Source organism: Pseudomonas sp. WS 5027 (assembly GCF_012985695.1).
Taxonomy (GTDB): Bacteria; Pseudomonadota; Gammaproteobacteria; order Pseudomonadales; family Pseudomonadaceae; genus Aquipseudomonas; species Aquipseudomonas hygromyciniae.
Genome location: NZ_JAAQWU010000002.1, coordinates 230,686 through 461,371, shown reverse-complemented (window position 1 = coordinate 461,371; position 230,686 = coordinate 230,686). Strand labels below are relative to the sequence as shown.

At 61.3% G+C, this 230,686-nt stretch carries 192 protein-coding genes, 3 tRNA genes and 1 pseudogene (2 of these 196 running past the window's edge); 108 read left to right on the top strand and 88 right to left on the bottom strand.

Translation table 11 applies throughout. The features are described from left to right. The 3 genes in view from HBO09_RS04935 to HBO09_RS04925 are tightly spaced (at most 25 nt apart) and all read left to right on the top strand, a layout consistent with a single transcriptional unit that may run on beyond the window. Positions 1-784, top strand: the 3' portion of a protein-coding gene (locus HBO09_RS04935; protein ID WP_169991634.1) for an MFS transporter. 752 nt of this gene lie to the left of the window's left edge; 784 of the gene's 1,536 nt are visible here — the last part of the coding sequence; its start codon lies off the left edge, out of view; its stop codon occupies positions 782-784. A gap of 25 nt (positions 785-809) precedes the next feature. Then, entirely contained in the window at positions 810-1,868 is a 1,059-nt protein-coding gene (locus HBO09_RS04930; protein ID WP_169991636.1) for an HlyD family secretion protein, read from the top strand. Beyond that, positions 1,865-3,301 (top strand): efflux transporter outer membrane subunit, encoded by a 1,437-nt coding sequence (locus HBO09_RS04925; RefSeq protein WP_169991638.1) that lies wholly within the window; start codon positions 1,865-1,867, stop codon positions 3,299-3,301. Before HBO09_RS04930 ends, HBO09_RS04925 begins: the two co-directional genes overlap by 4 nt. Positions 3,302-3,564: 263 nt before the next feature. Here the strand turns inward: HBO09_RS04925 and HBO09_RS04920 are convergent, their stop codons facing one another. Beyond that, positions 3,565-4,269, bottom strand: a complete 705-nt coding sequence (locus HBO09_RS04920) for a DUF3142 domain-containing protein (RefSeq protein WP_169991640.1) — start codon at positions 4,267-4,269, stop codon at positions 3,565-3,567. After that, a complete protein-coding gene (locus HBO09_RS04915) occupies positions 4,266-6,422 on the bottom strand; it encodes an outer membrane assembly lipoprotein YfiO (protein WP_169991642.1) in 2,157 nt (718 codons plus the stop codon). Before HBO09_RS04915 ends, HBO09_RS04920 begins: the two co-directional genes overlap by 4 nt. Before the next feature lie 149 nt (positions 6,423-6,571). On the opposite strand from HBO09_RS04915, the gene HBO09_RS04910 reads away from it, so the two are divergent. From HBO09_RS04910 to HBO09_RS04805, 22 genes are all read left to right on the top strand, one after another. Continuing rightward, positions 6,572-6,814, top strand: a complete 243-nt coding sequence (locus tag HBO09_RS04910; RefSeq protein WP_169991644.1) for a DUF2789 domain-containing protein — start codon at positions 6,572-6,574, stop codon at positions 6,812-6,814. Positions 6,815-7,039: 225 nt separating this feature from the next. Further along, positions 7,040-7,450 carry a MarR family transcriptional regulator gene (locus HBO09_RS04905; RefSeq protein WP_029298811.1) on the top strand — a complete coding sequence of 137 codons (411 nt, stop codon included), beginning with the start codon at positions 7,040-7,042 and terminating at the stop codon, positions 7,448-7,450. Further along, positions 7,447-9,525 carry an FUSC family protein gene (locus HBO09_RS04900; protein ID WP_169991646.1) on the top strand — a complete coding sequence of 693 codons (2,079 nt, stop codon included), beginning with the start codon at positions 7,447-7,449 and terminating at the stop codon, positions 9,523-9,525. The genes HBO09_RS04905 and HBO09_RS04900 overlap by 4 nt, the downstream gene beginning before the upstream one ends. Beyond that, positions 9,522-9,731 (top strand): DUF1656 domain-containing protein, encoded by a 210-nt coding sequence (locus HBO09_RS04895; RefSeq protein ID WP_169991648.1) that lies wholly within the window; start codon positions 9,522-9,524, stop codon positions 9,729-9,731. The genes HBO09_RS04900 and HBO09_RS04895 overlap by 4 nt, the downstream gene beginning before the upstream one ends. Then, entirely contained in the window at positions 9,728-10,618 is an 891-nt protein-coding gene (locus HBO09_RS04890) for an efflux RND transporter periplasmic adaptor subunit (protein ID WP_169991650.1), read from the top strand. The genes HBO09_RS04895 and HBO09_RS04890 overlap by 4 nt, the downstream gene beginning before the upstream one ends. Beyond that, positions 10,615-12,057, top strand: coding sequence for an efflux transporter outer membrane subunit (locus HBO09_RS04885; protein ID WP_169991651.1), 1,443 nt, complete (start codon positions 10,615-10,617; stop codon positions 12,055-12,057). Before HBO09_RS04890 ends, HBO09_RS04885 begins: the two co-directional genes overlap by 4 nt. An 81-nt stretch (positions 12,058-12,138) precedes the next feature. Beyond that, entirely contained in the window at positions 12,139-12,771 is a 633-nt protein-coding gene (locus HBO09_RS04880) for an NADH:ubiquinone oxidoreductase subunit N (protein ID WP_169991653.1), read from the top strand. A 374-nt stretch (positions 12,772-13,145) separates the two neighbouring features. Then, on the top strand, positions 13,146-14,642 hold the full coding sequence (locus tag HBO09_RS04875; protein ID WP_169991655.1) for a YdgA family protein: 1,497 nt from the start codon (positions 13,146-13,148) through the stop codon (positions 14,640-14,642). A gap of 296 nt (positions 14,643-14,938) precedes the next feature. Further along, positions 14,939-17,389, top strand: a complete 2,451-nt coding sequence (gene pgaA, locus HBO09_RS04870) for a poly-beta-1,6 N-acetyl-D-glucosamine export porin PgaA (RefSeq protein WP_169991657.1) — start codon at positions 14,939-14,941, stop codon at positions 17,387-17,389. A 12-nt stretch (positions 17,390-17,401) separates the two neighbouring features. After that, positions 17,402-19,402 carry a poly-beta-1,6-N-acetyl-D-glucosamine N-deacetylase PgaB gene (gene pgaB / locus HBO09_RS04865; protein WP_169991659.1) on the top strand — a complete coding sequence of 667 codons (2,001 nt, stop codon included), beginning with the start codon at positions 17,402-17,404 and terminating at the stop codon, positions 19,400-19,402. Positions 19,403-19,405: 3 nt separating this feature from the next. Beyond that, positions 19,406-20,752, top strand: coding sequence for a poly-beta-1,6-N-acetyl-D-glucosamine synthase (gene pgaC / locus HBO09_RS04860; RefSeq protein WP_169991661.1), 1,347 nt, complete (start codon positions 19,406-19,408; stop codon positions 20,750-20,752). Next, on the top strand, positions 20,749-21,198 hold the full coding sequence (gene pgaD, locus HBO09_RS04855) for a poly-beta-1,6-N-acetyl-D-glucosamine biosynthesis protein PgaD (RefSeq protein WP_169991663.1): 450 nt from the start codon (positions 20,749-20,751) through the stop codon (positions 21,196-21,198). The genes pgaC and pgaD overlap by 4 nt, the downstream gene beginning before the upstream one ends. 416 nt (positions 21,199-21,614) lie before the next feature. Beyond that, positions 21,615-23,333, top strand: a complete 1,719-nt coding sequence (locus HBO09_RS04850; RefSeq protein WP_169991666.1) for a ShlB/FhaC/HecB family hemolysin secretion/activation protein — start codon at positions 21,615-21,617, stop codon at positions 23,331-23,333. Between the two features lie 30 nt (positions 23,334-23,363). Then, entirely contained in the window at positions 23,364-32,378 is a 9,015-nt protein-coding gene (locus HBO09_RS04845) for a hemagglutinin repeat-containing protein (protein ID WP_169991669.1), read from the top strand. Between the two features lie 11 nt (positions 32,379-32,389). Next, positions 32,390-33,256, top strand: coding sequence for a PoNi-like cognate immunity protein (locus HBO09_RS04840; RefSeq protein ID WP_169991671.1), 867 nt, complete (start codon positions 32,390-32,392; stop codon positions 33,254-33,256). A gap of 35 nt (positions 33,257-33,291) precedes the next feature. Continuing rightward, a complete protein-coding gene (locus tag HBO09_RS04835) occupies positions 33,292-33,534 on the top strand; it encodes a hypothetical protein (protein WP_169991674.1) in 243 nt (80 codons plus the stop codon). A 47-nt stretch (positions 33,535-33,581) separates the two neighbouring features. Further along, complete coding sequence (locus HBO09_RS04830; RefSeq protein WP_169991677.1) at positions 33,582-34,148, top strand: hypothetical protein; 567 nt, start codon at positions 33,582-33,584, stop codon at positions 34,146-34,148. 62 nt (positions 34,149-34,210) lie between these two features. Continuing rightward, positions 34,211-36,781 carry an autotransporter outer membrane beta-barrel domain-containing protein gene (locus HBO09_RS04825; protein WP_169991680.1) on the top strand — a complete coding sequence of 857 codons (2,571 nt, stop codon included), beginning with the start codon at positions 34,211-34,213 and terminating at the stop codon, positions 36,779-36,781. 184 nt (positions 36,782-36,965) lie between these two features. Continuing rightward, positions 36,966-37,547 carry a hypothetical protein gene (locus tag HBO09_RS04820; protein WP_169991683.1) on the top strand — a complete coding sequence of 194 codons (582 nt, stop codon included), beginning with the start codon at positions 36,966-36,968 and terminating at the stop codon, positions 37,545-37,547. Between the two features lie 30 nt (positions 37,548-37,577). Continuing rightward, positions 37,578-38,261, top strand: a complete 684-nt coding sequence (locus HBO09_RS04815) for a CsgG/HfaB family protein (RefSeq protein WP_169991686.1) — start codon at positions 37,578-37,580, stop codon at positions 38,259-38,261. A 28-nt stretch (positions 38,262-38,289) separates the two neighbouring features. Beyond that, positions 38,290-38,649 carry a DUF4810 domain-containing protein gene (locus tag HBO09_RS04810; RefSeq protein WP_169991689.1) on the top strand — a complete coding sequence of 120 codons (360 nt, stop codon included), beginning with the start codon at positions 38,290-38,292 and terminating at the stop codon, positions 38,647-38,649. Then, positions 38,646-39,296: a DUF799 domain-containing protein gene (locus HBO09_RS04805; protein ID WP_169991692.1), complete on the top strand. Its 651-nt coding sequence runs from the start codon at positions 38,646-38,648 to the stop codon at positions 39,294-39,296. Before HBO09_RS04810 ends, HBO09_RS04805 begins: the two co-directional genes overlap by 4 nt. A 23-nt stretch (positions 39,297-39,319) precedes the next feature. Here HBO09_RS04805 and HBO09_RS04800 read toward each other — a convergent pair whose 3' ends face one another. Further along, positions 39,320-40,174: a serine protease gene (locus tag HBO09_RS04800; protein WP_169991695.1), complete on the bottom strand. Its 855-nt coding sequence runs from the start codon at positions 40,172-40,174 to the stop codon at positions 39,320-39,322. A 222-nt stretch (positions 40,175-40,396) separates the two neighbouring features. On the opposite strand from HBO09_RS04800, the gene HBO09_RS04795 reads away from it, so the two are divergent. The 3 genes from HBO09_RS04795 (at position 40,397) to HBO09_RS04785 (ending at position 43,291) form a co-directional block, all read left to right on the top strand. Beyond that, entirely contained in the window at positions 40,397-42,025 is a 1,629-nt protein-coding gene (locus tag HBO09_RS04795; RefSeq protein ID WP_169991697.1) for a VWA domain-containing protein, read from the top strand. Positions 42,026-42,119: 94 nt separating this feature from the next. After that, positions 42,120-42,692: an RNA polymerase sigma factor gene (locus tag HBO09_RS04790; protein ID WP_169991700.1), complete on the top strand. Its 573-nt coding sequence runs from the start codon at positions 42,120-42,122 to the stop codon at positions 42,690-42,692. After that, complete coding sequence (locus tag HBO09_RS04785) at positions 42,689-43,291, top strand: hypothetical protein (RefSeq protein WP_169991702.1); 603 nt, start codon at positions 42,689-42,691, stop codon at positions 43,289-43,291. The genes HBO09_RS04790 and HBO09_RS04785 overlap by 4 nt, the downstream gene beginning before the upstream one ends. Before the next feature lie 56 nt (positions 43,292-43,347). On the opposite strand, the gene HBO09_RS04780 is transcribed toward HBO09_RS04785, so the two are convergent. Further along, positions 43,348-43,424, bottom strand: a tRNA-Arg gene (locus HBO09_RS04780). Between the two features lie 369 nt (positions 43,425-43,793). On the opposite strand from HBO09_RS04780, the gene gabD reads away from it, so the two are divergent. The 3 genes from gabD to HBO09_RS04765 all read left to right on the top strand — a co-directional run bounded on the left by gabD (position 43,794) and on the right by HBO09_RS04765 (position 48,047). Further along, complete coding sequence (gabD, locus tag HBO09_RS04775; RefSeq protein ID WP_169991704.1) at positions 43,794-45,236, top strand: NADP-dependent succinate-semialdehyde dehydrogenase; 1,443 nt, start codon at positions 43,794-43,796, stop codon at positions 45,234-45,236. Positions 45,237-45,415: 179 nt separating this feature from the next. Further along, positions 45,416-46,696: a 4-aminobutyrate--2-oxoglutarate transaminase gene (gabT, locus tag HBO09_RS04770; protein WP_169991706.1), complete on the top strand. Its 1,281-nt coding sequence runs from the start codon at positions 45,416-45,418 to the stop codon at positions 46,694-46,696. A 139-nt stretch (positions 46,697-46,835) separates the two neighbouring features. Then, positions 46,836-48,047: an HDOD domain-containing protein gene (locus tag HBO09_RS04765; RefSeq protein ID WP_169991708.1), complete on the top strand. Its 1,212-nt coding sequence runs from the start codon at positions 46,836-46,838 to the stop codon at positions 48,045-48,047. Between the two features lie 197 nt (positions 48,048-48,244). Here the strand turns inward: HBO09_RS04765 and HBO09_RS04760 are convergent, their stop codons facing one another. Together HBO09_RS04760 and desA are read right to left on the bottom strand one after the other, a co-directional pair. Then, the gene (locus HBO09_RS04760; protein WP_169991710.1) at positions 48,245-49,252 is read right to left on the bottom strand and encodes a sensor domain-containing diguanylate cyclase; all 1,008 of its coding nucleotides are present in this window, start codon (positions 49,250-49,252) and stop codon (positions 48,245-48,247) included. Between the two features lie 208 nt (positions 49,253-49,460). Next, positions 49,461-50,645, bottom strand: coding sequence for a delta-9 fatty acid desaturase DesA (gene desA, locus HBO09_RS04755; protein ID WP_169991712.1), 1,185 nt, complete (start codon positions 50,643-50,645; stop codon positions 49,461-49,463). Between the two features lie 165 nt (positions 50,646-50,810). On the opposite strand from desA, the gene dibA reads away from it, so the two are divergent. The 6 genes from dibA (at position 50,811) to HBO09_RS04725 (ending at position 57,131) form a co-directional block, all read left to right on the top strand. Continuing rightward, positions 50,811-52,721, top strand: coding sequence for a phosphodiesterase DibA (gene dibA, locus HBO09_RS04750; protein ID WP_169991715.1), 1,911 nt, complete (start codon positions 50,811-50,813; stop codon positions 52,719-52,721). Positions 52,722-53,006: 285 nt separating this feature from the next. Further along, a complete protein-coding gene (gene oscA, locus HBO09_RS04745; protein WP_029299482.1) occupies positions 53,007-53,189 on the top strand; it encodes a sulfur starvation response protein OscA in 183 nt (60 codons plus the stop codon). 75 nt (positions 53,190-53,264) lie between these two features. Continuing rightward, positions 53,265-54,275, top strand: coding sequence for a sulfate ABC transporter substrate-binding protein (locus HBO09_RS04740; RefSeq protein ID WP_169877936.1), 1,011 nt, complete (start codon positions 53,265-53,267; stop codon positions 54,273-54,275). A gap of 167 nt (positions 54,276-54,442) precedes the next feature. Beyond that, entirely contained in the window at positions 54,443-55,261 is an 819-nt protein-coding gene (gene cysT, locus HBO09_RS04735; protein ID WP_169991717.1) for a sulfate ABC transporter permease subunit CysT, read from the top strand. A 13-nt stretch (positions 55,262-55,274) separates the two neighbouring features. After that, the gene (gene cysW / locus HBO09_RS04730; protein WP_029299486.1) at positions 55,275-56,147 is read left to right on the top strand and encodes a sulfate ABC transporter permease subunit CysW; all 873 of its coding nucleotides are present in this window, start codon (positions 55,275-55,277) and stop codon (positions 56,145-56,147) included. Between the two features lie 3 nt (positions 56,148-56,150). Further along, positions 56,151-57,131: a sulfate ABC transporter ATP-binding protein gene (locus HBO09_RS04725; protein ID WP_169991719.1), complete on the top strand. Its 981-nt coding sequence runs from the start codon at positions 56,151-56,153 to the stop codon at positions 57,129-57,131. A gap of 126 nt (positions 57,132-57,257) precedes the next feature. Here HBO09_RS04725 and HBO09_RS04720 read toward each other — a convergent pair whose 3' ends face one another. Beyond that, positions 57,258-57,782: an Mpo1-like protein gene (locus HBO09_RS04720; RefSeq protein ID WP_169991721.1), complete on the bottom strand. Its 525-nt coding sequence runs from the start codon at positions 57,780-57,782 to the stop codon at positions 57,258-57,260. An 83-nt stretch (positions 57,783-57,865) separates the two neighbouring features. Between HBO09_RS04720 and HBO09_RS04715 the strand changes: the two genes are divergently transcribed. Continuing rightward, positions 57,866-58,552, top strand: a complete 687-nt coding sequence (locus HBO09_RS04715; protein WP_169991723.1) for a Crp/Fnr family transcriptional regulator — start codon at positions 57,866-57,868, stop codon at positions 58,550-58,552. 128 nt (positions 58,553-58,680) lie between these two features. Here HBO09_RS04715 and HBO09_RS04710 read toward each other — a convergent pair whose 3' ends face one another. The 3 genes from HBO09_RS04710 to HBO09_RS04700 are packed head-to-tail and all read right to left on the bottom strand — an operon-like array spanning position 58,681 to position 62,717. After that, entirely contained in the window at positions 58,681-60,291 is a 1,611-nt protein-coding gene (locus HBO09_RS04710; RefSeq protein ID WP_169991725.1) for an arylsulfatase, read from the bottom strand. 15 nt (positions 60,292-60,306) lie between these two features. Beyond that, positions 60,307-61,122, bottom strand: a complete 816-nt coding sequence (locus tag HBO09_RS04705; RefSeq protein WP_169991727.1) for an ABC transporter ATP-binding protein — start codon at positions 61,120-61,122, stop codon at positions 60,307-60,309. Beyond that, entirely contained in the window at positions 61,119-62,717 is a 1,599-nt protein-coding gene (locus HBO09_RS04700) for an ABC transporter permease subunit (RefSeq protein ID WP_169991729.1), read from the bottom strand. The genes HBO09_RS04705 and HBO09_RS04700 overlap by 4 nt, the downstream gene beginning before the upstream one ends. Before the next feature lie 287 nt (positions 62,718-63,004). Here HBO09_RS04700 and HBO09_RS04695 point away from each other — a divergent pair, with 287 nt between their 5' ends. Further along, positions 63,005-64,006 carry an ABC transporter substrate-binding protein gene (locus HBO09_RS04695; RefSeq protein WP_169991731.1) on the top strand — a complete coding sequence of 334 codons (1,002 nt, stop codon included), beginning with the start codon at positions 63,005-63,007 and terminating at the stop codon, positions 64,004-64,006. Between the two features lie 234 nt (positions 64,007-64,240). On the opposite strand, the gene HBO09_RS04690 is transcribed toward HBO09_RS04695, so the two are convergent. After that, positions 64,241-65,161 carry a LysR family transcriptional regulator gene (locus HBO09_RS04690; protein WP_169991733.1) on the bottom strand — a complete coding sequence of 307 codons (921 nt, stop codon included), beginning with the start codon at positions 65,159-65,161 and terminating at the stop codon, positions 64,241-64,243. Positions 65,162-65,342: 181 nt separating this feature from the next. Here HBO09_RS04690 and HBO09_RS04685 point away from each other — a divergent pair, with 181 nt between their 5' ends. Beyond that, complete coding sequence (locus HBO09_RS04685; RefSeq protein ID WP_169991735.1) at positions 65,343-66,248, top strand: TauD/TfdA family dioxygenase; 906 nt, start codon at positions 65,343-65,345, stop codon at positions 66,246-66,248. Between the two features lie 137 nt (positions 66,249-66,385). On the opposite strand, the gene HBO09_RS04680 is transcribed toward HBO09_RS04685, so the two are convergent. Next, the gene (locus tag HBO09_RS04680; protein ID WP_169991737.1) at positions 66,386-67,990 is read right to left on the bottom strand and encodes an alkaline phosphatase family protein; all 1,605 of its coding nucleotides are present in this window, start codon (positions 67,988-67,990) and stop codon (positions 66,386-66,388) included. A gap of 222 nt (positions 67,991-68,212) precedes the next feature. Beyond that, complete coding sequence (locus HBO09_RS04675) at positions 68,213-69,157, bottom strand: LysR family transcriptional regulator (protein WP_169991739.1); 945 nt, start codon at positions 69,155-69,157, stop codon at positions 68,213-68,215. A gap of 155 nt (positions 69,158-69,312) precedes the next feature. Here HBO09_RS04675 and HBO09_RS04665 point away from each other — a divergent pair, with 155 nt between their 5' ends. Then, positions 69,313-71,661: a TonB-dependent receptor gene (locus HBO09_RS04665; RefSeq protein WP_169991741.1), complete on the top strand. Its 2,349-nt coding sequence runs from the start codon at positions 69,313-69,315 to the stop codon at positions 71,659-71,661. Between the two features lie 760 nt (positions 71,662-72,421). Here the strand turns inward: HBO09_RS04665 and HBO09_RS04660 are convergent. Genes HBO09_RS04660 through HBO09_RS04650 form a run of 3 tightly spaced genes read right to left on the bottom strand, consistent with a single transcriptional unit; the run spans position 72,422 to position 74,674 of the window. Next, entirely contained in the window at positions 72,422-73,609 is a 1,188-nt protein-coding gene (locus tag HBO09_RS04660) for a CynX/NimT family MFS transporter (RefSeq protein WP_169991742.1), read from the bottom strand. Further along, entirely contained in the window at positions 73,596-74,063 is a 468-nt protein-coding gene (locus HBO09_RS04655) for a nucleoside deaminase (protein WP_169991744.1), read from the bottom strand. Before HBO09_RS04655 ends, HBO09_RS04660 begins: the two co-directional genes overlap by 14 nt. After that, the gene (locus tag HBO09_RS04650; RefSeq protein ID WP_262381179.1) at positions 74,060-74,674 is read right to left on the bottom strand and encodes an ankyrin repeat domain-containing protein; all 615 of its coding nucleotides are present in this window, start codon (positions 74,672-74,674) and stop codon (positions 74,060-74,062) included. The genes HBO09_RS04655 and HBO09_RS04650 overlap by 4 nt, the downstream gene beginning before the upstream one ends. Positions 74,675-74,828: 154 nt before the next feature. On the opposite strand from HBO09_RS04650, the gene HBO09_RS04645 reads away from it, so the two are divergent. From HBO09_RS04645 to HBO09_RS04595, 11 genes are all read left to right on the top strand, one after another. After that, on the top strand, positions 74,829-75,680 hold the full coding sequence (locus HBO09_RS04645; protein WP_169991748.1) for a LysR substrate-binding domain-containing protein: 852 nt from the start codon (positions 74,829-74,831) through the stop codon (positions 75,678-75,680). Positions 75,681-75,919: 239 nt separating this feature from the next. After that, positions 75,920-76,729: an energy transducer TonB gene (locus HBO09_RS04640; RefSeq protein ID WP_169991750.1), complete on the top strand. Its 810-nt coding sequence runs from the start codon at positions 75,920-75,922 to the stop codon at positions 76,727-76,729. Between the two features lie 42 nt (positions 76,730-76,771). After that, positions 76,772-77,497: a MotA/TolQ/ExbB proton channel family protein gene (locus HBO09_RS04635; protein WP_169991752.1), complete on the top strand. Its 726-nt coding sequence runs from the start codon at positions 76,772-76,774 to the stop codon at positions 77,495-77,497. Between the two features lies 1 nt (position 77,498). Next, entirely contained in the window at positions 77,499-77,900 is a 402-nt protein-coding gene (locus HBO09_RS04630; protein ID WP_029299521.1) for a biopolymer transporter ExbD, read from the top strand. A gap of 483 nt (positions 77,901-78,383) precedes the next feature. Continuing rightward, a complete protein-coding gene (locus HBO09_RS04625) occupies positions 78,384-78,965 on the top strand; it encodes an alpha/beta hydrolase (RefSeq protein WP_032856553.1) in 582 nt (193 codons plus the stop codon). Between the two features lie 50 nt (positions 78,966-79,015). Continuing rightward, a complete protein-coding gene (locus HBO09_RS04620; protein WP_169991754.1) occupies positions 79,016-79,942 on the top strand; it encodes a sigma 54-interacting transcriptional regulator in 927 nt (308 codons plus the stop codon). Between the two features lie 149 nt (positions 79,943-80,091). Further along, positions 80,092-80,874 (top strand): MetQ/NlpA family ABC transporter substrate-binding protein, encoded by a 783-nt coding sequence (locus HBO09_RS04615; protein WP_169991756.1) that lies wholly within the window; start codon positions 80,092-80,094, stop codon positions 80,872-80,874. A 515-nt stretch (positions 80,875-81,389) separates the two neighbouring features. Continuing rightward, positions 81,390-82,055, top strand: coding sequence for an amino acid ABC transporter permease (locus HBO09_RS04610; protein WP_169991758.1), 666 nt, complete (start codon positions 81,390-81,392; stop codon positions 82,053-82,055). Beyond that, entirely contained in the window at positions 82,036-82,695 is a 660-nt protein-coding gene (locus HBO09_RS04605; protein WP_169991760.1) for an amino acid ABC transporter permease, read from the top strand. Before HBO09_RS04610 ends, HBO09_RS04605 begins: the two co-directional genes overlap by 20 nt. Beyond that, the gene (locus HBO09_RS04600; RefSeq protein WP_169991762.1) at positions 82,692-83,468 is read left to right on the top strand and encodes an amino acid ABC transporter ATP-binding protein; all 777 of its coding nucleotides are present in this window, start codon (positions 82,692-82,694) and stop codon (positions 83,466-83,468) included. Before HBO09_RS04605 ends, HBO09_RS04600 begins: the two co-directional genes overlap by 4 nt. Then, complete coding sequence (locus HBO09_RS04595) at positions 83,465-84,331, top strand: transporter substrate-binding domain-containing protein (RefSeq protein WP_169991764.1); 867 nt, start codon at positions 83,465-83,467, stop codon at positions 84,329-84,331. The genes HBO09_RS04600 and HBO09_RS04595 overlap by 4 nt, the downstream gene beginning before the upstream one ends. Positions 84,332-84,618: 287 nt before the next feature. On the opposite strand, the gene HBO09_RS04590 is transcribed toward HBO09_RS04595, so the two are convergent. Continuing rightward, positions 84,619-85,779, bottom strand: a complete 1,161-nt coding sequence (locus HBO09_RS04590) for an AAA family ATPase (RefSeq protein WP_169991766.1) — start codon at positions 85,777-85,779, stop codon at positions 84,619-84,621. Positions 85,780-85,942: 163 nt separating this feature from the next. Here HBO09_RS04590 and HBO09_RS04585 point away from each other — a divergent pair, with 163 nt between their 5' ends. The 4 genes from HBO09_RS04585 (at position 85,943) to HBO09_RS04570 (ending at position 93,535) form a co-directional block, all read left to right on the top strand. Further along, the gene (locus HBO09_RS04585) at positions 85,943-87,046 is read left to right on the top strand and encodes an efflux RND transporter periplasmic adaptor subunit (RefSeq protein ID WP_169991768.1); all 1,104 of its coding nucleotides are present in this window, start codon (positions 85,943-85,945) and stop codon (positions 87,044-87,046) included. Continuing rightward, entirely contained in the window at positions 87,043-88,113 is a 1,071-nt protein-coding gene (locus HBO09_RS04580) for an efflux RND transporter periplasmic adaptor subunit (protein ID WP_169991771.1), read from the top strand. The genes HBO09_RS04585 and HBO09_RS04580 overlap by 4 nt, the downstream gene beginning before the upstream one ends. Beyond that, entirely contained in the window at positions 88,110-91,160 is a 3,051-nt protein-coding gene (locus HBO09_RS04575) for an efflux RND transporter permease subunit (RefSeq protein ID WP_169991773.1), read from the top strand. Before HBO09_RS04580 ends, HBO09_RS04575 begins: the two co-directional genes overlap by 4 nt. 149 nt (positions 91,161-91,309) lie before the next feature. Beyond that, positions 91,310-93,535 carry a glycoside hydrolase gene (locus tag HBO09_RS04570; RefSeq protein ID WP_169991775.1) on the top strand — a complete coding sequence of 742 codons (2,226 nt, stop codon included), beginning with the start codon at positions 91,310-91,312 and terminating at the stop codon, positions 93,533-93,535. An 84-nt stretch (positions 93,536-93,619) separates the two neighbouring features. Here the strand turns inward: HBO09_RS04570 and HBO09_RS04565 are convergent, their stop codons facing one another. The 14 genes from HBO09_RS04565 to HBO09_RS04500 all read right to left on the bottom strand — a co-directional run bounded on the left by HBO09_RS04565 (position 93,620) and on the right by HBO09_RS04500 (position 106,610). Then, on the bottom strand, positions 93,620-93,886 hold the full coding sequence (locus HBO09_RS04565) for an acyl carrier protein (protein WP_169991777.1): 267 nt from the start codon (positions 93,884-93,886) through the stop codon (positions 93,620-93,622). Continuing rightward, entirely contained in the window at positions 93,876-94,442 is a 567-nt protein-coding gene (locus HBO09_RS04560) for a hypothetical protein (protein WP_169991779.1), read from the bottom strand. Before HBO09_RS04560 ends, HBO09_RS04565 begins: the two co-directional genes overlap by 11 nt. 191 nt (positions 94,443-94,633) lie before the next feature. Beyond that, positions 94,634-95,263 (bottom strand): class I SAM-dependent methyltransferase, encoded by a 630-nt coding sequence (locus tag HBO09_RS04555; protein WP_169991781.1) that lies wholly within the window; start codon positions 95,261-95,263, stop codon positions 94,634-94,636. Between the two features lie 40 nt (positions 95,264-95,303). Continuing rightward, on the bottom strand, positions 95,304-95,948 hold the full coding sequence (locus HBO09_RS04550) for a methionine ABC transporter permease (RefSeq protein ID WP_169991783.1): 645 nt from the start codon (positions 95,946-95,948) through the stop codon (positions 95,304-95,306). Further along, positions 95,938-97,053 carry an ATP-binding cassette domain-containing protein gene (locus HBO09_RS04545; RefSeq protein WP_169991785.1) on the bottom strand — a complete coding sequence of 372 codons (1,116 nt, stop codon included), beginning with the start codon at positions 97,051-97,053 and terminating at the stop codon, positions 95,938-95,940. Before HBO09_RS04545 ends, HBO09_RS04550 begins: the two co-directional genes overlap by 11 nt. Positions 97,054-97,055: 2 nt before the next feature. Then, entirely contained in the window at positions 97,056-97,865 is an 810-nt protein-coding gene (locus tag HBO09_RS04540; RefSeq protein WP_169991787.1) for a MetQ/NlpA family ABC transporter substrate-binding protein, read from the bottom strand. Between the two features lie 110 nt (positions 97,866-97,975). Continuing rightward, positions 97,976-99,337 (bottom strand): LLM class flavin-dependent oxidoreductase, encoded by a 1,362-nt coding sequence (locus HBO09_RS04535; protein WP_169991789.1) that lies wholly within the window; start codon positions 99,335-99,337, stop codon positions 97,976-97,978. Next, positions 99,337-100,530 carry an SfnB family sulfur acquisition oxidoreductase gene (locus HBO09_RS04530; protein WP_169991791.1) on the bottom strand — a complete coding sequence of 398 codons (1,194 nt, stop codon included), beginning with the start codon at positions 100,528-100,530 and terminating at the stop codon, positions 99,337-99,339. Before HBO09_RS04530 ends, HBO09_RS04535 begins: the two co-directional genes overlap by 1 nt. 23 nt (positions 100,531-100,553) lie before the next feature. After that, a complete protein-coding gene (locus HBO09_RS04525; protein ID WP_169991793.1) occupies positions 100,554-101,795 on the bottom strand; it encodes an SfnB family sulfur acquisition oxidoreductase in 1,242 nt (413 codons plus the stop codon). A gap of 185 nt (positions 101,796-101,980) precedes the next feature. After that, positions 101,981-102,757: a hypothetical protein gene (locus tag HBO09_RS04520; protein WP_169991795.1), complete on the bottom strand. Its 777-nt coding sequence runs from the start codon at positions 102,755-102,757 to the stop codon at positions 101,981-101,983. Between the two features lie 368 nt (positions 102,758-103,125). Continuing rightward, positions 103,126-103,872, bottom strand: a complete 747-nt coding sequence (tcyN, locus tag HBO09_RS04515) for an L-cystine ABC transporter ATP-binding protein TcyN (protein WP_169991797.1) — start codon at positions 103,870-103,872, stop codon at positions 103,126-103,128. 3 nt (positions 103,873-103,875) lie between these two features. After that, the gene (gene tcyL / locus HBO09_RS04510; protein WP_029299561.1) at positions 103,876-104,541 is read right to left on the bottom strand and encodes a cystine ABC transporter permease; all 666 of its coding nucleotides are present in this window, start codon (positions 104,539-104,541) and stop codon (positions 103,876-103,878) included. Then, positions 104,541-105,335, bottom strand: coding sequence for a cystine ABC transporter substrate-binding protein (tcyJ, locus tag HBO09_RS04505; RefSeq protein ID WP_169991799.1), 795 nt, complete (start codon positions 105,333-105,335; stop codon positions 104,541-104,543). The genes tcyL and tcyJ overlap by 1 nt, the downstream gene beginning before the upstream one ends. 282 nt (positions 105,336-105,617) lie before the next feature. Continuing rightward, complete coding sequence (locus HBO09_RS04500) at positions 105,618-106,610, bottom strand: D-cysteine desulfhydrase (RefSeq protein ID WP_169991801.1); 993 nt, start codon at positions 106,608-106,610, stop codon at positions 105,618-105,620. 167 nt (positions 106,611-106,777) lie between these two features. On the opposite strand from HBO09_RS04500, the gene epsC reads away from it, so the two are divergent. The 3 genes and pseudogenes from epsC to HBO09_RS28790 form a co-directional block, all read left to right on the top strand. Continuing rightward, positions 106,778-107,704 carry a serine O-acetyltransferase EpsC gene (gene epsC, locus HBO09_RS04495; RefSeq protein ID WP_169991803.1) on the top strand — a complete coding sequence of 309 codons (927 nt, stop codon included), beginning with the start codon at positions 106,778-106,780 and terminating at the stop codon, positions 107,702-107,704. A 404-nt stretch (positions 107,705-108,108) separates the two neighbouring features. Further along, positions 108,109-110,070: a choline transporter BetT gene (gene betT / locus HBO09_RS04490; RefSeq protein WP_169992266.1), complete on the top strand. Its 1,962-nt coding sequence runs from the start codon at positions 108,109-108,111 to the stop codon at positions 110,068-110,070. 19 nt (positions 110,071-110,089) lie between these two features. Beyond that, positions 110,090-110,176 (top strand): annotated as a pseudogene (locus HBO09_RS28790) (outer membrane lipoprotein carrier protein LolA); the annotation flags it as partial. 8 nt (positions 110,177-110,184) lie between these two features. On the opposite strand, the gene tauD reads toward HBO09_RS28790, so the two are convergent. The 7 genes from tauD to HBO09_RS04455 form a co-directional block, all read right to left on the bottom strand. Then, positions 110,185-111,021, bottom strand: a complete 837-nt coding sequence (tauD, locus tag HBO09_RS04485) for a taurine dioxygenase (protein ID WP_169991805.1) — start codon at positions 111,019-111,021, stop codon at positions 110,185-110,187. A 21-nt stretch (positions 111,022-111,042) separates the two neighbouring features. After that, complete coding sequence (gene tauC, locus HBO09_RS04480) at positions 111,043-111,870, bottom strand: taurine ABC transporter permease TauC (RefSeq protein WP_169991807.1); 828 nt, start codon at positions 111,868-111,870, stop codon at positions 111,043-111,045. Next, a complete protein-coding gene (gene tauB / locus HBO09_RS04475) occupies positions 111,867-112,646 on the bottom strand; it encodes a taurine ABC transporter ATP-binding subunit (RefSeq protein ID WP_169991809.1) in 780 nt (259 codons plus the stop codon). The genes tauC and tauB overlap by 4 nt, the downstream gene beginning before the upstream one ends. Before the next feature lie 16 nt (positions 112,647-112,662). Further along, positions 112,663-113,640, bottom strand: coding sequence for a taurine ABC transporter substrate-binding protein (tauA, locus tag HBO09_RS04470; protein ID WP_169991811.1), 978 nt, complete (start codon positions 113,638-113,640; stop codon positions 112,663-112,665). Positions 113,641-113,843: 203 nt separating this feature from the next. Further along, entirely contained in the window at positions 113,844-115,427 is a 1,584-nt protein-coding gene (gene gshA / locus HBO09_RS04465; protein WP_169991813.1) for a glutamate--cysteine ligase, read from the bottom strand. Between the two features lie 215 nt (positions 115,428-115,642). Next, positions 115,643-116,026, bottom strand: coding sequence for a PaaI family thioesterase (locus tag HBO09_RS04460; RefSeq protein ID WP_169991815.1), 384 nt, complete (start codon positions 116,024-116,026; stop codon positions 115,643-115,645). Next, the gene (locus HBO09_RS04455) at positions 116,026-118,362 is read right to left on the bottom strand and encodes a Tex family protein (protein ID WP_169991817.1); all 2,337 of its coding nucleotides are present in this window, start codon (positions 118,360-118,362) and stop codon (positions 116,026-116,028) included. Before HBO09_RS04455 ends, HBO09_RS04460 begins: the two co-directional genes overlap by 1 nt. Positions 118,363-118,697: 335 nt before the next feature. On the opposite strand from HBO09_RS04455, the gene ompR reads away from it, so the two are divergent. Both ompR and HBO09_RS04445 read left to right on the top strand, forming a co-directional pair. Then, positions 118,698-119,438 (top strand): two-component system response regulator OmpR, encoded by a 741-nt coding sequence (gene ompR, locus HBO09_RS04450; protein WP_169991828.1) that lies wholly within the window; start codon positions 118,698-118,700, stop codon positions 119,436-119,438. 116 nt (positions 119,439-119,554) lie between these two features. Then, positions 119,555-120,868, top strand: coding sequence for an ATP-binding protein (locus HBO09_RS04445; protein WP_169991830.1), 1,314 nt, complete (start codon positions 119,555-119,557; stop codon positions 120,866-120,868). A gap of 117 nt (positions 120,869-120,985) precedes the next feature. Here HBO09_RS04445 and rimK read toward each other — a convergent pair whose 3' ends face one another. Further along, positions 120,986-121,891, bottom strand: coding sequence for a 30S ribosomal protein S6--L-glutamate ligase (gene rimK / locus HBO09_RS04440; RefSeq protein WP_038445187.1), 906 nt, complete (start codon positions 121,889-121,891; stop codon positions 120,986-120,988). Beyond that, the gene (locus HBO09_RS04435; RefSeq protein ID WP_169851488.1) at positions 121,888-122,337 is read right to left on the bottom strand and encodes an ATP-dependent zinc protease; all 450 of its coding nucleotides are present in this window, start codon (positions 122,335-122,337) and stop codon (positions 121,888-121,890) included. The genes rimK and HBO09_RS04435 overlap by 4 nt, the downstream gene beginning before the upstream one ends. A gap of 315 nt (positions 122,338-122,652) precedes the next feature. Between HBO09_RS04435 and HBO09_RS04430 the strand changes: the two genes are divergently transcribed. Next, on the top strand, positions 122,653-123,060 hold the full coding sequence (locus tag HBO09_RS04430; RefSeq protein WP_169991832.1) for a S4 domain-containing protein: 408 nt from the start codon (positions 122,653-122,655) through the stop codon (positions 123,058-123,060). A 41-nt stretch (positions 123,061-123,101) separates the two neighbouring features. Here HBO09_RS04430 and HBO09_RS04425 read toward each other — a convergent pair whose 3' ends face one another. Further along, entirely contained in the window at positions 123,102-123,902 is an 801-nt protein-coding gene (locus tag HBO09_RS04425; RefSeq protein ID WP_169991834.1) for a phosphatase PAP2 family protein, read from the bottom strand. A 125-nt stretch (positions 123,903-124,027) separates the two neighbouring features. Here HBO09_RS04425 and hslO point away from each other — a divergent pair, with 125 nt between their 5' ends. Together hslO and HBO09_RS04415 are read left to right on the top strand one after the other, a co-directional pair. Further along, entirely contained in the window at positions 124,028-124,930 is a 903-nt protein-coding gene (hslO, locus tag HBO09_RS04420) for an Hsp33 family molecular chaperone HslO (protein ID WP_169991836.1), read from the top strand. A gap of 179 nt (positions 124,931-125,109) precedes the next feature. Then, positions 125,110-126,651 (top strand): phosphoenolpyruvate carboxykinase, encoded by a 1,542-nt coding sequence (locus HBO09_RS04415; protein ID WP_169991838.1) that lies wholly within the window; start codon positions 125,110-125,112, stop codon positions 126,649-126,651. Between the two features lie 117 nt (positions 126,652-126,768). Here the strand turns inward: HBO09_RS04415 and HBO09_RS29165 are convergent, their stop codons facing one another. Beyond that, on the bottom strand, positions 126,769-127,125 hold the full coding sequence (locus HBO09_RS29165) for a DUF1493 family protein (protein ID WP_169992268.1): 357 nt from the start codon (positions 127,123-127,125) through the stop codon (positions 126,769-126,771). Positions 127,126-127,399: 274 nt separating this feature from the next. Continuing rightward, a complete protein-coding gene (locus HBO09_RS04405) occupies positions 127,400-127,831 on the bottom strand; it encodes a hypothetical protein (RefSeq protein ID WP_178120182.1) in 432 nt (143 codons plus the stop codon). A gap of 342 nt (positions 127,832-128,173) precedes the next feature. Between HBO09_RS04405 and HBO09_RS04400 the strand changes: the two genes are divergently transcribed. The 3 genes from HBO09_RS04400 (at position 128,174) to HBO09_RS04390 (ending at position 132,004) form a co-directional block, all read left to right on the top strand. Next, positions 128,174-129,349, top strand: coding sequence for a tetratricopeptide repeat protein (locus HBO09_RS04400; RefSeq protein ID WP_169991843.1), 1,176 nt, complete (start codon positions 128,174-128,176; stop codon positions 129,347-129,349). Positions 129,350-129,611: 262 nt separating this feature from the next. After that, complete coding sequence (locus HBO09_RS04395) at positions 129,612-131,549, top strand: RecQ family ATP-dependent DNA helicase (RefSeq protein WP_169991845.1); 1,938 nt, start codon at positions 129,612-129,614, stop codon at positions 131,547-131,549. A gap of 23 nt (positions 131,550-131,572) precedes the next feature. Continuing rightward, a complete protein-coding gene (locus tag HBO09_RS04390; protein ID WP_169991847.1) occupies positions 131,573-132,004 on the top strand; it encodes a thioesterase family protein in 432 nt (143 codons plus the stop codon). 144 nt (positions 132,005-132,148) lie between these two features. Here HBO09_RS04390 and HBO09_RS04385 read toward each other — a convergent pair whose 3' ends face one another. The 4 genes from HBO09_RS04385 to HBO09_RS04370 all read right to left on the bottom strand — a co-directional run bounded on the left by HBO09_RS04385 (position 132,149) and on the right by HBO09_RS04370 (position 137,021). Beyond that, on the bottom strand, positions 132,149-132,628 hold the full coding sequence (locus HBO09_RS04385) for a YMGG-like glycine zipper-containing protein (RefSeq protein ID WP_029299799.1): 480 nt from the start codon (positions 132,626-132,628) through the stop codon (positions 132,149-132,151). Positions 132,629-132,851: 223 nt separating this feature from the next. After that, complete coding sequence (locus HBO09_RS04380; protein WP_169991849.1) at positions 132,852-135,200, bottom strand: FdhF/YdeP family oxidoreductase; 2,349 nt, start codon at positions 135,198-135,200, stop codon at positions 132,852-132,854. Then, the gene (fdhD, locus tag HBO09_RS04375; RefSeq protein WP_169991851.1) at positions 135,197-136,036 is read right to left on the bottom strand and encodes a formate dehydrogenase accessory sulfurtransferase FdhD; all 840 of its coding nucleotides are present in this window, start codon (positions 136,034-136,036) and stop codon (positions 135,197-135,199) included. Before fdhD ends, HBO09_RS04380 begins: the two co-directional genes overlap by 4 nt. A 115-nt stretch (positions 136,037-136,151) precedes the next feature. Beyond that, positions 136,152-137,021, bottom strand: coding sequence for a LysR family transcriptional regulator (locus HBO09_RS04370; protein WP_169991853.1), 870 nt, complete (start codon positions 137,019-137,021; stop codon positions 136,152-136,154). Between the two features lie 134 nt (positions 137,022-137,155). Here HBO09_RS04370 and lysM point away from each other — a divergent pair, with 134 nt between their 5' ends. Then, positions 137,156-137,596: a peptidoglycan-binding protein LysM gene (lysM, locus tag HBO09_RS04365; RefSeq protein ID WP_029299807.1), complete on the top strand. Its 441-nt coding sequence runs from the start codon at positions 137,156-137,158 to the stop codon at positions 137,594-137,596. A gap of 106 nt (positions 137,597-137,702) precedes the next feature. On the opposite strand, the gene yrfG is transcribed toward lysM, so the two are convergent. Next, complete coding sequence (gene yrfG / locus HBO09_RS04360; protein WP_169991855.1) at positions 137,703-138,371, bottom strand: GMP/IMP nucleotidase; 669 nt, start codon at positions 138,369-138,371, stop codon at positions 137,703-137,705. A 91-nt stretch (positions 138,372-138,462) separates the two neighbouring features. Here yrfG and nudE point away from each other — a divergent pair, with 91 nt between their 5' ends. Then, positions 138,463-139,029: an ADP compounds hydrolase NudE gene (gene nudE / locus HBO09_RS04355; protein ID WP_169991857.1), complete on the top strand. Its 567-nt coding sequence runs from the start codon at positions 138,463-138,465 to the stop codon at positions 139,027-139,029. Further along, complete coding sequence (gene cysQ, locus HBO09_RS04350) at positions 139,026-139,862, top strand: 3'(2'),5'-bisphosphate nucleotidase CysQ (RefSeq protein WP_169991859.1); 837 nt, start codon at positions 139,026-139,028, stop codon at positions 139,860-139,862. The genes nudE and cysQ overlap by 4 nt, the downstream gene beginning before the upstream one ends. A 78-nt stretch (positions 139,863-139,940) precedes the next feature. On the opposite strand, the gene HBO09_RS04345 is transcribed toward cysQ, so the two are convergent. From HBO09_RS04345 to rfbB, 7 genes are read right to left on the bottom strand one after another with little or no spacing between them, the layout of a single operon-like run. Next, on the bottom strand, positions 139,941-140,396 hold the full coding sequence (locus HBO09_RS04345) for a thioesterase domain-containing protein (RefSeq protein WP_169991861.1): 456 nt from the start codon (positions 140,394-140,396) through the stop codon (positions 139,941-139,943). A gap of 26 nt (positions 140,397-140,422) precedes the next feature. Further along, the gene (locus HBO09_RS04340; protein WP_169991863.1) at positions 140,423-141,805 is read right to left on the bottom strand and encodes a sigma-54 dependent transcriptional regulator; all 1,383 of its coding nucleotides are present in this window, start codon (positions 141,803-141,805) and stop codon (positions 140,423-140,425) included. Beyond that, positions 141,802-143,610: an ATP-binding protein gene (locus HBO09_RS04335; protein ID WP_169991865.1), complete on the bottom strand. Its 1,809-nt coding sequence runs from the start codon at positions 143,608-143,610 to the stop codon at positions 141,802-141,804. The genes HBO09_RS04340 and HBO09_RS04335 overlap by 4 nt, the downstream gene beginning before the upstream one ends. Before the next feature lie 35 nt (positions 143,611-143,645). Then, complete coding sequence (gene rfbD / locus HBO09_RS04330) at positions 143,646-144,527, bottom strand: dTDP-4-dehydrorhamnose reductase (RefSeq protein ID WP_169991867.1); 882 nt, start codon at positions 144,525-144,527, stop codon at positions 143,646-143,648. Beyond that, a complete protein-coding gene (gene rfbC / locus HBO09_RS04325; RefSeq protein ID WP_169991869.1) occupies positions 144,524-145,069 on the bottom strand; it encodes a dTDP-4-dehydrorhamnose 3,5-epimerase in 546 nt (181 codons plus the stop codon). The genes rfbD and rfbC overlap by 4 nt, the downstream gene beginning before the upstream one ends. Further along, on the bottom strand, positions 145,066-145,941 hold the full coding sequence (gene rfbA, locus HBO09_RS04320) for a glucose-1-phosphate thymidylyltransferase RfbA (protein WP_169991871.1): 876 nt from the start codon (positions 145,939-145,941) through the stop codon (positions 145,066-145,068). The genes rfbC and rfbA overlap by 4 nt, the downstream gene beginning before the upstream one ends. Next, positions 145,938-147,020 (bottom strand): dTDP-glucose 4,6-dehydratase, encoded by a 1,083-nt coding sequence (rfbB, locus tag HBO09_RS04315; protein WP_169991873.1) that lies wholly within the window; start codon positions 147,018-147,020, stop codon positions 145,938-145,940. Before rfbB ends, rfbA begins: the two co-directional genes overlap by 4 nt. Positions 147,021-147,196: 176 nt before the next feature. On the opposite strand from rfbB, the gene HBO09_RS04310 reads away from it, so the two are divergent. The 4 genes from HBO09_RS04310 to HBO09_RS04295 all read left to right on the top strand — a co-directional run bounded on the left by HBO09_RS04310 (position 147,197) and on the right by HBO09_RS04295 (position 152,770). Continuing rightward, positions 147,197-150,100 (top strand): aminotransferase, encoded by a 2,904-nt coding sequence (locus HBO09_RS04310; protein ID WP_169991875.1) that lies wholly within the window; start codon positions 147,197-147,199, stop codon positions 150,098-150,100. 223 nt (positions 150,101-150,323) lie between these two features. Beyond that, positions 150,324-151,202, top strand: a complete 879-nt coding sequence (gene aguB / locus HBO09_RS04305; RefSeq protein ID WP_169991877.1) for an N-carbamoylputrescine amidase — start codon at positions 150,324-150,326, stop codon at positions 151,200-151,202. Between the two features lie 5 nt (positions 151,203-151,207). Next, positions 151,208-152,314, top strand: coding sequence for an agmatine deiminase (gene aguA, locus HBO09_RS04300; RefSeq protein ID WP_169991879.1), 1,107 nt, complete (start codon positions 151,208-151,210; stop codon positions 152,312-152,314). A 243-nt stretch (positions 152,315-152,557) separates the two neighbouring features. Continuing rightward, positions 152,558-152,770, top strand: coding sequence for a hypothetical protein (locus HBO09_RS04295; RefSeq protein WP_169991881.1), 213 nt, complete (start codon positions 152,558-152,560; stop codon positions 152,768-152,770). Positions 152,771-152,821: 51 nt separating this feature from the next. On the opposite strand, the gene HBO09_RS04290 is transcribed toward HBO09_RS04295, so the two are convergent. After that, positions 152,822-154,894, bottom strand: a complete 2,073-nt coding sequence (locus HBO09_RS04290; RefSeq protein WP_170060849.1) for a TonB-dependent siderophore receptor — start codon at positions 154,892-154,894, stop codon at positions 152,822-152,824. A 461-nt stretch (positions 154,895-155,355) separates the two neighbouring features. Between HBO09_RS04290 and HBO09_RS04285 the strand changes: the two genes are divergently transcribed. After that, complete coding sequence (locus HBO09_RS04285; RefSeq protein WP_169991886.1) at positions 155,356-156,651, top strand: OprD family porin; 1,296 nt, start codon at positions 155,356-155,358, stop codon at positions 156,649-156,651. Positions 156,652-156,726: 75 nt separating this feature from the next. Here the strand turns inward: HBO09_RS04285 and HBO09_RS04280 are convergent, their stop codons facing one another. From HBO09_RS04280 to HBO09_RS04265, 4 genes are all read right to left on the bottom strand, one after another. Continuing rightward, complete coding sequence (locus HBO09_RS04280) at positions 156,727-158,292, bottom strand: M48 family metallopeptidase (protein WP_169991888.1); 1,566 nt, start codon at positions 158,290-158,292, stop codon at positions 156,727-156,729. A 12-nt stretch (positions 158,293-158,304) separates the two neighbouring features. Continuing rightward, positions 158,305-158,670 (bottom strand): hypothetical protein, encoded by a 366-nt coding sequence (locus tag HBO09_RS04275; RefSeq protein ID WP_169991890.1) that lies wholly within the window; start codon positions 158,668-158,670, stop codon positions 158,305-158,307. A 38-nt stretch (positions 158,671-158,708) separates the two neighbouring features. Further along, complete coding sequence (locus HBO09_RS04270; protein WP_169991892.1) at positions 158,709-160,052, bottom strand: CHASE2 domain-containing protein; 1,344 nt, start codon at positions 160,050-160,052, stop codon at positions 158,709-158,711. Between the two features lie 234 nt (positions 160,053-160,286). Next, positions 160,287-161,171, bottom strand: a complete 885-nt coding sequence (locus tag HBO09_RS04265) for an EamA family transporter (RefSeq protein ID WP_169991894.1) — start codon at positions 161,169-161,171, stop codon at positions 160,287-160,289. A 119-nt stretch (positions 161,172-161,290) separates the two neighbouring features. Here HBO09_RS04265 and HBO09_RS04260 point away from each other — a divergent pair, with 119 nt between their 5' ends. Beyond that, positions 161,291-162,073, top strand: coding sequence for a helix-turn-helix transcriptional regulator (locus tag HBO09_RS04260; RefSeq protein WP_169991896.1), 783 nt, complete (start codon positions 161,291-161,293; stop codon positions 162,071-162,073). Positions 162,074-162,365: 292 nt separating this feature from the next. On the opposite strand, the gene HBO09_RS04255 is transcribed toward HBO09_RS04260, so the two are convergent. The 4 genes from HBO09_RS04255 to HBO09_RS04240 all read right to left on the bottom strand — a co-directional run bounded on the left by HBO09_RS04255 (position 162,366) and on the right by HBO09_RS04240 (position 165,732). Beyond that, positions 162,366-163,406 (bottom strand): HAMP domain-containing sensor histidine kinase, encoded by a 1,041-nt coding sequence (locus tag HBO09_RS04255; RefSeq protein WP_169991898.1) that lies wholly within the window; start codon positions 163,404-163,406, stop codon positions 162,366-162,368. Beyond that, positions 163,403-164,881 carry an ATPase domain-containing protein gene (locus HBO09_RS04250; RefSeq protein ID WP_169991900.1) on the bottom strand — a complete coding sequence of 493 codons (1,479 nt, stop codon included), beginning with the start codon at positions 164,879-164,881 and terminating at the stop codon, positions 163,403-163,405. Before HBO09_RS04250 ends, HBO09_RS04255 begins: the two co-directional genes overlap by 4 nt. Beyond that, entirely contained in the window at positions 164,878-165,312 is a 435-nt protein-coding gene (locus HBO09_RS04245) for a hypothetical protein (protein WP_262381170.1), read from the bottom strand. The genes HBO09_RS04250 and HBO09_RS04245 overlap by 4 nt, the downstream gene beginning before the upstream one ends. 344 nt (positions 165,313-165,656) lie before the next feature. Further along, positions 165,657-165,732: transfer RNA gene (locus HBO09_RS04240), tRNA-Thr, on the bottom strand. A 253-nt stretch (positions 165,733-165,985) separates the two neighbouring features. Between HBO09_RS04240 and HBO09_RS04235 the strand changes: the two genes are divergently transcribed. Further along, complete coding sequence (locus tag HBO09_RS04235) at positions 165,986-166,834, top strand: SDR family NAD(P)-dependent oxidoreductase (RefSeq protein WP_169991902.1); 849 nt, start codon at positions 165,986-165,988, stop codon at positions 166,832-166,834. Between the two features lie 140 nt (positions 166,835-166,974). Next, a complete protein-coding gene (bcsQ, locus tag HBO09_RS04230) occupies positions 166,975-167,871 on the top strand; it encodes a cellulose biosynthesis protein BcsQ (protein ID WP_346266404.1) in 897 nt (298 codons plus the stop codon). Between the two features lie 216 nt (positions 167,872-168,087). Here bcsQ and HBO09_RS04225 read toward each other — a convergent pair whose 3' ends face one another. The 5 genes from HBO09_RS04225 to HBO09_RS04205 all read right to left on the bottom strand — a co-directional run bounded on the left by HBO09_RS04225 (position 168,088) and on the right by HBO09_RS04205 (position 172,329). Next, a complete protein-coding gene (locus tag HBO09_RS04225) occupies positions 168,088-169,311 on the bottom strand; it encodes a methyltransferase (RefSeq protein WP_169991904.1) in 1,224 nt (407 codons plus the stop codon). After that, positions 169,292-169,981 carry an ABC transporter permease gene (locus tag HBO09_RS04220; RefSeq protein WP_029295855.1) on the bottom strand — a complete coding sequence of 230 codons (690 nt, stop codon included), beginning with the start codon at positions 169,979-169,981 and terminating at the stop codon, positions 169,292-169,294. The genes HBO09_RS04225 and HBO09_RS04220 overlap by 20 nt, the downstream gene beginning before the upstream one ends. Positions 169,982-170,019: 38 nt before the next feature. Further along, complete coding sequence (locus tag HBO09_RS04215) at positions 170,020-170,715, bottom strand: ABC transporter permease (RefSeq protein WP_076961640.1); 696 nt, start codon at positions 170,713-170,715, stop codon at positions 170,020-170,022. Between the two features lie 74 nt (positions 170,716-170,789). Next, complete coding sequence (locus HBO09_RS04210) at positions 170,790-171,542, bottom strand: ABC transporter substrate-binding protein (protein ID WP_057437113.1); 753 nt, start codon at positions 171,540-171,542, stop codon at positions 170,790-170,792. Between the two features lie 13 nt (positions 171,543-171,555). Next, positions 171,556-172,329, bottom strand: a complete 774-nt coding sequence (locus HBO09_RS04205; protein WP_029295861.1) for an ABC transporter ATP-binding protein — start codon at positions 172,327-172,329, stop codon at positions 171,556-171,558. Positions 172,330-172,882: 553 nt separating this feature from the next. On the opposite strand from HBO09_RS04205, the gene gabP reads away from it, so the two are divergent. Continuing rightward, positions 172,883-174,274 carry a GABA permease gene (gene gabP / locus HBO09_RS04200; protein ID WP_169991906.1) on the top strand — a complete coding sequence of 464 codons (1,392 nt, stop codon included), beginning with the start codon at positions 172,883-172,885 and terminating at the stop codon, positions 174,272-174,274. An 870-nt stretch (positions 174,275-175,144) separates the two neighbouring features. On the opposite strand, the gene HBO09_RS04195 is transcribed toward gabP, so the two are convergent. Continuing rightward, positions 175,145-175,558 (bottom strand): hypothetical protein, encoded by a 414-nt coding sequence (locus tag HBO09_RS04195; protein ID WP_169991908.1) that lies wholly within the window; start codon positions 175,556-175,558, stop codon positions 175,145-175,147. Between the two features lie 70 nt (positions 175,559-175,628). Then, positions 175,629-176,537: an alpha/beta fold hydrolase gene (locus tag HBO09_RS04190; RefSeq protein WP_169991910.1), complete on the bottom strand. Its 909-nt coding sequence runs from the start codon at positions 176,535-176,537 to the stop codon at positions 175,629-175,631. A 221-nt stretch (positions 176,538-176,758) separates the two neighbouring features. Here HBO09_RS04190 and HBO09_RS04185 point away from each other — a divergent pair, with 221 nt between their 5' ends. After that, positions 176,759-178,399, top strand: coding sequence for a glycosyltransferase family 39 protein (locus HBO09_RS04185; protein ID WP_169991912.1), 1,641 nt, complete (start codon positions 176,759-176,761; stop codon positions 178,397-178,399). Positions 178,400-178,412: 13 nt separating this feature from the next. Here the strand turns inward: HBO09_RS04185 and HBO09_RS04180 are convergent, their stop codons facing one another. The 6 genes from HBO09_RS04180 to HBO09_RS04155 form a co-directional block, all read right to left on the bottom strand. Continuing rightward, positions 178,413-180,488, bottom strand: coding sequence for a TonB-dependent siderophore receptor (locus tag HBO09_RS04180; RefSeq protein WP_169991914.1), 2,076 nt, complete (start codon positions 180,486-180,488; stop codon positions 178,413-178,415). 316 nt (positions 180,489-180,804) lie between these two features. Then, positions 180,805-181,473 carry a hypothetical protein gene (locus HBO09_RS04175; protein WP_169991916.1) on the bottom strand — a complete coding sequence of 223 codons (669 nt, stop codon included), beginning with the start codon at positions 181,471-181,473 and terminating at the stop codon, positions 180,805-180,807. Positions 181,474-181,680: 207 nt separating this feature from the next. Beyond that, positions 181,681-181,756: transfer RNA gene (locus HBO09_RS04170), tRNA-Phe, on the bottom strand. Positions 181,757-181,859: 103 nt separating this feature from the next. Continuing rightward, positions 181,860-182,132 carry an oxidative damage protection protein gene (locus tag HBO09_RS04165; RefSeq protein ID WP_169991918.1) on the bottom strand — a complete coding sequence of 91 codons (273 nt, stop codon included), beginning with the start codon at positions 182,130-182,132 and terminating at the stop codon, positions 181,860-181,862. Continuing rightward, positions 182,129-183,196 (bottom strand): A/G-specific adenine glycosylase, encoded by a 1,068-nt coding sequence (gene mutY, locus HBO09_RS04160; protein WP_169991920.1) that lies wholly within the window; start codon positions 183,194-183,196, stop codon positions 182,129-182,131. Before mutY ends, HBO09_RS04165 begins: the two co-directional genes overlap by 4 nt. Beyond that, entirely contained in the window at positions 183,193-185,412 is a 2,220-nt protein-coding gene (locus HBO09_RS04155) for an AsmA family protein (protein ID WP_169991922.1), read from the bottom strand. Before HBO09_RS04155 ends, mutY begins: the two co-directional genes overlap by 4 nt. A gap of 296 nt (positions 185,413-185,708) precedes the next feature. Here HBO09_RS04155 and HBO09_RS04150 point away from each other — a divergent pair, with 296 nt between their 5' ends. The 7 genes from HBO09_RS04150 to HBO09_RS04120 all read left to right on the top strand — a co-directional run bounded on the left by HBO09_RS04150 (position 185,709) and on the right by HBO09_RS04120 (position 191,476). Next, complete coding sequence (locus tag HBO09_RS04150) at positions 185,709-187,370, top strand: OFA family MFS transporter (protein WP_169991924.1); 1,662 nt, start codon at positions 185,709-185,711, stop codon at positions 187,368-187,370. 238 nt (positions 187,371-187,608) lie between these two features. Continuing rightward, entirely contained in the window at positions 187,609-188,202 is a 594-nt protein-coding gene (gene hisB, locus HBO09_RS04145; RefSeq protein ID WP_003218037.1) for an imidazoleglycerol-phosphate dehydratase HisB, read from the top strand. Further along, the gene (hisH, locus tag HBO09_RS04140) at positions 188,202-188,840 is read left to right on the top strand and encodes an imidazole glycerol phosphate synthase subunit HisH (RefSeq protein ID WP_029295897.1); all 639 of its coding nucleotides are present in this window, start codon (positions 188,202-188,204) and stop codon (positions 188,838-188,840) included. The genes hisB and hisH overlap by 1 nt, the downstream gene beginning before the upstream one ends. Next, a complete protein-coding gene (locus HBO09_RS04135; RefSeq protein ID WP_169991926.1) occupies positions 188,840-189,097 on the top strand; it encodes a DUF2164 domain-containing protein in 258 nt (85 codons plus the stop codon). The genes hisH and HBO09_RS04135 overlap by 1 nt, the downstream gene beginning before the upstream one ends. A gap of 39 nt (positions 189,098-189,136) precedes the next feature. Beyond that, a complete protein-coding gene (hisA, locus tag HBO09_RS04130) occupies positions 189,137-189,874 on the top strand; it encodes a 1-(5-phosphoribosyl)-5-[(5-phosphoribosylamino)methylideneamino]imidazole-4-carboxamide isomerase (protein WP_010169075.1) in 738 nt (245 codons plus the stop codon). A gap of 9 nt (positions 189,875-189,883) precedes the next feature. Beyond that, positions 189,884-190,654 (top strand): imidazole glycerol phosphate synthase subunit HisF, encoded by a 771-nt coding sequence (gene hisF / locus HBO09_RS04125; protein WP_003171107.1) that lies wholly within the window; start codon positions 189,884-189,886, stop codon positions 190,652-190,654. A 66-nt stretch (positions 190,655-190,720) separates the two neighbouring features. Next, positions 190,721-191,476 (top strand): ABC transporter substrate-binding protein, encoded by a 756-nt coding sequence (locus HBO09_RS04120; RefSeq protein ID WP_169991928.1) that lies wholly within the window; start codon positions 190,721-190,723, stop codon positions 191,474-191,476. Between the two features lie 3 nt (positions 191,477-191,479). Here HBO09_RS04120 and HBO09_RS04115 read toward each other — a convergent pair whose 3' ends face one another. The 5 genes from HBO09_RS04115 to gpmI form a co-directional block, all read right to left on the bottom strand. Continuing rightward, on the bottom strand, positions 191,480-192,739 hold the full coding sequence (locus HBO09_RS04115; protein ID WP_169991930.1) for a Vps62-related protein: 1,260 nt from the start codon (positions 192,737-192,739) through the stop codon (positions 191,480-191,482). Between the two features lie 164 nt (positions 192,740-192,903). Further along, a complete protein-coding gene (locus tag HBO09_RS04110; RefSeq protein WP_169991932.1) occupies positions 192,904-193,677 on the bottom strand; it encodes a divergent polysaccharide deacetylase family protein in 774 nt (257 codons plus the stop codon). A 1-nt stretch (position 193,678) separates the two neighbouring features. Next, positions 193,679-194,986 carry a S41 family peptidase gene (locus tag HBO09_RS04105; RefSeq protein ID WP_169991934.1) on the bottom strand — a complete coding sequence of 436 codons (1,308 nt, stop codon included), beginning with the start codon at positions 194,984-194,986 and terminating at the stop codon, positions 193,679-193,681. A gap of 30 nt (positions 194,987-195,016) precedes the next feature. Next, complete coding sequence (locus HBO09_RS04100; RefSeq protein WP_169991936.1) at positions 195,017-196,303, bottom strand: murein hydrolase activator EnvC; 1,287 nt, start codon at positions 196,301-196,303, stop codon at positions 195,017-195,019. Positions 196,304-196,551: 248 nt separating this feature from the next. Further along, positions 196,552-198,078 (bottom strand): 2,3-bisphosphoglycerate-independent phosphoglycerate mutase, encoded by a 1,527-nt coding sequence (gpmI, locus tag HBO09_RS04095; RefSeq protein WP_169991938.1) that lies wholly within the window; start codon positions 198,076-198,078, stop codon positions 196,552-196,554. Positions 198,079-198,229: 151 nt separating this feature from the next. Here gpmI and HBO09_RS04090 point away from each other — a divergent pair, with 151 nt between their 5' ends. Genes HBO09_RS04090 through secB form a run of 3 tightly spaced genes read left to right on the top strand, consistent with a single transcriptional unit; the run spans position 198,230 to position 199,429 of the window. Next, a complete protein-coding gene (locus tag HBO09_RS04090; protein WP_169991940.1) occupies positions 198,230-198,643 on the top strand; it encodes a rhodanese-like domain-containing protein in 414 nt (137 codons plus the stop codon). 1 nt (position 198,644) lies between these two features. Then, positions 198,645-198,899, top strand: a complete 255-nt coding sequence (gene grxC / locus HBO09_RS04085) for a glutaredoxin 3 (protein WP_169991942.1) — start codon at positions 198,645-198,647, stop codon at positions 198,897-198,899. Between the two features lie 44 nt (positions 198,900-198,943). Then, entirely contained in the window at positions 198,944-199,429 is a 486-nt protein-coding gene (gene secB / locus HBO09_RS04080) for a protein-export chaperone SecB (RefSeq protein WP_029295909.1), read from the top strand. Positions 199,430-199,599: 170 nt separating this feature from the next. Here secB and HBO09_RS04075 read toward each other — a convergent pair whose 3' ends face one another. Next, positions 199,600-200,055 (bottom strand): tRNA (cytidine(34)-2'-O)-methyltransferase, encoded by a 456-nt coding sequence (locus tag HBO09_RS04075; protein ID WP_029295910.1) that lies wholly within the window; start codon positions 200,053-200,055, stop codon positions 199,600-199,602. Between HBO09_RS04075 and HBO09_RS04070 the strand changes: the two genes are divergently transcribed. After that, complete coding sequence (locus tag HBO09_RS04070; protein WP_029295911.1) at positions 200,054-200,494, top strand: hypothetical protein; 441 nt, start codon at positions 200,054-200,056, stop codon at positions 200,492-200,494. The genes HBO09_RS04075 and HBO09_RS04070 overlap by 2 nt on opposite strands. Positions 200,495-200,923: 429 nt before the next feature. Here the strand turns inward: HBO09_RS04070 and ntrC are convergent, their stop codons facing one another. The 3 genes from ntrC to glnA form a co-directional block, all read right to left on the bottom strand. Continuing rightward, complete coding sequence (ntrC, locus tag HBO09_RS04065; RefSeq protein WP_057958041.1) at positions 200,924-202,360, bottom strand: nitrogen regulation protein NR(I); 1,437 nt, start codon at positions 202,358-202,360, stop codon at positions 200,924-200,926. Continuing rightward, complete coding sequence (glnL, locus tag HBO09_RS04060; protein ID WP_029295914.1) at positions 202,357-203,442, bottom strand: nitrogen regulation protein NR(II); 1,086 nt, start codon at positions 203,440-203,442, stop codon at positions 202,357-202,359. The genes ntrC and glnL overlap by 4 nt, the downstream gene beginning before the upstream one ends. Positions 203,443-203,843: 401 nt before the next feature. After that, complete coding sequence (glnA, locus tag HBO09_RS04055) at positions 203,844-205,250, bottom strand: glutamate--ammonia ligase (RefSeq protein WP_029295916.1); 1,407 nt, start codon at positions 205,248-205,250, stop codon at positions 203,844-203,846. A 333-nt stretch (positions 205,251-205,583) separates the two neighbouring features. Between glnA and thiI the strand changes: the two genes are divergently transcribed. Together thiI and typA are read left to right on the top strand one after the other, a co-directional pair. After that, positions 205,584-207,038 carry a tRNA uracil 4-sulfurtransferase ThiI gene (gene thiI, locus HBO09_RS04050; RefSeq protein WP_169991944.1) on the top strand — a complete coding sequence of 485 codons (1,455 nt, stop codon included), beginning with the start codon at positions 205,584-205,586 and terminating at the stop codon, positions 207,036-207,038. Between the two features lie 139 nt (positions 207,039-207,177). After that, a complete protein-coding gene (gene typA, locus HBO09_RS04045) occupies positions 207,178-208,998 on the top strand; it encodes a translational GTPase TypA (RefSeq protein WP_092232819.1) in 1,821 nt (606 codons plus the stop codon). A gap of 433 nt (positions 208,999-209,431) precedes the next feature. Here typA and HBO09_RS04040 read toward each other — a convergent pair whose 3' ends face one another. After that, positions 209,432-209,866, bottom strand: coding sequence for a YkgJ family cysteine cluster protein (locus HBO09_RS04040; protein WP_029295922.1), 435 nt, complete (start codon positions 209,864-209,866; stop codon positions 209,432-209,434). A 240-nt stretch (positions 209,867-210,106) separates the two neighbouring features. Between HBO09_RS04040 and HBO09_RS04035 the strand changes: the two genes are divergently transcribed. The 8 genes from HBO09_RS04035 to HBO09_RS04000 all read left to right on the top strand — a co-directional run bounded on the left by HBO09_RS04035 (position 210,107) and on the right by HBO09_RS04000 (position 221,490). Then, positions 210,107-212,557 (top strand): glycogen/starch/alpha-glucan phosphorylase, encoded by a 2,451-nt coding sequence (locus tag HBO09_RS04035; protein WP_169991946.1) that lies wholly within the window; start codon positions 210,107-210,109, stop codon positions 212,555-212,557. A 184-nt stretch (positions 212,558-212,741) separates the two neighbouring features. Then, positions 212,742-215,831, top strand: a complete 3,090-nt coding sequence (locus HBO09_RS04030; RefSeq protein ID WP_169991948.1) for a DUF2339 domain-containing protein — start codon at positions 212,742-212,744, stop codon at positions 215,829-215,831. Beyond that, positions 215,831-217,159, top strand: coding sequence for a DUF3999 domain-containing protein (locus HBO09_RS04025; protein WP_169992274.1), 1,329 nt, complete (start codon positions 215,831-215,833; stop codon positions 217,157-217,159). Before HBO09_RS04030 ends, HBO09_RS04025 begins: the two co-directional genes overlap by 1 nt. 113 nt (positions 217,160-217,272) lie before the next feature. Next, positions 217,273-218,283 (top strand): class 1 fructose-bisphosphatase, encoded by a 1,011-nt coding sequence (locus tag HBO09_RS04020; protein ID WP_029295932.1) that lies wholly within the window; start codon positions 217,273-217,275, stop codon positions 218,281-218,283. Between the two features lie 245 nt (positions 218,284-218,528). Then, entirely contained in the window at positions 218,529-218,783 is a 255-nt protein-coding gene (locus HBO09_RS04015) for a hypothetical protein (RefSeq protein ID WP_029295934.1), read from the top strand. Between the two features lie 30 nt (positions 218,784-218,813). Continuing rightward, on the top strand, positions 218,814-219,383 hold the full coding sequence (locus HBO09_RS04010; protein WP_169991950.1) for a lipocalin family protein: 570 nt from the start codon (positions 218,814-218,816) through the stop codon (positions 219,381-219,383). 335 nt (positions 219,384-219,718) lie between these two features. Next, positions 219,719-220,567 (top strand): EamA family transporter, encoded by an 849-nt coding sequence (locus tag HBO09_RS04005; RefSeq protein ID WP_169991952.1) that lies wholly within the window; start codon positions 219,719-219,721, stop codon positions 220,565-220,567. Beyond that, complete coding sequence (locus tag HBO09_RS04000) at positions 220,567-221,490, top strand: LysR substrate-binding domain-containing protein (protein WP_169991954.1); 924 nt, start codon at positions 220,567-220,569, stop codon at positions 221,488-221,490. The genes HBO09_RS04005 and HBO09_RS04000 overlap by 1 nt, the downstream gene beginning before the upstream one ends. A gap of 32 nt (positions 221,491-221,522) precedes the next feature. Here HBO09_RS04000 and HBO09_RS03995 read toward each other — a convergent pair whose 3' ends face one another. Next, positions 221,523-222,887, bottom strand: a complete 1,365-nt coding sequence (locus HBO09_RS03995; RefSeq protein WP_169991957.1) for a formimidoylglutamate deiminase — start codon at positions 222,885-222,887, stop codon at positions 221,523-221,525. A 147-nt stretch (positions 222,888-223,034) separates the two neighbouring features. Between HBO09_RS03995 and hutC the strand changes: the two genes are divergently transcribed. The 7 genes from hutC to HBO09_RS03960 all read left to right on the top strand — a co-directional run. Continuing rightward, entirely contained in the window at positions 223,035-223,745 is a 711-nt protein-coding gene (hutC, locus tag HBO09_RS03990) for a histidine utilization repressor (protein ID WP_240344577.1), read from the top strand. Then, positions 223,742-224,302, top strand: a complete 561-nt coding sequence (locus HBO09_RS03985) for a HutD family protein (RefSeq protein WP_169991962.1) — start codon at positions 223,742-223,744, stop codon at positions 224,300-224,302. Before hutC ends, HBO09_RS03985 begins: the two co-directional genes overlap by 4 nt. A gap of 412 nt (positions 224,303-224,714) precedes the next feature. Then, on the top strand, positions 224,715-226,400 hold the full coding sequence (gene hutU / locus HBO09_RS03980; RefSeq protein ID WP_169991964.1) for a urocanate hydratase: 1,686 nt from the start codon (positions 224,715-224,717) through the stop codon (positions 226,398-226,400). A gap of 177 nt (positions 226,401-226,577) precedes the next feature. Further along, on the top strand, positions 226,578-228,035 hold the full coding sequence (locus HBO09_RS03975; RefSeq protein ID WP_169991966.1) for a cytosine permease: 1,458 nt from the start codon (positions 226,578-226,580) through the stop codon (positions 228,033-228,035). A 68-nt stretch (positions 228,036-228,103) separates the two neighbouring features. Beyond that, the gene (locus HBO09_RS03970; RefSeq protein ID WP_169991968.1) at positions 228,104-229,072 is read left to right on the top strand and encodes an ABC transporter substrate-binding protein; all 969 of its coding nucleotides are present in this window, start codon (positions 228,104-228,106) and stop codon (positions 229,070-229,072) included. A gap of 72 nt (positions 229,073-229,144) precedes the next feature. Further along, complete coding sequence (locus tag HBO09_RS03965) at positions 229,145-229,996, top strand: proline/glycine betaine ABC transporter permease (RefSeq protein WP_169991970.1); 852 nt, start codon at positions 229,145-229,147, stop codon at positions 229,994-229,996. Beyond that, on the top strand, positions 229,993-230,686 hold the 5' portion of the coding sequence (locus tag HBO09_RS03960) for a glycine betaine/L-proline ABC transporter ATP-binding protein (protein ID WP_169991972.1). It continues 131 nt past the right edge of the window; only the first 694 of its 825 coding nucleotides appear in the window; the start codon lies at positions 229,993-229,995; its stop codon lies off the right edge, out of view. The genes HBO09_RS03965 and HBO09_RS03960 overlap by 4 nt, the downstream gene beginning before the upstream one ends.

Below are 230,686 nucleotides of genomic sequence, written 5' to 3'. Positions count from 1 at the left end.
CACGCTGCTGGTGGGCGGGGTGCTGTTGCTGGTGCTGTTCATGATCAACGAATGGTCACACCCGATGCCGTTCTTCAAGTTGCAGATGCTCGGCCTGCGCAACCTGTCGTTTGCCTTGATCGTGCTGGCCGGGGTGCTGGTGGTGTTGCAGGCGGTGATCATCCTGCCGTCCAGTTACCTGGCGCAGGTGCAGGGCTATCGGCCGCTGCAGACCGCGCCGGTGATGCTGGTCATGGCCCTGCCGCAGTTGATCGCCCTGCCGCTGGTAGCGGCCCTGTGCAACCTGCGCTGGGTGGACTGCCGCTGGGTGCTGGGGATTGGTCTGGGCATGCTGACCCTGTCGTGCATTGGCGGCGCGCAACTGACCTCGGCGTGGATCCGCGACGAGTTCTACGTGCTGCAACTGCTGCAAATCTTCGGGCAGCCGATGGCGGTGTTGCCGCTGTTGATGCTGTCCACCGGCAGCATCGTGCCCACCGACGGGCCGTTCGCCTCGGCCTGGTTCAACACGGTCAAGGGCCTGGCCGCGGTGGTCGCCACCGGCGTGATCGAGGTGCTGACCACCCACCGCCTGCATTTCCACTCGACCATGCTGGTGGACGCCCTGGGCAACTCGCCCTTGGCCGACAGCGATGCCACGGGCCTGGCCCATCGGCTGCACCAGCAGGCCGTGGTGCTGACGTCTTCGGATCTTTATTACGTCATGGCCGGTGTCGCGGTGGCGTTGATCCTCCTGATTTTCTGGATGCCGACGCGGATTTTCCCACCGCGCGCACCTACCTGATTGCTGACTGAAACAAAGGATTTTTATGAAACGTAAAGACCAGATTGCCGTGACCGTTATCGCCGTGTGCGCCGTGGGTGTGCTGGTGTACCTGCTGGCGCCGGGTGTGTTTGGCAGCAAGCGCCAGACCACCAACGACGCCTTCGTCGCTGCCGACTACACCCTGGTGGCGCCACGGGTCGCCGGGTTTATCAAAGAGGTGTTGGTGGAGGACAACCAACAGGTCAAGGCCGGGCAGTTGCTGGCGCTGATCGACGACCGCGACTTGCGCGCCGCCGCCCAGGCCGCCGATGCCGAAACCCTGATGGCCCAGGCCCAGCTGAAAAACGCGGTCGCGACCCTTGAGCGGCAAAGCTCGGTGATCGCCCAGGCCCAGGCCACGGTGGCCGCCGATCGCGCCGAAGTGGCCTTTGCCGAACACGAATTGAGCCGCTACAACCACCTTGCCGGTGTCGGTGCCGGCACTGTGCAGAACGCCCAGCAAGCCAAGACCCGTATCGACCAGGCCAACGCGCGCCTGGCCAACGCCACGGCGGTACTGGCCGCCGAACGCAAGCAAGTGGAAATCCTCAGCGCCCAGCGCGATGCCGCCGAAGGCGGCTTGAAGCGGGCCCAGGCCGCGCTGGAAATGGCCAGTTATCAGCTGTCGTACACGCGCATTGTCGCGCCGGTGGACGGCATGGTCGGCGAGCGTGCGGTGCGGGTCGGGGCCTTTGTCACCCCGGGCAGCAAGATCCTCGCCGTGGTGCCGCTGGCCGACGCGTATGTGGTGGCCAATTTCCAGGAAAACCAACTGTCCCACATGCATGCCGGCCAAGCGGTTGAAGTGCGGGTCGACAGCCTCGACGGTGAAGTCCTCAACGGCCACTTGGAAAGCCTGGCGCCGGCCACGGGCGTGACCTTCGCCTCGGTCAAGCCAGACAACGCCACCGGCAATTTCACCAAGGTGGTGCAGCGCATCCCGGTGAAAATCATCCTCGAGCCGGGTCAGGCGCAGGTCCATCGCCTGCGGGTCGGGATGTCGGTGGAGGCCAGCGTCAACACCCATCCCAGTACGCAGCAACGTGAGGTGGCGCAACAATGAAAAAACTCGCGCTGCTGACTCTCAGCATGATCAGCCTGGGCGCTTGCACCGTCGGCCCGGATTTTAAACGGCCCGACGCCCCGTCGGCGACGCAATGGACCGAGCCCCAGGGCCGCCAGGCCGCCAGTCGCGCGGTCAGCGACCCGTTGGAAGAACAGTGGTGGGATGTATTCCACGACCCGCAACTGTCGGCCCTGGTGCGCCGGGCACTGAGCGACAACCTCGACTTGAAACTGGCCAGCAGCCGTCTGCAACAGAGCCGTGCGGTGCGCCAGGTGACGAGCGCCGGGCGCTATCCAGAGGTCAGCGCCGATGGCAACTACGGCCGCAAACGCAACAGCGCCAATGGCCTGAGCGACCCGTCCGGCAACAACGGCCGTTCGGCCTTCAACCTGTGGGACGCCGGTTTTGCCGCGTCCTGGGAGCTGGATTTCTGGGGCCGGGTAAGGCGCGAAACCGAAGCGGCCGACGCCACCTTGCAAGTGGCCGAAAACGACCGCCGCAGCGTGTTGTTATCGGTGTTGGCCGAGACCGCCCAGGACTACATCCAGCTACGTGGCGTGCAAAGCACCCGTGCGGTCACCGAGCAAAACCTCGACGTGGCGCGCCGCAGCCTCAAACTCTCGCAGCTGCGTTTGGCCGATGGCGTGGCTACCCACCTGGATGTCGCCGAAGCCGCTGCGCAAGTGGCCGCCATCGAAGCGCGCCTGCCGGATTTGCAGCAGCGCCAGGACCAGTTGATCAACGCCCTGAGCCTGTTGATGGGCCAGGCGCCGCAAGCCTTGCATGCGCAACTGTCGCCGGACGCCGCAGTGCCCCAGACCCAGCGCCAGGTCGCGATCGGCCTGCCATCGCAACTGGCACAGCGTCGCCCGGACATCCGCCAGGCCGAAGCACGCCTGCATGCGGCGACCGCCAGCATCGGCGTGGCCAAGGGCGACTTCTACCCGCGGATCACCCTGTCGGGCAGCCTCGGTTCCCAGGCCATGCAGTTGTCGGATCTGGGCTCCTGGGGCTCACGCACCTTTGCCTTCGGCCCGTCGCTGAGCCTGCCGCTGTTCAACGGTGGCCGCCTGCAAGGCATGCTCGACCTGCGCGAAGCCCAGCAGCAGGAAGCGGCTCTGGCTTACCAGCAGACCGTGCTGCGCGCCTGGCATGAAATCGACGACCAGTTGACCCGCTACAACGCCAGCCAACTGCGCCGCGACAGCCTCGCCGAAGCGGTGCGCCAGAACCAGATCGCCCTGGACACCGCCCAGCACCAGTACGTCGAAGGGGTGGTGGATTTCGTCAACGTACTCACGGTGCAGAGCGCCTTGCTGGCGACCCAGGAACAATGGGTGGAAAGCTCCACCGGCGTGTCCCTGGCCATGGTCGGCCTGTACAAGGCGCTGGGCGGGGGTTGGGAGTCGGTGTATCCGTTGTCCAGCTAGATCTTCTTGGTTTGGTAATGGGCTTGTTGAGGTGAACTGGCTTGTGGTGGCGAGCAGGTTTGGTGTGGCGAGCGGGCTTGCCCCGCGCTGGGCTGCGTAGCGGCCCCAAAACCTGCCACCTCGGTGTATCTGAAAAGCGCGGTGGATCTTATAGATTGGGGCTGCTACGCAGCCCAGCGCGGGGCAAGCCCGCTCGCCACGACAAGCCCACCAGCCACAAGCCCATCTGCCACAGCCCCACCAGCCACAGGCCAATGGGACACTTACGGATTCTGCAAAAACACCACATACCCGCGAAACCACTCACTCTCCTTCAAATACTCCGGCTCCTGCCAATCCCCGCCCTGGATCAAGCCGATCTTGAACGCCAGCCCCAGGCGGTTCATGCGTGGCAGGTACGCCGCGTAATCCGGGATGCTGTGGCGCCCCTGGTAGGTCTGCACCACCACTTCATCCACCACGCCTTTGAGCTGGGCGATGGCAGCCGGGTCGGCGTTGCTGCTCCAGTCCATCAGCCCGGTGATGCTCAGGCGCAAATCCTTTGGCAGGCGCTGGCGCAGGTCTTTGAGGAAGTCGGCGTATTCGTGCAGGTATTGGGTGCGGGCATCGAAGTCGATCTGGATGCCCACCACCGGGTTGCCCGCTGCGCGCCAACGTTGCACCTGCCCGAGCAATTTCGTGTAGACCGGCTCTGGCCAGCGCAGGGTGTGGGCGCGGTAGACCACCCACACCTCGCCCTGGCGGATGCGCGGCACGCTGATGCCCTGGGCGATGAACTGCACGCCCAGGCTGGGTTGGCGGCGGGTCGAGTTGATCTGGCCCTGGAGGATGTACAGGGTCTTGGCCTGCTTGAGCACCGGCTGCGGGGCGACGCCGCTCCACAGCCAGAAAGCGTCATAGTCCTGGGCGTCGACGGTGGCGAAGGCCGGGCTCGCCAACAGCAGCAAGCCTAGCCACAGGTGTTTCACCAGTAGTACTGCAGCGACTTGCCCCACTGCGTGTCGGCAAACCCGGTTTTCAACTGGCGGAACCAGCCTTTGCGCACCGCTTTGTCGACGTCTTCGCCACCGCAGCTGTTATAGCCCGAAGGTGCATAGCAGTTGATCGCCCGGAACAGCGCATAAGCCTTGTCGTCGCGCGGGGCCTTGGGGTTGGCGATCACCTGCTTATAGCCATCAAGCCGCGAGAAGGTTTCACCGGTGAAGCCCGACGCAGTGCTACCCAGGCTGCCGGCCGAGCGCGCCTCTTCCAGGGGCATGCCGTCCAGGCCGTTGCGCAGGATGAACTCACCCAGGCAGTTGAGGCCTTGGGGGTTTTTCGCGTCGTTTTGCAAGGTGCTGGCGGTTTGCGCGATGGTCGGGCAGGTGTAGCCGGACGGCGCCTTGTCGCCGCTCCAACGGAACAGGGTCAGCGCCTGGCCACCGTCGTACACATAGCCCAGGCTGGTGCCGATTTTGTCGGCGGCAGGGGCGGCCGGCAGTTGCTGCAAGTCCTCGGCAAAGGTCGCGAACTGGCCGCGCAGCAGGTCTTTGTAGAGCAATACAAATTGCGCGGTACTGCGCTCCAGCGGGTCGCTGGCCTGGCTGATCTGCTGGCGCAACAACTCGTGCCCGGCCACGCTGCGCAGGAGGATGTAGCGCACTTGTGGGGTCTGGATCGGCGAGTCGGCGGCGAACACCTTGGCCAATTGGCCGCTGCGCTCGTAGTTCATCGCCAGGGCCAGCTCCAGTTGCTCGCGCTGCAACGGTTGCTTGGCCAGTGGCAGCAGTTGCAGCCACAGCGTTTCGGCGCCTTTCCAGTCGTTCTTGGCTTCCAGGGCCAGGCCGCGCAGGGTTTGCTGGCTGAATGCCAAGTAATCCAGGCTCGCTGGCAGCTCTTGCGGCAGATGTTTCAACGCGGTGTCCGGCTGGTGCTCGACATACAGGGCAAACGCCGCCTGCAGGTAGTCGTACAGCGCCGGCTCGTTGGCAAATGCGGCCTTCTGTGCATCGAGGGTGGCGCGGGTCAGCTTGGGCGGGTTGTTGGCGCGCATCCACATCAGATCGTTGATCGCCAGCAACAGCGGGTTGCGGATGGTCTCGGCGTAGCTGGTCAGCAGCTTGTTGTCGGTTTCCTCCACCAACTCATCGATGGAGCCATTGCGCTGGGCATCGTTGGCCTCGGTCAGTTGCCAGGCATAGTCGTCGGCCAGCTTGGTTGCATCGCCGGCCAACCAATGCACGCGGCGCAGCAGGCCGTGGGCGGAGGCGGCGTATTCGCCCTGTGGATAAGCTTTCAGGTAGCTGAGGAAACTGTGCTCGGCTTCATCCAGGGCAGACTTATCCACAGCCTGGCGCTGGGGCAGGCCGTATTCGTCAAAAGCGTTTTCCTGGGCATGGTTGAGCGACGCCCGGGCAATCATGTACACCGCCGTTTCCTTCAGCCACGGCAACGTGGTCACGGTGACGGCGGCAAATCCACGTTCGGCATACACAAAGCGCCCGCTGTAAAAGTCGGCAGCGGCGAGCAGGTAGGTGGTCAGTTCACGGCCCTGGGTGGATGCAATCAACTGGGGTTCGAGCAGCACCTCGCCCTGCCAGTCGCAGGTGCCAAGCAATTTCAGGCGTGCATTGGCCAGCAGCACCCGCTCATTGGCTGGCACATCGGCTTTGATTACCTGGCGGATAAACGCCGTGGCGCTGTCCACATTGTTGCTGCGGCAACGGCTGCCTTCGCCCCACAAAAACTGATCGCCCGCCGCCGCCGTGGCTTCGCGCTGGATGCCCAGCGAGGCCAACAGTTGCGCAAGCTCTGCGCCTTGCTCCTCAGGCGTCTGCCCCTCGGGAGGGCGGGGCACCAGGCGATACACCGGGAACGGCACCGGGCCAAAGCCCTGGGCCAGGTCATCTTCGCCCAGCGCATTGGGGGTCAGGGGCGCATTCTTTTTCGCCGCGAGCAACAGGCGCAGGTTGGTCCGGCTGTCATTGCCGGGGCTCAGAAAAGGCATGTTGCTACAGGCGGTCAGCGAATCCTGGGACACGCGCCAGTCGGGGTAGCAGGAGTCGTCGCCACTGGCCTGGGCCTGCAGGGATACGCCGGCACACAGTGCCAGGGTCAGGGATGACAGAAGACCGATGCGCATGAATTGTCCTTATTCCGGGAGTCCGTGAATGCCGCTGGGCGAAAGCTGAAGATGATAGCGTGAACATTGCAAGATGTTGCACCGGTGGCAGCCAATCGGTGAGTTTTATCGGTCTAGACTGTGGGCAATCACCTAGTTTGGGAGTTGTCATGGAATCGCCTGTTCACAGCCTGCCGTCATTGTTCAAACAGCTTGGGCTGCCCGATGACGCCATCAGCATTGAGCGTTTTGTCGCCGTGCATTCACCGCTCAAGCGGGAGTTGAAACTCGAAGATGCGTTTTTCTGGACGGATAGCCAGCGGGCGTTTTTGCGCGAGGAAATCCTCGAGGATGCGGATTGGGCGCAAGTGGTGGATGAACTGAATGTGCGGTTGCGCCGCAGTCTTCTGTAGGAGCGAGCTTGCTCGCGAAGGTCTTCAACGATGACGTGGGTAGCCTGGATCAACGCGGTGTCTTGGCGTTTTTCGCGAGCAAGCTCGCTCCTACAGGGGACTGCCGCCGCCTATCAGGGAATTTGTATCAAAAGTTGACGAGATTCCATTCCTCGATCATATTGATAGTTAGCAAACTAACTGTATGCGAACTATCCCGTGCCCCAATCCCTCGAACACCTTCACATGAGCCTCAGCAGCAGCATGGTGGCTGGCGCCCGTCACTGGCGCAAAATCTGCCAGAGCACCCTGGTGAGCTACGGTATTTCCGAAGCCTGCGCGGTGCCTTTGCTGATGATCGGCCGTCTCGGCGACGGCGTGCATCAAGTCAAGGTGGCCCAGGCCTCGGGGATGGAAAGCCCGTCCCTGGTGCGTCTGCTCGACCAACTGTGCAGCAGTGGTTATGTGTGCCGCACCGAAGATATCCACGACCGCCGCGCCAAGGCCTTGAGCCTCACCGAGCGCGGGCGTGAACTGGTGCAAGCCGTGGAGGCGCAACTGGTGCGCCTGCGGCGTGAAGTGCTGGCCGACATTGCGCCCACCGATATGCAGGCCGCGCTGCGTGTGCTGCGCGCCTTTGAGGCGGCGACGCTTTGAACGGATTTTTCAGCGGCTTCCCGCCCGCTCGTGACTGGTTCTACGGTGTGCGTACCTTCGCCGCCTCGATGATCGCGTTGTACATCGCCATGCTCATGCAAATGCCGCGTCCGTATTGGGCGATGGCCACGGTGTATATCGTCTCCAGCCCGTTTGTCGGCCCCACCAGTTCCAAGGCGTTGTACCGCGCCATCGGCACCTTGATGGGCGCGGCGGCGGCGGTGTTTTTTGTGCCGATGTTTGTGCAGTCGCCCTACATTCTGGTGGTGGTGATTGCTTTGTGGACGGGCACTTTGCTGTTCCTTTCCATGCACCTGCGCACTGCCAATAACTACGCGTTGATGCTGGCCGGCTACACCCTGCCGCTGATCGCCCTGCCAGTGGTGGATAACCCCCTGGCGGTGTGGGATGTGGCCGAGGCGCGGACCGAAGAAATCTTCCTCGGTATCGCCGTGGCCGCCGTGGTGGGCGCGATGTTCTGGCCGCGCCGCCTGATGCCGGTATTCGATGGCTCGGTAGCCAAGTGGTTTGCCGATGCCCAGGTCTACAGCCAGCGCTTTCTGACGCGCAATGTGCAGCCTGAAGAAGTCAGCAACCTGCGCGGCGGTATGGTCGCCACCTTCAACACCCTCGAATTGATGATCGGCCAGTTGCCCCACGAAGGCGCACGGCCGCAGACAGTGCGTAACACCAAGGAACTGCGTGGGCGCATGATCCACCTGCTGCCGGTGGTGGATGCGCTGGATGATGCGCTGTACGCCATCGAACACCGTGCGCCGGAGTTTCTCGAGCGCCTCACGCCGATACTCCAAGCCACCCAGCAATGGCTGCAAGACACCCAGCAAAGCGCACCGCCGCAAAGCTGGCGCGCTTTGCGCGACCAGTTAGACGCCCTGCAACCCCAAGGCCAAGCCCTGGACGATCGCCACACCCTGCTGTTTTCCAACGCGCTGTACCGCCTTGGCGAGTGGATCGACTTGTGGCAAGACTGCCGCAGCCTGCAAGCGGCCATTGAGTGCGAAAGCCAGGACACCTGGCGCGCCGTCTACCGTCACTGGCGTCTGGGCCGGCTCACGCCATTTCTCGACCGTGGCCTGATGCTTTACTCGGCGTTCTCCACGGTCACCGCGATCATCGTCGCCTCGGTGCTGTGGATTCTGCTGGGCTGGACCGACGGTGGCAGTGCGGTGATTCTGGCGGCGGTGGCGTGCAGCTTCTTCGCCTCGATGGACGACCCGGCGCCACAGATTTATCGGTTCTTTTTCTGGACCGCGATGTCGGTGCTGTTCGCCAGCCTCTACCTGTTTCTGGTGCTGCCCAACCTGCACGATTTCCCGATGCTGGTGCTGGCGTTCGCCGTGCCGTTTATCTGCATCGGCACCCTCACCGTGCAACCGCGCTTTTACCTGGGCATGTTGCTGACGCTGGTGAACACGTCGTCATTTATCAGTATCCAGGGGGCCTATGATGCGGACTTCCTCAACTTTGCCAACGTCAACCTGGCCGGTCCCGTGGGCCTGCTGTTTGCCTTTGTGTGGACGCTGGTCGCCCGGCCCTTTGGCGCCGAACTGGCGGCCAAGCGCCTGACCCGCTTCAGTTGGCGCGACATTGTCGGCCTCACCGAACCTGCGACCCTGGCCGAGCACCGGCACATGGCCGTGCAAATGCTCGACCGCCTGATGCAACATCTGCCGCGCCTGGCGCTCACGGGCCAGGACACCGGCATTGCCCTGCGTGATTTGCGTGTGGCACTGAACCTGCTCGACCTGCTGGCCTACTCGCCGCGCATCCTTGGCGTGCCACGGGTGTTGCTCAGCCAGGTGGTCGAAGGCGTAGGCGCTTACTTCAAGGCCTGCCTTAAAGCCGGTGAGCGCTTGCCCGCGCCCAGCGGTCTGCTGATGACCCTCGATCGCACACGCCGCGCGCTCAACGGCCAGGGCCTGCAAGGCGAGGACGATACCCGCCTGCACCTGTTGCACGCCTTGGCCGGCCTGCGCCTGGCGTTTTTGCCTGGGGTTGAATTTATTGGCGGCGCCGAGATGCAAGCGCCGCTGCCCGATGGAGCGCCTCTATGATCGGTGATCTGGATATCAGCGGGGTGTTCCTGCCCACGCTGCTGGTGCTGATGGGCATTACGTACGGCATTTTCCTGGTGGTGCACGGGCTGTTGAACCGCGTCCACTTCTATCGCCTGGTCTGGCACCGGGCATTATTCAATGTGGCTCTCTACGCGCTGTTGCTGGGCGCTGTGGACTCAATCAGTCGATACCTGATGATATGAAAAAACCTTTTTTGACGATTGGCCGTGTGGTCCTGACGTTGCTCGTAGTGACCTTTGCCTGCGTCGTGGTCTGGCGCATGGTCATGTACTACATGTTCGCCCCCTGGACCCGCGACGGGCATATCCGCGCCGACATCGTGCAGATCGCCCCGGACGTGTCCGGGCTGATCCAGCAGGTGGACGTGCGCGACAACCAGTTGGTGAGCCGTGGCCAGGTGCTGTTTTCGGTGGACCAGGACCGCTTCAAGCTTGCCCTGCGCCAAGCCCAGGCGGCCGTGGCCGACCGCCAGGAAACCCTGGCCCAGGCCCAGCGTGAAGCCAAGCGTAACCGTGGCCTGGGCAACCTGGTGGCCAGCGAGCAACTGGAAGAAAGCCAGTCCCGCGTGGCCCGTGCTCAGTCGGCCCTGGCCGAAGCGCAGGTGACGGTGGACAGCGCCCAGCTCAACCTCGACCGCTCGGTGATCCGCAGCCCGGTGGATGGCTACGTCAACGACCGTGCGCCTCGGGCCCAGGAGTTCGTGACCGCCGGGCGCCCGGTGTTATCGGTGGTGGACAGCAATTCCTTCCATATCGACGGCTATTTTGAAGAGACCAAGCTGGACGGCATTCATGTCGGCCAGAGCGTGGATATCCGCGTGATTGGCGACAACGCGCGCTTGCGCGGGCATGTGCAGAGCATCGTTGCCGGGATCGAAGACCGCGACCGCACCAGCGGCGCCAACCTGCTGCCCAACGTCAACCCGGCCTTCAGCTGGGTGCGCCTGGCTCAGCGGATTCCGGTGCGCATTGCCTTTGATGACGTGCCGGCGGATTTCCGCATGATTGCCGGGCGCACGGCCACCGTGTCGATCATCGATGACCAGCCCAAATCCGGAGACCAGCCATGAAGCAACTGCTGGCGTCTGCCGGGCTGGGGCTGCTGCTGTCGGCCTGCCAGGTGGTGGGCCCGGATTACCAGTTGCCGGACACCGCCGCCGTCAACCGTGGCGACCTGCAGGGCCAACTGGCCGGGCAGGGCAACAATGTGGTCTCGGCCCCGGTACCCGCCGACTGGTGGAAGCTGTACCAGGACCCGCGCCTGGATGAGCTGGTGCGCCAGGCCATGGCCTCCAATACCGACTTGCGCGTGGCTGCGGCCAACCTGCAACGGGCGCGTTTCCAGGTGCAGGAAGCGCAATCGGCGGGCGGTTGGAGCGGCGGGGTCAAGCTCGGCGCCCAGCGTTTGCAGGAGTCCGGCGAAGCCTTTTTGCTGGCGGACAAGGTACCGGTGGCCAATGTCGGCGATATCGGCATCACCACCTCTTATCAGTTCGACCTGTTCGGCACCCTGCAGCGCGGTATCGAAGGCGCCCAGGCCAACGCCGACGCGACCCAGGCCGCCGTGGATACCGCGCGCATCACCCTGGTGGCGGACGTGGTGCGCTCCTACACCCAGGTGTGCGCGGCCAACGAAGAGCTGCACATCGCCCGCCAGTCCCTGGATTTGCAAGCCCAAAGCACACGCCTGACCCAACGCCTGCGCGACGCCGGGCGCGGTGATGAAACCCAGGTCACCCGTTCGCAAACCCAATTCAAGTCGCTGCGTGCCGAACTGCCGCGCTTTGAGGCGGCGCGCCAGGCCGGTTTGTTCCGCCTGTCGATGCTTCTGGCTAAGCCCCTGGACCAACTGCCGGCCGGCACCCGCGATTGCGCCGAGTTGCCGCATATCGCCCAGTTGCTGCCGGTGGGCGACGGTGCAACCCTGCTCAAACGCCGCCCCGACGTGCGCCAGGCCGAACGCCGGCTGGCGGCGGCGACGGCGGGAATTGGCGTGGCCACCGGCGAGTTGTACCCGGATATCAGCATCGGCGCCTCCATCGGCACCGTGGGTATTATCGACAACCTTGGCAAACCGGCCACCAACCGCTGGGGCTTCGGCCCGCTGTTGAGCTGGACGGTGCCGTCCAACGGCTCGCGCGCGCGCATCCATGAAGCCGAAGCCGCGACCCAGGGCGCTTTGGCGCACTTTGACGGGGTGGTACTCAATGCCATCCGCGAGACCCAGACCGGGCTGGCGCAATACACCGCGCAACTGCAGCGCCGCGATGCGTTGGCCGAGGCCGAGCAGTCGGCGCAACAGGCCGCCGACCAGACTCACCGCTTCTTCCAGGCCGGCCGCGAGTCGTTCCTCGCCGACCTGCAAGCCACCCGCACCTACACCGACATGCGTGCGCAACTGGCGCAGGCCAACACGCAGGTGGCAATGAGCCAGATCGACCTGTTCCTGGCCTTGGGCGGCGGCTGGGAAAGCGGACGAACGCACGGTGCAGAACCCGGCAAACCCTGAGGCGATTGCTATGCTTTGATCAGACGGGCTTGCGTGATGGCCCGCTGATCACTGCCTGCGTTGCTCATGGGGATTCCAATAATGAAAAACCCTTATGCTCCTGCTTTCTGGTGCGTGCTCTTCGCACTGGTGTTGTTATCGGCGACTTATTTCTACGGCGTCATGCTGGCCCATCAGCTTGATAAAGCCATGGTGTTCCTCGACAGCGCCTGCGCGCTGATCGCCGCATTATCCGTTGGCGTGGTGGCCTGGGCGTCCTACCAGGGCCAGCGCACCCAGAAAAAAATCCTCGAACAAGGCAAGACGCGGGTCGCGATCTGGGACACCAAGGTCGCCCTGCGCCGGGTCGAAACGGTCTTTGATCGCTACTTCTGGGGCAGCTACTGGCAGCCTGGGCGTACGTTCCAGGAAGTCATGGGCGAACTGACCGGCACCCCCCTCGAAAAAAGCCTCGAAGCCTTGAAAAAACAATGCGTGCTGCTCGACCGACAAGTGGCCGAAGGGCGGCACTGGCTGAACAACGCCCGGGAGCTGTCCGACGTCGCCACCGCCATGGCCCGCGAGCGTTACCAGCTGGACTTCTACGACCCCAAGGCCGACACGCCGGGCAATGCGGTGATCCATCGCGAGTTTGAAGTACTGGTGTACACCTGGACCGCACGGCTGAAGAGCTTCGACCACCAGCTCGACGAAATCGACATGGAATACTCCTGACTAAGCGCAACACTTCCCCTGTGGCAAGCAAGCTTGCAGTGGAGAGCGGGCTGTTGTGGCGAGCGGGCTTGCTGTGGCGAGCGGGCTTGCCCCGCGCTGGGCTGCGAAGCAGCCCCAAAACCTGCCACCTCGGTGGATCTGCTAAAACGCAGTGAGCTTTATTGGGGCTGCTTCGCAGCCCAACGGGGGACAAGCCCCCTCGCCACAATATTCCCTCTCCACCCCCTGGGCCCCGCTGTTCGCCACAAGAGATTGCAACGAGCCCCCCCGCCAGTGCTAACCTTGCCCCGATTTTCGGCGGGCTTGAGCCGACGCCCCACTTCGGGGTTCAGGGAAGACAGCCCACTTCGCACAGGATTGGATCAGGACACTTCATGAATAAATCAGCCGTTGTACTCTTGGGTTTTGTTGCCGCCGTCGGCGTGGTCAGTGCCGGCGGTGCCTGGTACACCGGCAGCCAGCTGGAAGGGGTGTTGAAAACCACGATCGAAGACGCCAACAAGGAGATGGAACGCTCCCTGGCCGGTGTCGATGGCCGTATGACCCTGGAGATGGTCTCCCTGGATCGCGGCTGGTTCAGCAGCACCGGCCACTTCCGCCTCAAGGCTGAAGGCGCGGCGTTCGGTGAACAGTTCAAAGACAGCGAACTGCTGTTTGTCGACCGTATCGAACACGGCCCGTTGCCCGTCTCGCGCCTGGTCACCCTGAAGTGGTGGCCGGTATTGGCTACCAGCCATCTGGCACTTGAGAAGAACCCGACCACCGAAAAATGGTTCGCCGCCACCAAGGATGTGTCGCCAATCAAGGGCGTGGCCAATATCGCTTTCAACCGTTCGGTGAACGGCAACCTGGAGCTGCTGCCCCTGGAGTACAAGGACGCCACCACCAGCGTCAACTTCTCTGGCCTGAAGATGGACTACTTCAACACCGCCAAGGGTGAAGAGATCAAGGTCAATGGCTACATGGACGCCCTCAAGGTGGACCTGGTCGGCCCGGATGGCGCACCGTTCCAGGCGCAACTCAACGGCCTGACCGTGGCCAGCAACCTGTCCAAGAGCAGTTTCGGCTTTTATGTCGGCCAGAACACCGTCGAGCTGAGCAACACCCAGTTCACCTTTGGTCCACAGCAAGCGGTGCTGACCGTCAAAGGCTTCGAGCAGAAAGACAGCAGCGAGACCAAGGACAACAACCTCAGTGGCCGTGTTGATTACAAAGTCGCCGAGATCGGTTACCAGGGCAAACCTGTAGGCTCGGCGGCCATGGCCGTGAGCATGAAGAACATCGACGTGCCGGCAGCCATGGTGCTGACCAAGCTGTATCAGGACAAGATGCAACCGGTGCAGGCTGCCCAAGCTGCCGGGCAACCGATTCCAGAACTGCAACTGAGCGAAGCCGAACAAGCGCTGGCCCAGGCTAACGTTGATCTGCTGCTGGCCGCCAAACCGCACGTGGCCCTGGAAAACCTGTCCCTCAAGACCGCCAATGGCGAAAGCCGCTTCAACCTAGTGGTGGACCTGACCAAGCCGTCCACCATGGAACTGCCACCGGTTGAACTGGCCAAGCAAATGATCACACTGCTGGATACCAACCTGACCCTGTCCAAGCCGATGATCTCTGACATCGCCGCACTGCAAGCGCAGATCGGCGGCGTGACCGACCCCAAGGCCATCGAGCAGCAATCCCAGATGGCCAGCGACATGGCCAGCGACATGGCCGTGGGCATGCAACTGGCGACCCTGGAAGGCAACGACATCCTGGCCAAGCTGCACTACGCCAACAATGAAGTGACCTTCAATGGCCAGAAAATGACCGTCGAGCAGTTTATTGGCGGCGCGCTCGGCAAACTGGGTGCGGTCAGCGGCGCACAGTAAGGTTCTGTAGGCCAGCACCGAACCAAAATGTGGGAGCGGGCTTGCTCGCGAATGCGGTGTATCAGTCAACATATCCATGACTGACCCACCGCATTCGCGAGCAAGCCCGCTCCCACATTTGATCTCCACTAGCTTGTAGGACAATTCTGAACAATTGTCCTGATTTGCCCAAATCCTTACCCCGCTCGGGGATATTGCGCCCCAGGAAAGCTAGTCCGGGTCCCCAGATACCGGCGGCCTGATGCGTGTTGTACAGGCGATATCGCTACAGCTTTCCAAGTAAGGAAGCTGACGACATGTTGCGTAACCCCTCTGCCTCCGGCCCTGATCGATTGCGTCTACTGATCGGTGCCGCCCTGCTGCTGCCAACCCTGGCCGTGGCCGATCCTGCCTATGATTCCCTGATTCGCCAGGCCCGCACCGGCAACTACACGCCGGCGCTCAAGCTGTTGCGCCAATTGCCTGCCGAGCGCCAGAGCTCTGGACAAGTCAGCGACCACCTGCTGATTGCCAGCTGGGCGCGCCAGGATGACGAAGTACTCAAGGTCTATGAGACCCAGGGGCGCCAGCGCCAGCTGACCACCCAAGCGCTGACCACCGTGGCCCGCACCTATCGCAATCAACAGCGCTGGGCGCCCGCCGAGGCCGTGTATCGCCAGGCGTTGCTGCGTGAGCCGAACAACCCGGACTTGCAACTGGGCCTGGCCCTGACCCTGGCCGATGGCGGCAAAACCGCCGAAGCCGTGCAGCGTGCCCGCACCCTGGTGGCGGCCAAACCCGAGGATGTCGAGCGCCGCATGGCCCTGGGCTACGCGTTGTCCCGGGCCGGGCAGCCGTTTGATTCACTGTTCGAATTCGACCAGGCGTTTATCCGCGCCGGCAACCGGCCCGAGGTGGTGCGCGAATACCTGGTCGCCCTGCAACGTGCGCGTATGCCGGAGCCGGCCCTGCGCCTGAGCGCCCGCCATCCCGGCCTGCTGGACCCGGTGACCCAACGCCGCCTGGAAGGCGACCTGGCCGCCGAACGCGTGCGCCTGGCCGAATTCCCCACGCGCAGTGAAAGCGAGCGCTTTGTGATCGCCGACCGCGCCCTCAAGGATTACGACCAACTGCTCGCCACCTGGACCCCGGACGCCAGTGCCCATGACGATGTGGTGCGCTGGCGCATCGACCGGATGGGCGCGCTCAAGGCCCGCGCACGTACCGCCGAGGTGATCCACGACTACGAAGCCTTGCAAGCTCAAGGCGTGCAACTGCCCAGCTACGCCCTGCGCTGGGTGGCCGCCGCCTACCTCGATCAACGCCTGCCGGAAAAGGCTGCGCCGCTGTTTCGCCAAGCGGTGACAGCGTCGGACGCCGACCCCAGCAACCAAGTGGTAGACAGCACCGCGCTGTACTACTCCCTGCTGGAAAACGACCAGACTGGCGAAGCCCGCGCTGTCGCAAACGACCTGGCGAGCACGCAAAAACCTCGGGTTGAGCTCAAGGGACTGCCCCTCGGCAACCCCAACGATGCGTGGCTGGCCGCCCAGCAACTGGCGGCCCAGGCCGCGACCTACGGCGCCGATCTGCCAACCAGTGAAAAAAGCCTGGAGAACCTGGTGCGCACCTCGCCCGGCAATGTCGGCATGCGTGTGGCCCAGGCGGACATGTTCCGCGCCCGCGCCTGGCCACGGCGTGCCGAAATTGCCCTCAAGAACGCCGAAAACCAGAACCCCCGCCATATCGACCTGGAAGTCTCCCAAGGCTACAACGCGCTGGAGTTGCAGGAGTGGCGCCAGCTCGATTTGCTCGCCGATGATGTGGTCGCCCGCGCCCCGGACAATCGCCAGGTGCAACGTCTGCAACGCCTGCGCAAGGTGCATGAGATGGCCGAGCTGCGCATCGAAGCCGAGACCGGTAAAAGTCATGGCGGCGGGGCGGTTTCGGGTAGCCGCGACTGGGGCATCGAAACCCTGCTCTACAGCCCGCCCATCGATGAAGACTGGCGGATCTTTGGCGGTATCGGCTACGCCACCGCCGAATTTGAAGAAGGCACCGGCCACCACCGCTGGCAGCGCCTGGGTGTGGAGCGGCGGACCCGCGATATGACCCTGGAGGCCGAAGTCTCCAATCACTCCTACGGCAAAGGCACCAAGCAAGGCGCACGCCTGGCGATTGCGCGGGACATCAACGACCACTGGCAGTACGGCGGCAGTCTTGACTACCTGGCCGCCAGTACGCCGTTGCGTGCGCTCAATGCCAATGTCACCGCCAACGGCGGCAGCGGGTTTATCCGCTGGCGCGCCAACGAGAGTCGAGAGTGGAAACTGGCCTTGAGCCCGTCCCACTTCAGCGACGGCAACGACCGTGTCGAAGCGCTGCTCAGCGGCCGTGAGGGCGTCTACCGCTCGCCGGGCGTGCAAGTGGACCTTGGCCTGGAAGTCGCCACCAGCCGCAACAGCAAAGAAGAGGCGGCGTATTTCAACCCACGCTCAGACTTCAGCATGCTGCCCAGCGTGAGCGTCAACCATGTGCTCTATCACCGCTACGAAACCCAGTGGAGTCAGCAGTTCCAGGCCGGTGCGGGCACCTACAGCCAGCGCGATTACGCCACCGGCGCCATTGGTTTGCTCAGTTACGGCCAGCGTTATCGCTGGAACGACGTACTGGAAACCGGCGCCAACCTGAGCTGGATCAACCGACCTTATGACGGTCAGCGCGAAAGCGATGTGCGCCTGCTCGTCGACCTCACTTACCGTTTCTAGAAGAGTCCGTTCATGACCATTGTTTCCCGTTGCCTGTTGGCCCTGGGTTTTTTGCTGAGCAGTGCCTGTGCCCAGTCACCCGCGCCTTTCACGCCCCCCGCCGAACGACTCAAGCCGGTCAACGAAGCGCCGTGGCCGAAAAACCATTTCCTGGGCATTGCCTACCACGATGTCAACGACCGTGATCCCGACCAGAGAGTGGTGGCGGTGCGTACCGAACGCCTGATCGAACAGTTGTCCTGGCTGCGCGAGAACGGCTACCAGGCGGTCAGCGTCGACCAAGTCCTCGCCGCCCGCGCCGGCGGGCCAACGCTGCCGCCCAAAGCCGTCATGCTCAGCTTCGACGACGGCTATTCGAGCTTCTACACCCGGGTGATGCCGATTCTGCGTGCCTACCAGTGGCCGGCGGTGCTGGCGCCGGTGGGCAGTTGGGTCGACACGCCGCTGAACCAGCCGGTGGATTTTGCCGGCGTGCCCCGTGAGCGCGGGGAGTTTTTGACCTGGCAACAAGTGCGCGAAGTGGCGCAATCGGGCCTGGTGGAAATCGCCGCGCATACCGACGCCCTTCACAAAGGTGTGCTGGCCAACCCCCAGGGCAACATGGAGCCGGCTGCGGCCACTCGGCGCTATGATCCGGTCACCCGCAGTTATGAGCCCGAAGCGCAGTTCCAGGCGCGGATGCGCGCCGACGTCGCGGCGATTTCCAATAAGATCCGCGCCGTTACCGGCAAGGCTCCACGTGTGTGGGTCTGGCCATACGGGGCGGCGGACGGCACCTCCCTGGCGGTGGTGGGCGAGCAGGGTTACCAGATGGCCCTGACCCTGGAAGACGGCCTCGACAACCTCGGCAACTTGATGAGCAGCCCGCGCTTTCTGGTGGACAACGACCCGTACGGCGAAGACTTCGCCAACAGCATGGTCTCGGCGCAGGTCAAAGCGCCGATGCGCGTGCTGCATGTGGACCTGGATCAGGTCTACGACCCGGACAAGGCGCAAGAAGTGCGCAACCTCGACGCATTGGTCCAGCGCGTGCTGGACATGGGCGTCGACACCGTGTTCCTGCAGGCGTTTGCGGATCCCAAGGGCGATGGCCTGGCGCGTTCGCTGTACTTCCCCAACCGCCATCTGCCGATGCGTGCCGACTTGTTCAACCGTGTCAGCTGGCAATTGCACACCCGTGGCGGCCTGGTAAAGGTCTACGCCTGGATGCCCGTGCTCAGCTTTGCCCTGGACCCCAAGCTGCCCCGCGTCAGCCGTTGGGACCCGGCCACCGGCAAGGTGGCCGTCGACCCGAAACAGTACCAGCGTCTGTCGCCGTTCGATCCCAAGGTGCGCAAAATCATCGGTGAAATTTACGAAGATCTGGCCCGCACCAGCGCTATCCACGGCGTGTTGTTCCACGACGACGCCGTGCTCTCGGACTTTGAAGACGCCAGCCCCCAGGCCCTGAAAACCTACGCAGCCAACGGCCTGCCGGGCAGCATCCAGGCACTGCGCGCCGACCCGGAGGTGATGCAGCGCTGGACGCGGTTCAAGAGCCGCTACCTGATCGACTTCACCCATGAACTGACCGCCAAGGTCCGCACCCTGCGCGGCCCGGAAGTGCTCACCGCACGCAATATCTTCGCCGAACCGATGCTCAACCCGGCCAGCGAAGCCTGGTTTGCGCAGAACCTTGACGACTTCCTCCAGCACTACGACTGGACCGCGCCGATGGCGATGCCATTGATGGAAGGCCAGTCGCTGAAAAACTCCAACGCGTGGCTGGAAAAACTCGTGGCCACGGTCAAGGCCCGGCCCGGGGCGATGCAGCGCACGGTCTTCGAATTGCAGGCCAAGGATTGGCGCACCCCGGCCGCCCCGGATCTTTCCGGCGCGCAAATGGCCGAGTGGATGGGTGTGCTCAAGCGCCAGGGTGCCAGCAGTTTTGGCTACTACCCCGACAACTTCCTGGAGAATTCGCCGGATCTGAACACCGTGCGTCCGGCCCTTTCCAACAAATGGAATCCTTGACTCATGTTCGACAGAATTCTTGCTCTTCTCGTTTTGGCATTGGTGTTGGGTGTGCCCCTGGGCCTGATCTTCCTGGTCACCGGGCAGTTCCTGATGGAGTTCGTGTTTTTCTACCCGTTGTTCATGTCCGGGCTGTGGATCGCCGGCGGCCTGTACTTCTGGCTGCACTGGGAGCGCCACTGGCCATGGGCCGATGACACCCCGGCGCCGGCGCTCAAGGGCGAGCCGCTGATCTCGATCCTGATCCCTTGCTACAACGAAGGCGACAACGCCGCCGAGACCATCGGCGCAGCGTTGGCCCAGCGCTATCGCAACCTGGAAGTGATTGCGATCAACGACGGCTCCAGCGACAACACCGCCGAGGTGCTCGATGCCCTGGCGTTGCAAGAGCCGCGCCTGCGGGTGCTGCACCTGGCGCAAAACCAGGGCAAGGCCGTGGCCCTGCGCATGGGCGCCGTGGCAGCACACAGCGAATACCTGGTGTGCATCGACGGCGACGCCTTGCTCGATCGCAACGCGGCGGCCTACCTGGTGGCGCCGATGCTCGACAACCCACGGCTGGGCGCGGTCACCGGCAACCCGCGGATCCGCACGCGCTCGACCTTGATCGGTCGGGTACAGGTGGGTGAGTTCTCTTCGATCATCGGCTTGATCAAGCGGACCCAGCGGGTGTTCGGGCGGATCTTCACCGTGTCCGGCGTAGTAGTGGCGTTTCGGCGGGCGGCCCTGGACCGGGTCGACTACTGGAGCACCGACATGATCACCGAAGACATCGACGTGAGCTGGAAGCTGCAACTGGACCACTGGAGCATCTTCTACGAGCCGCGCGCGCTGTGCTGGATCCTCATGCCGGAAACCCTCGGCGGCCTGTGGAAACAGCGCTTGCGCTGGGCCCAGGGCGGCGCCGAAGTACTGTTCAAGAACATTCGCGGGATCTGGCAATGGCGCCACCGCTACCTGTGGCCGCTGCTGTTCGAATACTGCCTGTCCACCGGCTGGGCCTTCACCTTCCTGCTGTCGGTGATCTTCTGGGGCGTGGGCAAAGTCGTGCCGTTGCCCGAGGCGATTGCCGTCGGCTCGCTGATGCCACCGGCCTTCACCGGTTTGCTGCTGGCGGTGGTGTGCCTGGTGCAGTTTGCCGTGAGCATCATGATTGACCGGCGCTACGAGCGTGGCCTGTGGAAAACCCTGTTCTGGACCGTCTGGTACCCGCTGGTGTTCTGGTTGGTGAGCTTGTTCACCACCCTGGTCAGCTTCCCCAAAGTCCTGTTCCGCCAACATCAAAAACGCGCGCGCTGGGTCAGCCCGGATCGCGGCATCAAGGCGCCTGCCAAGGAAGTGAACCCATGAACCTGATCCGTACTCCACAGCGGCCTGTGATGCAGGCCATCGATATTTTCCTGACCCTGATGGCCTGGGTCGGGCTGGTGATCCTGCTGGTGCGCGGCCTAGTGCCGATGCTCGACAGCCAGGGCGGCCCGCGCATCGACGCCCCGATCTTCGCCGCGCTGAACACCTTGCAGATCTACCTGTGGATCGCCCTGTTCAATGCGGTGTTGCTGATCAGCTGGGCGCGTTACCAACAACGACGTGGCAAGCAGTTCGCACAGCGGCGAGCGGCGACCAAGGCGTTGAGTGACCACGGCTTGAGCGAGAGCTTCCGACTGGCGGCGGGGGAGCTTGAGCGACTGCGCCGGCCGGGGGTGTTGGTGATTCATAACGATCAGGAGGGTGGGGTGCAGGCGGTGACGACACACCAGCGAAAGCTGAAGCTGGTGGCGGAACGCGCCGTGTAGGAGCCGGCTTGCCGGCGATGGTCGTCAGTGTCTGAAAGTTGTGTAGATACCGATGGCCATCGCTGGCAAGCCAGCTCCTACAGGGTGGGGGTTGCGGTGCCAGTGGTCAGAAATGGGATCCAATTCACAAAACAACCGCGAACTTTTCCGCTTCTTTGGCTACTAAACCATCTCGGCACAACATTGATGGCTAACTAATGGCAACTTTCAAGTTGCGCCGAAAGCTGTATCAAAACTGATACCGCTTGTCGGAATAAAAATTCCGAATACAAGCATTTAATTGTTGCTGATAGTTTTTATCGTTATTTATCAGCAGCTTACAGGTAATTTAATTTTTAGCTTCAACTAGCCGAACATTTTGGCTGGGTGGAAGTTCGATGTTAGTTTGCCGCCCCTTGTTATTCGATGGATCGAACATGCCTTCGTTATTGCCACGGATTCGGTATTCCCTGTGTATTGCCCTGTTCGCCCTCTGCGCGTCAAACAGCGCAGTGGCTGCGACTTCGCCTGGCGATCAGGACCTGATCCGCGAGCGGCAAAATCGCCTGCTGGAAGAGCAGCGCCGGCGCCTTGAGGACCTCAAGGAATTGCCCGGCAAGGAAGTCAAACCCGCAACGCCCGCCGCTCCAGTGGATAGCCGTTGCTTCCCGATCAAGACCATTGAACTCAAGGGCGCCGACAGCCTGTCCGCCACCGAGCGCGAGCGTTTGATCAAGCCTTATATCGACCAGTGCCTGGGTGTGGCCCAGCTCAATCAACTGCTCAAGGCCGTCACCGATCACTACATCGACAAGGGCATGGTCACCAGCCGTGCCTACTTGCCGCAGCAGGACTTGTCCAAAGGGCATCTGCAAGTATTGGTGGTGGAAGGCAAGCTCGAAGGTTTGAATAGCGCCGACGACAGCCAGTTGTCGGCACGTGAGTTGGCCATGGCCTTTCCCGGTAAAAACGGCGACTTGCTCAACCTGCGGGAAATCGAGCAGGCCATCGATCAGCTCAACCGTTTGCCCTCCAACCAGGCACAAATGGAACTGGCCCCCGGCGATGCGGTGGGCGGCAGTTCGGTGCTGGTGAAAAACAACCCGCAAAAGCCCTGGCGCGCCAGCCTGTCGCGCAATAACGACGGGCAGAAAAGTACCGGCGAGCAGCAGTGGGGCGCGGGCCTTGAGTGGGACAGCCCCCTGGGCCTGGCGGACCAGTTGGTGTTGCGCGGTGGGCATGACGCGATCAGCGATCACCAGAAGACTTCAAAGAACGGCATGCTCTATTACAACGTGCCTTGGGGCTGGTGGAACTTCAGCTACACCTACAGCGAGAGCGATTACCGCGCGCTGGGCCAGGCCGACACGTTCAGCTTCAAACAATCGGGCGACAGCCAGAACCACCAACTGCGCGCCGAGCGCGTAGTTCACCGTGATGACGTGAGCAAGACCTCGGTCAACGTTGGCGTGTCCCACCTGCGCACCAATAACTATGTATTCACCACCCGTCTGGACAGCAGCACTCGCCTGAGCGAAATGCAGGTCGGCATCAACCATGGCCGGCGGGTCGGCAGTGCCTTCGTCAACATGGACTTGGGCATGCAGAACGGCATTGGCCTGCTCGATGCCCAGTCCCCGGACGAGCGCGGCGAGTTCGGCAGTCGCCAACCCAATTCGCGCTACCGCAAATACACCGCCACCGTCAGCTACCTGCAGCCGTTCACGCTGTGGGGCGAGTCGCTGAGTTTTACCAGCCTGGCCACCGGCCAACGCAGTGAAGACATGCTGTTCAGCCCGCAGCGCATGAGCCTCGGTGGCTCGTCTTCGGTGCGCGGCTTCAAGGACCAGCAACTCAATGGCGACAGCGGCGGCTACTGGCGCAACGACCTGCGCTGGTCGCGCCCAGTGCTGGTGGATTGGTTGCGCCCGGCCTTCGGCGAATACGGTGTGAGCCTGGGTTACGACCAGGGCGTGATCCGCAACGACCGCTACAACGACATCGTCCATGGCCGGGTTTCCAGCAACTCCGTGGAGCTGTTCGCCCGTGGCAAGAACGTCAGCACCAGCGTGACCTTTGCCCACTCTTTGGAACGTCCGGCAGTGATGAGCGAGCGCGAAGCGCCGATCTACTTCCGGATGGATTTCTACCTGTAATTCAACGCCTAGCCGCATCGAGAATTTGACATGGACGTCCGCCAGTTTGCCTTCCTCGCCCGCCTGCCTTCTGCTGCCTTGAAGCGTCGTGACGCGTTCTGCGGCCTGCCCAAGCGCGGTCTGGTGCTGATCCTGGCCAATGCGCTGTTCTGGCAACCGCTGCTGGCCCAGGCCGACGGCATCGTGGTCAGCGGCCCCGGCACCACAGTGGGCGCAGCGGGCAATGGCGTGCCGGTGGTCAACATCGCCACGCCCAATGGCAGCGGCCTGTCCCACAACCACTTCAAAGACTACAACGTCGGCCCCAATGGCGTGATCCTCAACAACGCCGGCGGCCCGTTGCAGTCCACCCAACTGGGCGGGATTATCGTCGGCAACCCCAACCTCAAGGGCGGCTCGGCGAATGTCATCCTCAACGAAGTCAACGGCGGCAGCGCCAGCCAGTTGCGCGGCTACACCGAAGTGGCGGGGCAGTCGGCCAAGGTCATCGTCGCCAACCCCTATGGCGTGACCTGCAATGGCTGCGGCTTTATCAACACCCCCAACGTGACCCTGACCACCGGTAAACCGATCCTCGATAACGGTCGCCTGGACCGTTACCAGGTCGATGGCGGCGCGGTGACCATCGACGGCCAGGGCTTGAACGCGAGCAACGTCGACCGCTTCGAAATCATCACCCGCACCGCCAAGATCAACGCGCAGATCAATGCGCGCAACCTGACCGTGATTGCCGGGCGCAACGATGTTGAGGCCCAGACGCTAAAAACCACCGCGCGTGCCGACGATGGCAGCGCCAAGCCGGAGCTTGCGATTGACTCCTCGGCCTTGGGCGGCATGTATGCCGGCGCGATCAAGCTGGTGGGCACCGAGGCCGGTGTCGGGGTGAAACTGGACGGCACTTTGGCGGCCAGCGCGGGCGATATCCAACTCGATGCCAACGGGCACCTGAGCATGGCGCAAGCTGCGGCCAGTGGCGCGATTGACGTCAAGGCGGCGAGCCTTGATGCCAAGGGCCCGGCCTACGCCGGCACCGCCCTGACGGTGAAAACCAGCGGCGACCTGAACACCCAGAAAAGCCTCGCAGCCCGCGACACGGTGCGCCTGAGCAGCGGCGGCCAGTTGACCAACAACGGCGTTATCGAAGCCGGCGTGAATGCCGATAACACCCGCACCACCACCGGCGACGTCAGCCTCGACGCCCGCGATATCCGCAATAAAGGCAGTGTGGTTGCCAGCCGTACCGCCACCGTCAAGGCCAGCCAGACCCTGGATAACCAGGGCGGCGTCATCAGCGCCAAAAAGGCCCTGGACGTCACCGCCAGTACTGTGGATAACCGCAACAAAGGCCGCCTGCTGACCAGTGGCAGCACCCAGTTGACTGCCGCTGCGCTGCACAACAGCCAGGGCGAAATCATCAGCGATGGCGCGTTGCAGGCCAACGTTGCACAGGTCAATAACCAGGGCGGCGTGGTGGTCAGCCACGACACCCTCAGCGTGACCGGCGACAGCCTGGATAACAGCAATAAAGGCGTGATTTCCAGCGCTGGCGCGCAAACCCTGACCCTCAGCGGCGCGCTCAACAACAGCCAGGGCGGCGCCATCGATAGCGCCGGCGCCTTCACCTTGCGCGGCAACCGCCTGGACAACAGCGCCGGTAGCCTGACCGGCAACGGCGCGCTGACCCTCGACCTGCTGGCCGATCTGATCAACCGTAACGGCAAGCTGGCCAGCGCCGGCCCGCTGTCGATCGAGCGCGTTGCAGCCCTCGACAACCAGGGCGGCAAACTCACCAGCCAAACCCTGCTGACGGTATTGGCGGCCAGCCTGGACAACCGCAACAGCGGCACCCTGGCGGCAAACGCTGGGTTGACCCTGAACACCAGCGGCCTGGTGCAAAACGACAACGATGGCCTGATCCACAGCGAAAACGCCGGCCTGAACCTCACGGTCGGCAGCCTGAACAACGCCGGGGGCAAGCTCTCGGCCAAGGCGGGCGATGCGCTGATCAACGCCGGTGTCTTCAACAACGGTAATGGCGGTGTATTCGCCGGCCAGCGCGTGCGCCTCAGTGGCGGCAGCGTCGATAACGCCGGGCAGATCGCCGGTCAGCAGGTCGATCTCAGCCTGCTGGGCGCCCTCAACAACCGTGGCCTGATCGAAAGCGCCAGCACCCTGGATATCACCGCCGCCAGCCTGAGCAACCAGGGCGGGCAATTGCGCGCACTGGGCACCACAGGCAAAAGCCGCCTGGCCATTGGCGGTGTCTTGGATAACAGCGGCGGCAAGCTGGAAGCCGCCAATGCCGACCTGAGTCTGGCCGCCGGCACGTTCCAGAACCAGGGCGGCAGCGTGCTGCATGTGGGCACCGGGGTGTTCGATATCGCCGGGATCAACCTCGATAACGTCGGCGGCAGTCTGGTGACCCAAGGCGACTTGAGCCTGGACAAAACCAACTGGACCAACAGCAGCCTGATCCAGGCCGGCAACCTCACGGTCAATGTCGACACCCTTGAGCAAACCACCAGCGGGCAATTGCTCGCGGCCAACCGTATCAAAGGCACGGGCCAGAACTGGTCCACCCAGGGCGTGATCGCCAGCAACGGCAGCCTCGACCTGAGCCTGGGCGGCACCCTCAACAACACCGGCCGCCTGACCGCCGCCACCGATTTCACCCTGACCAGCGCTGCGGTGAACAACCTCGGCACCCTGGGCAGTGGTCGCGCCATGACCCTGACCACTGGCAGCCTGCTTAACCAGAACGGCCTGCTGTTCAGCGGCGGCGATATGAGCCTGCGGGTCGAACGCCTGAAAAACCTCGGCGCCGATATCTATGCCATGGGCAACCTGAGCATCGACCGCGACGGCAAAGGAGCGTTGGCCACCAGCATCATCAACAGCTCGTCGAGCATCCAGAGTGACGGCAGCCTGAGCCTGGCCGCTGGCACTATCCAGAACATCCGTACAGTCCTGACCAGCGAGTCGGGGATCTACAGCGCGTCGATCAGCCCGGTGCAGTGCATTGAAAACGTCAACGGTGGCGACTGCGACGGCGGCAAGGAAAACCGTCCGTTCCTGATCGCCCAGCGTGATCGCCTGAGGGTCACCGACGCCAGTGCGGCCTCCAGCATTACCTCTGGCGCCAACCTGCTGTTGGTCGGCGGCGATGTGCTCAACAGCAGCAGTAGCATCGCTGCGGCCGGCAGCCTGACGGCGCGGGTCAACCAGTTGACCAACATCGGTCTCGAAACCCACGACACCCTCACCGAGCGTGTGTTCTCTTCTGAACGTACCCGTCACCCGGAAGGCTACAACCGGGCCGCTGCGCAATTTACCCAGCGTTATTCGATGGGTGGCGCAGCCTACGACCCCAATAATCTGGGTGGCCTGGAAGCGGCGATGGCCGGCTTTATCGGTGGCATGGAGCGCCAGTGGGGCGATACCAAAACCACCCAGCTGGCGGCTCCGGACCAGCGCTACGCAGCAGTGATCCAGGCGGGCGGCGCGGTGAATATCCAGGCCCAGGCCGGTATCGATAACAGCGTGGTGCGCGGCGGCTACACCTACGTCGGCAGCGGCGCGAAGACCGACACCAACGCACCGGGCTTCTCCACCCAGGTCAAGCTCAACGGGCAATTGCCACCGGACGTCGCCCAGCAACAAGTCAACCCCCTGGGCCTGCCGGGCTTCAGCTTGCCTACCGGCCAGAATGGCCTGTTCCACTTCAGCGACGGCAGCGGTGTGCAGGGCCTGCCCAACAGCCAGTTTGCCGGCAGCCCGCACAAGTACCTGATCGAGACCAACCCGCAACTGACCAACATGGCTGAGTTCTTGGGCTCCGATTACATGCTGGCCAAGTTGGGCTACGACCCCGATACCAGTCAGAAGCGCCTGGGCGATGGCTTCTATGAACAGCGCCTGATCCAGCAAGCTGTGGTCGCCCGCACCGGCCAGCGTTTTATCGACGGCCAGACCAGCGACGCCGGGGTGTTCAAGTACCTGATGGACAATGCCATCGGTGCGCGCCAGCAACTGAACCTGGCCGTGGGCGTGAGCCTTACCGCCGAACAAGTGGCGGCCCTGACCCACGATATCGTGTGGCTGGAAAGCGCCACCGTCGCCGGCCAGCAAGTGCTGGTGCCGGTGTTGTACCTGGCCCAGGCCAGCAATCGCCTGGCCCCCAATGGCGCGCTGATTTCCGGCAGCGACCTGAACCTGATGACCGGCGCCAACCTCAACAACGTCGGCACACTGCGTGCCACCAGCAACCTGGGCGCGAATATTGGCGGCGATTTGAACAATAGCGGGCTGATGGAAGCCGGCAACCGCCTCGACCTGTTGACCGGCAATAACCTCAACAACCGCGCCGGCGGCATCATCGCCGGGCAGCAGGTCAACCTGGTGGTTGGCGCCGACCTGCTCAATGAGCGCAGCGTCACCACGCACCAGAGCGCCAGCGACTACCGCATCGAGCGCACCGACTTTATCGACAACGCGGCGCGCATCGAGTCGGCCAGCACCCTGGCGATCCAGGCCGGGCGCGATATCAACAGTGTTGGCGGCGCGCTCAAGAGCGGCGGCGACACCACCGCCCAGGCAGTGCGCGACGTGAATATCGTCTCGGCACAAACCCTGGACAGCGGCGCCATTGGCAGCCGTTCGCGCCACGAGATCATCACCCAGCAAGGCTCGGTGGTTGAAGCCGGGCGCGACTTCCATGTGGTCGCCGGGCGTGATGTGAGCGCGGTGGGCAGCCAGATCGAAGCCAAGCGCGACTTGAGCGTCGGCGGCGTGCGCAATGTGAACCTCGCGTCGGCGGCCAACGAGCAGCATTCGGCGTACAACTCGAAAAAGGTCAAGAGCATCGAGGACCATGTCAGCCAGGTGTCCACCGTGCTCAAGGCCGGAGGCAACCTGACCTTGAATGCGGGTGAGGATTTGCTGTTGCTCGCCAGTAACGTCAGCGCCGGCAATGAGGCGTACCTGGTGGCTGGCAAGAACCTGGCCCTCAAGGCCGCTGAAGATCAGGACTACAGCTTCTACAGCAAGACCAAGAAAACCTCGTCCGGGAAAAAATTCCGCCTCGATGAAACCGACACCATCAACAACGTGGGCAGCAGCGTCAGCTCCGGCGGCAACAGCACCCTGGTAGCCGGTGAAAACCTGCTGCTGGCGGGCAGCACCGTGGCCGCCGACAAAGGCGCGGCAAAACTGGTGGCGGGCAAGGATGTGCAAATCGTCGCCGTGACCGATGCCGAAAGTGCGCGGCATGAGCGCAAAGAAAGCAAAAGCAGTTGGGGCGGGCTGAAGTCGAGCAAGGTCCAGGACAAGGTTGACGAGAAACGCACCATGGCCGTGGGCAGCATGGTTTCCGGCGAGACGGTCAGCGTGGTGGCGGGGCAGGATGCGACAGTGACCGGCTCGGCGCTGGTCAGCACCGGCGACCTGGCCGTACAGGCCGGGCGTGACCTGACCATTGATGCGGCGCAGAACACCTTCTCGCGCACCGACATGCACAAGGAAAAGAACCGCGACCTGACCGGCGTATTGACCGGCAATAAGCTGGGCCTGGACGACATCACCGGCAATCAGCACCTCTCGATCAGCAGCAACAAACACAACGGCACCGCCCAGGAAACCACCCTGACCGGCAGCACCATCGGCTCCAGCGAAGGCAACGTTGCGCTGATTGCCGGGCGTGAGTTGAACGTGGTCGCCAGTGACCTGGTCAGCACCAAGAACATGGACCTCAGTGGCGCCAACGTGACCATCACCGCCGGTGCTGAAACCGCGCGGCAAACCACGCAAGACAGCTCCAAGAGCCTGGCCGTGGGTCGGGTGATCGGCGGTGCCGTGATTGATACTGCGCGCAGCATCCACGATGCCACCGAAGCGGCGAAGAACGCCGATGACCCGCGCCTCAAGGCGGTGAAAATCGCCCAGGCTGCGCTGGCGGCCTACAACCTGGGTGGCCAGGCGTCGGACGCCAACGGCCAGAGCGCCGGCTTCAAGAACAAAGAGGGCGGCTCGCCCAGCAACGGGTCGTTGATCAAGATCGGCACCGAACTGGCCAACACCCGCAGCAAGGCCAGCAGCGAGTACAACAGCCTGACGGCGCGCCAGAGCACGCTCAATGCCGGGCAGGATCTGTCGATTGTCGCCACCGGCGAAGCGCCCGGCACCCAGGGCAATATCGAGATCACCGGCAGCAGTCTGAAAGCCGCCAACACCTTGTTGCTGGCCAAGAACAACGTGTTGCTACAAAGCGCCCAGGACACCGTCGACCGCAAGAACGATGGCTCGACCAACAAGACTGCCATTGGCGCCAGCTTCAACATCGGCGAGCAGAACGGCTTCACCCTCGACCTGGGTGCGCAGGGCGCGAAAAACAACGGCAATGGCAACTCGGTAACCCAGGTCAACACCACCCTGGACACCGGCTCGCTGCTGCTCAAAAGCGGCGGCGACACCACCCTTGCCGGTGCCCAGGTGCGCGCCGATCGCATCCAGGCGGACATTGGCGGCAACCTCAATATCCTTTCGCGCCAGGACACCGAATCGTCGCGCAGCAAGCAGAGCAGCGCAGGCTTTGGCGCGAGTATCTGCATCCCGCCGTTCTGCTACGGCTCCACCGTCACCGGCTCGGCCAGCATCGCTGCGGCCAAGATGAACAGCGACTACAAGGCCGTGACCGACCAGACCGGCCTGTTCGCGGGAGCGGGTGGCTACGACATCAATGTTGGCAAGACCACCACCTTGCAGGGTGGGGTGATTGCCAGCGAAGCGGCGGCGGTGAAGAACCGCTTGAGCACCGATCGCCTGATCGTCAGTGATATCAAGAACACCAGCGAGATCCAGAGCCAGTCGGCGGGGCTCTCTGCATCGTTCAGCAGCAGCGGCGGCACTTCACCGGGTGGCAGCATTCCGGTGGCGCTCAAGGAAGACGAGCGCAGTCACACCCGCAGCGCGGTCAGCGATGGCACGATTGTGGTCCGCAACCCCGAGGGCGCCAATGACCTGGTGGGGCTCAACCGCGACACCGCCAATGCCAACCAGAAGCTCGACCGCCCAGACGAAAAGGCCATGCAGGAGCGTATCGACCTGATCCAAAGCTCGGCGCAATTGGCCAGTGGGGTGATCGGTGCGGTGGCCAAGGCCAAGGCCGATGAAGCCAAGAAGCTTGGGCAAGAGGCAAAAGACCAGGCCACTGCGGGCTCGCCAACGGCGGGTGCTGCGGCCCAGGCTTACGAGGCGGCGAATGCCGAGGCGCTGCGCTGGCAAGTGGGTGGCGACAAAAAACTGATGGCCGATATTGCGTCCGGGCTGATTGCCGCCGGGCTGGGCGGCGCTACCGGCGGCACGGCGGTAGGGATCGTGGCCAATACGTCGGCCAGCGATATCTTCAATAAAATCGGCAGTTTTGCCGACGAGCAGAAAAACCGTAAAGACATCGACAGCGCAACCAAGGCCGCCTGGGCCGAAGGCGGCGCAGCGCGCGTTATGTTGCACGCATTGGCCGGCGCTGCGTTGGGGCTTTCCAGCGGCAATGTACAGAGCGGCGCGTTGGGTGCGGGCGCCTCGGCGGCGCTGATGCCCTCGATTCTGCAAGCGCTGGAAGACAGTGGCATGAAAGAGGCCGACCGTAAGGCCGTGGCTACGCTGATTGCCTCCGGCGTGGGTACGGCGGTCGGTTCCGGGCATGGCACCGGCGGCGCCATTGTTGCCGGTGGCACTGCGGCCAGCGTGGATCGATACAACCGTCAGTTGCACCCGGACGAGATCAAGTTCGCCTCCGACAAGGAGCGCGTCGATCGCTATGCACAAGCGCAGGGCATCACCGAAGAGCAAGCACGCATAGAGCTGCTGCGAACGGCGGCGGCGATGGTCGATCGCGGCTGGAACACTGTGTTGGGTGTCGAGGATGGCAACACCACGACGGCGGCCAGTTTCTTGCGCAGCGAGCTTTCGCAGTCCAAAAGCGCGGACCTGTTCCAGGTCAGCCTGGCCGATTACAACAATGAACGGCTGGGTCTGTCGCGCCTGATGAAAGACCGGCCGTCGGTTGAAAACCTGGTCAAGTACATTGAGCTGGTCGACCCTTACAAGTACCTGCATGACCCGAAAAACATGGCCGAAATCCTCAATGCCAAAGGTCAGGGCAGTGCCGAGGGTATTGCCAATGCCGTAGAGGATCTGGCCAGTTTCGGTTCCAAGACGGCGCTTTGGGCGATGAGTACCGTCAATTGCCCAAGCTGTGGCGGCCGGCAATTTATCGCGGCGGTAGAGGCGGTGCAGAGCTTGCCCGAAGAGCTGAGGCTCAAGGGCTATCTGGACACCCTGCATATCATGCAGGGCTATGGTGCCGACGTGCTGCGCCAGAACGAGATGATCGCCACCTCTACCGGCGTAGGCCTCGGCCTGGGCGGCGCGGGTGTCGGTAGTGCTGGCGCGACGACCACCCGCCTGACCGGCGAGCTGGCCGGGGCGGTGGGCAAGCGCTTCACCGGTATCATCAACGAAGCGGCCGAGCAGGCACTGCTCAAGAGTGGCGGTATCTATGGGCCTGATGGCAAGCCGCTGATGGACCTTGGGGTTTTGACCAGGGAGCAGAAAGGTGTGATGGGGGACTTGTTTGGCGAGCGCTCTGTGCGGCAAATCGTTCCAGAAGGACAGAAGCTGGCCCGCGTGCCGGGTAACGGGGAAACAGGGGTCGATGATCTTTATAAGGTCACTCGCCCGGATGTCGACTTTGTTGTTATCGAGTACAAGTTCGTTGGGGATAACAAGAAGTCTGGCTCCTCGGGGTTAGGCAATACGCAAGATGGCAAGCAAGGCTCGACCTCATGGATTCTTGGCGGCGATCGTCTGGAACGTGCAGTTGGAGAAAATCAGAGTATGGATGTACGGCTCGCCGTGGACGCGAACCGCACGGAAACTTGGGTCGTGAGAACGCGTCCAGATGGCGCGACAGAAATTGAAGTGCTTGATTCCCGCGGAAAAATCAAAGCGGTAGACACGTCTAAAATTTTACCGTCCGAAAGACGTTAATGAGGTTCTCCATGATTCGCGCACCTTTGGGAGATAAACAGTATTGGGATGGTCGTGAGGCAAAGGATCTGCAATGGATAGAGCGCGTGAGCCAAACGTTGTCGCAGCCGTCGGCCAATCCGGTATACAGAGCGCAATTTGCGTTCGACTTTGCCAAAGATAATTTGCGTGCAGCCATTCGCGTCTACTCGCGAGGCAGTCCTGTTGCATCGATGGCTATGTACTTTCCCGCCATCATGGATGCATGGGAGCTTTCCAATCGAGAGTCCGACACGATATGTGCTGAAAATGCGCTGCAGACTTGCCGTGACTGGACCTTCGAGTTGGCGGACCTGAACCACTACATCTGGTGTTTCTGGTTGGTGAGCCTGGCGCTGGCGCTGGAGATTCCCGACGACCAGTGGCGTCGGCTGGTCGCCTTGATCGGCGAAGGCGGGCAGGACGTTCTGCTGGATCGAATCATCGCATCCCGTCAGCCAGGGCGCGTGATTGGTGAACAGCTATTGCACGCCAAACCTTATGCGAGGCTGCTCAAGGCCATCGACGCGCCCCAGCAACAGCAGGCCTCGCTGTTGCGGGCGTTCGTGGAACATTGGTACCCGGAGCTGAACCGACGCGGTAAACAGCAACCCTGGTGGTATGTCTATGGCGACCCGGTAAAACACCCCCTTGAGATGGGTAGCTACTTCGGCCGCTGGTGCTTTGAGGCGGTTGCCGCGGTCAAGGCGTTCGGGCTCGATGACAGCGCCTGCCTGGGGCATGAGCATTACCCTGGCGACTTGCTCCACCCCAGTGAAGACGTTATCCCGGCACCAGCCCCTGCCCGCGTAGAAAAAGCCGGCTGGCTGGCGCGGTTGTTTGGGCGCTCAGATGAATGAGCCATCACTTGTACAAGTACCGGCATGGCATTGGCGTGGCTTTATTGCTGGCAGCGTTATTGAACGGCTTCTTGCGATTTGATGGTAGTTGGAAGCGTTTTTTGACCATGGCGTTGGTGCAGCTGTGGTTTGGCCAGGCGGTCTATAACTATGCGCGAGGCGCCAGGGTGGCCATCGCGCCTGGCGGCATGAGCAAGGACGCCGACCCGGAGTGGCGTGCGGCGTTGGCTGGCTTTTCCCTGTTTTTATATGGGGTCGTGTTCTTTTTGAGTTTTTGATCCCGGCAGGGCCACCCCAGCCCTGCTATTGCCACGGAAAACCGTATATGAAGAAAGTTGCCTTTATCCTCGCAGCCCTGGCCCTCGCAGGCTGCCACTCCAATGCCCGCGACTCGTCGCCCAGCCTGTTGAAAGATGGCGTGCAGTTGCAGCAGAACACCGTCGTGGCCGATGCCGAGCACGCCAAGGTGATCATGCGTGCCACCGGGTTTACCTACCCCGTGCAGTTCTCCGTGCGCCGTGGCGGCGATGCCGACCAGCGCCCGGAGATCCTTGGCACGGTGGTGGATTCGGGCCGGGGCAAGGTGTTCGGCTGGATCGCCAAGATGAGCGAGGTGGCCAACAGCGCGGCGGTCAAGCGCTTCCCGCAGGTGGAAGTGCTGGCCGACCCGCAGCAGACGATTGAAGTGTTGGGCGAGTCGCGGGTGTACGACTCGAACTACTACCGCTACGCCGAAAAAATTGTCTACGCCTGTGGCCCGATGAGCACGGCGTTCAAGCCACAAAAGCAGAAGGTTTACCTGGTGGAATTCGTCATCGTCGGCGCTGGCTGCGAGCAGCATGCCTATGACATCACCGACCCCGCGCAGCGCATCCCCGTCCCCGCGTCCTGAATCATGCACCCTACAACCGCCGGGCACATTGGCGGTGTTGTCCGTAGTAAATGGAGTTTCAAATGAAGCGCAAGCAGTTCCAGAAAACCCTGTTGGCCATGATGGTCAGCGCCGTTGCCGCACAAGTCAGCGCGGTAGAGTTCGACGTCAGCACAGGGCAGAACGTATGGGCCTCCCAGACGTTCAACGAACCTGTAACCCTGGTCGGCTCGCGCAATGTCGTATCGACCCAGCCCAGTGCCGATGGCGTGAATGTTTCCCTGAGCAATATCCAGGGCACGCTGCGCAACAACGCCAACCTCACCCTGGATGCCGGCGGCAAAGCCGTGCGTGGCCTGATCGTCGATGGGGCGTTGGATCAGATGCTCACCACCACCGGCAGTAACATCACCGGCGATATCGTCCAGGCCGGCAATATCCACCTGAGCAACACGATCTGGGCTGAAGGCTTTGAAGTGGGCGCCAGCAACGTGGGCGGCAGCATCATCAACTCGGGCAATATCACCCTGGTTGAAGTCCCCGGCTCCGGCGATGAGTCCGATGGCGAGGGTATCTACCTCAACGGCACCACCGTGGCGGGCGACGTGGTCAACAGCGGCGTGGTGGATGTCACGTCCTACTACGGCTACGGCCTGATCCTCGATACCCACAACAACATGCCGGTCACCATCGGTGGCAAGCTGCTCAACTCCGGGACCATTCGCGTTACCGGTCAAGAGGCCCTGGGGATCGAGATCGAAACCGATACCAACCCCCTGCGTATCGAAAACAGCGGTCTGGTTTCTGTCAACGGTGCGCAGTCGATCGCTGTGCAACTGGATGCGGGCACTTACGATTACCTGCTCAACACCGGCACCATCGAAGCCCACGGCAGCAACGCCATGGCTTTCAACGTGCAAGGCGCGACCTTTGACACCACCTCGCCGAGCGGTGAGCGCGGCCTGATCAACCGTGGCCTGATCAGCGCCGACGCGACCGCGATCAAGATCAACCCGCAGTACCAGTTGACGCCCCTGGAGATCAACCAGCAAGCCGGGGAAATCCGCAGCAACGCCGGCACCGCCATCGACGGCGGCAACCTGGCGAGCCTGAACTGGACTGGCGGCAAAATCGTGGGTGATGTACTCGGTGTTACGGGTGTGAACATCAACGGCCAGGCCGATTTTACCGGCGCGCGCATTGGTAGCCCGGTATCGGTCAACGCGGGTTCGTTGAACCTGTCTGGCGCCGGCACCACCATCACTGGCGACCTGAATGTGGCCAGCGGCGCCGGGATTGATATGCGCCTGTCCAACAGCGTCGTGCCGACCACGCCTTACCTGACGGTCAGCGGCGCCGCGAATTTCGCCCAGGGCTCCAACGTGACCTTGAGCGCCAAGCCCGGTGATTTCACCGCAGCGCCCAGCGGCACCGAATACACCCTGCTGCAAGCCGGCAGCGTACAAAACAGCGGCCTGACGGTTGCCAGCAGCTCGTCGTTGCTCGATGTGCTCAGCTACTCGGCCGATGCGCAGACGGTCAAGGCCGTGGTGGGTCTCAAGCCAGACGAGCAGGTACAAACCGACCTCGGCGGCGTGGGGGCAACGACCTCGGCAGTCACCGCCGTGAACCTGCTGAAAAACGAAGTGTTGGGGCAACTGAGCCAGGACGACGCGGTGTTCCAGGCCGTGGCCAACGCCGGCAGCGCCCAGCAACTGGCGCGAATTGGCGAACAGCTCAAGCCGGACGTAAACCGTGGCGCGCTGGACGTGGCCTTGTCCGGGCAGACCGTGATCAACGGCGCGATCCTCAATCGCCTGGCCGGCCAACGCGATGGCAGCGAACGCGGCGGTGTTTGGGTGCAAGGCCTGAGCAGCAACATGGACCAGGACGGTCGCGGTGGCGACAACGGCTACTCGGCCAACAGCAGCGGCGTGGCCGTGGGCGTGGACGGGCGCTTGAACGACAGCACCCGTGTGGGTGTGGCGTACAGTTACCTCAACTCCAACATCCATTCGGACCTGGGCAACAAGACCGAAGTGCAGGGCAACGCCTTGTCGCTGTACGGTAACTGGTCGCTGCAAAACTGGTTTGTCGATGGCAGCCTGAGCTACGGCGTCAACGACAACGACAGCAAGCGCCACATCGCCGGCACCACCGCCAAGGGCAGCTACGACAGCCAGGCGTTGTCGGCCAGCGTGATCGGCGGCTACAGCTTCAAGGCGTCGGACAGCGTGCTGATCGAACCGCGTGTGGCGGCGCGTTACTCCAGCGTGCACATGGACAGCCTGCATGAGAAGGGGTCTTCGGCGGCACTGAACACCGGTTCCCAGCGTTACGAAGTCGGTGAACTGGGCGCTGGCCTGCGCGTGGCGGGCAACCTGCCCCTTGGCGCCGGTAGCCTGCAACCGGAAGCGACCTTGATGGCCTATCACGACCTGATGGGTGATCGCGTGGCGCAGACGTCCAGCTTTGTGAATGGTGGTTCGACGTTCAGCGTGACCGGCGCATCGGTAGCGCGTGACAGCTATGAAGCCAGCGTGGGCGTGAACTATCAGGTCTCGGCGTTCAGCGTCGGCGCCAGCTACACCCGTCAGGCCCGCAGCGGGTTTGATGCCGACGGCGTCATGCTCAAGGCGCGTTACGCCTTCTAAACAGTCCTTGTAGGAGCGAGCTTGCTCGCGAAAAACGTCCAGACGACGCGTTCATTCAGCAAATGCGCGTTATCGTTTACGTGCTTCGCGAGCAAGCTCGCTCCTACAGGAATGGACGAAACAACTTGAGAACCGCTCTCAACCCCGTAAAATGCCGCAGCACTTATCAGGGATGAATTCGAAGATGCGCGTTTTTGCCTTACTGCTGGCCCTGTCCTTCCTGGCCGGCTGTGCTTCCAAGCCTGCGTACTACATCTCTCCAGCACCCGTGACCATTCCCAAGAACGCCACCTTCTGGGTCGATACCTTCGACGTCAAAGTGGTGGGGCAGGGCAGGATTTTCATGTCGGACGCCAAAGTCCGCGAGCAACTGGGCGTCGATCTGGTCGACCGCCTGCTCAAGGCCAAGCGCTACGCCAGCAGCAAGCAAACCGCTGACTACTTGCTGGACGTGGATATCGTCTACGTGCGCCATATCCTCGATTCCAAGGGCGGCATCACCAGCCTGGTGGTCGACGACAACACCATCCTGCAAAGCATCGATTTTGGCTACAAGGTCAAGGTCAGGAAAGCCGACGCCGAGGTGCTGCATTTTGCCCAGGACCGGGGTGGCTTGGTGCCCAACAACTGGGGCGGCCAGGTGCAGCAATGGAAGACCATTGGCGGGATCCTGACCAACGAAGGCAACGCCAATATCGAGCGCCATTTCACCGGAGGCTTGAGCAATTACATCGTGCACGACCTGCGGGCCATACCTGCACGCTAACTCCCGGATTTCTTCACTTAGGAGCACCCTGTGAAATCACTCTCAAACATCCTGCTGTCGGGCTTTGCCGGCGCAGCGCTGCTGGCGCTGGCCGGTTGCGCGGCCACCGAAAGCTCCCGCGCACTGCCGATCGAAAAAGTCGCCAGCGCCAACGTCGCCTATTCCGGCGTACGTGTGCCGATTGCCGTGGGCAAGTTCGATAACCGCTCCAGCTACATGCGCGGGATCTTCTCCGACGGCGTGGACCGCCTCGGTGGCCAGGCCAAGACCATCCTGATCACCCACTTGCAGCAGACCAACCGCTTCAGCGTGCTGGACCGCGACAACATGGGCGAAATCTCCCAGGAAGCGAAAATCAAAGGCACCGCGCAGAAGCTCAAGGGCGCTGACTATGTGGTGACCGGCGATGTGACCGAGTTCGGCCGCAAAGAGACCGGCGACCGCCAGTTGTTCGGCATCCTCGGCCGTGGCAAGACTCAGGTGGCCTACGCCAAGATCAACCTGAATATCGTCAACATCAGCACTTCCGAAGTGGTGTATTCCACCCAGGGCGCCGGTGAGTACGCGCTGTCGAACCGCGAAGTCGTGGGCTTTGGCGGCACCGCCAGCTACGACTCCACCCTCAATGGCAAGGTCCTGGACCTGGCTATGCGCGAAGCGATCAATCGCCTGGTTGACGGCATCAACGCCGGCGCCTGGAACCCGCGTAACTGATTAGTCGTTTTCAAGGAGCAGTACACGGATGAGCAAGGCAGTGAAGTTGGCGCTGATGCTGACAGCAACCGCGCTGGTTGCAGGGTGCCAGACGGCACCCAAGCCCCTGTATCAATGGGAAAGCTACCAGCTACAGGTTTACGAGTACTTCAAGGGTGAGCCCAAGGAAGCCCAGGTCGAAGCGCTGGAACGCGACCTGCAAAAGATCAACGCCAGTGGCCGCCAGGCCCCGCCGGGCTACCACGCGCACTTGGGCATGCTTTACCTGAGCATGGGCAAGGATGACCAGATGGTGCAGCAGTTTCGCACTGAGAAGGCGCTGTTCCCTGAGTCGGCTGCCTACATGGACTTTTTGCTGAAGAACGCCAAGGCCGGAGACGTCAAATGAGCCTGCTGAAAATCACCGGCGCCTTGCTGGCCCTGGCTTTGCTGGGCGGTTGCGCGGCGCCCAAGACCGTCGATTACTCGGCGTACAAGCAGGCGCGGCCGAAGTCGATTCTGGTGTTGCCACCGATCAACGAATCCCCTGAAGTGCAGGCGTCCTACAGCCTGGTATCGCAGGTGACTTACCCGTTGGCCGAAGCCGGCTACTACGTGATGCCAATTGCCCTGGTGGACGAAACCTTCCGCCAGAACGGCCTGACCACCGCCAACGATATCCAGGCCGTGCCGCCGGGCAAGCTGCATGAGATCTTCGGTGCGGACGCGGCGCTGTACATCACCGTCAGCGAGTACGGCACCAAGTACATGCTGGTCACCAGCGACACCTCGGTGACGGCCTCGGCCAAACTGGTCGACCTGCGTACCGGCACCACCTTGTGGACCGGCTCGGCGCGGGCTTCCAGTGAGGAAGGCAACAACAACGGTGGCGGCCTGGTGGGCATGCTGATCACGGCGGCGGTCAAGCAAGTGATCAACAGCTCCACCGACGCGGCACACCCGATTGCCGGCATCACCAGTGCGCGTCTGCTGTCGGCGGGGCAACGCACCGGGCTTCTGTACGGTCCGCGTAACCCGAAGTACGGCACGGACTGATCAGCGACAACCCGCAAACCGCGTCACCTGCGACGACGGTGTTGTTGGATCAAGTCGATGCGGGTGGCCGCGCCCATGGAGTCGCGCTGCCCGTTTACGCTGGCGCCGATGGAACCGTAGTGCAAGGCAACGATCTCGCCCGAATCAACGCTGATCAGCGGTGAGCCGGAGGTGCCGGGTTCCTTGAAGGCATCATGGTAGACCGTGTCCTGATAAGCGTCGTCCTGGTCGTATCCCTTGAGCGTGGAGGGCTGGCCCCTGGCATTTAAAAACGAAATGCCGAGGGCCTCTTGCCCGTGGTTGGGCATAAACACCTTTTGCCCCAACGATGCCTGGGGGCCGGAGGCCAGCTTCAGGGGTGGGAACTGCTCGACCAAGGCTTTTTTCTCTCCTGCGGGCAAGTCGACACGCAGCTCGGCATAGTCCAACCGGGCGTCGCCACTGAGCGGCTTGGGGTCCAGCGGCACTCTGCGTTCTACCTCCATTCGGCCGGTGTTGTTTTGTTCATACCCCAGCCAAAGTTCGAGCTTGCCGCCTCTGGCCAGCGCGTCGCGCACATGTTGGTTGGTCAGCACGCTGTTGCCATCGTTGATCAGCGAGCCGGTACCCAACGAACGAGAATACACGCGTTCATAGCCCCATGAGTCCCGTGCGACAGTCACTTCGTGGATACTGCCCACGGCCCTGGCCGCTGTATGCATCGGTGTGCCCTTAAGGGATGCGTTGGCGTAGTTCTGCAAGGAGAACGGCGCGTGTTGTGGCACGGCTGTGGGCGTGGAGTAGGACGGCTTGCCTGAAACGGCCCCGGCATAGCTGGGTCGTTCGGCGAGTGAGGGCGGCTGATATCGGTGTGTGAGGGTGTTGTTTACGGAGTTCATCGCGGTTCCTCTGATTTAAAAGCCTCCAAAGCATTCAAGAAACAGGCGGTCCTGATAAGGAGGCGAACCCTCGATATGTGGTGGATGGTGATGGCAGGTTCAGTCGGATTGTGTCTCGAAAAGTGACGCAGCGAGCGCACGGAGCAGTCCGCGTTTAACCCGTAGGGAGGTTGGGTTACGTCTGATCGGTTGAACGGATCATTCATTCACGAGGTTCAGCCCATGTCCCGCTCTCTGCTTTTGCTGCGTCCTGCTGCCCAAGGCTTTACCGTTACCCTGCTGGTGATGCTGGCTGGGTGTGGGCTATCGTCGTCCCCCGATGCCGCCAAGCCTGTTGACCCGGCGCCCGTCGCCGAGCTGCAAAGCGCGCCGGCCCAGGGCGCCCTGGTCAAACAGATGGAGATGTCGGCACCGATGCAGGTGCGAGAAATGGCAACGATGGATTACCGCAGTGAACCTCGCGAGCAATACGCCAGCCTGCCGGACAACCCGGTGCATCGCGTCGCCGAGACCCCGGTTTCCACTTTCAGCGTCGACGTCGATACTGGCAGCTATGCCAACGTCAGGCGTTTCCTCAACCAAGGTCGCTTGCCGCCTGAAGGCGCTGTGCGATTGGAGGAAATGGTCAATTACTTCCCGTACACCTATCCGCTGCCCACCGATAGTTCACCCTTTGGCGTCACCACCGAGCTCGCCGCCACGCCGTGGAACCCGCGCACAAAATTGTTGCGCATCGGCATCAAGGCCACCGACCGCGCCGTGGCCGACCTGGCGCCGGCCAACCTGGTGTTTTTGGTGGATGTTTCCGGCTCCATGGACCGTCGCGAAGGTCTGCCGCTGGTCAAAAGCACCCTCAAACTACTGGTGGACCAACTGCGCGCTCAGGACCGCGTGTCCTTGGTGGTGTATGCCGGCGAATCGCGGGTCGTGCTCAAGCCCACGTCCGGGCGTGACAAGGCAAAAATCCGCAACGCCATCGACCAATTGACCGCCGGCGGCTCGACGGCGGGCGCGTCCGGCATCGAGCTGGCCTACCAGATGGCCCGAGAAGGCTTTATCGACAAGGGTATCAACCGCATCCTGCTGGCCACCGACGGTGACTTCAACGTGGGCATCAGCGACTTCGACAGTCTCAAGCAGATGGCCGTGGACCAACGCAAAAGTGGGGTGTCCCTGACCACCCTGGGTTTTGGCGTGGATAACTACAACGAACACCTGATGGAACAACTGGCCGACGCGGGTGATGGCAACTACGCCTATATCGACAACCTGCGCGAAGCGCGCAAGGTGCTGGTGGAGCAACTCAGCTCGACCCTGGCCGTGGTGGCGCGGGATGTGAAGCTGCAGGTGGAATTCAACCCGGCCCAAGTCAGCGAATATCGCCTGCTGGGCTATGAAAACCGCGCCTTGGAGCGTGAGGATTTCAACAACGACAAGGTTGATGCCGGTGAAATCGGCGCAGGACATACGCTGACCGCGCTGTACGAAATCGTCCCCAAGGGCGAGAAGGGCTGGTTGGAGCCTTTGCGCTATGCCGCCGCGCCTGCGGTTGAAGGCAAATCCGCCGAGCTGGCGATGCTACGGGTGCGCTACAAGCCCGCTGCGGGCGGTAACAGCCAATTGATCGAACGCCCCATCGCCAACCAGCCCACCCCGGCCAGCGATGACCTGCGCTTCTCGGCCGCCGTGGCCGCTTTCGCCCAACAGCTCAAGGGCGATGGCCGCTACACTGGCACCATGAGCCTGAAGGACACCGCCACCCTGGCCCGCTCGGCCCGTGGTGATGACCCCTACGGACTGCGCAATGAATTCGTACAGTTGGTGGAGCTGGCCCAAAGCCTCAAACACTGATCTTGCCCACAACAGAGATCCCCTGTGGGAGCGGGCAAGCCCGGCTCCCACAGGTAATCTGCATTGATCCATCGAAAGGAGTTCGCCACCTAACATGGCCGTATCAGATGACCCCCCCAGCGACGAATCGCTGCTGGCCCGCTACCGCACGGGTGATGCTGGTGCGTTCGAGACCCTGTACGCCCGGCATCGCCAGGGCCTCTACCGGTTTCTCGTCGGCCTTTGCAACAAGGCCGAACTGGCCGAGGAAATCTACCAGGACACCTGGCTCAGCCTGATCCGCAGCACCACCGAGCCACAAGGCCGGGCGAGTTTTCGTACCTGGTTGTTCCAGATTGGCCGCAACCGCCTGATCGACCATTGGCGCAAGCACGGCATCCACAACCCGCTGCACGAGAGTTACGAAGAACAACTGCACGCCCAGCTCGACGACAGCGCCGGCCCCGAGCAGCAACTGAGTCTGAGCCGCGACCAGGGCCGCCTGGAGGCTGCGTTGCAAGACCTGCCCGAAGACCAGCGCGAAGTGTTTATGCTGCGCCTGCATGGCGAGCTGGAACTGCCGCAAATCGCCGCCCTCACCGGCAGCCCACTGGAAACGGTAAAAAGCCGCTTGCGTTACGCCCAGCAGAAATTGCGTCGGCTGCTGGCCGAGGAGGTACCCGTATGACTGACTCCCGACACCCCCAGGATCCGACTGACGAAGGGCTGATCCAGCACTTTCGCCAACACAGCGCCAGCGAGCCACCCGCGTCCCTCGACGCCTTCATCCTCGCCGCCGCCCGCCGCGAAGCCCCCACGCCCGCGCCAAGCCTGTGGCAACGCTGGCTGCAAGCCTGTCAGCGACCACGCTGGCAAATAGCGTTTGCCAGCGTGGCCGGGGTTGCGCTGTTGATTGGCGTGGTACTGCGCTCACCAGTGTCCGACCTCAACTTGCCCGAGGCCTACGAATACGCCGCCGCGCCGCCGCCGCAGGCACTGAGTGCTCCAGCCGCCCCCGCGCCGATGGTTCGCCTGGCGATAGCGCCACAGGCAGACAGCGCGCCGGTCCAGGCTGAGATGGCCAGTGCGATTGCTGACGAGCCCATGGCCAAAATGAGCAAGCAGATGGCCGCCAAACCGCAGTCCCTGGAGCAAGGGCTTGAGGAGATTGTGCATCTGCGCGAGGCGGGTGAGAGCAGAGCAGCGGATGAAAAGCTGTTGGACTTGCACACGCGCTTTCCCGACGAAGACCTGCCGGCTCGGTTGGAGGCGTTGCAAAAGCGCTGAACAAACGCCCACAAAAAAGCCCCAGGTCGCAAGACCTGGGGCTTTTTGTTTGTGTCTGGTGCACCCGGCGGGATTCGAACCCACGACCCCTGCCTTCGGAGGGCAGTACTCTATCCAGCTGAGCTACGGATGCTTGTGCGGGCGCCATCATACCCATGTCGACCTTGGGCGTCCATGCTGGTTTTTGGCCGTCTGCCGGTGGGATTCTGGAGTAGGGAGGCTCTGTACCGGGCGGTGTGTGCCCTTGGCGTTGAATCCGGTTGTCGTACGCTTGTCAGAATAATCCGGCTAATGCGCCGTTTTCGTTCTTTTTTTCGAACAGACTATTGCCCTGCCCCCCCATTGATCCTAGGATTCGTTTGAGATTTCAAACGCTCTGTCTCCCGTGCGCGATGTTTCAGCTTGCGCCCAGTGACTGATTTCCCTGACGGCAGCCTTCGAGGCGCCTTTCAACAACTCTAATTTGCCCCGCGCGCGCGCGGTGCTGTTAAGGAAAGCCGACATGCAGCTTAAAGACACCCAGTTGTTCCGCCAGCAAGCCTTTATTGATGGCGCTTGGGTCGATGCGGACAACGGTCAAACGATCAAGGTCAACAACCCCGCGACTGGCGAGATCCTGGGCACCGTGCCGAAGATGGGCGCCGCCGAAACCCGTCGTGCCATCGAAGCCGCCGACAAGGCCTTGCCGGCCTGGCGCGCACTGACCGCCAAGGACCGTGCGAACAAGCTGCGTCGCTGGTTCGAGCTGATCATCGAGAACCAGAATGACCTGGCGCGCCTGATGACCCTGGAGCAGGGCAAGCCGCTGGCCGAAGCCAAGGGCGAAATCGTCTACGCCGCTTCGTTCATCGAGTGGTTCGCCGAAGAGGCCAAGCGTGTCTACGGTGACGTGATCCCTGGCCATCAGCCGGACAAGCGCCTGATTGTGATCAAGCAGCCAATCGGCGTCACCGCCGCCATCACGCCGTGGAACTTCCCGGCCGCGATGATCACCCGTAAAGCCGGCCCGGCCCTGGCCGCCGGTTGCACCATGGTCCTCAAGCCTGCGTCGCAAACCCCGTTTTCGGCGTTCGCCCTGGCGGAGCTGGCCCAGCGTGCCGGCATCCCCAACGGCGTGTTCAGTGTGGTTTCCGGCAGCGCCGGTGATATCGGCAGCGAGCTGACCAGCAACCCTATCGTGCGTAAATTGTCCTTCACCGGCTCGACCGAAATCGGTCGCCAGTTGATGGCCGAATGCGCCAAGGACATCAAGAAAGTTTCCCTGGAGCTGGGCGGCAACGCGCCGTTCATCGTGTTCGACGACGCCGATCTGGATAAGGCCGTCGAAGGCGCGATCATCTCCAAGTACCGTAACAACGGTCAGACCTGTGTATGCGCCAACCGCCTGTATATCCAGGACTCGGTGTATGACGCGTTCGCTGAAAAACTGAAAGCGGCCGTGGCCAAGTTGAAGATCGGCAACGGTCTGGAAGACGGCACCACCACCGGTCCCCTGATCGATGAAAAAGCCGTGGCCAAGGTCCAGGAACACATCGCCGATGCCCTGAGCAAAGGCGCGACGTTGCTGGCTGGCGGTAAGGTCATGGAAGGCAATTTCTTCGAGCCGACCATCCTCACCAACGTGCCGAAAAACGCCGCCGTGGCGAAGGAAGAAACCTTCGGCCCGCTGGCGCCGCTGTTCCGCTTCAAAGACGAAGCCGAAGTGATCGCCATGTCCAACGACACCGAGTTCGGCCTGGCGTCCTACTTCTATGCCCGCGACCTGGGCCGTGTGTTCCGTGTGGCCGAGGCCCTGGAATACGGTATGGTCGGCGTCAACACCGGGCTGATCTCCAACGAAGTGGCACCGTTCGGCGGGATCAAGGCTTCGGGCCTGGGCCGTGAAGGTTCCAAGTACGGGATCGAGGATTACCTGGAAATCAAATACCTCTGCCTGGGCATCTAACCGGCAAGGTATCGCTGCAAACGCAAAGGGCACGAGAGCGCTGTCCTTTGCGTGTTTCACACCGTTATTCGAAGTGGCCGGGAAAGCTGTGGCAGTCGATCATCGCATGCTGGCGTAGTTGCCTCCCCGCCACGTAATCCTTGGACCGCGCCACCCGATGAGTGGCGAATGAGGAATTTATGAGCAACAAGACCAACGCTTCCTTGATGAAACGCCGCGAAGCCGCTGTACCGCGCGGTGTTGGCCAGATTCACCCGATCTTCGCCGAATCCGCGAAGAACGCCACGGTAACCGACGTAGAAGGTCGCGAGTTCATCGACTTCGCCGGTGGCATCGCCGTACTGAACACCGGTCACCTGCACCCGAAAATCATCGCGGCCGTGACCGAGCAACTGAACAAGCTGACCCACACCTGCTTCCAGGTCCTGGCCTACGAGCCTTACGTGGAGCTGTGCGAAAAAATCAACGCCAAGGTCCCAGGTGATTTCGCCAAGAAAACCCTGCTGGTCACCACCGGTTCCGAAGCCGTTGAAAACGCGGTGAAAATCGCCCGTGCCGCGACTGGCCGTGCCGGCGTGATCGCCTTCACTGGCGCATACCACGGCCGCACCATGATGACCCTGGGCCTGACCGGCAAGGTCGTGCCGTACTCCGCGGGCATGGGCCTGATGCCAGGCGGCATCTTCCGTGCGCTGTACCCGAACGAGCTGCACGGCGTGAGCATCGACGATTCCATCGCCAGCATCGAACGCATTTTCAAGAACGATGCCGAGCCGCGTGATATCGCGGCCATCATCATCGAGCCGGTGCAGGGCGAAGGCGGTTTCTACGTCGCGCCTAAAGCCTTCATGAAACGCCTGCGCGAACTGTGCGACAAGCACGGCATCCTGCTGATCGCCGACGAAGTGCAAACCGGTGCCGGCCGTACCGGGACCTTCTTCGCCATGGAGCAGATGGGCGTAGCCGCCGACCTGACCACCTTCGCCAAATCCATCGCTGGCGGCTTCCCGCTGGCCGGTGTGTGCGGCAAGGCCGAATACATGGACGCCATCGCCCCGGGCGGCCTGGGCGGCACCTATGCCGGTAGCCCGATCGCTTGCGCCGCGGCCCTGGCCGTGATGGAAGTGTTCGAAGAAGAGCACCTGCTGGACCGCTGCAAGGCTGTTGGCGAGCGTCTGGTCACCGGCCTGAAAGCCATCCAGGCCAAGTATCCGGTAATCGGTGAAGTGCGTGCCCTGGGCGCGATGATCGCGGTCGAGCTGTTCGAAGATGGCGACAGCCACAAGCCGAACGCTGCGGCGGTAGCCTCCGTCGTGGCCAAGGCGCGTGACAAGGGCCTGATCCTGCTGTCGTGCGGCACCTACGGCAACGTGTTGCGCGTACTGGTCCCGCTGACCTCGCCGGACGAGCAGTTGGACAAAGGTTTGGCGATCATCGAAGAGTGCTTCTGCGAGCTGTAAACGCAGGCTGACCCGATCGACAGGAAAACCCCGCTTCGGCGGGGTTTTTTTGTGGGTTGTGCACCGATTCAGGCCTTGTTCATTGTACGCGGGCGCTTGCTTTGTCTAAGGTGCAAGGATTGCCGATGGAGCGTGCTGCATGACTGCTGTTGATTTACCTGCCGTACCCCGTGTGCTGATTGCCGAGACCGACCCTTGGTCGCGGGATCTGCTCAAGCAGGTGTTGTTGAATGTGCGCTGCGACGCGCGGCTGGATGTGTGCGCCGACGGGCAGCAAGCCGCCGAGTTGCTGCGAGACAAACCCTACGATTTGATCATTGCCGATTGGGAGCTGCCGGGCGTTGACGGCCTGAGCCTGTTGCGCAGTGTGCGTCAGCGTCGGCGGGTGCCAGCCTTGCCGTTTATCCTGTTGAGCACGCGCAATGACGGCGCCAGCGTGCGCGAAGCGTTGCCGTTGGCCCCGACTGCTTACCTGACCAAACCCTTGAACATGGAAGGCCTTACACAACGCCTGCAGGACCTGCTGCTCAATGAAGGCGAAACGGTGTATTGCGAGGTCCCGGCCCTGGCGGCGGGCATGACCTTGCCGGTGTTCCTGGAGCGGCGCCGCGAGCTGTCGGACGGCGCGCCGTTGCGGGTTGACGTCAAGGCCGCCGTGCAACGCAGCCTGGCGCCGCAAGGGCTGGATCTCAAGCAACTGGAAGAGCAGGTAAAAACCGATCCACAGATCACGGCCGTGCTGATTGCCGCCGCCAACAGCGCCGGGCAGCACGGCACGCCGGTGCAGACGCTGTCGATGGCCCTGCACAAGCTGGCAGCCGGGCAGAGTATGAACCTGATCCTTGGCCTGGCCCTCAAACACAACGTGATCCTTAGCGATCCCGGCCTGATGGAATACGCCGAGCGCCAGTGGCAACTGTCCCAGCAGACTGCGCAATACGGGCGCTCCTTGGCGCGCATGCTCGACCTTGACCACGAGCGCTGCTACAGCGCCGGTATTCTCCACCGCCTGGGCGACCTGGCGCTGCTGCGCAGCTTGCAGGAGTGGCGCCAGGGCGGCGGTGAACTGGACGATGAGTTGATTGGCGAGTCGTTGTCCACCTATGGCGCCAGCTACGGCTCGGCCCTGCGCACGCGCTGGCGCTTGCCCCTGGAACTGCGCCAACTGATCGCGGCGATCTACTCCCTGGAAGGCGGGGTGTATTCCCGGGAGGCGCTGGTGATGAACATGGCGGCGCAACTGGCAGGGCTGAGCGAGCATGAAGGTGTCGAGGCGCTGGCCAAGGGCAAGACGGCGCGGCTGCTCAAGGTCGGGGTTTCGGAGCTGATGCGCATCCGCAAGCCTGTGTAGGCGCGATGCCAGGCGGCCACAGTACTGAATGTATCGCCCCTGTGGGAGCGGGCTTGCCCGCGATGGCGGTGGTCCAGGCACTGCACGGCTGGCTGATACACCGCCATCGCAGGCAAGCCAGCTCCTGTGGTGTCCCCAGGTTTCTTGTCTGGCCGAGATGCCTTGTGGGGGGCTTTATTTGGCCATCTTCGGCGACTTCAGCCGGTAATTACCCGGTTCTTGCCCTGGCGCTTGGCTTCATACATCGCGGCATCGGCCCGGGCGTACAGGCTGTCCAGGGTTGCATCTTCGGCGGTGAGGCTGGCCAGGCCCTGGCTGACGGTCACGCTGTAGGGGTGGCCTTCATGGCTGAAGTCCAGTTGCCGCACTTCTTGCCCCAGGCGTTCGGCGACTTGCATGGCCCGTTCCGGCGCGCATCCCGGTAGCACCGCAGCAAATTCTTCGCCGCCAATGCGCCCGAACAGGTCGCCACGGCGCAGTACCCCACGGCCGCTCTCGGCGATGCGCAGCAACACCTGATCGCCCTCCAGGTGGCCGTAGGTGTCGTTGATGGTCTTGAAGTTGTCGATGTCCAACAGCAGGAAGGCCAGGGGCAGGCCTTGGGCGCTGGCCCGTTCGAATTCGTGATGGGCGCATTCAAAGAAGTGCCGACGGTTGCTGCTGCGGGTCAGCACGTCGGTGGTGGCCAGGCGTTGCAGTTCGAGTTCCAGGTGCTTTTTTTCGGTGATGTCTTCGGCGATGCCCACCACAATCAGCGGTTTGCCCGGCGTGGCTTGCTGGTTGGTAAAGCACTTGTCGCTGAGCCAGCGGATCTGCCCGTCTGCGGTGATGATGCGGTACTGGCGATCCTCGACCGCACCCAGCTCCAGTACCTGGGCCAGGCTTTGCTCGGCGTATTGCTGGTCTTCGGGGTGGATGCTGTCGCGCCAGCCACGGTGTTCGGCCAACAGCAGGCTGGCCGAGCGCCCGAAGATGCGCTCATAGGCGGGGCTTACGTACAGCACGCGCCGGGTTTCCCACTCGATGGCCCAGAGCACGGCGTTGACGCTGATCAGCAGCGAGCTCAGCAACTGTTCGCGCTCGCTCAGGCGCTCCACCTCGCCCTGAGCATGCATCAACGCCAGCCAGGTGCTGACAGCCGCCGGCCGTGAGGTATCCGTCGAGTCAGGGGTGGTCGGGGTTGGGGAGTCCGTTTCGTGGACCATCGGCACAATTCTCTCTGGACATGCCGCAGCATCGAACAGCAGTCAAAACGAAGCCCGCCAAGATGGCGAAGTGTTGTTTGAGAGAGAGGAATTGCAGCTAAGTTCCGTTATCAGTCGCGATTGAGACGGAATATTCGGCGACTGTGAAATGGCGCCAAAAAAATGTGGAGCCGGTAAGGACTGGACGTCCTTCCGGCTCCTGCAACGCTTAGGCGGTCGCGGGCCGCAGGGAGTAGGTTTTCAGCTGGTGGGCAAAGTCGCGCAGGGACTGGATCCCGCTGGCCTCGGCCTCGTGTACCCATTCCTTGATGGCCGCAAGCATGTCATGCCCGTTGCTGCTGGTCTTGAGCCAGATCTGTTGCAGCGCCAGGCGCTTTTCGTAGATCACTTTCAAGGCCTGGCTGTGTTCCAGCATGCTCTGGATGCGCAGGTGATGGCGCTCATCCAGCAAGCTGGTCTCGCGCGACAGCAGGCGCTTGGCGCGGTGGAACTGGTGGCGTACCGAATGATCGACCTTTTCCAGTTCCTGCTTGACCAGCGGCGCGATCACCAACTTGCGGTACTGGGCCATGATCTGGAAGCGGTTGTTGAGGATTGCCATGGCGGTGTCCATGTCCAGGTGGCCTTTGCCTTCAACCCGGTGGGCAATCGGCGCGACCCGCTGAACCTTGGCCAGGCGCAGGAAGCTGAACACTTTGATCCAGGCCCAGCCCAGGTCGAATTCCCACTTCTTCACCGACAGCTTGGCGGAGTTGGGGTAGGTGTGATGGTTGTTATGCAGCTCTTCGCCACCGACGATGATGCCCCACGGCACCAGGTTGGTCGCCGCGTCGCGGCATTCGAAGTTGCGATAGCCGATGGCATGGCCCAGGCCGTTGATCACACCGGCGGCCCAGAACGGGATCCACATCATCTGGATCGCCCAGATGGTGATGCCGATGGTACCGAACAGCAGCACGTCGATGACGCCCATCAGGGCCACGCCCAGCAGCGGATAACGGGTGTAGAGTTTGCGTTCGATCCAGTCGTCCGGGCAGTTCTTGCCGTAAATGCGCAGGGTCTCGGGGTTTTCGGCCTCGGCGCGGTACAGCTCGGCCCCTTTGCGCAGGACCGTGGACAGGCCCTTGATCACCGGACTATGGGGATCGTCGACGGTTTCGCATTTGGCGTGGTGCTTGCGGTGGATGGCGGTCCACTCGCGGGTGTTCTGCGCCGTGGTCAACCACAGCCAGAAACGGAAGAAGTGTTTCAGGCCAGCATTGAGCTCCAGGGAGCGGTGGGCTGAATAGCGGTGCAGATAGACCGTGACACCGATAATGGTCACGTGGGTCATCAACAGAGTGACTGCCACCAGTTGCCAGGCTGACAAGTCAAGAAAACCGTTGTACCACATAGGCTGTATGGCCCTCAGATAAAGAAAAGAACAGCTCACGCATTATCACTAAGCCAACAGATAAAACCAGTCGCCCTTTTGAATAGGAGTGACGGGATGTTACTTATTCTATAATCCGCAACCTCTGTAGGGCGATTCTGTTTTTTAGTAAGGATTACTGGCCATATGCTGCTTTCATACCGAGGTGCCCTACGTGCAGGGCTGGTGTATTTGCTGATTTCCGTCTTGTGGATTCAGCTCAGTCAGCAGGTATTTATCAATTTCATTGATGAACCCAGCGAAATGGTTCACTGGCAGATGCTGCGCGGCTACCTGTGGGTGACTCTCAGCGCCCTGTTTATCTTCCTGTTATGCGCCCGCAGCGCCCACACCCACCGGATCCAGCAACCGCTGAAGGAAAACCGCGAGCGCCTGCGCCAGGCGGCAGCGGTGTTCGATTGCACCCGCGAAGGGGTGCTGGTCACCGACGCCCGGGGGCGGATTGTTCACGTCAATCGCGCCTTTATCGAAATCACCGGTTACCAGGTGGACGATGTGATGGGCCGCCAACCGAGCCTGTTCAAGTCCGGTCGTCATTCGCCGGCGTTTTATGAGCAAATGTTTCGCACGCTTAACCAGGATGGGGAATGGAGCGGCGAGATCTGGAATCGCCGTAAAAGCGGGGAAATCTATCCACAGTGGCAAACCATCCGCGTCATCCATGATGAGCAGGGTCAGATCAGCCACTATGTGGCGGTGTTTTCCGACATCAGCGCCATCAAGCATTCCGAGCGTGAACTGGCCCACCTGGCTCACCACGACCCATTGACCGACCTGCCCAACCGCCTGCTGTTTACCGACCGCGCCGAACAGGCGCTGGCCTCGGCGCAGATCCACAAGCGTGGCTGCGCGCTGCTGATGCTCGATCTGGACCATTTCAAAATCATCAACGACAGCCTTGGCCACAATGTCGGCGACCAGTTGCTCAAGGCCGTGGGCGAGCGCCTGCAGGGTCTGTTCGGCCCCGGCGTGACCCTGGCGCGCCTGGGCGGCGATGAGTTCGCGGTGCTGGCGGAAAGTTGTCCACAGGTGGTCCAGGCGGCGGCCCTGGCCCAGCGGATTATCGACAGCATGAAGCTGCCGTTTGTGTTCGACGGTCACCAATTGTTTGTCAGCGTCAGTATTGGCATCAGCCTGTTCCCCAGCGACGCCTTGAGTGCCGAACAACTGCTGCGCAACGCTGACTCCGCTTTGTTCAAGGCCAAGAGCTCCGGGCGTGAAGGCTTCGCCTTGTACACCGAGGAACTGACCGCCCACGCGCAGAACCGGATCGAGGTCGGCAACGAGCTGCGCCGCGCCCTCGACCAGCAGGAGCTGCGGGTCTACTACCAGCCGGTTCACGACCTGCAAACCAGCCAGATGATTGGCGTGGAAGCCCTGGTGCGCTGGCAGCACCCGCAGCGTGGCCTGGTGCCGCCTGCGGAATTTATCCCGATCGCCGAACGCACCGGGTTGATCGCCGAGATCGATGCCTGGGTCATGGACCAGGCCTGTCGTCAGATGTGCCAATGGTTGGATGAAGGCAAAACTCTGTCGTTCCTCGCGGTGAATGTTTCCAGCCGCCTGTTTGCCCGCCGCGAACTGTACGAGCAGGTAGCCAAGGTGCTGCACGACACCGGCCTGGACCCGGCGAAGCTGGAGCTGGAAGTCACCGAAAGCGCGGTGATGGATGACCCGGAAGTGGCCCTGGAACAGCTGCACCGCCTGCGCGAGCTGGGCCTGAGCCTGGCCATCGATGATTTTGGTACCGGCTATTCGTCACTGCTGCGCCTCAAGCGGTTGCCGGTACAGAAGTTGAAAATCGACCAGGGTTTCGTCGCCGGTCTGCCGTGGGATGAGGATGATGCGGCGATTGTGCGGGTGGTCATTGCCTTGGCGCAGAGCATGGGCATGCAAGTGCAGGCCGAAGGCATCGAGCAGATGGAACAGGCGCGGTTCCTTCTGAATCACCAGTGCGACCTCGGCCAAGGCTACTGGTTTGGTCGGCCGATGCTGGCGGCTGACATTGATTGGGCCAGGATCCCCGCCATCCGCTGACCTCTATCCGGGGTTGAAATACAGTAAATGTGGGAGCGGGCTTGCTCGCGAATGCGGTGTGTCAGCCAGCAAATTCGGTGACTGGCACACCGCATTCGCGAGCAAGCCCGCTCCCACATTTGGATCTCCACTCTGTGTAACGTCATGCCCTGCCTGAAAATTCTTTCTGGTTATATAAACATTCTTAAATAGTATTTTTAAGAATATCCGCGCTTATCTACTATCGCTCTCACGCCGCAAGCAGTGCCGCCACTGCCAGGCACTTCTCATTTCAGGAGCACGACCATGAGCGCATCTCTACGCAGCGTTGACGGCCAGGACGAAGCAGCCATTTTGCGCGAGATCCAAAGCGCATTGCGTGACCTGCGTTTCGGCGCAGTGGAAATCACCGTACACAACGCCCAAGTGGTGCAGATCGAGCGCAAAGAGAAATTCCGCTTGCAGAGCCCGGGCAACAAACCGAGCTGAAGCAACACGGCGCTTCGATTGCGGGACCCGTACTAATAAGAAAAGCCAACACCCAAGAATTTCAGGAGCTTGTCTATGTCGTCGATTCGCCGCTATGCCCTGGCCGCCTTGGCCAGCGCCGTGTTTGCCGGTTCCGCAGTGGCCAAGGATTACGAGCTGCTCAACGTTTCCTACGATCCGACCCGTGAGCTGTACCAGGACTACAACGCCGAATTCACCAGCTTCTGGAAGAAGGCGCACCCTGGCGACAACGTGAAGATCCAACAGTCCCACGGTGGTTCGGGCAAACAGGGCCGGGCGGTGATCGACGGCCTGCGCGCCGACGTGGTGACCCTGGCCCTGGCCGGCGACATCGACGAAATCGCCAAGCTGGGCAAGACCCTGCCTGAGAACTGGCAGACGCGCTTGCCTGAAGCCAGCACGCCTTACACCTCGACCATCGTGTTCCTGGTGCGCAAGGGCAACCCCAAGGGCATCAAGGACTGGGGCGACCTGATCAAGAACGACGTGTCGGTGATTACGCCGAACCCGAAAACCTCCGGCGGTGCCCGCTGGAACTTCCTCGCCGCCTGGGCCTATGGCCTCAAGGCCGGTGGCAGCGAAGCCAAGGCCCAGGAATACGTGAAAGAGCTGTTCAAGCACGTGCCGATCCTCGACACCGGTGCACGCGGTTCGACCATCACCTTCGTCAACAACGGTCAGGGTGATGTGTTGCTGGCCTGGGAAAACGAAGCGTTCCTGGCCCTCAAGGAAGATGGCGGTGCCGACAAGTTCGACATCATCGTGCCGTCCCTGTCGATCCTCGCCGAGCCACCCGTGGCCGTGGTCGACAAGAACGCCGAGAAAAAGGGCAACACCGAAATCGCCACGGCGTACCTCAACCACCTGTACAGCCCGGCTGGCCAGGAGATCGCGGCGAAGAACTTCTACCGCCCGCGTGACAAGGATGTGGCCGCCAAATACGCCCAGCAGTTCCCGAAACTGGAGCTGGTGACTATCGACAAAGACTTCGGCGGCTGGAAAACTGCCCAACCGAAATTCTTCAATGACGGTGGCGTGTTCGACCAGATCTACACGGCGCAGTAAGCAACACGGCCTCCCTGTGGAATGCGGCTTGTGTGGGAGCGGGCTTGCTCGCGAAAGCGGTCCGTCAGTCGATACACCTCTTGACTGATACGCCGCTTTCGCGAGCAAGCCCGCTCCCACATAAGCTCGTTCCCACAAGGGTATCTAACTGTTAACCAAGGACTTTTATGTCGCGTCGTATCTCCCCCGTCATACCCGGCTTCGGGCTGACGCTGGGCTACACCTTGGTGTACCTCAGCCTGATTGTGCTCATACCGCTGGCGGCCATGTTCGTCCACGCCGCTCAACTCACCTGGGATCAGTTCTGGGCCATCATCTCGGCGCCGCGCGTGTGGGCGGCGTTGAAGTTGAGCTTCAGCACGGCCCTGTACGCCGCGCTGATCAATGGCGTGATCGGTACGCTACTGGCCTGGGTGCTGGTGCGCTACACCTTCCCCGGGCGCAAGATTATCGACGCGATGATCGACCTGCCGTTCGCCCTGCCCACCGCCGTGGCCGGTATTGCGCTGACCGCGCTGTACGCGCCGTCTGGCCTGGTTGGGCAGTTCGCCACCGACATGGGCTTCAAGATCGCCTACACCCCGCTGGGTATCACCCTGGCCCTGACCTTCGTCACCTTGCCCTTCGTGGTACGTACCGTGCAGCCGGTCTTGGCCGATATCCCCCGGGAAATCGAAGAAGCCGCGGCCTGCCTGGGTGCCAAGCCCTGGCAGGTGTTCCGCTACATCCTCGTGCCGGCGCTGCTGCCGGCCTGGCTGACCGGGTTTGCCCTGGCGTTTGCCCGAGGTGTGGGCGAGTACGGTTCGGTGATTTTCATCGCCGGCAACATGCCGATGAAAACCGAAATCCTGCCGTTGCTGATCATGGTCAAGCTCGACCAATACGACTACACCGGCGCTACCTCCATCGGCGTGCTGATGCTGGTGGTTTCCTTTGTCCTGCTGCTGCTGATCAACTTGTTGCAGCGGCGCATCGAACGTCCATAAGGAGGCGCGGAACATGTCCCAATCGTCTATTTCCGCCGCGTCTTCGGCCAACGCAGCCCGTCGTGGCAGTGCGGTGTCGCGACGTATCCTGATCGGCCTCGGCTGGCTGATCTTCGCCCTGTTTTTGTTGTTGCCGCTGTTTATCGTGGTGTCCCAGGGCCTCAAGCTTGGCCTCGGCGCGTTCTTCGCCGCGATCTTCGAGCCGGACGCACTGTCGGCCTTGAAGCTGACGGTGATTGCGGTGCTGATCTCGGTACCGCTGAACCTGGTATTCGGCGTCAGTGCGGCCTGGTGCGTGAGCAAGTACTCGTTCCGTGGCAAGAGCATGCTGGTGACGCTGATCGACCTGCCGTTCTCGGTCTCGCCGGTGATTGCCGGTCTGGTCTACGTGTTGATGTTCGGTGCCCAGGGGTTCTTCGGGCCCTGGCTGCAGGATCACGATATCCAGATCGTCTTCGCCTTGCCGGGCATCGTGCTGGCGACGATCTTCGTCACCGTGCCCTTCGTGGCCCGTGAGCTGATCCCGCTGATGCAGGAGCAGGGCACCCAGGAAGAAGAAGCGGCGCGCCTGCTGGGCGCCAATGGCTGGCAGATGTTCTGGCATGTGACTGTGCCGAACATCAAGTGGGGCCTGATCTACGGCGTGGTGCTGTGTACCGCGCGGGCGATGGGTGAGTTCGGCGCGGTGTCGGTGGTGTCCGGCCACATTCGCGGAGTGACCAACACCTTGCCGCTGCACGTCGAGATTCTCTACAACGAATACAACCACGTTGCCGCGTTTGCGGTGGCGAGTCTGTTGCTGATCCTGGCGCTCTTCATCCTGCTGCTCAAGCAGTGGAGCGAGAACCGAATTAACCGCCTGCGCGCCGGTGCGGCTGAGGAATAAGTCATGTCGATCGAAGTCCGTAACGTCAGCAAGAACTTCAATGCCTTCAAGGCCCTGGACAGCATCAACCTGGATATCCAGAGTGGCGAGCTGGTGGCGTTGCTTGGCCCATCCGGCTGCGGCAAGACCACCTTGCTGCGCATCATTGCCGGCCTGGAAACCCCGGACGCCGGCAGCATCGTGTTCCACGGCGAAGACGTGTCCGGCCACGATGTGCGTGATCGCAACGTCGGTTTTGTGTTCCAGCACTACGCGCTGTTCCGCCACATGACCGTATTCGACAACGTCGCATTCGGCCTGCGCATGAAACCCAAGAACCAGCGCCCGAACGAAACCCAGATCGCGGCCAAGGTCCACGAGCTGCTGAACATGGTGCAACTGGACTGGTTGTCGGATCGCTACCCGGAACAACTCTCCGGCGGCCAGCGCCAGCGTATTGCCCTGGCCCGCGCCCTGGCGGTGGAGCCCAAGGTGCTGCTGCTCGACGAGCCGTTCGGCGCCCTGGATGCCAAGGTGCGCAAGGAGCTGCGTCGTTGGTTGGCGCGGCTGCACGAGGACATCAACCTGACCTCGGTATTCGTGACCCACGACCAGGAAGAAGCCATGGAAGTCGCCGACCGGATCGTGGTGATGAACAAGGGCGTGATCGAGCAGATCGGCTCACCGGGTGACGTCTACGAAAACCCGGCCAGCGATTTCGTCTACCACTTCCTGGGCGACTCCAACCGCCTGCACCTGGGCGAAGACCAGCACGTGCTGTTCCGCCCGCACGAGGTGTCGTTGTCACGCCATGAACTGGAAGACTACCACGCCGCGCAAGTGCGCGACATCCGCCCCCTGGGCGCCACCACGCGCATCACACTGAAGGTCGAAGGCCAGAGCGAACTGATCGAAGCCGAAGTGGTGAAGGATCACGACAGCCTGACCGGGCTGGCGCGGGGCGCGACGTTGTTCTTCAAGCCCAAGGTTTGGCAAAAGGCTTAAAAAGATTGCAAAAAACCTGTGGGAGCGGGCTTGCTCGCGAAAGCGCAGGGTCAGTCACTGGATGTACCGACTGAATCACTGCTTTCGCGAGCAAGCCCGCTCCCACATTTGGATTACCGGTGCTTCTCAGATCGTGGCGTTCTTGTGACGCACGACCACCGGCCCCGAGCGCTCCTCAATCTGCCGCTTGAGCTCATGCCGCAACCCCACCAGAAACGCCAACTCCGCCACCACAAATAACGGCCCGACGATCAACCCGGACACGTCATCGACAAAGGCCGGTTTGCGTCCTTCGTAGTAATGGCCGACAAACTGGATCACCCAGCCCACCACAAACAGGCCGATGCCGCTGCTGAGCCACACCAGCGTGCTTTGCGCCGCCAGTACATGCCCGGCCCATACCGACAGGCCCATCAGCACGCTCATCAACACCCCAAGCGCCAGTTCCAGGCGCAGGTAGAACCCCGCAGAAAACAACGCCAGCAGCACCGCCGGCGACAGCCACAGGCCGGCCACCGTCCATTCGGGGCGTGACAGCAGCACGGCGACAGCCACGACGATCATGGGGATGCCGATAAAGTGGCTGGCGATGTTGCGTGGGTCGCGGTGGTAGGCGGCGTATTGGCTCAGATGGTCGACGAGGCTTTTCATTGTTATTCCTCCTGTAGGATGCTTGATCATGCCCTGTAGGACTGCGACAAACTGTCAACTGGGCGACAATCTTTGGAGTTCTCATGGACGCAGAGTTTTGGCATGGGCGGCTGTCCAGCGGCCACTGGTACCGTCATCTGCCCGCTCCCTTGCAGCATAGTCTGCTGGCCCATGCCCGCGTGCGGCAGCTGACGGCGGGGCAGGTGCTGTTCAAGCGCGGTGATCCGCCGTGTGGCTTGTATGCGGTGCTCGATGGCAGCCTGCGTATCAGCGCGGTGAATGAGCAGGGCAAGGAGGCGTTGTTGAGCCTGGCGCAGGCGCCTTTCTGGTTCGGTGAAATCGCCGTGTTCGACGGCCTGCCACGCACCCACGACGCGTGTGCGGTCGGGCCTTGTACGCTGTTGCAGGTACCGCAGTCGGCGATGCTGCAACTGTTTGCGCAAAACCCGGCCTATTGGCGGGACATGGCCTTGCTGATGAGCCAGAAGTTGCGGCTGACCTTTATCAATATCGAGCAGTTGAGCCTGGCCCCCGCGTCAGTGCGGGTGGCCCATCGGCTGTGGATGATCGCCGAGGGTTATGGCGAGATCGATGGCTCGCGGCGCGTGGTGCAACTGGCCCAGGAGGATTTGGCGGCGATGCTGGGGGTGTCGCGCCAGACGACCAATGTGCTGCTCAAGGAGCTGCAAGAGCAGGGGGTTGTGCGGTTGGGGTATGGGGAGATTGAGATACTTGATGTTGGGCGGTTGCGGGAGATGGCGCAGGGGTAGGCGGTGTCTGTTAGGGCCCCTTCGCGAGCAAGCCCGCTCCCACATTCGATCGCATTCCAAAGAATGTACTCGGTCGAATGTGGGAGCGGGCTTGCTCGCGAAGGGGCCCTACCAGGCACTACAAAACCTCAGTCCGGCTGAAACGGCGAAGCACTGAGCACCACCCCCGTCTCCTCCACATACTGTTGCCAGTGCCCAATCAAGGTCGCCAGTTTCTCCGGCTGGCTCAACGCCAGGTCATGGATCTCCCCGGGATCCTGCCCCAGGTCATACAACTGCCAGGTCGCCGGCCCCACGGGGCCGGGAATGTACACCGCCTTCCATTGCCCCTGGCGAATCGCCCGGCGCCCGAACAGCTCCCAGCCGGTGACGGTGTGTTCGTCGTGCACCTGCGCGGTTTCCCCAGACAAAAAGCCCAGCCACGACTTGCCCCGCAGCGGCGCAATCGGCTTGCCACGCCACTGTTTGCCGGGGTGGCGCACGCCGGCCAGGTCGAGAATGGTCGGGGTGATGTCCATCACCGTGCCAAAGCCATGGCTGATCCGCCCCTTGAGTGCCAACTGCGGGTAATGCACCAGCGCCGGCACGCGGATCCCGCCTTCGGTGGTGAAGGCCTTGAACAGGCGTGACGGCGCCGTCGCTACCTGGGCCCACGACGGCCCATACCAGACATAGGAGTTGGCGCGGCCGATATTGCCCAGGCTGTTGTCGTAGTGCTGGTTGAGGTAGGTCAGAAGCTCGGGGCCGAACTTGGGGAAGGCTTCCAGCAGCGCGCCCTCGGCACCGTTGTCGGACATGAACAGGATAAAGGTATTGTCCAGTTGCCCCTGCTGGCGCAAGTACTCCACTACCCGGCCAATGTTCCAGTCCATGCGCTCGACCATCGCCGCATACACTTCCATGGCCCGCGCCGAGACCTGGCGCTGCGCATCGCTCAACGCCGCCCATTGGGTGTTCAGCTCGATCAGCGGATGGGGCTCGACGTCGGCATCGATCAGCCCCAGGGCCTTGAGTTTTTCCAGGCGCTCCAGACGCAGCACCTCGGGGCCGGCGTCGTAGCGGCCACGGTATTTGTCGACGATTTCTACCGGCGCCTGCAACGGCCAGTGCGGGGCGGAAAACGGCAGGTAGGCGAAAAATGGCCGGGCCTGGTCGCGTTCCTTGAGGTACTGCAGCAGCTTGTCGCCGAAGGCATCGGAGGAATAGAAACCTTCGGGCAATTGCTCGACGAAGGTGTCGTCCTCGATGTACAGCGCCGGGGTGGATTTGAGCAGCCCGGGCGTGCTGGCGTCGTAGGGCGGCTCGAAACCATAGTGGTTGGCCGCCCCCGGCAACAGCGAGAACGAGCGCTCGAAACCACGGGCGTGGGGCGCCAGTTCAGCCGTCAGCCCCAGGTGCCATTTGCCGCTCATCAAGGTCTGGTAACCGGCCTCGCGCAGCAGTTCGGGCAGGGCCACCACTTTGTCGTTGAGGTAGCCTTCATAGCCCGGCTTGCCGATCAGCTCCGGGGTCAGTGCCTCGGCCATGGTGCCGATCCCGGCGATATGGTGATCGGTGCCGGTGAGCAGCATCGAACGGGTCGGCGAGCAGGTGGGCGCAGTGTGAAAGTCGGTCAGGCGCAGGCCGTTGAGCGCCAGGGCGTCCAGGTGCGGCGTGGAGATTTCCCCACCAAAGGCTCCGAGGTCGGAGAAGCCCATGTCATCGGCCAGGATCACTAGAAAGTTGGGACGTTGCGGCATCAAGACACTCCTCAATCAGCAGGCAATAAAGGCCAGGGGCAGGTCACGGATCTGTTCACGCAGCGGCGGCTGGTAGTGGTCATCGCTGATCAGTTCGTGCAGCAGTTCTTCACGCAGTTGGTGGAAGTCAAAGCTGCTGCGTTGGCGCGGATGGGGCAGCGCGATATCCACCACCTGCTTGATCCGCCCGGGCCGGGGCTCCATCACCACCACACGGTCGGCGAGGAAAATCGCCTCTTCTACATCGTGGGTCACCAGCACGGTGGTGATCTTCGCGCGGGCCCGGATCGCCAGCAGCTCATCCTGCATCTGCTGGCGAGTCAGGGCGTCGAGGGCGCCGAAGGGCTCGTCCAGCAGCAGGATGCGCGGGCTGGCCACCAGGCCACGGGCGATCGCCACCCGTTGCGCCATGCCGCCAGACAATTGGTGCGGGTAGGCGCGGGTGAAATCGGTGAGGCCGACCAGCTCGATAAAATCGCTGATGCGCTGTTGGCGCTCGGCCTCGCTCAACGACTCGTTGACCAGGCCCAGGCCGATGTTTTGAGCGACCGTCAGCCATGGGAACAGACGGTGTTCCTGGAACACGATGCCGCGTTCGCCGCCGATGCCTTCCACGGCCTTGCCATCGACGCGGATCTCGCCGCGAAACTGCGTATCCAGACCGATCAGCAGGCGCAGCAACGTGGATTTGCCGCAGCCGCTGGAACCGACAATCGCGACGAACTCGCCTTCGGCAATATCCAGGTTGAATTCGCGGATGGCCTCCAGCTCGAAGCCATCGACGTCGAAGGTCTTGCCCACATGGTTGAAGCTGACAATAGGTGCAGTCATGCGTGTCTCCAGCGCGTGGCGCGGGTTTCGATGCGTTGGCCGATAAGGTTGAGTGCCGCGCCGGTGAGACCGACCAGCAGCATGCCGCTCATGATCAGGTCCATGCGCAGCAACTGCTGGGCGCCGATCATCAGGCTGCCGATGCCGCCATTGGACGGCATGAAATATTCGGCGCCGATGGTGCCCAGCCAGGCGTAGATCAGGCTCAGGCGCAGCCCGGCGAAAATCCCCGCCGCCGCCCCTGGCAACACCAGGCGACGCAGGCGCAAGGCCAGGCTCAGGCGCAGCACCTGGGCGGCTTCATTGAGCTGCGGCGAGAGGTTCAGCACGCTGCGTTGGGTGGCGATAAACAGCGGGAAAAACGCCGCCAGGGCGATAAACACCGACTTGGCCAACTCCCCCAGGCCGAACCAGGCGGTGAGCAGCGGCACCCAGGCAAAGATCGCGATCTGGCGCAGGGCCGCCAGGGTTGGCCCCAATACCCGCTCACTGCGGCGCGACAGGCCCAACAGCAGGCCAAGGGCAAAACCCAGCCCGCCGCCGAGGAGCAAACCGCTCAAGGTGCGTCCCAGGCTTTTGCCCAGGGCACTGAGCAGGCTGCCATCGAATACGCCGCTGGCGGTGGTGTACAGCACGGTCCAAGGGCTGACCAGGATATTGGGATCGACCCAGTCCAGGGCCGTCGCCGACTGCCATAGCGTCAACAGGCTCAGGGGCAGCAACCAGGGTTGCAGGCGTTGCCAGCCTTGGTAGCGCGGGCCACGGCGGATCTGCGCGGTAGCCGGATGGGGCCAATGCACCCACTGGCGATCCAGCCAGCCGATGGCGCGATCCATCGCCACGCCCAGCACCCCGATCACCACGATGCACACAAAGACGATATCGAGCATGAACAACTGCCGCGCCCAGACCATCAGGTAGCCGATGCCTTCGCTGGAGGCCAGCAACTCCACGGCCAGCAGCGAAGTCCAACCGGCGGCCAAGGCCAGGCGTACCCCGGCCATGAACGCGGGCAGTGCCGCGGGCAGGATCAGCCGGCGGATCAACAGATGAGTGGGCAAGCGCAGCACCCGTGCAGCCTCGCGCAAACCGGGCTGGGCATCGCGCACGCCGACCAGGGTGTGCAGGGTCACGGGCACCACAATCGCCTTGACCAGCACCACCAGCTTGAGGGTTTCGCCAATCCCGAAAAACACCATGAACAGCGGGATCCACGCCAGGGTCGGGACTTGCGACAGGGCGCTGAAGGTCGGGAACACCAGGCGTTCGGCACGGGCACTGAAACCCAGCAGCGCCCCCAACAGCGCCCCGGCGCCGACCCCCGCCAACAGCCCCCAGAACAGCCGTTGCAGGCTGATCGCCAAGTGGGCCCACAACTCGCCGCCAGCCAGTTCCACGGCACTGCTCCAGACCAGCGCGGGCGCTGGCAGGATCTGCTCGCTCATCCAATGCTGACGGCTGGCCAGCCACCACAGGGCAAACAGCGTGAGTGGCAGCAGCCATGGCAGCAGACGTTCACTCAGGTTCGGCCAATGGGCCCGCTCGCCCTTCGGCGTAGCGGCCAGCGGCAGGCTCAGCAGTGAGATTCGGGCCATGGAAGACCTCCGTGGTCGGTAAGTGCTTTATGTGATTTTGATCTTATAAATAAACAATCAAGATTATTTAGGGATAAGAAAAACCATTTAAAGCCTCTGCCCGACACGCATCCAATGCATTTGGAGAATATTTTCCATGCTGTTGATGCATAACCCTCTGGAACCGCCATCTGCGGCTGCATAGTCCAAAAAGCTATTAAATTGTGAATTTATAGTATTTAAAGTTTTGACCGCGTTGTGCGTACTTTCTGCTCCCCAGGCCACCGTCGCCCACAGGAGCACACCTCATGAAACTGCCCTTCAAACGCTTGATCACCCTGGTCGCCGGCACTGCACTCGCCGGGTTGGTGCATGCCGCCGACCTCAAGGAAATCCGTATTGCCGTGCCCGACCTGAGTGCCGGCACCCAGAACAGTGGCGGCGGCGTGACGGACGTCCTGAGGAGCCAGCAGATCTTTGAAAAAGCCTTCGCCGACCAGGGCATCAAGATCCAGTGGAATTACTTCAAGGGCGCCGGCCCCGTGATCAATGAAGCCTTCGCCAACGGCCAGGTGGACCTGGCTTACCTGGGCGATCTGGCGGCGATCATCGGCCGCTCCAATGGCCTCGACACCCGGTTGCTGAGCGCCACCGCGCGCGGGGTGAAACAGTACCTGGGCGTGGTGCCGGGCTCGGGGATCAAGACTTTGCAGGACCTGAAGGGCAAGCGCGTGGCGGTGTTTCGCGGCACGGCTACCCAACTGTCCCTCAACGGCGCCCTGGCCAGCCAGGGCTTGAGTGAAAAGGACCTGAAAATCATCAACCTGGACTTCAACGCCGCCGTGGCCGCCCTGGCCGCCAAGCAGATCGATGCGACCTGGGGCGGGTCGACCCTGAGTTCACTGCAGGCCAAGGGCCTGGCCGAAATCCCCCTGACCACCAAGGACCTGGGCGGCGCAGGCAGCGTGCAGGCGGTGCTGGTGGGCAGCGGCAAGTTTGTCGACGCCCATCCCGAGGTGGTAGCCAAGCTGCTCAAGGCCCAGCAGCAGGCGGTGCAGTGGTTGACCGATGACGACAACAAGCAGGCGTATATCGAGCTGGTGTCGGGGCTGGCGAGTTATCCGCCGGTGATTTTGACCAATGATTTGAAGGACCAGAAACTCAGTGAGGTTTTCCCGTCGACGTTGGATCCGGTGTTCCTGGGCAAGCTGCAGGATGCGGTGGATCTGGCGTCGAAGGAGCGGCTGATTCGCAAGCCGTTCCAGGTCAGTGATTGGGTGGTGCCGGGGTTGGTGGCGGCGGGGATCTGAAATCTACAGTGCACAAATTTGCCGCAGCGCATAAACCCGTGCAGAGAGGGCTGTTGTGGCGAGCGGGCTTGCCCCGCGCTGGGCTGCGAAGCAGCCCTAAACCCGGCCATCGCGGTTTATCTGAAGAAACGCGGCGGGCTTATTGGGGCTGCTTCGCAGCCCAGCGCGGGGCAAGCCCGCTCGCCACAGGGGGGGGCGTCATTGTCTGAAAGTTGTGTAGATACCGATGGGCCCCTAGACCGCCACATCCACCTCCTGCCGATCCACCGCCACCAACATCTCGATCATCGCCTTGGCCGCCGGCGACAAGCGCGAGCCGGTGCGGCTGACTATCCCGCAGCGCGCACTCATGGTCTCCATGTTCTGCGGCAGGTTGCGCCAGTGCAGCAGCACCAGCGCGCCGCGGGCGAGGTCCTCGGCAAAGGCTTCCTCGGTGCCCACGCCAATGGCGTTGGACTGCAACACGATTTTTACCAGCGCCGCAAAGTGCTCGGTCTGGATGCTCGGTGAAAAGTCCATGCGCCCGCTGAGGTTTGCCAGCAGTTTGCGAATGCCCTGGGAGATCAGCGGCGACGCCAGCGGGTAGTCGAACATGTCGTTGGTCGAGAGGCTGTCCTTGGCCAACAGCGGGTGCCCCGGCCGGCAGAAAAATACCCCACGCTTGGGCGTCAGCGCCTGGGTCTGGAAGTTCGGGTCGGCTTCGAACTGGCGGATGTCGGCGATAAAGAATTCGATCTCTTCCCGGCTCAGGCTGCGGCTCAGGGTTTCCCAGTTATCTACCTGGAACCGCGTGCGGATTTTCGGGTGCGCATTGACGAAGCGCGCCACCGCGTCCGGCACCAGTTTTACGGCGGGCGCCGGGCCGCAACCGAAGCGCAGTTCGCCGGCGTCGAGCTTGGTCATGCGCGTTACTTCACTGCTCAGCAGCGCGGCGCCATGCACCAGGCTCAGGGCATGTTGCAACACCACCTGGCCCTCCGGCGTGGGGCGCAGATCCTTGTGGCCACGGTCTACCAGCACGCAGCCGAACTCCTGTTCCAGGCCCTGGATGCTGCGGCTGAACGCCGGCTGGGTGATGCCCATGGCGTCGGCCGCGCGAACAAAACTGCGGTGTTCGTTGAGGGCGATGAAGTAGCGCAGTTGGCGAAGATCCATATGCTTTCCCGGCATTTTAAAAATAGGTCGAAGGCATTTGCGACCAGGGGAGCTGAGGTTTTAAATGCAAGCTCTTATTCCGTCAACGAAGCATGCGTTCATTTGCTAGATCTAAATTGCATATGAATAGAGCGTTGGCGCAGCGTCACCCCACCGTAAGCAGACACATGAGGGTCACCCAATGAGCAATGCCGCACTCGCTGTTCAACCCGTCGCCCTGGCGCTGGATATTCACCCGGTCGCTGGGCGTATCGGCGCCGAGATCCGGGGCATCAAACTGTCCGGCGACCTCGACGCCGCCACCATCGAAGCCATCCAGCAAGCGCTGGTGCAGTACAAGGTGATCTTCTTTCGCGAGCAGGCGCACCTCGATGACCAGAGCCAGGAAGCGTTCGCCCATTTGCTCGGCGAGCCGATTGCCCACCCCACGGTACCGGTGCGCGATGGCACGCGTTTTTTGATGGAGCTGGACGGCGGGCGTGGTCAGCGCGCCAACTCCTGGCACACCGACGTGACCTTCGTCGATGCGTACCCCAAGGCTTCGATCCTGCGTTCGGTGCTGGCGCCGGCATCGGGTGGCGACACGGTCTGGGCCAACACCGCCAGCGCCTACAACGACTTGACCGCCGAAGTGCGCGCCCTGGCCGACACCCTGTGGGCGGTGCACAGCAACGAATACGACTACGCCGCACGCAAGCCGGATGTGGCGCCGGAAAAGCTTGAGGAATACCGCAAGATCTTCACCTCGACGGTGTACGAGACCGAGCATCCGGTGGTGCGTGTGCACCCGGTCAGTGGTGAGAAGACCTTGCTGCTGGGGCATTTCGTCAAACGCCTGAAGGGCTACTCGCAGGCTGATTCCGCACACCTGTTCAACCTGCTGCAAAGCCACGTCACCCGCCTGGAAAACACCGTGCGCTGGCGCTGGAGCACTGGCGATGTGGCGATCTGGGACAACCGCGCCACCCAGCACTACGCGGTGGATGACTACGGCACTCAGGAGCGCATCGTGCGCCGCGTGACCCTCAAGGGTGACGTGCCGGTGAGCGTGCAGGGGCAGAGGAGTGTGACGACCAAAGGCGCGTAACCCACCGCAGATCAAATGTGGGAGCGGGCTTGCTCGCGAAAGCGGCGGATCAGCCAACACAGTTGTTAACTGACATACCGCTTTCGCGAGCAAGCCCGCTCCCACACTAGCCCGCGTCCCACAGGGGATTTGGGTGTTTACCAAACCCCGATCTGCACCACCTTTTCCGCCTCTGGCTCACCATAGCGAAACCGTTGGCCACGCAGATCAATCTCGGCGTGGCTGATGGTGGTGCGCCGCTTCAAACCCCGCAGCCATTCGAACAGATAACCCTGATGCACTTCGCGCACCTGGGCATACGCCGGATCAGCGCCCAAATCGTGCAACTCCTGGGGGTCGTTTTCCAGGTCGAACAACTGCGCGCGGAAGCCGTCATAGGCCAGGTATTTCCAGCGTTCGCTGCGCACCATGGTCATGCGGCAGCGGTCGATCGGCTGCGCCAGGCGCTCGCGGGCCGGGGCCTGGAACGCGTAGTCGTATTCGGCGATGGCGTAGCGGCGCCAGTCCGTTTGTATGCCGTGCAGCAGCGGGATCAGCGAACGGCCTTCCAGACGGTGCTCGGCGCTTGGCAAGCCCAGGGCCTCAAGGAAGGTGGGCAGGGCGTCGATGGTTTCCACCAGGCGTGCGTCCACCGTGCCACGGCTGATATCGGCGGCGCTACGCGGGTCGCGGACAATCAGCGGCACACCGACTGCAGGTTCCAGCAAAAACTCTTTTTCGCCCAGTTGGTGGTCGCCGAGGAAGTCGCCATGGTCGCTGGTGAACACAATCAGCGTGTCATCCCAGCGACCTGTGCTTTGCAGCACATCGAACAGCCGGCCGAGGTGGTCGTCCACCTGCTTGATCAGGCCCATATAGGTGGGAATCACCCGGAGCCGCACCTCATCACGGGAAAAGTTCAGGCTCTCCTGGTGTTGGCGGAAAGCCTGGTACACCGGGTGATCGCTGGCTTGCCCAGGCTTGGCGCGAATCGGTGCCTGCACCTGATCGACGCCATACAGCGCGTGATACGGCGCGGGCGCGATATACGGCCAGTGCGGCTTGATATACGACAGGTGCAGGCACCAGGGTTGCTCGCCTTGTTCGTGGATAAAGTCGATGGCGCGGTCGGTGGTGTAGACCGTTTCCGAGTGCGCTTCGTCCACCCGCGCCGGTAAGTGGGCGTTGCGCATGTGCCAACCGCTCAGCACCTCCCCGGCATCGCCGGCGGCGGCATTGGCCCATTCATGCCAAGGGTTGGTGCTGGCATAACCTTGCGCGCGCAGGTAATGGGTGTAGGGCGCGGACTCGAGTTTATCGGCGAACAGTGGGCTGTCGGGGAAGATGCCGTCATGGCGAAAATACGCTTCGAAACCGACCTCATTGAGGGGCTGCGCCTGCGCGCTGTCGGGGTCGATGTCCAGGCGTTGCAGGGCATCGAGATTGGGCGTGGCGTGGGTCTTGCCCACCAGCGCGGTGCGGATGCCATGGGGGCGCAGATAGTCGCCGATGGTCAGCTCTTCGAGGGGCAGCGGCACCGCGTTCCAGGCCACCTGATGGCTGCTGACATAGCGCCCGGTATAGGCCGACATGCGCGACGGCCCGCAGATCGTACCCTGGGTGTAGGCGCGGCTGAAACGCACACCGGCAGCGGCCAGGCGATCGATATTGGGGGTGTGCAGATGGGCGTGGCCGTAGCAGGAAAGGTAATCGCGACGCAGTTGGTCGCACATGATGTAGAGCACGTTGCGTACGTGGGGCATGGGGGTTTACCGAGCGAGGAACAGGGGGTGTTTTTCGCTGGTGAGGCGGGGTTGAGGCAAGTGCATTTGGGGAATGGATTTTATGCAGTAGGTGCATGGTCAAGCGATCGCAGGTAAGCCATAGGTATCTACGAACCTCCCTGTGGCGAGCGGGCTTGCCACGGGGGAGTTCGTCAGTTTCTGAAAGTTGTGTAGATATACCCATGCTGCGATAGCGGTGGCTCAGACCGCAAAATTCTCCAGCGAACATACCTCGTCATCCTGCTCGTCCACCTGCTTGATCTGCTCGATCATCGCCTCGGCCAACGGTGACAGCCGATACCCGGCGCGGCTGACGATGCCATAGCGGGTGTAGCGCTCCTCCAGGTCCTCGGCCAACCCCTCGATCGTCAAGCGCACAAGCTCGCCCCGGGTCAGGTGCAGTGCATCGCTGTTGGCGCTGACGATACCGATGGCGTCGGAGCGCAGCACCACCCCCAGCAGGCTGTAGCCGTTCTCGCATTCGACATTGGGCGTGTAGTCGGGCCGGCCGCTGAGGTCGACGATGACCTTGCGCAGGTTTGGGGGGCGGATAGTCACGGCCAGGGGATAACTCATCAACTCGGCAGCGCTGACAGTTTCGCGCTGGGCCAGCGGGTGTCCGCTGCGGCAGCAGAAGTGCCATTTGCGCGGGCGCAGGCGGTGGGTCTGGTAGTCGGGGTTGGCTTCGAAGTGGCGGGTGTCGGCGACGAAGAACTCGAACTCTTCACTGAGCAGGCGCTTGCCCAGGCTTTGCCAATCATCCACTTGGAACTGCACACGAGCCTTGGGGTAGCGCCCGATAAAACTGCCGATGGCACGCGGGATCAACCCGGCTGCCGGGGCCGGGCCGCAACCGAAGCGCAGCTCGCCGGCCTCCAGGCCATTGAACTGGCTGATCTCGTTGGCCAACTGCTGCGCGCCGCTGACCAGGCGCCGCGCATGTTCCAGCAGCACTTGGCCTTGTTTGGTCGGGGCCAGGTCCTTGCGCCCGCGATCCACCAGTTGGCAACCGGCACTGTGTTCCAGGGCCTGGATGCTGCGGCTGAAGGCCGATTGCGAGAGGTTCACCGTGGTCGCGGCCGCGACAAAACTGCGCTGTTCGGCGAGGGCGATGAAGTGACGGAGCTGGCGCAGGTCGATATGCATTTTTCACATTAAAAATATCGGGGAAATGCATTGGCTATGCATTAGGTCGACTCCTTATAAAGGCTATCTCTTATGCAGTAAATGTTTGTAAAAACATAAATAAATAACTTTATGGAATATGTGGCAATGCATATTCCGCACGACCGGAGCCGCTTATGAGTGTGTCGAAGCCCGCTGTACCGTCCTCCCTCTGGCGGCTCAAACGCCTGCCCCTGGCGCTGTTGCTGGCGGGCAGTGCCGGCTGGACGCCGAGCCAGGCCGCCGAAACCCCCGCCCCGGTGCCCAAGGGCGAGAGCGCCAGTGGGCAACTGGAGACGGTCACCGTGACCGCTCGCCGGCGCACCGAAAGCGCCCAGGAAGTGCCCACGCCCATGAGCGTGATCGGCGGCCAGGCCTTGGAGAGCCAGCGGGTCTATCGGATCCAGGACTTGCAGCAACTGGTGCCCAGCGTCAACGTCGCCTACATGCATGCGCGCCAGTCCAGCGTGTCGATTCGCGGGCTGGGCAATAACCCGGCCAGCGATGGCCTGGAAGGCAGTGTCGGGCTGTATATCGACAACGTGTACCTCGGGCGCCCGGGCATGGCGGTATTCGACCTGATGGATATCGAGCAGCTTGAAGTCTTGCGCGGCCCGCAAGGCACGCTGTTCGGCAAGAACACCACGGCCGGGGTGATCAATATCAGCACCCGCGCGCCGAGTTTTACCCCGGAGCGCAGCATCGAGACGTCGGTGGGCGAAGACGGTTATTTCCAGACCAAGGGCACGATTTCCGGGCCGCTCAACGATGAACTGGCCGGGCGCTTTTCGGCCTATCGCACCCGCAGCGATGGCGATATCAAAAACGAATACAACGGCCACGACCTCAACGGCGGTTCACGCCAGGGCTTTCGTGGACAACTGCTGTACAAGCCCAACGAGGCCTTCAACCTGCGCTGGATCGGCGACTACAACGAAGAGGCTTCCAGCGCCGGCACCCGCGTGCTGTACAGCACCGGGCCGACCATCAATGGCACCAACCTCTACCAGTCGCGGGCGGATGCGGCCGGGGCAACCCTGGTCAACGGCTCCCACCGCAAGGTCAACCTGGACAACGACCAGCGCGTCACGGTGTTCCAGGGCGGTACCTCGCTGGAAGCCAATTGGACTCTGCCCAGCGACTTCACCCTGACCTCGGTCAGCGCCTATCGCTGGTGGAATTTCACCCCACGCAACGACGACGGCCTCAACGTGCCGGCGTCCTACAACGCAGGGGTGTCGGTGGAAGATAAGCAGTGGTCCCAAGAGTTTCGCCTGGCGTCGCCTAAGGGTGGGTTCTTCGACTATGTGGTGGGCGCCTACTACTTCGGCTCCGACCTGGACAACAAATCCTTCGCCTATTACGGGCCCCAGGCCGATATCTGGAACGGCACGCCAGCGGGGGCCTTGAGCAATGTCAGCAGTGTCGGCAACGGGCATATCCGCACCAACAGTTTTGCCCTGTTCGCCCAAGGCACCTGGCACCTGACCGAACGCCTGGACTTCACCGCCGGCCTGCGCGGCACCTATGAAGAAAAAAGCGCCTGGGTCAGCCGCAACGCGCCGCTGGGTGGCGCAACGGTGACGGGCGCGGCGGCGACGGCCCGCCGTGGGCGCGCCGGAGCCTACGATTCCGGCGATCTGAACCAGTACAGCACCAGCCCTTCTGGTCTGCTCAACCTCAGCTACCGTTTCAGCGATGACTTGCTCGGCTATGCAACCTTGTCCCATGGCGAGAAATCCGGCGGGGTCAACCTGGCGGTAGGCTCTGCCCCCACCGCTGGCGCGGACTCGCTGCTGATCGGCACCGAGCGCGCCAACAACGCTGAGCTGGGCTTTAAGAGCACGCTATGGGACCGTCGCCTGCAACTCAACGCCAACCTATTCTGGACCCAGGTCAATGGCTACCAGACCAACGCCTACGACTACGGCAACCGCGTGCAATACCTGACCAACGCCGGTTCCGTGCGCTCCCGTGGCGTGGAATTGGAAAGCACCCTGGTGCCGATTCGCGGCCTGACCCTGAACCTCAACGGCTCGTTCAACGATGTGCGCTACCTGTCGTACAAAGATGCGCCATGCCCACCGGAAGTCAGCCTGCGCCCTGGTGCACCGGCCTCGTGCGATCTTAGCGGGCATCAGGTGGTGGGCGCCTCGAAGTGGATTGCCAACGCCAACGGCGAATACAAATGGAACCTGGATAACGGCTTCGAACCCTACGTAACCGCCAGCTATGCCTATCGCTCGAAGGCGGTGGGCACGGTTGAGGATTCGGACTATGGGCAGATTCCCGGTTATGGCTTGGTCAACCTGTCCACCGGCCTGCGCGGCGACTTCCAGCAGGGCCAGTGGGACGTGTCGTTATGGCTGAAAAACGCCTTCGACAAAACCTACTACACCACCCTGTGGACAGGCGGCAACGGTGGCTATGAAGGTCTGCTCGGCACCCCGCGCACCCTGGGCGTGACCGGCCGCTACGACTTCTAACCCCCCATCACCTGTAGGAGCGAGCTTGCTCGCGAAGAACGCCCAGACGACGCGGTTAACCTGGCTCTGCGCGTCATCGTTAACGTTTTTCGCGAGCAAGCTCGCTCCTACAAAAATCAGCGAGCCGCTTTTTGTGTGGTGACGGTCGCTACGACTTCTAGCCCCCCATCACCTGTAGGAGCGAGCTTGCTCGCGAAGAACGCCCAGACGACACGGTTAACCTGGCTCTGCGCGTTATCGTTGGCGTTTTTCGCGAGCAAGCTCGCTCCTACAAAAATCAGCAAGCCGCTTTTTGTGTGGTGACGGTCGCTACGACTTCTAGCCCCCCATCACCTGTAGGAGCGAGCTTGCTCGCGAAGAACGCCCAGACGACACGGTTAACCTGGCTCTGCGCGTTATCGTTAACGTTTTTCGCGAGCAAGCTCGCTCCTACAAAAATCAGCGAGCCGCTTTTTGTGTGGTGACGGTCGCTACGACTTCTAGCCACCCATCACCTGTAGGAGCGAGCTTGCTCGCGAAGAACGCCCAGACGACGCGGTTAACCTGGCTCTGCGCGTCATCGTTAACGTTTTTCGCGAGCAAGCTCGCTCCTACAAAGATCAGCGAGCCGCTTTTTGTGTGGTGACGGTCGCTACGACTTCTAGCCCCCCATCACCTGTAGGAGCGAGCTTGCTCGCGAAGACCGCCCAGACGACACGGTTAACCTGGCTCTGCGCGTTATCGTTAACGTTTTTCGCGAGCAAGCTCGCTCCTACAAAAATCAGCAAGCCGCTTTCTGGGTGGGGACGGCGGCGTTGCGGTAGGTGGCCGGGCTGAATACCCGGGTCACCACCAGCATCGCGACCACCGTCACGGTCAGTACCACCCAGGCGCTGACAAAACTGCCGGTGAGTTCGCGCAACCAGCCGGTCATCCAGGGCGACACGGCATTGATCAAGAAGCCCACGCCCTGCACGAAGGCCGCCAGTTGCCCGGCTTCCCGTGGGTCGCGGCGGTGGTCCAGGGTCAGCAGCAGGCTCAGGGCAAAGCACGCCCCGAGGCCGAAGCCGATCAGCGCCACCCACAGGTGTGGGTATTGCAGCGGCGCCAACAGCAGGCCGAGGTAGCCCACTGTCTGGGCCAGCAGGCTGATGCTCAGCAAGGGCCGGCGGTCGATACCGCGTTGTGCCAGCGCCGGCATCAACAGTGCGGCAATCACCTGGAAGATCGTCATGAACGCCAGCAGCGAGCCGCTGGGCAGCACGCCCCAACCCAGTTGCTGGTAGTACGCTGGCAGCCACGCCACCATGCTCATATACCCGCAGTTCACCAGGCCGAAATACAGCGCCAGCAACCAGGCGCGCCGATTGCGCAAGCCCTGGAGCGGCGCCGTCACCTGCAGGTTTTTCGCCGCGCCCAACGGCAGCCACACCCACAGCAGCAACGCGCCGAGCGCCGGCAGCAGCCAGATGCCAAGGCCGGCCTGCCAGTGCTGGAAATGGCTGGCCACCAGCGGGCTGAGCAACGCCGCCAAACCACCGCCACCCATCAACGAGGCTGAATACACCCCCATCGCCAGGGGCACCCGTTGGTGGAACTGGCGCTTGATCATCGCCGGCACCAACGCCTGGATCAGCGCCACACCGGCCCCACCCAACAACGCCGTGGCCAGCAGTGCCGGTGCCTGGCCCAGCAGCCAGCGCGCCAGGCATGCAAGAAGGATCATCATCAAACCCAGGGCAATCCCGCGTCGCTCGCCCAACTGCGCCTCAACGCGGATGCCCACCAGCGCCACCAACCCCATGCACACCACCGGCAGGCTGGTGAGCAAGGCACTGCTCTGGAAACTCAGGCCGGTAGCCAGGCGGATTTCCCCGAGCAGCGGGCTGATGGAGCTGAGGATCGGCCGCAGGTTAAGGCCCAGCACCACCAGCAGGCCCCAGCCGGCGAGGGATTTATTCAGGGTCATGCAGGGTCTTCCATTGACGGTAAAGGGCGTGCATGGCCGGCACCGGCAGGTGCTCGACGGGTAGTTGCTGGGCGCTCAGCGGCAGGCTCATCTGCTGGTAAACCGCAGCAGTCGACAGCCCGAACGGCGCGGCCATTTCATTGCTCGCGGCAAACACTACGCGGGCCACGCCACACAAGTACATCGCACCCAGGCACATCGGGCACGGCTGGCCGCTGGCGTAGATCACACAGCCTTCCAGGCGTGGGCCGAGCTGTTGACTGGCGCGGCGGATGGCGAGCATTTCGGCATGGGCGGTCGGGTCCTGGTCGAGGTGGATCTGGTTGACCGCTTCCACCAGCACAGCACCGTCCTTGACCAGCACGGCGCCAAACGGTCGCCCGCCCCGGGCCACGTTGTCCTGCGCCAGGGCGACGGCGCGTTGCAGCCAGGCTTGATCGTGCTGTGGGCTCATTGGGCACCTGCTTCTTGCAGCAGTTTGGCGATGGCGACCTGGCCGTGCTTTTGCGCCTGTTGCAGGGGGCTGATGCCGTCGCGATCGGGCAGGTTCACATCGGCGCCGGCGGCGATCAGCATGGCGACGATTTGCTGGTGCGGTGGCCCGCCATCCGAGAGCACGATGGCTTCCATGAGCCCGGTCCAGCCCAGGCGGTTGACGTGGTTGACGTCGACACCAGCATCGATCAGCAGGCGCACTGTTTGCACGTGCCCGCGCTCGCACGCCGGGATCAGGGCGGTGCCGCCGTAGCGATTGGTGCTCTTGAGGTCGGCGCCATGGGCCAGGGTCATGGCCAGGATTTGATTGTGGCCGCTAGCGCCGGCCAGCAGGTAAGGGCTGTCTTGCATCAGGTTCTTGCGGTTCACATCGGCCCCGGCCTCGATCAGGGCGCGGGCGATATCGACGCGATTGGCCTGGGTGGCCAGCAACAGCGGCGTGCTGCCATCGATGGCGCGGGTATCCAGATCGGCACCCTTGGCCAGCAGTTGCTCGACCTGCGCCAATTGCCCGGCACGCACGGCGTCGAGCAAACCTTTATCGGCGGCCATGCTGTTACTTGCCACCATCAACCCCAATGCCAGGACGGCGGTTTTGAAAGGAGTAGGCCAAGCCATGGGGACCTCGTTTCAGTGCAATGAACGGGAAGTATGGCCATCGCCTGAGGTATTCTGAAATTAAATATAACCATGCCAACCAGTGGCAAACGCGATGGTGGTGTTCATGTTCGATCCCGTGCTGTTGCGCAGTTTTATCGCCGTCGTCGACTGCGCCAATTTCACCCGCGCCGCCGAACGCCTGCACCTCACCCAATCCACGGTCAGCCAGCAATTACGCCGCCTGGAAGACAGTGTCGGCTGCCGCTTGCTTGACCGCGATCAGCGCCGGGTGGTGGCGACGGTCGAGGGTGAGCGCCTGCTGGCCTATGCGCGGCGCATCCTGGCGCTGAACGAAGAGGCCGCCGATGTGCTGATCAACCAGCAGAGCGACGGTGTGCTGCGCCTGGGCGTGCCCGAGGACTTCGCTGCCGAGCGCTTGATGCCGTTGCTTTCGGCGTTTGTCGTGGCTTATCCACGGGTGCGGCTGGAGGTCACCAGTGGCCTGGGTCCGGCGTTGCTGCGTCAGTATCGCGGCGGCGAATTCGATGTGTTGCTGGTCAAGCAGATGGGCGACAGTGATGACTGCCTGGCCTCCTGGCCGGAGCCGTTGTGCTGGGTCGACAGCCGCCGCATGCCGGCCCTGGGCCGCGACCCCTTGCCGTTGGTGGCGTTCCCGGTGGGCGGCCTGTACCGCAATGAAATGCTCCAGCACCTGGAGGTCGGCGGCTGGCGCTGGCGCATCGGCTATTCCAGCGCGAGCCTGGCCAGTGTGTGTTCGGCGGTGGCGGCGGGGTTGGGCATCAGCCTGTTGCCGGAGCGGGTGGTGCAGGCCGGGCATGTGGTGCTCGGCGCCGACAGCGGTTTGCCCGCAGTGCAGGGCGTGCGGCTGGCGCTGTATGGGCGCACTGGGATGGGAGCGGCGGGGCAGAGCCTGCAGCGTCAATTGTGGGATTTATGCGAGGCCAACCCGCGCTGAACCATGCCTTTGAGGAATATTTTGCATGCCGGCAAAGCATCATGATTTTGCCCCTCACCGCTAGGCCCCGTGGGACGTGGCTTTGGGGGCTACGCTGAGTTTTAATATTCCTGTTCGGTCTATGTATAACTTTAAAGATTACTTTAAGAGATAAGCGTCTGCCCCCGATGATTCAGCTCTCGACGGTCGCCCCCGCAGGCCCGTCGGTTTTTTCGCTGAAGACAGCAGGGAGTGAATCAATGGGCAATGTCCAGACCGCCGCCAGTGCACATGAGGCGCTGTGGCGCCAGGCACCGAGTGGTGAGTTGGTCGACCTTGGCCGGCCGCACCGCGCGCCCTTGGGGCAGTTGCGGTTGCAGAAAACCCCCAAGGGGATCTTGAGCCGCCGTGAAGGCATTTTATTGGGCCTGTTGGCGCTGGCGCTGCATGGCGCGGTGATCTATTGGGTCAGCCAGAAACCGGTACCGGTGCTGCCGATTGTGCCGCCGGAAATTCCACCGATGACCATCGAATTTTCCCAGCCGGCGCCGCCGGTGGTGGAACCGCCGCCGCCTGTACCGCCACCGCCTGTGGTCGTGGAACCACCGCCACCTGTGGTGGATGAGTTGGCGGCCAAGCCGGCGCCACCCAAGCCGATCCCCAAGCCCAAGCCCAAACCGGTGCCCAAGCCCGAACCCAAGCCTGTGCCCAAAGCCGTCGAACAACCGCCCGCGCCACCCCAGCCGGCAGCACCGGCACCCACGCCAGCCCCGCCTGCGCCGGCACCGGTGACGCCTGCTTCGGCCAATGCCGCGTACCTGAAGAACCCGGCGCCCGAGTACCCATCACTGGCCCAGCGCCGTGGCTGGGAAGGCACTGTGTTGTTGCGGGTACATGTATTGGCCAGCGGCAAGCCCGGTGAAATCCAGGTGCAGAAGAGCAGCGGTCGCCAGCAACTCGACGACGCCGCACTCAGCGCCGTGAAGCGCTGGAGCTTCGTGCCCGCCAAGCAGGGCGACGTGGCACAGGATGGCTGGGTCAGCGTGCCCATCGATTTCAAGATTCATTGAGCCTTCGCTCGACACCCTATCGCTTACACCGAGGTACACATCATGACGTTACTGGCATCTCCACTTGAATCCATCGAAAGCGCGGTGATCTGGCTGCTGGTGGTTTTTTCCGTCGCCACCTGGGGCCTGGCCCTGCTCAAGGGCGTGCAGTTCGCCCGCCTCAAGGCTCAGGATCGCAAGTTTCACAAACAGTTCTGGGCGGCGTCGAGCCTGGATTCGGCCGCCGAACTGAGCGAAACCCACCCCGGCGCCGCTGCCCGCGTGGCCCAGGCCGGTTATGCGGCGATCCAGGTGGGGGATGCGCCGCACGCCGCTGACCTGAGCCAGGCCATCAACCATCAGGACCGCCTCGAACGTGCCCTGCGCCAGCAGATCGTGCGTGAACGGCGCTCCCTGGAAACTGGCCTGGCTGTGGTCGCGAGTATCGGCAGCACCTCGCCCTTTATCGGCCTGTTCGGCACCGTGTGGGGGATCATGGAAGCATTGAAAGGGATCAGCGCTGCCGGTTCCGCCAGCCTGGAAACCGTGGCCGGCCCGATCGGCGCGGCGCTGGTCGCGACCGGTGTGGGGATCGCCGTCGCCGTGCCCGCAGTGCTGGTCTACAACTACTTCCTGCGTCGCCTGAAGCTCACGGCTGCCGACCTGGATGACTTTGCCCATGACTTCTACAGCCTGGCGCAGAAAAATTCGTTCCGTGTGCTGATCCACCCGGCGCTGCACAAAAACGCCGCCCAGGGCAGCACGCAAAAAGTGAAGGAGGCGTCCTGATATGGCCTTCTCTACCCAAGACAGCGACGAGGTCCTCAGTGAAATCAACGTCACGCCCCTGGTGGACGTGATGCTGGTCCTGCTGGTGGTGTTTATCGTCACCGCCCCGCTGCTGACCAATGCGATCCCGATCAACCTGCCCAAGACCGAGGCCGTGGCCCCGGTGGAGCAGAAAGACCCGCTGGTGGTGAGCATCGACGGTGCCGGTAAAGTGTTTATCAACAAGGATGAAATCCAGCCGGACCTGCTGGAATTCAACCTGCAGGCCGCCAAGGCAAAAGACCCTGAGGTGCGGGTACAACTGCAGGCTGACGATGGCGTGAATTATGGCGAAGTGGCTCGGGCCATGGCGTCGATTGAGCGAGCGGGGATTACCAAGCTGTCGGTGATTACTGCGCGTTAGTGTCAAAAGCCTCGACAATTTTTTGGCCGTCTCCTTGGCAGGGTGCGGCCTTTTTTTTGCCTGGAATAGCGGTGGTCAGTTGATGCCGCTTTTGCCTGTGGCGAGCGGGCTTGTCCCGCGCTGGGCTGCGAAGCGGCCCCAAAACGAACACCGCGATGCATCTGATGCATCGCGGTGTTTTTGAATGAGGGCTGCTTCGCAGCCCAGCGCGGGGCAAGCCCGCTCGCCACAGAGCACTAGCTGCTTGGGTTTATCGGTTGGATACACCACAAAACAAATGTGGGAGCTGGCTTGCCTGCGATGACGGTGTGTCAGCTACCCGTGCATTGCCTGAACCACCGCTATCGTGGGCAAGCTCGCTCCCACATTTTATCGAGGCGACTGTGTTTTTAGTTATTAATAAATAGCTTCTTATTCCTTAACGAATATATGCCCCATCCCTATACTGGTCAGCAACGTTAAACGCTGCAGGAGGGCACACCCATGCACAGCGAGTTGATCCGTTACCTGATCGTGCCGGGCTGGCAAGGATCGCCAGAAGATCATTGGCAAACCCATTGGCAGAACAGCCTGCCCAACAGCGCCCGCGTGGAGCAGGCCGACTGGCTGACTCCGCGCCGCGAAGATTGGGTGGCGGCCTTGGCCGAAGCCATTGCGGCCGACAGCACGCCAGTGATCCTTATCGCCCATAGCCTGGGTTGCATCACCGTGGCGCACTGGGCGGCCAGCGCGCCGTTGCAGTTCCTGCGCCAGGTACGCGGGGCCTTGCTGGTGGCCCCGGCGGATGTCGAGCGCCCGGCGTGTGCGCCTGCCTTGCGCAACTTTGCACCGATTCCCCGTGACCTGTTGCCGTTTCCCAGCCAGGTCGTCAGCTCCGACAACGACAGCGCAGTCAGCGCCCCTCGGGCCCTGGAACTGGCGCGTAATTGGGGGGCTGAAGCCGGGATTCTCGCGGGGGCCGGGCATATCAATGTGAAGTCCGGTCACCAGCGCTGGGAGCAGGGTTTCGCCTACCTCTATCGCCTGCAAAACCGTCTGGAGCATCACTCCCGGCGCCGCGCCTAATATCTTTTCAACGCCCCGTCCCTTGAGTGGAGTTGGGGCGGGAGCCTGCCATGAGCCTGCACGAAACCTTTGGCCAGCCGCTGCTGACCTTCCCCGACGCCGAAAAAAGCCCCCTGAGCATCCGTGCCAAGGCACTGGTGTTTGTCGACCCCCGTTCAAGGCAACTGCGTGAAGACCTCGAAAGCCTGGCCCCGCGTGCCTTGCCTGTGTTGATTCGCGGCGAGACCGGCAGCGGCAAGGAATTGCTGGCGCGCCATATCCATCGCGGCAGTGACCGCAGCGGCCTGTTTGTGTCGGTCAACTGCGGCGCCATCAGCCCTACTTATGCCGATGCTGAGTTGTTCGGCTACACCGCCGGCAGCCACAGCGGCGCGGCCAGTAGCAGGGCTGGCTGGTTCGGCTCGGCCAACGGCGGCACCTTGTACCTCGATGAGATCGGCGACTTGCCGTTGCCGATCCAGATCAAGCTGCTCGCCGCCCTGGAAAATCACGAAGTCACCCGTGTCGGCGCCCATCAACCGAGCCCGGTGGACGTGCGCCTGGTCGCCGCCACCAGCATCGACCTGGCCCAGGCCGTGGCCGTCGGCAAGTTCCACGAGCGCCTATTCCATTACCTCAGCGAAGGCCAACTGGAACTGCCGGCGCTGCGCGAGCGGGTAGGCGACATCCTGTCCCTGGCCGAGTACTTCCTGGGCATCTACAGCCAGCGCCTGGACTTGCCGGTGCCGTTGATCAGCGAGGACGCGCAGCGGGTGCTGGAGCAGCACAGTTGGCCGGGCAATACCCGCGAGCTGGAGAACGTGATCCACTTTGCGCTGCTGGTCAGCAGTGGCGATGAGATCTTGCCGGAGCATCTGAACCTGCCGGTGGCGTCGGTGGCGCAGATTGAGCATCAGGTGCGACAGATCCTGAGCAGCGGCAGCGAAGTCGAGCGCGCAGCGTTGACGCGTCTGTTTCGGGGCTTGGGCTCTGTATGAACAAAATGGAATATCAAAGTGAATAAAAGGTATTGTTCGGGAATAAAAAATATCGGTATTGTCCCTTCCACGCCGCGATAGCACATCGCTGGCACCCCCATAAGAAGCGGCCGTCAACGACGTCCCGGATTTTTGATTAAGGACACTGCATGAAAAAGGTTCTGTTGTTCACCGCCCTGGCCGCTGCCCTGACTGCCGGTATCGCTCAAGCCAACGAAAAATTGGTGATTGCGGCCACGCCGGTGCCACATGCCGAGATCCTTGAGCTGATCAAGCCGACCCTGGCCAAAGAAGGCGTGGACCTGGAAATCAAGGTCTTCACCGACTATGTGCAACCGAACGTGCAAGTGGCCGAGAAGCGCCTGGACGCCAACTACTTCCAGACCCTGCCGTACCTGGAAAACTTCAACAAGGGTAAAGGCACCAACCTGGTCACCGTGGTTGGCGTGCACGTTGAACCGTTTGGCGGCTACTCGAAGAAAGTCTCCAAGCTTGAAGACCTGAAAGACGGCGCTACCGTGGCCATTCCCAACGAAGGCTCCAACAGTGGTCGCGCCCTGTTGCTGCTGCAAAAGGCCGGTCTGATTACCCTCAAGGATCCGAAAAACGCCCTGTCCACGCCAAAAGACATCGCCAGCAACCCGAAGAACCTGAAGTTCAAGGAACTGGAGTCAGCCCTGCTGCCGCGTGTCCTGGACCAGGTTGACCTGGACATGATCAACACCAACTACGCCCTGGAAGCTGGCCTGAACCCGGCCAAGGATGCGCTGATCATTGAAGGCGCCGACTCGCCGTACGTGAACTATCTGGTGGCTCGTCCAGACAACAAGGACAGCGACGCCATCCAGAAACTGTCCAAGGCCCTGACCAGCCCTGAAGTCAAAGCCTTCATCGAGAAGAAATACAGCGGCGCGGTCCTGCCTGCGTTCTGATTTGCCAAACCCCCTTCAAGGTTTGAACGCCGAGCGTCATGTGGGAGCGGGCTTGCTCGCGAATGCGGTAGTGCAGTCACTGTCTGTGTTGACTGAACCACCGCTTTCGCGAGCAAGCCCGCTCCCACATTGCTTCGGCGTTATGCCTGTCAATCCCGACTGTTGATCGCCCGCCGCAGCGCCACCAGCCACTTCACCAAGTCCTGCGGATCGATCGGTTTGGTCTCGCTCATCTGTCATTCCCTCGCTGGTTAAATGGCCGTCAGTCTGGCCACGCGCTGTCCATCCCTGTCGTTCAGCGCTGAAAAAAAGATCCTTCCTACACGCCCAAGAACAATAGCTGTCACCCGCCAACCCGGCGAATCCACTGGTTAGCTTTTTGGGTGATATCAATATGCTATTTCGGTATTTAAATTTTGGTTTTTATACCTTTAAAGTCAGCGCTTCCCGGCGTTACCCACGCTGGACCGGACTGCGTTTACGCCGCATTACCCCTGCGGCGCCCAGGACTTGAAATGACTTTCGACTACGCGTTTATCCTCAGCACCCTGCCGGCGTTTCTCAAGGCCGTGGGGGTGACTCTGCAAGTGGGCTTGATCGCCATCGGCACCTCGCTGCTGGTGGCGCTGATCAACGCGGCCCTGCTGGTGTTCCGCACACCCTACCTGTCGCGGCTGGTGGCGTTGTATGTGGAACTGGCGCGTAACACGCCGCTACTGATCCAGCTGTTTTTTGTGTACTTCGCCTTGCCGGCCCTGGGTATCAATATCTCCGGGTTCTGGGCGGCGATTATCACCATGACCTTCTTGGGCGGTGCCTACCTCACCGAAGTGCTGCGCGCCGGCGTGGAAGCGGTGCCGCTGGCGCAGATCGAGTCGGGCAAGTCCATCGGCCTGTCTGACTGGCAATTGCTGCGCCATGTGATCCTGCCCCAGGCCGGGATCCTCAGCCTGCCGGCGCTGTTCGCCAATTTCATTTTCCTGCTCAAGGAAACCACAGTGGTCTCGGCGGTGGCGGTCCCCGAGATTCTCTACACCACCAAAAGCTACATCGCCCTCTACTACAAGACTTACGAGATGCTCGCCGTGCTCACGCTGATTTGCGTGGTGTTGTTCTTGCCGCTGTCGCTGTTGCTCAGCCGCCTGGAAAGGAGGCTCCAGCATGGCCAGTTCGGGTCTTGAGTTGTTGTGGGTGTCGTTGCCGCAACTGGGCAAAGGCGCTGCGCAAACCCTGTCGATTTCGTTCTTGAGTATCGTCTTCAGCACGATTGGCGGGGTGTTGTATGGGGTGCTGCGCACCTTGAATGTGCGTGCGATCAACCTGCTGCTGCGCATTTACCTGGAGTTGTTTCGCGCGATTCCGGTGCTGGTGTGGCTGTATCTGCTGTTTTTTGGCCTGCCGATTTTCACCGGCCTGAGCATCCCCAGTTTCTGGTGCGCGGTGCTGGTGTTGTCGTTGTGGGGCGCCAGTGAAGTGGGCGAAGTGGTGCGTGGCGCGTTGCATTCGCTGCCGCGTGGGCAACGGGAGGCGGGGCTGTCGATTGGCTTGTCGGCGGCGCAACTCTACGGCTATGTGCTGCTGCCCCAAGCGCTCAAACGCATGACGCCGCCGACCATCAACGTCTACACGCGGATCATCAAGACCAGCTCCCTGGCGGTGCTGATCGGCGTGGTGGATGTGATCAAGGTCGGCCAGCAAATCATCGAGCGTACCTACGAGTCAGTACTGATCTACGGCGCGCTGTTCCTGTTTTTCTTCTTTATCTGCTACCCGTTGTCGGCCGCCTCCAAGGTGCTGGAACGGCGCTGGGCCCAAGCATGAGCGCATTGATCGAGTTCCAGGGTTTCAATAAATTTTTCGGCGCACAGCAGGTGCTCGACGGCATCGACCTGAGTGTGCAAAGCGGCGAAGTGCTGGTGATCCTCGGCCCCAGCGGCTGCGGTAAAAGCACCTTGCTGCGGTGCCTGAACGGCCTGGAAGTGGCCCACAGCGGTAGCTTGCGCTTTGCCGGCAAACAGCTGCTGGATAAACACACCGACTGGCGCCAGGTGCGCCAGGACGTGGGCATGGTGTTCCAGAGTTATCACCTGTTCCCCCATATGAGCGTGCTCGACAACATCCTGCTGGGCCCGCTGAAAGTGCAAAAACGCGACCCCCGCGAAGCCCGCGAGCAAGCGGAAAAACTGCTGGAACGGGTGGGGCTCGCCGACAAGCGCGATGCATTCCCGCGCCAGTTGTCCGGTGGTCAGCAGCAACGCATCGCCATCGTCCGTTCGTTGTGCATGAACCCCCAGGTCATGCTGTTTGATGAAGTCACTGCGGCCCTTGACCCGGAAATGGTCAAGGAGGTGCTGGAAGTGATTCAGGACCTGGCTCGCGATGGCATGACCCTGCTGATCGTCACCCACGAAATGGCCTTCGCCCGCGCCGTCGCCGACCGCGTGGTGTTTATGGAGGCTGGCCGCATCCTCGAATTCAACACCCCCGAGGCATTCTTTACGAACCCGCAGACCGCACGCGCGCAGCAGTTCCTCGAGAAATTCTCGTTTGTTTCAACACTGCCTAAGAAAATCAAGGAACTGGAGCTGTCATGAAAACTGCCAAGTTGTTACTGCCGCTGCTCGGCCTCGCCTTACTGGCCGGCTGCAACAAAACCGAAGAACCGGCCAAACCCGCCGCTGCCGCGCCGGCTGCGGTGAGTTATATCGACAAGATCAAGGCCCGCGACAAGCTGATCGTCGGCGTATTCACCGATAAGCCACCGTTTGGTTTTGTCGATGAAGCTGGGCGCTATGTGGGCTTTGATACCGACATCGGCCGCCGGTTTGCCAAGGACCTGCTGGGCGACGAGAACAAGGTCGAGTTCGTGGCCGTGGAGCCGGCCAGCCGCATCCCGTTCCTGCAGAGCGACAAGGTCGACCTGATCCTCGCCAACATGACCGTGACCCCCGAGCGCAAGGAAGCGGTGGAATTCACCAACCCCAACCTGAAAGTCGCGGTCCAGGCCCTGGTGCCTAACGACAGCACGGTGAAAAGCCTCGACGACCTGGCAACCCGCACCACCATCGTCACCACCGGCACCACTGCCGATATCTGGCTGACCAAGAACCACCCGGACTGGAAACTGCTCAAGTTCGAGAAAAACACCGAGTCGCTGCAAGCCCTGTCGGCAGGGCGTGGCGATGCCTACGCCCAAGACAACCTGGTGCTGTTCAGCTGGGCCAAGCAGAACCCGGGCTACCGCGTGCTTGAAGAGAAACTGGGCGATGAAGCGCCGATTGCACCGGCAGTGAAGAAGGGCAATATCGAACTGCGCGACTGGGTGAATGCCGAGTTGGCGAAGTTGGGTGAAGAGAAGTTCTTGCTCAAGCTGTATGACCAGTACGTGCGTAAAGAGCTGAGCGATGACACCAAGCCTGAGAGTGTGATTGTTGAGGGGGGTAAGTGGCAGGGTTGATCCTGTACTGAATGCTCCACCGCTATCGCAGGCAAGCCCGCTCCCACAGGAGAATGCATTCCAAATGTGGGAGCGGGCTTGCCCGCGATGGCCATAGGTATCTACACAACTTTGCCGCCGAAGCAGCCCTAAACCCGGCCGTCGCGGTTTATCTGAAGAAACGTGGAGGGCTTTTTGGGCTGCTTCGCAGCCCAGCGCGGGGCAAGCCCGCTCGCCACAGGAGAGTTCGTCAGTTTCTGAAAGTTGTGTAGATACCTATGCCGCGATGGCGGCAGTACAGGCGCCGCCTACTGAGGCCAATGCCAAGCCGGCTCATCCAACACCCGCTGCCCCACAATCTGTGTCTGTCCCATCACCTTCTCCAGCACAATCGAATTGCACCCCTCGTCCTGCTGCAACGCCGCGATCAAGCGGCTGGCATGGGACACCACCCACACCTGACATTGCTTTGATGCCTGGATGATCAGGCGTGCCAAGGCTGGCAGCAGATCCGGGTGCAGGCTGGTTTCCGGCTCGTTGAGCACCATCATCGTTGGCGGGCGTGGCGTCAGCAGCGCGGCGATCAGCAGCAGGTAGCGCAAGGTACCGTCCGAGAGCTCCGCCGCTGACAGTGGGCGCAGCAATCCTTCCTGATAGAACTCAATGGCGAAACGCCCGCCCTGCAAGGGCGCGATATGCAAGCGCGCGCCAGGAAACGCATCACTCACCGCCTGTTGCAATGCTTGGGGATCGCCGATTTCACGGATGGTCTGCAACGCTGCCGCCAGATCATGGCCGTCGTGATGCAGGACCGGTGTACGGGTGCCCAACTGCGGCTGGCGTACCGGTGCATTGGCGTCGCTGCGAAAGTGATCATAGAAGCGCCAGCCGCGAATGCTTTCGCGCAGCATCAGCACTTCCGGCGAGCCGCGCAGGCTGCCGACCTGATCGAACAGGCTTTGATAGTTGGGCGTGTGCTGGGCCAGGACATCCCAGGTGCGACCATCACGGGCGCGGACCATCGGCCCGGAGCGCTGCACCAGCAGGCTGGCCGGGCGGTATACGTGGCCGGCCCAGATGCATTCTTTCTTGATCTCAGGGTCCAGGGAAAAATACGACTCGCTGGGTTCTGGCAAACCCAGGGAAATCGCGTAGCTGAAATCTTCCCCGGCAAAGCCCAGGCGCAAGCGCTTGGCACCTTGGGCCACGCTGGCTTGTACCGGGACTTCGCCACTGCGCATGCGCCGGCTGATATTTTCGGGACCGGCCCAGAACGTCGAATCCAGGCCACCTTCGCGGGCCAGCGCATTGATCACGCCGCCCTGGGCGGTTTCTGCCAACAGGCGCAAGGCGCGGTACAGGTTGGACTTGCCGCTACCATTGGGGCCGGTGATCAGGTTCAGCCGATCCAGGGGCACCACCAATTTATTGATCGAGCGGTAATTGGCTACCGCTAATGTCTTCAGCATCAAGGGCGTTCCCGACCGGCATGGACCGCCATCTTACCCTGTAGACGCCGGCTTGCCGGCGATCAACCGACGCCGCGCAATTCCCATGGGCGAAGGCGGAACCCTGAACTAAGCTCACAGTCGCATACACACTGGCACGTCAGTATCACGCGAAGGAGTCTGCATGGGCGGTCCCATCTCAACAGTTATTTGTGGCCTTGCCCTGCTGGCATTGCTGAGCGGCTGTGGCCAGGAAAAGCCTGCACCCAAGGCTCATTCCAGGGTGTTTGTGCAAACGGTGCAGCCGACCGATTTTGCGGCGGCGGTGACCCTCACCGGGGATATCCAGGCGCGGGTGCAGACCGATTTGTCATTTCGCGTGGGCGGCAAGATTATCCAGCGCATGGTCGATGTCGGCGACCGCGTGACGGCCCGGCAAGTGCTGGCCAAGCTTGATCCCAAGGATTTGCAGACCAATGTCGATTCCGCCCAGGCCCAGGTGGTGGCGGAACAGGCGCGGGTCAAACAGACGGCGGCGGCTTTTGTGCGCCAGGAAAAGCTCCTGCCCAAGGGTTACACCAGCCGCAGCGAATACGATGCCGCCCAGGCCGCATTGCGCAGCAGTCAAAGTGCCCTGGCTGCCGCGCAGGCGCAGTTGGCCAATGCCCGCGAGCAGTTGGGTTACACGGCGTTGATCGCCGAAGCGCCGGGGGTGATTACTGCGCGCCAGGCCGAAGTCGGCCAGGTGGTGCAGGCCACCATGCCGATTTTCAGCCTGGCCCGCGACGGCGAGCGCGACGCAGTGTTCGACGTCTACGAATCGCTGCTGGCGGAACCTGCGCCGGATGTACCGATCACCGTCAGCCTGCTGGATAACCCGAGTATCAAGGCCGTGGGCCGTGTGCGTGAAGTAACCCCTGCCGTCGCGGCCAACAGCGGCACGGTGCAAGTGAAGATCGCCTTGGAGGCCTTGCCCAAGGGCATGCAATTGGGCTCGGTAGTCAGCGCCACCGCCAATGGACCAGCCAAGCCCAGCGTCGAGCTGCCATGGGCTGCACTGACCAAAGACCTCAGCGAGCCTGCCGTGTGGCTGGTGGACGCCGACGGCAAGGCGCAACTGCACAAGGTCACGGTCGCGCGCTACCTGACCGGCAAAGTGATCATCAGCGACGGCCTCAAAGGCGGTGAAAAAGTCGTGGTGGCCGGTGGGCAATTGCTACACCCAGGCATGTTGGTGGAGATCGCCCAAGCGCCGGACCAGGCCCAGGCCCAGGGAGTGCAGCCATGAAGCGCCTGACGCTGATCCTCGCCAGCAGCCTGTTGCTGATGGCCTGTTCCAAGCAAGAGCCGGCGCCGGAACCTGTGCGCCCGGTGCTCTGGGTCGAGGTTAAAGCCGAAGACCAGGAAAACCTCGGCCGCTTCGCCGGCACGATCCAGGCCCGCTACGAAAGCAACCTGGGCTTCCGTGTGCCCGGGCGTATCGCCCGGCGCGCGGTGGATGTGGGCGCCGAAGTCAGCAAGGGCGCCTTGCTGGCGGTGCTCGACCCCACTGACCAGCAGAACCAGTTGCGCGCTGCCCAAGGCGATCTGGCGCGGGTCCAGGCGCAATTTATCAACGCCCAGGCCAATGCGCGTCGCCAGCAGGAACTGTTCAACCGTGGTGTCGGCGCCCAGGCGCAACTGGACGTTGCCCAGACCGACCTGAAAACCACCCAGGCCTCCCTCGACCAGGCCAAGGCGGCGGTGGACCAGGCCAGGGATCAGCTCAACTACGCCGAGTTGCGCACCGACCATGGCGGCATCGTCACCGCCTGGAATGCCGAAGCCGGCCAAGTGGTGAGTGCTGGCCAGCAAGTGGTGACGCTGGCCCGTCCGGACATCAAGGAAGCGGTGATCGACCTGCCCGCCGGCCTCGCCGAGCGCCTGCCGAACGATGTGGTGTTCCTGGTGGCCAGCCAGTTGGACCCCAGCGTCAACACCACCGCCACCGTGCGCGAGATCGAGCCCCAGGCGCAAAGCGCCACCCGCACCCGTCGCGCACGCCTGACCCTGGCCCAGACGCCGCCGGCGTTGCGCCTGGGCACGGCGATCAGCGTGACCTTGAGCTCGGCCATCGCCCCGCGTATCGAACTGCCTGCCAGCGCGGTGCAGGATGTCGAAGGCAAGACCCGCATCTGGGTCGTCGATACGCAACAGCAGAGCGTGCAGCCCCGTGATGTGACCCTGGTCAGCCGCGATGCCAACCGTGTCGTGCTCAACGGCGGGGTGCAGCCTGGCGAGCGTGTGGTCAGTGCCGGCGTCAACAGCCTCACACCCGGACAAAAAGTCAAAACCGACGAGGACAGCCCGCGATGAAAGGGAGCTTCAACTTATCCGACTGGGCGCTCAAGCATCAGTCCTTCGTCTGGTACCTGATGTTCGTCGCGCTGCTGATGGGCGTGTTTTCCTACATGAACCTGGGGCGCGAGGAAGATCCGTCCTTCACCATCAAGACCATGGTGATCCAGACCCGCTGGCCGGGCGCAACCCAGGAAGAAACCCTCAAGCAGGTCACCGACCGCATCGAGAAAAAGCTCGAAGAACTGGACTCGCTGGACTATGTAAAAAGCTACACCCGGCCCGGTGAATCCACGGTTTTTGTGTTCCTCAAGGACACCACCAGCGCCAAGGCGATCCCCGAGATCTGGTACCAGGTGCGCAAGAAGATCGACGACATCCGCGGCACCTTCCCCCAGGGCTTGCAGGGGCCGTCGTTCAACGACGAGTTCGGTGATGTGTTTGGCTCGGTGTATGCCTTTACCGCCGATGGCATGTCGATGCGCCAACTGCGCGATTACGTCGAGCAGGTGCGCGCCGAGATCCGGGCAGTGCCGGGGTTGGGCAAGGTCGAGATGATCGGCCAGCAGGACGAAGTGATTTACCTGAATTTTTCCACGCGCAAGCTGGCCGCCCTGGGGATTGACCAGCGCCAGGTGGTGCAGAGCCTGCAATCGCAGAACGCGGTGACCCCGGCCGGGGTGATCGAGGCCGGGCCGGAGCGGATTTCGGTGCGCACCACCGGGCAATTCGCCTCGGAAAAGGATCTGGCCGACGTCAACCTGCGCCTCAATGACCGCTTCTACCGCCTGGCGGATATTGCAGATATCAGCCGGGGCTATGTGGATCCGGCGCGGCCAATGTTTCGTTTCAACGGTCAGCAAGCCATCGGCCTGGCCATCGCCATGCAGAAGGGCGGCAACATCCAGGAATTCGGCAAGGCGCTGCACCAGCGCATGGACGAGCTGACGGCCGACCTGCCGGTGGGCATTGGCGTGCACAAGGTGTCGGACCAGGCAGAGGTGGTGGAAGAGGCTGTCGGCGGCTTCACCAGTGCGCTGTTCGAAGCGGTGATCATCGTGCTGGTGGTGAGCTTTATCAGCCTCGGCCTGCGTGCCGGGTTGGTGGTGGCGTGCTCGATCCCGCTGGTGCTGGCGCTGGTGTTTGTCTTCATGGAGTACAGCGGCATCACCATGCAGCGGGTGTCGCTGGGCGCGTTGATCATCGCCCTCGGTTTGCTGGTGGATGACGCGATGATCACCGTGGAAATGATGATCACCCGTCTGGAAAAAGGCGAGACCCTGGAGCAGGCCGCGACCTTTGCCTACACCTCCACCGCGTTCCCGATGCTCACCGGGACCCTGGTGACCGTGGCCGGGTTTGTGCCCATTGGCCTTAACGCCAGCTCGGCCGGCGAATACACCTTCACCCTGTTTGCCGTTATTGCCGTGGCGATGCTGGTGTCGTGGGTGGTGGCCGTGTTGTTTGCGCCGGTGATTGGCGTGCATATCCTCAGCAGCAAGGTCAAACCTCACAGTGACGAGCCGGGGCGGGTGGGCCGGGTGTTCAATGCCGGCATGCTGTGGGCCATGCGTAATCGTTGGTGGGCCATTGGCCTGACGGTGCTGTTGTTCGCGGCGTCGGTGTTTTCCATGCAGTTTGTGCAAAACCAGTTCTTCCCGTCGTCGGATCGCCCGGAAATTCTCGTCGATCTCAACCTGCCGCAAAACGCCTCGATCAACGAAACCCGCAAGGCGGTGGACCGTCTGGAAGCGATCATCAAGGACGATCCGGATATCGCGCGCTGGAGCACTTACATCGGTCAGGGGGCGATCCGTTTCTACCTGCCCCTGGACCAGCAACTGGAGAACCCGTACTACGCGCAGTTGGTGATCGTCAGCAAAGGCCTGGAAGAGCGCGGTGCGTTGATCGAGCGCCTGCAAAAACGTTTGCGCGATGACTTTGTGGGTGTCGGCAGCTTTGTCCAGCCTCTGGAAATGGGCCCGCCGGTCGGGCGGCCGATCCAGTATCGGGTGTCGGGCAAGGACATCGACCAGGTACGCAAACACGCCATCGAGCTGGCGACACTGCTGGATAAAAACAGCCATCTGGGCGAGATCATCTACGACTGGAACGAGCCGGGCAAAGTGCTGCGGATCGATATTGCCCAGGACAAGGCGCGCCAACTCGGGCTGTCGTCCGAAGATGTGGCGCAGTTGATGAACAGCGTGGTCAGCGGCGCGGCCGTGACCCAGGTGCACGACGATATCTACCTGATCAACGTGGTCGGCCGCGCCGAAGACGCCGAACGCGGTACCCCGGAAACCTTGCAGAACCTGCAGATCGTCACCCCCAGCGGCACTTCGATTCCGCTGCTGGCCTTTGCCACCGTGCGCTACGAGTTGGAGCAGCCGCTGGTGTGGCGCCGCGATCGCCTGCCGACCATCACCATCAAGGCCGCCGTGCGCGACGAGATGCAGCCGACCGACCTGGTCAAGCAGCTCAAGCCTGAAATCGACAAGTTCAGCGCCGGTTTGCCGGTGGGCTACAAGGTCGCAACCGGCGGTACCGTGGAAGAAAGCGGCAAGGCCCAGGGCCCGATTGCCAGCGTGGTGCCGTTGATGCTGTTCTTGATGGCGACCTTTTTGATGATCCAGTTGCACAGCGTGCAGAAGACGTTCCTGGTGGCCAGCGTGGCCCCACTGGGCCTGATCGGCGTGGTGTTGGCGCTGATTCCCACCGGCACGCCCATGGGCTTTGTGGCGATCCTGGGGATCCTGGCGCTGATCGGCATCATCATCCGCAACTCGGTGATCCTGGTGACCCAGATCGACGCCTACGAGCAGGAGGGCTACACGCCGTGGGACGCGGTGGTGCAAGCCACCGAACACCGGCGCCGGCCGATCCTGCTGACGGCGGCGGCGGCCAGCCTGGGCATGATCCCCATCGCCCGGGAAGTATTCTGGGGGCCGATGGCCTACGCGATGATCGGCGGCATCATCATCGCGACCTTGCTGACGTTGTTGTTTTTGCCGGCGCTGTATGTGGCCTGGTACAAAATCCGCGAGCCCAAGACCGCGCCGTAACGCAAACACAGTGGTAGGGAACACAGTGTTGGGAAGGACTCTGTGGGGAGGGGGCAGGCAGTGGGAAAAATCTTTAAATGGGCCTTGGAAAAGTACCGATCAACAAATTGCTTTACCCTCGGGCTTTCGCTCCTGTGAAGGCCCACGTCATGCCCCTTAACCTGCGCCGCGCCCTGTGCATCAGCATGCTGCTGCTCTCGCCACTGGCAGTTGCCAGCACCGTTCTGGAAAACCCCCAGTGGCGCATCGAACTCGACGAGGCCACCTTGGCCGTGCGCGTAACCCCGGCTGGCGGCGAACCGGTGCAAGCCGCCAGTGGCGTGGCGGCCCATCAGGTCAGCCAGTTGAAACAGTCCAAACAACAGGCCAATTGGCAATGGGACAACGGTGCCTATCGCCTCAGCGCCACCCTCTACCAGCGCGACCTGATTCTCACCGTCACCGCACGCGAGGCCGCGGAGCTTGAGCTTATCCGCCAGCCCGCCAGCGCCATGGGCAACGGTTTGATCTGGCCCTTGGCCGAGGGGCATTACATCCCTGCCGGCAATCGTCTCTGGCAAGACTTCCTGCTCGAACAGGGCGACGTGAACAGCACCCAGGACCTGAGCCTGCCGTTATGGGGCGTCGACCACGGCAGCTTTACCCTCAACTGGCTGCTGACCAACCCCTACAACAATCGCTTGCAGTGGCAGGCCGAGGGCTCGCGCCTGGGCTTGTCGCTGCACCATGAATTCACCGGCCTTGACCCCACCGCGCCCATGACCCTGCGCCTGAACCTGGGCGAGGCCGACGTGCTGGCCGGCGCCAAGCGTTATCGCCAATGGCTGATTGAGCAGGGGCGCTACGAGCCTTTGGCAGAGAAGCTGCAGCAGATCCCCGCCGGCGAAAAACTGTTGGGCGCCAGCCATGTGTACCTGTGGGGCAACGACCTGCTGGGCCTGGGCGATGTGCGCGATTGGGCGCAGTTACGCACATTGCTGCGCGCCCCTGATGGGTTGGGCGCGCAACTCAATGACCTGCTGGACCCGCAAGCGGCGCAGGTGGTGCAAGTTACCCTGCCGTTTCTGGATCGTTATCAGCAAGCCGTGTTGCTCAGAGGGCTCAACGCGGCGCTGAACAAAAAGGCGCGGCTGAACTGGCAGGCCCAGGAGCAACCCGATATGCAGGCACTCGCCGCAGGCTACGGGGCAGTTCGTGAAGAGCTGGCATTGGCGTTTGCCAGTGCCTTGAGCGCCACCCCGCAGGCCTGGGGCAGCACGTTGTCGCCAGCCACGATAAAGACCCTGCAGGACAGTGGCCTGCAACGCCTGCTGTTGACCCTTGGGGAGGGCTGGGAAGGTGGGCTCTGGCACCCCGAGGCGGTGCGCAAGGGGGTCGAGGCCGGATACTTGATGGCGCCTTATGACTCCTATGAAACCGCGCTGGCGAACAGCGAAAACCCCGACTGGACCACCGCGCACCTGGGCAGCCGCGCCTACCGCGACTGCGCGATCATGCTCAAGAACGGCCAGCTCAAGACCGGTTTCCAGAAGTCCGGGCATTACACCGACCCGCGCTGCGTGCGCCCGCTGTTGGAGGCACGGGTGGCAGCGGTGCAGGCCCGGGCCGGGTTCAATGCCTGGTTTCTCGATGCCTACGCCACCGGCATGTTGTTTGACAGCTATCGCTCGGTGCTGGGCATGACCCAGGCACAGAACGCTGAAGGTAATGTCGACGCGGCCCGCTGGATCGGCAATCACCTGCAGTTGCCAGTGGGTTCCGAAGACGGCAACGCCACCACCGCCCGGGGCGTGTTGTTCGCCCATGGCATGCAGACGCCGGTCATGGGCTGGGGCGACCGCGAGATGACCCAGGACAAGCAATCGCCTTACTACGTGGGGGCCTGGTACCCACCGGAACAGCCAGCGGTATTCTTCAAGCGCGTGCCGCTCAAAGAGCCGTTGCGCACCGTGTACTTTGCCCCGGCGATGCGCCTGCCGTTATATCAGGCGGTCTTCCATGGCTCGCTCATCACCACCCATCACTGGCTGTTCGACAGCCTGAAACTGAGCAATGTGCAGGCGGAAAACGAGCTGACCCAACTGCTTTACAACGTACCGCCGCTTTATCACCTGAGTGCCGCTACGTTGAAGCAGCGCTTGCCAATGATCCAGCGTCAGGATGGGTTCTTTCGCCCGTTGCATGAGCGTCTGGCAACCCAGGCGCTGACGGATTTTCGCTGGCTGAGCAGCGACCGGCTGGTGCAGCAGACCACCTTTGCCGATGGCACGCGGTTGGTGGCCAATTTTGCGCAGGAGCAGCGGGAAGGGTATGCCGGGCGCAGTGTGACGGCGTTGGTGATGGGGGCAGAGCCGGTGGTGTATCAGGTGGATTAGCGGTGTTCTTGAGTCCATCGCGGGCAAGCCCGCTCCTACAGGGGAATACATTCCAATGTGGGAGCGGGCTTGCCCGCGATAGCATCAGTTGCCCCGCCGCCGACATTGAACAATCAAATCGACAACTTGCTGGATAGTCGTGATGTGATCCCAATCATCCTGAGTTGCCTGCAATTTGAATTGCCATTTGATCTGCATGACAAAGCAGGTCAGATCTTCATCAATGATCTTAAAGTCGTGGATGAAGTCCGTTTGTTCTGTCACCTGGCTTCGGTCGATAAAGCCAATGATATCGACGAAAAGCCGGATCACTTTTTCACTGATCTCGGCCCTGGTCAGGTTATTTTCCATTTCTTGCCTCATAGGCACACTTACCAATACTCACTAGATCAAAAATAGCCAAACCAGCAGCAACGAAGGGAATGCCTCGCCCGAGAATGCCAAATACCCGGACGGTACCAAAAGTCGCTTTCGCCATGCCGGCCAATGTCGGCTGTCTGATCAGTGTACGAGGGAAAAAGCGCATTCCAATGAGGCTAACCAGGTTTGTTGTTTTGCTGGAGCCAACGTGGACCCAGGTTCCCACAGCAATTTTGCTGATAGGTATGCCCGCCATGCCGGTTATAACTGTTGCTGCTGTCAAGCCGTAGTGTTGCTGTGTGCATTTCCAGAGCTCTTCAAAAGTAGTGTTCGGTACAGAAGAGTCGGCATGGGTGGGCGTGAGTAACTTGTACTTGGTGCCATGGGTCCAGCCTGGTGTATTAGGCAAAACCATGACTGCCGGGCAGCTTGTCATCGTATTTCCCAGATGAAATGCCATGCTGGCAGTCGAGCCGAAATCTATGCCATTTCGTTCTAGCTTAAGTTGGCTTCGCATGATTGCCGAATGAAGATCGCTTTCCTGCATGACGTAATCCCTGTACGTAAATGACAGGCAAGATGTTAGGTCGCAGTAAAGGACCATAGGCGGGAGAGGGGTAAATCCAGAAAGGTCCGACGTGACAGCAGGGCTAGGCCTACTGGCTATTCAGAATGCCAGTGGGCCTGATACCGGAGGCGATCACCTGTAGGAGCGGGCTTGCCCGCGATGGCGTGCGCTCAGACAACCTTACGCCACACACTGGCCAACCAAGGCTGCTGCTCACGCGGCAGGCCTGCGGGGCGATAGTAGTGCTCCAGCTCCACAAACCCCGCCGCAGTCAGCAGCCCCTGCCAGGCCTCAAGGTCGTGATACGAGCCATAACGCGGCCCGTTCCAGCCCTCCTGGTTTTCCCCTCGGGGGTTGGAGCTGAACAACACTCCACCCGGCTTCAATGCCCCATGCAACTGCCTGAGAATGCGCGGCAGTTCCTGCTTGGGAATATGAAACAGCACCGCATTGGCAAAAATTCCATCGAAACGCCCGGCCGGCAGGTCGAGCTTGAGGAAGTCCTGGTGCAGCACTTCGCAGCCGCTGTCCTGACGCGCCATCTGCGCAAACCGCTCGGCGCCATCGAGCCCGACGGCGATATGTCCCCGGCGGGTAAACGTCTGCAAGTCGCGCCCCGGCCCGCAGCCGAAATCCAGCACGGTAAACGGTGCATCACCCTGGATATGCCGCAGCAACGCGTCGATGTTCTGGCTCACATCATGGTCGCGGGTGCCTTCGCGAAAATCCTCGGCCACTTGGTTGTAGTGGCCAAGGGTGGTGGAGGTGATCTGGTCGAGGTCGTCGGGGGCGAGTTTCATGGCAGTCGGCACCAGGGCAAAGAGAGGTGCCGACTATACCTCAGCGCTTGTTCAGCCCGCGCGCCAGGCGATCGCCGCCCAGTTGGATCGCTGCCACCAGAATCACCAACAGCACAATCACCGTGAGCATGATCTGGCTGTCGAAGCGCTGGTAGCCGTAGCGGTAGGCGATGTCCCCCAGGCCTCCGGCGCCAATCGCCCCGGCCATGGCTGACGAGTTGATCATGGTCACCAGGGTAATGGTGAACCCGCCGACAATCCCCGGCAGTGCTTCGGGCAACAGCACATGCCAGACGATATGCCAGCGCCGGCAGCCCATGGCCTGTGCGGCTTCGATCAGGCCATGGTCGACTTCACGCAGGCTGACTTCGGCGATCCGCGCAAAAAACGGCGTGGCGGCGATGGTCAGTGGCACCACGGCGGCCCATACGCCGTAAGTGGTGCCGACGATCAGGCGGGTGAAGGGGATCAGCGCCACCATCAGAATCAGGAACGGGATGGAGCGGAACAGATTGACGAACGCCCCCAGCACCCGGTTCAACGCCGGGGCCTGGTAGATGCCGCCCTTGTCGCTGGTCACCAGGAATACCGCCAGCGGGATACCCACCAGCAAGGCGATCAACGACGACACGCCCACCATCAACAAGGTGTCGATGGCGCCCTGCAATAAGCGATCAAACCACATAACCCAGCACCTCGACCTGTTGTGCCCAGCGCGTGGCGCGGGTGCGTAATGTGTCGGCGTCCAGGGTTGAGCCCGTCACCGCCAGCAGCAATTGCCCCAGGGCGTGGCCCTGGATGCGCTCGACCCCACCTTGCAGCAGGCGCACGCGCCCACCCAGGGCGCTGAACAGCGCGGCGAGGTCCGGCTCATCGGCACTGGCGCCGGTAAACTGCAGGCGCAGCACCACCGCTGCATGCGCTGACTGCGGCGTGGCTTGCAGGCGTTTTTGCAACTCGTCGGGCAAGCCGTGTTGCAGGGGCGCCAGCAGGGTTTTGCTGACCTCATGCCGGGGGTTGCCAAATACTTCCCACACCGGGCCTTGCTCGACGATCCGCCCATGCTCCAGCACCACCACGCGGTCGCAGATTTCGCGGATCACGGCCATCTCATGGGTGATCAGCACGATGGTCAGGCCCAGGCGCTGTTTGATCTCGCGCAACAGGCCGAGGATCGACTGGGTGGTTTCCGGGTCCAGGGCCGAGGTGGCTTCGTCGCACAACAGGATCTGCGGGTCGTGCACCAGCGAGCGGGCGATGCCCACCCGTTGTTTCTGGCCCCCGGACAACTGCGCCGGGTACGCCTTGTGCTTGTCCTGCAAGCCCACCAATTCCAGGAGCTCACGCACTTTTTGCTCGCGCTGTGGCTTGGGCACACCGGCAACTTTCAGCGGCAGTTCGACGTTCTGCCACACGGTCTTGGCCGACATCAGGTTGAAGTGCTGGAAGATCATGCCGATGCGTCGCCGCAGGGCCACCAGGCGGTCTTCGTCGAAGTCGCCGATATCCACCTGGTCGATCAACACCCGGCCGCTGCTGGGTTGTTCCAGGCGGTTGATGGTGCGGATCAGCGACGACTTGCCAGCGCCGCTGCGGCCAATGATGCCGAACACTTCGCCGCGCTGGATCGCCAGGTCGATACCTTGTAGTGCGTGCACCGTGCCGTCATAGGTTTTGCCCAGGTTGATAAAACGCACATGGGCGTGGTTCAAGTCGGGATGCAGCTCTGTCTGCCGGGCGTCCCTGGGCGGTGTGCCGAGGTCGCGCAGTTGGGCGTTGGCGGCGCTCATGTTCAGCCTTCCCAGCCGACTTGGTAGAGCTTGCCCAGGGATTTATCCAGGGCTGCGCGGACCACCGGCGAGTGCTGGTAGATCTCGACGAACTTGATGACGCGCGGGTCGGTGGTGCCTTCGGGCTGGGTCACGAACTGGATTACGTATTCCGGGTGGTCGAGGCCGTCGAACAGCAGCGCCGACTCGGCGTTGAAGGTCTTGGACAGGCGGATATAGGCTGGGTAGCCCTGCACCAGGTCGGCGTCGTCATAGGCGCGCACCAACTGCACGGCTTCGACCTGCAGGATCTTGATCTTTTTCGGGTTGGCGACGATGTCTTCTTCGGTGGCCTTGTAGCCCACGCCCGGCTTGAGGGTGATCAAGCCCGCCTTGGCCAGCAGTTGCAGGCCGCGCCCGCTGTTGATCGGGTCGTTGGCGATGGCCACGCTGGCGCCTTGGGGCAGCTCATCGAAGCTTTTGTATTTTTTCGAGTACAGGCCCACGTTGTTGATGATCCCGGGCTTGAACGGCACCAAGTCAAAACCGGCGGCGGCCTTGGCGTTTTCCAGGAACGGAATGTGCTGGAAGTAGTTCACGTCGATATCGCCAGCGGCGAGGCTTACGTTGGGCGCGATCCAGTCGGTGAACTCCACCAGCTCGACTTTCAGGCCCTGCTTGCCGGCCTCTTCGACGGCGGCTTCCAGGGGAATGGCGAAGGCAGCGGTGGTGCCGATTTTGAGCGGCGCATCGGCGGCAAATACCGCCGAGCTGAACAGGCTGAGGGCCAGGGCCAGTGCTTTGACTGGGTGGGAGAGCAGTGTTTTTTTCATCATTGATATTCCAAATGTAGGAGCGAGCTTGCTCGCGAAAAACCTGAGGGCGCCTCGGGGTATCAGGTACCCCGCGTTATCGTTAACGATTTTCGCGAGCAAGCTCGCTCCTACAGGGGTTGGTGGCGGTAGGTGGAGCCGGTGTGTTGTTCGGGTAAGCGGGCATCGCGGTGGAACACTTTTTCCCGCAGTGTCCCGGTCTCATAAGCGGTCTTGTACGACCCGCGCCTTTGCAACTCCGGAATCACCAGTTCGATAAAATCCACATAGCTTTCCGGCGTCACAATGCGCGTCAGGTTGAAGCCGTCCAGGCCGGTCTCGGCGATCCAGGATTCCAGTTCATCCGCCACCTGCGCAGGCGAACCCACCAGGGTGATATAGCGCCCGCCCAACGCGTGCTGCTCCAACAACTTGCGACGGGTCCAGTCATTGTTCTGCAGGGCTTTGGTCGCCGATTGAATGGCGTTGCTCTTCACGTACTGGATCGGCTCATCCAGTTCGTACTGCGAGAAATCGATGGCGGTGGATGCGCTGAAGTGCGCCACGCCGGCTTCAGCACTGGCGTAGCTCAGATACTCGGCGTGCTTGGCCCAGGCCAACGCCTCGGTGGCGCCGACAATCACGTTGAGCCCCATGAACACCTTGATGTCGTCCGGGTTGCGCCCGGCCTCGACTGCGCTGGCGCGCACCTTGTCCACTTGCACCTTGGTCGCGGCCTTGTTCTGCCCGCTGATAAACACGCACTCGGCATGGCGCCCGGCGAACAGCAGGCCGCGCTCGGAACTGCCGGCCTGGAACAGTACCGGCGTGCGCTGCGGCGACGGCTCGCACAGGTGATAGCCCTCCACCTGGTAGAACTCACCGTGGTGCTGGACCTTGTGCACCTTGCCCGGCTGGGCATAGATCCGTTGCTTGGGGTCGTTGAGCACCGCGTCGTCTTCCCAGCTGCCTTCCCAGAGCTTGTACAGCACCTGCAGGTATTCGTCGGCCTGGTCGTAGCGCCGGTCATGTTCGACCTGCTCGGTGAGGCCCATGGCCTTGGCGGCGCTGTCCAGATAGCCGGTGACGATGTTCCAGCCCACCCGGCCACGGCTCAGGTGATCGAGGGTGGACATGCGCCGGGCGAACAGATACGGCGGTTCGTAGGTGAGGTTGGCGGTCAGGCCGAAGCCGAGGTGCTTGGTCACGGCGGCCATGGCCGAGACCAGCAGCAGCGGGTCGTTGACCGGCAGTTGGATCGACTCCTTGAGCGGCACGTCGACCGAGCCTTGATAGACGTCGTACACACCCACGATATCGGCGATGAACAAACCGTCGAACAGGCCGCGCTCCAGCAGTTGCGCAAGTTCGGTCCAGTATTCGATGGTCTTGTACTGGGTCGAGGTGTCCCGTGGATGGGTCCACAGCCCATGGTTGATATGCCCGATGCAGTTCATGTTGAAGGCATTGAGCAGGATCTTTTTCTTGGGCATCAGATGGTCCCCCGCAGTGGCGGGTTTTCATCGTTGAGGTAGTAGTTGCCCACCGCATGGTATTTCCAGCGTACCGGGTCGTGCAGGGTATGTACCCGGGCGTTGCGCCAATGGCGGTCCAGGCCGTGTTCGGCGAGGGTCGCCTGGCTGCCGGCGAGTTCGAACAGGGTGCTGCCGGCGGCCAGGGAAATCTCGGTGCTCAGGGCGCGCACTTCGGCCACGGCAATCGAGGCCGCCGCGACGGTTTGCGCGGTACTGTCGGCCTGGGCGCGGTCGAGGAATTCGCCAGAGCGCTCCAGCAGGGCTTCGGTGGCGTGCAGGCGCACACTCAGGTGGCCGAAGCTCTTGAGGGTCAGTGGGTCTTCACTGGCTTTGTCGTTGCCCGAGTCGATCCACGGCCGGGTCTTGGTGCGCACAAAATGCAGGGCATCTTCAAAGGCCGCGCGGGCGATGCCGGTGTCGATGGCGGCGTGGAGGATCTGCGCCAGCGGGCCCACGGTGGTCGGGCGCTCGAAGGCGCTTTGGAACGGGATCACGTCTGCGGCCGCGACCCATACGTTGTCGAACACCACCGAGCCGCTGCCGGTGGTGCGCTGGCCAAAGCCGCTCCAGTCGTCAATCACCGTCAGGCCCTGGCTGTCGTGCGGGACAAAGGCCAGTTGCTGCACGCCGTGCTCGTCCACCACCGATGTGGGAATGCGCTGGGCGTAGATCGCGCCGGTGGCGTAGAACTTGCGGCCGCTGATACGAAACCCGTCGCCGTCACGGGTAATCGCGGTAACCCGGTCGTGAGCGGTCTTGGTGCCCAGTTCCGCCAGGGCATTGCCAAAGCGCTGGCCGGTCAGGACCTCGGCGTAGAGGCGCTGCTGTTGCGCCGGGCTGCCATTTACCCGTAGCACTTCCAGGGCATAGAAATGGTTCTGCGGGATCTGCCCCAATGAGGCATCGGCCTGGGCGATCAGGGCGATGACCTTGGCCAGGGTGACGTTGGATACGCCAGCGCCGCCGTAGGCCTTGGGCACGCTGATGCCCCACAGGCCGGAACGGGAAAAGGCTTCGAGTTCGGCGAGCGGCAGGCGCCGTTCGCGGTCGCGCAGGGCGCTGTCACGGCGAAAGTCTTCGGCCAGGTCGCTGGCGACAATCAGGGCTTGTTCATCGCTGGTGATGACCGCGACGGAATGGGAAAGCGTCATGTTTTTCTCCAGAGGTCTGGTCGTCAGATCCAGGAATGCCGGGCCGGCAATGTTCCATTGAGGTACCAGGCGCCCACCGCGTGATATTTCCAGCGCACCGGGTCGTGCAGGGTGTGCACCCGGGCATTGCGCCAGTGGCGGTCAAGGTTGAATTCGGCGAGGGTGGCGCGGCTGCCGGCCAGTTCGAAGAGCTTCTCGCTGGCCAGCAGCGAGACTTCGGTGGTCAGCACCTTGGCTTGGGCCACGGCAATCGAAGCCCGGGCGGCGGAGTGTTCGGTGATGGGCGCGGCGCTGACCTGGTCCAGCACTTGGCCGGCCTTGCGTAGCAGGGCTTCGGCGGCGTGCAGTTCGATTTTCAGTTTGCCGATATCGGCAATCACATAGAGGTCATCGCTGGCCCGCTCGACCTTGGCGTCGATCCATGGTCGTGCGCGCTCACGCACAAAGCTGATGGTGTCGTCGAGGGCGCCGCGGGCGATGCCGGCGTCGATGGCCGCCTGGATCAATTGCGAGACCGCGCCCTGGATGCCCGGGGTTTGCCCCAGGCGCCAGGTCGGCACCACCAGGTCGGCGTCCACCGGCACGTTGTTGAGCAGCACGGTGCCGCTGGCGGTGGTGCGTTGGCCAAAGCCCGACCAGTCATCGACGATGCGCAGCCCCGGGGTGCCCCGTCGCACAAACGCCATGACCTGGCGGCCTTCGTCGTCCAGGGCCTTGACCGCGACCCAATGGGCAAACAGCGCGCCGGTGGAGTAGAACTTCTGGCCGTTGATGACAAAACCATCAGCCTCGGCGCTGATCCGGGCCTTCACATCCAGGGTGTTTTTGGTGCCGCGCTCCGGGCCACCGTTACCGATGCGCCAGCCGTCGAGGACGCTTTGGAACAGCTGTTTTTTCTGCTCTTGGCTGGCCGCGCCTTGCAGCACGTGCAAGATGCCGAAGTGGTTTTGCGGGATTTGCCCCAGGGCTGGGTCGACGGCGCTGATAATCGCGAACACTTCGGCCAGGGTCACGAACGACACTTGCGGGCCGCCGTATTCGCGGGGGATGGAAATACTGCCCAGGCCACTGCGGGTGAACTGTTCGATTTCGGCCCAGGGCAGTTTGCGTTGGCGGTCGCGCAACCCGGCTTGCAGGCGGGCGGCCAGGGCAAGCTCGTGGGCGGCGGCGAGGGCTTCACTGTCGTTGCGCAACACCTTGGTGGGCAACAGTAGCGGGGCGATATCCAGATCGCTCTGGAGGGGCGATTGCGCCAAGTTAGACATCGGTGCGCCCCTGCGTGGCTACACGTAATGCCCTGGCGTTGTGCACCGGGGTAATTTTGACCATACCTACCTCACATCCGTGGAAAAGCTTAAAAATCAGGAATGTCCGGTGGTCCGGTGTATATACCCTAAGCGTGTTTATTTTTTAAATAAACTAACTTTTAGGAATATGCATAGAAGGTCTGTCACCCCGGCTCGCAAGGCGAGCCAGGACGCCGTGGTTGGTACACCGACAGATTGCTTGCCGGGCCATGGGCCTGAGCCTGGGCGATGCTCACAATGCGTGGCGGGGCCCAGCGGGAGTTGTTGCCCACGCGGTCGATCACGCAGTAGGTGACCTCCTGGCGCGCATCGTCCCCCGCTTCGAGGATCAGCGTCGAAGGCACCCAGACGTGCACGGCCCGGCCCACTTCGTTGGCCTGGATGGGCGGCAGGTCAAGGCGCGCGTCGCCCCAGCGCAGGGTGATTGCATCGCCGGTGGCCATGTTCAGGTAGGGTTCGATGATCAACGGCACGCCCCGGCGGATCTGGCTGGGGTTGACCCCATGGCGACGGATGGTTTCCGGCAGGCCGACCGGGGCCAGGCTCTGGTTTTCTTCACCACACAGCACCGATGGCTGGCCGCCAGGGCACGCGGTCTTGACCTGCACGCGGGTGATCAGGGAGCGCGCCGGGCCGCGCCCCACTTGCATGACCCGGTAATGAATCCGTGCGGCGCCATTTTGCACAAAACTCTCGGGCACCCGCAGGCTGCTGGGCTGGCCGATATCGGCGGCGCCTACGCGCTTGGAGGCGGCAAAGCAGTTATTCCAGAACAACTCGATCAGGTCGCCCTTGCCCATGTTTGGGTACGGGGCGATATCGACCTGCAAATGGGTGGCGGCCTGCGCATTGATACCTTGTTTGAGGGCCTGGGGCACTGTCGGCGCGGCGAGCATGGCCAGGGGGGGAATGTGCGTCATAAATAATCTCCTTGATGCAGCCAGCAGCGATCGTTCCGAACCCTGAGTGTGGGGTTCGAAAGGAACGATTTTTTTGAAAAGCCAGGATAGGATCCAATCCTCTGGGCCTTAGATAAGAGGGTTGGCCAGGGGGCGTCAATGGCGGCAAAAGGCTAAACGGCGGGTTTGGGATTATTCAGATGGATCTGACTGGGAGGGGGTGTAAAGGCGGGGTTGGGTAGGGTGCTTTTCTATGTAAGGCACGCCAATCCCTGTAGGAGCGAGCTTGCTCGCGAAGAACGTCCAGACGACACGGTTAATCTGATTCTGCGCGTTATCGTTGACGTTTTTCGCGAGCAAGCTCGCTCCTACAGTCGGTCAGGATTGTTTTAGTGGGTGAGGAATTTGCTGAGGAACTGCCGGGTGCGTTCTTCCCTGGGGTTGGCAAACAGCGCCTTGGCTTCGCCCTGCTCGACGATCACCCCCTTGTCGAAAAAGATCACCCGATTGGCCACATCCCGGGCAAAGCTCATTTCGTGGGTGACGATGACCATGGTGCGGTTTTCTTCGGCGAGGCTGCGGATGGTCGCCAGTACTTCGCCGACCAACTCCGGATCGAGGGCCGAGGTCGGTTCATCGAACAGGATGACTTCCGGTTCCATCGCCAAGGCCCGAGCAATAGCCACCCGTTGCTGCTGACCACCGGACAGGCGCCGGGGGTAGGCGTCCTCTTTGCCCGCCAGGCCGACCTTGGCCAGTAGCGAGCGACCGAGGCGGTCGGCGGCGTCAGGCGCCATCTTCTTGACCACCAGCGGGCCTTCGATGACGTTTTCCAGCGCGGTGCGGTGGGGGAACAGGTTGAAGTTCTGGAACACAAAGCCCACATGCTGGCGCAGGCGTCGCACCAGGCTTTGTTGCTGGTTGAGCGGGCGGCTGCCGTCGATCTGGATGTCGCCGACCTTGATCCGGCCACTGGTGGGTTCTTCGAGGAAATTCAGGCAGCGCAGGAAGGTGGTCTTGCCGGACCCGCTGGGACCGATGATGGCGACGACTTCGCCTTCCTTGACCTCCAGGTCGATGCCGTTGAGCACCACCTGGCCCTTGAATTGTTTGGTCAGTTTTTCAACCACGATCATGCTTCAAGACTCCAGGTCATGCCGGTTGACCCGGTCTTCCAGGCGATTCTGAAAATGCGCCAGGATGCTTGCCAGGACCCAGTAGATCAGGGCCGCGGACAGGTACATGGTGAAAATTTCAAAGGTGCGCGCAGACACCAGTTGAGCCTGGCGGAACAGTTCGGGCACTTGGATGGTGGCGGCCAGCGCCGTGTCCTTGACCAGCGAAATAAAGCTGTTGCCCAAGGGCGGCAGGGCGGTGCGCATGGCCTGCGGCAGGATGGCCCGGCGCAGGGTCTGCGCACGGGTCATGCCGATACTGGCGGCCGCTTCCCACTGCCCACGCTCGATGGAACCGATGGCCGCACGCAGGATTTCACAGGCGTAGGCGGCCATGTTCAGCGAGAAGCCGATCATCGCCGCCGGGATCGGATCCAGCTCGATCCCCACTTGCGGCAAGCCGTAGTAGATCAAAAACAGCTGCACCAGCAACGGCGTGCCGCGAAAGAACGAGACGTACACCCGGGCGGTCCAGCTCAAGAGCTTGAAGCGCGACAGGCGCATCAAAGCCAGGCCGAAGCCCAGCAGCAAGCCGAAGAACATCCCGCCGAGGCTGAGGATCACCGTGTAGTACGCGCCCTTGAGCAGAAAGGGCGCGGAGTCGAGCGCGAGTTGGAAACCTGCTTCCATTATTGAGTGACGTCAGCGTTGAAGTATTTCTCGGACAGCTTCTTCAAGGTGCCGTCGGCGCGCAGTTTGTCGAGGGCCTGGTTGACCGCCTCAAGCAGTTCAGGCTCGCCTTTGCGCAGGGCAATCCCGGCTTCCTGACGGGAGAAGGCTTCACCGGCAGCGGCGGTGTCCTTGGCTTTTTTCGCATATTCCAGGGCCGCCAGGCGGTCGATCAGAATCGCGTCGATACGGCCAATGCGCAGGTCCTGGAACTTGGTCGGGTCGTCGTTATAGGTCTTGATGATGGCTTTGGGTTGGTTGTCCTTGAGCCATTGTTCGTAGTTGGTGCCCAGGCCTACCCCGACTTTTTTGCCGGCCAGGTCATCGGCGGTCTTGATGGTGTCGACGTTTTTCGCCAGGGTCAGCGCCTGGATCCCGGAGACGGTGTAGGGCTTGGAGAAATCGTATTTTTTCTGGCGCTCTTCGGAGATCGTCACCTGATTGACCACGGCGTCGAGGCGCTTGGATTCCAGTGCGGCGAGGATGCCGTCCCACGGGGTGGCCTGCAGTTTGACCTTGACGCCCAGCTCCTTGGCCAGGGCTTCGGACAGCTCGACTTCAAAGCCGGTGAGCTTGCCGCTTTCATCGACGAAGCTGAACGGTGGGTAGGTGCCTTCCAGGCCGATCTTGATCTCGCCGGCTTTCTTGATCTTGCCCAGTTGCTCGCCGGCAACCGCCTGGCCCAGCAACCCGGCGCCAAGGGCCAGGCCCAAAGTGCCAACCAGCAACGTTCGACGCAATACAGAAATAGTCATGACAAGCCCCTGTGTTTTTTGTGGTGTGCGAAGCAGGTGACGCAGTGGTCGTATCCTGCCCTAAAAACGCGGTGTGTGGGAGCGCGACTATAGGGCGAGGTTTAAAGCGTTAAAAATAATATAAATTCAGTTTTATATTCTATTAAGGAATATGAATTCGATGAAAATTCAATTGTGGGAGCGGGCTTGCTCGCGAATGCGGTGGGTCAGTGACGGACAATTTGACTGACCCACCGCATTCGCGAGCAAGCCCGCTCCCACATTTAGTAAGTATGCCTCCCGTCAGAACACCGAGTCATAGGCAAACAACGCCGGCGCCCCGCCGGTGTGCAGGAAGATGATCGGCCCGTCCTCGAACGCCCCGCGCCCGATACCGTCAAGCAATCCGGCCATGGCCTTGCCGGTGTAGACCGGGTCGAGCAGCAGGCCTTCCTGGCTTGCCAGCAGCTTGATTGCCGCCAGGGTGCCGGCGTTGGGTTCGCCGTAGCGCGGGGCGAAGTACTCGTCCCAAAGAATCACCTTGAACGCGTCGGGTACCTCCACTCCCAGCAACTGCGCCGTGCGCTCCGCCAGGCCTTGGACCTTGGGCCGTTGCGCTTCGTCGGTGCGCGACACGGTGACGCCAATCACCGGCAAGTCCGGCAGCACTTCACTCAACGCCAGGGCCAGGCCGCTGTGGGTGCCGGCGCTGCCGGATGCCAGGACCACCGCCGCGAACTGCAGGCCGCTGGCGTCAATCTGCGCGGCCAGTTCCAGCCCGGCGCGCACATAGCCCAGGGCGCCCAGGGCGTTGGAGCCGCCGATAGGCACCAGGTAGGGGTTTTTGCCGTTGCTGCGCAGGCGCTCGGCCAGGGCGTTGAGTTGCTCGTCGGCGTTGTCCAGGTTTTCGACGAGTTCGACCTTGGCGTCGAACAACTCGACCAACAAGCGGTTGCCATTGCTCAGGTAGTTGGGGTCGTCGGTGCCCGTGGGGTTTTCCAGCAGGGCGACACAGCCCAGGCCCAGCTTGGCGGCGAGGGCTGCGGTCTGGCGCACATGATTGGACTGGATCGCGCCGGCGGTGATCAGCGTATCGGCGCCCTGGGCCAGGGCATCGGCGGCGAGGTATTCGAGCTTGCGCAGTTTGTTGCCGCCCATGGCCAGCGGCGTGGTGTCGTCGCGCTTGATGTAGATATCACGGCCCAGCCAGGTCGACAGTCGTTCGAGTTTTTCCAGGGCGGTAGCGCCACTGAGCAGTTCCAGACGATTAAAACGGTCGAGCTGTTGTTTGATCATGGTTACGCACGGGTAAGAGAAGATGGGAAGGACTATAGGCAGGGCTTTTTGCGCGGGCAACTGCCAGTTGCTTATGCCGGTTGGTTATTAGCATTGCACCATTGGTTCTTAAGGGCGGCCCGGTTGCATACCGTAAAGTGACGGCCATTACGTCAGGAGTGAATACCGTGAGCGAGCGTTCCAGTCATTGGCAATTACAGACCATCGTCAGCCAGTTGCGCGGCGCCCGGGACCAGTGGCGCACGCGCAACGGGCGGGTCAGCGGCGAGCAGGGCGGTCGCGAGTTACCTTCCCGTGATGCGGTGGCGCAGATTCTCGAGGCGTTGTGCGGGGCCCTGTTCCCCATGCGCCTGGGGCCCGTGGATTTGCGTGAGGAGAGTGAGGATTTCTACGTCGGCCATACCCTCGATGTGGCGCTCAATGCCTTGCTCGCCCAGGCCCGCCTGGAGTTGCGCTATGCCGCGCGCCAAGGTGGCCATGCCGATAATCAAGTCGATGCATTGGCCATTCGCCTGATCCAGGACTTTGCCCTGGCCTTGCCGGCCTTGCGCAGCCTGTTGGACACCGATGTGCTGGCTGCCTATCACGGCGACCCGGCCGCGCGCAGTGTGGATGAGGTGTTGCTGTGCTACCCGGGGATCCTGGCGGTGATCCACCATCGCCTGGCTCACCATTTGTATCGCGCCGGGCTGCCTCTGCTGGCACGGATCAGTGCGGAAATCGCCCACTCGGCCACCGGCATCGATATTCACCCTGGGGCACAGATCGGCCCCAGCTTCTTTATCGACCACGGTACGGGTGTGGTGATTGGCGAGACGGCGATCATTGGCGAGCGGGTGCGTATCTACCAGGCAGTGACCCTGGGCGCCAAGCGTTTCCCGGCGGATGAGGATGGGCAGTTGCAGAAGGGCCATCCGCGCCACCCGATTGTCGAGGACGATGTGGTGATCTATGCCGGGGCGACGATCCTGGGAAGGATCACCATCGGCAAGGGCTCGACCATTGGCGGCAATGTGTGGCTGACCCGCAGCGTGCCGGCGGGGGCGAACATCACGCAGGCGAATTTGCAGCATGATGATGGGACGCAGAAGTAGTGTTGAAGTAGCGACGATCTAATGTGGGAGCGGGCTTGCTCGCGAATGCGTAGTGTCAGTCATTGACTGTGTATCTGATACACCGCATTCGCGAGCAAGCCCGCTCCCACATTTTGCCTGTATTCCAAATTCAACCAGTAATCGCTGAACGTTTTGCCTTTCCCACCCGTCATACCCTTCCTTGAGCTAGTGTAGGAATTACCTACCACTCAGCCCTGCGATTAGTCCCAGACCGCCTATTCATGTTTAACTTGAACGTTCGTTCAAGTTAAACCGGTGGTTCGCTGCCCGCTCACAACAGGAGGCTTACCTTTGCTGAGTCCGTTTTATACAGCCACATCCAACACCCTCGAGGTGCACCGTTCATGAGTGCATCGTCTGCTCCTTCAAGCGGCCTGGTGCGCATGAATGCACCGGTGTTTTACTTCGCCGCGAGCTTCATCCTGCTGTTTGGCCTCACCGTTATCGCGATCCCCGAACAGGCTGGCGCCTGGTTGCTGGCCGCGCAAAACTGGGCGGCCAATACGGTCGGCTGGTACTACATGCTGGCGATGACCCTGTATCTGGTCTTCGTGGTGGTCACCGCGTTGTCTGGCTACGGCAAGATCAAACTCGGTGCCGACCACGACGAGCCCGAATTCAGTTATTTGTCCTGGGCCGGCATGCTGTTTGCCGCCGGGATCAGCATCACGCTGTTTTTCTTCTGCGTCTCGGAGCCCTTGACCCACCTGGTGCAACCGCCCCAGGGCGAGGCCTTGAATGCCGATGCGGCGCGCCAGGCCATGCAGGTGCTGTTCCTGCATTGGGGCCTGCACGGCTGGGGTGTATTTGCGTTTGTCGGTATGGCCCTGGCGTACTTCGCCTACCGGCATAACCTGCCGCTGGCCTTGCGTTCGGCGCTGTACCCACTGATCGGCAAGCGCATCAACGGCCCTATTGGCTATGCGGTGGATGGCTTCGGCATCATCGCCACAGTGTTCGGCCTGGGCGCCGACATGGGCTTTGGGGTGCTGCACCTCAACTCGGGCCTGGACTACCTGTTCGGCATCGCCCACACCCAATGGATCCAGGTCGGCCTGATCACCCTGATGATGGGTGCGGCGATCCTGGTCGCGGTGGCCGGTGTCGACAAGGGTGTGCGGGTCATGTCCGACATCAACATGCTGCTGGCCTGTGCGCTGCTGCTGTTTGTGCTGTTCGCCGGGCCCACCCAGCATTTGCTCAACACCCTGATCCAGAACATCGGTGACTACCTCGGCGCGTTGCCGAGCAAGAGTTTTGATGTGTACGCCTACGACAAGCCCAGCGACTGGCTGGGTGGTTGGACCGTGTTCTACTGGGCCTGGTGGATCGCGTGGTCGCCGTTCGTGGGCCTGTTCATCGCACGGATCTCGCGTGGCCGCACCATCCGCGAGTTCGTCTTCGGCGTGCTGCTGATCCCGCTGGGCTTCACCCTGGCGTGGATGTCGATTTTCGGCAACAGCGCCATTGATCAGGTGCTCAATCACGGCATGGTCGCCCTGGGTCAGTCGGCCATCGACGACCCTTCGATGAGCCTCTATCTGCTGCTGGAAACCTACCCGTGGAGCAAGACCGTGATCGCGGTCACGGTGTTTATCAGCTTTGTGTTCTTTGTCACCTCGGCCGACTCCGGCACCGTGGTGCTGTCGACCCTGTCGTCCAAGGGTGGCAACGCCGATGAAGACGGGCCCAAGTGGCTGCGAGTGTTCTGGGGTGCGATGACCGCGCTGGTGACCAGCGCCTTGCTGTTCGCCGGCAGCATCGACTCGCTCAAGTCCGCAGTGGTGCTGACCTCGCTGCCGTTCTCGTTGATCCTGCTGTTGATGATGTGGGGGCTGCATAAGGCGTTCTACCTCGAATCCCAGAAGCAGATCGCCCAACTGCACTCCCTGGCCCCTGTGTCGGCATCCCGCAAGGGCCGTGGCGGCTGGCGCCAGCGCTTGAGCCAGGCGGTGCATTTCCCTTCACGGGACGAGGTCTACCGTTTTCTTGAAACCACGGTACGCCCGGCCATTGAGGAAGTGACTGCGGTGTTTGTCGAGAAGGGCCTGAACGTGGTCACCCAGCCCGACCCGTCCAACGACAGCGTCAGCCTGGAGATCGGCCACGGCGAAGAGCGTCCCTTTGTCTACCAGGTGCAGATGCGCGGTTACTTCACGCCGTCCTTTGCCCGTGGCGGCATGGGCTCCAAAGAGATGAACAACCGGCGCTACTACCGGGCGGAAGTACACTTGAGCGAGGGTAGCCAGGACTACGACTTGGTGGGCTACACCAAGGAGCAGATCATCAACGACATCCTCGACCAGTACGAGCGGCATTTGCAGTTCCTGCATCTGGTCCGCTGAACAAACGGTAGGCGCGAGCTTGCTCGCGAAGATCGCCAACGAAAATGCGGGGCATCTGATGCCCCGCAGCGTTCTTGGGTTTTTCGCGAGCAAGCTCGCTCCTACAAGGGTTTGTTAGAAGGGCACGTCACCCAGGATTGTTGCCCGATGCATCACCCGCCGTTGTGGCCTGTAGTCGTCCACGGCGTAGTGCTGGGTCACGCGGTTGTCCCAGAAGGCTACGTCGTTGGCTTGCCAGCGCCAGCGGATAGTGAACTCCGGGCGGGTGGCGTGGGCGAACAGCAGTTTGAGGATGACCTCGCTTTCGGCCGGTTCCAGTTCGTTGATTTTGCTGGTGAAGCCGTCGCTGACAAACAGCGATTTGCGCCCGCTGACCGGGTGGGTGCGGATCACCGGGTGCGACAGTGGCGGGTTCTTTCTGCGTGCCTCTTCCCAGCGGGCCAGGTCTTGGGCGGTGTTGCCGTAACGCTCCAGAGGGAACGAGCGAGTGAAGTCGTGAGTCGCCGTCAGGCCGGTCAAAAAGCTCTTCATCGGCTCCGATAACGCCTCAAAGGCGGCGATGCCGCTGGCCCACAGCGTGTCACCGCCAAAGGCCGGTAGCAGTTTGGCGCTGAGCACCGCGCCCATGGCTGGCGTGGGCAGGAAGGTCACGTCGGTGTGCCAGATGGCGTTGTCGCGCACGTCGGTGACGGCGGTGTCGAGGATCAGCACTTCGGGTTGTTCCGGCACGTTGGGGTAGATGGGGTGAATGTGCAGGTCACCGAAATTCGCCGCGAACCGCGCTTGCTGCTGCGGGGTGATTGGCTGGTCGCGAAAGAACAGCACCGAATGCTGGAGCAGCGCCTGCTCGATGGCATCGCGCTGTTCGAGGCTCAGCGGCTGGGTGATATCGACGCCACTGATCTGGGCGCCCAAGGCGGTGCTTAAGGGAGTAACGGTCAGGCGGCTCATGGTGTTCTCTTCACGTTGTGCTTAGTGGGCTTGGCCATGCCATGGCACCAGCTTGCGCTGCAGGGCACGCAGGCCCATTTCCATGGCGAAGGCAATCAGGGCGATGACCAGGATGCCCAGCACCACCACATCGGTAACCAGGAACTGCGCCGCCGACTGCACCATAAACCCCAGGCCGCTGGTGGCGGCGATCAACTCGGCGGCCACCAGGGTCGACCAACCCACGCCCAGGCCGATGCGCACGCCGGTGAGGATGTCGGGCAGGGCGCTGGGCACAATCACATGGCGGATCAACTGCGCCCGCGTCGCGCCCAGGGACTGTGCTGCGCGCAATTTGGCCGGGTCGACGGTGCGTACGCCGGTGGCGGTGGCGATGGCGATCGGGGCGAAGATCGCCAGGTAGATCAGCAACACCTTGGACAGCTCGCCGATGCCGCACCAGATCACGATCAATGGCAGGTAGGCCAGTGGCGGGATCGGGCGGTAGAACTCGATCAGCGGGTCGAGAATGCCCCGAGCGATGCGGTTGGCGCCGATGGCAATGCCGATCGGCACGGCGGTCAGCACCGCAAAGCCCAGGCCCAGGCCGATGCGCCCCAGGCTGGCGCCCAGGTGCTGCCAGAGGGTCGAGTCCATATAGCCACTGGTCGCCAGCAGCCAGCCTTTTTGCAGCACGGCCGATGGTGGCGGCAGGAACAGCGGTTCGATCAGCCCGCTGGCGGTCACGGCCCACCACAGCGCCAGCAGCGCAACCAGCGTCAGCACACTGATCCAGCGCGTGCTCAACGTGCGGCGCAGCGGCGGGCTGGCTTGGCTGACGGCAGTGGCCGGGATTTCATAACTGCTCATGCGTACACCTGCCGTTGGGAGAACACTTTGCCCAGCACGTGTTCGCGGGTTTCGATAAACCGTGGGTCGGACTTGATCGCGCGCGCCGACTCGCCGGCAGCGTAGCGCTGGCCGAAATCCAGGCTCAGGCGCTCGACGATTTGCCCGGGGTTGGGGGCCAGCAGAATCAGGTCGGTGGCGAGGAAGACTGCTTCTTCGATGTCGTGAGTGATCAGGAACACTGGCTTGGCTGTGCGTCGCCAGACTTGCAGCAGCAGCTCCTGCATCTGTTCGCGGGTGAAGGCATCGAGGGCACCGAAGGGTTCGTCCATCAGCAACACCCGGGGGTCGGCAGCCAGAGCGCGGGCCAGGCCGACGCGTTGTTTCTGCCCGCCAGACAGCTGCCAGATGCGCCGGCTGTCAAAGCCGGCCAGGTCCACCAGCGCGAGCATCTCACGGGCGCGGACTTGCCGCTGGGCCTTGGGCATGCCGGCCAGTTCCAGGCCGAAGCCGACATTGGCCAGCACATCCTGCCAGGGCAGCAAGGCGTCGTCCTGGAACACCACGCCACGTTCGGCACTCGGGCCTTTGACGGGCACGCCGTCGAGGGTGATGCGCCCGGCGCTGGGTTCGACGAAGCCGGCAATCAGGTTCAACAGCGAAGTCTTACCACTGCCGGAAGGGCCGAGGGCCACCAGCAATTGCTGGGGACCAAGAGTCAGGGAAATATCCTTCAGCACGGGCGTGGTTGCGCCTGGGTACTGTGCGCTGATGCGCTCCAGCTGTAGCAAGGCCATCGCGGTGAACTCCCGATCAGTTAGTGATGAACTTGGCGCTGACGTAAGGGGCGTAGTCCGGTAGCACGGCTTCGACCTTGCCTTGTTCCTTGAGGAACGCGGCGGTGTCAGTCACCGCCTTGGTGGTCGGGGCGCCAAGCAGCGTTACCTGGTCGGCGGCCAGCGGGTAGACGTTGCCTTGCAGCAGCAGCGGAATGTCGCTGGCCTTGGCGCCGGAGAGCTTCACCAGTTTGTCGACGTTGCCCTTGTCGGCCAGCCAGGCTTGTGGGTCTTTGCGGTATTGGGCGTAGGCATCGAGGGTGACTTTGGCAAAGGCGCTGACAATTTCCGGGTGCTTCTCGGCAAAGTCCTTACGCACGATCCAGGCATCGAAGGTGGGCGCGCCGAACTTGGCCAGCTCGCCCGAGGTGATCAGCACTTTGCCGTTTTCCTTGGCCACGCCCAGGGCCGGGTCCCAGACATAAGTGGCGTCGATATCGCCACGTTTCCAGGCGGCGATAATGGCTGGCGGGGCGAGGTTGAGTACGGTGACTTTGGCCGGGTCGATGTTCCAGTGCTTGAGCGCGGCCAACAGGCTGTAGTGGCCGGTGGAAACGAACGGCACGGCGATTTTCTTACCGATCAGGTCCTGGGGGCTGTTGATCCCGGAACCGTTGCGCGCCACCAAGGCTTCGGCGCCGCCGATCTGGGTGGCGACGAGGAAGGTTTGCACGGGTACTTTGCGGGTGATGGCGGCGGTCAGCGGGCTGGAACCGAGATAGCCGATCTGCACGTCGCCGGAAGCGATGGCGGCGATGATATCGGCGCCATTGTCGAATTTGCGCCAGTCGATCTTGGCGTTGGTGGCTTTTTCATAAGTGCCGTCGGCCTGGGCGACTTTGGCCGGGTCAACGGTGGTCTGGTAGGCGATGGTTACGTCGGCCGCCTGCGCAAACAGGCTGGCGCCGGCCAGGGATACAGCCGCCAGGAGGCGCAAAGGGGAAGGCAGTTTCATGGTGTAGCTCCTCATCAGGCGGCCGAGGATCGGCGTGGGAGGAGACTAAATGATCTAAGAATCCGAAAATAAATAACATTTTCGAATTAGCTTATGTAGGAGCGAGCTTGCTCGCGAAAAACGTTAACGATGACGCGTTCGGCTTGGATAAACGCGGCGTGCTTGAGTTTTTCGCGAGCAAGCTCGCTCCTACACAGGGAGTATCAGTTACTGATCGCCAGAATGCTCGCCTGATACGACCCGACAAATACATCGAAATCGCCCACTTCGTTCTGCTCCAGCTCGGCCTGTTGCGCCAGCGACGTACGGGCCAGCTCTTCAAAGCGTGCTTGTTCGTCCGCCGGCAAGGGCTCGCGACGGAAGTACTCGGCGTGCACTTCGCTCTGGCGCAGGGAGAACTGCGCAAAGCTTTCCTTGCGCTCCTGCATCGCCGCCAACACCTGGGCCGACGGGGTCAGGGACGCGTCCTGGATCTTCGCCAACTGGGCATCCAGTGCCTGGCTGTGTTCGTTGATGCCCTGGCTCTGGTCCAGCAGCGCGGCCAGCGGGGCGATTTTCTCCAGCAATTCGCTGGCCCACTCCTTCATTTCCACGGCCTGGCCGCGACGCTGCAGTTGCAAGCCCGGGCGCCGGCCTTCCTTGACCACGCTGAGGAAGTTCGATGTGGCATTCCCGCACTCGTTGTTTTCGAACAGCGGGCTGTCATTCAGTGCGCAATACAGCAGGAACGCATCGAGGAAGCGCGACTCTGGCAAATCGATACCCATCGGCAGGAACGGGTTGATGTCCAGGCAGCGCACTTCGATGTACTGGATGCCACGGGCCATCAGCGCCTGGATCGGCCGTTCGCCGGTGTAGGTCACGCGCTTGGGGCGGATGTTGGAGTAGTACTCGTTTTCGATCTGCAGGATGTTGGTGTTGAGCTGGACCCACTCACCATCCTTATGGGTGCCGACTTCGACGTAAGGCGCGTAGGGCGTTGCCACCGCTTCGCGCAGGCTGTCGGTGTAGCTGGCCAGATCGTTGTAGCAAGGGGTCAGGCCGGCCTGGGCGTTGCTTTGGTAACCCAGGTCGCTCATGCGCAGGCTGGTGGCATACGGCAGGTACAGGGTGTCGGCATCGAACTGTTCAAGCTGATGGGAACGCCCGCGCAAAAAGCCCGCATCCAGGGCTGGCGAGGCACCGAACAGGTACATCAGCAGCCAGCTGTAGCGGCGGAAGTTACGGATCAGGGCGATATAGGCCGTGGACTGGTAGTCACGGTCGGTGCCCACGAAGCCTTCGGTTTCCTTGAGCAGCGGCCACAGCTCTTCCGGCAGGGAAAAGTTGTAGTGGATCCCGGCGATGCACTGCATGGTCTTGCCGTAGCGCAGGGCCAGGCCCTTGCGATACACGTACTTGAGCTGTCCGATGTTGGAGGTGCCGTAGTAGGCAATCGGAATATCTTCCTCGGCCGGCAACGGGCACGGCATCGATGGACTCCACAGGTACTCGTTGCCGAGCTTGCTGTAGGCAAAACGGTGAATTCGGTCGAGGCTGCGCAGGGTGTCTGCCGGGTTGGGCAGCGCCGGCGTGATGAACTCCAGCAGCGACTCGGAATAGTCGGTGGTGATCGATTCATGGGTCAATGCGGCACCCAGGGCCTCTGGATGCGGCGTTTGAGCCAGGCGACCTTCGCCAGTGACACGCAGGCATTCACGCTCGATGCCGTGCAGGCAGTGCTCAAGCAAAGAGAGGTGTTCGCGCTTGCCGAGCAGAGCCAGGCGGCGGTTGAGAAGTTCGCTCAAGTTGGATTCCTTCACGCGTCAGTCGCCCCAATATGGGGGTGGGCAAGACGGTCTACAAGGGTGAAGTTAAAACTGGCGTTATCGCCTGGTTTTCGAGCCGGAATAACCTGCTCTGAAAGTGCCGACTTCATTCCCTGAATTAGGCTATTACGCAGGAAGAAAATTCCGACGCTGTTTTCGCAGCGCCGAAATTAACCCAAATTGATCACAAGGAGCTATAGGACAGCGAAGGTGCCTTGTGCTTTTGCGACGAGTTTTTCGTTCTGATACACCTCGGCCTCGACCACCAGCGTGCGCCGGCCAGGGTGGATGACTCGGGCAGTACACAGCACGTCACCGTCGGACACGGCGCGGATGTAGTTGATTTTGCACTCGATGGTCGCGCTTTGTTGGTCAAAACCATGGGCGCTGGAGCAGGCCAGTCCCATGGCAATGTCCACCAGGCTGAAAATCACCCCGCCATGGAGCTTGCCTGCGCGGTTGCGCAGGTGTGGCTCCAGGCTCAGGGCAACCTCGGCAACGCCCTGGTCCAGGCGTTGCAAGCGGCAGCCGAGCAGTTCGCTGAAGGCGCTGTGGGTCTGGCCTGCCGGCAGATCCATCAGCGTTTCTTCAGTTGCTTGGCGTTGGCGAACAGCGAAGCCATGGCGTTGTTGGTCGGGGCTGCGGTGGCGGTTTCCTTGCGTGGTGCGCTGTTTTCCGAGCGGTTTTGCGACTGGCGCGGTGCCGAACCTGGGCGTGCGCCACGGGCACCGTCGATTTTCTCGCCGGGGGTATCGCTCATGCGCATCGACAGGCCCACGCGTTTGCGCGGGATATCGACTTCCATGACCTTGACCTTGACCACATCACCGGCCTTCACCGCCTCACGCGGGTCCTTGATGAACTTCTCCGAAAGCGCGGAAATGTGCACCAAACCGTCCTGATGCACGCCGATGTCCACAAATGCGCCGAAGTTGGTCACGTTGGTCACCACGCCTTCGAGGATCATCCCCAGTTGCAGGTCCTTGAGGTCTTCGACGCCTTCCTGGAACTCTGCGGTCTTGAACTCGGGGCGCGGGTCGCGGCCGGGTTTTTCCAGTTCTTGCAGGATGTCGGTGATGGTCGGTACGCCGAAGGTTTCGTCGGTGTACTTCTTCGGATCCAGGCGCTTGAGGAACGCGGCGTCGCCGATCAGCGAACGGATATCGCGGTCGGTCTCGGCGGCAATGCGTTGCACCAGCGGATAGGCTTCCGGGTGGACCGCTGAGGAGTCCAGCGGGTTGTCGCCATTCATGACGCGCAGGAAGCCGGCGGCTTGCTCGAAGGTTTTTTCGCCAAGGCGTGCGACTTTTTTCAGCGCCGCTCGGGTCTTGAACGCGCCGTTTTCGTCGCGATGGGTGACGATATTCTGCGCCAGGGTGGCGTTGAGGCCGGAGATCCGTGCGAGCAAGGCGACCGAGGCGGTGTTTACGTCGACGCCGACCTTGTTCACACAGTCTTCCACCACTGCATCCAGGCCGCGCGCCAGTTTCAGCTGCGACACGTCGTGCTGGTACTGGCCGACACCGATGGATTTAGGGTCGATTTTCACCAGCTCGGCCAGCGGATCCTGCAGGCGGCGGGCGATGGATACGGCACCACGGATCGACACATCGAGGTCGGGGAATTCCTTGGAGGCCAGTTCCGACGCCGAGTACACCGAAGCGCCGGCTTCGGAGACCATGACCTTGGTCATTTTCATGCCTGGGTATTTTTTGATCAGCTCCAGGGCCAGCTTATCGGTTTCACGGCTGGCGGTGCCGTTGCCGATGGCGATCAGGTCCACGGAGTGCTTGGCGCACAGGGCGGCGAGGATGGCGATGGTCTGGTCCCACTTGTTGTGGGGCACATGCGGGTACACGGTGGCGTGGTCCAGCAGTTTGCCGGTGGCGTCGACCACGGCGACCTTGCAACCGGTGCGCAGGCCCGGGTCCAGGCCCAGGGTCGCGCGCGGGCCGGCTGGCGCGGCCAGCAGCAGGTCGTGCAGGTTGTGGGCGAACACGTTGATCGCTTCGGTTTCGGCACCGTCGCGCAGCTCGCCCAGCAGGTCGGTTTCCAGATGGGTGTAGAGCTTGACCTTCCAGGTCCAGCGCACGACTTCACTGAGCCATTTGTCCGCAGGACGATTCTGATTCTGGATGCCGAATTGTTGGCCGATCATGCCTTCGCACGGGTGCATGGTGCCCGGCAGTTCGTCGCCGACTTTCAGCGCGGAGCTGAGAATGCCTTCGTTGCGGCCACGGAAAATGGCGAGGGCGCGGTGGGACGGCATGCTTTTGAGCGGTTCGTCGTGCTCGAAGTAATCGCGGAACTTGGCGCCTTCTTCCTCTTTGCCGGCGATCACGCGGGCGCTGAGGGTGGCTTCCTGTTTCAGGTAGTTGCGCAGTTTTTCCAGCAGGTTGGCATCTTCGGCGAAGCGCTCCATGAGGATGTACTTGGCGCCTTCGAGGGCAGCCTTGACGTCGGCAACGCCTTTTTCGGCATCGACAAAGCGCGCTGCTTCGGCTTCCGGGGCCAAGGACGGGTCGTTGAACAGGCCGTCGGCCAGCTCGCCGAGGCCGGCTTCCAGGGCAATCTGGCCCTTGGTGCGGCGCTTCTGCTTGTACGGCAGGTACAGGTCTTCGAGGCGGGTCTTGGTGTCGGCGAGCTTGATATCGCGTTCAAGTTGTGGGGTCAGCTTGCCCTGCTCCTGGATGCTGGCGAGGATGCTGACACGCCGTTCGTCGAGTTCTCGCAGGTAGCGCAGGCGCTCTTCCAGATGCCGCAGCTGGATGTCATCGAGGCTGCCGGTCACTTCTTTACGGTAACGGGCGATGAAGGGCACCGTGGAGCCTTCATCCAGTAGAGCGACGGCCGCTTCGACCTGTTGTGGGCGTACGCCGAGTTCCTCGGCGATGCGGCTGTTGATGCTGTCCATAAAACCACCTGAAATTCTTGAAAGCAGTTCGCAGGCCCGGAAAACAAGGCCGTGCGCGGCTGGTTGAGCGGCCCGACTGGCGCCGCTGCCTGGGTCAAGAGGCAGCCTATTGACCCTCGAAATCGAAAAAATCACGACAAGCAGATGAAAAAAACACCAGGCCGGCCATGGCATTGCCGGGCACTGAGGCGCGGCATTATAACCAGCGTTCCGTTCTTGGGGGGATTGCGCCAAGGGCACGCGCACTGGTGATTAGAGAAAAATCTGCTAACAATGCGTACCGTGCGTATAACGGCAGCTAAGCCATAATGCGCGCCAGTTAAGAGGAGCATCCAATGAGCAGCACTGCACAAACTGCTGAAGGCGAAAAAATTCTCATCGTTGATGACGATCCGGGGCTGAGCAGCCTGCTGGAGCGGTTCTTCACCTCCAAGGGCTACCGTGCCCGGGCGGTGCCGAACACCGAGCAGATGGATCGTCTGCTGGGGCGCGAAGTCTTCAACCTGGTCGTACTCGACCTGATGTTGCCGGGTGAAGACGGCCTGACGGCGTGCAAGCGCCTGCGCGGCACCAACAACCAGATCCCGATCATCATGCTGACCGCCAAGGGCGACGAGCTGAGCCGGATCAAGGGCCTGGAACTGGGCGCTGACGATTACCTGGCCAAGCCGTTCAACCCCGACGAGCTGATGGCCCGGGTCAAGGCCGTATTGCGTCGCCAGGCGGCTCCCGTTCCGGGCGCTCCAGGCAGCGAAGACGAAAGCGTGACCTTTGGTGACTACGAACTGTCGCTGGCGACCCGTGAGCTCAAGCGTGGCGAAGAAGTCCACATGCTTACCACGGGTGAATTCGCGGTGCTCAAGGCGCTGGTAATGAACGCTCGCCAACCGCTGACCCGTGACAAGCTGATGAACCTGGCCCGTGGTCGCGAATGGGACGCCCTGGAGCGCTCCATCGATGTGCAGATTTCCCGTCTGCGCCGGATGATCGAGCCGGATCCGTCCAAGCCGCGTTATATCCAGACAGTGTGGGGCGTGGGTTACGTGTTTGTGCCGGACGGCGCGGCAACCAAGTAACCGATGATTTGCACATGCGGGTACTCCGGAGTTCGATCCCAAAGGGTCGTCCGGATGCCCGGCGTCTGCAATTCTGCGAGCCTTGCTCGCTCTTGCCAGGTGTCTAGCTGTCTTCTATGAAAACCCCGCTGTGGTTCCCCCAGAGTTTCTTCTCCCGCACCCTTTGGCTGGTGCTGATCGTCGTTCTGTTTTCCAAGGCATTGACCCTCGTTTACCTGCTGATGAACGAAGACGTGCTGGTGGATCGACAGTACAGCCACGGTGTTGCGCTGACATTGCGTGCCTACTGGGCTGCCGATCCGGAGAACCGTGAAAAAATCGCCAAGGCGGCGACCTTGACCCGTGTGGTGGGCGCGGGCGTCCCCGAGGGCGAGCAGCATTGGCCCTACAGCGAGATCTACCAGCGCCAGATGCAGGCCGAGCTGGGCGAGGACACCGAGGTGCGGCTGCGTATGCATGTTTCGCCAGCCTTGTGGGTCCGAGCCCCTAGCCTGGGGGATGGATGGTTGAAAGTGCCGCTGTATCCCCATCCGCTGCGGGGGCAGAAAATCTGGAACGTACTGGGCTGGTTCCTGGCCATTGGCCTGCTCTCCACCGCGTCGGCCTGGATTTTCGTGCGCCAGCTCAACCAGCCGCTCAAGCGTCTGGTGTTCGCCGCCAGGCAACTGGGGCAGGGGCGCAGTGTGCGCCTGCCAATCAGCGACACGCCCAGCGAAATGACCGAGGTGTACAGCGCGTTCAATCAGATGGCCGAAGATGTCGAACAGGCCGGTCGCGAACGCGAGCTGATGCTGGCCGGGGTCTCCCATGACCTGCGCACGCCGCTGACACGTTTGCGCCTGTCCCTGGAGTTGATGGGCAACCACACCGATCTTACCGATGACATGGTCCGTGACATCGAAGATATGGATGCGATTCTCGACCAGTTCCTGGCGTTTATCCGCGATGGTCGCGATGAAGTGGTGGAGGAAGTTGACCTGACCGACCTGGTACGTGAGGTCGTGGCGCCCTATAACCAGAACGGCGAGCAGGTGCGCATGCGCCTGGAGCCGATCCAGCCCTTTGCCTTGCGCCGGGTCTCGATGAAGCGCCTGCTGAACAACCTGATCGGCAACGCCCTGCATCACGCGGGGACCGAGGTGGAAGTTGCCGCCTATGTGTCGGGTGATACCAGCGCGCCCTATGTGGTGCTGAGTGTCATGGACCGTGGCGCCGGGATCGACCCGGCGGAACTGGAGGGCATTTTCAACCCCTTCACCCGTGGTGACCGTGCCCGTGGTGGCAAAGGCACCGGGTTGGGGTTGGCGATTGTGCGGCGGATTGCTTCGATGCATGGCGGCAATGTCGAACTGCGCAACCGTGCCGATGGTGGGCTGGAGGCGCGGGTGCGCTTGCCGTTGGGCCTGATGTTGCCTAGAGATGCGGTCTAAGCCACGACGAATATCAGGAGCTGGCCTGCCTGCGATAAGAGGTAACAGTCGACATTGATGTTGAATGTTAGTCAGTCATCGCTGGTAAGCCAGTTCCTACAAGGGTTCGTGCCGATTTCAGCCCTTGCCCTTGGTGCGGGTCATGTTCGGCCCGCTGTTCTTCTCCAGATGCTGAATGATGATCCCCGCCACATCCTTGTTGGTGGTGGTTTCGATCCCTTCCAGGCCCGGTGAAGAGTTCACTTCCATCACCAATGGCCCGTGGTTCGAGCGCAGGATATCCACACCCGCCACACTCAAGCCCATGACCTTGGCCGCACGCAGGGCGGTCATGCGCTCTTCCGGGGTGATCTTGATCAGGCTGGCGCTGCCGCCCCGGTGCAGGTTGGAGCGAAACTCTCCCGGCTTGGCCTGGCGTTTCATTGCTGCAATCACCTTGTCCCCCACCACGAAGCAGCGGATATCGGCACCGCCGGCTTCCTTGATGTATTCCTGGACCATGATGTTCTGCTTGAGGCCCATGAACGCCTCGATCACAGACTCAGCCGCCGTGGCGGTTTCACACAGCACCACGCCAATGCCTTGGGTGCCTTCCAGCACCTTGATCACCAACGGGGCACCGTTGACCATCTCGATCAGGTCGGGAATGTCATCAGGGGAATGGGCAAAGCCGGTCACCGGCAAGCCGATACCGCGGCGCGATAGCAATTGCAGGGAGCGCAGCTTGTCCCGGGAACGGGCAATGGCCACCGATTCGTTAAGCGGAAACACCCCCATCATTTCAAACTGGCGCAGTACCGCGCAGCCGTAGAAGGTCACCGAGGCGCCGATGCGCGGGATCACCGCGTCGAAGCCTTCCAGTGGTTTGCCCCGGTAGTGGATCTGCGGCTTATGACTGGCAATGTTCATATAGGCGCGCAACGTATCGATCACCACCATCTCATGGCCCCGTTCGGTGCCGGCCTCGACAAGGCGACGGGTGGAATACAGACGCGGGTTACGCGACAGCACAGCGATCTTCATGCAACACCTGTGGCAGCAATAGTAGAGACCGGGAACACCGGCTTGTCTTGAACGTACTTGAGCCCCGGGTTGACCACCAACTGGCCATCGATCAGGGCTTTGGAACCTAGCAACAGGCGGTAACGCATGGTTTTGCGGCAAGCCAGGGTGAACTCCACCCGCCATACCCGATCACCCAGGGCCAGGGTGGTGCTGATGACGTAGCGCACCTGCGCCTGGCCGTTGGAGCTTTTAATGGTTTTCATCGCCACCAGCGGCGCTTCGCAACGCCGGTGACGCAGTTGCACCACGCTGCCCAGGTGCGCGGTGAAACGCACCCACTTTTCACCGTCACGCTCAAAAGGCTCGATCTCGGTGGCATGCAGGCTGGAGGTACTGGCCCCGGTGTCGATCTTCGCGCGCAGGCCCGCCACTCCCAGATCGGGAAGCGCCACCCATTCACGCAGACCGACAACGGTCAAATGGTCAAATGTCTTCAATATGAACAACCGGCAATCAGAAATATTTCGACGTCAGACGACACTAGCGCCCAACTGCTCAAGGATTGTGACAATCCAGGAACGTTGACGGGCGCTTGGAGCCGAATTCGCGGTATTCACGCAGAATATTCACCAAATGGCGACAGATATCTTCACGTCATAAAAAACCATGACTGAAGGGAAACTGCCTGACACCTGGCGTATCTTAGGTGAGCCTTGGCGTTTGTGCGTCGATGGGGTTCGACGGTTAAGTTGCGACATTTTTCAGAGCGAGGAATTCAAGTGGCTCAAAAGCAGGAAGAGGACGAAAAAGTCCGTTTGGACAAGTGGTTGTGGGCTGCGCGTTTCTACAAGACTCGGGCCTTGGCCAAGGCCGCCATCGAGAGCGGCAAGGTGCATTGCCGTGGCGAACGCTGCAAACCGGGCAAGGAGCCGCACATTGGCGACGAGTTGCAGATTCGGGTTGGGTTTGATGAGAAGACAGTGGTGGTGCAGGCGCTTTCCATCGTCCGCCGGGGCGCTCCCGAAGCGCAGGCGCTGTACACCGAGACGCCGGCAAGTATCGCCAAGCGTGAGAATGCGGCGGCCATGCGCAAGGCCGGAGCTTTGGGGATGAGCACCGACGGCAAGCCAAGCAAGAAACAGCGCCGCGACCTGTTCAAGTTTCGCGGCAGCGGCAATGATGAGTGAGGCTTTACGTGCAGGAGCCGGCCAGGCTCCTGCACCTGGGCTCAGGCGTTGCGGATCACGCTCAAGCGATTGATCACAGGTACTCGTTGCAACACCCCGAATACCGGTTCGGTCACCCGCAGTAGCCACCCCGAGACCTTTGCTGCAAACGGCGTGTAATAACCCCAGCCCAGTGCCAACAGCGCCAGCAGCACGCCACCGATATAGTCGTCTTGCCCCCAATGTGCCCCGGCCACCAGGCGCGGCATCATGAACAGCAGCGCCAGCGCCCAGACCAGCACGACTTGCCCGATCCGCTTGGCAAACACGCTCATGAACATCCCCCAGATCAGCAGCACCGAAGCATGGTCACCGGGGAAGCTCTGGCTGGAGCGGTCCTTCAATTCCCAGGTTTTTTCCAGGTCAGGGAAGTAGTCGCTCATATGGATCGCCCCGCTGATCACCATCGATGGGCTGTTGTGCTGCCAGCCCATCTGCGCCGCGAGCTTGGAAAACAGCATGCGGATAAACAGCAGTAACAGCAGGATCGCGAGGAAACCAAAAAACGCCTGGCGTACTTCAATCGCCTTGAACACCCATTCGCCGCGAATCAGCAGCATCAGCAGGATCACCCCGACCACCGCATCAAATGGTCGCAGGCTGGCGACCGCCCATACATGTAGCCAGGCCGGGTTGCTGGCCAGCGGGTCGTTGAGCAGATGAAACAGCCATTCGTCGAATATCACACAAAGCATCTGGCCTGCGGGCCATAGCCAAAAACACAGCAGCCCCAGAGCGAGTAAATTGCACAGGGCCAATCGCCCGAGGTTCCACTTGGCTTGGAACAAACCCGGATTGTTCATAAACTGTTTCCTCTTCGCTCTGAAACTCTTCATCTATCGGAAGAAAAGCGCACCAAATTGGTGCTAAAGCGCATAATTTTAGAAACATTGTCATCACTTTGTCATCAATTCAGATACCCAGACCTATGACTGATCTACCGGATACCGACTTCACCCAACGTTTCCTCTTTGACGACAACGACGCTCGTGGCGAACTGGTTGCCCTGGAGCGCAGCTATGCCGAAGTCCTTGCCAAGCACCCCTATCCGGAGCCGGTCGCGCAGTTGCTCGGCGAACTGATGGCCGCCGCGTCGCTGCTGGTGGGCACCATGAAGTTCGATGGCTTGCTGATTCTCCAGGCTCGTTCCGAAGGCCCGGTACCCATGCTGATGATCGAGTGCTCCAGTGAGCGCGAAATCCGTGGCCTGGCCCGTTATGACGCAGACCAGATCCAGGCGGACGCGACCCTCGCCGACCTGATGCCCAACGGCGTCCTGGCGTTGACCATCGATCCGACCGTTGGCCAGCGTTACCAGGGGATTGTCGACCTGGACGGTGAAACCCTGTCCGAGTGCTTCACCAACTATTTCGTCATGTCCCAACAAGTGGGTACCCGCTTCTGGCTCAATGCGGATGGCAAGCGCGCCCGAGGCCTGCTGTTGCAACAACTGCCGGCCGACCGTATCAAGGACGAGGATGAGCGTGAAGAAAGCTGGCGCGGCCTCACTGCCCTGGCCGGTACCCTGACTGCCGAAGAGCTGTTGGGCCTGGACAACGAAACGATCCTGCACCGCCTGTACCACGAAGAAGAGGTGCGCCTGTTCGATGCGCAATCGCTGCGTTTCCATTGCAGCTGTTCCCGCGAGCGTTCGGGCAATGCCCTGGTAAGCCTGGGCCTGGAAGATGCGCAAAACCTTGCTGTGGAACATGGTGGCCAAATCGAGATCGACTGCCAGTTCTGTAATCAGCGTTACCTGTTCGACGCTGCCGATATCGCCCAATTGTTCGCCGGCGCTGGCGTTGACACCCCTTCGGGCACCCACCACTAAAACGTTTAAGCACAGGTAAATCACCTGACAAACGCCGGATTAGAGGTGTTCTGACGGGAGGGCCCTACTATTTTTGGGCTTTTCTGGCATAATCCGGCCCACTTTTTTCGCGGTAGTAGTGCGCAACTTTCTACTACAAAACGTTTGGAGCACTCGGCCATAGGCCGACGGGGAACCTCATGACGCAAGCCAATAACGCCGTATACACCGATCTGAGTGTTGACGATCTGGTCAAAGAAGCCCTGCAGCGCGGTGAAGGCGTGCTTGCCGATACTGGCGCGCTGGTCGTAGAAACCGGTCACCGTACCGGTCGTTCGCCAGTCGACCGTTTCATCGTTGAAGAGCCGTCCACCCAGGCCGCCATTGCCTGGGGCCCGATCAACCGCAAGTTCCCGGCCGACAAGTTCGATGCCCTGTGGGCTCGCGTCGAGGCTTTCAACAACGCGCAAGAGCATTTCGTTTCCCACGTTCACGTTGGTGCTGCCCAAGACCACTACCTGGCCGTGAAAATGACTACCCAGACTGCTTGGCAGAACCTGTTCGGTCGTTGCCTGTTCATCAATCCGGCCCAGTACAACCCGGCCGGCCGTGAAGAGTGGCAAGTGCTCAACGTTGCCAACTTCGAATGCGTACCAGAGCGTGACGGTACCAACTCCGATGGTTGCGTGATCCTCAACTTCGCCCAGAAGAAAGTCCTGATCGCTGGCATGCGTTACGCCGGCGAGATGAAGAAAGCCATGTTCTCGGTGCAGAACTTCCTGCTGCCGGCCGCTGACGTGCTGCCAATGCACTGCGCTGCCAACATCGGCGAAGAAGGCGACGTGACCCTGTTCTTCGGTCTGTCCGGCACCGGCAAGACCACCCTGTCCGCCGATGAAAGCCGTTACCTGATCGGTGACGACGAGCACGGCTGGGGCGAAGGTGTGGTGTTCAACATCGAAGGTGGTTGCTATGCCAAGTGCATCGACCTGTCCGAGAAGAACGAGCCCGTCATCTGGAAAGCCATCAAGCACGGCGCAGTCCTGGAAAACGTCGTGATCAACGATGCCAAGCACGCCGACTACACCGATGTCAGCCTGACCCAGAACAGCCGTGCCGCGTACCCGCTGGAGCACGTTGCCAAGCGTTCCGAGAAGAACCTGGGTGGCGAGCCAAACGCAGTAATCTTCCTGACCTGCGACCTGACTGGCGTGCTGCCACCGGTGTCGATCCTCAACGAAGAACAAGCGGCCTACCACTTCCTGTCCGGCTACACCGCGTTGGTGGGTTCGACTGAAATGGGTTCGGGCAGCGGCATCAAGTCGACCTTCTCCACCTGCTTCGGCGCGCCGTTTTTCCCGCGTCCGGCTGGCGAATACGCAGAGCTGCTGATCAAGCGCATCCGTGGCTTTGGCTCCAAGGTCTACCTGGTCAACACCGGCTGGACCGGCGGTGGCTACGGCGTCGGCAAACGCTTCAACATCCCGACCACCCGTGCGGTGATCGCTGCGATCCAGAGCGGCGCGTTGATCGGTGCGCAAACCGAGCACCTGGACACCATCAATCTCGACGTGCCATTGGCTGTACCTGGCGTTGAGACCGGCCTGTTGAACCCACGTAACACCTGGGCTGACAAGGCTGCCTACGACGAAGCAGCGAAGGCCCTGGCCGGCCTGTTCGTCGAGAACTTCAAGAAGTTTGAAGTGAGCGACGCGATCAAGGCCGCGGGTCCTAAGTTGTAAGACTCGCTAGCTGTTAAAAAGCCGCCCCCAGGGGCGGCTTTTTTGTGTGCGCAAATCTCTATGAATGTAGAGCGGGACGGCAAAAAAGGCGCAGATCCGAATGTGGGGCAGTGTTCTTCAGCTGAGATTTTCCAGCGTCTGCGTATCCCAGCTATGAGTCTTGATGGCCAGGTAAAGCATGCCGATGGTGAGCGGCATCTTCTCGCCCCGGCCCTTGGCGCGGTGTTTGAGGAACACATCAAATATCGGCGGGTTGAAGTAGCGATAAGCATCATAGTCGCCCAGGTCCAGATCAAATGCCTGCTCCAGCGCTTCCATAAACTGCCTGGCTTCGGCGCCGTCGCAACCGAGGTCGAAGTTCAGCGAAGTCTTAAGGCGGATGCTTTTGTGCTTGGGCAGGCCGATTTCTTCGTGCAGCAATTGCAGGAGTTGCTGCATGACGGGGTCTTCTGGGAAGTGGGGGGCCAGGTTCATGGTGGGGGCACGCAGGAGTGGGTGAGGGGGATGGTCGTGGCGATGACGGTACTTGTTGCGGGTCAAAAATAGTGCCAAGCCTATCAAGAACAGAGCGAGGGGGAGGAGTTGAATACTGAGAATGATGGCCACGTAAGGTAGCCAGAATGTCAGGATCAAGCCGCTTACGATAAACGTGGCAGCAAAACGCTTTCTGAGTGTGCAGTCGGTGATTTTGTAATACAGCAACAGATAAAAGGCGAAGAAGATCGCAGCCTGTAGGTAGAGCATTTGACTATGGCTCATTTGAGTACACATGCATTGAGAGGCTGGAACGCTGCGGGCCAATTCCCCCGCTGACCCTAGCCTCTAGGCCGATGATGATGTCTGCACGCTGGAAGTTGCGGAGCTGGCGGGATATCAAATCGCTGGTAGCCTTTTCGACCAGTGATTCTGCCTTGCTGGAAATGAGCCCAATTGGGGCTGCAATCGCACCTGAAATAACCTCTTTGATGACGTTATTCCGATTGTTCAGGCTATCTGCCTGCTTTCTGGTCAATGGTTTTGAAATGACCGCTGTCATGAAGCACGGAAGATCTTGGGCGAGCATTCGCTCGTACAGACTCTGTAGTCGCAGGCGAACTTCTGGCGCAGAGGCCTTTGCCTCTAGCAGGCAAAGGCTGGCAAGTGCTTGCTTGTCGTTGGGCTGTACGGTGAAACGAATCACGCTGAAGGTGACCCCGTAATGGCCAATGTATTGAGTCCTTTCAAGGTTCACGGATTTTTGCCGAGAGGGTTCAGAGTGCGCTAGTTTCGGCCAGGCGTGGCTGATTCTGTAGTGGGCTGAGTTTGCACTGGAGGCAGTTTGGGAAGTGTATGGTGCGCGGCTTGGCGATTTCCTACGGAGGCTTCCGATACTTGAGGTTTGACTGAGAGGCGCCCACGGGCAGGCGGGATAAAAACCACGTCACATTTTGTATAAAATCCCGGCAAAACCCCTGAATTCAGCGTATGTTTCACCGCAAAAATTTGTAGGGCAATTTCGCCCGCTACTTAAAGGGAGTTAAGCATGGGTTTGCTTCGTGTCGCCTCGGCGATGTCATTGTGTGCGGTGGCGTTTTCTGTCCAGGCCGAGCAGTTGCCGATTGAGGTGCTCAGTGCGGTGGTCAAGGACCAGAAAATCGCCGACGCCGAAGTCTTGCTGCAACGCAACGGCGCACAGAACGTGGTGGGGCGCACCAACGCCCAGGGCCAGGTCACCCTTACCAGCGAAGTTGCCGACGGCGCCGACAACCTGCTGATCATCAAGAAGCCCGGCTACTCCAACCTGGTGGTCAAATGCCCGTGTAAAGGCATGACCTACGCCATCAGCCCAGTGATGGAAAACCTCGACGGCCTGCGTGTGGTGCTGACCTGGGGGCAATCGCCTTCGGACCTCGACTCCCACATGATCTTCCCGGGCAACAATATCTACTTCAACAGCAAGACCGGCACCGACGCCGAGTTGGATGTGGATGACACCGACAGCTACGGCCCGGAAACCATCACCCTGCAGAAAAAACACTACGGCGAAAGCTACGTGTACGCCGTGCATGACTTCTCCAACCGCACCAATACCGGCTCCACGGCACTGTCCGAAAGCCAGGCCAAGGTGTTTGTGTACATGGGCCAGTCCCTGGTGCGTACCTACTACGTGCCGACCAATCGTACCGGTAACTTGTGGACGGTGTTCCGCATGACCGGCAGCGGCGACTTCCAGGACATCAATACCTTCACCGGCGTGCTGGTCGAAGCCAAGGATGTACTCAATGAAGTCAAACCCCTGCTCAACGATAGCGTTGCCGTTGATGCCGTGGTGGTGAGTTCCGCAGTCCAGGGTGACGCGAAAAAGCTGAACCTCAAAGGCGAAGCGGCCTACCAGGCCGGTAACCTGGATCAGGCAATCGATTACTTCCGCCAGGCAATCGAGCTGGATAACGCTTTCGGCAAAGCCTACGGCAACCTCGGCCTGGCTTATCAGAAAGCCGGCAACACTGCCGAGTCGATCTGGGCCAACCGCAAGGCGATCGCTTTGGCCAGCGGCCCTACAGCCGCCACCGTACGTGCCGGTTCCTACTACAACATCGCACGGATCTACGAAGCGGCCGGCCAGTTTGCCGATGCACTGCGTCACTACCAGTTGGCCAAGGAGCAGAAGGCCAATCCGGTGTACGACAAAGCCATTGAGCGTGTGCAAAACCGCTGATTGAGCTGTAGCGACGATGTAAAAAATGTGGGAGCGGGCTTGCTCGCGAATGCGTAGTGTCAGTCACTGACTGTGTATCTGATACACCGCATTCGCGAGCAAGCCCGCTCCCACATTGGTTTTTGAGTGTTTGCTAGATTGCCGACTGGGCCTCGTAGCCTGTGTATCATCCTGTCTCTCTTTTCCTCGCGACCTTTCTCGATTCGCTGAAAATACCGGGCTATGTTTTAGGCCTGTTCAGCGGTCAATGGAGTGACAGCTTATGCACGACACCCTCCAGCAGGTCTTTGGTTATCCCCAGTTTCGCCCAGGCCAGGAGGCCGCTGTCAGCGCCGTGTTGGCTGGCCGTTCGGCGGCGGCGATCTTTCCCACTGGTTCCGGTAAATCCCTCTGTTATCAACTCTCAGCCGTATTGCTGCCGCACCTGACGCTGGTGGTGTCGCCGCTGCTGGCGTTGATGCAGGACCAACTGGGCTTTTTACAGCGTCATGGTATTTCGGCTGGCAGCATTGATTCGGCGCAAAGTCGCGAGGAGGCCAATGACGTGATGGCCCGCGCCCGCTCCGGCGAGTTGAAAATCCTGATGATTTCTGTGGAGCGCCTGAAGAACGAGCGTTTTCGCAACTTTTTGCACAGCGTTTCGATTTCGTTACTCGTGGTAGACGAGGCGCACTGTATTTCCGAGTGGGGCCACAACTTCCGCCCGGACTACCTGAAGCTCCCCGACTACCAGCACCAGTTCAAGATTCCCCTGGCCCTGCTGTTGACGGCCACCGCGACGCCCAAGGTGATTGCGGATATGCAGGCCAAGTTCGCCATCGCCCCCGCTGATGTGATCACCACCGGCTTCTACCGGCCCAACCTCAACCTGTGGGTGGAGCCGGTCAGCGGCGTGGACAAGCGCCGGCGCCTGGTGGAGTGGATGGGTGAGCGGGCCAACCAGCCGAGCATTGTCTATGTCACCTTGCAGAAAACTGCCGAGCAGATCGCCGAGCACCTGAATCGCCATGGCATCCAGGCCGAGGCCTATCACGCAGGTTTGCCCCATGATAAACGCGAGGGCATCCAGCGCCGGTTCATGGGTGGCCAGTCCAATTGCATCGTCGCCACCATTGCCTTTGGCATGGGTATCGACAAGAGCGACATCCGCAACGTGGTGCACTTCGACCTGCCTAAATCCATCGAGAACTACAGCCAGGAAATCGGACGCGCCGGTCGCGATGGCCAGCCTTCGGAGTGCCTGGTGCTGGCCAACCGCGACAGCCTCACCGTGCTGGAGAACTTCGTGTATGGCGATACGCCGGAGCAGGAAGGCATCCGGCTGGTGCTGGAGGAACTGCTGGCAGCCCGGGATGACGGGCAATGGGAGTTTCTGCTGCGCTCGTTGGCAGAGCTGAGCAATATCCGTGAACTACCGCTCAAGACCTTGCTGGTGCAACTGGAGCTCAAGGGCGTCATTGCACCGCGCTATGCGTTTTATGCCGAGTATCGCTTCAAGTATCTGGTGGAGCCGGACGTGTTGCTGGCGCGTTTTTCCGGCGAGCGGCAGCAGTTTGTCGCCGCGATCATCCAGGTATGCAAACGGGCCCGCAGCTGGGCTACCGTGGACTTCGACGCGCTTTATCAACTGCACCAGGCCGAGCGTGGCCGGGTGGTCAAGGCGCTGGACTATTTCCAGGAGCAGGGGCTGATCGAGCTGGAGAGCAAGCAGATGACCGAGGTCTACAGCCTGCTCGATAGCGGATTTGATCCCCAGGTCATGAGCGCCGAGTTATACACAGGCTTCAAGCAGCACGAAGTCACGGAAGTGGCGCGGATCCATGGAATGCTGGCGCTGTTCGCCAGCGAGCGCTGCCTGGGCTTTCGGCTGGCCGAGTATTTTGGCGACGCCGATGCGCCCCGCCAGTGCGGGCATTGTTCGGTGTGCCGTGGCCAGATCGCCCATCTGCCAGCGCCCCCTGGCCTGGCACCGCTTGTGGATAAAAACTTCCAGGCATTGTGCGCAGATTTTATCCACAGGCATCATCAGCACACCGGCAGCTTGCCGGGGCCTGAACGCTTGACGCGGTTTTTATGCGGGATCAGCGTGCCATTGTTTACCAAACTCAAGGCCCGGGGGATTCCAGGGTTTGCCGCGCTGGAAGAGTATCCGTATGCCGAGGTGCTGGATTGGGCGGGGGCCCATCTGAACGACCTGTAAATTCACTTCAACGAGACTTGTCCATGCCTGACTCAATACCGCAGCGTGCCGATTACCGCCACTTCCAGCCGATCATTACGCGCTGGCACGACAATGATGTGTATGGCCATGTGAATAACGTCACCTACTACAGTTTTTTCGACACGGCGGTGAACACCTACCTGATTGAACAGGGCGGGCTGGATATCCATGACGGTGTAGTGGTGGGATTTGTGGTGAGTTCGGCATGCGACTATTTCGCTTCGATTGCCTTTCCCGACCGTATCGATATCGGCCTGCGGGTGGGCAAGTTGGGCAACAGTTCAGTGCAGTACGAGTTGGCGGTGTTCAAGGCCGGCGAAGACGAAGCCTGTGCGGCGGGGCGGTTTGTGCATGTGTTTGTGGACCGGGCGACAAACCAGCCGGTGACGATTGCGGGGATGTTGCGCGAGGCTTTGCAGCGGTTGGTGATCTGACCGCGAACGCGTAAACGCCACCGAAGCAAATGTGGGAGCGGGCTTGCCCGCGATGGCGGTGGATCAGTCAAGTATCCAATAACTGACCCACCGCCATCGCGGGCAAGCCCGCTCCCACACGGGGTATGCAGTGTTCTTTGGATTTTAGCGATGACGGTAGTGATGCTTGTTCTTGCGATGCCCATAGGCATGCCCACGACCACGATGATCATCACGGTCATAACGGCGGTTATCGCGCCCGCGATAGCGACGGTCGTCGTCATCGCTCTTGTTGCCCATGTAGTTGCCCAGCGCGCCGCCGGCACCACCGCCTGCTGCCGCACCGATCAGGCTGCCGGTGTTGCCGCCGACACTACGACCGACCACGTTGCCGCCTGCTGCGCCCAGTGCGCCGCCAATGGCTGCTTCGCCGCGGCTGCGTTTGTCTGCGCCCACTGCGCTACCGCCGGCGCCGCCCAGGGCCGCACCGATGGCCGAACCGGTATTGCCGCCGATCTGCTGGCCGACGACTGAACCTAGAACCCCGCCCAATGCGCCGCCTACACCGGCTTCGGTGGTGCCACCGGCCATGGCTGCGCCACTGACCAGGCCAAGGGACAACAAGAGAATCGAGGAGAACTTCATAGGTGAACCTCAAGGGGATGACGGCGCGATCCTGAGGTTGTCGGAATATTCTTACAATCGAATTCCGACCAGTGGTGCAGGTTGTATACAATTAGCTAAGTTACTGTTTTAAATAGGGAACTTAAGTTGTTTTTGCCGGTCTTTAGCTACTTCGGAACGGCCGCTTTTATGCAAAAGCGGCCTTTTTTGTGCCCGTAAAGATCGTTCCCAAGCGTGGAACCGATCAGGCGATTCTGGCCATTATCAAACCATTCTCGCTGGCCGCTTCCAGGCGAATTGCCACGAACTTGGAGGTAGGCGTATGGCTACCATCCCCAGTGCTTTCCAGCGGCACCAGCGGGTTGACCTCCGGATAGTAGGCCGCTGCCTGCCCCGCCGGAATATCGAACGCCAGCAGGGTAAAGCCCTTCACCCGTCGTTCACGGCCATCATCCCAGATCGATACGATATCGGCCTTCTGCCCCGGCTTGAAGCCCAGGCGGATGATGTCGGCTTCGTTGACGAACAACACGTCTCGCTGGCCCTTGACCCCGCGATAGCGGTCATCCAGGCCGTAGATAGTGGTGTTGTACTGATCGTGGGAACGCATGGACTGCATGATCAAGTCGGGCAACTGACCAGTGGCGCGGGTGCGTTCATGCACCAGGTCTTTGGGCAGGATGTTGGCGCGGAAGTTAGCGCGGCCTGACGGGGTATTCCAACGGCGGGCGCCGGCACTGTTGCCCAGGTAGAAACCGCCTGGGTGCTGTACACGCTCGTTGAAGTCCTTGAAGCCGGGAATGGTATCGGCGATCAAGTCGCGAATGCGGCGGTAGTCGGCCACCAGCCAGTTCCAGTCCACCGGCTTGCTGCCCAGGGTGGCAGCGGCGATGCCGGCGAGAATGGCCGGCTCGGACTTCATCAGTTTCGACAGTGGCTGCAACTGGCCATTGGAGGCGTGCACCATGCTGAACGAGTCTTCTACCGTCACTGCTTGCGGGCCATCGGCCTGAATATCGATGTCGGTACGTCCCAGGCACGGCAGGATCAAGGCCTGTTTGCCGTGGGCCAGGTGGCTGCGATTGAGCTTGGTGCTGATCTGCACCGTCAGGTCGCAGTTGCTCAAGGCCTGGAAGGTGCGAGGGCTGTCGGGCGTGGCTTGGGCGAAGTTGCCGCCCAGGCCGATAAACACCTTGGCACGACCTTCGAGCATGGCGTGGATCGCTTCGACCACGTTATGCCCGTTGTCGCGGGGCACTTTGAACTGGAAGCGACGCTCCAGGGCATCCAGGAAGGCCACGGGCGGCCGTTCGTTGATTCCCATGGTGCGATCGCCCTGCACGTTGCTGTGGCCGCGCACCGGGCACAGGCCGGCGCCGGGGCGGCCGATGTTGCCACGCAGCAGCATCAGGTTGGCGATTTCCTGGATGGTCGGCACCGAATGCCGATGCTGGGTGATGCCCATCGCCCAGCACATGATCACGTTCTTGCCTTTGGCGTACATGCGCGCCGCTTGCTCGATCTCCAGCAGGCTCAGGCCGGACTGCTCGACGATTTCATCCCAAGAGGTGTCGTCGATCTTGGCCAGGTAATCCAGCACGTTGACCGTGTGTTCATTGAGGAAGTCGTGGTCGAACACAGCTTCCTTGCCTTCGGCCTGGGCCTGGCGCTCCCACAGCAGCAGGAACTTGGCCATGCCGCGCAGGATGGCCATGTCGCCACCCAGTGCTGGCCTGAAGTACGCAGTGTTGGTTGGCTTGTCGCCGTTGGTGAGCATTTCCAGCGGGTGTTGCGGGTGCTGGAAACGTTCCAGGCCACGCTCTTTGAGCGGGTTGATACAGACCACCTGGGCGCCGCGCTTCACCGCTTCGCGCAGCGGTTCAAGCATGCGCGGGTGGTTGGTGCCGGGGTTCTGGCCCCAGACGAAAATCGCGTCGGCGTGTTCAAAGTCGTCAAACGTCACCGTGCCTTTACCCACGCCCACGCTTTGCGCCAGGGCCACGCCGCTGGCTTCGTGGCACATATTCGAGCAATCCGGGAAGTTGTTGGTGCCGTAGGCGCGCACGAACAGTTGATACAGGTACGCGGCCTCGTTGCTGGCGCGGCCCGAGGTGTAGAACTCGGCCATGTCCGGGCTTGGCAGGGCTTGCAGGTGCTTACCGATCAGGTCGAAGGCCGACTCCCAACTGATGGGCTTGTAGCGGTCGGTCTCGGCGTCATAGCTCATCGGCTCGGTCAGGCGGCCCTGGTATTCCAGCCAATAGTCGCTTTGCTCCAGCAGCGCGCTGACGCTGTGTTTGGCGAAGAACGCCGCATCCACCCGGCGCTTGGTGGCTTCCCAGTTGACCGCCTTGGCGCCGTTCTCGCAGAACTTGACCATGCCGCTCTCCGGCGAGTCACCCCATGCGCAGCCCGGGCAATCGAAGCCGCCGTTCTGGTTGGTCTTGAGCATCATGCGGATATTTTTCAGCGCGTTATCGCTGGTCAGCCACGCCTGCGCCACGCTGATCAGTGCGCCCCAGCCGCCAGCCGGGCCTTTGTAGGGCTTGTAGCGCGGGGTCGGGGTTTGGTCGGCTTGATGATGATTGCTCATGGCTGATACTCCATCGCAGGGCTGTAGACCCGCGGCGCGCTTTTTTGCGGCAGGTGGATAAGATTGAGGTTGTGCCGGCGCGCCCATTGCAGGGCCAGGCCGGTGGGCGAAGACAGGCTGACCAGGGTCTGGATGCCCGCACGCAGGACTTTCTGGATTAATTCGAGGCTGCAACGGCTGGTGACAATTGCCACGCCGCCTGTAGTCGGGATGCGCTGGCGGACCAAGGCGCCGATCAGCTTGTCCAGGGCGTTATGCCGGCCGATATCTTCGCGGCCCAGCAGCAGTTCACCCTGGCTATTCATAAACACCGCCGCATGCACCGCGCCGCTGTATTGGCCCAACGGCTGAAAGGCGCTGATACGCTGGCGCAAGCCCTCCAGCCAGGCGGCAGGCGGTAGCGGTGCGCCCGCCAGCACCTTGAGGTCTGGCAGCGCCTGCTCCACCGCTTCTACGCCGCACAGGCCGCAGCCGCTGGTGCCGGCCAGTTGCCGGCGCTGTTGCTTGAGGTTCCAGAAGGCGCGGCTGCAGATTTGCACCTGGGCGTACTGGGCCGAGCCTGTGCCGCTCAATTGCAGGTCATAGATATCGCTGATGTCGCTGATGATGCCGCTGCCCAGGCTGAAGCCGACGATAAAGTCTTCAAGATCGGCGGGCGTCACCAGCATGACGGCCTGGCTGATGTCGTTATAGGCAATCGCCAACGCGACTTCCTCGGCCAGCGCGGTGCTGGTCGATTGCGTGTGGTCGAGGTTGCAATACTGATAACTCTGGCTGGCGGCGGGCGCGGGCGTTGTCAGGGCGGGCGCCGCGCATGCTGGGCGCTGGGCGTTCATGAAGTCTAGTCACCGGCGAAGTGTTCAGAGTGAAGACTAGGCGCGACAAAGGGTCGCGTCTAATCGTCAGTACTGATCTTGCGATAGATGACGTCGATCAAGGTTCCGGTAGCGATTACTGATAAAGCGCGAAGCACGCCTCGGCCAGCGCCGAACGCGGCGCGCTGCGGCGCATGATCAGCCCTAGCTTGGCCAGGGTTTGCGCGTTTTCGATGGGTTGCAGGCGCAGGTGCTCGGTCAGGGCGTCGAGGCCACCGTCCAGGGGCATCACCGCACAACACAGGCCGCCGTGCACCGCCTGCAGCAACTGATGGACGGCATCGGTTTGCAGCAAGGGTTGGGGGGTCAGGCCGCGGCTGTGGAAGTTGTGGTCGATGGATTGGCGAAAGTGCATGCCGCTGGTAAGCATGCCCAAGGGCAGTTCGATCAGCGCCTCCCAGCTCAGGGGCTTTTCGCCGAAGCTGAAGAACCGTTGGTCGTACAGCAGGCCCATGCGGGTTTCTTCCAGGGCCAGGGAGTCAAAGCGCTCGGCGTCCAGGCGCTCGAGGTAGGACACGCCCAGGTCCAGGCGATTGCTCGCCAGTTGTTCGAGGATCTGCTCGGAGCTCAGGGCCGATAGCTCAAAGCGCAGGCTGGGGTGCTGCTTGTGCAACGCTTGCATCAAGGCCAGCGGATCGAAGCTCGACAGCGGCACCACCCCCAAGCGCAATGTTCCCACCAGGTTGCCTCGGCAGGCGGCCGCTTCGGCCTGCAGGCCGTCATAAGCTGCCAGCACCGTACGCGCCCAGGCCAACACCCGCTCGCCGGGGGCGGTAAAGCCCTCGAAACGCTGGCCGCGATTGACCAGCGGCAGCTCCAGCTCTTCTTCCAGGCTGCGCAGGCGCATCGACAGGGTCGGCTGGGTAATGTGGCAGCGCGCGGCGGCCTGGCCGAAGTGACGGGTTTCGTCGAGGGCGATGAGGAATTTCAGCTGTTTGATGTCCATCTTCGCTCCGGGGCTCTTATTCCAATGGCGGGGGGATTCTAGCGCGTTTGCGTCATTGGTCGGACTGGAACCAAGGTCTGTAAGACTGGTCTAGTCTTTGGCATCTGGAAACCCAATCCCAAGGAGAGCGCACTATGAGTCTTTTTAGCTTTATCAAAGAAGCCGGCGAGAAAATCGTTGATCTGTTGACGCCGGGTAATGCGAACGCGAGTGAGCAGTTGAAGGATCACGTTGCCAAGGTCGGCCTGGGTAATCCGAATGTGCAGACCACGGTGGACGGTGACAAGGTAACGGTCACCGGTGAAGTCGCCAGCCAGGAAGAGAAAGAGAAGATTTTGTTGGCGCTGGGCAACATTGCTGGTGTGGCTACTGTGGATGACCAAATCACCGTAGCTGGGCCCGTAGTTGTGGCTTCGCGCTTTGTTGTGGTGAAAAGCGGCGATACCCTAAGCGCGATCTCCAAGACCGTTTATGGCGATGCCAACAAATACAACAAAATCTTCGAGGCCAACAAGCCGCTGCTGTCGCACCCTGACAAAATCTACCCAGGGCAGACGCTGCGTATCCCTGAGTAAGTTTCTCCCCTTGTAGGAGCGAGCTTGCTCGCGAAGGTCGTTAACGATAACGCGGACATCCTGAATGAAAGCGCTGTCCAGACGTTTTTCGCGAGCAAGCTCGCTCCTACAACGATAATTCTGAAATCAATTCCCGGTAATCCTCGACCGCATCGAACTCCGCCGTATCCTTCGGCCCTTTGCGGCTGTCCGGCTCCTTGACCGCCAACAAATGCCCCACGCCAAAATCCCGCGCACTGCGCAGAATCGGCAACGTATCGTCGATAAACAGGCTGCGCGCCGGGTCAAAATCGATATCTGCCTGCAACGCGTCCCAGAACTGCGGGTTTTCCTTGGCAAAACCATAGTCGTGGGAGCTGATCAGTCGCTCGAAATACGGCGCCAACTCGATGCGTTCCAGCTTCAAAGACAGCGAGTCGCGGTGGGCATTGGTGATCAGGATCACGCGCTTTCCAGCCTTTTTGATCGCCGCCAGAAAGGTATCGGCGTCCGGGCGCAGGGCGATCAAGTGGGCGGTTTCCAGCTTGAGTTCGCGCACCGGAATCTTCAGTTCGGCGCTCCAGAAATCCAGGCAATACCATTGCAACTGGCCGGCGTTACGCTCGAACAGCGGCTGCAACTCCATCTCGGCCATGGCCTGGCTCACCCCGTGCAGTTCGGCATAGCGCCGGGGCAGGTGTTCCATCCAGAAGTGGTTGTCGAAATGCAGGTCGAGCAAGGTGCCGTCCATGTCCAGCAGGACGGTATCGATATCGGACCAGGGCAGTGGCGGCATGGTGGGTTCTCAAGCAGGTAAGTAAATATATCCGACACAGACAATCGGAAAAGCCACGGTATAGTAACCCGATCACGCCAAGGAGCCGTTTATGCGCCAGAAACCCACCGTCCTCGCCCGCGAAATTGTCGCCAGTAGTCGTTTGTTCCGCGTGGAGGAAGTGCAACTGCGCTTTTCCAATGGCGTTGAACGGACCTACGAGCGCTTGGTGGGCCGTGGTGCAGGGTATGGCGCGGTAATGATCGTGGCGATGATCGACGCGGACCACGCGCTGCTGGTGGAAGAATACTGCGGCGGCACGGATGAGTATGAACTGTCCTTGCCCAAGGGCCTGATCGAGCCGGGCGAGGACGTGTTGGCGGCGGCAGACCGTGAGCTCAAGGAAGAGGCGGGCTATGGCGCGCGGCAGTTGGAACACTTGACCGAACTGTCCCTGTCCCCCGGCTATATGAGCCAGAAAATCCAGGTGGTGCTGGCCACCGATTTGTACGAAGAGCGCCTGGAGGGCGACGAGCCCGAGCCGATGCGCGTGGACCGGGTCAACCTGCGCGAGCTTGCACAACTGGCGCAGAACGCGCAGTTCAGCGAAGGCCGCGCCCTGGCCGCGTTGTACCTGGTGCGAGACCTGTTGACCCAGCGCGGAGCCTACCAGCCATGAGCGAGTTGTTCCTCGGCCACCCCTACATTGCCCCGGTGATTGAACTGGCCCGCCAGGCCGGCGAGGCGATCCTGCCGTATTGGCGCGCCGATGTGGCCGTGACGGCCAAGAAGGATGATTCGCCGGTCACCGCCGCCGACCTGGCCGCCCATCATCTGATTCTCGACGGTCTCACCAAGCTGGACTCGAGCATCCCGGTGCTTTCGGAAGAAGACGCCGATATCGACCAGAGCGTGCGTGCCGGTTGGCAGCGCTGGTGGCTGGTAGATCCACTGGATGGCACCAAGGAATTTATCAGCGGCAGCGAAGAATTTACCGTCAACATCGCCTTGATCGAACAGGGGCGGGTGGTGTTTGGTGTGGTGTCGATGCCCACCAGTGGCCGCTGCTACTTCGGTGGCGCCGGCCTTGGAGCGTGGCGTTCCGACGTGAATGCTGCGCCCCGGGCGATCCAGGTGCGCCAGAAGCCCGCCGTTGGCGAGGCGTTCACCGTAGTCGCCAGCCGTCGCCATACCAGCCCCGAACAAGAGCGCTTGCTCGACGGATTGAGTGAAGGGCTGGGGGAGTTGAAGCTGGCCAATATCGGCAGCTCCTTGAAGTTTTGCCTGTTGGCCGAAGGCAGCGCCGATTGCTATCCGCGCCTGGCGCCGACGTCGCAGTGGGACACCGCTGCCGCCCAGGGCGTGCTTGAGGGCGCTGGCGGCGAAGTGCTGGAGTTGAATGGCCAGCCGTTCAGCTATCCGGCGCGGGAGTCGCTGTTGAACCCGTTCTTCCTGGCTTTGCCGGCCAAGGCCGCCTGGCGCGAGCGGTTGCTGGCCCTGGCAAGGTCATAAACCGCCGCGACCAAAAATGTGGGAGCAAGCCCGCTTCCACATAAGCCCTGTGCCCACAGTGGTTATGTGTTGCAGGGTTTAGCGGTGCAGGACGTACTGCCCGGTAAACACCACTGCCCGCTCTTCACTGCCCTCATTCACAATCCACGTCTGCAACGCCAGCCGCGCCCGGCCATGGCGCTTGTAGGTCGCCACAAAGCGCTTCCACACCTTGTCTTCCGGCGCCTGGCAAATCGCCGTGGCGTCTTGGGTGACAGGCAATGGGTAGCTGATCTGCCCTTCCTGGATCACGATATGCCCGTCTTCGATCCCTTCCTCACGCAATTGCAGGTGCAGCCAGCCCCAACCTGCGAGTACGGCGCCGCAGTACAAGCTGCCGCCAAACATGGTGCTCTTGTGATTGATATTGGCTTGCAAGGGTAAGTGCAGGCGCAGTTGCCGGTCCTGCCAGTCGAGCACCTTGAGGCCCATCTCCCGGGTCAGGGGGATGTCATGGTGCAGAATGGATTCCAGGTAACGGCTATCGCGGCTCATGGCGGTCTCTTGGCGGGTGGGAAAGGTCATTCGTCATCGGCGTGGGCGTTGCCGCTGTCGGCAAAGTTCAGCCCATGCTTGCGCAACTTGTCATGCAAGGTCTTGCGTGGCACCCCGAGGGCTTCGGCCAGGCTGCGCACGGAGCTGTGGGGGCGACCGAGTTCGGCGGCGATCAAGGCTTTTTCAAAGTGCTCGACTTGCTCGCTCAAGCCGCCGGTAGACATCGGTACGCCGGGCGCCGGGCCGTCGGGTGTGCTGTCCAGGGCCAGTTCCAGGCCGAGGGCGAAGCGTTCGGCGACGTTTTGCAGCTCCCGCACGTTGCCTGGCCAGTTATGGCGCAACAGCATTGCCCGTTGGCCGGGCTGCAACTCATGCAGTGGCAGGCCGTGGCGGCTACTGGCCTCGTCGGCGAAGTGCTGGAACAGCATCAAGGCATCTTCGCCACGCTCACGCAGGGGTGGAATGCGCAACGGCGCGACGTTCAGGCGGTAGTACAAGTCCGCGCGGAAGCGCCCCTGGTCGGCAGACTGGCGCAGGTCTTCCTTGGTGGCGGCGATGATGCGGATATCCAGCGGGATCTGCTGATTCCCCCCCAGGCGCTCGACCACGCGCTCTTGCAGCAGGCGCAGCAGCTTGACCTGTACATCCAAACTCATGCTTTCGATTTCATCGAGGAACAACGTGCCGCCGTTGGCAAATTCGAACTTGCCGATACGCCGCTTCTGCGCCCCGGTAAACGCCCCCGGCTCATGGCCGAACAGTTCGCTTTCCACCACGGATTCGGCCAGCGCCCCGGCGTTGATGGCAACGAAGGGCCCGGTGCGGCGGTTCGACAGGTCGTGCAGGGCGCGCGCTACCACTTCCTTGCCGGCGCCGGTTTCACCGAGGATCAGCACATCGGCGCGGGTTGCTGCCAGCGCGCCAATCTGCTCGCGCAGGCGCAGCATCGGCGCCGACTGGCCCACCAGGCGGGTGCTCAGTTGCTGGCGATCACTCAGCGCCAGGCGCAGGCTACGGTTGTCCAGCACCAGTCGGCGCAGGCTCAGGGCGCGGCGCACGCTGTCGAGCAGGGCGTCGCTGGCAAAGGGCTTTTCGAGGAAATCATAGGCACCAGCGCGCATCGCCTGTACGGCCAGAGGCACATCGCCGTGGCCGGTGATCAGTAGCACCGGCAACTCCGAGTCCTGGCCGTGCAGTTCGGCGAGCAGCTCCATGCCGTCCATGCCGGGCATGCGAATGTCGCTGACCACCACCCCCGGCCAGTCACGTGACAGCTGCGCCGTGAGGCCGGTGGCTTCGCCAAGGGGCAGGACTTTCAGCCCGGCCAGGTCCAGGGTCTGGCACAGGGCCTGACGCAGGTGCGGATCGTCGTCGATCAACACCACCTGAATCTGGTTATCGATACTCATACACTGCGGTCCTCGGACGGTTGCAGACTGACGCCAGGTGCTCCGGCGCGCAGTTTCAAGGTTATCAGTGCGCCGCCTTCCTTGTGGTTGGCGAACAACAGTTCGCCACCAAAGGCACGCATCAGGGTGTCACAGATGGCCAGGCCCAACCCCAGGCCCTGGGTACGGGTCTTGGTGGTGTAGAACGGCTCGCCGGCGCGGCCCAGGGCTTCCATGCAGAATCCCGGCCCGTTATCGCGGATGTAAAGGTTGACGCCTTGATCGGTGGATTCGGCACTCAGCCACAGTTTGCGCGGCGGGCCTTTTTCGGTGAGGGCGTCCAGGGCATTGGCCAACAGATTGCCCAGTACCTGGCGCAGGCGGGTTTCCCCGGCTTCCACCCACAGGGAGGCCTCTGGCAAGTCGCGGATCAGTTCCACTTCCATGGCCCGCCGACGCTTGGCCAGCAACGCCAGCGCATCGTCCAGGGCCGGTTGCAGGGCCACGCTTTCCGGGGCATGCCGGTCGCGGCGGGCAAAGGCGCGCAAGTGGGCGATGATCGAGGCCATGCGCCCGGTCAGTTCGCTGATCAGCTTGAGGTTGCCTCGGGCGTCGTCGGTGCGCTGGTGGTCGAGCAGGATCTCGGCGTTTTCCGCGTAACTGCGGATGGCCGCCAAGGGCTGGTTGAGTTCATGGCTGATACTCGCCGACATGGTACCCAGCGCCGACAGTTTGCCGGCTTGCACCAGGTCATCCTGGGCGCGTACCAGTTCCTGCTGGGCATTTTCCCGCTCCAGTACTTCTTGGCGCAGGCGGCGGTTGAGGCCTTCGAGGTCGCTGGTCCGTTCGGCCACGCGCATTTCCAGCTCGCGCCGGGCCTTGGCTTCAAAGGCAATGCGTTCCAGGTAATGACGACGACGCTGCATCATCAAGCCGAGCAGCAGCATTAGCACCAGCAAGGTCGCGCCGCCGACCGCGACTACCGTGCGCACGGGGCGGTCGATCAGGGTGCGGGGGGCGAGGATTTCCACATTCCAGCCGGTTTCGGCGATTTCGCTGGATTGGCGCAGCCAGGCGCTGGGGCTGAAATTCAGGGGCTGCGGATCGCGGGTCGGATAGGGCTGGATCGCGATGATCGCCTGGCGCTCGGCCTCGGTCAGGGGGCGGGTCGCACGAAAACGCCATTGCGGGCGTGAGGTCAGGATCACCACGCCATTGTGGTCAGTCACCAGCAGTTGTTCGGGAGTCTTGCCCCACAGGCTTTCGGTATGGTCCAGGTCAACCTTGACCACCAGCACGCCGATCACATGCTCATCTTCGCGCACCGCAGCGGCGAAGAAGTATCCGCGCTTGGCTGAGGTGGTGCCCAGGCCGAAGAAACGGCCCAGGCGCCCGGCCATGGCTTCGCTGAAATAAGGTCGAAAGGAAAAGTTGCGGCCGACGAAACTGTCCTGTTTGTCCCAGTTCGAGGCGGCCAGGGTCTTGCCGCGGGTGTCCATCAGGTACATCACTTCCACGCCTGCCTGGGCCGCGACCTGCTTGAGCAATTGGTTGGCGGCGACCAGGTTGGTGCTGACGTGGGGCGCCGCCAGGGCGGTGCGCAGGGCCGGCAGGTCGCCGAGGATTTGCGGCAGCACTTCGTAACGGTGCAGGGTACCCAGCAGGTTGGCGACGTACAGGTCGAGGGTCTGGCGGTTCTGCCCGGCCAGTTCGCTGCGGTAGTAACGCTCGGCCAGATGCTCCAGCGGCCACAGCAGCGGGGCCAGGCACAAGGCCAACAGGGCCAGGCTGCGCCAGCGGGGTCTTGGTGGAAGGGGTGGAGTCATGTAAGTCTGCGCCTGTGGGTACAGGCGCATTATGCCTAGTGCTGCTGTGCAAGACACTCGCGCAATGCTTCGCGCCATTGTGGTTGGCCGACTTGCCATTGTTGTTGCAGGCGGCTGCAATCGAGGCGCGAGTTCAACGGGCGCTTGGCGGGCGTTGGGTAGTCACTGGCGGGAAGCCCTTCCAGCTCGGCGCAGGCCTTGCCTTCTGCCAGCAGGTGCTCGCCAATGGCCTGGGCAAAGCCGAACCACGAGGTCTCGCCCTGGGCCGTCAGGTGATACACGCCCCAGTCTCCGGCCTGGCCTGCCTGCCAGCGCTCGATCAGTGCACGGGTGCTGTTGGCGATGGTCCCGGCCCAGGTCGGCGCACCGATCTGGTCGGCGACGATGCGCATCTGCGGCTTTTCCTGGAGCAGACGCTGCATGGTCAGCAGGAAATTCTTGCCGTGGCTCGAATACACCCAACTGGTGCGCAGGATCAGGTACTGACCGCCCACCGCCGCGATGGCCTGTTCGCCCGCCAGCTTGCTCAGGCCGTAGACGCCCAACGGGTTGGGCGCGTCGTCCTCGCTGTAGGGCGCAGGTTTGCTGCCGTCGAACACATAGTCGGTGGAGTAGTGGATCAACGGAATGCCCAGGACCTTGGCTTCTTCGGCCAGGATGCCGGGCGCGGTGGCATTGATCGCGAAGGCAACGTCGGGCTCGTTCTCGGCCTGGTCCACAGCGGTATGCGCCGCAGCGTTGATGATCAGCCCGGGGCGATGGCTGCGTACCTGTTGGCGGATCTGTTCGGGGTTGGCCAGGTCGAGCTGGTCGCGACCCAGCACCACCAGTTCGCCCAGGCCCTGCAGCCGCTGTTGCAACTCACGGGAAACCTGGCCGTGTTGGCCGGTGATGAGGATTTTCAAGGGTGTGCTCATGGGAACAGGTCGGCTTCCAGCAGGGGCTTGCCCTGCTGATCCTTGGCGGATAGTTGTGGCGGCTCGGTCAATTGCCAGTCAATGGCCAGCGTTGGGTCATTCCACAAAATGCAGCGCTCGGCACTTGGCTGGTAATAGTCGGTGGTTTTGTAGAGGAACTCGGCGTAGTCGCTCAATACCACGAAGCCATGGGCAAACCCTTCCGGTACCCACAGTTGCCGATGATTCTGCGCGGACAGGCGCACACCCACCCATTGGCCGAAACTCGGTGAACTGCGGCGGATGTCGACCGCCACGTCCAGGACCTCGCCGGCGCTGACGCGCACCAGTTTGCCCTGGGTGTGTTCCAGTTGGTAATGCAGGCCGCGCAATACGCCTTTCTGTGAGCGTGAGTGGTTATCCTGGACAAAGTTGCGCGTAAGGCCGGTGGCCTCTGCAAACGCGCGGGCATTGAAACTTTCGTAGAAAAAGCCGCGTTCGTCACCGAACACTTTGGGTTCGATGATCAACACGCCCGGCAGGGTGGTTTCGACGATGTTCACTGGCGCTCTCCAGCCAGGGCAAACAGGTACTGCCCATAGCCGGTCTTGCCAAAATATTTAGCGCGCTCGAGCAAGTGCTCACGGTCGATCCAGCCGCTCTGGTAGGCGATTTCTTCCAGGCACGCGACTTTCAAGCCTTGGCGGTGCTCGATGGTTTGTACGTACTGCGAGGCCTCCAGCAGGCTGTCGTGGGTACCTGTGTCGAGCCAGGCGAAACCCCGGCCAAAACGCTCAACCTGAAGGTCGCCTCGTTGCAGGTAGGCATTGTTGACGTCGGTGATCTCCAGTTCGCCGCGTGGCGAGGGTTTGATCGATTTGGCAATCTGGATCACGTCGTTGTCGTAGAAGTACAGGCCCGTCACGGCATAGCTGGATTTGGGCGTGAGAGGCTTCTCTTCAATGGACAGGGCGCGGCCTTCGCTATCGAAGTCGATTACGCCAAAGCGCTCCGGGTCCTTGACCCAGTAGCCGAACACCGTGGCGCCCTTGTCGCGTTTGACGGCGCTGTGCAGTTGCTGGCTAAAGCTCTGACCGTGGAAGATGTTGTCGCCCAGAATCAGGCACACAGGGTCCTTGCCAATAAATGCTTCGCCGATCAGGAATGCCTGGGCCAGGCCGTCCGGGCTGGGCTGCTCGGCGTAGCTGAAGGTAACCCCGAACTGGCTACCGTCCCCCAGTAGGTTGCGGTACTGCGGCAGGTCCGCCGGGGTCGAAATCACGAGAATTTCCTTGATGCCTGCGAGCATCAGCACCGAGATCGGATAGTAGATCATCGGTTTGTCATAGATCGGCAACAACTGCTTGGACACCCCCAGAGTAATGGGGTGCAAGCGGGTGCCGGAGCCGCCGGCCAATACAATTCCCTTCATCATGCGATCAGATCCTTTAGGTCTGTGTTGCCCAGTCGTTGTCCTTGATAGCTGCCGTCCTGCACCCGGCGGCACCACTCCAGGTTATCCAGATACCACTGAACGGTCTTGCGCAGGCCGGTTTCGAAGGTTTCTTCAGGAACCCAGCCCAATTCGCGCTCGATCTTGCTGGCATCGATGGCGTAGCGCTGGTCGTGGCCTGGGCGATCCTTGACGAAGGTGATCAGGTCGGTGAACTGGGCAATGCCGGCTGGGCGCTGTGGCGCCAGCTCTTCGAGCAGGGCACAGATGCCACGCACTACGTCGATGTTTTTCTGTTCGTTGTGACCGCCGATATTGTAGGTCTCGCCCACCACACCTTCGGTGACCACTTTGAGCAGCGCACGGGCGTGGTCTTCGACAAACAGCCAGTCGCGTACTTGCAGGCCATCGCCGTACACCGGCAGGGCTTTGCCTGCCAAGGCATTGAGGATCACCAGCGGGATGAGTTTCTCGGGGAAGTGGAACGGCCCGTAGTTGTTCGAGCAGTTGGTCAGCAGCACCGGCAAGCCGTAGGTGCGCTGCCAGGCGCGAACCAGGTGGTCGGATGCCGCCTTGCTCGCGGAGTAGGGCGAGCTTGGCGCGTAAGGCGTGGTTTCGGTGAACAGATCATCCACGCCATGCAGGTCGCCATACACTTCGTCGGTAGAGATGTGATGGAAGCGGAAGGCGCTCTTGGCCGGCTCTGCCAACTGTTGCCAGTAGGCGCGAGTGGCCTCAAGCAGGCTGTAGGTGCCGACGATGTTGGTCTGGATAAAGTCCGACGGACCGTCGATGGACCGGTCGACATGGGACTCGGCAGCCAGGTGCATGATGGCCTGGGGCTGAAAGCGTGCCAGCACTGCGCTGACGGTGGCCTGGTCGATGATATCGGCCTGGACGAATTCATAGCGGGTATTGGTCGCAATGCTGGTCAGCGACTCAAGATTGCCGGCGTAGGTCAGTTTGTCGAGGTTGAGCACTTCATGCCCGGTATGTTGAATCAAGTGCCGGACCAGAGCCGAGCCAATAAATCCTGCACCGCCGGTAATCAGAATGCGCATGTCAAAAGCCCTTTTCCTTAGACAGACATAAAGCGAATGGAGCATAGCTTGTGTTGTGGCGCGGGCCGGTGCAAGGGCGTGCGGTCAGATTGGCGGCTTGGCCGTCGCCCAGGGCTTGCGCAAACCCCTTCAACAATGGCGATATAAGCGCCGGACAAAAAACCAGGGGCCGTCACATGTTGCTCGATACATTGATCCGCCGCGCCAGTTTGCCGTGCCCGCAGGTCGGGCCGCAGCAGGCTTTGCAGTTGCTGGAGCAGCATTACGGCCTCAGTGGCACGCTGCAGTCCCTGGGCAGCCAGCAAGACCTCAATTACCGAGTCGATAGCGACCGTGGTCGCTTCGTCCTGAAAATCTGCCGTGGCGAGTATGCCGCCATTGAATTGCACGCCCAGCATGCGGCCCTGGCGCACTTGCAATCCGGGGTGCGGGTGCCAGAGGTCATCAGGGCCCTCGATGGCGAGCAACTGCTGACCGTGACGGTAGCCGGGCAAACCCTGCATGTGCGGTTGCTGGACTATATCGAAGGCCAGCCGCTGACCCACCTGCCGCACCTGGGCCGTGAGGTGATCGAAGGTTTTGGCCGGCTGTGCGGGCAGATGAGCCTGGCATTGGCCAGCTTCACCCATGCGGGCCTTGAGCGCACGCTGCAGTGGGACCCGCGCCATGCCCGGGAGCTGATCAGTCATTTGTTGTCGACACTCGACAACCTGCCGCACCGCGCGGCCCTGGAGCGGGTCGCCGCACAGGTCGAGCAACGTATCCGGCCCCTGGCCGATCAATTGCCCTGGCAAGCCGTGCATATGGATATCACCGATGACAATGTGGTCTGGCAGCGCGATGCCCAGCGGCATTGGCAGGTGCAGGGTGTCATCGATTTCGGCGATCTGGTGCACACCTGGCGGATTGCCGATCTGTCGGTGACCTGCGCCGCGTTACTGCACCATGCAGAAGGCGACCCGTTCGCGATCCTGCCGGCGATCCAGGCCTGTCACGCCCTGACGCCCTTGCAGCCGCAGGAGTTGCAGGCGCTGTGGCCGCTGATCGTGGCCCGCGCGGCGGTATTGGTGTTGAGCAGTGAACAGCAGCAGCGCCTGGACCCGGATAACGCCTACCTGTTGAAGAATGCCGAACACGAGTGGGAAATCTTCCAGGTTGCCACCTCGGCGCCATTTGAGTTGATGGAGTCGGCGATCCTCGCTTGCGTCGGCGCGCCCCCACCGCTCACCGCCAGCGAAGGCTTTGCCCCGCTGCTACCAGGCCTGGTTGGGCGTGAGTTTGCGCTGATCGATCTGGGCGTGCTCAGCCCGCATTTTGAGGCGGGCAACTGGGAAGCCCCCGGCATCGATCAGCAGCTATTGCAGCAAGCGGCCGCGGCCCATGGCTTGGCGGCCAGCCGCTATGGTCAATATCGCCTGTCCCGCACACGCCCCGACAGCGCGGCCGAACCCGATACCTGCGCGCTGCATGTCGAGTTGCACGCGCCCCCGGGCACTGTCGTACAGGCGCCGTTTGCCGGCACCCTGCGCCGCACGGCCGATGGCGGGTTATGTGTGCACAGTGCGCAACTGAACGTATGGCTGTGGGGTGTTGAACCGGTGTTGCAGGCTGGCGCAGCGGTGCTCAAGGGCCAGGTCCTGGGTGAGGTTGGCGGGCTATTGGCGGTGCAACTGTGCCGCGTCGATCTTGAGCCACCGTTGTTCTGCACGCCATCGCGCGCAGCGGCCTGGCAGGCGTTGTGCCCCTCGCCGGCGACGCTGCTGGGCCTTGCCTGCGACGCCGAGCCAGAGCTGGATCCACACGCCTTGCTGGCCCGGCGCGATGCCAGCTTTGCGCGCTCGCAGAAGCACTATTACGTCGACCCGCCACGCATCGAGCGCGGTTGGCGCAACCATCTGATCGACATGCAGGGCCGTTCGTATCTGGACATGCTCAACAATGTCGCGGTGTTGGGCCACGGCCATCCACGCATGGCGCAGGTGGCGGCGCGGCAGTGGTCGTTGCTCAACACCAACTCACGCTTTCATTACGCCGCGATTGCCGAGTTCTCCGAGCGCTTGCTGGCCCTGGCCCCGGATTCCATGGACCGGGTGTTCCTGGTCAACAGTGGCACCGAAGCCAACGACCTGGCGATCCGCCTGGCCTGGGCCTACAGCGGCGGGCGCGACATGCTCAGCGTGCTGGAGGCTTATCACGGTTGGTCGGTGGCGGCCGATGCGGTGTCCACTTCGATCGCCGACAATCCCCAGGCCTTGAGCAGCAGGCCAGACTGGGTGCATCCGGTGACCGCGCCCAATACCTATCGTGGCCAATTCCGTGGCCCGGACAGTGCGCCGGATTATGTGCGCAGCGTCGAGCACAACCTGGCGAAGATTGCGGCCAGTCAGCGCCAACTGGCGGGTTTTATCTGCGAGCCGGTGTATGGCAATGCCGGCGGTATTTCCTTGCCGCCGGGCTACCTGCAGCAGGTGTACGCCCTGGTCCGTGCCCAGGGCGGGGTATGTATTGCCGATGAAGTGCAGGTCGGTTACGGACGCATGGGCCATTTCTTCTGGGGTTTTGAAGAGCAAGGCGTGGTGCCGGACATCATCACCATGGCCAAGGGCATGGGTAACGGCCAGCCCCTGGGCGCGGTGATTACCCGCCGGGAAATCGCCGAAGCCCTGGAGGCCGAAGGGTATTTTTTCTCGTCCTCAGGCGGCAGCCCGGTGAGTTGCCGGATCGGCCTGGCAGTGCTGGATGTGATGGAGGAAGAGAAACTCTGGGAAAACGCTCAGGTGGTCGGCGGGCATTTCAAGGCGCGGCTGCAAGCGTTGATCGAGCGCCATCCCCTGGTGGGGGCGGTGCATGGCTCGGGCTTCTACCTGGGGTTGGAGTTGGTGCGGGATCGGCAGACGCTGGAGCCGGCCACCGAAGAGACCGCACTGTTGTGCGATCGTCTACGTGAGTTGGGGGTTTTCATGCAGCCGACTGGGGACTATCTGAACATCCTCAAGATCAAGCCGCCGATGGTTACGTCTAAACGTAGTGTGGATTTCTTTGTCGACATGTTGTCGAAGGTGTTGGATGAAGGGTTGTAGACACCTTTCTATGAGTTGAAATGAGATCACCACTGTGGGAGCGGGCGATGGGGTTTCAGAATTTAAGTCGATTGTTATCGGGAATATTTTGTTTTTTTTCGATGGATGGAGATATGCAAGCTTTAAAAGCCGATTTTTATCCGCTATAAAGTCGCCCGACATTCCCCTTTCTGTCATCGGCCCCGGTTATCCTGGCCGCTGACCACCGCCCAGGAGATGATTCATGAGCCGTATCGTTACCGTCGCCGCTACCCAGATGGCTTGTTCCTGGGACCTCGAAGCCAATATCGAGACCGCTGAGAAGCTGGTCCGTGAGGCCGCCGCCAAAGGCGCGCAGATCATCCTGATCCAGGAACTGTTCGAAAGCCCGTACTTCTGCCAAAAGCCAAACCCGGACTATCTGCAACTGGCAACCCCGGTTGAAGAAAACGTGGCCATCAAGCATTTCCAGAAAATCGCCAAGGAACTGCAAGTCGTCCTGCCGATCAGCTTTTTCGAACTGGCTGGCCGTGCGCGTTTCAACAGCATCGCGATCATTGATGCCGACGGCTCCAACCTCGGGATTTATCGTAAAAGCCACATCCCGGATGGCCCTGGCTACCACGAAAAGTACTACTTCAACCCGGGCGATACCGGCTTCAAAGTGTGGAACACCCGCTACGCAAAAATCGGCGTGGGCATCTGCTGGGACCAGTGGTTCCCGGAATGCGCCCGCAGCATGGCGCTGCAAGGCGCGGAAATCCTGTTCTACCCGACCGCCATCGGCAGCGAGCCACACGACAAGACCATCTCGTCCCGCGACCACTGGCAGCGTGTGCAACAAGGCCATGCCGGCGCCAACCTGATGCCGCTGATCGCCAGCAACCGCATCGGCAACGAAGAGCAGGACGGCTACGACATTACCTTCTACGGCTCGTCGTTCATCGCCAACCAGTTCGGCGAGAAAGTCGAAGAGCTCAACGAAACCGAAGAAGGCATCCTGGTGCACAGCTTCGACCTCGATGAGCTGGAGCACATCCGCAGCGCGTGGGGCTCGTTCCGTGATCGCCGGCCGAACCTGTACGGCGCTCTCAAGACCCTCGACGGTTCCCTGGAGTCCTGATCGCCATGACCACTTTGCACAGCACGCCTCGCGCTGACGGCTTCTATATGCCAGCCGAGTGGGCACCCCAGACCCAGGCCTGGATGATCTGGCCTGAGCGTCCGGACAACTGGCGCCTGGGCGGCAAACCGGCACAGGCGGCCCATGTGGCGGTGGCCAAGGCTATTGCGCGCTTTGAGCCGGTGACGGTCGCGGTTTCGGCCGGCCAGTACGAAAACGCCCGGGCGCGCCTGGATGTGCCGAATATTCGCGTGGTGGAGATGTCCAGCGACGACGCGTGGGTACGCGACAGCGGGCCGACCTTCGTGATCAATGACCAGGGTGAAGTCCGTGGCGTGAATTGGGACTTCAATGCCTGGGGCGGGTTTGACGGTGGCTTGTATGCGCCGTGGAACCGCGACTCCCAGGTGGGTGGCAAGATCCTCGAGATCGAGCGCAGCCCGCGTTATCGCACCGAGGGGTTTGTGCTCGAAGGCGGGTCGATTCACGTCGATGGCGAAGGCACGCTGATCACCACCGAGGAATGCCTGCTTAACCGCAATCGCAACCCGCATCTGGATCGTGGGCAAATCGAAGCGGTACTCAGCGCCAACCTGGCGGTGGACAAGATCATCTGGCTGCCCGACGGTCTGTTCAACGACGAAACCGACGGCCATGTGGATAACTTCTGCTGCTACGTGCGCCCGGGCGAAGTGTTGCTGGCCTGGACCGACGACCCGCAAGACCCGAACTATGCGCGCTGCCATGCCGCCATGGACGTACTGCAAAACAGTACCGATGCCAAGGGCCGCGCATTTACCGTGCATAAAATGCCGATCCCGGGGCCGTTGTACGCTACTGAGGAAGAGTGCGCCGGTGTCGACCCGGTGGACGGTTCCCAGGAGCGTAATCCGACCGTGCGGTTGGCCGGTTCCTACGTCAACTTTCTGATCGTCAACGGCGGCATTATCGCGCCGAGTTTTGATGATCCGCTGGACAGCCGTGCCCAGGAAATCCTCCAGGGTCTGTTCCCGCAACATGAAGTGGTGATGGTGCCGGGGCGTGAACTGTTACTGGGGGGCGGCAATATCCACTGTCTGACCCAACAACAGCCCGCGCCGCACAAAAACTGAGTGCAGTTGTAACAGGCAATTTCGCCGTACGGCGACTGATCGCCGGCAGATGCACCGGGCAATAACAGCAAGCCCATGGCCCGTGAGGGGCGTGGGCTTTTTTGTGTCTGTAAGCCCGTAAGTCGGGCTTGTTGGCATAGCTCTTGTATTGGCGTTGTGACAGTGATCGGGGTTTGTGACTGTGCAGTTCTGTCATAAACCTTGAGTAAGTTGGCCGCTCAAGCAGTAGGAGAGAGCGCTGAAATGAACGCCGATATCAACCTGGTCTACAAACGCGCGTCCCATCCTTTGGTCGTGCGAGGTGACGCGATTCACACGCTGGCCCTTTGGTTGAAGGCAAATGGTTCACGCCGGATCCGGCAGGCTGATCCACGCAGGGTGATGAGTGAACGCTACCCGGTGGGGCTGTTCAGCGAGGATGAGGTGCAGGTGCTGTGCGAGTTGATCCGTAACTGATATTCAAATGTGGGAGCGGGCAAGCCCGCTCCCACATGAGCCGCATGGGGGTTAGAAGTTGTACGTCCCCGTTACCACCAGGCTGCGCGGGTCACCGAATTGGATCTGGTTGGCGCTGGTCGCCGACGCGTAGTACGTCTTGTCGCTGATGTTATTGAGCGCCGCCCTCACATCCCAGTCCTTGTGCCGGAACCCGGCCAGGGCGTCCCAGCGGCCATAGCCGGGCAGCATCACGGTATTGGCGTTATCGGCATAACGGTCGCCCACCAGGGTCAGGCCGGTTTCGGCGTACCAGCCCATTTCCGGTTTCCAGGTGACGAACAGGCTGGCGTTGCGCTTGGCCACGTCGCTGATGCGCTTGCCTTCAAAGCCGTTGTTGTCTTTCACCACCTTGGCATCCTGTACGCCGACGCCGCCGCGCACATACCAGTTGCCGACGATTTTGCCGGTGGTGGTCAGCTCGACTCCTCGGGAGCGTTGCATGCCGCTGAGCAGGGTGATCAGCGGGTTCTCCGGGTGACGGGTGCGGCGGTTGTACAGTTCCAGTTCATACACGGCGAGGGTGGTGCTCAGGCGGTCGTCGAGCCAGTCGCTTTTGACCCCGATTTCTTTTTGCTTGGTCAGCTCGGGGCTCAGGTCGTTGGCATTACCCGGCGCATTCGGGGTAATGCCGATCAGGCCGCCACCGGTGGGGGAAAACGTCTTGCTCCACGACGCGTAGAAGGAATGGTTTTCCACCGGCGTCCACACCACTCCCAGCCGTGGGCTGGTGTTGTGGCTGTCGACGTTTTGCCGGGTATTGATGATTTTATTGGTGGTGTCCACTTCAAAACGGTCGTAGCGCAAACCGGCGAGTATTTGCCACTGATCGTTCAGGCGCAGTTGGTCCTGCACATACAGCCCCTGGCTTTCGACTTCGGTGTGGTTGTTGCTGGAGATCTTCATCGGCCCGGTATGGCTCAGGTGGCGGTTGGGGTGGTTCAGATCGAGGCTGGGCACTGTTGCAGTTGCCGAGTTGTACAGCTTTGGATCACGGCGTTGGCTGCCCAGCTCCACGCCGGTCAGTAGGCGGTGCTCCAGGCCAAAGGTGTCGAAGCCACCTTCAAGTTCGACGTTGTTGAACACGTTGCGCGTCGTCAGGTCCTGCTGCCAGCGCTGGCGCCCGACGGTGTTGGTCTTGGGGTCGTAGCCGGTCTGGTAAGTGTTGTCGAAGTCACTGTCGAGCTTGAACACGCCCAGGGTGTGGCGCAGTTGCCAGCTGTCGTTGAGTTCATAGGCGAGCTTGGAGCGCAGGGATTGGGTGGTGTCGTCGATGTAGTCGCGTGGGTCGCCGTAGGTGGTGTCGCGGCTCACATCGGCCGGGCGCCCGCGCACGCCGGGGATGCCACGGTCCGGGGTGCGGTCGTAGCGGCTGTATTCGTATTGCACCAGCCAGTTCAGTTGCGGGGTCAGTTGCCAGCTTATCGACGGCGCGAACAGTTTGCGGTTGCCGCTGACGCCGTCGCGGAAGCTGTCGGTGTCCTCGTTGCCCATATTCAGGCGCAGGCTGATGTTTTCGGTCGGGTCGGCGCTCAAGTCGGTGTACAGGCTGCGCAGCCCGTTGGTGCCGCCCTGGGCTTCGATGCTGGAAGCACGCCCGGCCTGGGGTAGCTTACTGACGCGGTTGACGATCCCGCCCTGGCCACCGCGTCCGTACAACACGGCGGCAGGGCCCTTGAGCACGTCGATGCGCTCGATGTTGTGCAGGTCGCGCACGTACTGGCTGTCGTCGCGGATGCCGTCGAGGTAGAAGTCGCTGCTGGCTTCGAAGCCGCGGATGCGCAAGCTGTCGAAGCGCGTATCGGCGCCGCTGCTGACGTTGGGGATACCGCTCAAGGCCTGGCCCAGATCGTTGGTGCCGTAGGCGCGCAGGTTCTCGGTCTTTACCGAGTCAATCGCCTGGGGCACGTAGCGCACCGGCGTGCTTGTACGGGTGGCGGTGTTGGTGTGTTTGACGCGTGGGTCGTCCTCATCAGCTTCGGCGCTGATGGAGGTGGCGGGCAGTGTGGTCGCGGCGCAGGCAAATCCGGCGCACAGCAGTGCAGAAAGCCCAAGGGTCATGGGCGTCAGGCGAGGGGCAGGCATCTAGGGGCGCATCCGTAGGAGGGAGGGTAAATAATGCGCGAATGATAATGCTTGCTATTTGCGCGCGTAATTTATTCTTGCGCTGCCTGCTCAGGTATTTGTATCAAGATGTGTCTTTTGGGGAATTTTACGCCATATTGGAAAATGCGTTACCCACCAGCGGCTTATTCACCGTATGAATCGGGCGAGCGTATATATGGCGTAAATAATGGCTAAATAATATCGCTTAGACTTTTTTTGCCTAAATACAGACGATTCACTAAATTGACATGCAGTTGAGGGCGCGGATAGGATTCGCCTCAACGCCTGTGGCTAACCGCCATGACTTCTCCAAATATAAAAGGCCTGCGGCGTATTTCAGTCGTCCGCAGGCCTTTTTGTATCTGGGGAAAGTCGATATCAGAAAAGCTAACGGAGCCAGGTTTCACAGCGCGTACTCAACCAGTAATAGGAATAAGAAAATGTTGAATAAACGGATGGGTCTGCTTGCTCTGGGGATTTTGAGCGCCACTCAGGCAATGGCAAACGACCAGGAGCAATCCAAAGGCTTCGTGGAAGACAGTCACCTGAACATCGCGGCGCGTAATGCGTATATCAGCCGCGATTACAAAGATGGCAAGCAAGATAAAGCTGAATGGGGCCAAGGCTTTATCGGTAAGTTTGAGTCCGGCTTCACCCAAGGCACCGTCGGTGTGGGTGTGGACGTGATCGGCCAATACGCCATCCGTCTGGACGGTGGTAAAGGTCGCAGCGGCGCTGGCGGTATCAACTTCTTCAAGCAAGGTGACAGCGGCGCAGCACCACATGACCTGGCCAAGGGCGGCGCAGCCGTCAAGGCACGCATCTCCAACACCGTACTGAAGTACGGTGACCAGATGCCAGCCGTGCCGGTCCTGCAGTACGACAATTCCCGTCTGTTGTCGGAAACCTACACCGGTACCTCGATCGTCTCCAAAGAGATCAAAGGTCTGGAGCTGCAAGGTGGTTACTTCACCAAGGAAGCCCAAAAAGGCGCCGAAGGCACCGACAGCGGCAACCTGAAAAACATCTCGTACCTGGGTGGTAGCTACAAGTTCACCGAAAGCCTGTCGGCCGCGCTGTATGCATCCGACATGGAAGACGTGCTGAAGAAGCAATACGTCAACGTCAACTACGTGCTGGGCCTGCCACAAGAGCAGTCGCTGACGTTTGACTTCAACGGCTACAAGACCAAGCTGGACAAGAGCTTCGCCCAGCAAACCCAGGGTGATGCTAGCGCTCGCGACAACAAAATCTGGAGCCTGGGCGCCACTTGGGCCTTCGGTCCGCACAGCCTGACCCTGGCTCACCAGCGCAGCTCCGGTGACACCGGCTACATGTACGGCGGCTATCGTGACAACACCAAGGACAGCGGCATTGGCGACGGTGGCAACACCATCCTGCTGGCCAACTCCTACTGGTCTGACTTCAACGCTAAAGACGAGCGCTCCTGGCAGGTCGGCTATGGCATTGACTTCACCACCTTCGGTGTACCTGGCCTGAGCTACAACATCGCTTACGTGCGCGGCACCAACATCGACGACGGTAGCAACCGTGGCGATGGCACCGAGCGTGAAATCTTCAACCAGTTCAAGTACGTGGTACAGAGCGGCCCGGCTAAAGACCTGAGCCTGCGTGCCCGTGCCTCCTGGCTGCGTGTTTCGACCAACGCCAACAAATACAACGTTGGTGGTAACGAAATCCGTCTGTTCGCCGACTACCCGATCAACGTGTTCTAAGATCGTGCGTCGTGCCTGATACCAGGCAATAAAAAACCCCGACTTGTCGGGGTTTTTTTATGCCTACCTGAAACCCTACGCCTTGACCTGCGCCAGCTTCTGGCAGTTGGCCTTGCGCGCCGGGTACTGCCCGCATTTGCGCAGCACGCTCTGCACCTGCTGGGTGTTTTGCAGTTGCTGGTTGGCCAGCAGCTTCTCGGTGATAAACAGCTCTTCCGAGCCCAGGTTGCGTTCGGCCTTGTCGATCATGGCCAGCGCGGCCTTGCCGTCGCCGCGCTTGAGGTAGTAGCTGATCATCAAGTCATAGGTCGAAGGCCCAGCCAGGGACCAGTCCTTGATCGCCTGCAACTCTTTGAGCGCATCGGCATTTCTGCCCTGGGCCAGGCGCACGGCGTAGGCGGTGCGACGGATGTTCGGCTGGTCCTTGACCGGTGAACTCAAGGCGCGGCGGATAAAGGCATCGGCCTCGGGCACCTTGTTTTTTGCCAGGGCGGCGGTGGCGGCGTAGGCATCTTTATAGCCTTGCATGGCCTTGGCCACTGGCGCGGCGTCACGCACCTTCGGCCAGCTCGTGGTATTGACCCGAGCGCGGCGCTCCTTGCGGTACTCGCGTTGCAGGTATTGGCGCAGCTCGGTGTCACGGTCGATGGCGGACATGTGGGAGCGGTTGAAGTAATCGGTGGTGGCGGTGATGGTATTGGTCAGGCCGTCCTTGACCAGCACGTCCAGTTCCTTGGTAAAGCGGTCGAGGTTGAACTGCTGCAATGAGTCTTGCATCGCGTTCTTGCGGGCGGTGAGAAAGCCCGTCAGCAATGGTTTCTGCTTGCCCTGGAAATCATTCAGGCGCTCCAGGCTGTGGGTCGCCGCACGGGGCGCGTAGCCGGCACGGATCATCAGGTCGGTGCCGAGCAAATCCGCCTGGTCTTCCTGGCTGCGGCCCCACGCGGTGCTCCAGACATTGTCGGAAAAACTGTTGGCCAGCGAGGTATACAGCACCGTGTTGCCGATGGTTTTTTGCGTACCGGCCGGGTCCTTGCTGAACAGCTTCATGGTGCCTGAGCTGCGATCCACCCCGGTGTTGGCCGCCACCGTTGCCAGGGCCACCGTCGAGGCCACGGTGGTGAACATGTCTTTCTGCTCCTGGAACGCGGCTGCGCGGTCATGGTGATGCAGCAGAACATGGCTCATCTCGTGGCCGAGCATGGCGGCGATTTCGTCTTCGCTGCCGACGTTTTCCAGCATGCCCAGGGGCACGAAGATATTGCCGTACGGGTCCGCCGATGGCCCGAAGCTGTAGCTGTCGGTGATCTTCACCTGCAACAGCGGCAACTCCCCTGGCCAGCCCTTGGACAGGCGCGTGACGATGCCCTGCAAGTACACCTGCAGCATTGGGATATCCGCCAGATTCTGCTGGCGCGCCTCGGCGGCAGGTACGGTGCGGCCGTCGTAACTCAAGCGCTGTTGGCCCGTGCGCTGCGCGTCGAGCTTGTAGTACTGGCGCACGTCAGCGTTATCCACATAGTGGCCCTGGACCCGTGACTGGGTCGATGGCCCTACCAGATTCAGAAACGCCTGGTCTGCACCCTTCAAGGTGGCGCAGCCGCTGAGCAATGCACTGGCCAGCAATAGATATCCCTTCACCGCGGTACTCCTTTATTGATTGCAGCCCGCGCCGTAGCCGAGGGTGGATTTGTTATGGCTATCTTTGGCCAGGCTTTGGGGCATTAGCTGGCACGGCAGTGCGGTTTTGTGAAAGGGTGGCTCGATACGCACGTCGCCGGTGTCCAGCCAGACCTTCTGCCCTGCCAATTCCACCTGGATCAGCTCCAGCGCCTGGTTGAGCTGCAACACCGGAAGAGGTTGCTTGGGTGCGTCTTTGCGCGCGACTTCCCGCAGCAGCTTGCCTTGCTCGTCCACCACCTCTACCGGGTCGACCAGGAACTCCTTGATGACATGGGTTTCGGCCAGTACGCCCTGGCTATAGAGCGCGGCGAGTAACACGATGAGGATTCTGTTCATCCTTGGTTTCCTTGAGTGAGACGACATGGCGGCACCCTTCAGCGGCCACGGTCGAAGAAGGCTTCGATCCGCTCGCTGAACAGCGCCAATGACAGCAAAACAATCCCCAGCACGTTGACCAGGGTGATGTGGTTCAGATAGAGCACCCCGCACACCGCCAGCAGCATCAGCATCACTAACCCCCACGACGGATAGGGCGAGGTGAAGAAGCGGATCTCCTGCCTGCGCCAGCGAGTCCACGTATGCAGGCCGGCCAGGCGCCGGGCATGCAGGGCCTTGAGCACGATAATCAGCGCCAGCAACCCAAGCTCCAGCACGTCTACCCAGTGCAGGTTCCAACCGGGGAAATTGGCCGGCTCGCGCTCGTAATCCATGCCCTTGTTGATCAGGTTGTCCAAGGCCATGGCATGCAGGTAAACCCCAGGAATCAGCCCATGCACGGGCGACTGCACCACATCGCCGGTGGAGGTGATGCTGGCCCCGACCATTACCAGCCGGTCGCGCAGCAACCCGGCCACCAGCGCCTGATCCTCTGGCGAGCTGACCTCCAGGTCGCTGGCCGACAAGGTCAGGCTATACGGGCACCGGGCCTGGGCGGAGTCGTCGAGTTTCCAGAACACCGCCTGGAAAAACTGCGCCACCCAATCCAGTACAAAGTTGCGTGGCGCTGCGCAGTGCTGGATATCCGCGATCTGTGCCTGCTCGGGTGCCAGCTTCAAGCCCCACTGCACGGCAATTGGCTGCAAGCGTGAGGCCGCCTCGGCATCTTCGGGCAGATCCGTGCAGGGAGCGTCTTTGCAGAATTGGCGGTACAGCGCCAAGGCCGGGGTTTCCATCACCCCCAGCGAGGTCGGCATGGCCAGCGGGTACTTGTCGTCCACGCCATCCCACACCACCAGCCCTGGCTGGCTGAATGCGGCAAATTGTTCGAGGGTATTGGCTTGCCCGTTTTCACCCCGCGTCACCCCGGTATTGGCCAGTAGCAAGGGAATGCCCCGGCGCTGATAGCGCTCGAACACATTCGCCAACAATTGACTGCCCCGCGTCGGGTCACCCAGGGAGTGATCGTGGCTGTACAGCAAATCCACAAACACCGCTTTGGGTTTATAGGCCAGCAAACGTTTGAACAGCTTGCTCTGCTCGTTGTAGGGCATCGGCCACGAGGTGTTGTTACGCATCAGGTAGGCGTCATCGATCAACACCACGGTGATGTGTTGCTGGCCGGTGCTGGGGTACTTGCTGGAAAACATCCGGTTGAGCCACTGGGCGGATGCCTTGTCGCTGGAGCTGGCCAGGCCGAAGGGGTCGAGCACCGCCAGCAACACGATAAAAAACGCGAGCAAATAGCGGCGGCGATTGAAAAGCGGGGGGTTCTTCGACATCCATGTCTCGATAAAAAACGGCGGGTGCTGGCAGGGGCAGGGTTTCCCGCGTGAACACAGCGAATGCATGGGTTTTAAAGGACGGGGAGGGGGGTGTCAATTAGAAATATGGCTAAGTGCCATCTGGCGCTCGCCGCCCTCGGCAGCAAGCGGGAGATGACGTTCCGGCAAGGTGCGATATGACCTTCCTGCGTGCGGTAGATTTCTGGCTGAACGCCGGGCGTGGGCGGTGAGTTATTGACCGGGCGATACAACCCGTTTCGGCCGGCGCCATGTCACCAGCCCCACTGCCAATGCAGACAAAATCAGCGCAATCGAGATCCCTTCGTTGATATCGACCCGGTGCCCCAGCAACAGCATGGACCCTGTGACGCCAAACACCGGAATCAGCAACGACAACGGTGCCACCTTGGAAACCGGGTACTCGCGCAGCAACAGGTTCCAGCCCCAGTAACAAAAGTGCGTGGCCGCGTACACCTGAAACAGCAGCGAGAACACCGTCGGCCATGCCATATGGGTGACCAGCGCGGTGAACGGCGCCGACCCATGGGCCAGCCACGTCAGCAGCAGCAAGGGCAGCGGCGGGAACAGACTGGCCCACACCACAAAGGCAAACATCTCTCGCACCTTCGATTGTTTGATGATGACGTTGCCCACACTCCAACTGAATGCACTCACCAGCAACAAGCCATAACCCAGCGTCGTCGCCTCGCCTGGACTGCTGGCGATAATGCCGATCAGTCCTACTGCCGCCAGGCCCACCCCCAGGATCTGGCCTACGCTCAGTTGCTCACGAAACAACAACACCCCCCAACCCAAGGTAAAAAACGCACTGAACTGGATCAGCAATGCTGCAGTGCCTGGCGGTACACCCAGTTCAATCCCCAGATTGATCAAGGCCCACATCGCCACCCCGAAGATCAAGCCATAGGCCACCAGCCACTTCATCGCAATGGCCGGGCGCTGTACAAAAAACACCCATGGCAACGCCGCCAGCGTAAAGCGCAGGGCGGTCAGCAACAGCGGGTCGATCCCCGCCAGGCCCAGCTTGGTAATCGGAAAGTTAAGCCCCCAGACAGCCGTCACCAACACGGCCAGGGCCAGATGCTTGTTTTGCATGATGTTCTGATTCCACAAAGCAGCGCCGGCGCCTGTGTGCGCCAGCCGAGGCGCAACTATGCGCAATAGGCGTGCTGGCTCGCTTGCAGTATCAGGTCATAAATCATTTAATCCGGGCCATGCGCGAAACTGACATCGACCCCTACGAAAACACCCCCCGCGACGCCGTGGTCACGGCCAACGACTACCACGATGGCCAGCACTTTGCGTTACACACCCACCAACGCGGGCAATTTGCCTACGCCGCTTGCGGCGTGATTACCGTCTTCACCCAACAGGGCAACTGGGTGGTACCACCACACCGCGCCATCTGGGTCCCGGCGGGCGTGCCCCACGAAATGAGCATGAGCGGCCCGGTGACGATGCTCAACACCTACATCCGCGACCGAGCAGCAACCCGCCTCAACCTGCCGGCGCAGTGCCAGGTATTCGGCGTATCGACGCTGCTGCGCGAACTGCTGATCCGCGCCATCGACGTACCGGCACTGTACGAAAAGGAACATCTGCACGGCCGGCTGATGACCCTGCTGCTCGACGAAATAGCCGACATGCGCCCCCTATCACTCAACGCCCCACTCCCCAACGCCCCCCGGTTGGCCCACATCTGCCGCAACCTGCTGGAACAGCCATCACTGGAAACCGGCATCGACGACATGACCCAGCGCCTCGGCATGAGCCGCCGCACCTTCACTCGATTGTTTCGTCAGCAGACCGGAATCAGCTTCGTGGAATGGCGCCAGCAAGCGTGCCTGTTGGCGGCGGTAGTCAGGTTGGGGAATGGCGAGTCGGTGACGCGGGTGGCGATTGATTTGGGGTATAGCAGTTCGAGTGCGTTTACGAGTGTGTTCAGGCGGGTGTTGGGGGAGGTGCCGAGTCGGTATTTTTCGAACCGGTCGGTTTGAGCTGGGTTGCTGACCAAAAAACCTACAGCTACGCCCTGAACCGGTCGGCTTCCCACGCAGGTCGGCCCGTTGCTTGGGGAGCAAGCGCGATCAGTAAACGATGTTGCGAGGTGATGATGGCTGTCGTGGCTGAAAACAGACAAATCAAGATAGCGTGAACCCAGACCAATAGATCACCACGATAACTAGCGCGATCCATACGACACAAGCAACTATGTATAAAGCGATAAACGGACTTACATTCATAGTTATTGCCAGCCCTGAAAAGGAGAAGTTCTTCACCTTGGAACCGTCACTGCTCACCGCACTCCTGGCAGTCCACTAACGGTAGCGTCACGATAAACTCGCTCCCTTTGCCGCTCCCCTCACTAATACCCCTGACCGTGCCGCCATGGGCGTCGACCAATTCCCGAACGACGGTCAGCCCAATACCCAAGCCAGCTCCGTTGAATCCTATGGCGTGAGAGTCTTGAACATATGGGTCAAAAATAAACGGCAGGGCTTTGGCCGTTACACCGATTCCATTATCGGAAATACTAATCTTCAAAACGCTTGCCTCTACCGTGACACACAGCTTGATGCTGCCGCCGGTCGGCGTGTACTTGGCCGCATTGGCCAGAAGATTGTTGAGAATCTGCGCGAGACGCCCTGGATCGCCATTGACCATTAAAGGGGCACTGGGAAGATGGACGTCGAAATGGTGCTGTCGAGCACTCATGATCGGGCGACAGGCATCAATCGCACCACTCAGAATTTGCATCATATCGACGTCACGGCGATTGATTCGAAGCTTGCCCGTGCTGGCGCGGGAGACATCCAGCAGATCATCAACCAACTGTGAAATATGCTGTACCTGGCTCTCAATCAACTCACGCATTCGCGGCAGTTGATCGCTAGGCAGCCGTACCATCCGCTCTGCAATCATGCTGATAGGGGTCAGCGGGTTTCGTAGTTCATGGGCGACCATCGCAAGGATACTTTTCTGCTGACTCAACGCACGTTCGGCTGTTGCCTGAAGATCCTGGGCACTGAGCGCCGCGATGACCAGTTGCGCGTTAGCCTCGCGCAGTTCCTCGTATAAATGCAGTTCACTCAAGCGAGGCGGATCTACTGCGTCTGACTGGGCCAAAAGTAGGGTCAACACCAACTGTTGATTGGCCTCAATCACTTTTTCTACTTGCTGGGTATCTACCAAACGACTGCTGACATCACTCAACTGTTGTTGCAGAGCAGCCAAAGCGGCGCGCGCTTCAACCGTTTTTTGACCAAGCAAGAACAACTCATGAGCGGCATTTGCCTTCTCACGTTCGTTCTCGCCGGCGCTCTTGCTCATGAGTCGGGCTCAAATATTTTCAGCTCCCCTGTGTTTTGCTTGGTCGGACGACCACCCAGTAACCCCTCCTGATCAGCGAGCATTTCACCAATCTGCAGGCCGTTGTCATTGATGTGATATTGGCGCAATTCATCGGAATGCACGCTAGCACGCACCTTGACCACAGCCATGATCCGCAGCAGGCGGCTCTGAACTTCAATATAACGTTGGACGATGATCGCATCGGTGAGAAACGCCGTACCGTAAGGACTGAAGCGCAGGTCGGTGTAGCGGTCCTCAAGCTCTGAGGTCATCAACACGCTTACTCCGGTTGCGGTCAGTGCAGTGACCATCCGTGAAAGCGATTCGCGAAAATCCGCACGGAAGGTCGGCGCCAACGCCAGCTCGAAACCCGACAGCGAATCTATGACCACGCGGGTCGCTTTTAAACGGCTGATCTCGCTCAGCAGCAATTGCACGATTTCATCGATGGACAGGTCCGGTGCGCGACTGTCCACCAGGCCGACCTGGCCATTTTGGATCAACGCCATCAACTTGGTGTTCTGCAAATGGCTGGGGCGTTGCTCGAACATCGCGATCACCCCGGTTTCGCCATTACGCGCGCCTTCGGCGAGGAAAGTCGCGGCCAGAATGCTTTTGCCCGAACCCGATGGCCCAGCTACCAACAGCGAATACCCCCTAGGCAGGCCGCCGCCCAGCATCTCGTCAAGCGCGGGCACCCCCATGTTCAGGCGTTGGGGCGGGGACGCCTGCGGCGCATCTGCAAAAACAGCGTGGGAGGCGGGCGCAAATACCTTGATCCCTGAAGTCGAGATACGGAAGGTATGCAACCCCGGCAACGTCGGCTGGCCGCGCATCTTCATGATTTCCATCTTGCGCACCATCGAGTTGCGGTCGACGCTCTGGCGCAGCCAGATCAGGCCGTCGGCTACGGTGAAAATCGGGTTGGTGTCGGTTTCAGTGAAGTACTCGCCGATCAGGAAGGTCGTCGCCTGCCAAGTGGTCATCAACATGCCCAGTTGCTGAACGAACTGCGGCAGGTTGTTGTTTGGGTTGTCCTCGGTCTGGCTAGCCAGGACCACAGAGCGGAATGAATCTACAAACACCAGCGCCGGCGAATATTTTTCCACCTCGCTGACGATCCGCCGCAATACTTCATCCAGATCCCCGGCAAGGGTGTCGTTGGCCAGGTTGATATAACGAATCGACTGGTTTATCGCCTCGTTGTCGAAGAAGTCAAATTGCTGCTGATAGCGCAGCATTTTCAACGGCGGCTCACCGAGTACTGTAAAGAACAGCGCTGGACGCTCAGGCGTCGCCAGGGCAAACATCATCTGGTGCGCCAAGGTGGTCTTGCCGCAGCCCGGGGGGCCAGCGATCAGATTGAACGAAAACTCCGGCAAGCCGCCGCCCAGGACCTCGTCCAGTCCTGGCACGCCCGTGGCCAGACGGTTGATAGTCACTTTGGTACTCATGGCGAAATTTCCTGCGAAGAGGTGTCGCTCGAAGAAGGCGTCCACACGTCAGCAAGCAAACGCGCGGTGAGTGAGGGCCCGATTAACGTAACCAATAGCTCGTAGAGGGTCGTCAGCAACGCCTCACCGAAAAACAACGTATCGGTTTCGTTCTGTTCGACGAGTAGTGATTTGAGGGCAATCAGATCCGCTGTGACCAACACATTGTCATAGATGCTGGCCAACCGTGGATGGGTAGAGACACACAGGTGGAGGCTGCGACGGTAAAGCGCGGCAACTCCCTGCTGGCCGATGATGGGCGCAAGCGATGCGTCCATATCCTGCAATATCGAAACTATCGCCGTGGCGATGCTTGCAGTGTCAGCGTGCGGACCAGCACGGTGCGCCAGAGAAGCTACGATCTGGCGGCTCTCTTCGCTAAGCGTGGACATGACTGACTAATATCTGATGAACAGCACCTGATGGTACACCCTCTAGCAAATTGCTGAAGTTCTAATAGCCACATCGTTGCAGCCGCTAATTTGCGGCAGCTTGCATTCGTGAGGGCGAATCGAGTGGAGGGCTGTTATGGGGGCGAAAGCTGCCAGTTCCACCCACGGGGAAGAGGACCAATTGCAGGCTTTACGTACGTCAGGTGCTCGGATGGAGCTAGGCAATGGCTAGGTGAAGAAAGTGAAGAGGATGTACACGGTGAGTGGCAAGGGTGGGGACGTTCAAAGCCCCGAACCCCAGAAACAACAAAGCCCCCACATTTCTGTGGGGGCTTTGTTTTGTATGGTGCCGGCACCAGGAGTCGAACCCGGGACCTACTGATTACAAGTCAGTTGCTCTACCAACTGAGCTATACCGGCGTGTTAGGGCGACGATTATAGCGATTGGAAAGGTTCTGTAAACCCCTGAATTCTGACTATTTTTCAGAACCCGGTTTTTCCCCTGACGGGCGTGCGCTCCAGCGGTTTCGCGAAGGCTGATGAGTGCCGGTGCCGAGGCCCTGGGGTGGCGCCAGGCTTGATACGCAGAAGGTATCAAACCGCCCCTTGATCAGTATTAAACAACAGCGTTGTTCATTGTTAAGTTGAGGTGGCACTCAATGAGGAAAAACCAATGAACTTCGCAGGAAAAACCGCCGTTATCACCGGCGCAGGCCGTGGCTTGGGTTTCGTTTACGCGCAAGCCTTGGCCCGGCGCGGGGCCAGTGTGGTGGTCAGTGATATCGGCGCTGATCACCTCGGTTCGGGCGGCGACAATTCCATCGCCCAGGACGCGGCGCGTCGTTTGCAGGCTCAGGGGTTGAGGGTGGTTGATCATCAGGGCGACGTGTCCAGCGAGCAAGGGTGCCGGCAGTTGGTCGAGGTGGCCATCGCCGCATTTGGGCAGTTGGATATCCTGATTCATAACGCCGGCTGGGTGGGTTATCAAGCCATTGAGGAGGCGGACGCGGCGTTTGTCGGGCGTGCGCTGGATATCAATATCTATACGCCCATATGGCTATGTAAACATGCCTGGAAACACCTCAAGCACTCTGCGGCGGCGCGGGTGGTGCTGACGTCTTCGGATCGGGCGATGTACCAGCAATATGCCCAGCCCGGTCTGGTGGCCTATGCGGCCGGGAAAATGGCGCAACTGGGCATCATGAATGCCCTGAGTATGGAAGGCGCGAAGGACGGGATTCTGGTCAATGCGGTGTCGCCGGTGGCCAAGACGCGTATGTGGGGTGTTGAGGGCGAGCCGGATAATCTCAAGCCTGAGTGGGTGGCGCCGGGGGTGGTGTTCCTGGCGTCGGGGCAATGCCAGGACACCGGCTACATCCTGCGGGCCAGCAACGGTCAATTTACTGCGACGCGGTTTGTCGAGAATCCTGGGGTGGAATATCCCGTGGACCTGGCGCGGGTCAGTGCGTCCAGTGCCGAGCAGGTTGCGCAGCAGTGGGAGCGGATAAAGGAGAGTCGTTAAATTGACGATTGGCCGTTCGTCGCAATTATCATGATAAAAAACACCAAAATAATGACACCCTCCTAGTCCTGTCACACACTCCTTGAACAACAAATGCACCCAGGTTCTATAAGAGGTGCCGTGATAAGGGAGGAGGGTCTGTGAGCCAGGCCGACGAAGGTTTCGCAAAGAATACTGCTAGTCATGAGCTGCAGATAACGTCGACGTTGCAGTTCTTCGAAGACACCCCCCTGGACGACGTACGCTCCCCCGCTGAGCAACCCCAGCCAACTGCCATGCCGGCCTGCCGCGCGCGGGTCGTGGTGTTGGCGTCGTTCAATGGTGGGGTGGGGCGCAGCACACTGGCGACGTTATTGGGCAGTGGCTTGCAACGCCTGGGGCGTGCGGTGACGGTCTTGGAACTGGACCCGCAAAACGCCCTGCACCTGCATTTCGGCTTACCTCTGGACACTCCGGGACTCGGTCGCGCCAGCCTGTGCAACCGACCGTGGGATCACCTCGCCCAGCCCGGTTTTGGCGGCTGCCGGGTGGTGCTCTTTGGCGAGACCGACATGCAGCAGCAAGAAGACCTGCAACGCTGGCTCAAGCAGGATCCGGAGTGGCTGGCGCAGCATTTATCGCACCTGGGCTTGAGTGAGCAGGACACGGTCATCATTGACACTCCCGCCGGCAATAACGTCTACCTGCACCAGGCACTGCATGTCGCCGATACCGCGGTGGTGGTGGCCCTGGCGGATGCGACATCACTGGGCGCACTGGAGCAGATGCAACGGTTGCTGGCGCCGCACCTGGCGCGCCCCTCGGCACTGCGTTGCCACGTGTTCGTCAACCAACTGGACGAAGGCAGCGCCTTCAGCCTGGATATGTTGGACTTATTCCAGCAGCGCCTTGGGGAAAACGGCCTGGAAGTGATCCATCGTGACCCGATGATCAGTGAGGCGCTGGCCTTTGGCGAGGACCCGCTGGACAGCGCGGCGGCGAGCATGGCCTGTGACGATATCCATGAGCTGTGTCAGCGATTGGACGGCGTCTTATAAGGTTAGGTGCAGATGCTTATGCACAATCCGTTAGTCGGACAGCTGTTGAAACAGTCATTTTGTGGAGCTGTTCTCATTACGCTGCAACTGCCTGTTTTGCGTGCGTTTTATTTTTTGAACAAAAAATAACCAGTCAGCATTTTGGCCTGTGAACCCCGAATTTACGGGGGGCTCCAAAAATCCATCAACAGAGTTATCCACAGGGTGCGTTGCCCTTTAATCGCGCTCGGCGAGCACCATCAGGTTGCGCGGTGTAAGCGCTGTTTCGCAGAAGTGGCCGACTTGAGCTTTGTAGCCGTTTTCTTGCAGAAACAGTGCCCGATCCAGAACCAGCCACACTTCCAGTGGGCGGCGAAACAGGCCACGCACCAACTCCAGATTTCGTACCTGCGCCAGGCGTTGCCAGCCGTGCTGCTCCAGGCTTGGCCAATCCTGTTCGCCTGTGGATAAGCCCTTGAGCGCCGCCAGGTGCCGGCAGTAATCAGCGAAGGGGCGGTTCAGCCATTCGCTGGGCAGCGAAGGCGTGGGCAGGTACTCATCACGCCCGCGCAGTTGCCGCTGTAACTGGTCGAAGCCCAGGCGCCGGGCCATGGATGTATCGCGTTGCAGGCGCACCCGCGCACCCGCGGTGACGGTTTCGCTCAGGGGCAGGCCAAGATCTTCTCGCGACAAGCGCAGTGCCGAAGCGCGGGCCGGGGTCGATAGCGCCTGGTACTGCTCGCTGCCGATGCGGTTGTAACAGCATGGCGCCACGGCCAGGTGCATGCAGCCGGCGGCGCTGGCCAGTTGCAGCAGGCGCACGTGCAGATCGCCGCAGGCATGCAGGGCAACCGGGGTGTGTTTGCGGGTGAGTTGCTGCGCGGCGTCCTCGGCCATCACATCTTGCTCGCGATGCAGCGCTGGCAATCGATGGTGATCACTGAGGGCTTTGCCTGCGGCAACCAGCGCTGGATCGTATTCCAGGCAGGTCAACTCTTGCCCCGGTTGCAGCAGCCGACGGCCGAGGTGGCCTTTGCCGGCGCACCAGTCGAGCCAACGGGTGGGGCGCTGGGCAAACTGCAGGGCGGCGCCAAACGCCTCGATTTGTTGCCATTTGCGCCCGGGTACATCCACATTCAGGCGCGACGGCGGCGTATGCAGCGCGCCTGACGGTAACTTATCCACAGCACTCAGGTGCGCGGCCAGCTGCGCCCATTGGGGAAACGGCGCCGGCGCCTGTAGTTCGGTGGGCAGGTTGTGGCTGCTTTCGGCCTCTGCCAGCGAGCGCTGGCGCAGCCATTGGGCCAGTTGCGGATGCTGGGTTTCCCAAGGCAATTGCAGATGGGTAAAGGGCCGTGGTCGCCACAGCCCTTGATGTTCGGTGAGGAACGCATCCAGCGCGAGGAAGCGTTCCAGCAGGCGCTCGCCCGTCAACCGGGTATCAGCGTCCCTGGCAGGCATCGACCCGCAACCAGCGTTCCAGCAGTTTGAAGCCGCGCACCAGTACATAGGCCATCAGCAGGTAGAACATCCCGGCGGCAAAGAAGATCTCCACCGGCAGGTAGGTACGGGCAATGATGGTACGGGCCATGCCAGTCAGTTCCAACAAGGTCACCGTACTGGCCAGGGCGCTGGCCTTGAGCATCAGGATCACTTCGTTGCTGTAGGCCGGCAGGCCGATGCGCGCCGCACGCGGCAGGATGATGTAGAACAGCGCCTTGGGCTTGGACATGCCCAGCGCCCGCGCCGCTTCGATCTCACCAGGCGGGATGGCCTGGATCGCGCCGCGCAGGATTTCGGCGATGTAGGCGGCGGTGTGCAGGGTCATGGTGACGGTGGCGCACCAGAACGGGTCCCGCAGGTACGGCCACAAGGCGCTTTCGCGCACGGCATCGAATTGCGCCAGGCCGTAGTACACCAAAAACAGCTGCACCAGCAGCGGTGTGCCGCGAAAGAAGAAAATGTAGCAATAGGGCAGGGTGCGCACGTACCACAGGCGTGAGGACCGGGCGATGCCCAGGGGGATCGCCAGCAGCAGGCCGGCGATCACGGCGATGGCCACCAGTTCCAGGGTCAGGGTCGCGCCCTGGGCCAGTCGTGGCAGCCACTTGATGATTACTGCCCAGTTCAGGCCCAGGTCGAAATGCGACAGCCAGCTATAGTCGCCGTTCATTGCGTGCTCCTCGCAAAGCCGCGAGCGGCGCGTTTTTCCAGGAAGTACATGCCGGCCATGGCCAGGACGGTGAGGCCCAGGTACATAAAGGCCGCGACCATGAAGAAGGTGAAAGGCTGCTTGGTGACGGTCACGCCGATTTGCGCGTGGCGCATGATTTCTTCCAGGCCGATCACCGAGACCAGTGCGGTGTCCTTCATCAGGATCATGAACAGATTGCCCAGGCCCGGCAGGGCGATGCGCCACATCTGCGGCATGATCAGCCGGGTGAAGATGCGCAGCTTCGACAGGCCCAGGGCAATGCCCGCTTCACGGTGGCCCTTGGGAATCGCCAGGATCGCGCCACGGAACACCTCGGTAGCGTAGGCGCCAAAGCACAGGCCCAGGGCGATCACCCCGGCGGCGAAGGCGCTGAGCGACAGGTCGGGGTTGCCGAAAAACTCTCCCAGAGCCCGCATCATATTGACCGTGCCGAAATAGATCAGCAGGACCCACAGCAGTTCGGGAATGCCACGCACAATGGTCGAGTAAGCGCCGCCAAGCCATTGCAGGAACTTGTACGGGGAAGTCTTGGCCAGGGCGCCGGCCAGGCCGAGCACCAGCCCCAGGCATAACGCCGTGAGTGCCAGTTTGACGGTCATCAGCGCGCCGGCAGCGAGTGCGGGGCCGAATCCGTAGAGATCGAAATTCATGGTTTTTTCATATCGCGCAAGGCTTGCGAAAAACCGGCGCGCTCAACGGAGCGCGCCGGTCTGGCCAATCAGGATCATTCGATGCTGAAAGGGAAGTACTTGTCGTTGATCTTCTTGTAGGTGCCGTCGGCCTTGATTTCCGCCAGGGCCTTGTTCAGGCGCTCGCGCAGTGGGTCGCCTTTACGCACGGCGATGCCGATCTTGTCGCTTTCTACAACCGGATCGCCTTTGAACTCATAGGCCGAACCGTCTTTGCTCTTGAGCCACTCGTATTGCACGTACTTGTCGGCGAGCATCCCGTCCAGGCGGCCGGAAGTCAGGTCGAGGTAGGCGTTTTCCTGGGTGTCGTAGAGCTTGGCGGTGGTGTCTGGCAGTTTGTCTTCCAGGTAGGTACCGGCCAAGGTCGCGCGTTGTGCACCGATGATCTTGCCTTTGAGGTAGTCGGCGTCGGTCTTGAAGTCTTTGATGGATTTGGCCGCGATGAACTGCAGCTTGTTGGAGTAGTACGGGTCGGTGAAGTCAACGGCTTGCTTGCGCTCGTCGGTGATCGACAGCGACGACACCAGGAAGTCGAACTTCTTGGCGTTCAGGGCCGGGATGATGCCGTCCCAATCCGAGACATACACTTCGCACTTCTCGACTTTCATCTTGGCGCACAGGGCGTCGCCGATGTCTTTGTCGAAGCCGACAACGTTGCCGCTGGCGTCTTTATTGTTGAAGGGCGGGTAGGCCGCTTCGATCCCCATTTTCAAAGTCTCGGCCATGGCCGTGGCGCTGAATGCCATGGAAACGGCGGCGGCCAGGAGGAATTTTTTATAGTTCTGCATGCATGTTGCTCCGTTAGCGGTTGCTGGACATGAATTGTTTGCAGCGCGCCGAAAGCGGGTTTTCAAACACCTGCTGTGGCGATCCTTGCTCTTCGACCAGGCCTTGGTGAAGGAACACCACTTCGCTGGACACTTGGCGGGCAAAGCCCATTTCGTGGGTGACCAGCAGCATGGTGCGGCCTTCTTCGGCCAGCGCGCGGATCACATTAAGTACTTCCTGAACCATTTCCGGGTCAAGTGCCGAAGTGGGTTCATCGAACAGAATAACTTTGGGTTGCATCGCCAGCGTGCGGGCAATGGCGGCGCGCTGTTGCTGGCCGCCGGACAATTGCGCCGGGTAGGCGTGGCGTTTGTCGCCAATGCCGACCTTGGCCAGCAGCGCCTCGGCCACTTCGATGGCTTCGGCCTTGCTCTGGCCGAGCACGCGGCGCGGGGCCTCGATGATGTTGTCGAGGATGCTCATATGTGGCCAGAGGTTGAAGTTCTGGAACACAAAGCCGATTTCGCTGCGCAGACGATTGATCTGCTTGCCGTCGGCGGCCATCAGCTCACCGTTTTTTGCGGCCTTGAGCTTGAGCTCTTCGCCGGCCACCAGGATCTGGCCCTGGTGCGGGTTTTCCAAGAGGTTGATGCAGCGCAGGAACGTGGACTTGCCGGAACCGGAGGAGCCCAGGATCGAGATCACATCGCCGTCGCGAGCGGTCAGCGAGATACCTTTAAGCACCTCCAGCTCACCATAGCGTTTATGCAAGTTGCGGATTTCAAGCGCGGGCGCGGCCAAAGCCATGAGTGGTCCTCATTGTGTTCATTGCGTTCCTGCTGTTGGGTCGCCTTCCTGGCGTGGCGCCAAGCTAGCATAGCGTTCGGATGACAGCCAACAGCGCCACGGGCGTTAAACAGGCGGTGTGTGACAGGTTGTCGCATCGGCACAGCAGCGTGTCGCGCCATCAACAACCGAACAACCGTTTTAACCGATAAACCCGTGGCAGTCGCGTAAAAAAGGGCGCGATGGTGCCAGCTTTGGCCGGGTGTTGGAAGGGTTAAACGGGTAAACGGTGCCTATCAGCCCTTTAATTGGGCGTCACTTACTTTCTGTGTGTGTTTTTGGTGCGCCCATGCGTTCTGGAAGTGAGTCGGCTGGTAACGTTGTGGCGGATTGCCATTAATCTCAATGGCTTGCGAGCGTTGAAGGATTGTCCTACAGGCCGCGTCAATCTTGGCTTTGTAACATTTTGGCGCAAATCTTGCGTAAAAAATAAAGAACGCCCCGTTTGTTTCTTTTCACGAAAGCGCAGCAAGCCGGGTGGACCGAATACGCAATTCCTCGCAAAGGTGTGTCAATGAGTAGTACGCAAAGCTCCAATGACCTCGAACAGGGGCTCAAACCGCGGCATGTCACCATGCTGTCGATTGCCGGTGTGATTGGCGCCGGTTTGTTTGTCGGCTCCGGCCACGCGATTGCGGCAGCCGGCCCCGCCGTGCTGCTGGCCTATGCTGCGGCCGGTACGCTGGTGGTACTGGTGATGCGCATGCTGGCCGAGATGGCCGTCGCGTCTCCCGACACCGGTTCTTTTTCCACTTACGCCGACCGGGCCATCGGCCATTGGGCCGGTTTTACCATCGGCTGGCTGTACTGGTGGTTCTGGGTGCTGGTCATTCCCCTCGAAGCCAACGCCGCCGCGACCATCCTGCACGCCTGGTTCCCCGACGTGGCGATCTGGGCGTTCACCCTGGTCATTACCTTGCTGCTGACCGCTACCAACCTGTTCAGTGTGAAGAACTACGGCGAGTTCGAGTTCTGGTTTGCCCTGATCAAGGTGGTGGCGATCATCGGCTTTGTGATCCTCGGCGTGCTGGCGATCTTCGGCTTTCTGCCGGGTAGCCAGGTCAGCGGCGTTTCGCACCTGTTCGACACCCAAGGCTTCTTGCCCAACGGCATGGGGGCGGTGCTCGCAGCGATCCTGACCACCATGTTCTCGTTCATGGGCACTGAGATCGTGACCATCGCGGCCGCAGAATCGAAAAACCCTGGCCAGCAGATCACCAAGGCCACCAACTCGGTGATCTGGCGGATCGGCTTGTTCTACCTGGTGTCGATCTTCATCGTCGTGGCCCTGGTGCCGTGGAACGATCCGACCCTGGCGGCTGTAGGTTCCTACCAGACTGTGCTGGAGCGTATGGGCATCCCGAATGCCAAGCTGATCGTCGATCTGGTGGTATTGGTCGCCGTGACCAGTTGCCTGAACTCGGCGCTGTACACCGCGTCGCGCATGCTGTTTTCCCTGGGGCGTCGTGGCGATGCACCGGCGGTGGCCAAACGCACCAACAAAAGCGGCACGCCTTATTGGGCAGTGATGCTGTCCACGGGCGCGGCGTTCCTCGCGGTATTCGCCAACTACGTGGCGCCGGCGGCAGTGTTTGAATTCCTGCTGGCCAGCTCCGGCGCGATTGCGCTGTTGGTGTACCTGGTGATTGCCGTGTCGCAACTGCGCATGCGTCAGAAACGTACGGCGGCTGGCGAGAAGATTGCCTTCAAGATGTGGCTGTTTCCGGGCCTGACCTACGCAGTGATCGTATTTATCGTCGGTGCGTTGACCATCATGCTGTTCCAGGAAGCGCACCGGGTGGAGATTATTGCGACCGGTGTGTTGAGCTTGCTGGTGGTGGTGGCGGGGTTGCTGGTGGCGAGCCGGCGCAGAGCCCGCAACCTCGGGACTGCAGTGCTGAATTGATCAGCCCCCCTCCACTGTAGGAGCGAGCTTGCTCGCGAAAAACGTCAACGATAACGCGTGCTGCGTGGGTAAACGCGTTGTTCTTGAGTTCTTCGCGAGCAAGCTCGCTCCTACATGGGTTTTGTATCAATCCTGCGAATTGGTCAGTGCCTGCGACGCGGCCACGTAATCTGCCTGCTGGCTGCTAACGCCACGAAATACTGTAGGAGCGAGCTTGCTCGCGAAAAACGTCAACGATAACGCGCACTGCCTGGGTAAACGCGTTGTTCTTGAGTTCTTCGCGAGCAAGCTCGCTCCTACGTGGGTTTTGTATTAATCCTGCGAAGTGGTCAGTGCCTGCGACGCGGCCACGTAATCGGCCTGCTGGCTGCTAACGCCACGAAATACTGTAGGAGCGAGCTTGCTCGCGAAAAACGTCAACGATAACGCGTGCTGCGTGGGTAAACGCGTTGTTCTTGAGTTCTTCGCGAGCAAGCTCGCTCCTACATGGGTTTTGTATCAATCCTGCGAAGTGGTCAGTGCCTGCGACGCGGCCACGTAATCGGCCTGCTGGCTGCTAACGCCACGAAATACTGTAGGAGCGAGCTTGCTCGCGAAAAACGTCAACGATAACGCGTGCTGCCTGGGTAAACGCGTTGTTCTTGAGTTCTTCGCGAGCAAGCTCGCTCCTACAGTGGTTTTGTATCAATCCTGCGAATTGGTCAGTGCCTGCGACGCGGCCACGTAATCGGCCTGCTGGCTGCTAACGCCACGAAATACTGTAGGAGCGAGATTGCTCGCGAAAAACGTCAACGATAACGCGCACTGCCTGGGTAAACGCGTTGTTCTTGAGTTCTTCGCGAGCAAGCTCGCTCCTACATGGGTTTTGTATCAATCTTGCGCAGGGGTCAGTGCTTGTGACGCCGCGACGTAATCGGCCTGAAACGCTGGCGATTCAATCCACGCCAACGCCGCCGCTTCATCGTCGCTGTCGGTGGACCACTGCCGATACTCGATCAGCGCCGCCAGGATAAAGTCTGTGGCGTTTTCTTCGCCTTCCTGTTCCAGCACCAACGCCAGCAGCGGGTGCGCCAGGAACGCTGCACACAGCGCCTGCTGGCTGGTCTCGCCGGCTGTGCGCATCTCCACGAAAAGCTCGGTCAAGTCCACCGACTCAAGATCAATGCGGTCGTCGTCACCGGCAAATGCATCCTGCTTCGGCGCGTTGGCGCGTTGGGTGCGGTTCTGCTTGGCCTTGGCTTTTGCCCGCTGGGCACGTTTTTGCTGCTTGTCTGGCGAAGCCATGGGCTCACGTCCTTGGGTCAGGATCTGGGTGGCGTATTGAAGCGCAGGTCGGGCGAAATCCCAAGGGTTTCTACAGCTGCGCCCCCGGCGTGTCGGCCGCCAGTTGGCCGTGCTGCAGCCACGCCAGGGCAATCGGCCATAAGCGATCCTGATATTCACTACGGAAAAACGCGAAATGCCCGACGGCCTCTTCGCCAATATCCATCGGCGCGATGCGCCAGTGCGTGCGTTCGCTGGCCTGGAAGTAATTCAGCAGGCGCTCGATGGCGGGCACCGTGCCAAATGGGTCGTCGCTGATGCTGACCGCCAGGATCTGTGCCTTCACCCGGGCAAAGGGCAGCTCGTCCAGGGTGCGCCCGCTGGGCCGCGTCTCGTAGGTGGGCGTGGGTGTGCTCCAGTCGCGCACCACCCCCGCAGGCGTGTCTTCCAGCCAACCCAGGCGCTTGCCCGGGAAATACCCGCATACGGCGGTCACCAGCGGCATTACCAGATGCCACTTGGCAAACATCCGCCAGCGGCCGGCCGCTTGATAGTCGCGCCAGTAGGCAAACTGCGCCCCCACGGTGACCAAGCGCCTGATCGCCGCCCCCGACGCTCCGAGCCCGGCCGCACAGCCGCCAAAGCTGTGGCCGACCACATCAATGGGTTGCCCGGCAAACTCGCGCTGCGCACGCTGCAAGATGGCCTCGAAATCCAGCCGGCCCCAGTCCGACCACGAGGCCTTGAACCCGCGCAATGAGCCGCTGCGCGATTCGCCGATGCCGCGATAGTCGTAGGTAATCACATCAAAACCGTTGGCAAACAGGTAGTCGGCAAAGCGTGAATAGTGCCGGCAGCGCACCGAGGTGGCGGCGTTGATGATCACTACCGGGCGTTCGATATCGGTGCGGATATGACGCCAGGTGAAGCCACCTATGGGGTAGCTATCGGCGGCGGGCTCACGGAATGCCTCGGGGTGAAGGTGGGTGGGCAGATTCATGACGGGCCTCGATCCATGCGCTTTCGATGGGGCAAGGGCTGCCCATGCGCAGTTTTTATTGGAAGTTGACGCTAACAAAATCGATGGGCAAAGGCCCGTAATCTTTAAGTGTGACTGCCGATCGGTGGTGAGGGAGGGAATGTTGCATTTGGTTCAGGCGCGATTCAGGCGCGCTGGCGGCAATATACGCCTGCATCTCTCCCGGCCTGGCAGGTTAAAGCATGGAACACCGCAACCGTTTTCGTGTGGAGGCCCTGGGTGTTTTTCTGGTGGCCTTGTTGCTATTTACCCTAGGCATCTGGGATCAACAGCCTCAAGGGTTTGACGGGCGTTGGGCGGTGTTTATGCAGGAGATGTTTCGCCACGGTGCGAGCTTCTTCCCCACCACCTACGGTGAGCCTTACCCGGATTACCCGGGTACCGCGACCTATTTCAGCCTGTTCTTTGCCCGGCTGTTCGGTGCGCCTAATGACCTGGCTAACGTCCTGCCCACCGCTCTGGCGTCGGCCGGGGTCATGGCGCTGGTCTACCGTTTGCTGGTGCCTTCTGGGCGGGCATGGGCGTTGCTGACGGTATTGCTCACGGCATCGACTGCGCAATTGCTGGAGAAGTCGCGCTCGGTGTGTCTGGATCAGATGGTCTCGCTGCTGTGTCTTGGGTGTTTTTACCTACTGCACACCGGTGAGCGTTTGGGCTCAAGGCTGCGCCAATACGCAATCTTTCCCTTGTTCGTGGCGGCATTTGCCATTCGCGGCCCTTTGGGGCTGATCGAGGTCTGTGGTGTTGCCTGTGTGTATTGGGCAATGGGGCCTGCTGGCTCGCGAGAAGAGAAGATTGGCTTAATCAAAAAGGTAATTGCCCACGGGGTAATCGGCCTGGTCCTGCTCTTGGCCTGTTGGTGGGTGCTGCTGAAGCTGGCACGGATCAGCGGTGGTGAAGGGTTTGCCGATGAGGTGCAGAAGATGCAGGTGGCCGGTCGCCTCGATGAAAGTGGTGAACCGTTCTACTTCTACCTTCAACTGAGCTTGTACCGTTATTTCCCGGTGATACCGCTGGCGCTGGCGACGTTGATTGCCCTGCGTCACACATGGACGACGCGCAATGATGATGCCGATGTGCGGTTGATGCTGCGCCTGGGTGGTTGTGGCTTGATGATCCTGCTGGGGTTGTCGGTGCCGAACTTCAAACGCGCCTACTACATCGTGCCCATGGTCCCGATGTTTGCCGCTGTGGCGGCCTATGGGCTGCTTCAGGCCCGGGGTTGGTTGCTTGGCGTGCGTCGGGGTTATGAGTGGCTGGTGGCGATCCTGCCGCTGCTGGGAGTTGTCGTGGTATTGGTTTGCCGGCACCTGTGGAGCAAGCACGGTTTCTGGCCGGATGTTTCGGTGCCGGGATTGATTGCGCTGCTGATCATCCTGCAACTGGCGGCGGTGGTTGCCTGGCGCCGTTTGCGCGGCCGTGTGGGGGCGCGACTGGTGGTGCTCAGCCTGATCGCGCTGGGCACTCAATGGCTGGTATTGGTGACGGTTGTCGAGCCGGCCAAGGATCTGCAATTCGACACCAAAACCTTTGTGGGTGCGGTGCAAACCCTGCGCGCCGAGAACCCCGGGCCGTTGGTGTTTCTCAACCTCGGCAAGGATACCTGGGCCATTCGCTACATCATGAACCTGGACCATGACGAGCAGCCGCTGTTTATCGGGCGTGACAACCTTGCGCAATTGAGCGCGCTGCCGCGCTCGTCCTGGGTCATCGTCGCGCGCAAGGAAACCCAACTGCTGCAAGGCACGCCGCTGGAGCACCTGGCTCCAGTGTTCAATGGGCGGCTCAATGACAACCCGCTGCTGGTGTTTCGCGTGCCGTGATCTTAAAGCTCGATCAAAAGTTGTAGGCCAGCGTACCGACGAGCGTGCGGCGGTTGCCGATGAAGCAGTCGCCTCGCGCCAGGCATGTCGTGTAGTAGGTCTTGTCTTCAAGATTGGTCGCGTTGAGGGTCAGGTTCCAGTTCTGGTATTGGTACCCGAGCATCGCATCCACCAGGGTGGTAGATGGCGTTTTCAGGCGGTCGGCCCCATCCCAGCTTGTTCCTACATAGCGAACGCCTGCACCGACACTGAACCCGGATAGGTCACCGATGCTGAACCGATGCTGGCTCCATACCGACGCCATGTTCTCTGGAACACTGGCCAGGCGTTTGCCTTGTTCGGCGGGTGAGCCCTTGAGGACGGTGGTGTCGGTGTAGCTGTAGGTACCAATCAGGTCCCAGTCGGGCGTGACCGTCACCAGAGCTTCGAGCTCCAGCCCACGGGCGCGGGTTTCACCACTTTGCAGGGTGTTCATCGCATCCAGGGGGTCGGGCATGCGGCGGTTTTGCTCGCGAATGTCATACACCGCAGCGGTATAGAGGCTGTTGCTGCCAACGGGCTGGTATTTCACGCCCAGCTCCCACTGTTTGCCCTTGAGCGGTACATAGGGGTCAAGCGTTCGCTGGTTGAGGCCGATCTGGGGTTGGAATGATTCGCTGTAGCTCAAGTAGGGCGATATGCCGTTGTCGAACAGGTAGGTCAGGCCCACGCGGCCGGTCACCTTGTCATCTTTCTGCTGGGCCTTGCCTTGGGTCTGGCTGGAGGCCCAATCCTTACGCAGGCCAAGGGTCAGTAACCACTGCTCGTATTTGATCTGGTCCTGGGCATAGAGCCCGCGCTGCATGACCCGTTGTTCCGGGTCTGCGGTGAGGCGAATGATAGAGGGATCAAAGGTGCCATACACCGGGTCGTACACGTTCAGTGGTGTTGCCGCGCCGCTGGCGCCGTCGCGGTTGGAGACAGCGTGCTGGTAGTCGCCCCCCAGCAGCAGCGTGTGTTGTAGCGGGCCGGTGTCGAATCGGGCCTCGGCGTTTTGGTCGGCGACCCAGACTTTGACCTCTGGTTTGGAAACGTAATACACGCGGTCGAGGGTCTGGTTGTCGGGCTTGAACGGTGGGTTTTTGCTGAATACCGAATAAATCGACTGGTAGCTGACTTTGCTTTTCTGCCAACGCAGGTTTTGTCGCAGCGTCCATGTGTCGTTCACGTGCCACGAGAATTGCGACGTCAGGGCTGTCTGGTCACTGTCGTATTCGTCGAATCCTGGCTCGCTGGCGAATCGGTTGCTGTGGATCCGGCCATAGGGCGCATTCCAGACGGTGCCTTTATGCGGGAAGAACTGCGTGGTGGAGCCGCTGTCATCGCGCTGGATGTTGGCCAGTAGGGTCCAGTCGATATCTTCGTTGGGGCGCCAGGTCAGCGATGGCATCAGGACCTGGCGGTTGTCTTTGACATGATCAACCTGGGTGTCGCTGTCCCGTTGAATCGCCACCAGCCGGTACAACAGCGTGCCTTGTGGGTTCAGGGAGCCAGTGGTGTCGACGGCGACCTGCTTGCGGTTGTAATTGCCGTATTGCAGTTGCAGTTCGGTGTGTTGTTCGGCCTTGGGGCGTTTGCTGACTTGGTTGATCAAGCCCCCCACAGGACTTTGCCCGTAAAGCATCGACGCCGGGCCCTTGAGCACTTCAAGACGTTCCAGGGTGAAGGGATCGGTGCGTACGTTGGTGTAAGTGCCGAAGCTCTGCTGTAAGCCATCAAGGAACAGCGCAGGTGAGCTGCCCCGCACTTTCGACCAGTCTCCCCGGCTATCGAGCCCGAAGGTTTCGGCGCGCACACCGGAAACATAACGCAACGCGTCTTGCACGGTCAGCGCGCCCTGATCACGCATACGGTCGGCGCTGATGACGGAAATCGACTGGGGGATCTCAGTAATCGGAGTGTCGGTCTTGGCCCCCGTTGTACTGCGCTTGGCGACATAGCCTTTGATCGGGCCGTCTGCGGTTTCTTCTGAGGCAGTTGCCGTAATACTTTGGCTGGGCAGTTCGAGTTGGCCTGTTTCCTGGGCCGCGTTTGCGACCGGGACCAGCATCGAAGCGAATCCGAAGGGGGCAAGGCCGAGCGCCTTCAACCATGAACCTGGCTCGCGTGCAGAGGGCATCGCAGCTCCTTGATTATTTTTAGTGATGCAGGGGGAGGATATTTTGCGCGCCAGCTTAAATGATAATAATTGCTATTAGCAACGTTGAGTGCTGGTCAGTGCTGGCTTTTTGGCCGCAGGCATTCGATGCGTGGGGTGGCGATAGGGCGGTCTTGCGCGGGGAGGGAGCGATCAAGGCTGCGGAGTCTTTGATCCTGGGCTGGGGCCCGAGACCGCTGACTCCGAAGTGACCGTCATCATGGATGAATTATTTGCAGCGATACCCTTCAGGCATCGTGACGCTGTAGTTGCGTTGCACGCGATCCTGGAAATTCAGGTTCTGCAGGCCCTGCTGTACCAGGAAGGCCTCGACCTTGGCAGCCTGGCAGTCCTTGTTGTAGGACGTCACTCGCAGCAGGTACACCGCACGTTTGCTCGCTTCATCCCGGGCTGTGGCGGTGAAGGTGGTGAGCGTGGTGTAGGCGGTGCGCTCCGAGCTGCCCACCGGGCCATAGGTGGTGTTCGGTGTGCTGGTGCAGATCATCTGGTCGCTTTTTTTCTTACTGTTCTTGCACACCGTGGAAGTGCTGGTTGGCACTTGCCCATAGTCGGTGGCGGTATAGCGATAGGTCACCTGGTGGCTGTCGATGTCGAGGGTGATCGTGATTTTCGGTGCGCGATTCTTGGGCAGGGTCATGTCGGTATAGACCTCGCGAAAGCCCTGGTCCTTCATGGCGCTGACCATATCGCGCAGATAGTAGCGGGCGTTGAGCGCGTTCTCGCCATTGCCGCTGACCGACGTCACCAGCACTGGCGCCTGTCGATCAAAGTGATAGTCCGGGTCAGGGGTTGCGTTGATCGCGACGTCCATCGTCGTGGCGCATCCGCTGAGCAGCGCTGTCAGCATTAACAGCGTGCAGAACAAGTACCGGTTCATGGAAGTAACTACCTTGCTGAAGATTGGATTAAGGCTAGACGATTGAGCAGCCCGATAAATAACACATCAAGTGCCGGTGAGGCTTGGCGTTAACCTTAAAGTAACCAGAGGGGCGCTGGCGTACCAAATCGCAGACAACAAAAAACCCGCACTAGGCGGGTTTCTTGTGTGTTTCAGATGACGTTTGCACCACCTGAAACTAATTAGTGGTGCCCAGAGACGGAATCGAACCGCCGACACGGGGATTTTCAATCCCCTGCTCTACCGACTGAGCTATCTGGGCAACGGGGCGCATTAAACGGGTTTTTCAGGGGGTCGTCAAGCAAGTTTTCAAAAAATATTTAATTATTACCGTCGCTTACGTGCCAACCCCGTTTTTTGCTCAATTATTGAGCAGGCGGCACGTAGCCATCGGCCTTGGCGTAATCCTCGCCGGAAAAGTACTTCTTCATCTCGCCCTGAAGATATTTGCGGTCTTCAGCATTCATCATGTTCAGGCGTTTTTCGTTGATCAGTAGGGTCTGGTGCTTCTGCCAGTCGGTCCAGGCCTTGGCGGAAACGTGGTCGAAAATGTCCTGGCCCATGGCTCCCGGAAACGGGGCGCGCTCCAGGGCGGGCAGTTCTTCGTGATACTTGCGGCAGATAACGGTGCGGGTCATGACGAAACTCCTGCGTTCAATACGTCGGCCGCGCGCTTCAGCAGTTTTTTCACCGGGGCGGCAAGGCCCAGGCGCGGCGGGGTGGCGAGGTTATACCAGAGCCAGTCGGCCTCGGCCACGTGATGGGCCGATTCCTCGACTTGCACCAGCCAGGGTTCGATAGCCAGTTGGAAGTGGCTGAAGGTGTGGACCAGCCCAGGTAGCTCCTGATGCTTGCCCAGTGCCAGCGAGTGCTGGTTGGCCAGGTGTTCCAGGTCGTTCAGGTCGTCCAGCTCCGGCAAGCTCCACAGCCCGCCCCAAAGGCCCGTAGAAGGGCGACGGTAAAGCAGGATCGCGCCCTCCTGGTTGGCCAGCAAGGGCATCAGCGTGCGCTTTTGCGGGATGGTCTTGCGGGGCTTGGGAATCGGGTAGCGGGTTTCCAGGCCCAGCATGTGCGCTTCGCAGCCCTTTTCCAGGGGGCACAGCAGGCAACTGGGCTTGCTGCGGGTGCAGAGGGTGGCGCCCATGTCCATCATCGCCTGGGTGTAGGCGTTGACGCGGTCGTGGGGGGTAAAACGTTCGGCAGTGGCCCACAGCTGTTTGGCCACCTTGGGCTCGCCCGGATAGCCTTCCTGGGCGGTAAAGCGAGCCAGCACGCGCTTGACGTTGCCGTCGAGGATCGGTGCGCGCAGGCCCATGCTCAGGCTGGCGATGGCGCCGGCGGTGGACAGGCCGATGCCCGGCAGCTCGGTAAGCTTTTCTACATCGCGGGGAAACTCGCCGCCGTATTCGGCGACGACAATCTTCGCGGTCTTTTGCAGGTTGCGCGCCCGGGTGTAGTAACCGAGCCCGGTCCACAGGTGCAGCACTTCGTCCTCCGGCGCGGCGGCCAGCGCTTCGACCGTTGGCAGCGAGGCCATGAAGCGGTCGAAGTAATTGAGCACGGTGCTGACCTGGGTCTGTTGCAGCATGATTTCCGAGACCCACACCCGATACGGGGTAATGCCTTGCTGCCAAGGCAGGTCATGGCGACCATGGCGGTCGTACCAGTCCAGTACGGCCGCTGAGAATTGCTCGTTTCTCATCGGTTGAACAAACCTTTGAGGGCGTCTTTGAGCTTGGGATTGACCTTGTCGAGTTTCTCTTCAATTTTCTCGCTGAGCTTGTTGCCGGCCATCTTGGCCGCAACCTGGCCCAGGCCGTCCTTATCCAGGCGGCAGGCCTTGGCGCCCAACTCCAGCGGGCCACGGCAGCGCAGCGGGACTTCGATGCCTCGGAAGTTCGAGCCGACCTGGCAGGCCGGGTCTGGCATGTCGCGCTTGTCACCCTCGACAATGATGCCCACACGGTAGTCCATGCCCAGCACGCGCAGGTCAATGTCGCCATTGCCGTTGACGGTCAGGCCGGGGATGCGCACTTTCAGGTCCGGGTTGCTGGCCACGCCGTTACGCAAGGTCAGGTTGCCCTTGAGCTCCTCGAACGGTGTGTCCTTGCCACGCGGTTCGCTGGCCAGGGTCTTGCGATTGAGCAGGGCGATGCCGGTGCACAGTTGTTGCTCAATGTTGGCGTTGAGCAGCACGCCATTGTTGATCACAAAGCTGGCGGTGCCATTGAGGCTGTCGATCAGCGCCTTCTGGCTGTTGCCGCGACCCGTCAGGTTGCTGTCGAGGGTGATCTGGCCTTTGACCGGCGGGGTTTTGCCCTGGGCCTGCAGGACGCGTTCGACCGGCACTTGCTTGATTTTGGTCTGCAGTGCCAACAGCGGCACATCTTCACGGGCATCGAGGTTGCCGTTGGCCTGGAATGTGCCGTTGTAGAGACCGCCGCTCAAGGTGTCGAGCTTGAGCTGACCACCCTGGCCAGAGGCTTTGAGGGTGGCGTTCTCGATGGGCAACTGGCCGAGGGTCAGTTGGCCGAAGGACAGGTCGGCAATCACGTCCAGGGTGCGCAGGCGTGACAGTGGCAGCAGTTTATCGGTGCTCCAGGCGCCTTTGGTCGGCGCATCCGGCAACGGCGTGGTGCCGCCGGCGGCCATGGCCCCGGCTTCGCTGCTCTGCACTTCGGCCTGGCGCGCGACGGCCGCGCTGTTGGCTGCTTCGGACTTGGCGGGCAGATAGTGGTCGGCGTTGAACGTGTCGGCCTTCAACTGCACGCGCAGGGATTGCTTGGCAAAGTCTTCCACCGCCAGGCGCCCGGTGAAGGTGCTGCCATCGACTTTCAGGTTGAGGTCTTCCAGCGCCACGCTCGACGGCGTGCCTTGCAGGCGGCTGACCAACTCGACCTTGCTCAGGCTCTCTGGGGCCATGGCTGGCGTTGGATGGCCGACGCTGTCGAGGAGCTTGGCCAGGTCAAACTGGGCAATCGACAGGGCGCCGCTGATCTGTGGGGTTTTATCCAGGTCGTGGACCTTCAGTTCACCCAGTGCCCGTAGTTGGTTGAGCGAGAGCTTGAGGCCGGTCCACTCGGCGATGTTCGCCGACAGGTCCACCAGCAACTGGCCCTGGGTGGCAAACGTTACGGTCTTGCCTTGCAGGGGCTCGCCCGTGGCTTCGCCGGCGACTTTCATGTCTTCGAACTGATAGCGCTTGAGGGCGCGATCAAAACGCAGCTCGCCATTGAGCTCGCTCTTGACCCGCATGACCGGCTGGTTGCTGCTGAAGAATGCGGTGAGCTTGACCGGAATGCTCGCGCCTTCATGCACGGCACCGGTGCTCAGTTGGATGCTTTCGGCGCTGAGTTGCTTGCCGGTCTGCTCGTCGTTGTACTCGATGCGGGCGTTATTGACCGTCAGGCTGTCGATGTCCAGGCGGATTGGTTGGGCCGGTTTCTCCGGCGTTGGCGCGGTAGCTGGCGCAGTCGTGGCGGGCGCTTCGGCGCTGGTGGTAGCCGCAACGGGCGGTGCCTTGCCGATATCTTCCCAGTTGCCATGGCCTTGCTTGTCGCGGGTCAGGCGCAGGTTCAGGCCCTCGACGCGCACATCGCTCATTTGCACTTCGCGGCGCAGCAGCGGCAGCACGCGCACCGACAGGCCGAGCATCTGCAGGTCGGCAAATGGTTGGGCGGGGTTGTGCAGGGTGGCCACGCTGGCATCATGCAACTCCAGGCCCAGCCAGGGGAACAGGCTCCAGCCGATATCGCCATTGAGCGTCAGCTCGATGTGGGCCTTGTCGCGGGCAATCTGGCGAATCTCGTCTTTATAGTCGTTGGGATCGAAGAGGTGGGTCAGGGCAAAGCCCAGAGCCACAATGATCAGCAACAGCCCGAGAAGTACCAGACCCAGGATTTTGCCGAACGCTTTCATGGGCGAGTCCTTGTATGTCGATTTCAAAATTTAGCCGCAGAGTATAACGCCGGGAGGTCCGCGGCTGTTTACGCATCGTTACATAGTGTCAAACAAAACAGATGGGCTGAAAAAGGTAGTGTCAGTTTGGTTTCTCTCGCTGCGCCAAATGCTAATCTTTGCGCGTTCGCCCGCCTTCTGCGACGAAACGTCGCGCCTACAGGGAGCTTCACTCGAGAAAACGGCCACGCATTGCGTGCAAAGGCCGAGGAGGAGAGCGCCTGGCGAACACAGACCAACAACTGGGGGAAACACCAATGAACACTAGCACTGCGGCCGGCATTTCTGCTGCGCAGCCTGCGTTCCTGTCCAAGGAACGCATCATCGCCAAGCCCGGTTTCAACCGCTGGCTGGTTCCGCCGGCCGCCCTGGCCATCCATTTGTGTATCGGCATGGCCTACGGCTTCTCGGTGTTCTGGCTGCCACTGTCCAAGGCGCTGGGTGTGACCGCGCCGGTGGCCTGTGCGCCGGACATGAGCTTTATCGCGCAGATCTTCTCGTCGTCCTGCGACTGGCCGATCTCCATGCTGGGCTGGATCTACACCCTGTTCTTCATCTTCCTGGGTTGCTCGGCAGCGATCTGGGGCGGCTGGCTGGAACACGCCGGGCCGCGCAAGGCCGGTGTGGTCTCGGCACTGTGTTGGTGCGGTGGCCTGCTGATCTCGGCACTGGGGATTTATACCCACCAGATCTGGCTGATGTGGCTCGGTTCGGGGGTGATTGGTGGTATCGGCCTGGGCCTGGGCTATATCTCGCCGGTGTCGACCCTGATCAAGTGGTTCCCGGACAAGCGCGGCATGGCGACCGGCATGGCGATCATGGGCTTTGGCGGTGGTGCGATGGTCGGTGCGCCCCTGGCTGCAGCGCTGATGGGCCACTTTGCTTCGCCGACCGGCGTGGGCGTGTGGCAGAGCTTTTTGGTCATGGCCGCGATCTACTTCGTGTTCATGATCGGCGGCGCCTTGTCCTACCGCGTGCCGCCGACCGGCTGGAAGCCTGAGGGCTGGACCGCACCGGCGAAAAAAGCCAGTAATGCGATGATCACCCACCGTCACGTCCACGTGAACGTGGCCTGGAAAACCCCACAATTTCGTCTGGTCTGGCTGGTGCTGTGCCTGAACGTATCGGCGGGTATCGGCATCCTGGGCATGGCGTCGCCGCTGTTGCAGGAAGTGTTCGGCGGCAAATTGCTGGGTGTTGATGTGCCGTTTGGCCAACTGGATGCCGGTCAACTGGCCTCTATCGCAGCCATCGCGGCGGGCTTCACCGGGTTGTTGAGCCTGTTCAACATTGGTGGGCGGTTCTTCTGGGCGTCGTTCTCCGACTACCTGGGCCGCAAGAACACCTACTTTGTGTTCTTCGCCCTGGGCTTTGCCCTGTATGCGTTGATCCCGAACCTCGGCCATCTGGGCAACGTCTCGCTGTTCGTGGCGGCGTTCTGCATCATCCTGTCGATGTACGGCGGCGGCTTCGCGACCGTGCCGGCCTACCTGGCGGACCTGTTCGGTACGCAAATGGTCGGTGCGATCCATGGTCGCCTGCTCACTGCCTGGGCGGCGGCCGGCGTGCTGGGCCCGGTGTTGGTGAACTACCTGCGTGAGTATCAATTGAGCATCGGCGTCGAGCGCGCCGCGGCCTATGACATCACCTTGTACATCCTTGCCGGCCTGCTGGTGCTGGGCTTTATCTGCAACCTGTTGGTACGCCCGGTGGCCGACAAGTACTTCATGACCGACGCCGAACTGGCTGCCGAACAGGCGCTGGGTCATGACAAGGGCGCCGATGCGACGACGTCCCTGGAGTGGAAAGCTGCTTCCGGCACGGTGCCATTGGCGATCGCCGCGTGGCTGGTGGTGGGTATTCCGCTGGCGTGGGGCGTGTGGGTGACCTTGCAGAAGACTGCAGTGCTGTTCCACTAACACCGCATAACCCGTGTGGGCCCGGTTCCTGTGGGAGCCGGGCTTGCCCGCGATAGAATCAGCTCGATGTAGCTGTAGTACTCAGGCGTCTGCATCGCAGGCAAGCCCGCTCCCGCACTTGTACTGACATGTCTATGCCCGACAGGCCGTCAGTCTTATCCCCTCCGATGTTTCTGTTTAGCGCCCACACCCCCTATAATGGCCACCTTTTTCGCCCAATGATTTTGCGGAGCTGGTGATGGCCGAACGTAAGGCGTCCGTCGAGCGCGACACTCTGGAAACCCAGATCAAAGCCTCGATCAACCTGGATGGCACCGGAAAGGCCCGATTTGATATCGGTGTCCCTTTTCTTGAGCACATGCTGGATCAAATCGCCCGTCATGGGCTGATCGACCTGGATATCGTCAGCAAGGGCGACCTGCATATCGACGACCACCACACCGTGGAGGATGTCGGTATCACCCTCGGCCAGGCGTTTGCCAAGGCCATCGGCGACAAAAAAGGCATTCGCCGTTATGGCCATGCCTATGTCCCGCTGGATGAGGCGCTGTCGCGTGTGGTCATCGACTTCTCGGGCCGCCCAGGCCTGCAGATGCACGTCCCGTATACCCGCGCCACCGTAGGCGGCTTTGACGTGGACCTGTTCCAGGAGTTCTTCCAGGGCTTCGTCAACCACGCCCTGGTCAGCCTGCACATCGACAACCTGCGTGGCACCAACACCCACCACCAGATCGAAACCGTGTTCAAGGCTTTCGGTCGCGCCCTGCGCATGGCCGTGGAGCTCGATGATCGCATGGCCGGGCAAATGCCTTCGACCAAGGGCGTTCTGTAATGCAGACGGTCGCGGTTATCGACTACGGCATGGGCAACCTGCATTCGGTGGCCAAGGCCCTCGAACACGTAGGCGCCGGCAAGGTGCTGATTACCAGCGATGCCAAGGTGATCCGCGAAGCCGACCGGGTGGTGTTTCCCGGTGTAGGTGCGATTCGCGATTGCATGGCTGAAATCCGTCGCCTGGGCTTTGACAGCCTGGTGCGCGAAGTCAGCCAGGACCGGCCGTTCCTCGGGATCTGCGTGGGCATGCAAGCCTTGCTCGAGCGCAGTGAAGAAAACGGCGGCGTCGACTGCATCGGCCTGTTCCCGGGGGATGTGAAGTTCTTCGGCAAGGACCTGCATGAAGACGGCGAACACCTGAAAGTCCCGCACATGGGCTGGAACGAAGTGCGCCGCACCGTCGACCACCCGCTGTGGCATGACATCCCGGACATGGCGCGTTTCTACTTCGTGCACAGCTACTACATCGCCGCCGGTAACCCGCGCCAGGTGGTGGGTGGCGGGCACTATGGCGTCGACTTCGCCGCCGCGCTGGCCGAAGGCTCGCGCTTCGCCGTGCAGTTCCACCCGGAGAAGAGCCATACCCATGGCCTGCAGTTGCTGCAGAACTTCGCCAGTTGGGATGGGCGTTGGTAATGGCCAAGAAGATCAAGCCGCCGATCCTCAATCTCACTCCCCAGCAGGAGAGTGAGGCGACCGACAAGATCAAGCGTTTCATGGACGACCGCTTCGAGCTCAAGCTCGGGTCGTTCGAGGTGGCTGAGATCCTCGAACTGTTCACCACTGAAATTGCTCCGCACTATTACAACAGGGCGATTTTCGATGTGCAGACGCACCTTAAAGAAAGGTTCGAGAGCATCGAAAGCGACTTGTGGGCGCTCGAAAAACCCTGATTCTTCGAGCAATGCTGAATATCGAATAAGGTTTGCCAGATGCTGATTATCCCCGCTATCGATCTCAAGGACGGCGCTTGCGTACGTCTGCGCCAGGGCCGCATGGAAGACTCCACGGTGTTTTCCGATGACCCGGTAAGCATGGCTGCCAAGTGGGTGGAAGGCGGCTGCCGTCGCCTGCATCTGGTGGACTTGAACGGCGCCTTCGAAGGCCAGCCGGTCAATGGCGAAGTGGTCACCGCCATCGCCAAGCGCTACCCGAACCTGCCGATCCAGATCGGCGGCGGTATCCGCTCCCTGGAAACCATCGAGCACTACGTCAAAGCGGGCGTGAGTTACGTGATCATCGGCACCAAGGCCGTGAAAGACCCGGCCTTCGTCGCCGAGGCCTGCCGCGCGTTCCCGGGCAAGGTGATCGTGGGCCTGGACGCCAAGGATGGCTTCGTTGCCACCGACGGTTGGGCCGAGATCAGCACCGTTCAAGTGATCGACCTGGCCAAGCAGTTCGAGGCCGACGGCGTGTCCGCCATCGTTTATACCGACATCGCCAAAGACGGCATGATGCAAGGCTGCAACGTACCCTTCACCGCTGCCCTGGCGGCGGCCACCAAAATTCCGGTGATCGCGTCCGGCGGCATCCACAATCTGGGCGACATCAAGTCGTTGCTGGACGCCAAGGCGCCGGGGATCATCGGCGCCATCACTGGCCGCGCGATCTACGAGGGGACCCTGGACGTGGCTGAAGCCCAGGCTTACTGCGATGCCTACAAAGGCTGAGGACTGACCATGGCGCTGGCTAAACGCATCATCCCTTGCCTGGACGTCGACAACGGTCGCGTGGTCAAGGGCGTCAAGTTCGAGAACATCCGTGACGCCGGTGACCCGGTGGAAATTGCCCGTCGTTACGACGAGCAGGGTGCCGACGAGATTACCTTTCTTGACATCACCGCCAGCGTCGACGGCCGCGATACCACGCTGCATACCGTGGAACGCATGGCCAGCCAGGTGTTTATCCCGCTGACCGTGGGCGGTGGCGTGCGCACCGTGCAGGATATCCGCAACCTGCTCAACGCCGGTGCGGACAAGGTCTCGATCAACACCGCAGCGGTGTTCAATCCGGAATTTGTCGGCGAAGCCGCGCAGCATTTTGGTTCGCAATGCATCGTGGTCGCCATCGACGCCAAGAAAGTCTCCGGCCCGGGTGAAACCCCGCGCTGGGAGATCTTCACCCATGGCGGGCGCAAGCCTACCGGCCTGGATGCGGTGGAGTGGGCCATGAAGATGGAAGGCCTGGGCGCCGGTGAAATCCTGCTGACCAGCATGGACCAGGACGGCATGAAAAACGGCTTCGACCTGGGCGTGACCCGCGCCATCAGCGACGCGTTGGGCATTCCGGTGATCGCTTCCGGTGGTGTGGGCAACCTGCAACATCTGGCCGACGGCGTCATCGAAGGCCACGCCAGCGCGGTGCTGGCGGCGAGCATTTTCCACTTTGGCGAATACACCGTTCCCGAGGCCAAGGCCTACATGGCGGCGCGCGGCATCGTCGTACGCTAAACGTCACTGGACACCATGACAGGCTCGCGGCACTCTGGGGCCTGCCATGGATTCCGGTAACCCTTCATGCTCAAAGACCTGCTTCTTGCCCTCGCCAGTTCTTCCATTCTGTTGGCAGCTTCGGCCAATGCTGCCGAGCACTCTGCTGATTCTCTGGTGTTGCTGACGGAAAACTTTCCGCCCTACAACATGGCGAAAAACGGCAAGAACTTCGCCAAGGACGAGAACATCGAAGGCATCGCCGTGGACATCGTGCGCGAAACCTTCAAGCGCGCTGGCGTTTCCTACAGCCTTACGCTGCGTTTCCCCTGGGAGCGGATCTATAAACTCGCCCTGGAGCAACCTGGCTACGGGGTATTCGTCATGGCGCGCCAGCCGGATCGCGAAGCCTTGTTCAAGTGGGTCGGCCCTATCGGCCCGGACGATTGGGTGCTGCTGGCCAAAGACGACAGCAAGATCCAATTGACCGAACTTGAGCAGGCCCGGCACTACAAGGTGGGTGCCTACAAGGGTGACGCGATTGCCCAGAGCCTGGAAAAACAAGGGCTCACACCCCAGGTCGTGCTTCGCGACCAGGACAATGCGCAAAAACTGCTGGATGGCCAGATCGATCTCTGGGCTACTGGCGATCCAGCCGGACGTTACCTGGCGCGGCAAGTCGGCATAACCGGGCTCAAGACGGTGCTGCGTTTCAACAGTGCCCAGCTGTACCTGGCCCTGAACAAAGACGTACCGGACGAAACCGTCGCCAAACTGCAAGCCGCGCTGGATCAGCTCCGTAAAGAGGGCGTGGTAAGCGAAATCGTGGGGCGGTATCTCTAGCGGTTATGAGGCAGGCGCTGGCAGTGGCCTGCACGTGACCTCGCATTCCCGGGCCGGTGGGTATTCGCTCCAATACACACTGTCACCATCGGTGTAGCTGATGCTCGTTGCCACTTGCGTACCGTTTTCTCGTAGCAACTTGTAGTCGCTTTGCACCAGATAGACGGCTACCGCTTTGTGCGCGGGAACCGTGGCGTTGACTTCAAAAGCGGTCGAGGTGGTCCATCCATCGGAGGACGTTTGCGTGTGCGTGAGGCCACCGCTGAGTTTTGCCGAGACCTTGCCCGAAGCGCCCCACACGTTGAACCCCCACTCAGTGCCAATTTCGATGGCAGTGGTGTGGGTCAGTGTCTTCAGGCTACTGCCGTTCTGCCCTCGCGTAGCGGTCCATTTGAAGGACTGGTTCAGCGAGCTTCTGTTATGACCAAACCCGACCAATATGTATTTGTCCGCTCTCTCCAGGCGGTAAGTGGGGGACGTACGCAGTTGTTGGAGGGGCGACAGATTGGGGTCCTTGACGGTAAACCAGGCCAGTTTTGCGATATGGGTGACTTCGGCCTTCTCGAAGGGCGAAGGCTGTTGCTCGCCTGCAAGCGCCGGTGCCGGAGGCGGCACACTGACCTGCAGGGGGATCTGCATGCGCAATGAGTAAGCGGCAATGTGTACCGAGGGTTTTGTATAGCTGGCGGCGCCGACAAAGGTTCCTGCCGACAGGTACACCTCGCCTGCCGCTGCCCCTGGCGGGCTGATGTTCCAGGCGCTGAAGTCCAGCCGGGCCGGGCTGCGTCTGTTGTTCCAGATCAGGTCGCTGATATATGAGGCAATCACCAGATCAGCCCGAACGCACCGAACCGTGTTGCGTGAAGGTTTGTCGTAGCCATCGGTGGCCACGAGCCCCATTGCCACATAGCCGGTGGGTGGAAGCGGGCGCCAGATGGCCCCGTTGGAATGGGCCTGGGAGCCTTTGTCATCCCACACCTTTTCGAATTCATCGGGCGGCATGAGTGCCTTGCCTTTAGTGCGCTCTTCTTCGGTTTGCGCAGGGCCCTCCGAAACCACGGCGACTACGGTTTTCTGGTTGATATCGCCGTGTCCTGCAACTGCATGGTCGCCAAGCGGGAAATAGTCCGTCAGGAAGTCGGCGGACGGTACCGGTCGCCAAAAACCGACGGGTGATGCGTTGGGTGAACCCTTGTTGTTCCACAGCCGAGTGAACTGGGTTGTGAAGTTGATGAGCAGGTTGCCAAATTTTATCGATTCCATTCGCAGGTCTCAGTGCTTGGTGATTTTTTGGCACGACAAGTCCGCCATCGAGCGGCTAGCTCTACTGCTGAAAAAAGGTGTGGGGAGATATTCATGGGCATCCTGATAGTTGAACGTTGTCCGTTCACTATTCAGGTGTTCACGTGCGCCGGTGCGGTAGCTATCTAGCGGTAGATGCCATTTTTGCCGTGGCCGCCCATGGCCTGGTTGCTGCGTACACTGATCATCAACTTGATATCAATCCACTCGATGCCCTGGGCCTTGAGCTTGGGCAGCTCGCGCTCCAATACCGCCAGGGTCTGTGGATAAGGGTGGCCGATCATCACCGCCGAGCCCTGTTTGTGGGCCAGCTTGATAGCGGTCTGCAACTGCGTGGTGATAGCCGCTTCGGTACGTTCGTCATCCAGAAATACATCCCGTGAGACGTGGGCCAGGTTGATCTTCTGTGCCTCGGCGGCGGCCACGGTCTTGGCGCTGGTGCGGCTGTCGACGAAGAACTTGTGGCGACGTTGCAGTTCACCCATCAGCCAAGCCATGGCGCCCGGCTCGGCGGTCATGCGGCTGCCCATGTGGTTGTTGATGCCGGCGGTGTAGGGCACGGCCTTGAACGCTGCATCCAGGCGCTTGCCCAGTTCTTCGATGGGCAGCTCGGGGTGCCAGGCGAACGGGCCGGTGGCCGGGTCCATGGGCATGTGCAGGATCACGATCTTGCCGGCGCGATGGGCCTCGCGAGCGAACTCGGCGGCGTGCGGGGTATCGGGCATGATCGCCGCCGTCACTGGGCCGGGTAGGGCCAACACGCGACGATCCCGGGGCAGGTTTTGCCCGAGGTCGTCGATGATCAGGGTCAGGTAGGCTTTGTGGGGCTTGTCGGCAGGGGTCGCTTGGGCGACTCCTGCCAGGCTGCACAATATTGCAAGGATTAGAGCAAAACGCATATCAACGGCTGCGCGTAATGCTCAAGCCCTTGAGCAGGCTCAACGCCTGGGCCAGTTGGTAGTCGTCGTCCTGCGGCATCGGCTTGGCTTTCGGGCCGCTACCGGTTGGCTGGTCGGCACCGCCGTTGCCATTGCCCAGGTGACCTTGCAGGTCAGCTTCCTTGAAGTACTCGTTGTCGCTTTCGTTGGTGATCTTGGCCCGGCGAACCTCGATATCCGGCACGATGCCCTGGGCCTGGATCGAGCGACCATTAGGCGTGTAGTACAGCGCCGTGGTGATCTTCAGCGCACGCTCGTTGTTCAGCGGCAGCACGGTTTGCACCGAGCCTTTGCCAAAGCTGGTGGTGCCCATCAGCACTCCGCGTTTCTGGTCTTGCAGGGCGCCGGCGACGATTTCCGAGGCCGAGGCGCTGCCGCCGTTGATCAGCACCGCCAGCGGGACGTTTTCGCTGAGGTCCTTGCCGGTGGCCGAGAAGCGCAACTCGGAGTTGGCGATGCGGCCCTTGGTGTAGACGATCAGGCCCTTGGTAATGAAATGGTCGACCACTTCCACCGCCGATTGCAGCACGCCGCCTGGGTTGTTGCGCAGGTCCAGCACGATACCGTTGAGCTTCTTGCCGTTGTCCTTGCGCAGCTTGGCCAGGGCCTTGGCCACTTCGTCGCCGGTCTTGACCTGGAACTGGGTGATGCGGATATAACCGTAGCCCGACTCCAGCAACTGGCTCTTCACGCTCTTGACCACGATGGTGGCGCGGGTCAGCGTCACGTCAAACGGGCTGCCGCCGTCGCGTACCAGGGTCAGGGTGATTTTCTGGCCGACCTTGCCGCGCATCTTGTCGACGGCTTCGGTCATGGTCTGGCCGCGGGTCGGCTGGCCATTGATCTTGACGATCAGGTCGCCAGCCTGGATACCGGCCTTGGACGCCGGGGTGTCGTCGATTGGCGACACCACCTTGATGATGCCGTCCTCGGCACCGACTTCGATGCCCAGACCGCCAAATTCGCCGCTGGTGCTTTCCTGCAACTCGGCGAAATCTTCCGGGCCCAGGTAGGCAGAGTGCGGGTCGAGGTTGCTGAGCATGCCTTTGATGGCGTTTTCCAGCAGGGTCTTGTCGTCCACGGGTTCGACATAGGCTGCCTTGATCCGGTCCATGACCTCGGCAAAGGTGCGCAATTCGTCCAGCGGCAGCGGCGCCTTGGTGGTCGCGGCCGTGGCTGACGGGGCGGTCTGGTCGGCGAATGCCATAGGCGCGCCGATCACGAGGGCGATCGTCAGGGCCAGCGAAGTGAGGCGGGACAAATGCAGCATGTCGAACGAACTCCTAATGTAGATGCGGCCCTATCCTTGGGCGCGACACCATTGTGCAGGGTCGCTTGGGCGGCCCTGCTGACGAATAGCGAAGTACAGCGCCGGGGTGTCCTGGCCGCCACTGTTACCGACAGTGGAGATGGATTCACCGGCTTTTACAACATCACCTGCGGCCTTGAGCAATGTTTGATTGTGGCCGTAAAGGCTCAAATAGCCATTGCCGTGGTCGAGAATCACCAGCAAACCGGCGCCGCGCAGCCAATCGGCGAACACCACGCGCCCACCGTGGACGGCGTGTACCTGGCTGCCCGCAGAGGCGCTGATCATCACGCCGTCCCACTTGGTGCGGGTGTCATCGCCACGGGTTTCACCAAAGCGTGCCAGTAATCGACCATCAACAGGCCATGGAAGTTTGCCTCGGGCAGTAGCAAAAGGCCCGCCAAACGATTGGCCGGCACTGGAAACCAATGGGCCAGGGGCTGCACGCGCCGGTTTGCGCGGGGCGTCGGTGGCGAGCGCCTCGGCTTCACGCTGGCGCTTTTTTTCCGCTTCCTGCTGGGCGATCAGCGCTTTTTGTCGCGCTTGCTCCGCCTCGCGGGCCTGGCGCGCCAGGGTTTCCTCGATGGTTTTCAGCACCTTGGCCAGGTCGGCCTGGTCCTGTTGCCGTGCTTGCAGCTTGGCATCACGGGCTTTTACGTCACTGTTGAGCTTGGCGAGTGCCTGCTGGCGTTCCTTGCGCACCTTGTCCAGCTCGTCGCGCTGGCTGTCCAGGCTGCTTTTCTGGTCCAGAAGCTGGTTTTGCTGGTCGGCGATTTCCTGCTCGACGTTGGCCAACTGGCGCAGGGTCTCGTTGAAGCTCTTGAGTTGCTCCAGGCGCGCGGTGCTCAGGTAGTCGTAGTAGGTCAGGGTGCGGGCGAATTTTTCCGGGTTCTGCTGGTTGAGCAGCAGCTTGAGGTATTCCTGGCGGCCGTTCTGGTAGGCGGCACGGGCCTGGATTGCGATCAGGCGTTGCTGTTCAACGCGCGCGCTCTGGAGTTTTTTTTTCTCACCGTCGAGCCGCTCCAGTTCCGACTCGCTCTTCTTTAGTTCTTTTTGCAGCTCCTGGACCTGCTTCTCCAGCTTGCCCATTTCGGTTTCCGTGCCGCGCAGGTCTTTCTGCACCCCGGATTTTTCTTCCTGGAGCTTGCCGAGCAGTTTCTTCAGCTCGGTAATGTCCTGACGCGTAGCGTCCAACTGTTGTTGGGTTTGCGCACGCTCGTCGGCCATAGCCGGTTGGAGCACGCAGACAAGAGCAAGGGTAATCAAGGCGCGAAGCATAGAGGCGGGCGACACCAGGGAAAGGGACGGCCTAGTATGCCCGGCCCACGCTGCAAAAAAAACGTCCAATGGGTAAGTTAACTGCCGTGTGGCGGGGTATGGCTAAACGCCATGCTCAAAAACGCCACAAAACAATGTGGGAGCGGGCTTGCTCGCGATGGCGGTGGATCAGTTAGAAATGTATCAACTGACACTCCGCTATCGCGAGCAAGCCCGCTCCCACATGGGGTTTGTGGTGGGTTTGAAAATCAGACCAGGATTGAGGTACCGGTCATCTCGGCAGGCTTCTCCAACCCCATCAGCATCAGCATGGTCGGCGCTACGTCTGCCAGCACGCCGCCTTCGCGCACCTTGAAGTCGCGCTTGCCGACATAAATGAACGGCACCGGCTCGGTAGTGTGGGCGGTATGGGCCTGGCCGGTGGATTCGTCGGACATCTGCTCGCAGTTGCCGTGGTCAGCGGTGATCAGCGCTTCGCCGCCGACCTTTTCCAGGGCCTCGACGATCCGGCCTACGCACAAGTCCAGGCATTCCACGGCCTTGATCGCCGCTTGCAGGTTGCCGCTGTGGCCGACCATGTCGCCGTTGGCGTAGTTGACCACGATCACGTCATAGCGCTGGTGTTCGATGGCGTCGACGATCTTGTCGGTGACTTCCGGTGCGCTCATTTCCGGCTGCAGGTCGTAGGTGGCGACTTTTGGCGACGGGATCAGGATGCGCTCTTCGCCGGGGAACGGTTCTTCGCGCCCGCCGGAGAAGAAGAAGGTGACGTGGGCGTATTTCTCGGTCTCGGCAATGCGCAGCTGGGTCTTGCCGTTTTTGGCGAGGTAATCACCCAGCACGTTTTCCAGGCTACCTGGTGCGAAGGCTGACGGGGCCGGGATGCTGGCGGCGTATTGGGTCAGCATCACGAACTCGACTTTCGGCTGGCGCGCACGCTCGAAGTCCTTGAAACCCTCATCGACGAACACATGGCTCAGTTCGCGGGCACGGTCAGCACGGAAGTTCATGAACACCACGGCGTCGCCATCTTCGACTGTCACCGGCTCGCCGATGGTGGTGGCCTTGACGAACTCATCGCTCTCGCCTCGGGCGTAGGCCGCTTCCAGGCCTTGCTGGGCGGTGGCCGCGTTGAATTCGCCGTTGCCGTCGACGATCAGGTTGTAGGCCTGGGACACGCGGTCCCAGCGGTTGTCGCGGTCCATGGCGAAATAGCGGCCGACCAGGCTGGCGATACGGCCCTTGCCGAGGGCGGCGAAGGTGGCGTCCAGCAGTTCGATGGACGATTGCGCGCTTTTGGGCGGGGTGTCGCGGCCATCGAGGAAGGCGTGCAGGTAGATCTTCTCGGCGCCGCGTTTGTAGGCCAGTTCGGCCATGGCCACCAGATGATCTTGGTGACTGTGTACGCCACCGTCGGACAGCAGGCCCATGAAATGCACGGCTTTACCGGCGGCGACGGCTTTATCCACCGCGGCGCAGATGGTCGGGTTCTCGAAGAACTCGCCATCGCGGATGGCTTTGGTCACGCGGGTGAAGTCCTGATATACCACTCGTCCGGCGCCAAGGTTCATATGGCCGACTTCAGAGTTGCCCATCTGGCCGTCCGGCAGGCCGACGTCCATGCCCGATCCTGAGATCAGGCCATTGGGTACGCTGGCGCAGAGGCGGTCCAGTACGGGCTTGTTCGCCGCGAATACGGCGTTGTCGTGGGGGTTTTCACTGTGACCGAAGCCATCGAGAATCATCAGGACCAAAGGTTTAGGCGTGGTAGTCATAGATCCTCTCGCGGCGGTATTAAAGGAAGGCGATTGAAAAGGGAGTGGCAGTTTAAAGCGAAGTTCCGATGCCGTCACCGCTTTACGGGGGTTGGCCCCCCATGGCGGCTGTGTATACTTACCGCCATTTTAACGCCCTGGAACCTCCTTGATGGTTGATCACCTGATTGCATTTGCTACCTCTCACTATCTGCTGGTCGGTGCCTTCGTCGTACTGCTGGCGCTGCTGATTGCTCATGAAGTGAGCCGTGGCGGCCGTAGCCTCAGCACCGCCGAGCTGACCGCGCTGGTCAACAAGGACCAGGCCGTTGTCGTCGACATTCGTCCGGCCAAGGACTTTGCCGCCGGTCATATCGTTGGCGCGCTGAATATTCCCCAGGACAAGTTGATCGCCCGCATCGCCGAGCTGGAAAAGCACAAGGCCAAGACCATTATCCTGGTCGACGCCCAAGGCCAGCACTCCGGTGGCCATGCCCGCGAAATGTTGAAAAGCGGTTTCACCGCCGCCAAGCTGTCGGGTGGTATCTCCAGCTGGCGCGCCGATAACCTGCCGTTGGTGAAGTGATATGAGCCAGGTTGTCGTTTATTCCAGCGATTATTGCCCCTATTGCACGCGAGCCAAGCATTTGCTCCAGAGCAAAAAGGTTGCCTTCGACGAGATCAAGGTCGATGGCAAGCCCCAGGTACGTGCCGAGATGGCCCAGAAGGCGGGGCGCACCTCTGTGCCGCAAATCTGGATCGGTACCCAGCATATCGGTGGATGCGACGACCTGTTCGCCCTGGAGCGCGCCGGTAAACTGGATGCGCTGCTTCACGTCTGACTCCAAAACCCTAAAAGACCCCAAGATCAAGAAGGATCTGCGAGATGACTGACCAACCGAACACCGAAGCGGCAGCAGAAGAGGCTCAAGGCCCACAATTTTCCCTGCAGCGTATCTACGTGCGTGACCTGTCGTTCGAAGCGCCGAAAAGCCCGGCGATCTTCCGTCAGGAGTGGACTCCAAGCGTCGGCCTGGACCTCAACACCCGTCAGAAGCAGCTGGAAGGCGACTTCCACGAAGTCGTGCTGACCTTGTCGGTCACCGTGAAGAACGGTGAAGAAGTGGCCTTCATCGCTGAAGTGCAACAGGCCGGTATCTTCCTGATCCAGGGCCTGGACGATGCGTCCATGAGCCACACTCTGGGCGCGTTCTGCCCGAACATCCTGTTCCCGTATGCCCGCGAGACCCTGGACAGCCTGGTCACCCGTGGCTCGTTCCCGGCCCTGATGCTGGCCCCGGTGAACTTCGATGCCCTGTATGCGCAAGAGCTGCAGCGCATGCAACAGGAAGGCGCGCCGACGGTTCAGTAAGTCGACGATGCATAAAAAGCGCCATCACTGGCGCTTTTTTTATGCACGGCTAACGCTTGTAGGAGCGAGCTTGCTCGCGAAAAGCGTCAACGATGACGCAGCGCTATTAGGTAGCCCACGTCGCCTGTTGGTTTTTCGCGAGCAAGCTCGCTCCTACAGGGAAAAGGGGATTATTTGAACCCGAGCTGGCGCCAGCCTTCGTAGACCGCGACGGCCACGGTGTTGGACAGGTTCAGGCTGCGGCAGCCTTCACGCATCGGCAGGCGCAGGCGCTGGCCGTCGGGCAGGGCGTCGAGTACGTCTGCCGGCAGGCCACGGCTCTCAGGGCCGAACAGGAAGGCGTCCCCCTCGGCGAAGCTGGCATCATGAAACGGCCGCGAGCCCTTGGTGGTGAACGCAAACAGGCGCGGGTGGCCCAGGCTCTCCAGGCAACTGGCGAGGTCGGCGTGACGCTGCAGGGTGGCGTATTCGTGATAGTCCAGGCCGGCGCGGCGCAGGCGCTTGTCGTCCATCTCGAAGCCCAGCGGCTCGATCAAATGCAGGTGGCAGCCACTGTTGGCGCACAGCCTGATAACGTTGCCGGTGTTCGGCGGAATTTCTGGTTGAAAAAGGATGACGTGAAACATGCACGGCTCCGAAGATAAAGATGCAGCGCATTCTACCCCTGAAGACGACCCCAGGCCGCAGCTATTGCCCAGAGTCCTGGGTTCGCTGGCGATTGTCGGCCTGATGGTGGGCTTGATGATCGGTCGCCTGACCACCCCGGACCCGACTGCCCTGCTGCAGGTCGAGCCTGCCACCGATGGCCTGGTGGTGTGGTTCAACAACGAACCGAAGTTGCACGGCGAGCATATCGACGGCACCGTGGCGCTGCTGTTCGACGCCCAGGGCCATGCGCAGGCGGGGCAATTGAAGGTCAATGACAAGGATGTGAACTGGCGGGTGCGCAAGACCGATGGCGGCTTGCTGTTGAACCTGGTGGCGGCACGGCCGCTGCGCGGGGAATGGTCGGGCAAGGCGGTCGATGACCGCTGGCGACTGGAGATCCATCTCCTGGAGCAATAAAAGAGGGAGTTCCCGGCCTGCCTGTACCAGGGCTCCCAAAACGGTTTGAAGCTCGAATTAAAGAGGGGATTCTCGGCCTGCCTGTACCAAGGTCCCCGAAACTGGGTAGTACCAGGGGTATTGCAGGGGGCGTGCCAGAGTTGTGAGGGCTTGCGAATTTTTTTGTTCTAGAAGACAAAAGCCCCGGTTTACGGGGCTTTTTTGTTTTCGGCGCTCAGGATTTTTTGAAAGCGGCCTGGGTTTTGTGCGCGATGCCGGTTCGTGGTGCATTGAAGCAGTGCACGATCCCGGGACTGGATGCAGATCCAAATGTGGGAGCGGGCTTGCTCGCGATGGCGGTGGATCAGTTAGAAATGTATCAACTGACACTCCGCTATCGCGAGCAAGCCCGCTCCCACAGGTGATCTTCAGTGGCCTGGAGGGCCGTGCTCAGCCCTCTTCACCCTCGTCATCATCCCCGCCATCGACCTTCATCCCCAATTCCTTGATCTTGCGGGTCAAGGTGTTACGACCCCAGCCCAGCAGCACGGCGGCGTCACGCCGGCGGCCAGCGGTGTGCTTGAGGGCCGTCTCGATCATGATCCGCTCGAAGGTCGGCACGGCGCTGTCCAGCAGGCTCGACTGGCCACGGGCCAAAGCCTGGTCGGCCCATTGGCGCAGGGCTTGTTCCCAGTTGGTCACGGGGGCCGAATCCTGCGGCAGGCTCAACAGCTCGGGCGGCAGATCGCTGATATGCACTTCGCGCCCGGACGCCATCACCGTGATCCAGCGGCAGGTATTCTCCAGCTGGCGCACGTTGCCCGGCCACGGCAGGTTCTTCAGGTATTCCTCGGTTTCCGTCTTCAGCAGCTTGGGCTCTACCGCCAGCTCCTGGGCGGCGCGGCTGAGGAAGTGGCGGGCCAGGGTCGGGATGTCTTCGCGGCGGTCCGACATCCGTGGAATATGGATGCGGATCACGTTGAGGCGGTGGAACAAGTCCTCACGAAACTTCCCGGCGTGGACCAGGGTTTCCAGGTTCTGGTGGGTCGCGGCGATGATCCGCACATCGACCTTGACCGGCGTATGGCCGCCGACACGGTAGAACTCACCGTCGGCCAGCACCCGCAACAGCCGGGTCTGGGTGTCGGCCGGCATATCGCCGATTTCATCGAGAAACAGCGTGCCGCCGTCCGCCTGTTCAAAACGCCCGCGACGCAGGTTGGCCGCGCCGGTAAACGCGCCTTTTTCATGGCCGAACAGCTCGGACTCCATCAAGTCCTTGGGGATCGCCGCCATGTTCAACGCGATGAACGGCGAGGCCGCCCGTGGGCTGTGGCGGTGCAGGGCATGGGCGACCAGCTCTTTACCGGTGCCGGACTCACCGTTGATCAGCACGGTGATGTTGGAGTGGCTCAGGCGCCCGATGGCGCGAAACACTTCCTGCATCGCCGGTGCTTCACCGATGATTTCCGGGGTGCGCGTCAGGGTCGGTACCACGGCCTGGCCTTGCTGCTCCTGGGCGTGCTGGTTGGCGCGCTTGACCAGCGCCACCGCCTCATCGACGTCGAACGGCTTGGGCAGGTACTCAAAGGCGCCACCCTGATAGGACGCGACAGCGCTATCCAGGTCCGAGTGCGCGGTCATGATGATCACCGGCAAGCGCGGATGCTGCTCGCGGATCCGCGCCAGCAAGTCCAGGCCACTGGCGCCGGGCATGCGGATATCGGAGATGATCACATCGGGCTGCTGACGCGCCAGGCGGCTCATCACCCCATCGGCGCTGTCGAAGCTCTGGGTGGTCATGCCTTCCTGCTGCAAGGCTTTCTCCAGGACCCAGCGGATGGAACGGTCGTCATCGACGATCCAGACAGTTTCACTACGGCTCATGTCGATGGGGCTCCTTGTTCCAGTGGCAGAAAGATCGAAAAGGTCGTGTGGCCGGGATGGCTTTCACATTCGATCAGGCCCTGGTGCTGGCTGATGATGTTCTGGGTAATGGCCAGGCCCAGCCCGGTACCGTCCGGGCGGCCGCTGACCATCGGGAAGAAAATGGTTTCCTGCAATTCGGCCGGGATCCCCGGGCCGTTGTCGATGATCTCGACCTTGGTCACCAGGCGATGGCGTACATGGCCAATGGTGAACTGGCGCAAGGCGCGGGTGCGCAGGCTGATGCGCCCCAGGCGCAACTCGTTCTGGCTGCTGATGGCCTGCATGGCGTTGCGCACGATATTGAGCACCGCCTGAATCATCTGCTCGCGGTCGATCAACACGTCGGGAATGCTCGGGTCATAGTCGCGCACCAGGGTGATGCAGCCCTGGCTTTCGGCCTCCACCAACTGGCAGACGCGCTCCAGCACTTCATGCACATTGGTCATCGCCAGCGACGGCAGCTTGTTGGAGCCCAGCATGCGGTCCACCAGGTTCCGCAGGCGGTCGGCTTCCTCGATGATGACGTTGGTGTAGTCCTTGAGGTGCTCATCCGGCAGCTCGCGGGCCAACAACTGTGCGGCGCCGCGAATCCCGCCCAGGGGGTTCTTGATTTCATGGGCCAGGCCGCGTACCAGCATCTTGCTGGTTTCCTGCTTGGACAACTGCGCCTCTTCCTTGGTGATGCGCAACAGGCGATCGCGGGGATGCACCTCCAGCAGCAGCAAGGTGGCGCCGTGGCTCAGGATTGGGGTTACCGCGTAGTCGACGGTCAGGGTCTGCCCGGTGAGGGCGGTGAGCATCGCTTCGCGCTTGGTGAACGGGTGGGCCTGCTCCACGGCCTGGCGCAAGGAACTCAAGGCCTCGGCAGACTCGGTGAACAGCTCGCTGATAAATTGCCCATGGCTGCGCTGACCGCTGATGGCCAGGAGCATCTCCGCCGCGGGGTTCATGTACTCAAGGCGCAGTTCGGCATTGAGCAGGATGGTCGCGGTGGTCAGGTTGTCGAGTAGCAAGCGGTGCAGTGCGTCGCTGATGGTCATTAGGACCTCTTTTGGAGCAAGGCGTGGGCTTGAGGCTCACGCTGATACCAGGAAAATGCAAAAACCAAACCAAGGCTCCGAAAAGAAGCGTAAAAGCCCTGAAATGGGGGCTTGGGGCACGAAACTATGGCGCTCTGCCAGCTCACTCGGGACATTTCGACCCAAAATGGGTTGGTCGGTGGGCAGGGGTGCAACCTATTGCACCAATATAGTGCGAATCCCCACATTCTGTTCAGCGATCAACTATTTCCTGAAAGCACCCAATCAAACTGTAGGCGCAGGCAAGCCAGCTCCCACAGTTTTGATGGGGTTTGCAAAGGTGGATAGTCATTGTTTCAGGCAAAAAAAAGACCTCCCGAAGGAGGCCTTTTTGTCACGCCGCGTTGAGCAGCGCTACCGGATCAGCAGCTGTAGTACAGCTCGTATTCCAGTGGGTGTACGAAGGTGCGGACCTTGATTTCTTCTTCGCTTTTCAGGGCGATGTAGGCGTCGATAAAGTCGTCGCTGAACACGCCGCCTTTGGTCAGGAACGCACGGCCCTTGTCCAGCTCTTCCAGGGCTTCTTTCAGGCTGCCACACACTTGTGGGATTTCCTTGGCCTCTTCAGGCGGCAGGTCGTACAAGTTCTTGTCGGCGGCGTCGCCTGGGTGGATCTTGTTCTGGATGCCGTCCAGGCCAGCCATCAGCAGTGCAGCAAAGCCCAGGTACGGGTTGGCTGCTGGATCCGGGAAGCGCGCTTCGATACGGCGAGCACGAGGGCTGGACACGTAAGGAATACGGATCGAAGCGGAACGGTTGCGTGCCGAGTAGGCCAGCATCACTGGCGCTTCGAAACCTGGGACCAGACGCTTGTAGGAGTTGGTCGACGGGTTGGTGAAGCCGTTCAGGGCCTTACCGTGCTTGATGATACCGCCGATGAAGTACAGGGCAGTGTCGGACAGGCCGGCATAACCTTCGCCAGCGAAGGTGTTCTTGCCATCTTTGGCGATGGACAGGTGAACGTGCATACCCGAACCGTTATCGCCGTACAGTGGCTTAGGCATGAAGGTCGCGGTACGGCCGTAGGCCACAGCCACGTTGTGTACGCAGTACTTGAGAGTCTGTACTTCGTCAGCCTTGGCGACCAGGGTGTTGAACTTCACACCGATTTCGTTCTGGCCGGCAGTCGCCACTTCGTGGTGGTGAACTTCGATGACCAGGCCCATGTCTTCCATGGCGTTGCACATGGAGGTACGGATTTCGTGGTCGTGGTCGAACGGTGGTACTGGGAAGTAGCCGCCTTTGACGCCTGGACGGTGGCCATGGTTGCCGCCTTCCACGTCCTGGTCGGACATCCACGAACCCTGGTCGGAGAAGATCTTGAACATGGAACCGGAGATGTCGGACTTGAACTTCACTTGGTCAAAGATGAAGAACTCAGGCTCCGGGCCCACGAATACGGTGTCACCGATACCGGTGGACTTCAGGTATTCCTCGGCACGCTTGGCGATCGCACGTGGGTCACGGTCGTAGCCCTGCATGGTCGAAGGCTCGATCACGTCGCAGACGATGATCAGGGTTGGCTCTTCGGTGAACGGGTCGAGTACGGCGGTGGAGTCGTCCGGCATCAGGATCATGTCGGAGGCTTCGATGCCTTTCCAGCCAGCGATGGAGGAACCGTCGAACATTTTGCCTTCTTCGAAGAAGGCGTCATCCAGCGCGTCGCGAGCCGGCATGGTCACGTGGTGCTGAGTGCCTTTGGTGTCCGTGAAGCGCAGATCAATCCATTTAACGTCATGATCTTTGATGAGTTGAACCGACTTCGACATAGTGTCCTCCGGGTGGCTTCGGGCTTGGGTAGTGGAGTAGCCCTTAGAATGTGGGTGATGCCGGCGCGGATAGTCCGCCATGGCAACCTGCCTCACAAGAGAGCAAATTGCATGCCAGTGCCCCGACATGGGTTTTTTGCCTCAAAATGGCCCCTATAAAGGTGCAAATCGTCAAAATGGCAAAATTCGCGCACTGCAATGTAGCGTAATCGCCCGTAAATGCACCTCTTTGGTGCGGCGCGTGCCGTTTGTATATTAACTGGTCAAACCTTGAGCGATTTCCGCTATAATCCGCGCCCCCCTTTTTCGGCTGGCCCTGCGCGCGCTGTTTCCATGAAATTAATCGTTAAAGTCTTCCCCGAGATCACCATCAAGAGCCGACCGGTACGGATGCGTTTCATCCGTCAATTGGCCAAGAATATCCGCGCCGTGCTCCGTGACCTGGACCCGGCCGTGGTGGTGAACGGTGTGTGGGACAATCTCGAGCTGGAAACCCGCATCAGCGACCCTAAAGCCTTGAAAGATATGACCGAGCGCCTGAGCTGCATGCCGGGCATCGCGCATTTCCTGCAGGTCGACGAGTACCCGCTGGGCGACTTCGACGACATCACGCAAAAATGCAAACTGCACTTTGGCACCAGCCTTGAAGGCAAGATTTTTTCGGTGCGCTGCAAGCGTGCGGGCAAGCACCCGTTCAGCTCCATGGACGTCGAGAAATACGTCGGCAGCAAGCTGCGCCGCGAGTGTGGGGCCGCTGGAATCTCGCTTAAAGAGCCGCAAATCGAAGTGCGCATCGAAATTCGCGACCAACGGTTGTTTGTGATCCACAGCCAGCACAACAGCATCGGTGGCTACCCGCTAGGTGCGCTGGAGCAGACCCTGGTGCTGATGTCCGGCGGTTTCGACTCTACCGTGGCGGCCTACCAGATCATGCGCCGCGGCCTGATGAGCCACTTCTGCTTCTTTAACCTGGGCGGGCGTGCACACGAATTGGGCGTGATGGAAGTCGCGCACTATATCTGGAAGAAGTACGGCAGCTCCCAGCGCGTGCTGTTTGTCAGCGTACCGTTCGAGGAAGTCCTGGGAGAAATTCTCGGAAAAGTCGATAACGGTCATATGGGCGTCGTATTGAAGCGTATGATGTTGCGCGCAGCGTCGAAAATCGCCGACCGCCTGCAAATCGAAGCGCTGGTGACCGGCGAGGCGATTTCCCAGGTCTCCAGCCAGACCCTGCCGAACCTGTCCGTGATCGACTGCGTGACCGACAAGCTGGTATTGCGCCCGCTGATCGCCAGCCACAAGCAAGACATCATCGACCTGGCCAACGAAATCGGCACCGCTGATTTCGCCAAGCACATGCCAGAGTACTGCGGGGTCATCTCGGTGAACCCCAAGACCCATGCCAAGCGCTATCGCGTGGAGCATGAAGAGAAAGAATTCGACATGGCGATTCTGGAGCGAGCGCTCGAGAACGCCAAACTGGTGCCGATCGATCGAGTCATCGACGAATTGGGCCAGGACGTACAGATCGAAGAAGTCAGCGAAGCCCTGGCCGGTCAGATTGTCATCGATATCCGTCACCCGGATGCCGCTGAAGACGAGCCACTGGAAATCGCTGGCATCGACGTGCAAACGCTGCCGTTCTATGCACTGAACGCGCGTTTCAAGGAACTGGATAACAGCCGTCAGTACCTGCTGTATTGCGACAAAGGCGTGATGAGTCGCCTGCATGCCCACCATTTGCTCAGTGAGGGATATGCCAATGTGCGCGTTTATCGACCGAGCTAAGAGCCCGGGGCTGTTTGCCTGTGGCCTGCGTCACCGGCCCCCCGACTCTGCCGTCAAGCTGTAACGGCAAGGCCTGACTCTACTGTTAATCGCTGCCACGACCTGTCAGCACACCGAATCCTCTGATCGAGATACACAAGTGATCGAAAATCTACGTAACATCGCCATCATTGCCCACGTTGACCATGGTAAAACCACCCTGGTAGACAAACTCCTGCGTCAATCCGGCACCCTGGAGCGCAACGAGCTCAACGACGAGCGCGTGATGGACTCCAACGACCAGGAAAAAGAGCGCGGTATTACCATCCTGGCAAAAAACACTGCCATCAACTGGAACGGCTACCACATCAACATCGTGGACACCCCGGGCCACGCCGACTTCGGCGGCGAAGTAGAACGTGTAATGTCGATGGTTGACTCCGTTCTGCTGCTGGTTGATGCCCAAGACGGCCCTATGCCGCAAACCCGTTTCGTGACCAAGAAGGCTTTCGAAGCCGGCCTGCGTCCAATTGTGGTGATCAACAAGGTTGACCGTCCAGGCGCGCGTCCGGACTGGGTTCTGGACCAGATCTTCGACCTGTTCGACAACCTGGGTGCCACCGAAGAACAGCTGGACTTCAAAGTCGTCTACGCCTCGGCCCTGAACGGCATTGCCGGTCTGGAACACACCGACATGGCTGAAGACATGACCCCGCTGTACCAGTCGATCGTCGACAACGTACCTGCGCCGAAAGTCGACCGTGACGGTCCGTTCCAGATGCAGATCTCTGCACTGGACTACAACAGCTTCCTCGGTGTTATCGGCGTTGGCCGTATCGCTCGTGGCCGCGTCAAGCCGAACACTCCAGTCGTGGCTATCGATGCCACCGGCAAGAAGCGTAACGGTCGTATCCTGAAGCTGATGGGTCACCACGGTCTGCACCGTATTGACGTTGAAGAAGCTGCTGCAGGCGACATCGTGTGCATCAGCGGTATGGACTCGCTGTTCATCTCCGACACCCTGTGCCACCCGGACATGGTTGAAGCAATGGTGCCGTTGACCGTTGACGAGCCAACCGTTTCCATGACCTTCCAGGTAAACGACTCGCCTTTCTGCGGTAAAGAAGGCAAGTTCGTGACTTCCCGTAACATCAAGGAACGTCTGGACAAAGAGCTGCTGTACAACGTTGCACTGCGCGTTGAAGAAGGCGACTCGGCTGACAAGTTCAAGGTTTCCGGCCGTGGTGAGCTGCACCTCTCGGTACTGATCGAAACCATGCGTCGCGAAGGCTTCGAAATGGGCGTTGGCCGTCCGGAAGTGATCATCCGCACCGTTGACGGCGTGAAGCAGGAACCGTTTGAAAACGTGACCATCGACACCCCTGAAGAATCCCAGGGCAAGGTCATGGAAGAGATGGGTCTGCGTAAGGGCGACCTGACCAACATGGTGCCGGATGGCAAAGGCCGTGTACGTCTGGAATACAACATCCCTGCTCGTGGTCTGATCGGTTTCCGTAACCAGTTCCTGACCCTGACCAACGGTGCTGGCATCCTGACCTCGATCTTCGATCGCTACGACACCATGAAGTCCGGCGACATGTCCGGCCGTCAGAACGGTGTTCTGGTATCGGTAGAAACCGGCAAGGCACTGACCTACTCCCTGGAAACCCTCCAGGCGCGTGGCAAGCTGTTTGTTGAACACGGTCAAGAGATCTACAACGGTCAGATCGTTGGTCTGAACAGCCGTGACAACGACATGGGCGTCAACCCAACCAAAGGCAAGAAGCTCGACAACATGCGTGCTTCGGGTAAAGACGAAACCATCGCCCTGGTTCCACCTGTTCGCTTCACCCTGGAACAGGCTCTGGAATTCATCCAGGACGACGAGCTGTGCGAAGTGACGCCGAAGTCCATCCGTCTTCGTAAGAAGATCCTGGACGAAGGCGAGCGTACCCGCGCTGCCAAAAAGGCCAAGAACTGATACTTAGTTCCGGCTGAATAAAAACGCCCCCGGTCGAAAGGCCGGGGGCGTTTTTTTATGCCTGCAGATTTTGTGGTGGTTTGCTGGCCCCATCGCAGCATCGGTATCTACACAACTTTGCCGCAACACCTAAATCCAGGCAGATAGCGCAGTTGTGGCGAGCGGGCTTGCCCCGCGCTGGGCTGCGAAGCAGCCCTAAACCCGGACATCGCGGTTTATCTGAAGAAACGCGGGGGGCTTTTTGGGGCTGCTTCGCAGCCCAGCGCGGGGCAAGCCCGCTCGCCACGGGGGAGTTCGTCAGTTTCTGAAAGTTGTGTAGATACCTATGCCCATCGCAGGCAAGCCAGCTCCCACATTTGATGGCGTTCACAAATCAAACTGTGGGAGCTGGCTTGCCTGCGATGGGGCTCTCAAGAGCCCTGCAAAATCCGGATCAGAACTTGTCGAGGGTCTTGAACTTGGTCTCGCGCACCACTTCCTTGGGCTTGTACGCGCAGTAACCCGGCCGTGGCCCGATCTTCGGGTGATTGCGGCAGGTATCCGGGCGCTTGTCATAAATAGTGCAGAAGCGCGTCTTACGATCCAGGTACAGGCAATCGTTGTTGCTCATGCGCTGCAGGGTAAAGATCTCGGACTTGGAGTTGAAACGCTCGACGATACCTTCCTTCTGCAAGCGCTTGGCGATGTTCTTCGGCGGGTCGCCACGCTCGAATTCGTCGACGATGCCAATGCGGATCAAATCCTTGATCTTCACCTCAACCGGCAGGGTGCAGCAGTTGGACGTGCAGCCGCCGCACATGTGGCTGGAGTATTTCTGCCACGTTTCGAGACGGTCGAGTTCCGCGGCGGCGATCAGTTGAGGCTTCATCAGGTTTCCAAGAGGGGCTTTGTCCGGGCGCGCGATCATACCGGGATTGGTGGTTTTTTGAACAATATTTTGCGGGTTTCGGCTCAAAGGCTGCTGCGCGGCGTAAATGGGCACGGCCCCTGCATCTAAAACCTACATGCGTGAATGAGTGAAAAAACTGCCGAACCGTCAGCCATGCCATAGGTCAGACCGTCTAGGCTCTAGGATTTCCCTTCTTCTATCTCGCCCGAGGTCGCACCGATGTCTCAGGAACCGCTTGTACGAGAAGCAGAGGTAGCCGCGTTTCGCGATGCTGTCTTGACCAAACTCACTTATGCGGTGGGCAAGGATCCCGATCACGCCTTTGACCACGACTGGTTCGAAGCCATTGCCCTGGCGGCGCGCGACCATATGGTCGACCACTGGATGGACCACACCCGGCGGATCTACCGGCGTGGGCAGAAGCGGGTGTATTACCTGTCCCTGGAATTCTTGATCGGTCGTTTGCTGTTTGACAGCCTGAGCAACCTCGGTTTGCTGGAGGTGGCGCGCGAGGCCCTCGGCGAGTTGGGTGTGGACCTGGAGCGCATTCGCCTGCTGGAGCCCGATGCGGCCCTAGGCAACGGTGGCCTGGGGCGCCTGGCCGCGTGCTTTATGGAAAGCATGTCGACCCTGGGCATTGCCGGCCATGGCTATGGCATTCGTTACGAACACGGGCTGTTTCGCCAGGCGATTGTCGATGGCTGGCAGCAGGAGCAGACCGAACGCTGGCTGGATTTCGGCAACCCCTGGGAGTTCGAGCGCGCCGAGGTGATCTACCCGATCGGCTTTGGCGGCAGCGTCGAGACCGTGCTGGATGCGTCCGGCAAGTCAATCCAGGTCTGGTCGCCCAACGAGACCGTGCGCGCCGTGGCCTACGACACCCCGGTGGTCGGCTGGCGTGGCGCCAGTGTCAACACCTTGCGCCTATGGCGTGCGCGGGCAGTCGAAGACCTGCATCTGGAGCGCTTCAACGCCGGTGACCATTTGGGCGCCGTCGCCGAAGTGGCCCGTGCCGAAAGCATCTCAAGGGTGCTTTACCCGGCCGACAGCACCGAAGCAGGGCAGGAATTGCGCCTGCGCCAGGAATACTTCTTCGTCTCGGCCTCCTTGCAAGACTTGCTGCGCCGCCACAAAAACATGCACGGCTCGGTCTTGAGCCTGGGCGAGCACGCGGCCATCCAGCTCAATGACACCCACCCGTCGATCGCCGTGGCCGAGTTGATGCGCCAGTTGGTCGACTTGCACGATATTGCCTGGGATGCGGCCTGGCAGGTCACGGTCGAAACGCTGTCCTACACCAACCACACCTTGCTCCCCGAAGCCCTGGAAACCTGGCCGGTGGGCCTGATGGAACGCATGCTGCCCCGGCACATGCAGATCATTTACCTGATCAACGCCCAGCACATTGATTCGCTGCGGGCCAAGGGCATTCACGACTTCGACGTACTGCGCGCGGTCTCGCTGATCGAAGAAGACAACGGGCGCCGCGTGCGCATGGGCAACCTGGCGTTCCTGGGCTCCCACAGCGTCAACGGCGTGTCCGGGCTGCACACGCAGTTGATGCGCAGCACGGTGTTTTCCGAACTGCACAAGCTCTACCCCGAGCGTATCAACAACAAGACCAACGGCATTACCTTCCGCCGCTGGCTGTTCCAGGCCAACCCCAAGCTCACCGCGATGCTGGTGGAGGCCTTGGGGCCGGACATTCTCGACAATATGGAACAGCGCCTGGTGGAGCTGGAAACCTTCGCCGAGAAAGACGCGTTTCGCAAAGCCTTCGCCGAGCAGCGCCTGCACAGCAAGCGCGTGCTGGCCGATATCATCCATGAGCGCCTGGGGATCGCGGTCAACCCGGCGGCGATGTTCGATGTGCAGGTCAAACGCATCCACGAATACAAGCGCCAATTGCTGAACCTGCTGCACACAGTCGCCCTGTACCAGGCCATTCGTGCCGAGCCGGAGGTGGATTGGGTACCACGGGTGAAGATCTTCGCCGGCAAGGCGGCGGCCAGCTACCACCAGGCCAAGCTGATCATCAAACTGACCAACGACATCGCCCGTACGGTGAATAACGACCCAACCGTGCGCGGCTTGCTCAAGGTCGTGTTCCTGCCCAACTACAACGTCAGCCTGGCGGAAAACATCATCCCGGCGGCGGACCTGTCGGAGCAGATCTCCACCGCCGGGTTCGAGGCCTCGGGCACCAGCAACATGAAGTTCGGCCTCAATGGCGCGCTGACCATCGGCACTATGGATGGTGCCAATGTCGAGATGCACGAGCTTATCGGCGGCGAGCACATGTTTATCTTCGGCCTCAGCGCCGAGCAGGTGGAGGCGCGTAAACAGGCGGGTGAGTTCAATGCCGGCCCTGATATCGCCGCATCCCACCGCTTGAACGACGTGTTGCAGGCGATTCGTGGCGGGGTGTTCTCGCCGGACGATCCGGGGCGCTATGTAGGGTTGATCGACTCGTTGATCGCCTATGACCGGTTCCTGGTGTGCGCCGATTTTGATGCCTACTGGGACGCCCAGGCGCGGGTCGAAGCCCATTGGCACGACTCCAAGGAGTGGTGGCGTTCGGCGGTGCTCAATACCGCGCGCACGGGCTGGTTCTCGTCCGACCGCACCATCCGCGAATATGCCACCGAGATCTGGAAAGCCTTGGACTAGACCCCGCGAAATCCCGTGTAGGAGCTGGCTTGCCTGCGATGCAGACGCCTCGGTGTTTCAGTGACACTGAGGGGATGCTATCGCAGGCAAGCCAGCTCCCACACAAGCCACCTCCCACATTGGGTTTGTGTCGATATACTGAGCGTTGGTTACGCCCGCTTCGGGCTGCTTAGGGATCTCGACCATGCAATGGATGTTCATGCTCATTGGCCTGGTGCTCGGCTGGGCGCTCGACGAGTCGTTCAGCGATGCGGGCTTCGGCGCGCTCCTGGGTTTGGGGATTGGCCAAGCCATTCGTCTGTCGAACCTTAGCAGCGCCTTGAAGGCTGTGGAGCAACGCCTGGCGATGCTGGAAAAGCCGCCGCAAGTCGAACCGCCCATGGCCGAACCCGCGCCCGCCCCAGAGCTGGTCTGGGAACTGCCCGCCGAACTGCAATCCACCTCTACTCCCGAACCTGGCCAGCCGCTGCCGGACGACCTGTGGAAACCGGCCGCTGTTGCACGGGAAGCTGAACCCCAAGTCCCCCGTAGCCCTAACCTGATCGAGCGGGCCATCCAGGGTGCGCGCAACTGGCTGCTGGGTGGCAACACCGTGCTGCGGGTCGGTGTGGTGCTGCTGTTCCTCGGTCTGGCATTTTTGCTGCGTTATGCCACCGAAGGCATGGTGGTGCCCATCGAGTTGCGCTACGCCGGTGTCGCCGCCTGCGCCCTGGGCTTGCTCGGCCTGGGTTGGTGGCTGCGCCAGCGTCGGGGTAATTACGCGCTGATCTTGCAAGGCGCGGGCATCGCCGTGCTGTACCTGACGGTGTTCGCCGCCATGCGTCTGCACCCGTTGCTCGATCCGGGTGCGGCGCTGGGCCTGCTGGTGGCGGTGACTGTGTTCTCGGCGATCCTCGCAATTACCCAGGACGCGATCGGCCTGGCCTGTGCCGCCGCCCTCGGCGGTTTTGCCGCGCCGATCCTGGCGTCCACCGGCGAGGGCAACCATGTGGCGTTGTTCAGCTACTTCGCCCTGCTTAACGCCGGCATCTTCGCCATCGCCTGGTTCAAGGCCTGGCGCTTGCTCAATGTGATTGGCTTTACTGGCACCTTCGGTATCGGCTTCGCCTGGGGCATTGGTTCCTACACACCGGAACTGCTGTGGAGTACCGAGCCGTTCCTGATCCTGTTTTTCCTGATGTACCTGGCCATCGGCCTGTTGTTTGCGCGGCGCAAACTCCTGGAAATGCCCGATGCCCCGGCCGATGACAGCCGTGGCGCGCTGCTGCGCTGGTCGGCGGCCAAGGGTGATTATGTCGATGGCGGCCTGCTGTTCGGCCCACCGCTCGTGGCGTTTGGCTTGCAGTTCACCCTGGTGCAACACCTGGAGTTCGCACCGGCATTCAGCGCGTTGGCGTTGGGCATCATTTATATGCTCCTGGCGCGTGTGCTCAGTGGCGGGCGCACCGTATTGCTAGCCGAAACCTGCCTGGCCCTGGGCGTGATCTTCGCCAGTCTGGCGATCCCCCTGGGCCTGGATGCACGCTGGACCGCCGCGGCGTGGGCGGTGGAGGGCGCGGGGATCTTCTGGCTGGGGTTGCGTCAGCAGCGCTTGCTGGCTCGCGGGTTTGGCCTGCTGCTGCAACTGGGTTCGGCACTGGCGTTTCTCAGTGAGTTGCAGGCGGGCGAACACACGCTGCTTGAGGGGGCACCGTTGGGCGCGTTGCTGCTTGGCGTGGCGTTGCTGTTTAGCTTCTGGCAACTGCGCAAAGCGGGCGATGAGCAGGTGTCTGCCTGGGAGCGCCACGGTTTGCCGGTGTTGGCCGGCTTGGGGCTGGGCTGCTTGTACTTGCTGGCACCGTTGCTGCTGTCGATCAACGGTACGGCGATCAGTTGGGCGCTGGCGGGTGCGGTGACACTGTTTGCCGGCCTGCGTATCGCTTCGCGCACCTTCCTGTTCGCGGGGCTTGCTGTGCAAGTGCTGGGCGGCACATTGCTGTTGTGGTGGGCGCCGTGGATCGACGAAGAGTGGCCTGCGTTCCGGCACCTAGGATTCTGGGCGCCGATGCTCGTGGGGCTGGCAGCATTCGTGGGCGCCTGGCGTTTACGGGACGCAGGTCAATCGTCGGTGTTTGACGGGCTTAAGTTGCCGCGTATCGCGGATGGGCTGTTGGCCTGGGGCGTAATCTGGTGGGCGGCAGCGCTGAACAGCGAAGTGCTGCGCTTTACGCCTCCTGAACTGCAAGCCACGTTCCTGCTAGCGGCCGCGGCGGTCAGTGTGGCGCTCTGGACTGTGTTGGCGGTGCGTCTGCGCTGGGCATCGCTGGGCGCCATGAGCCTGTTGCTGATGCCGGCAGCGGCGATGGTGCTGCTGGTTTCGGCGCATCGCTATTATCACCCGGCGGCCGAATTTGGCTGGCTGGCCTGGAGCAGCGTGTTCGCCGTACATTTCATCTCGTTGCGCCTGTTGAGTCTCGTTGCGCCGGCCAAGGCACTGAGCATCGCCCATGTACTGGGTTGCTGGATGCTGATCGGCATGCTGGCCCTGGAATTGCGCTACGGCCTGCTGGTGCTTTCGGTGCAATACAACGCCTGGCGCTGGCTGGGCTGGGCGATTTTCCCCAGCCTGTACCTGATAGCTATCGCTGCGCCGCGCCAATGGCCGTGGCCGGTATCTGCTTATCCGCGCGAATACCGCCTGCTGGCCGCGCTGCCGTTGGCGGCGCTGATGCTGGTGTGGTTCTGGCTGGCCAATATCTTCAGCGACGGTACTGCCAAACCGTTGCCTTATGTGCCGTTGCTCAATCCCTTGGACCTTGGCCTGCTGTTCGCGCTGCTGGGCGTGTACCTGTGGGCACGCAGCGCGGCGCCGCAACTGGGCGGCCGCACCCCATGGATTGCCCAGGGCGTTGCCGGGGTTTCGCTGTTCGCCTTCTTCACCGCATTGGTGATGCGTGCGGCGCACCATTGGGGCGGCGTGCCGTTTCATCTGGATGCCTTGCTTGACTCAATGCTGGTGCAGGCCGGACTGTCGATTGTCTGGACCCTGATTGCCCTGGGCCTGATGATCGGTGGTCATCTGCGTGATCGTCGGGAAGTGTGGCTGGTCGGCGCGGTGCTGATTGGCGTGGTGGTCGCCAAGTTGTTCCTCGTCGAGCTGAGCAACCGTGGCGGGCTGGAGCGGATCGTGTCGTTTATCGGGGTAGGCGGGCTGTTGCTGGTGGTGGGCTATTTTGCCCCGCTGCCGCCCAAACGTATCGAACCCGAGGTTCAAACCCAAGGAGCTTCCTCTTGATCGGCAAACTGAGTATTGCCCTAGTGGGCCTGTGCACCGCGCTACCGGCGTGGGCCGTGGAGGCCCCCGCTGACTTCAGCGCCCAAGTGCCACTGGCGATCAGCGGCGAAGGCCCGTGGTATCGCCTGGAGTTGCCGCTGGCGGTGCAACTGAGCGCCCGCCAGGCCGATCTCAGTGACCTGCGGGTGTTCAACGCCGCTGGCGAGCCTCAGGCGTATGCGTTGGTGCGTCAGTCGGCCGAAAGCGCAAAAAATGTGGCCCGGCTCAAGGGCTTCCCGCTGTATGCCGCCGACACCACCAGTGACAGCGTGCGCGTGCAATCCAGCGCCACGGGCACTCTGGTGCAGGTGCAGCCGTCCAGCGAGGCACCGTCCGGCGTGCAGGTGCGACGCGGCTGGTTGCTTGATGCCAGTGCAATCAAGGCGCCGTTGCAAAAATTGATCCTCGACTGGTCCGCCGAGCACGACGGCTTCCAGCGTTTCAGCATCGAAGCCAGTGACGATTTGCAGCACTGGCGCTCCTGGGGCGAAGGGCAGGTGGCACGCCTGGCGTTTGCCGACGAGCGGGTCGAGCTGCGTGAAGTGGCCTTGCCAGGGCAGCCGGCGCGTTACCTGCGCCTGTTATGGCAAGGCCAGGCCGCACCCGAGTTGACCTCCATTGAAGTGCAGAGCACCAGCAGCCTGCCGTTGCCCCTGGTGTGGTCCGAGCCTTTGGCCGGCAGCCCCCTTGAATCGGGGCAGTACAGCTGGCAACTGCCTGGGGCTTTAAGCATTGAGCGGGTGCGCGTTGAGCTGCGTCAGCCCAACAGCCTGGCGCCGGTGGGTCTGCAAGGGCGCCAGGACAGCAAGCAGGCATGGCAGCCGTTGAGCCGTGGTTTGCTCTACCGGTTGACGCAAAACGGGCAAGAAATCACCCAGGATCAATTGCAGTTGCCGGGTTACCCGGTCCGACAACTCAAGCTGGACGTAGACGAGCGGGGCGGCGGCCTGGGCGCGCAGGCGCCGGGGTTGAGTTTTGCCGTGCGGGCCACGCAAGTGGTGTTCCTGGCGCGGGGCGAACCGCCGTTTACCCTGGCGCTGGGCAACCCGTCGGCCAAGTCCGCGAACCTACCGTTGACGACCCTGATTCCCGGTTATCAACCGCAGCGCCTCGCGGCGTTGGGCCAGGCCAGGGTCGATGGCGAGTGGCACGCCAACCCAGTGGCCGCGCCAAATGTCGCAGGTATCCGTTGGCAGACAATCGGCCTGTGGGCCGTATTGCTGCTGGGCGTAGCGGCACTCGGGGCGATGGCCTACAGCCTGTTGCGCAAGCCGCCGGCCAAGCCCTGAGCCGGGGCCTACATGAACTCTGTCAGGGTTATCTCGTCTGATAGGAGGAAATGCGCCCCGACTCGCGCTAAACTGCGCGGGTTTTTAGCCCCCCCCATTCTCCGGAGCCGTCCATGTCCCGCGTTACCCTGAGTCGCTATTTGATTGAGCAGACCCGCAGCAACAACACCCCTGCCGATCTGCGCTTCCTGATCGAAGTGGTGGCGCGTGCTTGCAAGGAAATCAGCCACGCCGTGTCCAAGGGCGCGCTGGGCGGTGTCCTGGGCAGCATGGGCACTGAAAACGTGCAAGGCGAAGTGCAGAAGAAACTCGACGTGATTTCCAACGAAATCCTGCTCGAAGCCAACGAATGGGGCGGTCACCTGGCCGGCATGGCGTCCGAAGAAATGGACAATGCCTACCAGATCCCGGGCAAATACCCCAAAGGCGCGTACCTGCTGGTATTCGACCCGCTGGACGGCTCGTCGAACATCGACATCAACGCGCCAGTCGGCACCATCTTCTCCGTACTGCGCTGCCCGAACGAATACCTGAGCCAGAACGAAGCCTTGAACGAAAAGGCCTTCCTGCAGCCAGGCACCGAGCAGGTCGCCGCCGGTTATGCGATCTACGGCCCGCAAACCATGCTGGTGTTGACCCTGGGTGATGGCGTCAAGGGCTTTACCCTGGACCGTGAAATGGGCAGCTTCGTGCTGACCCACGAAGACATCTCCATTCCTGCCTCGACCCAGGAATTTGCGATCAACATGTCCAACCAGCGCCACTGGGAAGAACCGGTCAAGCGCTACGTCAACGAGTTGATGGAAGGCGAAGAAGGCCCGCTGAAGAAAAACTTCAACATGCGTTGGGTGGCCGCGATGGTTGCCGACGTACACCGCATCCTGACCCGTGGTGGCCTGTTCATGTACCCACGCGACAGCCGCGAGCCGTCCAAGCCGGGCAAACTGCGCCTGATGTACGAAGCCAACCCGATGTCGTTCCTGGTTGAGCAAGCGGGCGGTGCGTCGACAGACGGTCACCAGCGTATCCTCGACATCCAGCCTGAAGGTCTGCACCAGCGTGTGGCGGTGTTCCTGGGTTCCAAGGAAGAAGTGGCGCGCGTGACCGGCTACCACAAAGGTTAATGCTACCCCCTGTGGCGAGGGGGCTTGTCCCCCGCTGGGCTGCGAAGCAGCCCCCAAACCAGCCCACTCGGTTTACCTGAAAGTACTCTGTGGCTTTATTGGGCTGCTTCGCAGCCCAGCGGGGGACAAGCCCCCTCGCCACAGGGGGCTTTTTTTGTTTTTGCCTTCCGGGAACCAGACCCCCCTTTTCCCTTCTAAGCTTCTGGCAGACCCCCACTGCTGCGTGTCCCTCCAGGAGCTCTACCATGTCGTTACGCCGTCTCGCACTCTTGTGCTTTTGCGTCCTATTGGCCGCTTGCAGCAAGGTCACCCAGGAAAACTACCAAAAGCTCTCGGCTGGCATGGCCAAGGCTGAAGTGGAGTCGTTGCTGGGTAAGCCCACCGATTGTTCCGGCGCGCTGGGCATGTCCAGTTGTACCTGGGGCGATAAAACCAGCTTTATCAGCGTGCAGTACGCCGGTGACAAAGTTCTGATGTTTTCCGGGCAAGGCCTGAAGTAAACCGGGGCGCAAGCCTGCGGGAGAAGAAGAATGATGCGTTTCGTTTTATACCTTTGCGCCAGCCTGTTTTTGGCAGGCTGCGCCAGCCATTCTGGCGATGATCTGCAACCCAAGACGGTCGGCAGCGTCAACCTCAAGCGTTACCAGGGCACCTGGTACGAGTTGGCCCGTCTGCCCATGTACTTCCAGCGCAACTGCGCGCAATCCGAGGCCCGTTACTCCCTGCTGCCCGATGGCGACATGTCAGTGTTCAACCGCTGCCTGACCACCGAGTGGAAGTGGGAAGAAGCCAAGGGCACGGCCACGCCGCAAGTACCGGGCCAGACCGACAAGTTGTGGGTCGAATTCAACAACTGGTTCACTGCGCTGTTGCCGGGCGTGGCCAAGGGCGATTACTGGGTGTTGTATGTCAGCGACGACTACAAGACCGCCATCGTCGGCAGCCCGAGCCGGCGCTATATGTGGCTGTTGTCACGCACGCCGACCGTCAGCGCCGACACACGCGAAGACCTGCTGAGCAGGGCGCGGCAGCAGGGTTACGACACCACACGGTTGATCTGGCGTACGTCGGACAAGCAGATGGCCAAGACCTCGCAGTAATGCGAAATAGAAAGGGCGGGTTTTTCAATAAACCCGCCCTTTTTTTGCCCTCAGTTTTTGCTGTAGCGGGCGCAGGCATTCACCTTTTCCCGTTCGGGGCTCTGTAGCTTCTATCCACTGTAGGAGCGGGCTTGCCCGCGATAGCGCTGGGTCCGTCGACATCATCATTGGCTGATCCGCCGCCATCGCGGGCAAGCCCGCTCCCACAGGGATTTTCCGGCGTCGGTGGTGGCGATGCATGATGGATTTTGATGGCTGTGCTGATGAGGATTCGCTTCTGGTCAGCGCACGAGGCTGAGTTAAATACCCGCCTTTTCCTCTGAACAGCCGACTCCATGGACAACTCCGATATTGCGATCACCCTGGTCCTGATCTCCGCCTTTATGCACGCCACCTGGAATGCCGTTGTCCGGGCCGGCAGCAGTCGCTTCATGACCCTGGCCCTGGTCGATGGCACGGCATTGCTGATCTGTCTCGCGGCGTTGCCACTGGTCAATGTGCCGAGCTTGCAGGTCTGGGGTTATGTGCTGCTCTCGGTGGTGCTTAATACGATCTATCGCCTGTTTCTGATCAAGGCCTATGAAACGGGCGACTTCGGCCAGGTCTATCCGGTAATGCGTGGCGTACCGCCGGTATTGGTGGCGCTGTTTTCCTACTTTCTGCTGCACGAACAACTGTCTTTCCAGGCGCTGGTAGGTGTGTTGTTGATTTGCCTGGGGATCATCAGTCTGACGTTTGTGCGCAGGATGACGACGCGCATGCTCCGGCCGATCCTGATGGCGGTGGGAGCAGGAGTGTTTATTGCGTCATACACGGTGGTGGACGCCAAGGGTGTAAGAGCCAGTGAGACGGTGCTGCAATACATCATCTACCTGACGGTGTTCCAGAGTATCCCGATCCCGCTGCTGGCGTTTCTCAAGGCGCGTACGGATTTCGCCCAGGTGATTCGCCGTCAGTGGCGGGTGGGTATGCTGGGCGGTGTTTTTTACTTGGCGTCCTACGGCCTGGTGTTGTTCGCGCTGTCCTTGGACGCGGTGGCCAAGGTCTCAGCACTGCGGGAAACCAGTGTTATCATCGGCGCCATTATTGCCGCGCTGTTCTTTCATGAGCGGTTCGGCTGGCGGCGGATGCTTTCGGCGCTGGTCATTGTTTGCGGGATCATCCTGATCAAAGTGAGCACCTGATGGCCCAGCGCCCGCCACCGACCCCCATGCTTCAAGCCTTTGTCAGCGCCGCGCAATGCGGCAGCTTTGCGCGTGCGGCGTCTGAGCTCAACCTCACTGCCAGTGCCATCAGCCATCAGATTGCAGGCCTGGAAGAGTGGTGGGACGTGCAACTGTTCGAGCGCCATTCGCGGGGCGTCAAGTTGACTGAAGCGGGGCAGGCCTTGCTGCCGGTGGCCGCTGGATTTTTCCGCGAACTTGATGCGGTCCTGCATTCCCTGCATCCGAACAAACCTCAACCGCTGCACCTTTCGTGTACCTCGTCCCTCTGCTCGACATGGCTGATCCCCAGGCTGCATGGCTCGCATACCGAGGCTTCGTTCAACCTGGATCTGGAGTTGACCAGTACGGATAACCTGGACGCCCATCAATACGACGTAGCCGTGGTGATGGGGTACGGTGACTATCCGGAGCATCACGTCGAACTGCTGATGCGTGATGCGGTATTCCCCGTTTGCTCCCCAGAGTTTGTGCGGGTCAATGGCGATATTGCGCTGGCGGATATCGCCCGGCACCCGCTGATCCACCGGGTCGACGATCAAGTGTGCCCGGGATGGGAAAGCTGGTTTGCGTTCCAGGCGCTGGCGGCTCCACCGTATCACCGTGGCCCGCGATTTCCGGATTCCAGCCAGGCCATCAGCCTGGCGGCAAAAGGCGGTGGGATTGCCCTGGGCAGGACGGCGCTGGTGTATGACGCGCTGAAAGAGGGGAGCCTGCTGGCGTTGAACGGTCCGGTGATGATGTCGCCGGCGGCGTACTACATCATTTGTCGAAACGGGCGACAGTCTGAGCCGGATATCGCCCGGCTATTTGCTTGGCTCAAGGCGACTGCCGATGAGTTTGTGGGAGAAGTCCGCGAGCAGTGTCCGCAAATCTGTAGCTAAAAATGCGCTCCCACATGGGTTGGGTGGTGTTCTTAAGACAGTAGGTCTCTCAGGACCTGGGTAAACGCCCGGCTGCTTTCTTCCTCGCCAGCATGCCGCCCATCGCGCACCACCCACTGGCCATTGACCAGTACATCGCGCACTTGCCGATCTCCCCCGGCGAACAGCCAGCGGTTGAGAATCCCGTCTTCACTGGCCGTCGCCAGGTACGGATCGTTGCCATCGAGCACCAGCCAGTCTGCGCGCTTGCCCACTTCCAGGCGGCCAATCGGCTGGCCCAGGGCCTGGGCGCCGCCGTCGAGGGCTGCGTCGAACAACGTACGCCCGACCATCGGTTGATCGCTGCGGTACAGCCGGTTACGCCGCTGGTCGCGCAGGCGCTGGCCGTATTCCAGCCAACGCAGTTCCTCGACCACGCTCAATGACACATGGCTGTCCGAGCCGATCCCCATGCGCCCGCCCTGCGCCAGGAAGTCCACCGCCGGGAAAATCCCGTCGCCCAGGTTGGCTTCAGTGGTCAGGCACAGCCCGGCAATCGCTCGGCTCTGGGCCATCAACGTCACTTCATCGGGATTGGCGTGGGTGGCGTGCACCAGGCACCAACGCTGGTCGACTTCGACATTGTCATACAGCCATTGCAGCGGGCGCTTGCCGCTCCAGGCCAGGCAGTCATCGACTTCCTTTTGCTGCTCGGCGATGTGGATATGCACCGGGCAGGCCTGGTCGCTGGCGGCCAGAACCTTGCTGATCTGTTGCGGCGTTACCGCGCGCAATGAGTGGAAACACAGGCCCAGTTGCTGCGCCGGTTGTGCGGCCAGTATCGGCTGCAGGCGCGCTTGCAGGTCCAGGTAGTTGTCGGTGCTGTTGATAAAACGGCGCTGACCGTCGTTCGGCGCCTGGCCGCCAAACCCCGAGTGGCTGTACAGCACCGGCAGCAACGTCAGGCCTATCCCGCTGCTGGCCGCCGCCAGGCTGATCTGGCGTGACAGTTCGGTGGGGTCGGCGTACGGCTGGCCGCTGACATCGTGGTGTACATAGTGAAACTCGGCGACCGAGGTGTAGCCAGCCTTGAGCATCTCGATATACAGCTGCCGGGCGATGATCTGCAGTTGCTCCGGGCTGATCTGGCCGACCATGCGGTACATCAGGTCGCGCCAGGTCCAAAAGCTGTCATTGGGATTGCCGGCGACTTCCGCCAGCCCCGCCATGGCCCGCTGGAATGCATGGGAATGCAGGTTCGGCATGCCCGGCAACAAAGGGCCTCTTAGCCGCTCGGCGTCGTCTGCGCTGGCATTGGCCGTTACGTTGGTCAGCAGGCCATCGGCGCTGACTTCAAGACGTACATCAGTGGCCCATCCACTAGGCAGCAGCGCGCGTTCGGCAAAGAAAGCGGACATGATCAAGGCACCCCGGTCGTGTGTTTATTTGTATATACATATACAGACGTTTGCCTGCTCGGTAAACTCCGGCAATCTATGCATCTTTTCCCCCTGCAAGGATTCCCCGTGCCGACTCCGCCCGCCAAGTCCCCGCTGGCTGCCCACATGGACGAAAGTCCGGCGCCCTTGTATGCCCGCGTCAAGCAGATGATCAGCCAGCAGATTCTCAACGGCAACTGGCCGCCGCACTATCGCGTGCCTTCTGAAAGCGAGTTGGTCAACCAACTGGGCTTTAGCCGCATGACCATCAACCGGGCACTGCGGGAACTGACCGCCGAAGGTCTGCTGGTGCGCATGCAAGGTGTTGGTACCTTTGTCGCCGAGCCCAAGAGCCAGTCGGCGCTGTTCGAGGTGCATAACATCGCCGATGAGATTGGCTCCCGAGGCCATCGCCACACCTGTAAGGTCATTACCCTGGGCGAAGAGGCCGCCGGTTCCGAGCGTGCCGTGGCCCTGGAAATGCGTGAAGGCGGGCGGGTGTTCCACTCGCTGATCGTGCACTACGAAAACGATATCCCGGTGCAAATCGAAGACCGCTTCGTCAACGCCCTGGTCGCCCCCGAGTACCTGCAACAGGATTTCACTCAGCAAACCCCCTACGCCTATCTCAACCAGGTCGCACCGCTGACCGAGGGTGAGCATGTGGTGGAGGCGATTCTGGCCGACCCGCAGGAATGCAAGCTGTTGCAGATCGAGGCCGGCGAGCCGTGCCTCTTGATTCGCCGGCGCACTTGGTCCGGGCGCCAGCCGGTGACTGCTGCGCGTCTGATCCACCCTGGTTCCCGGCATAGCCTCGAAGGACGTTTCAGCAAATGAATGCAGTAAAGGTCTGGCGCGCTGCCGATTACGTTCGTATGCCGTGGAAGAACGGCGGCGGCAGCACCGAAGAAATCACCCGTGACGCAGGCCATGGTCTCGACGGTTTTGGCTGGCGCCTGTCGATTGCCGATATCGGCGAATCGGGCGGCTTTTCCACGTTTGCCGGGTATCAGCGGATCATCACCGTGATCCAGGGGGCGGGCATGGTGCTGACGGTGGATGGCGAGGAGCAGCGCGGATTGTTACCGCTGCAACCGTTTGCCTTCAGCGGTGAAAGCCAAGTGGCGTGCCGCCTGATCACCGGGCCGATCCGCGATTTCAACCTGATCTATTCGCCCCAGCGTTACCACGCACGTTTGCAGTGGGTGGACGGGGTGCAGCAGTTTTTCAGCACCGCGCACACCGTGCTGGTGTTCAGTGTGGCGGATGAGGTGAAGGTGCTAGGCCAAGTGCTGGGGCATCATGATTGTTTGCAGGTGGACGGTAACACTGGGTTGCTGGATATCAGCGCGACAGGCCGCTGCTGCCTTATCGAACTGACTGCACGCAATTAAAAATGTGGGAGCGGGCTTGCTCGCGAATGCGCTGTATCAGTCACCGCAAGCGTTAGCTGACACACCGCATTCGCGAGCAAGCCCGCTCCCACATTTGGATCTTCATAGGCTACAAAATCTGTTTCCAGTCCCGCACCAAGTTGTTACCGAATGCCCCAGCATGGCGCAATGCCTTGCCTTTGTAACAACTCTCCGTCTATGCCATTCACCTCTGTAAGAAATTTCATCAAGCCTAGAGGCCTTTGTTTCCAAGGCTTACACGCACCCACCAAGAAAATCTTAAGCACATGTCACTGAAGTTGGCCGCTTGATTGCATATGCTTGTATGTACAAGTAAAGGTGTGTGCATAAGAGTCGCTAAACATCCTCTTCGCACCATCGTGTTCGCGCATCGATTGCTGAGGAGTTTTTTGTGACTGACTTTTCCCAGAACAAGCCTACCAAGTACCGCGACGTTGAAATCCGCGCCGCCCGTGGCAACACGCTTACCGCCAAAAGCTGGCTGACTGAAGCACCGCTGCGCATGCTGATGAACAACCTCGACCCGCAAGTGGCCGAGAACCCCAAAGAGCTGGTGGTGTACGGCGGTATCGGCCGCGCGGCGCGTAACTGGGAGTGCTACGACCAGATCGTCGAAAGCCTGACCCATCTGAATGACGACGAAACCCTGCTGGTGCAATCCGGCAAGCCGGTGGGCGTGTTCAAGACCCACAGCAACGCGCCCCGCGTACTGATCGCCAACTCCAACCTGGTGCCGCACTGGGCCAGTTGGGAACACTTCAACGAACTGGATGCCAAGGGCCTGGCCATGTACGGCCAGATGACCGCCGGCAGCTGGATCTACATCGGCAGCCAGGGCATCGTCCAGGGCACCTACGAAACCTTCGTCGAGGCTGGTCGCCAGCATTACGACAGCAACCTCAAAGGCCGTTGGGTCCTCACCGCCGGCCTTGGCGGCATGGGCGGCGCCCAGCCCCTGGCCGCGACCCTGGCCGGCGCGTGCTCGCTGAACATTGAATGCCAGCAGGTCAGTATCGACTTCCGCTTGAACAGCCGTTATGTCGACGAACAAGCCACCGACCTCGACGACGCCCTGGCGCGCATCGCCAAGTACACCAAGGAAGGCAAGGCCATCTCCATCGCCTTGCTGGGCAACGCAGCCGAAATCCTCCCGGAGCTGGTCAAGCGCGGCGTGCGCCCGGACATGGTCACCGACCAGACCAGCGCCCACGACCCGCTCAATGGCTACCTGCCAGTTGGCTGGACCTGGGACGAATACCGCGCCCGCGCCAAGACCGAGCCTGCCGCCGTGATCAAGGCGGCCAAACAGTCGATGGCCGTGCACGTCAAAGCGATGCTCGAGTTCCAGAAACAAGGCATTCCGACCTTCGACTACGGCAACAACATCCGCCAGATGGCGCAAGAAGAAGGCGTGGAAAATGCCTTTGATTTCCCGGGGTTTGTGCCGGCTTACATCCGCCCGTTGTTCTGCCGTGGCATCGGCCCGTTCCGTTGGGCTGCTCTGTCGGGCGACCCGCAAGATATCTACAAGACCGACGCCAAGGTCAAAGAACTGATCCCCGACGACGCCCACCTGCACAACTGGCTGGACATGGCCCGCGAGCGCATCAGCTTCCAGGGCCTGCCGGCGCGCATCTGCTGGGTCGGCCTGGGCCAGCGCGCCAAACTTGGCCTGGCATTCAACGAGATGGTGCGCAGCGGCGAGCTGTCGGCGCCGGTGGTGATTGGCCGTGACCATCTGGACTCCGGCTCGGTGGCCAGCCCCAACCGCGAAACCGAATCCATGCAGGACGGTTCCGATGCCGTGTCCGATTGGCCGCTGCTCAACGCACTGCTCAACACCGCCAGCGGCGCGACCTGGGTTTCGCTGCACCACGGTGGCGGTGTAGGCATGGGCTTCTCCCAGCATTCGGGGATGGTGATTGTCTGCGACGGTACCGATGAAGCCGCCGAGCGGATTGCTCGCGTGCTGCACAACGACCCGGCCACTGGGGTGATGCGTCACGCCGATGCGGGTTACCAGATCGCGATCGACTGCGCCAAGGAACAGGGCCTCAACCTCCCGATGATCAAGTAGCGCCTGGCTCGGTTCCTGTGGGAGCCGGGCTTGCCCGCGATGGCAGCACTGTGGTCTGCCTGACAGACCGCGTCGTGCGTATCGCAGGCAAGCCAGCTCCCACATTTGATCGGCTGTGTACACAAGACCTGTTTTATCTGCACTACCGAAAAACAATCCATTAGAGGTTGAACCCCCATGGCTGCAAAAGACGCACGTGCAAGCTCCACCCCGTTGATCGAAAGGCGTTCGATCGACTACATCCCGGAAGCGGAAAGACACGGTCGTCTATTTAGCCAGTTCACCCTCTGGATGGGTGCCAACCTGCAAATCACCGCGATCGTCACCGGGGCCCTGGCCGTGGTGCTGGGCGGCGATGTGTTCTGGTCGTTGATTGGTCTGTTGATCGGTCAAGTGCTGGGCGGCGCGGTGATGGCATTGCATGCGGCGCAAGGACCCAGGCTTGGCCTACCGCAGATGATCTCCAGCCGGGTGCAGTTCGGGGTGTATGGCGCGGCCATTCCGATCGTGCTGGTGTGCCTGATGTACCTGGGGTTCACCGCCACCGGCACCGTGCTTTCCGGCCAGGCGCTGGGCCAGTTGTTCGGGGTCAGCGACAGCGTCGGCATCCTTATCTTTGCCAGTGTCATCGTGCTGGTTACGGTGCTCGGTTACCGGGTGATCCACTTCATCGGTCGTGTCGCCAGCGTCATTGGGGTGATTGCCTTTGTCTACCTGTTCAGCCGCCTGATGAGCCAGACCGATGTTGGCGCACTCCTGCAAATCCGCCACTTCAGTTGGAGCAGTTTCCTGCTGGCGGTGTCGCTCGCGGCATCCTGGCAAATCGCCTTCGGGCCTTACGTGGCCGACTATTCCCGTTACCTGCCGCGCAATACGTCCTCGGTGAAAACCTTTCTGGCCGCAGGCGCAGGTTCGGTCATCGGTGCCCAGGTGGCGATGATCCTCGGGGTGTTCGCCGCGGCCATGTCCAACGGGCAATTTGCCGGTAACGAAGTGGCCTACATCGTTGGCCTGGGGGGCACCGGTGCTACGGCCGCGCTGCTGTACTTCAGCATCGCGTTCGGCAAGGTCACCATCTCCACGCTCAATTCCTACGGCAGCTTCATGTGCATTGCGACCATCGTCAGCGGTTTTCGTGGGCGCATGGAGGTGACGCGCTTGCAGCGCCTGGTTTTCGTGCTGCTGATCGTCGGCGCGGCGACCCTGATCGCGTTGCTCGGCCAGCACTCGTTCCTCAGTGCGTTCAAGTCCTTCATCCTGTTTTTGCTGGCGTTCTTTACGCCATGGAGCGCGATCAACCTGGTGGACTACTACTGCATCACCCGCGATCGCTATGACGTGCCGGCGCTGGCCGATCCGAACGGTCGCTATGGCCGGTGGAACCCGCTAGGTATCAGCGTCTATGTGTTCGGGGTGCTGGTGCAGTTGCCGTTCATCGCCACCAAGTTCTACACCGGCCCCCTGGTGGACACCCTGGGCGGGGTGGATATTTCCTGGATCATCGGCCTGGTACTGCCCGCCGCCCTGTATTACGTGTGTGCGAAAAAATGGCACGGCGCGATTCCAGAACGACTGATCCTGCCGGTAGAGCAGGGCGCTACACCAACAACAACCGGGCAGCTTGCACAAGCCTGATGGGACGTGGACGAGGCAGGATGCCTTTTGACTGCCGTAATCCATTTCATGATTGGGAGCGTCACACAATGAAAATGCATAAGACCCTGCTGACCCCATTGCTCGCCGCAGGCCTGCTGGCCGTTGCTGGCGCCTCTCAGGCGGCCGGCTGGTGCGAGTCGGGCAAACCGGTGAAATTCGCCGGCCTGAACTGGGAAAGCGGCATGCTGCTGACCGACGTCCTGCAAGTGGTCCTGGAAAAAGGCTACGACTGCAAAACCGATAGCCTGCCGGGCAATTCCATCACCATGGAAAACGCCCTGGGCAGCAACGATATCCAGGTCTTCGCCGAAGAGTGGGTCGGCCGCAGCGAAGTGTGGAACAAGGCTGAGAAAGCCGGCAAGGTCGTGGGCGTCGGCGCCCCCGTGGTTGGTGCGGTTGAAGGCTGGTATGTGCCGCGCTACGTGATCGAAGGCGACGCCAAGCGCAAGCTCGAAGCCAAGGCGCCGGACCTGAAAAACATTGCCGACCTGGCCAAGTATTCCGCGGTATTCAAGGACCAGGAAGAGCCCGGCAAGGGCCGCTTCTACAACTGCCCGGCCGGCTGGACCTGCGAGCTGGACAACAGCGAAATGCTCAAGAGCTACGGCCTGGAAAATTCCTACACCAACTTCCGCCCAGGCACCGGCCCGGCGCTGGATGCTGCGGTGCTATCGAGCTACAAGCGTGGCGAGCCGATCCTGTTCTACTACTGGTCGCCGACGCCGCTGATGGGCCAGGTAGACCTGGTCAAACTCGACGAAAAGCCCGGCGTGGACAAGAGCGTGACCATCAAGGTCGGCCTGTCCAAGACGTTCCACGAGCAGGCCCCGGAACTGGTGGCGGTGCTGGAGAAGGTCAACCTGCCGATCGACCTGCTCAACCAGAACCTGGCGCGCATGAGCAAAGAGCGCATTGACTCAGCGAAGCTGGCGAAGATCTTCCTCAAGGAACACCCGGAAGTCTGGCACGCCTGGGTCAGTGAAGACGCAGCCAAGAAAATCGACGCGGCCTTGTAGGCACAGTGCTCCCGGCTACCCTGAAAAGGCAGCCGGGTACCCGGCCACACTCCACTGGATCGAGAGCACGTTATGTTTCCTGAGAGTTTTACGTTTTCCATCGCCGACTGGGTCAACGGTTGGGTCGATGCATTGGTGACCAACTACGGTGATGTGTTCCGGCAGATTTCCGACACCTTGCTGTGGGCCATCGTCAACCTGGAAGGCCTGCTGCGCGCAGCACCCTGGTGGCTGATGTTGGCGATAGTCGGCGGCATTGCCTGGCACGCGACCCGTAAGGTAGTGACCACGGCGGTGATCGTCGGCCTGTTGTTCCTGGTCGGCGCGGTCGGCCTGTGGGACAAACTGATGCAGACCCTGGCGCTGATGATGGTGGCCACGGTGATTTCGGTGCTGATCGGTATTCCCCTGGGCATCCTCTCGGCGCGCAGCAATCGTCTGCGCTCGGTGCTGATGCCGCTGCTGGACATCATGCAGACCATGCCCAGCTTCGTGTACCTGATCCCGGTATTGATGCTGTTTGGCCTGGGCAAGGTGCCGGCGATTTTCGCCACGGTGATCTACGCCGCGCCGCCGCTGATTCGTCTGACCGACCTGGGCATTCGCCAGGTGGACCGTGAAGTGATGGAAGCCATCAATGCCTTCGGTGCCAACCGCTGGCAGCAACTGTTCGGCGTGCAACTGCCGCTGGCCCTGCCGAGCATCATGGCCGGGATCAACCAGACCACCATGATGGCCCTGTCGATGGTGGTGATCGCCTCGATGATCGGCGCCCGTGGCCTGGGGGAAGACGTACTGGTCGGCATCCAGACCCTCAACGTCGGGCGTGGCCTGGAGGCTGGCCTGGCAATTGTGATTCTCGCAGTGGTCATCGACCGCATTACCCAGGCCTATGGTCGTCCACGGCATGAGGCGAGCAAATGACTACTGTCAGCAAAATCGAAGTTAAAAACGTGTTCAAGATTTTCGGCGCGCGGGACAAAGAAGCCCTGGCGCTTATTGGCCAAGGCCAGACCAAAGACCAGGTGCTGGCGCAGACCGGTTGCGTGGTTGGCGTCAATGACCTGTCCCTGAGCATCGGCACCGGCGAGATCTTCGTGATCATGGGCCTGTCGGGCTCTGGCAAGTCGACCCTGGTGCGCCACTTCAATCGTCTGATCGACCCCACCAGCGGCGCGATCCTGGTGGACGGCGAAGACATTCTGCAACTGGATATGGACGCGTTGCGCCAGTTCCGTCGGCACAAGATCAGCATGGTGTTCCAGAGCTTCGGCCTGTTGCCCCACAAGAGCGTGCTGGACAACGTGGCCTACGGCCTGAAAGTGCGCGGCGAAAGCAAGCAAGTGTGCGCCGAGCGTGCGTTGCACTGGATCCAGACCGTGGGCCTTAAGGGCTACGAAAACAAATACCCGCACCAGCTGTCGGGTGGCATGCGCCAACGGGTGGGCCTGGCCCGTGCGTTGGCGGCCGACACCGACATCATCCTGATGGACGAGGCGTTCAGCGCCCTCGACCCGCTGATCCGTGCCGAGATGCAGGACCAGTTGCTGGAGCTGCAAAAGACCCTGCACAAGACCATCGTGTTTATCACCCACGATCTGGACGAGGCCGTGC

Coding starts and splice junctions, on each gene's coding strand:
- HBO09_RS04685 (WP_169991735.1), top strand. CDS start 65,343: ATGAGCAATGCCGCACTCGCTGTTCAACCCGTCGCCCTGGCGCTGGAT.
- hisF (WP_003171107.1), top strand. CDS start 189,884: ATGGCGCTGGCTAAACGCATCATCCCTTGCCTGGACGTCGACAACGGT.
- HBO09_RS04765 (WP_169991708.1), top strand. CDS start 46,836: ATGACTGCTGTTGATTTACCTGCCGTACCCCGTGTGCTGATTGCCGAG.
- HBO09_RS04155 (WP_169991922.1), bottom strand. CDS start 185,412: ATGAAAGCGTTCGGCAAAATCCTGGGTCTGGTACTTCTCGGGCTGTTG.
- pgaA (WP_169991657.1), top strand. CDS start 14,939: ATGTTGCGTAACCCCTCTGCCTCCGGCCCTGATCGATTGCGTCTACTG.
- HBO09_RS04265 (WP_169991894.1), bottom strand. CDS start 161,171: ATGCAAAACAAGCATCTGGCCCTGGCCGTGTTGGTGACGGCTGTCTGG.
- nudE (WP_169991857.1), top strand. CDS start 138,463: ATGCGCCAGAAACCCACCGTCCTCGCCCGCGAAATTGTCGCCAGTAGT.
- HBO09_RS04880 (WP_169991653.1), top strand. CDS start 12,139: ATGAAAAACCCTTATGCTCCTGCTTTCTGGTGCGTGCTCTTCGCACTG.
- HBO09_RS04005 (WP_169991952.1), top strand. CDS start 219,719: ATGGACAACTCCGATATTGCGATCACCCTGGTCCTGATCTCCGCCTTT.
- HBO09_RS04150 (WP_169991924.1), top strand. CDS start 185,709: ATGAACACTAGCACTGCGGCCGGCATTTCTGCTGCGCAGCCTGCGTTC.
- desA (WP_169991712.1), bottom strand. CDS start 50,645: ATGTGGTACAACGGTTTTCTTGACTTGTCAGCCTGGCAACTGGTGGCA.
- HBO09_RS04185 (WP_169991912.1), top strand. CDS start 176,759: ATGGAACACCGCAACCGTTTTCGTGTGGAGGCCCTGGGTGTTTTTCTG.
- HBO09_RS04260 (WP_169991896.1), top strand. CDS start 161,291: ATGCGCGAAACTGACATCGACCCCTACGAAAACACCCCCCGCGACGCC.
- HBO09_RS04625 (WP_032856553.1), top strand. CDS start 78,384: ATGCACAGCGAGTTGATCCGTTACCTGATCGTGCCGGGCTGGCAAGGA.
- hisH (WP_029295897.1), top strand. CDS start 188,202: ATGCAGACGGTCGCGGTTATCGACTACGGCATGGGCAACCTGCATTCG.
- HBO09_RS04225 (WP_169991904.1), bottom strand. CDS start 169,311: ATGCCTGCCAGGGACGCTGATACCCGGTTGACGGGCGAGCGCCTGCTG.
- HBO09_RS03975 (WP_169991966.1), top strand. CDS start 226,578: ATGGCTGCAAAAGACGCACGTGCAAGCTCCACCCCGTTGATCGAAAGG.
- tcyN (WP_169991797.1), bottom strand. CDS start 103,872: ATGATCGTGGTTGAAAAACTGACCAAACAATTCAAGGGCCAGGTGGTG.
- HBO09_RS04740 (WP_169877936.1), top strand. CDS start 53,265: ATGTCGTCGATTCGCCGCTATGCCCTGGCCGCCTTGGCCAGCGCCGTG.
- HBO09_RS03985 (WP_169991962.1), top strand. CDS start 223,742: ATGAATGCAGTAAAGGTCTGGCGCGCTGCCGATTACGTTCGTATGCCG.
- HBO09_RS04800 (WP_169991695.1), bottom strand. CDS start 40,174: ATGAACTCCGTAAACAACACCCTCACACACCGATATCAGCCGCCCTCA.
- HBO09_RS04035 (WP_169991946.1), top strand. CDS start 210,107: ATGTCTCAGGAACCGCTTGTACGAGAAGCAGAGGTAGCCGCGTTTCGC.
- HBO09_RS03965 (WP_169991970.1), top strand. CDS start 229,145: ATGTTTCCTGAGAGTTTTACGTTTTCCATCGCCGACTGGGTCAACGGT.
- HBO09_RS04925 (WP_169991638.1), top strand. CDS start 1,865: ATGAAAAAACTCGCGCTGCTGACTCTCAGCATGATCAGCCTGGGCGCT.
- HBO09_RS04415 (WP_169991838.1), top strand. CDS start 125,110: ATGACGCAAGCCAATAACGCCGTATACACCGATCTGAGTGTTGACGAT.
- HBO09_RS04680 (WP_169991737.1), bottom strand. CDS start 67,990: ATGCCCCACGTACGCAACGTGCTCTACATCATGTGCGACCAACTGCGT.
- pgaB (WP_169991659.1), top strand. CDS start 17,402: ATGACCATTGTTTCCCGTTGCCTGTTGGCCCTGGGTTTTTTGCTGAGC.
- oscA (WP_029299482.1), top strand. CDS start 53,007: ATGAGCGCATCTCTACGCAGCGTTGACGGCCAGGACGAAGCAGCCATT.
- mutY (WP_169991920.1), bottom strand. CDS start 183,196: ATGAGAAACGAGCAATTCTCAGCGGCCGTACTGGACTGGTACGACCGC.
- cysT (WP_169991717.1), top strand. CDS start 54,443: ATGTCGCGTCGTATCTCCCCCGTCATACCCGGCTTCGGGCTGACGCTG.
- HBO09_RS04700 (WP_169991729.1), bottom strand. CDS start 62,717: ATGGCCCGAATCTCACTGCTGAGCCTGCCGCTGGCCGCTACGCCGAAG.
- aguB (WP_169991877.1), top strand. CDS start 150,324: ATGAGCCGTATCGTTACCGTCGCCGCTACCCAGATGGCTTGTTCCTGG.
- HBO09_RS04795 (WP_169991697.1), top strand. CDS start 40,397: ATGTCCCGCTCTCTGCTTTTGCTGCGTCCTGCTGCCCAAGGCTTTACC.
- HBO09_RS29165 (WP_169992268.1), bottom strand. CDS start 127,125: ATGAACCTGGCCCCCCACTTCCCAGAAGACCCCGTCATGCAGCAACTC.
- glnA (WP_029295916.1), bottom strand. CDS start 205,250: ATGTCGAAGTCGGTTCAACTCATCAAAGATCATGACGTTAAATGGATT.
- HBO09_RS04640 (WP_169991750.1), top strand. CDS start 75,920: ATGGGCAATGTCCAGACCGCCGCCAGTGCACATGAGGCGCTGTGGCGC.
- HBO09_RS04205 (WP_029295861.1), bottom strand. CDS start 172,329: ATGGCTTTGGCCGCGCCCGCGCTTGAAATCCGCAACTTGCATAAACGC.
- HBO09_RS04395 (WP_169991845.1), top strand. CDS start 129,612: ATGCACGACACCCTCCAGCAGGTCTTTGGTTATCCCCAGTTTCGCCCA.
- fdhD (WP_169991851.1), bottom strand. CDS start 136,036: ATGAACGCCCAGCGCCCAGCATGCGCGGCGCCCGCCCTGACAACGCCC.
- HBO09_RS04890 (WP_169991650.1), top strand. CDS start 9,728: ATGAAAAAACCTTTTTTGACGATTGGCCGTGTGGTCCTGACGTTGCTC.
- tauC (WP_169991807.1), bottom strand. CDS start 111,870: ATGAGCAGTTATGAAATCCCGGCCACTGCCGTCAGCCAAGCCAGCCCG.
- HBO09_RS04295 (WP_169991881.1), top strand. CDS start 152,558: ATGAACGCCGATATCAACCTGGTCTACAAACGCGCGTCCCATCCTTTG.
- HBO09_RS04290 (WP_170060849.1), bottom strand. CDS start 154,894: ATGCCTGCCCCTCGCCTGACGCCCATGACCCTTGGGCTTTCTGCACTG.
- HBO09_RS04400 (WP_169991843.1), top strand. CDS start 128,174: ATGGGTTTGCTTCGTGTCGCCTCGGCGATGTCATTGTGTGCGGTGGCG.
- HBO09_RS04135 (WP_169991926.1), top strand. CDS start 188,840: ATGGCCAAGAAGATCAAGCCGCCGATCCTCAATCTCACTCCCCAGCAG.
- HBO09_RS04015 (WP_029295934.1), top strand. CDS start 218,529: ATGTCGTTACGCCGTCTCGCACTCTTGTGCTTTTGCGTCCTATTGGCC.
- thiI (WP_169991944.1), top strand. CDS start 205,584: ATGAAATTAATCGTTAAAGTCTTCCCCGAGATCACCATCAAGAGCCGA.
- HBO09_RS04760 (WP_169991710.1), bottom strand. CDS start 49,252: ATGGTCCACGAAACGGACTCCCCAACCCCGACCACCCCTGACTCGACG.
- HBO09_RS04635 (WP_169991752.1), top strand. CDS start 76,772: ATGACGTTACTGGCATCTCCACTTGAATCCATCGAAAGCGCGGTGATC.
- hutC (WP_240344577.1), top strand. CDS start 223,035: ATGGACGAAAGTCCGGCGCCCTTGTATGCCCGCGTCAAGCAGATGATC.
- HBO09_RS04380 (WP_169991849.1), bottom strand. CDS start 135,200: ATGAGCAATCATCATCAAGCCGACCAAACCCCGACCCCGCGCTACAAG.
- HBO09_RS04310 (WP_169991875.1), top strand. CDS start 147,197: ATGTTGCTCGATACATTGATCCGCCGCGCCAGTTTGCCGTGCCCGCAG.
- HBO09_RS04630 (WP_029299521.1), top strand. CDS start 77,499: ATGGCCTTCTCTACCCAAGACAGCGACGAGGTCCTCAGTGAAATCAAC.
- HBO09_RS04345 (WP_169991861.1), bottom strand. CDS start 140,396: ATGAGCCGCGATAGCCGTTACCTGGAATCCATTCTGCACCATGACATC.
- cysQ (WP_169991859.1), top strand. CDS start 139,026: ATGAGCGAGTTGTTCCTCGGCCACCCCTACATTGCCCCGGTGATTGAA.
- HBO09_RS04710 (WP_169991725.1), bottom strand. CDS start 60,291: ATGCCGCAACGTCCCAACTTTCTAGTGATCCTGGCCGATGACATGGGC.
- HBO09_RS04620 (WP_169991754.1), top strand. CDS start 79,016: ATGAGCCTGCACGAAACCTTTGGCCAGCCGCTGCTGACCTTCCCCGAC.
- HBO09_RS04530 (WP_169991791.1), bottom strand. CDS start 100,530: ATGACGCTTTCCCATTCCGTCGCGGTCATCACCAGCGATGAACAAGCC.
- pgaC (WP_169991661.1), top strand. CDS start 19,406: ATGTTCGACAGAATTCTTGCTCTTCTCGTTTTGGCATTGGTGTTGGGT.
- glnL (WP_029295914.1), bottom strand. CDS start 203,442: ATGACCATCAGCGACGCACTGCACCGCTTGCTACTCGACAACCTGACC.
- HBO09_RS03970 (WP_169991968.1), top strand. CDS start 228,104: ATGAAAATGCATAAGACCCTGCTGACCCCATTGCTCGCCGCAGGCCTG.
- HBO09_RS04875 (WP_169991655.1), top strand. CDS start 13,146: ATGAATAAATCAGCCGTTGTACTCTTGGGTTTTGTTGCCGCCGTCGGC.
- HBO09_RS04180 (WP_169991914.1), bottom strand. CDS start 180,488: ATGCTGGTCCCGGTCGCAAACGCGGCCCAGGAAACAGGCCAACTCGAA.
- HBO09_RS03995 (WP_169991957.1), bottom strand. CDS start 222,887: ATGTCCGCTTTCTTTGCCGAACGCGCGCTGCTGCCTAGTGGATGGGCC.
- HBO09_RS04725 (WP_169991719.1), top strand. CDS start 56,151: ATGTCGATCGAAGTCCGTAACGTCAGCAAGAACTTCAATGCCTTCAAG.
- HBO09_RS04675 (WP_169991739.1), bottom strand. CDS start 69,157: ATGCATATCGACCTGCGCCAGCTCCGTCACTTCATCGCCCTCGCCGAA.
- HBO09_RS04500 (WP_169991801.1), bottom strand. CDS start 106,610: ATGATCAAACAACAGCTCGACCGTTTTAATCGTCTGGAACTGCTCAGT.
- HBO09_RS04570 (WP_169991775.1), top strand. CDS start 91,310: ATGCCCCTTAACCTGCGCCGCGCCCTGTGCATCAGCATGCTGCTGCTC.
- HBO09_RS04665 (WP_169991741.1), top strand. CDS start 69,313: ATGAGTGTGTCGAAGCCCGCTGTACCGTCCTCCCTCTGGCGGCTCAAA.
- hslO (WP_169991836.1), top strand. CDS start 124,028: ATGACTGATCTACCGGATACCGACTTCACCCAACGTTTCCTCTTTGAC.
- HBO09_RS04090 (WP_169991940.1), top strand. CDS start 198,230: ATGGTTGATCACCTGATTGCATTTGCTACCTCTCACTATCTGCTGGTC.
- HBO09_RS04425 (WP_169991834.1), bottom strand. CDS start 123,902: ATGAACAATCCGGGTTTGTTCCAAGCCAAGTGGAACCTCGGGCGATTG.
- HBO09_RS04905 (WP_029298811.1), top strand. CDS start 7,040: ATGAGCCTCAGCAGCAGCATGGTGGCTGGCGCCCGTCACTGGCGCAAA.
- HBO09_RS04545 (WP_169991785.1), bottom strand. CDS start 97,053: ATGAGCGCCGCCAACGCCCAACTGCGCGACCTCGGCACACCGCCCAGG.
- HBO09_RS04655 (WP_169991744.1), bottom strand. CDS start 74,063: ATGAGCCCACAGCACGATCAAGCCTGGCTGCAACGCGCCGTCGCCCTG.
- HBO09_RS04720 (WP_169991721.1), bottom strand. CDS start 57,782: ATGAAAAGCCTCGTCGACCATCTGAGCCAATACGCCGCCTACCACCGC.
- rfbB (WP_169991873.1), bottom strand. CDS start 147,020: ATGCGCATTCTGATTACCGGCGGTGCAGGATTTATTGGCTCGGCTCTG.
- HBO09_RS04715 (WP_169991723.1), top strand. CDS start 57,866: ATGGACGCAGAGTTTTGGCATGGGCGGCTGTCCAGCGGCCACTGGTAC.
- hisB (WP_003218037.1), top strand. CDS start 187,609: ATGGCCGAACGTAAGGCGTCCGTCGAGCGCGACACTCTGGAAACCCAG.
- HBO09_RS04105 (WP_169991934.1), bottom strand. CDS start 194,986: ATGCTGCATTTGTCCCGCCTCACTTCGCTGGCCCTGACGATCGCCCTC.
- HBO09_RS04645 (WP_169991748.1), top strand. CDS start 74,829: ATGTTCGATCCCGTGCTGTTGCGCAGTTTTATCGCCGTCGTCGACTGC.
- HBO09_RS04175 (WP_169991916.1), bottom strand. CDS start 181,473: ATGAACCGGTACTTGTTCTGCACGCTGTTAATGCTGACAGCGCTGCTC.
- HBO09_RS04845 (WP_169991669.1), top strand. CDS start 23,364: ATGGACGTCCGCCAGTTTGCCTTCCTCGCCCGCCTGCCTTCTGCTGCC.
- HBO09_RS04590 (WP_169991766.1), bottom strand. CDS start 85,779: ATGCTGAAGACATTAGCGGTAGCCAATTACCGCTCGATCAATAAATTG.
- HBO09_RS04190 (WP_169991910.1), bottom strand. CDS start 176,537: ATGAATCTGCCCACCCACCTTCACCCCGAGGCATTCCGTGAGCCCGCC.
- HBO09_RS04030 (WP_169991948.1), top strand. CDS start 212,742: ATGCAATGGATGTTCATGCTCATTGGCCTGGTGCTCGGCTGGGCGCTC.
- HBO09_RS04000 (WP_169991954.1), top strand. CDS start 220,567: ATGGCCCAGCGCCCGCCACCGACCCCCATGCTTCAAGCCTTTGTCAGC.
- ompR (WP_169991828.1), top strand. CDS start 118,698: ATGAGCAGCACTGCACAAACTGCTGAAGGCGAAAAAATTCTCATCGTT.
- HBO09_RS04805 (WP_169991692.1), top strand. CDS start 38,646: ATGAGCCTGCTGAAAATCACCGGCGCCTTGCTGGCCCTGGCTTTGCTG.
- HBO09_RS04540 (WP_169991787.1), bottom strand. CDS start 97,865: ATGAAAAAAACACTGCTCTCCCACCCAGTCAAAGCACTGGCCCTGGCC.
- gpmI (WP_169991938.1), bottom strand. CDS start 198,078: ATGACTACCACGCCTAAACCTTTGGTCCTGATGATTCTCGATGGCTTC.
- HBO09_RS04550 (WP_169991783.1), bottom strand. CDS start 95,948: ATGTGGTTTGATCGCTTATTGCAGGGCGCCATCGACACCTTGTTGATG.
- HBO09_RS04910 (WP_169991644.1), top strand. CDS start 6,572: ATGGAATCGCCTGTTCACAGCCTGCCGTCATTGTTCAAACAGCTTGGG.
- HBO09_RS04930 (WP_169991636.1), top strand. CDS start 810: ATGAAACGTAAAGACCAGATTGCCGTGACCGTTATCGCCGTGTGCGCC.
- HBO09_RS04010 (WP_169991950.1), top strand. CDS start 218,814: ATGATGCGTTTCGTTTTATACCTTTGCGCCAGCCTGTTTTTGGCAGGC.
- HBO09_RS04535 (WP_169991789.1), bottom strand. CDS start 99,337: ATGCCCAAGAAAAAGATCCTGCTCAATGCCTTCAACATGAACTGCATC.
- secB (WP_029295909.1), top strand. CDS start 198,944: ATGACTGACCAACCGAACACCGAAGCGGCAGCAGAAGAGGCTCAAGGC.
- HBO09_RS04115 (WP_169991930.1), bottom strand. CDS start 192,739: ATGGAATCGATAAAATTTGGCAACCTGCTCATCAACTTCACAACCCAG.
- HBO09_RS04830 (WP_169991677.1), top strand. CDS start 33,582: ATGAAGAAAGTTGCCTTTATCCTCGCAGCCCTGGCCCTCGCAGGCTGC.
- HBO09_RS04615 (WP_169991756.1), top strand. CDS start 80,092: ATGAAAAAGGTTCTGTTGTTCACCGCCCTGGCCGCTGCCCTGACTGCC.
- betT (WP_169992266.1), top strand. CDS start 108,109: ATGAATGCACCGGTGTTTTACTTCGCCGCGAGCTTCATCCTGCTGTTT.
- hisA (WP_010169075.1), top strand. CDS start 189,137: ATGCTGATTATCCCCGCTATCGATCTCAAGGACGGCGCTTGCGTACGT.
- HBO09_RS04915 (WP_169991642.1), bottom strand. CDS start 6,422: ATGCGCATCGGTCTTCTGTCATCCCTGACCCTGGCACTGTGTGCCGGC.
- HBO09_RS04270 (WP_169991892.1), bottom strand. CDS start 160,052: ATGTCGAAGAACCCCCCGCTTTTCAATCGCCGCCGCTATTTGCTCGCG.
- HBO09_RS04340 (WP_169991863.1), bottom strand. CDS start 141,805: ATGAGTATCGATAACCAGATTCAGGTGGTGTTGATCGACGACGATCCG.
- HBO09_RS04850 (WP_169991666.1), top strand. CDS start 21,615: ATGCCTTCGTTATTGCCACGGATTCGGTATTCCCTGTGTATTGCCCTG.
- HBO09_RS04370 (WP_169991853.1), bottom strand. CDS start 137,021: ATGGACATCAAACAGCTGAAATTCCTCATCGCCCTCGACGAAACCCGT.
- HBO09_RS04275 (WP_169991890.1), bottom strand. CDS start 158,670: ATGAACAGAATCCTCATCGTGTTACTCGCCGCGCTCTATAGCCAGGGC.
- rfbA (WP_169991871.1), bottom strand. CDS start 145,941: ATGATGAAGGGAATTGTATTGGCCGGCGGCTCCGGCACCCGCTTGCAC.
- HBO09_RS04020 (WP_029295932.1), top strand. CDS start 217,273: ATGTCCCGCGTTACCCTGAGTCGCTATTTGATTGAGCAGACCCGCAGC.
- HBO09_RS04525 (WP_169991793.1), bottom strand. CDS start 101,795: ATGTCTAACTTGGCGCAATCGCCCCTCCAGAGCGATCTGGATATCGCC.
- grxC (WP_169991942.1), top strand. CDS start 198,645: ATGAGCCAGGTTGTCGTTTATTCCAGCGATTATTGCCCCTATTGCACG.
- gabP (WP_169991906.1), top strand. CDS start 172,883: ATGAGTAGTACGCAAAGCTCCAATGACCTCGAACAGGGGCTCAAACCG.
- dibA (WP_169991715.1), top strand. CDS start 50,811: ATGCTGCTTTCATACCGAGGTGCCCTACGTGCAGGGCTGGTGTATTTG.
- HBO09_RS04445 (WP_169991830.1), top strand. CDS start 119,555: ATGAAAACCCCGCTGTGGTTCCCCCAGAGTTTCTTCTCCCGCACCCTT.
- tauB (WP_169991809.1), bottom strand. CDS start 112,646: ATGGCCTTGCTACAGCTGGAGCGCATCAGCGCACAGTACCCAGGCGCA.
- HBO09_RS04825 (WP_169991680.1), top strand. CDS start 34,211: ATGAAGCGCAAGCAGTTCCAGAAAACCCTGTTGGCCATGATGGTCAGC.
- gabT (WP_169991706.1), top strand. CDS start 45,416: ATGAGCAACAAGACCAACGCTTCCTTGATGAAACGCCGCGAAGCCGCT.
- HBO09_RS04705 (WP_169991727.1), bottom strand. CDS start 61,122: ATGACTGCACCTATTGTCAGCTTCAACCATGTGGGCAAGACCTTCGAC.
- HBO09_RS04575 (WP_169991773.1), top strand. CDS start 88,110: ATGAAAGGGAGCTTCAACTTATCCGACTGGGCGCTCAAGCATCAGTCC.
- HBO09_RS04810 (WP_169991689.1), top strand. CDS start 38,290: ATGAGCAAGGCAGTGAAGTTGGCGCTGATGCTGACAGCAACCGCGCTG.
- HBO09_RS04070 (WP_029295911.1), top strand. CDS start 200,054: ATGCACGGCTCCGAAGATAAAGATGCAGCGCATTCTACCCCTGAAGAC.
- HBO09_RS04555 (WP_169991781.1), bottom strand. CDS start 95,263: ATGAAACTCGCCCCCGACGACCTCGACCAGATCACCTCCACCACCCTT.
- HBO09_RS04210 (WP_057437113.1), bottom strand. CDS start 171,542: ATGCAGAACTATAAAAAATTCCTCCTGGCCGCCGCCGTTTCCATGGCA.
- HBO09_RS04195 (WP_169991908.1), bottom strand. CDS start 175,558: ATGGCTTCGCCAGACAAGCAGCAAAAACGTGCCCAGCGGGCAAAAGCC.
- HBO09_RS04120 (WP_169991928.1), top strand. CDS start 190,721: ATGCTCAAAGACCTGCTTCTTGCCCTCGCCAGTTCTTCCATTCTGTTG.
- HBO09_RS04100 (WP_169991936.1), bottom strand. CDS start 196,303: ATGCTTCGCGCCTTGATTACCCTTGCTCTTGTCTGCGTGCTCCAACCG.
- HBO09_RS04690 (WP_169991733.1), bottom strand. CDS start 65,161: ATGGATCTTCGCCAACTGCGCTACTTCATCGCCCTCAACGAACACCGC.
- HBO09_RS04165 (WP_169991918.1), bottom strand. CDS start 182,132: ATGACCCGCACCGTTATCTGCCGCAAGTATCACGAAGAACTGCCCGCC.
- HBO09_RS04605 (WP_169991760.1), top strand. CDS start 82,036: ATGGCCAGTTCGGGTCTTGAGTTGTTGTGGGTGTCGTTGCCGCAACTG.
- HBO09_RS04250 (WP_169991900.1), bottom strand. CDS start 164,881: ATGAGTACCAAAGTGACTATCAACCGTCTGGCCACGGGCGTGCCAGGA.
- HBO09_RS04335 (WP_169991865.1), bottom strand. CDS start 143,610: ATGACTCCACCCCTTCCACCAAGACCCCGCTGGCGCAGCCTGGCCCTG.
- HBO09_RS04660 (WP_169991742.1), bottom strand. CDS start 73,609: ATGACCCTGAATAAATCCCTCGCCGGCTGGGGCCTGCTGGTGGTGCTG.
- HBO09_RS04520 (WP_169991795.1), bottom strand. CDS start 102,757: ATGACGCACATTCCCCCCCTGGCCATGCTCGCCGCGCCGACAGTGCCC.
- HBO09_RS04385 (WP_029299799.1), bottom strand. CDS start 132,628: ATGAAGTTCTCCTCGATTCTCTTGTTGTCCCTTGGCCTGGTCAGTGGC.
- pgaD (WP_169991663.1), top strand. CDS start 20,749: ATGAACCTGATCCGTACTCCACAGCGGCCTGTGATGCAGGCCATCGAT.
- lysM (WP_029299807.1), top strand. CDS start 137,156: ATGAGTCTTTTTAGCTTTATCAAAGAAGCCGGCGAGAAAATCGTTGAT.
- tauD (WP_169991805.1), bottom strand. CDS start 111,021: ATGAGCCGCCTGACCGTTACTCCCTTAAGCACCGCCTTGGGCGCCCAG.
- HBO09_RS04455 (WP_169991817.1), bottom strand. CDS start 118,362: ATGGACAGCATCAACAGCCGCATCGCCGAGGAACTCGGCGTACGCCCA.
- HBO09_RS04075 (WP_029295910.1), bottom strand. CDS start 200,055: ATGTTTCACGTCATCCTTTTTCAACCAGAAATTCCGCCGAACACCGGC.
- tauA (WP_169991811.1), bottom strand. CDS start 113,640: ATGAAACTGCCTTCCCCTTTGCGCCTCCTGGCGGCTGTATCCCTGGCC.
- HBO09_RS04595 (WP_169991764.1), top strand. CDS start 83,465: ATGAAAACTGCCAAGTTGTTACTGCCGCTGCTCGGCCTCGCCTTACTG.
- HBO09_RS04610 (WP_169991758.1), top strand. CDS start 81,390: ATGACTTTCGACTACGCGTTTATCCTCAGCACCCTGCCGGCGTTTCTC.
- HBO09_RS04110 (WP_169991932.1), bottom strand. CDS start 193,677: ATGCGTTTTGCTCTAATCCTTGCAATATTGTGCAGCCTGGCAGGAGTC.
- HBO09_RS04600 (WP_169991762.1), top strand. CDS start 82,692: ATGAGCGCATTGATCGAGTTCCAGGGTTTCAATAAATTTTTCGGCGCA.
- HBO09_RS04840 (WP_169991671.1), top strand. CDS start 32,390: ATGATTCGCGCACCTTTGGGAGATAAACAGTATTGGGATGGTCGTGAG.
- rimK (WP_038445187.1), bottom strand. CDS start 121,891: ATGAAGATCGCTGTGCTGTCGCGTAACCCGCGTCTGTATTCCACCCGT.
- HBO09_RS04235 (WP_169991902.1), top strand. CDS start 165,986: ATGAACTTCGCAGGAAAAACCGCCGTTATCACCGGCGCAGGCCGTGGC.
- HBO09_RS04650 (WP_262381179.1), bottom strand. CDS start 74,674: ATGGTGGCAAGTAACAGCATGGCCGCCGATAAAGGTTTGCTCGACGCC.
- HBO09_RS04695 (WP_169991731.1), top strand. CDS start 63,005: ATGAAACTGCCCTTCAAACGCTTGATCACCCTGGTCGCCGGCACTGCA.
- tcyJ (WP_169991799.1), bottom strand. CDS start 105,335: ATGACTATTTCTGTATTGCGTCGAACGTTGCTGGTTGGCACTTTGGGC.
- gabD (WP_169991704.1), top strand. CDS start 43,794: ATGCAGCTTAAAGACACCCAGTTGTTCCGCCAGCAAGCCTTTATTGAT.
- HBO09_RS04040 (WP_029295922.1), bottom strand. CDS start 209,866: ATGAAGCCTCAACTGATCGCCGCCGCGGAACTCGACCGTCTCGAAACG.
- HBO09_RS04565 (WP_169991777.1), bottom strand. CDS start 93,886: ATGGAAAATAACCTGACCAGGGCCGAGATCAGTGAAAAAGTGATCCGG.
- HBO09_RS04585 (WP_169991768.1), top strand. CDS start 85,943: ATGGGCGGTCCCATCTCAACAGTTATTTGTGGCCTTGCCCTGCTGGCA.
- tcyL (WP_029299561.1), bottom strand. CDS start 104,541: ATGGAAGCAGGTTTCCAACTCGCGCTCGACTCCGCGCCCTTTCTGCTC.
- HBO09_RS04255 (WP_169991898.1), bottom strand. CDS start 163,406: ATGAGCAAGAGCGCCGGCGAGAACGAACGTGAGAAGGCAAATGCCGCT.
- HBO09_RS04560 (WP_169991779.1), bottom strand. CDS start 94,442: ATGCAGGAAAGCGATCTTCATTCGGCAATCATGCGAAGCCAACTTAAG.
- HBO09_RS04460 (WP_169991815.1), bottom strand. CDS start 116,026: ATGGATCTGCCGGCAGGCCAGACCCACAGCGCCTTCAGCGAACTGCTC.
- HBO09_RS04885 (WP_169991651.1), top strand. CDS start 10,615: ATGAAGCAACTGCTGGCGTCTGCCGGGCTGGGGCTGCTGCTGTCGGCC.
- HBO09_RS04285 (WP_169991886.1), top strand. CDS start 155,356: ATGTTGAATAAACGGATGGGTCTGCTTGCTCTGGGGATTTTGAGCGCC.
- HBO09_RS04895 (WP_169991648.1), top strand. CDS start 9,522: ATGATCGGTGATCTGGATATCAGCGGGGTGTTCCTGCCCACGCTGCTG.
- HBO09_RS04390 (WP_169991847.1), top strand. CDS start 131,573: ATGCCTGACTCAATACCGCAGCGTGCCGATTACCGCCACTTCCAGCCG.
- ntrC (WP_057958041.1), bottom strand. CDS start 202,360: ATGAGCCGTAGTGAAACTGTCTGGATCGTCGATGACGACCGTTCCATC.
- HBO09_RS04580 (WP_169991771.1), top strand. CDS start 87,043: ATGAAGCGCCTGACGCTGATCCTCGCCAGCAGCCTGTTGCTGATGGCC.
- yrfG (WP_169991855.1), bottom strand. CDS start 138,371: ATGCCGCCACTGCCCTGGTCCGATATCGATACCGTCCTGCTGGACATG.
- HBO09_RS04790 (WP_169991700.1), top strand. CDS start 42,120: ATGGCCGTATCAGATGACCCCCCCAGCGACGAATCGCTGCTGGCCCGC.
- rfbD (WP_169991867.1), bottom strand. CDS start 144,527: ATGAGCACACCCTTGAAAATCCTCATCACCGGCCAACACGGCCAGGTT.
- HBO09_RS04245 (WP_262381170.1), bottom strand. CDS start 165,312: ATGTCCACGCTTAGCGAAGAGAGCCGCCAGATCGTAGCTTCTCTGGCG.
- HBO09_RS04820 (WP_169991683.1), top strand. CDS start 36,966: ATGCGCGTTTTTGCCTTACTGCTGGCCCTGTCCTTCCTGGCCGGCTGT.
- cysW (WP_029299486.1), top strand. CDS start 55,275: ATGTCCCAATCGTCTATTTCCGCCGCGTCTTCGGCCAACGCAGCCCGT.
- HBO09_RS04215 (WP_076961640.1), bottom strand. CDS start 170,715: ATGAATTTCGATCTCTACGGATTCGGCCCCGCACTCGCTGCCGGCGCG.
- aguA (WP_169991879.1), top strand. CDS start 151,208: ATGACCACTTTGCACAGCACGCCTCGCGCTGACGGCTTCTATATGCCA.
- HBO09_RS04785 (WP_169991702.1), top strand. CDS start 42,689: ATGACTGACTCCCGACACCCCCAGGATCCGACTGACGAAGGGCTGATC.